We start from the raw sequence: 230,686 nt of genomic DNA, 5'->3' as shown, positions 1-230,686 counted from the left end.
CTTTATCCGGAACTGATGAATTAAGAAAACAAATCATTGCCGGTAAATCAATACAAGAAATAAAGGCTTCGTGGAAGTCAGATTTAGAAAAATTTGAGAAAATCAGATCTAAATACGTGGTGTACGAAAACTAATCGAAATCTTGTGGTGGATTTTTGTCATTTTTACCTTTATTAAGGATAAAAAGCCCCACTGTTAATCCTATCACTCCTGCTGAAGCTGTCATTATTGCCCTTTGTAATTTGTCTGGGGCATCATTTCCAATGTAATTCATTAAAAAAAGGATAACAAAGGTGATAACCAATATAATAATGTGATTTTTTCCAAATAGTTTCATCGTGTTATTTTATTTTGTAAGAAATCATTATGCCGCCTCTATATGGTAATATTTCACCACTTTTATTAAATCCGGTAGCTACATCATAGCGTTTTCCTGTGGTGCGGTCATAGCCCTTATAAAAATCCTGAGAGGTTCCAACAGTTGCATAAACATCCAGATTCCAGTTTTCTGAAAGCTGAAACTGGTAACCCGCAGTAACTCCAATGATCAGTGAAACTCCTTTTTGATACAGATTGGACTTTTTGTATTTTTCGCCTCTGTCATTGGTGTATGTGCCAGAACCCCAGTAATTCCATTTTTGCAATACAAAAGAAGATGCTGCAAGGTTGGCACCCACATACCAGTGTTTGAAAGCTTCATCAAAATAATATCTACCCTCTAAGGAAACAGAATAATACTGAAATTCATGTCCGGCGAAAGATTTCCATGGAGAAACAAATACATCACCCTGTAAAGTATACTTTTTACTAAGCTGATATTCTAATCCTCCGTTTAGAACTCCTATTGGAAGAAAAAGGGCATTGCCTTTTACGTATAAACTTTTCCCCTTTTCTGTAGCCTGTTCCTGGGCATTCAAATTTCCTAGTGAAAACAGACTCATAAAACTTACAAACAATTTATATTTCATTCTGAAGTTTATTTGATTTGTTTAAGCAATCCTTCGGCCAAAGTTGCGTCTTTATTGGATTGAACAGCCATATTTTTCGACATTTCAGCATACGTTTTTGCCATATCTTTATTTCCTGTTAAGAAATAGAGCTTTGCCAGAATAAAGGTGTTTTCAGAAGTCTCTCCTCTCATAACAGATTTCTCTGCCCATTCAACCGCTTTCTTTAATGAGGATGTTGTTTTTACATGCTCGGAGAATATCCACGCGGCTTTAAGTAATTGATTAGGCTCAAAGGAATCAGAATTTTTGTAATATGCTAAAGCTGCTTTTTCATATTCAGGAAAATTATTATTTTGTTCATAATAACTAAGTTTAGTCTGATTCAGCTTAATTTCAGCCTCATATTTCCCAACCAAGGGTTCTGCTGTTTTCAGAAAATAGTCATCATTTACCCTCTTATTTTTGTCGTCAATCGATTCGGCTACTACCTTGGATAAAATAAGCTGATGATCAAATTCTTTATAGGTTTCCTCAGGAAGATATTTGATAATTTCTGATTTTCTGGAAGCGAAAATTTTATAATTAGGATCCTCAACGGATTTTAAAAAGAATAAAAGAAATCCAATGTCATCTTTAGACAGTTCTTCAGTTTTCTTTTTATTTTCAAAGTATCTTTCAGAGGCTTTTTTTGCAAAATCAAAATCTGAAGTAGAATTTAATTTCATTACGTTGATCAAAAATTCAGGGTCTTTTTCACCCGATGCAAAACGATCTTTTAATGACCCTTTTTTGTTATTGGGTGAATTGATGTCCTGTGCCATCGTTAGGAAAACACTTTCTTCCATATAACCGAGATTTTGAGAGATGAGCTCCCCATCACCGTTCAGAAACAAGTAAGTCGGATAGGAACGAACTCCGTATTTGGCGGCAATTTCTCTGCCTTCTCCTTTCTCCATATCAAATCTTGCATTTACAAAATTGGCGTTATAGTAATCTCCCACCGATTTCTTTGTAAATACATTTTTCTCCATCAGTTTACAAGGGCCACACCATGAAGCGTAAGCATCAATGAAAACTATTTTGTTTTCTTTCTTAGCTTTGGCAATTAGGTCTTTAAAAGGGATATCCTGAAACTGGATGGATTCCTGGGCAAAAAGAATTACAGTGAAAAAAACAAATAATCCGGAGATAATCTTCTTCATTTGATTAAAATTTGTAGGCGAAGATAGTTAATTTTCAAGAGATAGATTGAAAATGAGAAGGCCAGATAGAGGACATTAACTAATTTTAAGAACTTAATTAATCGATTGTAAAACTTGTTTTCTATATCCTGTCTTATTTAATATCATTCAATAGAAGTTATTCTTTATTTTTGTGAATTAGATGATTATAATTTATTGCACCATTAACTAAAAAACTGAAGCTTTTTATGCTTTATCTTTCCGGGGTTTTTATTGCTTTCTTTTTGACATTTCTTTTGCTTACAAAACGGAATAAAAGCTCTGCTGATTTTATTTTATGTGGATGGTTATTTACAATTGGTGTCAATTTATTAACACATTATCTCTTTCTTACTTATCAGTATAAAGAATATCCTTCTTTAATACTTTTAGGTTTTACACTACCGTTACTTTATGGACCGTTTTTATACCTCTATGTAAGAAAACAAACTTCTCCTAAACCTTTTTCAGCAGTACAGCTGTTACATTTTTTACCTTTTGTGATATGTAATTTATCTTTTCTTTCATTTTATATGGCACCCTTTGATGAAAGGGTTAGTATTTTTAAACATGAGGGAAGGGAATTCGAGATTGAATTGCTTTTCAGGCTATATGGTATATACATTTCAGGAATCATTTATGTGATCATTTCTTTATTTATTTTATATAGATTCCGCAAAAATATGGTCCAGCAGTTTTCAAATACAGAAAAAATAAACTTTAAGTGGTTGTTGTATCTTATTATCTGGATTGGGCTGATCTGGGGATTGGTTCTTTGGAATGACAATGCAAATATTATTTATGGTGCAGTTGCTGTTTTTATCATGTGGTTGGGATATTTCGGGATCAAGCAGGTACAGGTTTTCAATTATTCTAATTCATTTTTTACTGCTGAAGAAAGCCTGACAGAAGTAGTTACATCTCCAATAATAGTAGGCGGTGAAGATAAAAAGTATCAAAAATCAGGATTAACACAGGAAAATATTGATGATATCCATTACAGATTACTTGAGGTTTTAAACGAAGAAAAACCGTTCCTAAATCCCAATCTCACCTTAAATGAATTGTCTCAGTTGCTTAAAGTCCATCCGAACTATCTTTCCCAGGTAATTAATTCTAAGGAAAATAAAAACTTCTACGAATTAATTAATGAAAAGAGGATAGAAGAGTTTTTGCACAAAATTTCGGAACCGGAAAGCAGGCATTATACTTTTCTGGCTATTGCCTTTGAATGTGGTTTTAATTCCAAAACATCCTTCAACCGGAATTTTAAAAAATATATGGGTATTACCCCCACTGAATACCAAAAAAAGCTGTAATTCTTATCTTTTATAGTTTCATCTTCCAGGGAATAGTTTCATGTTTCATATAATATTGGTAATCAGATTTTTATATTGGTTGTTTTTCTTGGGTCAGCTTTCCTGTTGGGGCGTATAGCTTTTGGGTTTGATGAATCTTTGCATCAATATTTTAAACCCAAACTATGACAACATTGAGAAAAAAAAGAGGGTTACTGACCTCTTTTACAATTTTTGCATTACTGTTCTCCTGTACTGATGGAAGAACAATTGATGAACCCGGAAACTTAGTTCCTAAGACAGTTGATCAGGATTCTTCACTACCATCAATACGCGTAAATGGCTCTCTGCTCCATTCAGAAGCATTCGGCCCTGAAAATGGGACCCTAATTATTGCTATCCATGGAGGACCCGGAGGTGATTACAGATATTTATTAAATTGTAAAGATCTCGCTAATAAAGGATACAGAGTCGTTTTCTATGATCAGAGAGGTTCTGGTCTTTCCCAGCGTTTTCCTAAGAATTCATATAAATCATTAGGAGCAGGAGCTATTGATCTTATGTATGACGAATTATCCTCAGTAATAGCTTATTACCGTAAAAGCTCTAATCAAAAAGTAATCTTATTAGGGCATTCCTGGGGAGCCATACTGGCTTCAGGATATGTGGGAAAGTATCCAAACGCTGTTCAGGGGATTGTTTTATGTGAACCGGGCGGATTGAAATGGGATGATATTACTGACTATGTAAAAGAGTCCAGATCATTTAAACTCTGGAGTGAGATCTTGAATGATGCAACCTATATTGATCAGTTTATATCCGGGAAGGAGGATCAGCACGAAATACTGGATTATAAAATGTCTATGCTGACATCGAAAAACGATATTACTGGTGAAGGAGACTTTGATCCCGGCATGAGCTGGAGAAGTGGGGCTGTAATTATGGATGCATTATTTGATGTAGGAGAGGAATACAATTCCGATTTTTCTAAGGGGTTGCAGAATTACAATGCTCCTGTGTTATTCTTTTACAGTGAAAGAAATAAAGCTTATCCTGATTCCTGGGCACAGAAAATAACTTCAGATTATAATCATGTGGAAAAGGTTAAGGTTTCCGGTGTTGGACATGATGGTATTATTACCAATCAGAATGCGTGGAATTCCCAGACCAAGCCTAAAATTATCAATTTTATCAACAATCTTTAACAAATGAAAAATAATAAACTATATATAAAAATAACTTTTTTTATACTGATCTGTAATGTTGTGAAATCACAAACGGTTAACTGGGCTGGGCTTGAAAATGGAGAAAGACATATTCTTAATGCAAACATTGGTGCCGAATATGGTGCTGTTTTGGGGCTAGGATACGGATATAAATTTCATGGTAAGTTATTTCCCACAATTGTAAATATTGAGGTCTCCACACCGGCTGGTGAAGATTTATTTGATGACTTTAAAACAAAAGCAGGAGCTCATGTGAGATGGATAAAAGTTGGGGATTTCCATTTTTCAACAAAAGTTCAGGGAGTTTTCCGGAAGTTTGAAAACGAGAATGTTCAGCTTCTGAATTTTGGGGTGGATATGTCCGGAACAATTGGGTATTACAGGCAGAGATGGTTTGGAGCGTTGGAAATTGGCTTTGATAAAGCCATTGTTACTCATTTCAAACATTCCGATCACTATAAAGAAATTTATCCGGCAGTAAAAGATGGCTGGTATGAACCGGCGACCGGAGGAAACTTTTATGCTGCCATACAAGGAGGATATACATTCAGCAACCAGGAAATATATCTGAAAATAGGAGGGATTGTTTCTCAGGATTTGAAAACGAAACCACAACTGCCATATCTTTTACAAGTTGGATATAATTATAAGTTGCCTTTTTAAGTGTTAATGCCGGATTAAAATCCGGCATTTTACTATTGTCTGTAGCTAATTATGCTCCCAGTTCAAGTTGGTTTTTAACCAGATTAAAATAATCAGATTTTTTTTCCACCAATGATTGGTGGTTGCCTTGTTCTACGATCTCTCCCTTTTTCAAAACAATGATCTGATCTGCATTTTTAACGGTTGAAAGCCTGTGTGCAATAATTAAAACAGTTTTGCCTTTAAAGAATTCCTGTAAATGATCATGGATTACCTTTTCGTTTTCCGCGTCCAGAGCTGAGGTGGCCTCATCAAAGAAGACAAAATAGGGTTGTTTATAAACTGCTCTTGCAATCAGTATCCTTTGTTTTTGCCCACCGGAAATTCCATTTCCTGAAGCTCCGATCTTTGTGTTTAGTCCTAAAGGAAGTTCATCTACAAATGATTTAATATTCGCAGTTTTAAGGGCGAAATTGAGTACATCGTCATCTGGAATTTCTTCTCCTGTTGCAATGTTTCTTTCAATAGTATCAGAAAAAATATATCCATCCTGCATAACCACTCCGCAGTTTTTTCTTAAATTTTTTGGAGATATTTCTTTTAAATTAGAGTGATTAAAATAAATATCACCAGAGGTCGGTTCATAGAACTTCAATAATAATTTCATTAATGTTGTTTTGCCACTACCACTTGCTCCGACAATAGCGGTAACTTTTCCTTGGGGAATAAAAAGATCAATATCCTTGAGAACAAACGGTGATTGAGGTCCCTCATATTGAAAAGAAACATTCTTAAAATAAATTCCTTTTTCAATTCCGTTTTGGGTGGTATATTTTTCATTCATTAACGGAAGCAAGTCTTCCTGTTCTTCTTCCGGGTGATTTTGAACTTCATTTAAACGCGATAAACTTAGTTTAGCGTCCTGTAAAGATTTAAAAAAACTAATCAATTGGCTAACCGGAGAATTCATTTGTCCAATAATGTATGATACACTCAGTAAAGCCCCTAGTGTCATATGTCCCTTCACCACAAAAGAGGCAGCGAGGAAAGTAACAATAATGTTTTTTAGCTGATTGATGAATTCGAATCCGGAAAGCTGGATTTGATCAAGTTTTAGAATTCTGATATTTACTTTAAATAATTTTTGTTGGATTTCTTCCCATTCTTTACGTTTGTGCTCTTCGAACTGATTAAGTTTCATCTCAGAAATGCCATTAATGATTTCGTAAATGGATTCCTGATTTTCACTTTTTTCACGAAATCTGAAATAATCTAACGATTTTATTTTTTTTAACCAATATAAGGACCATATAACTGATATTATGGTTAATACAAAATAGGTAGCAAGAATTCTGAAATCATACGTCCAAAGAACCACAAAAAATACCGAAAAGGTAATCATTGAGAATAATGTTGATAAACTTTGAGAAGTAAGAAAAAGTTCTATCCGCTCGTGATCCTGTATTCTTTGATTGAAATCACCCATGAATTTGGTATCAAAAAATTTGATGGGAAGGCTCATCAGTTTTTTAAGAAATTCGGAAATGATTTTAATATTTAATTTACTTCCAACGCTTAGCATAATCCAGTTGCGGAAAACTCCTAATATGATATTCCCAAGAAAAAATGCCAGTTGAGCGAGAAGAATGTAGGTAATGATGTTAAGGTTTTTCTTGTTGACACCGTCATCAATTAGCTTCTGAGTTAATATGGGAAAAGCCAGAGTAGCTAGTGTTCCAAGAAGAAGGATAAAAGAAAGCCAGATAAATTGTTTTTTATGTGGGCTTAGGTATTGATAAATATATTGTAATGATACTTTTTTATCTTTAATATTGTTATTCTGGAAAAAAGTTTCTGTAGGCTCCAATAGCAAAACGATGCCTTTATCAGAGTTTTTCAGCCAGGCCTTTTTAAATTCGGTTTCAGGTAATTTAATGATCCCATGGGCGGGATCGGCAATTGTGTAAATTTTCTCTTTATTGTAAAAATATTTCGAAATTTTGGTGAGAACGACAAAGTGATTTTGGTTCCAATGTATAACACATGGTAAGAATTCATTTTTTAAATCCCCAATTGAAAGTTGTGTTACTAAAGTTTTAAACCCAAGTTTAGATGCTGCATTGTTCATGCTTAAAATAGAAACACCTTCCTTTGAAATAAAGCAATGGTCACGTAAGTACTGTAGTCCATATGCTTTGCCATAATAAGCCGTTATCATAGCTAAACATGATGGACCACAGTCCATTTTATCATGTTGAGGAATAAATTTCATTACTTTTCTTCTAATAATATATCCTCTGTTTGTTTCACTGTTCTCTTTTCGCCTACAATTTCAATTCCTCTTTTGTTATAGATCATGGAAAGGAAATAGAGTCCGGCTTCAATAGGCCAATCTGTTTCCAGATCTTTTAACAATTCGGAAACCCTCCAGTTTTTATGCGTATTTAGATTATCTATTATATTTTTTAATTCAGGATGATATCTCATTTCTATTTTAGAACCTCTTACAAAAAGATAGAATGTGTCTTTATTTTCATCCACATTATAAATCATTTTAAATGGTTCACAAGCATGAATTTCTTTTTCAAGTAAAAATTCGTAGTTATCTATATCATATTTATCTTCTAATTCTCTTGTTTGTGGAGGAGCCTGCCATCCTGCATTGCTTAGTAAACTGTGTTTGTATTCATCATACAGATATTTAAAAAACGATTCAGTAGATCCTTTTAACAAGTCTTCGTCTAGTTTTAAAAGGGAAAGAAACTCTTCAAATGTCTGATGATTTTCTAAATAATTATGTTGAGGTTCAATAACGTCTTTATTAATATCCAGATAGTTGGTATAAAAAGTATTGAGTACTCTGTCAAAAAATTTAACTTTCGACGGGTTATTAAACCAAAATGTTACACCAACGGAAAGATCATCACTTTTGCCGATATGAAATTTATTCCATGGCATAAAGAACAGGTCTCCTGCTCCAAAATCATATCTTTCGGCATGTTCAAGCAGGGGATCTATATCAAAATTATTGTGTTTTGTACCGGTAAGGTCTTTGTATTTTTCCTGATCCCATATGTACATTGTTTTTTCACCGGGACCTAAGTGGAAGTGTAGTACATTTTCACCTTTATGATCCTGATGTATTCCTAAGGGAGTCCATCCGTAGTTTCCTATAAATACCGTCACATCTACTCCTGTCGCCGGAATACCAATAATTTCCAGTAAAGGTTGAGTAATGAGTCTAAGTTCCTTTGATATGTAATCTGAGTGTTTTTCAAGAAAATTGACGATTAGTCCGAACTTCTCTTTGAAAACCCGGTTACAATATTCTATAATTTCTTCATTTTCAAAAGGAGGATTTTTATATAATTCATCAACAAAATCATTGTTCTCCTTTCCTTTTCCTTGTGAAGGGAAGTAAAGTCTGAAACCATCGTGATCTTTAGTTTTAAATCTGTTGATCAGTCCATCGACAACTGCTTCCTTCAGTTTTTTGATTAAATCTTCTGAGATTACATCTTTAACCACACATGTCTGTGTGAAATTTTTATTGATATTGATGAAATTCTCCCAAAATTCTTTGTTGAAATTTGTTTCCATAGTATTATAAGTTTTTGAAATAAAAAAGCAACAGAGAATGGATATCCTCTGTTGCCTGGTAATATTTAAGAAACTACCTGTACCACTTGTACTACTTGACGTACTTGACGTACAACTACGTTGTCAGCTTCTTGTGCTCCGAATCCACCTCTTACTTTGTTTTGTTCTAGTGGAGAAAGGTCTCTTACTTTCAAAAACTCTTTTGCGTTAAAATTTGCTTTTTTCATGATAATAAATTTTTAAAATGATTTTATGTGGCTCAAAGTTTATAGACATTAGTTCCTTCGTTGGTCTCTTCTTGCAAGAAAGTATTGTTCACATCCCTCTTTTAAAATTTAAAGAAAGACTGTTTTGCTTTTAATGATTATTTCTCTCTATAATTAAAAATATTCTGAAGTTATTTAATTCCTTTTTTATTGAGATAATTTCACATAATAACCTCCTGTTTAACAGGTAATTATTTTTACATAGATGTCTTTGTCGTGGGAATTATTTTTCATAAATTTATACGGATTGATTTAATTAAATACTACACTTTAGTGTAAAAATGATATTTAAATTAATCGTATATATGAAAAACAATAACCAAATTTAAATTTATGAGTGAAAATGTTAATAGCTTCTTTTTTGCTGAACCTGCAATGAAAGAGGCTTCAAATGAAGAGTCTTTACCAGTGAATAATTATCTTGAGGTAACAGATGCATTATCAAGGGCAATTTATATGAGCGTGTTCATTATTGATTATCAAAAAAGAAATTTTGAATACGTTTCTGAGAATCCATTATTCCTTTGTGGTAATACCCCCGAAGAGGTTAAAAAAATGGGGTATGACTTTTATTTTAAATATGTTCAGAAAAGTGATGCTGATTTATTATCGAAGATCAATAGGCTCGGTTCTGAATTTTATGAGAGAATTCCTGCAGAAGAAAGAAAATACTACACGCTTTCATATGATATTCATCTGTTGAATAATAATAAGGCCATCCTGGTTAATCAAAAACTGACTCCTCTCTTTTTAACCGATGAAGGAAAAATATGGAAAGCTATGGGAGTGGTTTCTTTGTCCACAAATACGGATTCCGGAAATATAACTATTTTAAGGCAGGGGACAAATGATTATTGGTGGTATGATACTCAAAGAGAAATGTGGAGAAATGAGGAAAAGATTAAGTTAACAGAAAGGGAAATGGATGTTTTGCGATATTATGCACAGGGTTATACAATCAATAAGATTGCAGAGAAAATTTTTGTATCACCGGATACCATTAAGTTTTATCGAAGAAAGTTGTTTGAAAAAATGCAGGTAAGTAATATCTCAGAAGCTTTAGCTTTCGTAACGAATAATAAATTGTTGTAAAAGAATATCGAATTGAAATTTTATTATATCACACTTATCTTATTAATAAAAAAGATATTTTTAATAGTTGATTCTGCAGATATTAATTTAGTCTTTTAAAGTTAACCACAGCAAGGCTATTATTGAAAATGAAATTTTTTATTTGAAAGAGATTTATCTTGACAAAAAATATCAATGCTGTATTGCGGCTAATGAAGATATGAGGGAAAAGACGATCTTTGTCAAACGATTAAATGTAAACTTTTTATAGTAAAAATCATCCGGGGAAAGTTAAGAGTTGTTTTCCTATATGAAAGATTAAAGAAAAGGAAAGTGCCTTTTGTTGTTTTAGGTTTTGAAATCCTAAATGATAATGGTATTATTTCAGAGTAATCTTGAAATACAAAGCAAAAAAAACCACCTTTTTTAAGGTGGTTTTGTGGTTTCTCCAGGAATCGAACCAGGGACACATGGATTTTCAATCCATTGCTCTACCAACTGAGCTAAGAAACCAATATGATAGTTTTGTGTTACTTCGTTGTTTAAAGTGGGTGCAAAAATAGTAATTTTTAGCTTACCATGCAATAAAAACTGAAAATAAATAAAATAAAAAAGCCAGTTTTCGTTTTGTTTAAAACTAACTGGCTGATTATTTTTATGTTGTAATTTTAAGGAAGTGTCGAAAAATTGATATTCGGAGCCTGGGTAGGCGCAGTAACAGAAAATTGAGAGCCAGGCGCAACAACAGTATTAAAGAATCCTCCATTTTGTAAAAAGAAAGCATTGCCACTCGTTCCTCCCATTGCATCTATTCTTTGTTGTGCATTGTAGGTATTGTCTACACTGAATTTTGCTCCTGAAATAGCGATCCAGTTGCCATCCGAAGTTCTTGCCCATTGATTTTTGAATTCTGCTTTTCGTCCCTGATATCCATTCTCCGGATTAAAATTTTCAACAAAACTGTAGAAGCTCTTAAGATAAGTGCTGGTTTGAGGTCTCTTCCAGCTGGCAATAAGTTTCCATGTTGTGGTATCAGGCGATAAGAACCAGGCTGTAAAATCAGTTTTTCCACTACCATCCGGCTCTCCTTTTAACAGGAATTTATAGGTTTGTCCTGCTGTCCAGTTGTATTTATAATAGCTTTGGCCTCCCGAACCTTCATTGCCGAATTCTCCAACTGTTACTCCGGTTCCGGCTCTGTTTAAAATGATTTTATGATCAGGAGGAACATTATTCGGATCATCTGTGTCAAACGGACTCCATACGGAGAAAAGGATTCTTCTTTCTGTAGCAGAGTTTACCTGCATTCCAAAATAGCCGGCACTAAACCCGTTTGCCATAAAATAAGAGCCTATCTTGTCTTCTCCGGCCGGAACAGTTACTTCATTGTAGTAATAGCTCACATTACTGGTTGTTGGAATTGTATAGTTCAGATGGCATGACGGCCCTCTGCGTGCCCAATAATAGTAGGAAGGATCATTACTGTAAATATTGGTTCCGGTAGAAGCTGCTCCACTAAAAGTAATATCCGTAACATCTGCAAAGTATCCGCCTGTTTTGGTGACGCCCTGAAGATCAACTTTTACATAACCCGGAGAGGAAATAGTAAAATCTCCAACAGAATAATCCGTATAAGCTGATCCAGTTAAAGTAACATTTTTGGATGTGTTACCGATTGTTACTTTTACTGTGCTGGTACCGGAAGGGACAGAAGCTTTTAGTCCGATATGTAAGGCTCCGGTATTGCCCACCTTGAAATAAGTACTGATCACAGTGTTGGAATTAGTCCAGTTACCCAATTTTGTAGAAGTAATAACTTCGGATGCACCCGAAGGCTTTACTGTTATAAAAGAATTTCCTGCGACCGGAACATTGAAGGAAGACGTGGTTTTTAAAGCTGAAGCGCTTTTTTGTGTAGTAACAGTGTCCTCCGCTACTACAGTGGTTTCTGCACACGACTGAAAAATAAGTAGGGCAACACCTAAAAAGGTATTTGTTAATTTTTTTGTCCTCATAATATGTTTGTAATTTGGTTTACGTCTACTAATTTAATTTTTTTATGGATATAATAAAAGTTTATTTCACATATTGTAGATTAAATAAAAATCTAAATTTATAATATTAAAAAGTTGTTAGTGCAGTTGTATAATTTTAAAGATTTTATACTTTGTCTTTTCAGGAATCAGACATGTATTAAAGAAGTTTAGAGGAGACATTAAGACTCATTAGATATCCCCATAAACCACCGATTTTGTAAATTTTTCTTTAAATAGAGGCTTATCATAGGTTGTTTTCCAGAAGAAATAATTACAGTAGTAATTTATGTATTTTTAACCATGGTTAAATCCCTTTGTTTTGTACAAAACAAAGGGATTTACAACATAATCAGATATTTATTTCAACCATTTTAATGTGTTAATTTATCCAGTTTAATTACTGATGGCTATCATTTTGATTAAATTAATACAAAATGCTATAAGTTTATTTACACCAATTTTGTAATACTAACTATAAACTGATATTAAATAAAAATTGGTATTTACTTATTTGCTGACAATAATATGGTCGGCAGTATAAAAAATAACTTTTTACTAATCAACAATCTTCGGAAATCGTTTCAAGCATTCATTTATTTTTAAATATTATAAACTGTAACAATTTGCTGAATTGTAAAGCTTATAAAGAATATTATTCTTTAATAATCTTAGATTGATAGGTATTGGTTCCATCATTTATTGAAACAACATAAATTCCAGTTTTCAAATCTTGAATTTTATCGTTAATTTCCTTATTTATCTCTCTTAAAGAGCCTTTTGCTAAAATAAGTGGCTTCCCAGTCACATCATACAATCCTGCTTTCAGATTTTCTTTTGAATTTTTAAAATCAATAACTAATTTTTGGCCATTTTTTAAAGGATTCGGATAAACAGTAAATTCATTATTATTTCTCTTAATATCATCAACAACTAATGTAATTGCCGGATAAACCAGTATTTTTTGTCCATTGTATCCCACGGCATACACCTTCATTGCGTTCGAAGGATAATCTACATAAGTATTTGTCAATGTAGTATCTCCTGTTCCTACAATAGAAACACTGATTAGCTGGCTACTTGAATTATAGGTTTCAAAGGCAACAGCATTATTCCATTTAGAATTATCTACCAATAAGAACTGTCCTTGTGTATTGGTTGTGATCTGTGCACCAACACCCGTAATCCCTGAAACAGGCTGCATATTCTTGAATGCATTTACACTATTAGCTGAAAGATAATTGATGACCGGAGATACAGGTTTGGCATATCCCTTTGCCAGGACATAGCTTTTCACATCATCAATCATGCTTTGGGTAATTGTCATTTGAGCATTGGTGTAATCTGATATGATACCGTTTATTGGCTTTAAAAAACCGGTGCTAGTGAAGAAATCCGTAAGGTCCTCTTGTACGGCGTCACAGGCATTTTTTACAAAATTCATCACCAATTGCCCTTGGGTAAACTGGCTTTCGTTTGTATTTCTTACTTTCTCAGCTACTGTAGCAAACCAATGTGCATAATCTACTCCCGGACCTGTAGGGGTAACTGTAGGGGTATCTTCATCAGACATATCTGAATCAAATGCAAGGGTTGCAGCACCTTTTGAAGCGCCTGCCAATTGATAATACAATTCTAATTGCCAAAATGGAATAAGGCTTCTGAAATTCGCATCAGCGGGATTCACATAATCTGTTCTGAATTGATCCATAATACTCTTCCCGTTAATTTGTGTCTGAATAATAATTTCTCCAAATCTGTTTCCAGCTACTTTAGGAAAGGCTGTTTTATCGGCAATTTCACCTTCCAGCCTTGTAAATCTGTTACTCCCTGTAGGTAAGTACATATTATAATAGGCCCACAATGAGTATAAATTGTTAGTGATTTCTGTTGTACCAACCCATTTTAGTCCTGGCCTTACCTGGTTGATATGACCTAATTCATGTCCCACACCCCAAATATCAAGTCCTGATGCTGAAGTTGAATTGGATAATCCCCAAGTAAGATCTAAATGAACTCCTAAACCTCCTGCAAACCATCCTCCTGTAGATTCCATATAAACAAGCTGCCTGTTTTTAAAGTTTTTATTGAATTTATAGAAGCCCATCATTTCTCTTTCAGACTTGGCAATTGCATCATACTTATCTATCAAAGGCTGGGCGGTTGTGAAATGGAAATTGCTTACCGCAGACTTATTGGTAACCAGTTTTGTATAATAACCTTCTATATCAATTTTTGGATAGACATCATTAGTCAGCATTTCTGCCCATTCTGTAGGGGTTGTACCTTTTTTATAAATACCATTTACAATACCTGCTGTGATATTTACAGTTACCGGGGCGGCATTTACATTATCAGTGTAATATGAAATATATCCCAAACCTGTATTAGCAATAGCGAGGATATTTATTCCATTTTTTAGTTCGTATGTTTTTTCAGGAGACGCCCCTTCAGTAGCAAAATCTCTTATTTTTAAGTAAACTTTGTTTTCAGAGGTAATATCTTTCGCAAAAACAATAGCAGTGGTATTAGGCTGAAATGCTATCCCTGTAGGGTTTTCATATCCGTTATAATTTCCAATTTTATATTGGGTATTTATTGATTCAATTGTCTTGTATGCCGTAAAAGTCTGTACCCTATATTTTTTATTGTAGGTATTATTAAATAAACACTGAGCTAATCCTTTTATGAAAGGTGAGGAAATGGCATCAATATCCTGCTGGGTTACAGTTGTTTTTAAAGCACTGAAAATAGAATCATTAAAAATATTTGAATAAGCTGAAGGATTAAAACTATTAGAACTCGTCTGAAAAAATTCCATTTCGGCACAGCTTGCAAAGTTATTTTTGCCATCAAGAACTTCAATTTTTATAGTTAAAGGAGTAATGGCGGAAGGAAAATTTACCGTTTTTATTGCAGATGTCTGCCCAAAATTTTGAGTAGAAATAGTAATGTATGCTGGATTAGAAATTGTATTATAACTTATTTTTACATTTCCAAAAAGTCCGTTTGGTCCGCCATCCTGTCTGGGTGTGTACCTTAAATAATTTATAGCTGTTTGTCCATTAAACTTGTAAATTAGAGAAATAGGAAAAGTAGCTGCTGTTGCATTCCAACTACAATGATAAAGTGTACTTACATCACCATCAAAGGATTTCTCTATATTTTCTCCCGATTGGAAACTTGAGGCCGAAGATCCTGCCACCTGAGGCAATACTGGGATATCTGCATAAGCTGAAAACTCATTAGTTGCCAGTGTACATTCTGTTTGTACAGGATCCATCTGTTCTGTAGAATAAAATTCCATCTCAGCACAACTTGAAAAATTATTTTGGGCACTGAGGACATCAATCCTAATAACAGCAGGATGAACTATTGCTGTCGGCAAATCTATAGTTTTTGCCGTATTATCAGCTGCCCAGGAAATAACCCCGGTTGCTGTTATAAAAACTGTAGGATCGGATTGGGTAGAATAAGAAACTTTCACACTTGTCCAGATTCCGTTTGGGCCCGTTGTTCTAGGTTTGTAGACTAACCTTTTTATACTTTTTACCCGGTTGGAAAATTTGAAATTTAACTGGTCCGGAAGTGCTGTGCTCAAATTATATTGAGAATGATAAAGAGTATTCACATTATTATCAATACTCTGTCCAGCCTCCTGTCCTGATTGTGCGGGCTGTAACGAATTTACATATGCTACAGGCATCTTATACTGCTGTGCGAAAGCTGTCTGTAAAACGAGTAGAAATGAGAGAATAAAATAATTGTTTTTCATTTGGTGTAGATTTTTGATTAAAAAAATAACAAAGCAATAATCTATAGCTGTTAGACAAATCCAGCTTTGATTTGTTTTTGAATAGTAATTGTATTAAGCAATCTTCCCAGATATTAATTATCCACTATTTGTGAGTTGATAGCTCAAAACTTTATCCTAAAAAGACTTTTTACAGATAAATACTTCTATTACACTCCTGTTAAGTTTGCGATATATCTGAACTAAAAACCTCCTTTCCAAAATTAACAATTAAAGTAATTGCACAAACTAGTACCTACCTGTTTTTGAATGTTCACTACCAGTTGACTTATTTAAGACGCTTTGAAAATTAATTCTAAACATGCTTATAAAGATTTTTAACCTTTAAAAAATTCGTTTTAATATTTGATAGTGATCCATGAATGACAAATTGAAAACACTTTTGTAATGGAAAAAATCAATATGTAAATGGGTTTTTTCTCTTGAAAAATAGAGAAGCAATAGGCATGGCTGCCAATTTATAACCAATTTCTAAGAGCTTCTTAATAAGGCTGTATTCAAATGATTTTCAAACTGGTGGTAAAGGGATAAAAACTGGTGGCTACCAGTATGGAGGAATGGTGTAAAACTATACATTTGGGTTACACAGGGTTAATATTAAAGTAATAGTTAGTTCACATTCAGAAAAGGAAATAAGAAGAGGGTATATAGTGTATTTGGATATAATGGGGAGGTTTCACTTTACATATTTTCCATTTGTGCCGGATACTGTAAAATATGGAAGATCACCATTTTTTTGTTTTTGCCTGGAAAAAATGGTAAATGATACGGTTTTAGAATTCAACATCATCTGGATAATATTGTTATAAAAGTCAATAAAATATGAAGAAAACTACAATTTGTATTTTGAGTGCAATTTTAATGTCATCTATCACATTAGTGGATGCACAAAAAACTAAAAACAAACCTTCGGACTCTACCTCTAAAAAAGTAAAAGATCTGGAAGAAATTGTTTTAGTAGGATTCGGAAAACAGAAAAAAGGAACTGTTTCCGGATCTATAGCTTCTGTTGATAAAAAGATACTACAGGATCGCCCAACAACAAGCTTAACAGCAAGTCTGCAAGGTGCTTTACCAGGAGTTACAATTAAGTCTTCTTTGGGAGATGTAGGTTCTGTTCCTACCTTGAATGTAAGGGGAAGGAGTGTTGCTGGTAATTCTCCACTCTATATTATAGATGGTATTCCCTCTAGTGCTGCAGATTTTTCCAGATTAAGCCCAGCTGATATTGAAAATATAAGCATTTTAAAAGATGCTTCAGCATCTATCTATGGTGCAAGAGCTGGCTATGGGGTTGTTCTTGTTGAGACTAAAAAAGGCGGTGGAGGTAAGATGAGTATAGGTTATAATATGTATAATGGTTATCAGACGCCCACCTATTTGCCTAAGTATGTAGATGCTGTTGAATATATGAAACTGAAAAATGAAGCATATTATAACGCTAATAATAATGTTGGTCATTTTTCTCAATATACGCAAGATCAAATAAATCTTACAGCTGCCGGTACAGACACCGACAGATACCCAAACACAGACTGGTATAAAGCAACTTATCGAAGAATGGCAAATGTGCTTAATAATGAGATAAATATATCAGGTGGAGATAAAACTCGTTACTTTGCAAGTTTAGGGTATTTGAAACAGGAGTCTCTATCACCTACAAAGGGTATGGATAGATATTCTTTTAGGACAAATACATCCTCTAAATTGAGTGATAAACTTACAGTAAATTCTAATATATCATTTATCAAACAAATGATCAATGATCAGGGCGGTGTTATTAATACTGGAGAATTAGCAAGAATAACTCCTACTATGGTATTAAGACAATCCAATGGATGGTGGGGATCTGTTAATGCGGGTAAAGTAGATAATACATTTGCAAATACCAATCCTGTAAGAAACAATGTAGAGGGAGGAGATTCTAAGTCAAATGATCAAAAATTTATGGGGGCATTATCTGCCAATTACACTCCTGTAAAAGGATTAAATGTAAATGCTCAAATTAACTATTCAAATTGGAACTATCGTTTAGGGACTTTTGTAAATACACTAAACCCCGTATACAATTTTTTAACTAATGTTCCTATTAGTTCAACTGCGAGAGCAATTAATAACTATTCTGAGTCCTGGAATTCTGATGAATTACTTAATACTCAGGTCCTGATAAGTTATGAAAAAAACATATCATCACATTATTTTAAATTGTTGGGAGGTACTTCGTATGAAGATTATACAACCAGATCCATATCTGGTAAAAAATCCAATATACCAAAAGATGGATTACATTCTTTAAGTGCTCTTAGTACCCTTGACGGAACCTTAGATGAATTAAATTCTAATACTCAGCAATATGCTTTCCAGTCTGTTTTCGCTCGTATCAATTATAATTATCAGGAAAAATATTTTTTAGAAGGTATTATAAGGGCAGATGCATCTTCACGTTTTGCTAAAGAAAATAGATGGGGATATTTTCCTGCAGTTATGGCTTCCTGGAGATTAGATAAGGAGAATTTCATAAAAAATCTGAGTTTTATCAATACACTAAAATTAAGAGGTTCTTATGGCAGCACCGGATCTATCAATACCATTGGTTATTATGACAATCAGACCTATATGGATAATACTTCTACAGTTCTGGGGAATACTATAGTAGGGGGAGTGGTACCGGGTAAGCTTGGATTTTTGGGCATAGGCTGGGAAACAATTGTTACCAAAAATATAGGTCTGGACGGATCTTTATTCAATAACGCTTTCACTTTCTCGGTAGATTTATATAACCGTCTTACAAAAGGAGCATTAATGAGCAACCAATTAGAATATGAAACTGGTGTAGCAGAAAACCAAGCACCGCCCATTAATGCGGGTAATGTGGAAAATAAAGGGATAGAAATTACTTTGGGATATAATAAAAATTTTGAAAATGGGGACTTTTACATCAATGCAAATTTTGCTAAAAACCGAAATAATATTCTTTCACTCATCAATAGTAAGACCTTATATAATGATTATTGGATAACACAAGTAGGAGGCTCAATTGGTGATTTCTACGGATATAAGACTGCAGGTCTCCTAACCCAAGAAGATATCAACAATAATTATCCTAAATTATATAGTAACTCTCAAGTTGGTGATATAAAATATGTAGATATTAATGGAGATGGAGTTGTTGATGAAAAAGATAGAACAGTAATAGGAAATGATGTTCCAAGTCTTACCTATGGTCTAAGTATAGGGGGTAGATACAAAAATTTTGATCTTAGCGTAGTGGGTCAGGGGGTGGCTAATGTTAAGGTATATCTGGATAAAGAATCTTCTCAGGCATTTTTTAATGGTGCCGGTGCAAAACAATATGTTTCAGATAACAGATGGACTCCGGAAAACCCGAATCCTAATGCCCTGTATCCTAGAATACTGCCATCAGGAGGAGGAACTCAAAATATAGGTGTTATTTCAGATTATTGGCTTTTTGATGCAAGTTACTTTAGAATTAAGTCTATTACTTTGGGATATTCTATTCCTAAGGAAACAATTAGCCGCATAGGACTGACAAAATTCAGAATATATGCCAACTTAGAGAATTACTTTACATTGAGGGGAGATAAACGAATGAAAGATTTTGATCCTGAAATGCCCAGTAGCCGTTCAACATATCCATATTTAAAAACCATATCGTTTGGTATCAATGCAACTTTTTAATTTAAAATTAAACATCTGAAAATGAAAAAGATAAAAATTATATTACTATCAGCTTCCCTGGCTATAGTGACTAGTTCTTGTAATTTAGATAGGTTTCCGGAAGATAAAGTATCGGAAGAAACATTTTGGAAGACGGAAAAAGACGCAACCATGGCATTAAATGGTATTTACAAATATTTTTCTGATGCCGCTTACAGCAATTTATATAACGATAGTTTTACCGATAATTCATTTGCTCAATATCCCTGGGAAACAACTGCAGTAGATGCTTCTGCGGGAAACATACTTCCTTCTATAGATTTCGGATATGATTTTACTACAATTAGAAGAGTAAATACTTTTTTGGAAAAAATTGATGAGATCCCAATGGACAAAAATTTAGCTGGTAGATATAAAGCAGAAGCCAGATTTATAAGAGCTTTTAATTATTTTGATTTATCACAACGTTTTGGAGCCCTTCCACTCGTACAAAAATCAGGTGAATTGGATGGATCCACTCTAACTCCTATTTCTGAAACTCAAATTGATAATTTTGTAATCAGTGAATTAAATGCTATAGAAAATGATTTACCAACTGCCTACCCTTCCGGCCAAGATAAAGGCAGAATAACAAAAGGAGCAGTATTAGCATTTAAGGCAAGGATATATTTATACACAGGAAAATATAAAGAAGCTTATGAAGCTGCTCAATCAGTAATTAATTCCGGTACTTATAATCTTTTCACTACAACTTTAGTAGACACAAGTACAAATTATGATAGCTTTGTTACCTTTACCTCTGCAACAGATAAAGATAATTTTTATAGAGGATTGAGCAATTATCAAGCATTGTTCTGGGCTAAAAATAATGGCAACAAAGAATCAATTTTAGAAGCTCAATTTGTACCCGACTCTAAAGGAGTATTTAGTAATAGCATGGCCCTTTTCTTATTGCCAAATGAAGAGAGTGGATGGAGTTCTGTAACACCAACAATTGATTTAGTAAATGCCTATTGGAACAAAGATGGAACGGCATTTACACCTCCTTCTAATGCTACAAGAGCTTCAAATTATAATCATGGTAACCCAAATAATGCCTATCTGGATGAATTTAAAAACAGAGATACCCGTTTATATGCAAGTATAATGCATCCAAACGGACCCTGGTCTTACTTAAAAGGTTTTGGGACAAGTACACTGTTCAAATGGAATGAAGGTGCAAACAATACGTCCAAGATAGGCTATAATTATAAAAAAATGGCGGATTATGGATCATTGGACGAGAATTTAAATATGAGCAACAATTTTATGCTTATCCGTTATGCAGAAGTATTACTTATATATGCCGAAGCAAGAAATGAATTTTTTGGTCCAGATCCTTCTATCTATGATGCATTAAATCAGATTAGAGGCAGAGCAGGTATGGTAGGGGTTAGCAACACACAGACAAAAGAAACCTTAAGAGAAATTATCAGAAATGAAAGAAGGATAGAACTGGCAAACGAAGGAAACAGATTCTATGATATCAGAAGATGGAAGATTGCCCCAAATGTAATGAAAACCGTTTACGATATAACCAATACGCAGGTTGCAGCAAGAGTTTGGGATAATAGATTTTACAGATTCCCTTATCCTCAAAAAGCTGTGGATTTAAATCCGAAACTAAAAGAAGCTCAAGCAGCAAAAGGATATTAATTTTATATAAATGACTATAGTTATTACTTGATAAAAAACTATTTTTGAAATTCTTAATATCACAGAAAGCTACAGTTAATTTTATCTTCAATATCGATCTTATTCTTAGAGTAGTGTAAAATGTAATTAATAAATAAATCAAGGTAAATGGATGCCGTTTTAAATTCAAAAATTCAAAAGATTTTACTACTGAGCTCTTTTCTTTTTTTCTTCATTGGAAAAATTCAGGCTCAAAAAATTGAAAATGTTTCTAAGAAAGGAGAAACTTCAGTAGAAGTTTTGCTCTCTGATAACAAAAAAATGACAATAGATTTTTATGGAGAAAATATTTTTCGATTATTTTTCGATCCCAAAGGAGGAGAAGTAAGAAATCCTGAAGCGATACCTCCTGCTCAGATTTTGGTAGATCAGCCCAGAAGAAAAGTAAAAGAAATTGCTGTCAACAATTTACCACACACTGTTTCTATTTCCACCAGTAAAATTAAAATAGAAATTGAAAAAACAACTTCTTTATTTAAAGTATTCAACTTGAGCCTTAATAAAGAGATATTTTCTTTTGTTGCTCCCATTGAATTTAATTCTAAAGAAGCAGTGCTTACTTTATCTCAAGGAAAGGATGAATATTTCTATGGAGGCGGAGTACAAAACGGTCGATTTTCTCATAAAGGAAATACCATCTTTATTGTGAATCAAAATAACTGGACTGATGGTGGTGTTGCATCTCCAAATCCTTATTATTGGTCTACAAATGGGTATGGTTTTATGTGGCATACTTTCAAAAAAGGATATTATGATTTCGGTAAACAAAATAAAAATGAAGTGAAACTGGCTCATGAGATTAATTACCTGGATGTTTTCTTTATGGTAAATGATCAACCTAAATCTTTGTTGAATGATTTTTACCAGCTCACAGGAAACCCTGTACTTTTACCCAAATTTGGTTTTTATGAAGGACATCTTAATGCCTACAATAGAGATTATTGGAAAGAAGATGATAAAGGAATCCTATTTGAAGACGGAAAAAGATATAAAGAGAGCCAAAAAGACAATGGAGGGGTTAAAGAATCTTTAAATGGAGAAAAAAATAACTATCAGTTTTCTGCCAGAGCAGTGATAGACCGTTATAAAAATACAGATATGCCTTTGGGGTGGATATTGCCAAATGATGGTTACAGTGCTGGATACGGGCAGACAGAAACCTTGGATGGCAATATAGCTAACTTAAAATCTCTCGGAAATTATGCCAGAAAAAACGGCGTAGAAATAGGGTTGTGGACCCAATCAGATTTGCACCCTAAAGATGGTATAAATGCTCTTTTACAGAGAGATATTATAAAGGAAGTAGGTGAGGCAGGTGTAAGAGTACTAAAAACGGATGTTGCCTGGGTAGGTCCTGGCTATTCATTCGGACTGAATGGTATTTCAGATGTAGCCCAAATAATACCTCGCTATGGAAACGGAAGTCGTCCTTTCATCATTTCGTTAGACGGCTGGGCTGGTTCACAACGATATGCAGGTATTTGGACAGGAGACCAAACCGGAGGGGAGTGGGAATACATCAGATTCCACATTCCTACCTATATAGGTTCTGGTTTGTCTGGTCAACCTAACATTACTTCGGATATGGATGGTATTTTTGGAGGGAAAAACCCAATCGTTAATACAAGGGATTTCCAATGGAAGACCTTTACTCCTATGCAGTTAAACATGGACGGCTGGGGAACAAACGAAAAGTATCCCCATGCTTTGGGTGAGTCTGCTGCTTCTATTAACAGGAACTATTTAAAATTGAAATCCAGTCTGCTTCCTTATAGTTATAGTATAGCGAAGGAAGCCGTAGAAGGATTGCCAATGATCAGAGCAATGTTTTTAGATGAAGCTAATGAATATACCCTAGGAAAATCTACTCAATACCAGTATCAGTATGGACCTTATTTCTTAATAGCTCCAGTATATCAGGCTACAAAAACGGATAAAGAAGGAAATGATATTAGAAATAATATTTACCTTCCTAAAGGAAATTGGATTGATTACTTTACAGGGCAAACTTATGAAGGAGGGATTGTTTTAAATCATTTCGATGCCCCAATTTGGAAACTCCCTCTATTTGTGAAACCAGGTGCTATTATTCCGATGGTAAATGCCAATAACAACATTCATCAAATCAATAAAAAATTAAGAATTTATGAGGTATATCCTTCAGGCAAATCCAGTTTTATAGAATATGATGACGATGGCGTAACCGAAAATTACATGAAAAAAGAATCTGTAAGCACCCTTATAGAAAGTAATGTTGTAAAAAATACTGCAATAATAAGTATCTCTTCTACTCAAGGTAACTTTAATGGCTTTGAAAAAGAAAAAATGACAGAATTTAGAATCAATGTTACTAAGAAACCATCCGGTGTAAAGCTTTCTATTGGAGGTAAAAATATAAAACTGAATATAGTAAATACTTTAGATGAATTCAATAATGCTACAAACGTATATTTTTACAATAGTAAACCTGAATTCAATAATTTTTCTACAAAAGATTCTGAATTTTCAAAGGTTTCGATTTCTCGAAATCCACAATTGTGGGTAAAATCAGGAATCACAGATGTTAGCAAAAACAAAGTAGAGCTTGTCATTAAAGACTACCAATTTATTAATTCTAATCAACTAAAAAAGAATTCCGGAGCATTTGCAGAAGCTTTGAAACCAATCACTTCAGAAAATACAAACACCGCATATTCTATATTACCATCGTGGAATACAATTCCTAATGCTGATTATTACGAAATACTATATAATAATATGGTATACAGTAATATAAAAGATACCTCTTTCTTATTTGAAGGATTAGATCCTGAAACGAAATATGATTTCAAATTAAGAGCCGTAAATAAAACAAATACTTCTGATTGGGTTCCTTTTTCATCCCAGACCAATAAAAACCCTTATGAATTTGTAATTAAAGGCATAAAAGCCACCGCCACAATTCCAAGTCAGGAAGGAGAAGGAGTAGAGAATCTTTTTGATCAGGATATGAGCACAGGCTGGCACTCGGATTATGAAAAAAGCAAAGTCCCTTTTGAGATAATTTTAGATTTAGGTTCTATTAATACCATAAGCAAATTAGAATATATTCCTAGAAACAGTGGTTACAACGGAATATGGATGAATGGTAAAATTTCGTATAGTGATAATAAAAAAGATTGGATAGAGCTTGGCTCTTTTACATGGGATAGAAATAACAAAAGTAAATCTTTAGATTTCGCCACACATCCAACTACACGATTTATGAAGATTGTAGTAAGCAATGCTTTCAAAAACTTTGGAAGTGGAAACGAATTATATGTATTCAAAGTTCCAGGGTCTTCAAGCTTGCTTCCCGGCGATATCAACAATGATCAGAAAATTGATATGAATGATTTTACTTCATATATTAATTATACAGGTTTGAGAAAAGGAGATTCTGATTTTGAAGGATATATTAGCAACGGAGATATAAATAAAAACGGTTTCATTGATGCATTTGATATTTCTAACGTCGCTACGAAAATAGATGGAGGAGTAAATGATGAAGAATTGAAACCACTGCAAGGTAGCATTACAGCCTCTGCCTCAAAACAACAATATGCTAAGAATGATATCATTGAAGTAGTAGTAAAAGGTAGTAATCTGCAATCTGTAAATGCATTGAGTTTCGCTATTCCATATAAACAGGAAGAATTGGAATATATAGGAATTACCCCATTAAATATCGGACAAATGGAAAACCTGACTTATGACAGACTGCATACCAACAAAGAAAAGATATTATATCCTACGCTGGTCAATGTAGGACAAAAACTTCCTTTAGAAGGTACAACGGATTTATTTATTATTAAATTTAAAGCAAAACGAAACGGATCATTTAATATAAAAGCGAGTAAAGGATTACTTGTTGATAAAACACTGAACTCTATTAACTTTTAATTACGAAATTATTTAAAAGCAAAAGAAAGAATTTACATTTTTTGACACCATCTCACGATATGAGTAAGTTAAAAAGTCAAGGCTTGGATTTTAGAATCCGAGCCTTTTTTCAAAAACAAGCATAAATTCGTTCAGAATGATGCCCTATTTAGCTTTTGTTTGTATTTTTTTTAAATAATTTCAGGTAAAAAATATTAATTCAAATCATTTATAAGGAATTCCTGATAATTAGATCAGACGCATTTTCGATCCTTTCTTGTTTGGAATTAAGAATCATTTCTGCTAAGATCTTTCCCATTTGCCAAAAATCCGTGGAAATTGTAGTAATACCACTTTCTACAATACCTTTAAGAGGCGTTTCGTTGTAGGAGATAATTCCGAAATCCTTTTTAATCTTTAGCTTCTGCTTTTTAGATTGTTTAATAACATTTACCAAGTGTTTATCATCAGGAATTATGAATACATCTCCATCCAGTATTTCCTCGTCGGTAAAATTATTGATAATGATATGTTTCTTTTTATGCTGCTCACAAAAACTGGTAAATCCTTCTACCATACCTATAGGTTCTTTTTCTCCTGGAAAAATAAGAATCAGTCTTTGGTGTGCTTTAAGCAAAGCTTTCGCTTTTGATAGACCATTATACATGTCTTTTGCGAAATTCTGATAGACTGATGAATATTCTCTTAAATGTAAATTGGTTTGATCTAATATATAAACATCCTTCTTTGGAAGCATCTTAATAATGGGCGCCGTATTATTCATATTGCCCGGCATAATTATGTACTTTGTGTAGTTTCCATTATTTTCTTCGATTAATTTCTTGAAGACATCTATATTGAAGTAGTGGAAAAAAACATGGATATTAGATCTTTGTTGTAACTCTTCCAAAAATGAATTATATAGTGTTTCCTTGAAAGCATTAAGCTCATCAAATAATAGAAAAATTCGCTCTTCAAAATTCCAATCAGTACTTTTTATGTAGTACCCTTTACCTAAAATGGCATTTACTATTCCTCTCTTTTTCAATGTTTCGTAGGCATATAGGACAGTGTCTCTAGAAATGCCAAATTCCATGCATACTTTATTTATGGAAGGTAGCTTGTCATTTTTTTTTAGCAGTTGTTGAGCAAGAGCCTGTTCAATGGAATTTATAATCTGTTGGTATTTAGGGATAACAGAATCGGGAGTTATTTTAATAAGTTTCATGATATTCCAATTTTTTAAAACTAGTGGTGAATATACAAAAACTGGTAGGAACAAGTATGGATGCGTTTTCCAAATTTATATATTTGGTAAGATAATGTTTTCTTTTGTGTGATTTTGCTGCAAAAGATTCAATTTTATTTTAAATGATCTATTAGGGACGGTAAATTATTAAATACTTTAGAGTATATAAAAGTGCTAAAAAGTGTACAAATCTATGATAAACTTACTATAAAAATTTTTAAGCGTGGGAAAACTTTCGACTCTTGATTTTGTTATATTTCTAATGTATTTTTCGGTTGTAACAGCATATGGCTTATGGATATACAAGCGAAAGAAATCAAAAACGACAGGAAGTAAAGATTATTTCCTTGCAGAAGGCTCACTTACGTGGTGGGCAATTGGAGCGAGCCTGATTGCATCTAATATTTCGGCAGAACAATTTATTGGGATGAGTGGAGAAGGCTTCTTCATAGGAGTAGCTGTTGCCGTCTACGAATGGCTGGCTGCAATTGCCCTAATCATTATTGCAGTATGGTTTATTCCGATTTATCTCAAAAATAAGATTTATACGATGCCCCAGTTTTTGGAAACACGATATAATAAGTCTGTTTCCCTTATTATGGCTGTTTTTTGGCTATTTTTGTATGTAATTGTTAATCTTACTTCTATTCTTTATTTAGGAGCTGTAGCTATTGATTCATTGCTTGGTGGAGGCCACCTGCATATCATCATGATTGCACTTTTACTAATGGCTTTGTTTATTGGATTGGGGGGAATGAAAGTCATTGGCTATACGGATGTTATTCAAGTAACAGTTCTTGTTATTGGTGGTTTTGCTACAGTTTACATGGCATTACAGGTCGTGGATCAAAGAATTAACGGTGCTGCTATTGGAAATGCCTTAACGGGTTTAGATACCCTTTTGAAAGAAGCTCCGGGACATTTCAAACTCATTCTAAATAAACCACAAATAACAACAACTTCTTTATCAATGCCGGAAAATTTAGCGGTACAGAAATATGTGGTTTTGCCTGGCTTAGCGATGTATTTTGCTGGACAATGGATTGTACAACTTAATTATTGGGGATGTAACCAATACATTACCCAAAGAGCATTAGGAGCAGATTTGAAAACAGCAAGAACAGGAATTTTATTTGCAGGATTTTTAAAGCTTTTTATGCCTGTAATTGTTGTACTTCCTGGGATTGCAGCTTATGTACTCTATACAAAAGGTCATTTGTCAATTTTTAATGGGGTAAAAGATAGTGCTTATTCTGCAATATTGGGGTTGCTTCCATCTGGGCTTAAAGGTCTTGCGGTTGCTGCTTTAACAGCTGCAATAGTCGCATCACTTGCTGGAAAAGTAAATAGTATATCTACAATTTTCACTTTAGACATTTATAAAAAATATTTAAACACCAACACCTCTGAAATGCAAATGGTAAGAACAGGACGTTGGGCAATTATAGTGGCTATGCTTATTGCTTTGGTATTTACATGGACAGATATTTTGGGAATCGGTGGAGAAGGCGGTTTCACATTTATACAAAAATATACTGGCTTTATTAGTCCGGGTGTATTTGCTATGTTTATTTTAGGAATGTTTTGGAAAAGAACTACCGGAACCGCTGCTATAGTTGGAGTTATTCTTGGTTTTTTATTATCTATTTTCTTTAACAGCTTTGCAGTTGGCCTGTTTGGAAAAGAAACATGGATTTATACAGCATTCACTTATGAAAAATTGGAAAACGGTGTGGTGAAAACCATTACAGAGATTCCTTTCCTTATCAATATGGGCTGGTCATTTTTCATTACTGCAGTTGTAATGATTCTCTTAAGTTTTTTTGAACCAAAAGTAAATCCAAAGGCTTTTGTCACAAACAAAAATATGTTCAGTGTGGACAATAGAACATTATTCCTGATTGTCATTATTTTATTACTTCTAACTGCTATATATGTTCGTTTTTGGTAATAGAAATTTTGAGTTTTGTATTTGAGGAAAATGAGAAATGTTGATTTTTTGCTATAATTTATTACATAGACACTTTTATAGAAAGTAGTTTTTCATCCTTTAGCCTTGCTCAATGGAATTTATAATCTGTTGGTATTTGGGTAGAACCGAATAGCGAATTATTTTAATAAACCTCGATATATTTCCAAATTTTAAACTGGTAGTAAAGCTATAAAAACCGGTAGGAACTAGTATGGTAGTGTCTGGTAAATTTATAAATTTATTTTATTAACTAAACTAGATTTATAATACATTACGATGAAGCTTATTAAAAATATAATTTTAGCCTTGTGCTTAGTAGGGGCAAGTTCGATAAATGCACAACAGAAACCTATTAAATATGAATCTTTCAAAATCGAGAATGGAGAATTTAAATTTAACGGACAGGCAGTTAAATTGCATTCAGGTGAGATTCATTACGCTAGAATTCCTCATGATTATTGGAGACATCGCTTAAAAATGGTTAAGGCGATGGGACTAAATACAATAGCTACATATGTATTTTGGAATTATCATGAAATAGCTCCTGGAAAATGGGATTTTCAAACCGGGAACCGAAACTTACCTGAATTCTTAAAAATAGCAAAAGAAGAAGGCTTAATGGTAATTCTTCGCCCGGGACCTTATGTGTGTGCAGAATGGGAATTCGGAGGTTATCCTTGGTTTTTGCAAAATGACAAGGATATGAAAATCAGAGAATACAATACTTCTTTTTTACATTCAACAAAAGCATATTTCACAGAACTTTATAAGGTGGTAAAACCTTATCTGATTGTTAATGGTGGTCCTATTATAATGGTGCAGGGAGAAAATGAATTTGGATCTTTCGTTAGTCAACGGGAAGATATTAAAATGGAGGATCATAAAAAATATAGTTCATCTGTATTTGATCAATTAAAAGAAGTTGGTTTCAAAGGGATGGAGTTTTTTACTTCAGATGGAGACTGGTTATTTGAAGGAGGTGCTTTGTCCGGCGCTTTGCCGACTGCAAATGGAGATGAAGATCCAGAAAATATTAAGAAAGAGGTAAAGAAATTTCATAATGGAGAAGGTCCTTTTATGGTAGCGGAATACTATCCCGGGTGGTTAGATCATTGGGCAGAACCTTTCCCTCGTAAAGCCGCGGAAAGAGTAAAAAGCCATATTGAAAAATTCATGAATAATGATATTTCTTTTAATATTTACATGGTGCATGGAGGAACTAACTTTGGGTTTACCTCTGGAGCTAATTACGATAAAGATCATGACATACAACCGAGTATGACCAGTTATGATTATGATGCTCCCATTACTGAGGCAGGTTGGGAGACTGAAAAGTATTTGAAATTAAGAGAATTATTAAAAAATTCTTCTACGCCTCCTATTCCTGCAAAAATTCCAGTCATTCAGATTCAGGGTATTAAATTGTCTCAGGCAATAGATTTAGAAAATTTAAAAAATAATGTAAAGCCAGTAATTAATGATGATCCTTTGACTTTTGAGCAATTAAATCAGGGGTATGGCTATGTCTGGTACAGCAAAAACTTTAATCAGCCAATTAAAGGAACTTTAAAACTTGATGGATTAAGAGATTATGCGATTGTTTATGTGAATGGAGAAAAAGTTGGAGAGCTTAATCGTTATTATAAAAAATATGAATGTGAAGTTAATATACCCTTCAATGGAAAATTAGATATTTTGGTAGAAAACATGGGAAGAATTAATTATGGAGCTGCTATTAATAAGAATACAAAAGGAATTATTTCTCCTGTATTTATTAATGATCGAAAAATCACCGGAGATTGGGAGATGTATGGGCTTCCTTTTGAAAAGGCTCCGGTAATTGATGCAAAACAAAAATCAGATCTAAAAGAGAATAGACCAGCTATCTACAAAGGAAATTTTAATGTATCAAAAGTGGGAGATACTTTCTTGGATATGCGGCCTTTTGGAAAAGGAATTGTATTTGTTAATGGTATTAATTTAGGAAGGTATTGGTCAGTAGGGCCACAACAGACATTATATTTACCCGGGTGTTATTTAAAAAAGGGTAATAATGAGATTGTTATTTTTGAACAGAAAAATAATAAAATTAATACAGAATTAAATACATTAACCGAACCTATTTTGGACAAGTTAAACCCTGAAAAAGGGCTAAACTGATATAAAGAAACTCAATATGAGTAGTTCATTTAACAGCAAAGATCATCCACATAGAAGATATAATCCTTTATTGGATGAATGGGTTTTAGTATCACCACAAAGAGCAAAGCGGCCATGGCAAGGACAACAGGAAGAACCATTGCCAAACGTTCAAAATCAATATGACCCCGAATGTTATTTATGCCCGGGAAATTCAAGAGTTAACGGAGTCAAAAACCCCCAGTATGAGGGTGTGTATGTATTCGATAATGATTTTGGAGCTTTATTGAGCGAAGGAGTAACCTTTGATAAAACCGAGGATGAATTATTTAAAACTGAACCTGAAAGAGGAATTAATCGTGTAATTTGCTTTTCACATGACCATTCATTGACTCTTCCTGAAATGTCTGTAGAAGCAATTACAAACGTTGTGTCTGTCTGGAAAGAAGAATATCAGAATCTGGGAAGGCTAGATTACATTAATCATGTTCAGATTTTTGAAAATAAAGGGGCAATTATGGGCTGTAGTAATCCTCATCCTCATGGGCAGATTTGGGCACAGTTATCTATTCCTTCCCAGGTAGCTAAAACACAACAAAATTTGAAGAACTATTATGATAAACATGGAACAACCCTTCTGTCTGATTATCTTCAAAGGGAAATAGAAATTAATGAGCGAATTATATTAGAAAATGAAGCTTTTGTGGCCTTGGTCCCATTTTGGGCAACGTGGCCATTTGAAACAATGATTATTAGTAAAATGCCCTTAAATAGCCTACTTGCTTTTTCACATGAAGATCAAGTTTTATTTGCTCAAATATTGAAAGATTTAACTGTGAAATACGATAATATTTTCTCTATTTCCTTCCCTTATTCTGCCGGAATACATCAGGCACCTACAGATCTGGAATCACATGAGGAATGGCATTTTCATATGCATTTTTATCCCCCTTTACTTCGCTCAGCTAGTGTGAAGAAATTTATGGTAGGATATGAAATGTTGGCAGAAGCACAAAGAGATATTACTCCGGAACAAAGCGCAGACATTCTTAAAAAAAGTTCAACAATTCATTATAAAAGTAAATAAAATAGCTCTTAATAAAAAAATAGACTGTTTTATAAATTGGATACAAATAAAATGTCAAATATTAAATATATTTATTCTATAATTAAAGAGGGTAATATCCCCTTTTTTAGAGAATTATATGGGCGGAATTCAGAATTATTACATCAGCAAGCAGTCCGATATACCAAAACATTGTCCCGTTTCAAAGAAGTTTTTGGGGATAAAGAGATTTCTGTTTTCAGCGCACCGGGAAGAACCGAAATTGGAGGTAATCATACAGACCATAATCATGGTCGCGTATTAGCGGGTGCGGTAAACTTAGATAATATTGCCATTGCAGCTAAAAATAATTCAAATATAATCCGGATTGAATCTTCAGGCTATCAATCATTTGAAGTAGATTTAAATCATCTTGCTCCCAACGAAAATGAATTTTTAACTCCAGATGCTCTTGTTCGTGGAATTAATGCTCGATTAAAGGAATTGGGATATGGAATAGGAGGATTCGATGCCGTAATTGACGGATGTGTTCCTAAAGGCTCAGGATTAAGTTCGTCTGCATCATTTGAAGTATTAATCGGGGTAATTGTTAGTCATTTATTTAACGAAGGTAAATTAGATCCCATCTTAAATGCTCGTGTAGGACAATATGCAGAAAATGTTTTCTTTGGAAAACCTTGTGGATTAATGGATCAGGTAGCTTGTTCGGTAGGAGGATTGGTATCCATTGATTTTGCTGATATAGCAAATCCTATTGTTAAAAAAGTAGATTTTGATTTTGAATCTACCGGCTTTTCTTTAGTAATTACAGATTCCCGAGGGGATCATACAAATTTGAATAATGAATATGCTGTTTTACCTAAAGAGATGAAAGACGTTGCAACCCATTTAGGATGCGGTGTGCTGAGAGAAACTACTTTGGAAAAAGTAATGGATATTGCACCTTCGATCCGTCAGAAAGTGGGAGATCGGGCTATTTTAAGAGCAATTCATTTTGAATGCGAAAATGACCGGGTAGTAGACGAAGTAATGGCATTAGAGAACAATGATTTTAAAAAATTTTTACAATTGGTAATAGATTCTGGGCATAGTTCATATATGTACAATCAAAATGTTTATGTATCAAGTAACATAAAAGAACAAGCAGTTTCATTGGGATTGGCATATAGCGAAGTAGTATTAAAAGGTAGTGGAGCCTGGCGTGTGCATGGAGGAGGATTCGCAGGAACCATACAAGCTTTTGTTCCTGAAGATCTGCTTGAAAGATACATTACAACTTTAAATCATTTATTTGGTGCTGGTTCTTGTCATCCTTTATTTATCAGGCAAAAAGGAGCCGTCAAATTAGATTTTTGAAATAATGGGTATTATCAGTGAAGTGGCTTTTAATACAGTTCACAATAATCAGAAAGTACAATTATTCACTTTGAAAAATAAGAATGGGATGATTGTACAGATAACTAATTATGGTGCAATCATAGTTAGTATTAATGTTAAAGATAAAGAGGGGAAATTGACAGATGTGGTACAAGGATATAATACGGCACAAGAATATATTGATAATAATAAACTTTATCAAGGAGCTATTTGTGGTCGATATGCTAATCGTATCAAAAAAGGAAAATTTACATTAAACAGAAAAAAATACTCATTAACAGTTAACGATGGGAGTAATCATTTGCACGGTGGTTTGATTGGTTTTGATAAGAAAATATGGGATGTTAAAGAGACTTCCGCCTCAAAAGTGACCTTTCAATATACTTCTCCTGACGGGGATGAGGGTTATCCGGGTACAGTAACTGTAACAGTAACCTATTCTATTAATGAAAATAATGAATTAAGATTAGATTATTCAGGAACAACAGATCAGGAAACTATACTCAGCCTTGTGAATCACTCTTATTTTAATTTGGCAGGAGAAGGTAGTGGAACAATAAATAACCACCACTTGCAGATCGAGGCTGATTTTTACACTCCTCTTACAAAAAATCATGAACCAACGGGTGAGATCTTAACTGTAAAAAATACCCCGTTTGATTTTACCTCCCTGACATGTATTGGAGACAGAATTAATAGTGATCACGATCAACTTGCTATTGCTAATGGATATGATCATAATTTTGTTTTAAAACACGGTATATATAGTTTAGATTTAGTAGCTACCGCTATAGAGCCAGGGTCGGGTAGAAAAATGGAAGTATTTACCACTATGCCGGGCTTACAATTATATACTGCCAATTGGATAAAAAACGAAAAAGGAAAAGAGGATCACATATACCAGGAAAGAGAGTCGTTTTGTTTGGAAACGCAAAACTTTCCCGACGCAATTAATCAATCTCATTTTCCATCACCAGTACTAACTCCTAGAAGTGTATATAAACATTCAACTATTTACAAATTCTCAATTATTGACACCAAATAATTAGATTTATATTCAAAATGGGTTGATGGATTTTTTGGGAAGCTTACTGGTTTCAAGAACAACACTTCAAACCTTCTGTTCAAACTTTACAAGCTCAATCTTAATGCCATATTTTGATCAAGATATGAAATCAGTAAAATTTCCCCTTTATTTCTGGAAGGAATCATTATAGGGGGAAACGATATACTTCAGAATACTAAAAACTGAGCATTAGATAAAAACAAAAACCACCTTATAAAAGGTGGTTTGTGGTTTCTCCAGGAATCGAACCAGGGACACATGGATTTTCAATCCATTGCTCTACCAACTGAGCTAAGAAACCATTATATTTTTGTTTGTCTTACTTCGTTGTTTTAAAGTGATGCAAAAGTAGTAAGTTTTAGTATATGACGCAAGTATTAAGGCATTTTTTTTCTGTGAATAACAAAAACCTACTGATTCTCAGCCGGATTATTTTCCTGCTCTTTCCTGATTTGTTCACTCATTTCTTCCAATACCGGCTTAATCGTGCTTTCCGGAAGATCACTGATTCGAATATACATTAGTCCATCAATGGCATCATTGAAGTTTGGATCCACATTGAATGCGATTACTTTTGCGTTTTGCTTTATGTATTTTTTGATCAGAACAGGTAATCTTAATTCCGGTTCAAGATCATCAATGATTTTGTCAAGCTTATTAAGATCGGATTCCATCTCTTCGAAAAAGATATTTTTGTCGCGGTCCCTAAGCTTTACCTTGTATTCGTTTCTTGGAGTGATGTATTGGGCAACGGCTCCGTCATAATAATTTGAGCGCATGAACTCAATCATTAAAGACTTTGAAAATTCGGAGAATTTATTGGAAATACTCACGCCACCCATCAGGAACTTATGATCAGAATTTCTCAGGCACACATGAACAATTCCCCGCCACAATAAAAAAAGTGGAAGAGGTTTCTGTTGATATTCCTGGCAGATATAGGCTCTCCCCATTTCAATAACCTTTTTGAAGAACGGATGGATATCCTGTTCAAATTCAAAAAGTGAACTGGTATAGAATCCTTTGATACCATATTTCTTCATGACATCTTTACCTAAAGCCATCCTGTAAGCTCCGACAAGTGTCTCTGCCGTATTGTCCCAAAGAAAAAGATGGTGATAATGTTTATCATATTCATCAAGATCAAAAGGGAGATTGCTGCCTTCTCCTACAGCACGGAATGTAAGTTCCCTTTGTCTGCCTATTTCCCTCATTACGGAAGGAATTTCTTCGTAGGTTGTAAAATAGATTTCGTAATTGCCATTACTGAAAAGCATTTTATCCGTACCTCTCAGCTTATTGATGTCAGAAAGAATATTTTCTTTGGGAGTTTCATCAATAATATTCTGTACAATATTTTCTTCTTTAAGTAAAGGGAATTTTAACGATAGGTTTTGCAGGTTGATAACCTGCGCTAATGATTTTCGCTTTTCGTAGTAAGATTTCATCATATAAACCTTACGCTTTAAAAACTCACCCAGTTCTTCGATGGTCTCCATTTCATCCATCGCCTTTACCGCAATCGGTTTACCGATTCTGATACGGATAGGTTTTTCCCTGTCATTCATCATTTCTGATGGTAACATCAGGGTTTGTAAATTAGCATGGATCTTAGCGACCTGATAAAATAAAGTACTGTTTTTTGCATGAAAATACATGGGCACAACCGGTACTTTTGCCATTTTGATCAGTTTTAGAGCGGGCTTTTCCCACTCCTTATCCAAAATCTCACTATAAGGATTGTTTTTATTGGAAACCTCACCAGCTGGAAAAATACCTACACATCCTCCGTTTTCAAGATGTTTTAAAGTTTCACGCATTCCGGAAGAGCTGCTGTAAGCACCTTTTCTGTTTTCAAATGGATTTACAGAAATTACATACGGTTCCATTGGTTTTATTTTCTCCAGTAGAAAATTACCCATTACTTTGAAATCCGGACGCACTTCTGTTAATATTTTACACATCAATATCCCATCAATTGCTCCAAGAGGATGATTGGATACCAAAATAAATGGACCTGTTTTGGGAATTTTAGCCAAATCTTCTTCAAAAGCAATATAGCTTAAGTTTCTTTCCCTCACAAATGAATCGAAAAAGTCTTTACCTTCCTTGTCTTTTAGTTTATCATATAGTTTATTGACTTCATTTATTTTAGCAACGCTCATGATAGCAGATGCCACAGGATTCTTTAGGAACCCTATTTTACTTAAGCCGGAAGCCTGGATTAAATCGTTTTTCGAAATTAAGCTCATATGTGTTTAGTCGCAATTATATTTATTGTGTTACCATCTGAAGCGTATTCTTTGAAATCTGTTCCAATAATACACTTTTTTCCTGGTAAAATTTGTCAATGTTATCCATCTTCGCATTTCTTACAGTGAATAAGGATACATTTTTAACTACATCAGTTCTGAAATCTTTCTGTAGTTCTTCATTCAGCTCATCAATTGCATTGAATTTATCTTCCAAACATAAAGCTAGTGAAATTGCAGAATTCTGCATCAAGGAAACTTTAATTTTATGTCTTGACAAAAGACTGAAGATTTGACTCATGTGATCTTCTGCAATAAATGAAAAATCCCTTGTAGATATTTTTAAAAGATTCTGATTTTCTTTTAAAATATATGTTTCTTCGTGCTGGTTTTTTTCTGAAGCTCCTACTTTTGTTCCTTCTTTTGTAGGATCTACAAAAGATTTTACGTAGAAAGGAATACTTTTTTGCTGTAGTGGTTGAAGAGTTTTCGGGTGAATTACACTCGCTCCGTAATAAGCCATTTCGATTGCTTCTTCATATGAAATATTGGAAAGAAGGGTAACATCCTTAAATTTTCTCGGGTCCCCTGTCATTACGCCCGGTACATCTTTCCATATGGTCATTGCCTCTGCATTCATACAATAAGCAAAAATAGCAGCAGAATAATCTGAACCCTCTCTTCCTAATGTTACCGTGAAGTTATTTTCATCGGATCCAATAAATCCTTGCGTTACATAACAAATTTCAGAATTCAGGGTAGAAATAAATTCCTCTGTTTTTTTCCAGTCTACATTACCATCCCTGTAAGAATTATCTGTTTTAATATAATCTCTGGCATCCAGCCATTGATTGATAAACTGTATTTCATTCAGATATTCACTTACTATTTTTGTAGAAATCATTTCTCCACAGCTTACCACCTGATCGTAAACGAAATTGTAATTAGGCGATTTATTTCTTCTTAAAAAAGAGTCAAGGTCGTCAAAAAATAAATTGATTTCTGCAAATACAGGATGATTTTCCTGAAAAAGCCCTTCAGCAATTTCAATATGTTTCTGTTTAATAATCTTAATTTCAGTTTGATAGTTTTCCTTCTTGAAATAAAGCTCCACAACCTTTTCCAATTCATTCGTCGTTTTGCCCATTGCTGAAATTACCAGCAAACATTTGGCAAATCCCTGGCTTTTTAAAACCATTGACACATTCTTTACGCTTTCAGCATCTTTTACAGATGCTCCACCAAACTTGAAAATTTTCATTAAAATATTAAAAATAAAATTGTTAGATAAAAAATAGTTGAGTTTTTTACGGAGGTCAAAATTATAAATTTACAATGAGATATGAAATACCCGAAGGGTAGGATGAGATAAAGATTTTTATGATAAATGATAAGATGAATGGATTTTATGCAATATTATTCCAGATTTATTAATATTATCTCGACGTAATGATGCTATATTGTTAATAATAGTGTGAATTGATGAAATTTAGCTGGGAGCGAAAACGGGAATCAATTATATAAAGGTTAAAGACAATATGTTATGTTTGTTATGTTGTATGTATTTGATATACAGATTGTAATGGCTTTTGAAAGAATTTTTTTTAGATTGTAATAAATTTTACGAAATTTGGGCAAATCGTAAAAAGTAAAATATGTCAGATCAATCGTTGCAGACTTTAGGAGAATTTATTATAGATAAACAAGAAGATTTTCAGTATTCTACAGGGGAACTTTCCCGACTTCTAAGTGCTATAAGATTGGCTTCAAAAGTTGTAAACAGAGAAGTAAATAAAGCAGGAATTGCAGATATCATTGGAAAAGCAGGTAATGAGAATGTTCAGGGGGAAGAGCAGCAGAAGCTGGATGTCCTTGCTAATGAGATATTCATCACGGCATTATCGCAAAGAGAGGTAGTTTGTGGAATTGCTTCCGAAGAAAATGATGATTTTATTGATATTAAATGTGTAGGAAATGGGCATCTTAGCAAGTATGTAGTTTTGATTGACCCTCTTGATGGTTCTTCAAATATTGATGTGAATGTTTCTGTAGGAACTATTTTTTCTATTTACAGAAGGGTTTCTGAGCCGGGCACACCTGTTCAGTTAGAAGATTTCCTTCAGAAAGGAGTGAACCAGATTGCAGCAGGTTATGTAATTTACGGATCTTCTACAATGATTGTATATACCACCGGAAACGGAGTGAACGGATTTACTTTGGATCCTTCACTGGGTACTTATTATCTTTCTCATCCTAATATGAAATTTCCGGCAACGGGGAAAATTTATTCTATCAACGAAGGAAACTATATCAAATTCCCTCAGGGAGTTAAAAACTATCTGAAATATTGTCAGATGGAAGAAGGTGACCGCCCTTACACATCAAGATATATTGGTTCTCTTGTTGCTGATTTCCATAGAAATATGCTGAAAGGAGGGATTTATATTTATCCTTCTTATTCACAAGCTCCTAATGGTAAACTAAGGCTGCTTTATGAATGTAATCCTATGGCATTCCTTGCTGAGCAGGCTGGGGGAAAAGCAACGGATGGATTCAGAAGAATTCTGGAAGTTGAGCCTACAGAGCTTCATCAGAGAATTCCATTTTTCTGTGGAAGTGTTGCTATGGTAGAAAAAGCAGAGGAATTTATGCGAATAGATAATGTGAAATAAATGATCGCAAAATACTTCAGATATTTATTAAAATTCAAACGCCCGAGTGGAACATCTCGTGGCGTTTTGCATGAAAAAGAAACTTTTATTCTTGAAATTTCCGAAAATGATAGAAAGGGAGTGGGAGAGTGTGCCGTTTTCAGAGGGCTAAGCTTTGATGACAGACCAGATTATGAAGAAAAACTCAAATGGCTTTGTGAGAATATCAGGCAGACTCCTGAATTCTTAAGAGAAGAGTTAATAGAATTTCCATCCATCTGGATTGGATACGAGCAGGCTATCCTTAATTTAAAGAATGGGGGACATCTTTATTTTCCCAGTCAATTTACACAGGGGCAGGTTCCCATTACCATCAATGGGCTGATCTGGATGGGAGATGTCGGGTTTATGGAAGAACAGATCCGGGAAAAACTTGAAAAAGGTTTCCATTGCATTAAATTGAAAATAGGGGTTGATTGGGAATCCGAACATGAAGTGCTGAAAAAATTGAGAAAGAAATTTCCGGAAAGCAGTTTGGAATTGCGGGTTGATGCGAATGGAGGATTCAATACACAAGAAGCAAAGACTGTTTTAAAACAGCTATCGGATTTGCATATTCATTCTATAGAACAACCTATTAAGGCTGGAAATTGGAATGATATGGCCATATTGTGCAGCGATACACCAACACCAATTGCCCTGGACGAGGAATTGATCGGAATTGTTGATACCGGCGAAAAGAATAAACTACTGGAAGCAATTAAACCGCAATATATTATTCTTAAACCGTCTTTGATTGGAGGTTTTTCGGGATCTGACGAATGGATTTCTCTTGCAGAACAAAATAATATAGGATGGTGGATAACTTCGGCGCTGGAAAGTAATATAGGATTAAATGCAATAGCCCAGTATACCTATACTAAAAATAGTAAAATGCCTCAAGGTTTAGGAACCGGAGGCTTATTTACTAATAATTTTGACAATCATTTGGAACTAATTGGGGAACGCTTGCTTTTTAAAGCATGATTTCAACATGAAATTGTGTTATTTTTCTGTTGGTGTACATTGATTAAACTTCATCATTTATGAAAATCGTTTTTTTGATGTTTTCTATTAAAATAGAAACCTTTTCTTTAAACTTTTTCATGACCGGAAATTTTAATTAATTCTCTATCTTTAGATATAAGCAATCTTCGTGCCAAATTGAATTTTTCGCAATTATTGTTCTGTTATTTTATTGTTAATTTTGTATAAGTCACTATTTTGATACAATTGTGAAAATATTTTCATAATTGCTTATTCTATTGGTAATGAGGTTTCTATCAACTCCGTTCAGGGTCTGGAAAATGTCATTTTGTACCTGTGAACTAGAGAGATATCCCCAGTGGTTTCCAAGCTCAAATTTTAAACCATCTTTGAGGTCGTTCTCAATAAAGGTACAGTCTACAATAGACACAATATCTTTAAATTTTTCAATATCACTGGGGCCGTTTTTTCCCAATCTCGGAGTGAGAATATTTTTGGTAAACTGGGAAATTCCTAGAACGGCATCTTTTCGGTTTAAATAAATTGAAACACGATTGGCAAGCAAAGGAAGTTTGTTAAAGGAGTCTTCAGAGTCTTCAAATACTTTATAGGTTACATCAGCATTCAATAAAAGAACCTGATCAATTACTCTTAGAATATTTTCGCTTTTAAGACTGTACAGCATACTTTGAAGCACCCTGTTTCCCAAGGAATGAGCCATCAGATGAATTCTCTGGTTACATGGAGCTAAATCCCGGTTGGAAAAAATATCCTTTAGGAACTGAGTGTAAAAATAGAACAGCCTCATTAATGAGGTTCCGGAATTAATGCTGGATGCTTTATCGTCAAAGTAGGTAAGCGGAACAATACTGCTTGAAGCCGGCCAGCTCACAAACAGGATATGCTCAACTGGAGATTCCGGACTATCGATAAACAGTTTTTTCAGATCAATAATAGCTTCCAGTTCATCGTCGAAATCGTAGGCATAACCATGGATAAATATTAAAACGTCACTTCTGGATTTGGTAGAAGACATGTTTTTATACAATTCATAAAACATCCTTTGGGTTCCCCCCAGGTTATCGGCTGTAATTTTTGATTTTTTGATATTTTTTTCTCTTAATAAAACATCAAGAACTTCCTGGTATCCTTGTTTTTCAGGTTCTGAAAAAAGCTGATAATTTAATATATTCCTGTTGGTGTAATTTTTTTTTCTCTTTTCCTGAGCAGTTGGTTCCTTATAATTGGTAAAATCACATTTTGCGATTCTGAAATTAGGAATGGAATATTCATCATTGGAAAATGAATCAACGGTTTCGTTTTTATGACGGACGATCTTCCTGTTACTTAAGATATAAACAGCCATAATGATTTTGTGATAGGTTTTAGTGGTATAAATTTCGGAAAAAATATTGGATTTTTAGTCAATATGCTTTTAAATCAGCCCTTTCATAAACCCTAAATTTTCGCTAAATTTGCGAATGGGTTATATTTAAAATATAACTTTTAACTTTTAATTAAATAATGGAAGAAGAAAAAAAATCGCTCAATTTTATTGAACAAATTATAGAAGATGATTTGGCAAATGGTTTGAACAGAGATCAAATCCGTTTCCGTTTTCCCCCAGAACCAAATGGTTATTTACATGTAGGGCACACCAAAGCCATCTGCATCAACTTTGGACTGGGAGAAAAATACAACGCTCCTGTAAACCTTCGTTTCGACGATACAAATCCTGAAAAAGAAGAACAGGAATTTGTAGATTCTATTAAAAAAGATGTAGAATGGCTAGGTTTCAAATGGGATAAAGAATTGTACGCATCTGACTACTTCCAGCAGCTCTATGACTGGGCCGTAAGATTAATCAAAGAAGGAAAAGCATATGTGGACGAGCAACCGTCTGAAGTGATTACAGAACAAAGAAAAAATCCAACTGAACCCGGAGTGGAAAGCCCTTTCAGAAACCGTCCTGTTGAAGAATCTCTGGATTTATTCGAGAGAATGAAAAACGGAGAGTTTGAAGAAGGTACGATGTCTCTTCGTGCAAAAATTGATATGGTTTCTCCTAATATGAATATGCGTGATCCTGTAATGTACAGAATTCTGAAAAGACCTCACCACAGAACAGGAACAGACTGGAAAATCTATCCGATGTATGACTGGGCTCATGGAGAGTCAGATTATTTAGAACAAGTATCACATTCTTTATGTTCTTTGGAGTTTGAAAATCACAGACCATTATATAACTGGTATCTGGATCAGGTATATGAAAAGCCTAAAGTAGCTCCGAAGCAGAGAGAATTTGCAAGGATGAATGTATCCTATATGATTACATCCAAAAGAAAGCTACAGAGATTAGTTGCTGAAAAAGTAGTAACAGGATGGGATGATCCAAGAATGCCTACAATTTCAGGAATGCGAAGAAAAGGATTTACCCCTACATCCATTAGGAATTTTATTGAAAAAGTAGGAGTAGCCAAAAGAGAAAATCTTATTGAGATTCAGCTATTGGATTTCTGCGTTCGTGAGGACCTGAATAAAGTAGCTAAACGTGTTATGGCCGTAGTTGATCCTGTAAAATTAGTGATTGAAAACTATCCGGAAGGTAAAGAAGAGTGGTTGGAGACTGAAAACAATCCGGAGCAGGAAAATGCCGGAACGAGAGAAATTCCTTTCTCACGAGAACTATATATTGAACGTGAAGACTTTAAAGAAGAAGCAAATAATAAATTCTTCAGGTTAAAATTAGGAGGTGAAGTTCGTTTGAAATCTGCATATATCATCAAAGCTGAAAGAGTAGAGAAAGATGAAAACGGAGAGATTACGACCATCTATGCAACGTATGATGAAAAGAGCAAGTCAGGAAGCGGAACAGAAGAAAGCTTGAGAAAAGTAAAAGGAACCTTACATTGGGTATCAGCAAACCATGCAATTCCGGTGGAGGTAAGAATTTATGATCAGCTATTTACCGTTGAGCAACCTGATGCAGAAAAAGATGTGGACTTCCTTGACTTTGTGAACCCTGAATCTGTTTCTGTTATTCAAGGTTTTGCGGAGCCGGGCCTTAAAGATGTTGCAGTAGGAGAGCCGCTTCAATTCCAGAGAATCGGATATTTTACGAAAGATCAGGATTCGACTGAAGGGAACCTGGTATTTAACCGTACCGTGACACTGAAAGATTCTTATAAACCAGAATAAGTTTCTTATCATATAAAAAAACAGGATCTACAAAATAGATCCTGTTTTTTATTATTGTTTTATCCGGATAAGAACGAGAGAAACTACTTCAGGAAATTTTTTTTCCCGTACGCCGGATTGGGATAGTTGTAAAAGCCTTTACCGCTTACGACACCTAATTTTCCTTTATCAATATATTCCTTTTTTAATTTTTTTGATATTTTAAGCATTACAGGTGACCTTGAAGAATCTGCTGCAATTTTATTAATATTATAAACGGTAGTAATGCCTACAACATCCAGTATCCCAAAAGGACCCATTGGTGCTCCGGTGGCCACCATCCATGTTTTATCAATAGTTTTGATATCTGATACTTTATTTACCCATAATTCCAATGCGGAACTTAGTAACGGCATCAACAATGAGTTGACAATATAGCCGGGTTGTTCTTTATAAATAGGTAATGCGACCATTCCAATGGCTTTTGCAAATTCCATGATATCATCAAACACTTTAGAAGAGGTCCCCGGATGTCCCATAACTTCTGCTGTGTTATGTTTCCAGATTTCATTGGCAAAATGTAGTGCAATAAACTTTTCCGGTCTTCCTGTTTTTTTAGCAAACTGACTGGGTAGTAATGATGACGAATTCGTTGCAAAGACGGTTTTTTCAGGAGCTAATTTTGCTACACTCCTGTAAAACGCGATTTTAATTTTCGGGTTTTCGGGTACGGCTTCTATCAAAAGGTCTGCATTTTGTACAGATGCTGCCAGGTCAGATGTGTAAGTAAGATTTTTGAATGCTGTGTCCAGCTGGTTTTTTGTTGCTTTTAAGTCTTTTGTAAAAGCTTCATTGAGTATATTGAATTTTTCCTTTGCCTTTTCTAAAATTTCGTCACTGATATCATAAACGGTTACATTAAAACCATGGAAAGCTGCCTGGAAAGCGATTTGGTATCCCAATACACCACTGCCCGCAACAGTTACATTTTTAAAATTCATACAATTTTGTTTTGGTGGTCATTAATAATGGAATTAATTTGGATAGTGAAAAATTGTTGATTTACATTCGTATTTGTTCAACAAGGTTTATCTGCAATTTACAAAATTTGTAAAGGAACCCGTGGGATTATCAATTGAATTATTTTTATATTGAATGGTTCCTGCAATCGGGGATTCAATTATTTTTCAGAGAAAATAAATTTAAGGACCATGCTCTGACTTAATTTGCCTAATTTTGTGTCTTCGAAAACCGTTCCCAAGAATTTATTCCCGTGAAATTAATTAAGATCTATACTAGTTCTTTTAAAGGACTGTCTCAAGAAAGCTGGATGCTGGCGTTGGTAATGCTCATCAATCGTGCCGGATCAATGGTACTCCCATTTTTAGGAGTGTATATGACTGCGCATTTACATTTCAGCATAGAGAACTCAGGTGTTGTTTTGAGTTTTTTTGGAATTGGGTCGGTATTGGGTTCATGGCTGGGAGGAATGATCACGGATAAGATCGGAGAGTATAGAGTTCAAAGTCTAAGTTTGCTCCTGAGCGTACCTTTGTTTTGTATGATTCCTCTTTTTACGACCGAGGTGGGATTAGCGGGGATTATCCTTGCACAAAGTATCGTAAGTGAAACGTTTCGTCCTGCCAATTCGGTAGCAATCACCAAATATGCAAGACCTGAAAATATTACCCGGGCATTTTCCTTAAACAGAATGGCCGTGAATCTGGGGTTTTCTATAGGACCGGCTTTAGGAGGTATTTTATCGGCCATTTCTTATGAATTTCTTTTTTACAGTAATGCCTTGGCTGCATTAATAGCTGGTATCACCTATATTGTGTTCTTTAAAAAGAGAAATACATTAGCCCTGAGGAAAGCCCAAAACATGAAAAAAAGCACCGTTCATGTTAAAGAAGGATCTCCTTACCGGGACGGAAAGTTTCTGCTGTATTGTTTCTTCTGTATGTTGTTTGCGATATGTTTTTTCCAGCTTTTCAGCACACTTACGATATTTTATAAGGATACAGCTCACCTTAGCCAGGAACATATAGGATATCTTTTAGGATATAGCGGTTTCTTGATTGTATTGCTTGAAATGGCTTTTGTTCAGATTGCTGAGAAATATTTTACCTTGGGAATCACGATGCTGGTAGGAACTTTGCTCTGTGGATTTTCATACGCGATGCTTGCTTTTGATTACACAATGCTAACGTTGCTTATTTCCATGACAATGCTATGCGTCGGTGAAATTTGGACTTTACCTTTTATGTCTACGATTACAGCTTTAAGGTCAGGTTCTAATAATAAAGGTGCTTATATGGGATTGAACGGGATATCATTTTCTATAGCTTTTATTGTTACTCCCTATGTAGGAACTTTGATTGCAGAGAAACTGGGATTTAAGGTTTTATGGTTAGGAACAGGAACCCTTGCTGCTCTTATTGCAGTTGCTTTTTATTTTATTGTTCCATGGATGTTATCTGAAAAAAAGTCGAAAGAAGAGGCTGATTAAGAAATCATTTATTAGATTTGTAGAATGGTGAGGATCAGTTTTTTATTCTTTATCATTTGCAGTTCATTTTTCTCTTCCCAAATAAGAGATTCTGCTGAATTGATTTCGGAAGTCAAAATTGATGCCTATAAAAAACCATCTTCATACTTACGTTCGACAAAATCTGTTGCTGTCATTACTCAAGATCTTTTGAGCCAGAATACACCCGAACGGCTTCTGGAATCGGTCAATCAAATTGCCGGAGCAAGAATGGAAGAGCGTTCCCCGGGAAGTTACAGGATTTCTGTTCGTGGCAGTACGCTGAGGTCTCCATTTGGGGTACGTAATATTAAAGTATATCTTGATGATTTTATCCTTTCTGACGCATCGGGAAATACCTATTTTAACATTATTTCTCCTGAACTTATTAACAGGATGGAGATCTACAAAGGACCGGAGGGTGGAGATTATGGTGCAGCTACAGGAGGAACCCTTCTTCTTAAAACGAGGTCTTCGGAAAATACATCAGCAAATATTTCAATAGGCAGTTACGGAACATTGAATCAAAGCTTTGATTTTTCAAAACAGCTTGGAAAACATTTTCTCGAAGTTTTTCAAAATTATTATCGGAGTGATTCTTACCGTGAGCAATCAGCCATCGAAAGAAAACAATTTTTTTTAAAAGACCGATTTCAATATAGTGAGAAAGCGACAATGAATGCGATGGTTCTGTTTTCAGATCTGGACTACCAAACTCCCGGAGGACTTACTTTAGAGCAGATGCAAAGAGATAGGAAACAGGCAAGGCCGGCAACATCCACACTTCCTGGTGCTGTGGAACAAGACGCAGGCATACGGAATAAAATGTTACTGGCAGGTGTTTCAAATCAATTCAGCTTGAGTCCTAAATTTTCCCATTTTATAATGTTGCAGGGCTCTTATGTAGATTTTTCAAATCCTTTTATTACCAATTATGAAAGGAGGTTTGAAAAAAACTTTGCCATAAGGACACACCTCAATTATGAAGAACACTGGAACAAGATTACAGCAGAATGGCGCTTAGGATTTGAAGGAGGTAGTAATTCGATAATGGTCAGAAACTATGACAATATTAAGGGAATAAAAAAAGACTTTCAAAATTTTGATAACATTAAGAATACTTCCGGATTTTATTTTCTGTCCCAGAAACTAAATTTTAATGAGAGATTATATACGGATATATCTGTTAGCATGAACGCCAATTCTTATGAATGGGAAAGGCTTTATCCAGGAACAGGCAGTGGAAAAGTACATTTCAGAAAACAATGGCTTCCCAATATCGGGCTTACTTATGTTTTGGAAAAAGGACTTTCAGTAAGAGCTAAGATCGGGAAAGGAAATTCAGCACCTACTAATGAAGAAATCCGTTCTTCTAATCAGGAATTTAATCTGGACCTTGTTCCTGAATATGGATGGAATAAGGAAATTGGGATCCGTCAGCAGTTCGGTAATTTTTTATTTCTGGAAGGAAACTATTTCGATTTTCGGATGATGGATGCTATTGTAAGGAGACAGAATGAGAAAGGCGAAGAGTTTTTTATTAATCAGGGAAATATCAAGCAAAGAGGGATAGAAGTCTTGATAGAATCAAAAGGCTTTAATGTAAATAATACTATTTTTAACAGGTTTAAGTTCAGATTTTCAGGTAGTTTTTACCGGTTCAGGTTTGAAAATTATGCGCAGGGAAATCAAAATTTTTCCGGAAATGATGTAACGGGTGTTCCGTCAACTACGATAAGCAGTTTATTTAATTTTATTGTGTTAAGGAAAGTTTCTGTAGATTATTCTCATTTCTATACTTCGAAGATTCCTTTAAATGACGCCAATTCTGTCTGGTCTGAATCTAGTATCGTTGGAAATATACAATTGGGAATTCCCGTCTATTTTGAAAAGACTAAGCTGAACGTATACCTTCAGATTCAAAATCTTTACAATACAGATTATGTTTTGGGATTTGATACCAATGCTTTTGGAAATCGTTTTTATAATCCTGCTGCCCGACGGAATTTTATTTTGGGTGTAAAGGCTGACTTTTGAAATATTGCCGAAAATTTAAGCTATTAATTTTCCCTTGTTTTTAGGATATTCTTTATAATCATATCAGCGTGGATCCTTGAGTTTTCAATAAACCATAAATGAGTGTCTTTTCCACCACAAACCACGCCTGCAAGATAGAGGTTTTGAATATTTGTTTCCATGGTTTCAGGGTCGTATACAGGATTGAGACATTCTCCCTGTAGCTCAATTCCTGCAATGATCAGGAAACCAAAGTCCGGCAGATATCCGGTCATAGCGAGAACAAAGTCATTTTGAATTTCATTGATCTCTCCGTTTTTATCTTTAAATACAACACTATGTTCTTTGATTTCTACCAATTCAGAATTAAAATGAGCGGTAATACTTCCTTCTGCAATCCTGTTTTCAATATCGGGTTTTACCCAATATTTTACACTTTTCGATATTTCGGATTGGCGTATGATCATGGTAACCTCCGCGCCCTTGCGGTATGTTTCCAGCGCGGCATCTACAGCTGAATTGCTTGAACCTACAACAACAATCTTTTGCTTGGCATACGGATAAGGTTCGGAATAGTAATGTCTGACTTTCTGTAAGTCTTCTCCGGGAATATTCATCAGGTTAGGGATGTCGTAAAATCCGGTTGAAATGATCACATTCTTTGCATAGTATATGGATTTGGAAGATTCAATCTCAAAAATCTCATTTTTTTTAGAAACTCTGATTACTTTTTCATAAAGACGAATGTTGAGGTTCTTCTGTCTCGTGATTCCCTGGTAATATTCCAGAGCTTCCTGCCTGCCTGGTTTAGGGGCCGCTGATATAAACGGAATTTCGGCAATTTCCAGTTTTTCAGCTGTAGAAAAAAAACGCATATACAAAGGATAATTGTACAGGGAGTTGACAATTGTTCCTTTTTCGATAATGATGTAAGAGAGATTGTTTTTTTGCGCCTCTAAGGCACAATTCAATCCGATAGGTCCTCCTCCGATAATGAGGATATCTAAAACTTCCATATAACAAATTTACTTATTTTTCTGGCATTAGTTTTGGTGATTTTCTGTAATTAACATTAAAAAAGATGAAGAAGTTATTCATTCCACTATTATTGATCATAAGCCTTGTAGCTTGTAAAAAGAATACAGCAAATCCTACCATAAATACAACAGACTCTGCTGGCCACGTGAAAACTGACACTGTTGCTGTTCCGAAAATGAGTGAGGCAGAAAAGAAAGATATCATAAAGACAACAAATGATGAAATTCTGCAAGCCTTAAAAAACAAGGATTATCAGAAATTTTCAGAGTTCATCCATCCCCAGAAAGGGATTCGTTTTTCTATGTATGCTTTTGTAGATATTAAAGATGATAAACATTTTTCCAAAGCCGACTTTGAAAAGTATGTTCAAACGAAAACGCAGTTTACATGGGGATCTCATGATGGATCAGGAGAACTGTATAAAGAGACTATAAAGGATTATCTTGAAAAATGGGTTTTCTCAAAAGATTTTACACATTCCACTTATTCTTTTAATGAATTTCAGGGAGGAGGAAATTCTCTTAATAATTTAAAAGAAATTTACCCCGGTCATGATTTCACAGAGAATTATATTAAAGGAACAGAAAAATACGGGGAAATGGACTGGAAGACTCTTCGTTTTGTATATGAAGAATTTGAAGGAAAATATTATATAATAGCTGTAATTAATGATCAGTGGACTGTCTGATCCAATATTTCAGATAAATTTTTTGCAAGATTTCTTCTTGAGAACTGTTCAATATTTTGAGTGTTTTCGAGAAGATTTCCTTTTTTCCACAACTTGTATTTTTCAAGTATAAAGTCTTTTATGTTGTCCAAATCCTGATAACTGAAGTGCTTTCCTGCATTTGTATCATCCAATATTTTTGATACATCAGCATCGGCAGGACCAAACGAAATGATCTGTTTGCCGGTAGCCAGGTATTCAAATATTTTTCCGGGAATAATTCCTTTAGAAGATTCGTTAGGAAAATTCGTGATTAAAAGCATGTCTGAAGATTTCATTTCTTCAATGGCTTTTTCATGAGAAAGGTATCCCAAATCATGAATGTGTTTTTTTAAACTGGAATTGTTTAAGGTTTCAAGAATCCTGTCATCGATTCTTCCTGCGAATTTTAATATAAAATGTTGGGCAAATGATGAATCTGTTTCTATAAGATGATCCAGGACCGTCCATAAATTTTCAGGGTTACGAAGCTGTTCCAGAACACCAATGTAGCTCAAGGTGAAATGTGTTTGATTATCCTCGGTCTTAGTATTCTGTGATTGTGGAATTTCGAGATTTTGTTCAACAGATACAGCATCACTTTCATCGAATCCATTTGTAATGCAAACTGCATTAGCACCCTTTTTTCGGAAATTTTCAGCATCTGTATAACTGGTTGCAAGAGTAATGTCTGCATTTCTGAAAACTTCACTTTCCAGTTTTCTGTGTTTCTGATCAGATCTTTTGGTAAGTTTTAGATGCTTATAATAGGAGATTTCTGTCCATGGATCCCTGAAATCTGCAATCCATTTTAGTGTGGAAAACTTCTTTTTAAGTTGTAAGCCTATAAGATGTAAAGAATGGGGAGGACCTGAAGTTACAATGAAATCAATTTTGTTTTCTTTTATATAATGTTCCAGGAATTTAACCGATGGTTTTACCCAAAAAACTCTTGCATCAGGAATGAAAAAGTTTCCCCTTACCCAAATGGAAAGCTTAGATTTCCAGCTTTGGTTCTTGCCTACATCAAATTGGCCGGCCTTAAACTTCTTATTACTTTTATTTAGTTTTTCAGCAAGCTGGTAAGGTTCCCAGATTGTTGTTTTTACAATTTTCAGGTCTCTTGGAACTTCTTTCAGCAAGCTTTCATCCAATAAAGGGTAACTCGGATTTTCCGGAGTGTAAATAATAGGTTTCCACCCAAAATCAGGTAAATATTTTGCGAACTTCAACCACCTCTGAACACCAGGACCTCCTGCGGGAGGCCAGTAATAAGTAATAATAAGGATTTTCTTCTCTTCCATGGATGGAAATATTGCAGAGATCAATGCCGGTCATCTTAATATGTTTTTTAACCAGCAATTAAGATGACCGGGTATAAAAATAATTTAAACTTTTTCCTCGGTTAAGGCTTCCTTCTTCTTTTTATTCATCCAGAAAATCCCAAAGGCACTTAATGCGATAAATAATCCGAAGCAAAATAAAGAAATCCATTTTCCTTTTTCGATCACTTCAGGTTCAAAGACCATTCTGATATGATGTTCCCCTGCAGGAACCTGAACCGCACGAAGAAGATAATCTGCCTTGATATAAGGGACTTCTTTTTCGTCGATAAACATTTTCCATCCGTGAGGATAGTAAATTTCTGAGAATACCGCCAATTGTGGTGTTTTAGATTTAGATTTAAACTCTAATTCGTTAGGCTGATATTTGGTTAGATTAATAAATGCTGTAGAATCGGGTAGGATAAATTTATCTCTTTCTAAAAAAGGTTTACCATCTTCTTTTCCTACAATTGCAATTTTTTTGGTGTCAACCTCTCCGATCAGCTTTAGTTCTTCGTTCGGGGTATTGGCCACTTTAACTTCTGATACGAACCATGCATTTCCATTAGCTTTTGTATTAGGAATGACCTGAGGTTTTTCCGGTCCCCCTACAACCCAGTATTTTGCATTTAAAAGGTTGAGCATATTAGGAACTTTTACAGAATCCATAATCTGGAAATATTCATTGATCACATCATCATATCTTCTTAGTTTTACCGCATGATAACCACCAATTGAAGATTTGAAATAAGAAGTATTCGTTTCACTGAAAGTTCCAAGAATGTTATTGAAAATCCTGTAGTGTGTTTTGTCTTTTTCAGCAATGGTTTCCAATGTTTTGTTGACATTCACATTGGCCAGAATAGAACCAAGATTTGGATTTGCCTGTACTTTTTCAGCAAGAAGATCCGAGCTTTCCGTCTGAAAAGGATTTTCTGCAAATACTTTATCTACATAATTGTCGTCATTCAGATAGCGTTTGTTTACAGTCCATAGGTCAAATAAGCTTACAACACCTATAATGACCAATGCGATATTCTGATTTAGCTTTTTCTTCATCGTGAGGAATAAAGCCACAGCAGCTATTGCTACATAGATAAATGCTTTTAAAGCATCAACTTTAAATAATTTGAATCTTTCATCTACCAGATAGTCTAATAGAAAAGGAGGGAAATACAATTTTTCATTGTCCGTAGCAAAGCCAAGAATGCTCTTTCCAAAAATTAAAAGAATTAATAGCAAACCTAATGTCCCGCCACTCACATAAAAAAGAATTTTCTTTTTATATTCTTCTGTCAATTTTTCGTCTGTAAAGAATTTATACAAACCAATAATTGCAATTAACGGGAATAAGAGCTCAACAATAACAAGAATGGAAGATGGTGCTCTGAATTTATTGTAAAACGGAACGTAGTCTATAAAGAAGTCCGACAATGGCATAAAGTTGCTTCCCCATGCCAGCAGAATAGTCAGTATAGAAGCCCCTAAAATCCAGTAGCGGTATTTTTTTCCGGCAAAAAAGAATCCTAAAATAGCTAAAAAACAAACAATAGCTCCCTGATAGGCAGGTCCCGAAGTTCCGGGTTGGTCACCCCAGTACGTAACACTTGCAAATCCTTTGGAAATTCTGTCCATTTCTGCCTGAGAGGAAACATTTTCCTGAATCATCTCCTGAATGTGGTTCATTATCTCTTTAGCTTCAGGTTCCTGGCTTCCACCACCCATTAATCTTGGAATAAAAAGGTTCAGTGTTTCCAGTCTTCCGTAGCTCCACATTAGCATACTCTCTTTATCCATTCCGGATTTTCCGGCAGTATGATTTTCTGTATTTAAGATTTGTTTACCGCGTACAGTTTCTTTAATATACTCGGAATTGGCCATGATCCTTTGCGAATTCATTCCCACACCGATGATACATGATACTGCTATAATAGCCGAAGAAACAATAAAGTGCTTCATCGGGGTTTTCTTTTTGATAACCCGTACCAATTCAGATATAAAGAGGAATCCTAATGCAAGGAACAGATAGTAGGTCATCTGTGGATGGTTGGCAGCAATCTGAAGTCCCATAAACAGGGTGGTTACGATAAATCCGGTAATATACTTTTTTCTGATGTACACCAGTAATATACCTGCTAAAAGAGGCGCAAAATACTCAATCGTATTTACTTTACCATTATGTCCTGCTGCAATGATAATATAAAAATAAGTTGAGAGACCAAAAAAAGTAGCCCCCAGCAGAGCGTACTTCCAGTTTCTCACCACCACCATTCCCAAAAGGAAAAATCCTGCAAAAAGTAAAAAAAGATAGTTAACAGGTCTTGGCAGAAAATTCAGATTACTGTCTATTTTTTTTATGATATCCCCCTTAAACTGGCTACCCATCTGGTAGGTAGGCATTCCCCCAAACATGGAATCACTCCAGTAAGTTTCTTTATCATTATTAGCTCTGTAATCAAGAAGTTCTTTTGCTCCTCCCCGGTACTGAACAATGTCATGCTGGAAAAGTTGCTTTCCCGTAAAAACAGGAGTGGAATATAAAAATGCTAAAACTATAAATACAACTAATGAAATTGCAATATAAATTAAGTTTTTATTTTTCGCCATGCTGGTTATTATCTTTTATTTTCTTGGAATTTTTACCTTTTATCCTTCGTTTCTTTTACTTCCTCGTAGTCCACAGTTTCTGCGTCCCAATTGATCTTTGCATTCTTTTTTGAGTTTTGTATATCCTGCTGCTGTTTATTATTGTTATTGTTGAAACGGTAACTGTAAAAAGTCTTAAAAAAAAGCCTTCTAAGGATATTCCAGACAAAGAAAAGAATAATAGCTGTAAGTACTAGCTCAAGAATCCACTTCATATTTTTTTATTTTATAAGCCTCAATTATTTAGCAGATGGATTTACCATTACAGAAGAATTGGAAACGCTTTTCATGGATTGAGATTGTTTTCCATCCGAAATGGTTTCTATCTGCGTTGTTTTTACTGTAATATTCTGGTTGTTGATCCATCCTGTATTTTCATCAAACTTTATAGTACCGTTCTGTACCAGCTCACTGCTGATGCTGTGAGTCATTGCTCCCTGGGCCTGTTTATCGGTCTTTTTAGGAATTCCACCTGTTACGCCAATCTCAGCAACCCCATTTCCAACACTTTTTAATACATAATTTGAAGTCACTTTAATCTTACCGTTAGGATCAGCATTTTCAGTATTGGTCCATTTTTCACCTATTTTAACACCCTTTTTAGGTATAATTGTAAGGTTTTTGCTGAACTGGTCTTTCAATACTTTTTCGTTAAAACTTTCCTTCAGACTTGCTACAACACTAGCTTTCTGATTGGCATCCTTTACGATAGTACCTACTGCATTGGAAACTTTTGTATAAACTGGTTCAAAACCGGTAATCGAAATTACATTTCCTTTTGTATCCATTTTCATGTTCAGTTTATTGCTTGTCAATGCCCTGTTGATGTTCCAGATCATTTTAAGGTCATCTTCTTTAGGAATAGGCTGTTTAGTATCTACTACAATAGTTTTTCCTTCTGCAGTCTGAGAATTTCTTTTGGAAATAAGATTAAGTGTAATGTCGTAAATATTGTTTTTAACGTCATTTACAGTAAAACTCATCTCATCTGTGGATTCACTTGTTCCGTTCAATGTTTTCCCCTGAGGATCTGTCATTGTTTTTACATCCCTCTGATATGTTGTTAAAGGATAGGTTTTTCCTTTTTCAAGTTTAAAAGTCTGGGTATAAATTCCTGCAGAATCTTTAATTGCAGCATTTTCTGCAACTTTTGCAAGTGAATCAGCCGGAACTTCCACTGTAACGGTCTTTCCTGTTTTGGGATCTACTTTTGTAATTTTTGTTGTTTCCTTTTTACACGAAACCAATGCTATGGATATTAGCGCTATTGCTGCTATGTTTTTCATTTAATTTATTTTAATTTTTTACTACTGTTTTTATTTATTTTGTCTGCAATATCCTTACAGTTACTCATGGTATAGATATTATCATCCATTTTTCGTTATAGCCGGTTAATAAGTCAGCAGAGTTCGTGCCAACTATCATTTGCTTTATATTTAACGGACCGGTAATATATTCTGAAAAAAGATTTTCATAGTTTTTACGGTAAATCTTTTCAGGAATATTGCCGACAAATTGTTTCCCTCGCATTAGAGTATCTGTACGCTGTTTCCGGAATTGTTTTCATGGATTAAAGATTTGGAGAGACAGCCATTTTCTGTCTTACCGCTTCATATAAAATCGCACCACAGGCAACAGAAACATTTAAAGATTGGGTTTTTCCTTCGATAGGTAATTTTATTTTTTCATCGGAATGGTGTAAAACTTCCTTGGAAATTCCAGTTTCCTCGTTACCCATTACAATAGCACAAGGCTCTGTAAAGCTTACATCATAGATAAGCTTTTGTGCCTTTTCTGTTGCTGAATATACAGCAATTCCGCTTTGCTGAAGAAAGTCTACAGTATGAGCAAGATTGGCCTCTTTACAAATCTTCACATTATAAATAGCACCTGCTGAAGTTTTAATGGCATCAGAATTAATAGGGGATGCACCTTTTTCCGGAATGATCACAGCGTCAATTCCTACGCATTCTGCTGTTCTGCATATAGCACCAAAATTTCTTACATCAGTTAATCGATCCAGGATTAATAGAAAAGGAGTTTTTCCCTCTTCAAATAATTGGGGTACTATGTCTTCTACTTTATGGAACGGAACATCTGAAATAAAAGCGACAACACCCTGGTGGTTTTTTCTTGTAAAGCGGTTAAGCTTTTCAATCGGAACGTAATTGGGACGTATTTTATTTTGAGCTAAAATTGTTTTCAGTTCAGCATAAATAGGACCTTGCAATGCATTCTGCAAAAAGATTTTGTCAATAGTTTTTCCCGCTTCAATAGCTTCAATTACCGGACGCAGTCCGAAAATAAAATCGTCTTTCTTATCTGTCATTTTAATATTTTTCTCCTAAAATTGCTCTTTTTTGTGCCAAAAGGTAACCATAATGCAGGCTTTCATGCATATTATTAAAAATAATTGCATCCTGAATGCTCTTCAGATCCATTCCAAAACTTGTGGTATAAGGTGTATAATCTGAAAAGAAATCACTGTCATAATCCTTCATTAAAATCTTTGAAGTTTCAGTTAATAGAAACTCTAAATCTTCAACTTCCGACTTTTGAACGTTCAGGTTGGGCAGCGTTCCTTTTTTATATGTTTCAATCCAGTATTTATCAATCCTGAAAGGGTTGCCACTCAGATAATAATGCAAAAGCTGCTGGGTAGCAACGGTATGTGCAATATTCCAATACATATTATTGTTGAAACCGTCCGGAATCAGCAAAAGATCTTCATGAGAGGTGTTTTGCAGTATATCCAAAAGGTTTCTCCTTACCTGTCTGTGAGCCTGAAAATGATAATTCATTTTACAAAAATTTTAATCTCCAAAAATAGTTTAATAAACTGGAAATGACAATTTTTTGGTCGGAGGATTAAGATAAAAGTTGTTAAATTCAGACAAGCAACCTTTTTATTAATATGATCATTAATACATTGTCATAAATTTTTTCCAATCTATAATTTTATCTGGATTTGTAATAAAGATAATATATTCTGATGCTTTGGAGCGGTAGGTTTGTATTTATATGAATGTGACAATAGGAGTAAATTTGGTTTTGTTAATTGATTTAAAAATTAACCCGAAGATAGATTTTCTAGATATTTCATTAAATCCCGAAAATATTTAACAAACTTTAACTCAAAAATGGCATTCATTATGTTGATTAATGCAAGTATTTATTAGAAATTTACCAACTATTTTAAATTAAGCTATGTCAGATACATACCAGGCAGAAGATATTCGCCAGCTCACGGAGAAAGTAAAGGAAAAGAATTATTTGTTTACGCTTCTGAGACAGGAAATCAATAAAGTTATTATTGGACAGGGATATATGATAGACCGGCTTTTAGTGGGTCTTTTAGGGAATGGGCATGTCTTGTTGGAAGGTGTTCCTGGATTGGCTAAAACTTTAGCGATAAAAACTTTGGCTGATGCCGTTCATGGTGATTTTTCAAGGATTCAGTTTACTCCGGATCTGCTTCCGGCGGATGTGGTAGGAACCATGATTTTTAATATCAAAGACAATGACTTTTCTATAAAAAAAGGACCGGTATTCGCCAACTTTGTGCTTGCGGATGAGATCAACCGAGCTCCGGCCAAGGTGCAGTCTGCTCTTTTGGAGGTAATGCAGGAGAAACAGGTGACGATAGGAGATGAAACGATGAAGCTTCCGAAGCCGTTTTTGGTATTGGCTACCCAGAATCCTATTGACCAGGAGGGAACTTATTTATTACCTGAAGCGCAGAGCGACCGTTTTATGCTGAAATGTAAAATTGATTATCCTGAATTTGAAGATGAAAGAAAAGTGATGAGAATGGTTTCCACCTCTCACCAACCATCTGTTCAGCCTGTCATTTCACTGCAGGATATCGTAGATGCTAAAGAACTGATCAACCAGATTTATCTGGATGAAAAAATCGAAAAATATATTCTTGATATGGTTTTTGCCACCCGTTATCCTGAAAATTACGGTCTTGCGGATCTTAAAAACTATATTAGCTTCGGAGCCTCTCCAAGGGCTTCCATTAACTTAGCAATTGCTTCCAGAGCATATGCTTTTCTGAAAGGAAGGGCTTTTGTGATTCCTGAAGATGTAAAAGAATTGGCCAAAGATGTTTTAAGACATAGAATTGGTTTAACATTCGAAGCAGAAGCAGAAGAGATATCATCGGAAGAAATTGTTAACAGGATTTTAGCAAAAATCCAGGCACCTTAATATTTATGAATGATGTTGTGATCAGAAAAGCTGTCCTTGAAGATTGTGTTCCTATGTTGGAGCTGATCAGGGAACTTGCCGAATATGAAAAGGCTTTGCATGAAGTTACGGTAACTCTGGAAGAATTTATTGATGCCGGATTTGGAGATGCACCTGTTTGGGGAGCTTTTGTAGCAGAGGTAAATGCTGAAATTGTCGGAATATCCTTATACTATAACAGATATTCAACATGGAAGGGAAGAAGGTTGTATCTGGAAGATCTTGTGGTTACAGAAAGGATGAGAGGTAAACAGATCGGTAAAAAATTATTTGATGCAACCGTGGAATTTGGAAAATCCAATAATTACAGTGGAATGATGTTTCAGGTATTGTATTGGAATGAGCCTGCCATTAATTTCTATAAAAAATACCATCCTAAATTTGATAATGAGTGGCTGAATGTCTCAATTGATTTCAAAGACGGAAGCTGGAATAAGCAACAGGAAGTTGAAAATTAAATGCTGAAAATTTTATATTTTCTTCCAGGCCTTGAACGTTAAATTTTCTAGTATTGTATGCAGATAAAAGATATTGTAAAAAAAGTAAAACAAATAGAGATCCGTACCCGAAAGAAGACGGAGGCTACTTTGATGGGACAATATCACAGTGCTTTTAAAGGGCAGGGGATGACCTTTTCGGAAGTCCGGCCTTATCAGTTTGGAGATGAGATCAGAAGAATTGACTGGAATAAAACAGCCCGTTTCCGTGAGCCTTTTGTAAAAGTGATGGAAGAGGAGCGTGAACTTACTATGATGATTTTGGTCGATATTTCAGCTTCCATGGATTATGGGACAAAAACCCAGTTAAAGAGAGAATATGTGGCGGAAATCGCTGCCAGTCTGGGTTTCTCAGCGGCTGGAAATAATGATAAAGTAGGCCTGATCCTGTTTGCTGATAAAGTATATAAAGTCATTCCGCCGCAAAAAGGAAGAAAGCATATCCTTTCTATTATCAGTAATATTTTAACCGCAGATTATGTTCCTGCAGTTTCGAAAATAGATAAAGCTCTGGAATATATGATGGGCATTTTCAAGAGGAAATCGTTAGTGTTTCTTTTTTCTGATTTTGAAGATGCTTATGATTCTAAAATGCTTAGGGTGACCTCTAAAAAACACCAGTTGTTAGGAATGAGGATTTATGATGAAAAAGATAACGAGATTCCGGATGTAGGCTATGCATTATTTTATGATTCTGAAACAGGGAAGCAGGTTTGGGCCAATACTTCAAATGCAAGATGGAGATATACTTTTGCTGAAGCCCAGAAACAGAAAGTAAGGGCCATAGAAGAGGATTTTGCCAATAGTTCTGCCAGTTTTATGAATGTAGCTGCAGGGGAGGATTATTCAAAACTATTGTATAATTATTTTCAGAAGAAATAATTGAATTAAAGGGGCTTACAGCCAAAATTGAATTGAAATTGAAAAAAATACTTTTTATATTATGTTCTCTCATCTGTGTTAATGCTTTTTCACAGATACTTTCTTCGCACCTTGAAAAACAGACACTGGCTTTGGGAGAGGTTAATCACTTTGTAATCAAAATTGATAATCTCAATAATCAGCCGGTAGGTGCAGCTCCTAAAAATGAGCTCCTGCCATTTCATTTTGAAGAGGTGAAGGACAGCATCGGAACGAATGCAAATACTTATGAAAGAAAGATAGAATTTGCGGTTTTTGAAGAGGGAAAATTTACTATTCCGGTATTGGAATTTAAAGTGGGAGATAAAATCCTAAAGACGATTCCCTATGAAATAGATGTTATTAATACGGCTCAAAAAGGAGATCAGATTAATGATATCATGAAGAATAAGGAAGTAAAACTGGAAACCAGGGATTACTGGGAGCTCTATAAATGGTATATACTGGCTGCTTTGGCATTAATTGCATTGATTATTGCGATTATTATGTACCTTAAATGGGGCAGGAAGTCAAAAAGTGAGCCGGTTGTAGCAACAAACCAAACGTTGAAAGAGCTGGATTCACTTAAAAAGAAAAAATATATCGAAGAAGGCAATTACCGTTCTTTTTATGTAGAACTTATTGATATTTCCAGGAAGTTTATTACCAAACAATATCATTTACCAGCTGATGTATTACTTACGGATGATCTGGTGAATCTTATGAAACAGAATAATACCATATCTCTGGAAAATGAAAAGATAGTGGAAGAGGTATTTTTCAGAGGAGATCTGGTGAAATTTGCTAAAACATTCCCCGATCAGAAGACCATGGAAAGGGATCTTGCAGATATCAGAGAATTTGTAAAAAGATCTTCCAAAGATCTTGAATTTGAAAACTTAAGAAAGGATGTTTAATTTCGAGTTTTATAGTCCGTGGTTTTTGCTGCTTTTTCTGTTGTTTATTCCCCTTTTATTCAGGGATGTGAGCAAACAGAAGAAAAAAGGTATAAAAGTACCTACTGTAAAAAATATGGATAACAGCGGTGGTATTCTTGCTGTGCTTTTTTTACTTAAGATTTCAAAATATATCATACTTTCGGCACTTATTATTGCGATGGCAAGGCCAAGGACCTTTACGATTTCACAGGATAGAGATGATACAAAGGGAATTGATATTATGATGTCCGTAGATGTGTCTTTAAGTATGCTTGCTAAAGATTTGACTCCCGATCGTCTAACGGCACTGAAAGATATTGCTGTAAAATTTGTTGAAAAAAGACCTAATGACAGATTAGGGCTGGTTACCTATTCGGGAGAGGCATTTACTAAAGTTCCTGTAACTTCTGATCATCAGGTGGTCATTGATGAATTGAAAAATCTCAATCCATTGGAGCTTCAACCCGGAACTGCTATCGGTGAAGGGCTTTCCGTAGCGGTGAATCACTTAAAAAACAGTAAGGCAAAGAGTAAGATTATTATTCTTATGACAGATGGTGTGAATACGATCGAAAATGCTATGCCTACACAAGTTGGTGCCGAACTGGCTAAGAATAATAACATTAAGGTCTATTGTATAGGAATTGGAACGAATGGATATGCACTGATGCCTACTCAAACCGATATTTTCGGAGATCTTGTATTTACCGAAACTGAGGTGAAGATAGATGAACCTGTTTTAAGGGAAATTGCTCAGACTACGGGAGGAAAATATTTCAGGGCTACATCAAACAGCAGTCTTGAAGAAGTATATGATGAAATCAACCAATTGGAAAAATCTGATGTAAAGGTTTCCAAACTGTATAATTACCAGGAGTATTTTAAAATATTTCTTTGGATCGCTTTGGGAATGCTTGTTATGGATGCATTGTTAAGATGGGTGTTTTATAAATTTTTGAGCTGATGGATTGGTATTTAGGAAATTATTGGTTTTTGTTGTTGCTGTTGCTTTTGCCGCTGCTCGGATTTTTATTGGTTCGCTATCTTAAATGGAAGAATAAAAGGAAAATCATCTTTGCAGACAATAAGTTTCATGAGGAGCTTTTCGAAAAAAAATCAGGCTTTACAAAGATTTTCCCGACGCTGTACCTATTAGGAACATTATTTTTAATCTTTGCGATCATCGATTTATTAAATGGTTCTGAGGAAATCAAGACCAATCAGAAATTGAATAATGTCATTTTTGTTTTGGATGTTTCCAATTCGATGAATGCGGAAGACATTAATCCTAACCGCTTGACTGAAGCAAAAAACCTCATGATCAATACCATGCAAAAAATGAGAAGCGATAAAGTGGGGATTGTAATTTTTGCAGGCGAAGCTACTTCCATTATGCCTCTGACCACAGATTATACTTCTGCTGAAACCTATATTAACGCTATTGAAACGAGTTCTATGCAAATCCAGGGAACGGATTTCCTGAAAGCCATGCAGGCAGCCGTGAATAAGTTTAAAAATGTAAGTAAGGGAGCCCGTAAGATTGTTTTACTAAGTGACGGGGAAGACAACGAAGGAAATGATAACGCTGCGATAAAGCTTGCCAATAAGGAAGGGATTATGGTAACATCCGTGGGGATCGGATCCGACGAAGGAGCTCCTGTTCCGGAATATGTTTTCGGACAATTGATGGGATATAAATCCGACAGGACCGGAGAAACTGTTATTTCAAAAAGACAGACCGGCGCTTTGAAAAAAATGGCTGAATCTACCGGTGGATCATATATTGACGGAAATAACGTTAATGAAGCTCCGGACAGGATTATTGATGCGCTGAATAAAAAAATGTCATCATCAGAAACCCTTGTGAAATCGCAAAACGCCAATCACTACTATCAGTACTTTTTAGGGATATCTATATTGTTTTTTTTCTTAATTTACATTTTTAATCCAAAGAGAGATTTTAATGTTTAATTTTCTCCATTTTTTCCAGTATTTTTAAAAGATACTTTAACCGAATTTTAACAAATAAAAGCCTGTTTATTAACATATAAAGGAATAATTTTGCATATGATGAATACTAAAATCATTTTTTTATCGTTTATAATTGCTTTTCTCACATCAAATTCCCTGTTTGCTCAGGAAAATTACAGAACATTGGTGTATGAGGGCAATCAGAAATTCAACGGTAAAAATTATGATGGAGCATCTTCTAAATACATGGAGGCTATAAAATCCAATGATAAAGATTTTACGGCCCATTATAATTTAGGCAATGCGTTGTATAAAAGTAAAAAATATGAAGAGGCAAGGGTTGAATTTGAAAAAGCACAAAAGCTCTCTCAAACCTTGCCGGATAAAGCAGCGGCTCTTTATAATTTAGGGAACACTTATATGCAGACAAACCAGCCGGATAAGGCAGCAGAATTGTATAAGCAATCCTTAAAACAGGACCCCTATAACGAAGCTACTCGAAAAAATTATGAAATTGCGAAGTTGAAGGAAAAAGAAAGCCAGGAAAAGAAGAATCAACAGAATAAATCTGGAAAAGGCGGTGGCGGCAAAGACCAACAACAAAATGATGATCAGAAAGGTAATCCAAAAGATCAAAAGCAAGACCAAGGTAAAGGCCAGCAAAATCAGGGAGAAAGCCAACAGGGAAATAACCCTGACCAGAAGAAGAATAATGAAGGCAAAATGCCCAAAAATCTTGAAAACGCAATATTAAATAAAGTAAGCGAAAAAGAAAAAGAAACCGCCAGAAGAATTTTAAATAAAGATTCTTATTCGATGCCCGAAAGCAACGAGAAAGATTGGTGATGCAACATAAACTGATTTACATAATACTTCTATTGACTTCCGTAATTTCTTACGGACAGGTTAATATTTCCGTAACTCCTGATAAAACGGATTATAGCAGCAAGGATATTGTAAATCTCACCATCGTTCTTGAACTGAACGGGAGTGAATATAACCAGCAGACTCCACTGCGTTTACCCGACTTATCCAAATTCAATATGGTTGGGAGCGGATCTGTTAGCAGTGGCTATATGGATCCCGAAACCAATACGGTTATTACACAATACGTGACCCGGGTAGCTTTGGAGCCTAAACAAAAAGGGAAAGTAAAAATCGGTTCCGTACTGGTTACCATCAACAATAAAATCTATAAAACCGAACCGTTCGATATTTTTGTAAGGGATGTTGAGAAAAAGTCCGTAGCCAGCGCTTCAAATGACGTATATCTTAATATGGAAATTGAAGACAGGGAAGTATATCAGGATCAGCCTACCATTGCTGTATTAAAGGTTTATTCCAGAAATATTGATAATTTCAGAAGGGTAAAAAATATTCGTCTTCCCAACCAGGGAAACATCAATGTTCACGCAATTAATTTCAACAGATCTGAAATTGATCCTTCTGACTATGGAAATATGGCTTCACAGGTTTTAGCCATGTTTATGATATTCCCTAATGAAGCAGGATATGTGGAAGTTCCTTCTGTTTCAGCCTCATTAAGCAGCTATGCCAGTAAAAATAAAATACTTTCCAATAAAGTAAAACTTAATGTAAAAAGATTACCTGAAGGCTCACCGGAATGCTTTAAAAATGCAGTAGGAAACTTTAACGTGAGTGTTTTTAATGCAACTAAAGAAAAAGTTGAAGTTAAAAAACCGTTGAATGTGATCATAAAGGTTTCAGGAGAAGGGAATTTAACGGATATGAGTTTACCTACGATTGCAGAATCTCCGGACTATGAAGTTTTTAAGCCTAAGATTACAACTAAGGTAGTTCCCGGATTAGCAGGGATTAAAGGTGAAATTCTGGCAAATTATGTTGTTATTCCTAAGAAAGCAGGACCCATTTCAATTAAAACGGAACAGTTTGCATTCTTTAATCCGACAAGTAAAGAATATGTAGACCTGGGACAGGAAACATTATCGGTAAACGCTTTCTCCCATGACCAGATCATGGAAGCCCGATCTACGGTTGAAAGAGTAAATGAGTACACAAACAGTCTTTTAGAAACGGTAAATACACCAGTTCTTAAGACGACAACGTTTAAAGTTAAAGAAAAGAATAAGTTTCACTGGAACATTCTTTTAACTAACATTGCTATTCTTCTTACTTTGTTTGTTCTATATCTGTTATTCAAGACTTGGCAAAAAAAGCGTAAATTGATTAAAGAAACTGTAGCTGTAAAACCTCTGGGATCTGTAGCGGAAACAGAAAAGGAGATACGACAAAGGCTTAAAACTGATGTTAATGATTATTTCAGTTATCTGGAAAATCTTAAAGACAGTGAAGACTACCAGAAATTCTTTCAGACGGTTGATGAACTGGATGCAGAAGTAAGGAAAGAGTATTTCCAGGGCTCTTCAAAAGATTTTGTGAGTTTCCTTGAAAGCTATAAAGGGGTGGCTGTTGCTGAAGAATACAGAACTTTATCACAAAAGATCCAGATAGAAAAGTTCTCTCCTGTGAAATCATCAGAAGGAATGGATGAGCTGTTGATCGCTATTGTTAATTTGTATTCAAAGATTAGCAAATAGTTATTTATTTTTCATATTTTTGCGAAATTATTAAATACGAAAGATGGAAATTTTTGATCAGTTTTCTTTGAAAGAAGTTCTAACCTGTTTTATGGTTCTTTTTGCTGTTATTGATATTATCGGGTCGGTTCCTATTGTTGTAAGTCTTCAACAGAAATTCGGACAGATTGAAGCGGGAAGGGCATCAATTACAGCAGGGATTATCATGATGGTTTTTTTATTTGTAGGAAATAAAATCCTCAAATTCATTGGAGTGGATGTTAACTCCTTTGCCATTGCCGGGGCATTTGTCATTTTCATTATTGCTATAGAAATGATTCTGGGAATTGAAATCAATAAAACAACGGAGGCCAAGTCAGCATCTATTGTTCCTATCGCTTTTCCTCTTGTTGCAGGAGCAGGAACATTAACGACGACTTTATCCTTGAGAGCTGAATTTCATGATATTAATATTATCTGTGGAATAATTCTCAATACAATTTTCGTATATTTGGTGCTGAAATCAGCTAAGTGGCTGGAGAAGAAAATGGGAGAAGCTACATTAGCTGTTCTACAGAAAGTTTTCGGTATTATCCTTTTAGCTATTTCAATTAAATTATTTACCGCTAACTTTGCCCAATTGGTGCAAAACTATTTTAATTTTTAAGAATTATGCAGAAGTTTTATAAAGTATTTTTAATACTATTTATCGTTTTCATCGCAATTAATCTTTACGCGTTGGACTGGCAGTCAGAAGTTTTATCTGAAGATAACCTGAAGTTTGTTTTTTCAATTGCTTCCGCGGTGATCGGACTCATTTTACTTTTCGTATTGAATACCTGGAGTAAGATAGGAGTAAAGAAATAATCTTTTTTAAATAATATAAAAACCACTTTCAATAAAATTCGAAAGTGGTTTTTTATTTCCTATATTTTATCGATTCTGCTGAAGCCTATTTTTCCTGATTTACTAAAGTAAATATGGGCTTTAAAATTAAAGGTGAATACTGTATTGCATAACCAGCTAATAATACGATCATTAGAAATACAATAGCTTTTGTAATTTTATTACTTCTTTTTAACATCATTTTGTTTTTTTGTTTTATTAGTCACATCAGATCTCAGGATAATAGCAAAGCCTTATCTTAAGTACATATGTTAGTTCAATCAGTTATGGATATAGTTTGTGAACTACATTTTTTGAATTTTAGTAAAATTTGCGAAAGTGAGGAAGGATATTAATGAAATAAGAGCATCAGGGATCTTCCTCCTATGATAATAGATAGACTTTTTCATTCATTTGTTTTGTGCAAAATTACAAAAAAATAAATGAATCGTATTTTATTTATTGATTATCAACTGTTTATATTGTTGTTTATAGATGTTTTATTAGGAAAATTTTCAATAAATCATATAATTGAATATTAGTTTTTAATTTAACCTAGCAATTACATAATAATTTATTTAATTTTCAAAAACTTTTGATCTCTTAGTAAGCGATTACTTAATGTATTCGTTTTTAACCCTTGATCAACAGAGGATTTATGGGGAAGTCCTAAAGAAAAGTATCTGGTTGTAGCCTTCAGGATAGGGTGGCTTTCGTCTTGGTTTTATACGAACTGTTATTCCTGTTATAAGCAACAACAAAGAGCGCCATATTCTTATTTGTGTGAAGGTTCGGATTTAAGAAATCATCAGATTTTTTAAAACAGCTTCAGATTTTAGTTCTGTTTCCTGCCATTCTTTTTCAGGATTGCTTTGTGCCGTAATTCCACCCCCTACAAATAAATGCACTGAGTTACTATAAAGTTTTGCACATCTTAAATTCACAAAATACTGTATGGTTTCTTCAGTCTCGATTTTGATATACCCGGCATAAAATTCACGGGGGAATTTTTCATATTCTTCGATCTTATCCCTGCAGAAGTCTTTAGGGATTCCACAAACGGCAGGAGTAGGATGTAGCTCTTTAATGATATGGTCTACATCTTCAGGTTTGATCTTTGCTTTAAAATCCGTTCTGAGATGTTTAATATTTCCTGAAATATGATCATATGTTGCAGATCTTTCTATATGACCCAATATGGCATACTTCTCAAAAATATCCTGAATATAGTTTGAAACCGGTTTTTGTTCCTCAATTTCTTTTTCGGACCAGGTTTCAGATACGGGTAGTGTGCCTGCCAGGCTCATGGTTTCAAAAGTATGGGTAACTTTATCAAACTTTCCTAATACCTCTGAAAAAGCTCCCATCCAGGAATTCTCTCCATTCACAAAAACATATCTGAAAGCATTGGGATAAGCATTGCATAGATTTTTAAAACTTTCCTTTACATTGATTTCAGAAAAGTTTTTAATAATTTTTCTTCTCGAAAGAACAAGTTTTGGCAGATTGTTTTCTCTGATTACTTTAATGACTTTGCCCAGCTTATCCAGATACTCATCTTTAGTTTCGCCGGTATAACCATCGGGATCGCTGGGTAAAGAAAATTCTGTGATTGTACGATTATGAAAATCTTCTGCTTTGACTTCGATGATATCACCTTTGAAACGGAGATGGCCTGAGTTATGAAATGGATAAACGGTTACTGAATTCTTTAAAGATTCTTTATTGGTGGTATATAGCTTTTCGTTAAAAGGAAATTTGAAGTAAATCATGATTCTGCTGCTTTTAGAAAAATGCCTAGAAAAAATAAAAATGCTAAGCTGCTTTTCCGTTATGCAAAGGTATTGTTAGTCTTAGAAACGTCAAAATCAATTGGATTGTTTTTTGAAATTCTTGCACTATATCATAAAAAAGACTCAAATATACTTGAGCCTTTGTATTTTTATTAGTAATGAAATTACCGGTTGATGATGTTATTGGTCATTGTGGTGTGGTTGATCAGTTGTCCTTTTTCGTCACGGATCTCAATTTCAGAAACATGCATTGTTTTTCCTTTTCTTATGAAACGTGCCGTACCGGTAATAATTCCATCTTTTTTGCTTCTTAAGTGGTTGGAGTTGATGTTGGTACCGACACCATAGTATTTCTCACCGTCGATAAAAATATTGGACAGGCTTGAACCCAACGTTTCCGCTAATACACAACTTGCTCCTCCGTGGAGAATTCCAAATGGCTGATGTACTCTGGGTAAAACCGGCATTGTTGCCGTAAGGACTTCGTTTTCCTGATCAATATCGATAAATTTTATTTCAAGTGCTTTTGCTAAGGTTTCTTCACCCCAGTTGTTAAGAAAGTTCAATAACTCCTCTTTGGTCATATCTTTCATATAGCGGTAATTATTTTATGATTGTGCTCCATTTTCTGTTCCCATGATATTGGGATTCCAGTTGGCAGGAACTTTCGGGACAATATCATTTTTTATATAATAATTCTGGATCTCATCCATAATTTCTGAAAAAGGAGCCGAAGCAATTCTTTCATAAGGGATCGTATATCCGAGATAAATAATCTTCCTTTTAAAATCCCCGGCAGCCAGAACAATAGGAACTTTTGCAGCTAAAGCCATATGGTAAAAACCTTTTCTCCATTTCGGAACCCAACTTCTGGTTCCCTCGGGAGTAATAACCAAACTGAAATCTTCCTTTGCAAATTGCTTGGCAACAAAATTAACAAGATCATTTTTCTGACTTCTGTCGATACCAATTCCTCCCAGACCTTTCACGATTCCGCCATACCATCCTTTGGTATGAGCATCTTTAATGATTATCTTCAATGGCTTTTCCAAAGACCAATAAGCAAAATTCCCTAAAATGTATTCCATGTTATGGGTATGAGGTGCTACTACAAGAATACACCTGTTAAGGCTGTCAACGTCGCCCTGAAGCACGACTTTCCAACCCATCAGTTTCAACATTATTTTGCCGATTAGTTTTTTCATAGATTTCGTATTAAAACAGAAAAAGTATAACCAAAAGGTTATACTTTACAAATATATTGAAATATTATCGCTCTTAAAATAAACCGCTGATTAAATCTACGATTTTCATTATAATTTCTAATGCTACTTGTACCATGGTTGAGGTTTTTTTAATTGATTTGGTTATGAATTAAATAACTATACGAAGGTATGACAATTTTTTAACATAAAGAACTAATAAATAATATTTTTTGTCACTTTTGAGAGAAGAAGAGTGTGAATTTCAAACTGTTGTCTTCCATTCACACCTTCTGCCACTCTCTGCAGTTTATTATTTGGTTTTTATGGAAATTTCGTCTTTTCCATCCTTGATCTGGATGTCTACTTTACCTTTTTTCTTGATGTCAGACTTTACGGAATCCATTATCTTTTCTGCTTTAGAGTTTGGAACTTTTTTTCCGTTGATAATGATGCTATCCTTATCATTGGAGTTGTACTCTATAGTAGAACCATTAACGGAGATCTTATTTTTCTCGATTCTGATATTTGCCTGATCATCATCAGAATTTTCATCATCGTCATCTATTCCGTCACCGTTCAGGTCCCCGTCGAAATTAATTCCGTCTTTTTTGATTGGAAGTACCACTACATTCTGTGGAACTACAAGCTCATATTCTATACTGTAATCTCTGAAACGATGTTCATATGGATATTTGATATAATTAGGGAGTATCACCTTGTTGTTTACAACTTCTACAGGAACACTTACGTTTAACGGGATATTATATCCTCTTGCTTCTTTTTTAATGATTAAGTAAGGGGTTTTTATATCGGCTTTTCTTGTTACGTCAACATGGATCCAGTTCTTTTTGAAAACGTTTACTTTATCTGAGTAAAGGTCATCGTCATATCCAAGGAAGTTTTGTGGAATAACAATTTGCTTAAGATCTACATAAACACTGTCTGATGTCGTATTGATAGATACCTCTTCTGTGTCTTCTTTGTGGCCTTTTAGAAACATGTCTTTTCTTGCCATGCTCACTCCGAAATAAGTAGATAATGCGATCAATCCAAGGAATAATGCTCCCAAAACCCAACCCGTATTTCTTAATTTTGTTTTAGGCGAAATTAATTTGATACTTAATAAGGCAAATAACAGGGCAGGAATTAAACTTCCTAAAATGATCATGGCCATAATGGTATACTTCATTCCGTCATTGTCGAAATAGAAATTCATTTCGTTAATAGGAGGGAAATCATTAGTTCCCATAAATCCGAAGACTACAAATACTCCGATCAGACAAGAAAAAGAGATCAGTGCGAAGATTCCTCCGAGAACATATCTCACTACGTTCCATATCCCGCTTCCTGCATTATTAATGTAAGGTTTGTTTTCGATGTATATTTCTCCGACTCTCTGAGTAGATTCGTTGGCAAATTGTACCAGCTTATTCGATTCATTTTTAAGATTGTCGAAGTTCATAGGCTTTCCCTTCATTTTCAAAAAATCTGCAGCAGTTTCTGCTTTGGGAAGTACGATCCACAGAATAATATAAAGTAATGCAATAAGTGAAGAGGATATAGCAGCTGTAAATATTCCCAGGATAAATACTCCAAGCCAGATTGCTCTCATGGCAGTAATATCCATTCCTACATAATGGGCCAGACCTGCACACACACCGGCGATCTTTTGTCTTTCAGGATCACGGAATAATTGTCTTTTGTCTGAATATTCAGCGCCTGAGTGGCTTGTTCTTTTAGAGTTTTTCTCTGAATAATATGCTTCTTCCTGTTCTTCGATTTTTTCCGGTGTTCCGATTTGTGCAATTACTCCTTCTACATCAGTATCGTTGATAACTTCTCTTTTTCCTAATGAATCTCTGAAGATTTCAACCATTCTTATTTCTATGTCATGCATTACCTCATCTGCTTCTGAAGCATCCAGAGAGCTTCTTAGGGCATTAAGGTAATCGCTTAGCTTTATGTATGCGTGTTCCTCTATTGTAAAAGAAAAACCTGCGAGTCCTATTGAGAGTGTCTTGTTCATAGCTTTGTTTTTTAATTTTTTTGAGTGATTTGGTTTACTGAATCTGTTAATTCGTTCCAGGTATTGAGAAGTTCACCTAAAAACAACTTTCCTTTTTCTGTAATCTGGTAGTATTTTCTCGGTGGACCTCCTGTTGATTCTTCCCATCTGTAAGAGAGAAACTCACCATTTTTTAATCTTGTTAAAAGAGGGTAGAGTGTGCCTTCTACTACATCCAGTTTTCCTTTTTTTAGTTCATCTATAAGGTCGGAAACATACATTTCACGATGATTGATAAGACTTAAAATACAGAATTCCAGAATCCCTTTTCGCATTTGCGCTTTGGTATTTTCAGTATTCATCTTAATAAGGTTTTAATTAGTTATATTTAGAATCCGGTTCCTAGCTAGTTGAACCTATTCTTATTTTACATTACAAAGATATGTAATTAAAATGGTATTATGCAATACAAAGTAGTGAAATTTTTATTTATTTTTATTTAATTAGCTGATTTTCAATTAAATAAATTTTATCTATTTTTTTAAGAAAATCAAAATCAATTAAAATAGAAGATAAATGATGGTCATTCTTAACGCTATTCTTATTTTTGTTATGGAAATTTTCAGTCATCTGTATACTGAGCAAAAAAGTTAATTTTGAATAGTTCTGTAATCTTGATCATCTTTATTGTTTTAGGATCTTTTTGCTCCGGTCAGCAGCATTTTGAAATTAAAGATGGATCCTTATTGTATAATGCGGAGATCACTGTTCAGGATTGTGATGCTGATAAATGTAGTGGAAATGGTACAATTATACTGAAAGATAAAAGGACCTCGCGGACTTTACAGGAGTTCACTTCTGATGATCTTTATTTTTACCTTGGTAAGGATCAACAACCTAGTGTTAATGTTATTCAGCTTTATGATGAACAGAGCCCGCTGATATTTAAAGATTTTAACTTTGACGGTTTTGAAGATATTGCTATCCGAAATGGTAATGAAAGCAGCTATGGTGGTCCTTCCTATGATGTATATGTCTATAATACGACAAGAAAGCAATTCGTGATCAGTGAGGAATTAACTGATCTTGCCCGCGAAAATCTGGGAATGTTTCAGACAGATCCAAAAAGGAAAAGACTCATAACTTTTTCTAAATCCGGTTGTTGCTGGCATTTAACCACAGAATACAGGGTGCTGCCCGGAAAAGGGCTTGATAAGATCTTTGAACTGGAGGAAGATGCCATGAATGGTGAATCTGTAAAAGTAACCCGACGCGAAAAGATTAAAAATAAATGGATCATAAAAACAAAGAGATATCCAATCAAAGAATATTATAAAGAATAGGAAACATGAAAATACAAAAGGAAATTGATTTTATCCTTGCTGTAGATGCATTAAAAAATGTACAGAGAAGGAATTATAATGCGGATGATTCAAGAAGAGAAAATACTGCTGAACACTCATGGCAGATCATTATTTTAGCACAGGTACTTTTCCCCTATGCTAAAAACAGGGCTGATATCGATCTGTTAAGGGTGATACGGATGCTTTCTATCCACGATCTGGTAGAAATTGAAGCTGGAGATACATTTTTATTTGACGAAAAAGCCATGGTGGGCAAATTTGAAAGAGAAAAATTGTCTGCCCAGAAAATTTTCGGGATTCTGGATGAACCATTGCGTTCGGAATTCTTTAATTTGTGGTTGGAATTTGAAGAAGAGCAAACCCCTGATGCTATTTTTGCCTGTGCAATAGACAGGATCATGCCGTTTATTCTGAATTCGCATACTTCAGGAAAAAGCTGGACAGAAGCTAAGGTAACAGAAAGCCAGATCAGGAATATGCTGGAAAATGCCATCAGCCGGGCTTCTGATGAAATGGGAGAAGCATTCCAGTTTTTACTTAGTAAAAGTTTAGAAACAGAAAAAGTTTTAAGATAAATAAAAACGCAAGCCGAAGGCTTGCGTTTTTTTCTGATTATAGTATCTGTACAGGCTTTTTAAATTCGTCTATAGCTACGAAAGTGAAATCTCCTACAATAGCTCTTTCTCTTTCATACGAATACATCTGTTCTGTATAAATTTCTACGTTTACCTTCATACTGGTAGTCCCGACATGGGAAACTGTTCCTATCAATTCTACAATAGTTCCTGCAGGAATAGGCTTTTTAAAATCAATTTTGTCGCTGCTTACAGTTACCACTCGTTTTCTTGCAAAGCGGGTAGCGGTAATAAATGCCACTTCATCCATCAATTGCATCGCTGTACCACCAAAAAGGGTATCGTAATGATTGGTTGTGTTGGGGAAAACCGCTTTAAAGATTCTGGTTTCAGATGCTTGAATTCTTTCTTCTGTAGTCATATTTCATTATTAAATTAAAGCGGGATGAAATTATTGAAATAAACAGAATAATCAAGGAATTAGTATATTCCTGAAAACATCCATCAGATCAATAAACTTCAGGCCGCGAAAGTTTCTTGTTCAAAGAAAAGGCAGGTCTCCTGACTTGTAACATCTTTAATCCCTTCCCATGCATGGCACGGTGGATCCTACATAAAGACTTTTGTTACTTACAGTTGCGCGACAGCTCGTGATTTTCACACGATTCCCTTTTAATCTGCGTTAGGCAGAACCCATTCCTGTGATGAATAAGTGGTAAGACTTTTTCAGGTGCAAAAATAAGGATAATACAGAGAAGTAAGGTGAATTATTCCGGATTTTTAAAAATAATCTGATGAGCCACCCGGCCCTGTCTGATTGTCCAGAGTGTGGTATACCTGTTTTCACCCGATCCGTTCACCATATAAAGGAAAATATTATCATTATCAATAGCAGCTACACTGATGTTATTGAAATCCATAGTAGGCTGGAACATATTTTTGATGGCTTCTCTCACAAAGACAGAGCCACGCCCCACCTGCTGTACCCGGATCGATTTGATTTCGGTCATCCCTTCCGGAAGTTCTTTGCTTATTCCCCAGGGTTTAACTTTATCAATGGTTAATATCGTTCCATCCGTATCTTTTTCCTGTTTACGGTAGCTGGCATTAGAAGGATAAATATCGATGATTACTTTACTCCTTTGAGCGGTAGGTATTTTGGGGTTATTATTATCTGTGAAAATGAGTGATCTTCCGTTTTTGGATTTGGAAGGTGTATATTGAGGCAACTGATCAATAAAGGCTACACGGTCTTTATTCACCATACCTTCCTTATCAAGATTTTCATATCTCACAAAAGGCTTTTCAGTATCCTGCTTATCGGGATATTTGATCCATAGCCATTCTGTTTCTCCGGGAGCCGGTTTTACATAAAGAAAAACATCCCCTTTACGCATTCTGATTTTGTCTACAATTTTTCTGTAATTATCCTTTGCCACCCGTACATTGGCATAGCCTTCTTCTGCTTTTACAACTCCAAAAGGAATTTTTTGCTGCCCTTTTAGGAAGGCTAATGAAAATAAACTGAAGGCAGATAAATAGAATGCTTTGTTTACGGAAATCATCATGAAAAATTTTTGATACTTCAAATATATAAATTAAAAGCATTTCGGAACATAATTATAGCTTCCTAAATCTTCTTTATTTGCTAAAGGAAGTTTTTACAAAAGAAATTTATTCTGTTAGGTTAGAGGGGGATAGAAATTTGGTAAGGCGAAATTTTTTGGGAAGAAGGAAGAGTAAAGAATAAAGAGTAAAGAATAAGAGAGTGCTAAAAGCACTCTCCTTTATTATTAAATTAATTTTTAAATTCTTTCAAGCTCATCAGCATCAATGGTCGTTTTAAAGGTTCCATAATTGACAATCACTTTATTTCTTGAAATTTTTTCAATCGTGCCGACACTGGTACTTCCTGTAATACGCACCCGTTGTCCCACTTTCATCCAGATCTCACGATCGGTTTTGCGTTTTTCTTCTATTTTTTCGTTGGTTTCTGCGATTTTTTCAATAACCTCTTCTTTTTTCAGCTGCTGGGTGATCTTTCTTTTTACAATCTGAAGACGTTTGGTTTCATCTTTATCAGCACCTATTTTTCTGAATTTTTCCTGTTCTAAAATCTTCACGAAATCTTTTACCACATCCTTCCTGGATTTTCCCTTAACGTAGCTTTCGATAAAAGATTCGATTTTGTTCCCGAACTGAAGCTTCCGATGTTCTTCTTCATACAGCTTTTGAAAATTGAATAATTTTTGCTGAAGTTGTTCATTCAGCTTTTGAAGGTTATCCCGTTTATCTTCTACCGATTCCTTTCTTTCAGCCAGATCTGTTTTAAGCTTTTCAACTTCAAATTTTTCCTGCTGTAGCTTAACAATGGTTTTATCAAGGTTTACAATATCGTGTTCTACCTTTTTCTTTGCAGAATGGATAATGAATCTCGGAATTTTATTCTTTTCGGCAACTTCAAAAGTAAAGGAACTTCCTGCCTGGCCTACTTCCAGCTTGTACATCGGTTCCAGAGTTTCTTCATTGAATAACATCGCCGCATTTTCAGCATTAGGAAGTTGTTCTATCACCAGTTTGATATTGGTATAGTGTGTGGTGATAATCGCGAAACTTTTCTTGTCGTAGAAAAATTCAAGGAAACTTTCTGCCAGGGCACCTCCCAGTTCCGGATCGGAACCTGTTCCAAACTCATCAATTAACAGGAGCGTATTGGCGTCTGATTCCCTGATGATTCCGGACATTTTCTTTAATCTCGAAGAATATGTCGAAAGATGGTTTTCTATAGACTGATTGTCTCCAATATCCGTCATGATTTTGTCAAAGAAAAACATTTCGGATTTCGGGTGAGTGGGAACAAGGATTCCACTTTGGATCATCAGCTGTAGTAATCCTACCGTTTTTAAGGTTATTGATTTTCCCCCTGCATTGGGACCGGAGATACAGATGATCCTGTTATGTTCCGTCAGACTCAATGTTTGTGGGTGGATCGTTTTGTTCTCTGCTTTATTCCTTAGCCATAACAATGGATGAAAAGCTTCTCTTAATCTCAGGGTTTTATGGCGGTTGATTTTAGGCAGTACTCCATGGATTAATTCTGCAAATTTGGCTTTTGCCCTCGTTAAATCAAGATCAAAAATGTATTTTTGATACCTCCAGAGCTGAGGTTGAAATTCGGCTAATTCAGCTGTAAGTTTCCTCAGGATCTTATCAATTTCTTTCTTTTCCTCCTCTTCAGCTTCCTTCAATTTAAAATAGTGGCTGACTACGCTGTCCGGCTGTATATAGGTAATGGATCCTGTTTTTGAAAGTCCCAAGACTCTTCCGGAAACCCTTTTTTTATACGCAGATTTTACTGCTAAAACTCTTTGGTCCTCTATAATACTCTCACGGATGTCATCCAGAAAATCACTTTGCCCATAATTGAACAAGGCACGGTTGAAATTTTCCTGAATTGCTTTTTTGGCATGCTGAATCTCTGTCCGTAATATTTTTAGAACGGGTGAAGCTTCGCTTTTTACCTCTCCAAAACGGTTGAAGACTTTATCAACCTTATCAATGATCTCTTTTTTAAATTCAAGAACTGAAACATTTTCCAGAAGATTGGGAAAAGTATCCGGCATGGTGGGAAAGAACTTTTGTAGCTTTCCGATTTGTTCCGTGAGTGTTTTTATCTTGATGAATGCGCTGTTTTCCAGTCGATAGTTCTCAATCAGCATTAATTTCAGTTCCGCTTCAATATCTTCATATTCATCGAATGGGATAGCATTTGAACTTTCAAAACTTGAAAGATATTCCGAAGTTTTTTTCAAAGAAAGCTCTGCTTCGTCGATTTCCATAGGACGAAGTTGAAGAATTTTTTCTCTCGTTTTCGGAGAATACGCAAAAGGAGAAATTTCCGCGAGCAATTGCGGAAATTCTAATTCGTCTAAATCTTCTTTATTTATATACACAATGCAAATTTAGTGAGAAATTGTGAATTTGATGAAGATGATAATTTGAAAATGAGATATTTTGAAAATTTTATGGTCATGATCTTTTTTAAATGAATGTTTTAGTACATTTGAAATATGAGAATAGAAACCAATCGTTTGATTTTAAGAAATATTGAAGAAACCGATGTTGAAGACATTCTTAGGATCCGTAGCAATGAAGAAATCAACAGATACATCTTGCGTAATTCACCAAAAACGAATTATGATGCACTGGATTTTATTTTAACGATAAAAAGAAATACCCAAAATAACGAAACTGTATATCTGGGTATTTCATATAAAGATCAACCCAACCTTATCGGAACGATATGTTTGTGGAATTTTTCTGAAGACAGAAAGATAGCAGAAGTAGGCTATGAGCTCTTGCCGGACTACCACAGACAGGGAATTATGTCTGAAGCATTGGATGCTGTTTTACATTTTGGTTTTAATGAATTAAATTTGCAGGAGATTATAGCTACTACCCATCAAGATAATAATAGTTCAAAAACCTTGCTTTTAAAATATAATTTTGTTTTAGAACAGGATAAAAAAGATGAAGACTTTCCTGAGGGAATTATTTTTAGCTTAAAGAAATAATTGACCTGTAGCGGAGTAATTAGCCAATAGGCATCTAATCAATAAATTAACCCATTTTCAAATTATTGAATTGAAACAATGACCTGGACAGAAGTTTTAGCACCTATAAAAAGTACCGAATATTTTAAAAACCTTTGGGAGAAGGTAAAACAAGAATACGCAACCACCAAAGTATTTCCCCCGAAAAATCAAATTTTCAGGGCACTGGAAATTACACCTTTTGATGATATTGAAGTAGTGATTATTGGCCAGGACCCTTATCATAATGATTACCAGGCTAACGGATTGTGCTTTTCTGTTTCAGAGCAGGTGGCGGCTCCACCTTCTCTAAAGAACATTTTTATTGAATTGAAAGATGACCTTGGAGTAGTAAGGACTTCTAAAGAGCTTGATGATTGGGGAAAACAGGGAGTACTGTTGCTAAATGCAACATTAACAGTACGTGCTCATTCTCCCAATTCCCATAAAGATTTGGGATGGGAAAAATTTACAGACTTTATCATTAAGGAGATTTCAGATAAAAAAGAAAATGTAGTCTTTGTGCTTTGGGGAGCTTTTGCACAAAAAAAAGCCGAACTTATTGATCCGGCCAAGCACTTTATTTTGAAATCGGCACATCCTTCACCTTTTTCCGTATACAGGGGGTTTTTTGGAAGCAAGCCTTTCTCAAAAATTAATGAATATCTTATCTCAAAAGGGAAGAAACCTATTTCGTGGTAGTTTTTTCGCCTGTTTTTTTGATGGTAATTCCAATTTTGTATTTTCCCGGAAGTCCTTTTGTTCCTTCTTGTGCAGTCGGATAGGGGGTAACATCTTTTAATGAGATGGTATATCCATTAAATTCTGCAGATTGTACATAGTTTCTTCCCGGATTATCCATTGTGGCTAATGTTAACGTTACAGGTCTCGTTGTAGTCCCCATAACCAGTACATTGGCCACCGCGACACCTGCCCAAATGCAATTAACGCCTTCCGGACAACGGCTGTCTTCGGAAATATTGGTAAAAGTAACATTCATCTGGTATTCTTTGAGGAATCTGTTTTCTCCCTCATTGAAGTAAATAATGTCTCCTTCCTTATTCATCGTTTTTTCTTTTGTGTTGGTTGCTGCGGATGGCTTAGACCCCTTTTGTGCATTACAATTGGTAAGCACAAGCATTCCTAAACTGAGTACAATGGTTTTGTATATCATGGTATTTCTTTTTTAAATATAATCAAGCATATTCAATATTACTACCAAAAACATTGCCACACCTACCACAAAACTGAATCCCGTACCGTATATGAATCCGATAAAGGCTCCTTTTGTGGATTTCAGGGCCTTATCCATGTCCTTACTGTCGTGAAGAAGTTCTCCAATAAATACTCCTGCAAACATACCGATCAGAAATCCTAAAGGGATGGGAATAAACATACCTGCAATAGTTCCGACTACTGAACCGATGCTTCCCCATTTTGTGCCGCCATATTTTTTGTTGGTTCTGGCCGGGATCACATAATTTAGAACAGCAGAAGCTGCGGTAAGAATCCCGAAAACCCAGATATACAACATCGGGAGATCCGCATCTGTACCGAATTTGTAAATCAACAATCCGCAAAGGCTGAGTAACAGTCCAGGCAGCACCGGGAGAAAGGTGCCCAGTATGCCCAGGACAAGTAAAATAAGACAAAGAATATTAATTAATGTAGTATCCATTCTTTAAAAATATAATGCAATATAAAAAAAGTGGCCTTAAAAAAGCCACCTTTTCATATAAGTTGAGAATTTTCTATAAGTTTAAGATTACATATTGCAGAATCACACCTGCGTTGCCGATGTTTCCTGAAGCATGATTATGGAAAGTGGTATAATAAATATACCCGCTGGTTGAAGATCCCGAGCAAGGCCCCACTGTGGCCCCTAACGCTACCAAATAAGGAACCAGTACCTGAGGAACTGAAATACTGATCTGAATGTTGCCTGGTAAAGTAATACAAACCGTTACAAATGTTGAATTGGGAGCGTTTCCTATTGGAGTGGTAGGAATACCTGTTGCGGAGAAATGATTGGTTCTGATCATCAGGGCATCATTTGATGAGGTTTCTTTAACCAACACTTCCCAATAAGCCGGGTCGTAATTAATTATTTTTTGCCATGCCCCTAAATCATAGTTGATGTTAAGTGTATTAAATCCTAAAGCCGTTGTAAGTCCGGCATTGTTTACCGTAGCATCCAGGGTACCTGTGCTTCCGATGTTTTTAGAACATAACTTGGTATCAGGAACAAACCCTCCGGTCATTGAACAGTTACTCGTATTGCTTGTTCCGCCTACCAGATAGGAAACATCCCAATCCGAAGCATAGATACTCCCGCCATTAGCAACAAAAATGGCTAGATTAGCATCAATTACAGTATAGAGTCCAGGATTTGAAGAGTAATTATTTCTTGAACCACAGTTGAGAAATATAATGTCATATTGTGCAATAGCAGTTAAGTTGGCAAGATCGGCATTAGTAATTTCGGTGGCATTATAGCCTAAAGTCTGAATGATATCCTCAATTTTATCATACGCTCCCTTTACATAAGCTATTTTTGCAACCTGATTGAGCTTGGTTTGGCTGACATCGAGATTTAAGGTTTCATGATCTTTTACAGTTGCGGAAATTTCCGTACGGAAATTACTACCATTACCCGTCTGAATATGGATAGTCCGATTTCCAGCCGGAGCATCCAATGTAAAGTTACCGTTGGCATCTGAAGTGGTATAATAAATTTTATACTGATCGTCAAATGTAAAAACTGAAGCACCTCCAATAGGCTTAGTGCCATTTTGTGACATCACTTTACCGATAAGTTTTCCTGTCTTTATAGCAGGTGGTCCAACGTTTTCGGAAGGTGTTGCAGAATCATCTCCTCCGGAGCAGTTGATAAACAGTGTGAATACACACAATAAAATAAATAAGTAGTTTTTTCTCATATCTGATTGATTTTTATGGGGTTAGTTTGAACCAAATTTAATAAATAATTAAATATAAAATAATATAATATGATAAATTTTGAGTATTGTTTATTTTAAATAATGTTTTTTAATTAATTTTTTACCTATTTGTTGATGTTTTAAGTAAATTAATAATTTTTTAAAATAATGATTTTAAAATTTTATTAAAAATGAAAATAAAATCCATTTTGGGATAAAAATTGATGGATAGGTTTTAATTAAAATGATCCTTAAATTTCATAAATTTGCGATAATGAAAGACGAGTTACAAGACACCAAAGACTTTTTACAGGATATAAGTGATCAGATCCATTATTTTGTAAGCGCTAATGTGCCCAATGACTTGGTACTTACCTGTCAGATTATCCTTAAATTTTTATTTTTGGCAGGATTTGTCTATGTAATAGATTTTATTTTTAAAATTCTTGTCAATACGATATTCAAATTCTTTTTTGATAAAGAAAAATATCCTGTTCTAAAATCAATCTATCAGTCAAGAATTACAAACTCAATAGTTCATCTAGGTGCATTGAATTTTGCTGAATATGCTCTTAAATCAGTCTTTTGGAGACATCCGAAAAGTTTTGAATTATTGGGGTTAATTGTTAGTGTAGCGATCATTTTTGTTATTGCCGGGATGTTATTCAGGGCATTAACAGCATTGAGGAATTATTTTGTTATCAAACAGGATTTTTATAAGATAATGGCTTTAAATGCTATTTCAGAATCGGTCAAGATATTTGGAATTTTTATTCTTACTGTAGTTGGTATTTGTGTGATTTTCGGAATCAAAGGAGGAACAATTCTGGGAAGTTTGGGGGCTATCACTGCTGTACTTGTACTTGTTTTCAGAGATACTATTTTAGGATTTGTAACAGGGCTTCATGTTGCCACTTCTAAAAACATGAAAGTTGGAGACTGGATTGGTATTCCCAAATACAATATCGAAGGTAATATAGCAGATATCAGTCTTCTAACGACCAAAATCACCAATTTTGATAAAACGGTTTCTACGATTCCTACTTACGATCTGCTGACTACCGAGATCAAAAATCTTCAGATCATGTCCGAATCGAATACCCGAAGGATAAAAAAATCAATTTATTTTAATATCAATTCTTTTAAGTTTTTAAATGATGAAGAAATCAATCGTCTAAAGGATATCAATCTCATCTCAGAATACCTGGAAGGAAAAAGTATAGAAATCAGAAAGGAAAAAGAATCATTGGCTCATAATGATAAAATTGTGAACGGACGACAATTGACCAATATCGGAGTCTTCAGGTATTACGCCCAAAAATATATAGAAAATGACCCGGATATTGATCAAAAAGGAGTGGTGATGGTTCGTCAGCTGGATATTACTCCGCATGGGCTGCCTTTGGAAATATACTGCTTTGCCAACGACTCCAAATGGGAGCGTTTTGAGCAAATCCAGGCAGATATTTTTGACCATCTGTTGGTTGCTTCAAAAGAATTTGACCTGCAGGTAATGCAGGTTGCAGTGAAAGTTTAATAAATAAGAGATTAGACCTTACATGTTGGATATTCAATGGATTTTATCTGATATATAGGATCTAAGCTCTAATATCTACTTATAAAAATGACAAAACTAAGTGTAAACATTAATAAAATTGCAACTTTAAGAAATGCAAGAGGAGGCGAATTGCCAAGTGTAACAGAAGCTGCAATTAAAATTCAGGAATTCGGAGGACAGGGAATTACCATCCATCCTCGACCTGATGAAAGACACATTACCAGAAAAGATGTTTATGATCTGAAACCTTTGGTAACTACGGAGTTCAATATTGAAGGGAATCCACACCGTGCTTTCATCGATATGGTCCTTGAAGTGAAACCCGAGCAGGTAACATTGGTTCCTGACGCAGATGATGCCATTACTTCTAATGCCGGCTGGGATACAAAAAAACACTTAGATTTTCTTACTGATGTTATTGCCGAATTTAAAAATGCAGGAATCCGTACTTCAATCTTTCTTGATCCTAATCCTGGATTAGTAGAATACGCTGCAAAAACCGGAACTGACAGGATAGAATTGTATACAGAAGCTTATGCAAAGGATTATGTTGCGAATAAAGAACAGGCAATAAAGCCATATCTTGAAACGGCTTTAGCTGCCGGCGAATTCGGCCTGGGAGTTAACGCGGGGCATGATCTTAGTCTTGATAATTTAAAATACTTTGCGGATACGATACCAAATTTGCTGGAAGTTTCCATAGGACATGCATTAGTTTCGGAAGCTTTGTATATGGGTATGGAAAATACGATTCAGGCTTATTTGAAGAGATTGGCTAAGTGGTAAGATTTCCTGTGTTTTGGGAATTAATAGAATATTCATCATTTCACATTGCAATTACCACCTAATATCTAATATAAAAATTATGGAAATTTTACATTCAAAAATATTTGGCGAGGATAAATCGTCTACTCCTTTATTGGTCTTTCACGGATTGTTCGGAATGCTTGACAACTGGGGAAGCTTTGGAAAAGATTTAGGGGAGTATCTTCCTGTTTATTTACTGGACCTCAGAAATCATGGAAGAAGTTTTCATTCGGAGAGTATGTCACATGATGATCTGGCTGATGATATTGCGCATTATATGGATCATTACGGAATAGAGAAAGCTCATGTTCTGGGACATTCTTTAGGTGGAAAAGCAGTAATGCAATTTGCGATAAGGTATCCGGAAAAGGTAGAAAAACTTATTGTGGTTGACATTTCTCCAAAAGCATATCCTCCACACCATCAGGGAATTATTAAAGCATTGGAAACGGTGGATTTCAATAATGTAGGTTCAAGAAATGAGGTGGAAGCAGTTCTTAGTCAGTATATTCCTGAGAAATCTACCATTCAGTTTTTAACAAAGAACTTATATTGGGATGATAACAAAAAACTAAATTGGAGGTTTAACCTTAAGACCTTATCCGAAAAGTATAATGAGTTTGTATCCAATGCAATAAAATTTGGAGTGTTTGAGGGTGAAACTTTATTTATTTCCGGGGAAAAATCCAATTATATTCTCCCACAGGATGAATTTGCCATTAAACAACAGTTTCCTAAGGCTAAAATTGTCGTTGTTAAAAATGCAGCTCATTGGGTACAGGCTGACAACCCTACAGAGTTTAGTCATGTAGTAAAGAATTTTTTGGGTTTGGATTGATTTGATTCTCTGTTTGTTGTATTGTTAAAATTTTCTTAAAAGAGTGATATATTTTTTTGCATAAGGGAAATTTTGTACTTTAGATTTATCAAAAAAGTTAAAAATATTTACTTATGAAACCAAAAAAACTAAAAAAACCATTCTTTGCTTCTTTTTTGGAGAAGCAAATTCAAGAGCCTGAGAAAGTAACCGGAGGTGGGGAAATTATTACTTCACCTAATTCAGACAATATTACGATTCCTTCCAAGGATAATATCACTTCCGTTTTGGTTGACAATGTTACTACGGTAAGAAATGATAATGTAACCTTGAAATATCCTTCTGATAGTGATGAAGGTGGACCTTTAGATCATATAGAATTATAGATCAGATCCATTTGTATCAATCGATCATTTTTAATAATTTCAACAAAATACTAAGTTAAACCAAATTAAAACATTATGAAAAACAAGAGTTCAAAGAAAAAACCATTTTTCGCAGCATTCCTTGAAAAACAACTGAAAGATCCTCAATCTGTAACAGGAGGTGGACCAGATATCACAATTCCTGAAAGAGATGTTGTTACTAAGCCAACTTTGGATATGGCTCATACATTGAAATATCCATCAGATGGAGATGATGATTCACCAACAGTGCCATTATAGTGAATTGTTTTAAAGAAAAATAAAACATACTAAAATCATAAGAAAGGAAACTTACACTCTAAGTTTCCTTTTTTAATAAAAAGCAAAAAATGATTCTTTGTATCACGCACTCCAATGACTTTTATACTATAGATATTTTCTTTGAATATCTTACTTCTAAAAATATTCCCTACTTCAGGTTAAATTCAGACCACCTGAATTACCTTCAGAAAATTAGTATTACTGACCATTCGTTTGAATTGACTGACGAGTTTGGAAATACGTTCCGTTCCAGCGATATCAAGGCAGTGTGGCATAGAAAAGGATGGCGTATCAGTATTCCTGAAGAGCTTGATGATGACTATGTGAAAATTTTCATCAATGAATATGGAAATCTTCGTTATAATCTCTACACGGCTCTTGAAGATGTTCCCTGGATCAATCCTTTTGAAGCTGAAAAGAAAGCGGATGGAAACAAATTATATCAACTGAAAATTGCTAAAAAAAATAAATTAACGATACCGAAAACACTTTTCTCAAACGATGAAGAAGAGATTACAGCCTTCTTTCATACATATTGTAATGGAAAAGCTGTGGCAAAGCTGCATGGAGTTATTGCCAAATCTATGGGAGGTGAAAATATGCTCTCCACAACGATTATAAGAGAAGATAATTTAGAATCACTGGCAGATATTGCGTATTGTCCTATGATTTTTCAGCCGTATATAGAAAAAGAATATGAACTAAGGATCATGTACGTTGATGGTGAGTTTTTTACGGGTAAAATTAATAATAGTGAACATGCCGATTGGCGTGTTAATCAGGGAAATTATACATGGTCAGCTTACGAATTGCCGGAAGACATTAAGTCTTCTCTTACCTTAATGATGAAAGAAATGGGGCTCTACATGGGAGCGATCGATATGATCAAAGGAAGAGATGAAAATTACTATTTTCTTGAAGTTAATCCACAAGGAGAGTGGGGAATGTTACAAAAAGAACTTAACTTTCCCATTGCGGAAAGAATTGCCGATAACCTTATCAAAAGAATGAAAACCAATGAATAACAAAATTTTAATCATCACCCATACCGGGGACAATTTTTCAATACAAAAAGTAACGGAGTATATTATTAAAAATAACTTTGAGGTCATCCGCTTTGATGTCGATTTATATCCTTTACAAAATAAACTGTCGACTACTTTCCAAGATGGAAAATGGATCAGTATTCTCGAAACTCCGGATGCTAAACATCGTTTAGATGATATTGCTGCGGTGTGGTACAGAAGAGCTTACAATATGGGAGATGGGCTAAAGGAAGAGTTAGATGCCAAATTCTATGGTGCTGCGATGGGTGAAATAAGAACAACTCTTTTTGGATTTTTAGAATCCATAGATGTATATGCTCTGGGTAAGCCAAGTGTTTACAGAAGATTAGACAGTAAAGAGGAGCAGTTAAAAATTGCGGATAAGATAGGATTTAAAATTCCGGAAACCTGTATTACCAATAATCCTGAAGAAGCCAGAAATTTTATCCTGAAACATCAGAATGTTATCGGAAAGATGCAATCGGGTTTTGCTATTTATGAAGATGGGGTGGAAAGTGTTGTATTTACCAACGTGATTAAAGAGGACAAGCTGGATGATCTGGATTCGCTGTTGTATTGCCCTATGCAATTCCAAAAGAAAATTGAAAAGAAAAGAGAGCTAAGAGTAACCGCAGTAGGGCAGGATGTATATGCGTTCGAAATTGATTCACAACAGTTTGAAGATGCAAAAGTAGACTGGAGAAAGGATGGGGTAAACCTAATCGATAAATGGGTAAGAACAGATCTTCCCAAAGATATTGAAGCTAAAGTTTTAGAGCTTCTGGATGTATATAATGTTGATTATGGAGCAATGGATATCATTGTTTCTCCTGAAGATGAATATTATTTTATTGAAATTAATGGTGCCGGAGAATTTTTCTGGCTGGATAATCTTACGGAAGAAAATCTTATTTCGAAGAGCATTGCTGATCTTTTATGTGATAAAGCACCACGAAGAAATAATATGGTCTTAGCTTAGAATATGTGATTACTAATGTAATCACTATTTATCAATTTGTCATCACATGTTAATTCAATATATAAAAACGGGCTTTAGCCCGTTTTTATCATTTTAATCAAACAATTGGCTTAAGCCAAAACCTGAAAAAGAGTATTTTTCAATAACCTTATAATGTTTGAGTGTAATTAAATAACAAACTAAAGTAAAATTGTCCTTTAAAAATCGCAAATTTGCATTATAGGATTTTACATGATTTTTCAATACATTGAAGAATTGCTGAATCAAAAATATTATTATAATTTAGTCAACAACCAAGTAGGAATATAATTGATGGTTTTTGTAACGGGAGCAACCGGAATTTTGGGTCGTGTAATTATTTTGGAACTTTTAAAAAAAGGAAAAAAAGTACGCGCTGCCAAAAGGAGAACAAGTAATTTAAACGAAGTAAAGCATTCATATCAGTTTTATACAGAAAACTCTGATGATTTTTTTAATAAAATTGAATGGGTAGATGTAGATTTTGATGACATGAACTCTTTAGAAGATGCCCTGAAAGGCGTAGAAGAAGTGTATCATTGTGCTGCAAAAGTAAGCTTTCATCCACAAGATGAGAAAGAAATGTACCATACGAATATCAAGGGTACAGAAAATCTTTTATTTGCTTGTGAAGGTTCGTCTGTTACTAAATTTCTTCATGTGAGTTCTGTGGCTGTTTTGGACGGTTATAATGAAAAAGGGGAACTTGACGAAGAATCTGATTTTAATCCAAAGGTTGACCATCCTGCCTATGCCGTTTCAAAACATTTATCTGAAATGGAAGTATGGAGAGCTTCAGCCGAGGGCCTGAAAACCATCATCATCAATCCAGCAATTATCATAGGAAGTGGAAACTGGAACCAAAGCAGTGGTGAACTTTTTTCGACATTTGAAAAAAATAATTTTACCTTTTCCGGGGGATCATCTTATGTGGATGTCCGGGATGTTGCACGGATTTCTGTAGAGCTGATGGAAAATAATATTTTTGGAGAACGCTTTATTTTGGTCTCGGAGAATAAACGATATGCCGAAACAGGGAATTATATTCGTAAAAAACTGGGATTGAAAAATGCCAGAATATTGTCTAAAGCAGAACTTAATGCCGGAAGAATAGCCAATATCCTTTTGGGGTGGCTGATTCCACAATTAAAGCTGGTTACAAAATCTAATATTGAATCCATCACATCCTTTAATACCATTTCCAACGAAAAAATTAAGCAAAAGCTGAATTATCAGTTCATTCCTATCGAGGAAAGTATTGATTTTCATCTCAATAATTATATTAACGACAAAAAGGGGAATAAATAAATGAATCTTGCAGAGGCTATTATCAGTAAAAATATAGAAAAACACCCGTTAAAGTCAGCGATTGGTTTTAAAACGAAAGAGGTTTGGAAAGAGTTGAGCTGGAAGAAATTCAGTGAGATGATCTTTAAAACAGCAAATGCACTCAAAGAGGTGGGAATTCAGGAGGGTGACAGGGTCGCTATTTATTCCGATAATTCTGCAGAATGGATGGTCTTTGATCTTGCCTCCCTGTCGATCGGAGCTGTTACAGTTCCTATTTATTCTACCAATAATGCTGAGCAGGCAGAATACATCATCAATGATTCTCAGTCTAAAATTGTTTTAGTAGGGAATCAGGCTCAATATGATGCATGTCTTGAACTTCTAAACAAAGAGGGCAGTAGCCTTCAGGGTATTGTGGTTTCTAAAAAGTCAGTGTGGATTAAAAAAGAAGATGCCTCTTATCTGGAAGATTTTATTGCGAAAGCTGCTGCAAAGCTGGAGTTCTGTAAAAAAGAATATGAAGATGTTGCCACACTGATCTACACTTCGGGAACAACGGGAACGCCCAAAGGAGTTATGCTTACCCACGGGAATTTTATAAAAGCTTTTGATGCCCATTTTGAGTTTTTCAGGTTTAAAAACTTTGAAGAGGAATTGTCATTAGCCTTTTTGCCGTTGAGTCATGTTTTTGAAAGAAGCTGGAGCTTACTCTCATTATATGGTGGCGCCAGAGTATATTTTCTGGAGGATCCGAAAAATATAGCAAAAGCCTTGATTGAAGTAAAGCCGACTATGATGTGTGCGGTCCCAAGGTTTTTTCAGAAGATCTATGCGGGAGTGAATGATATGGTGACAGAAAGCTCTTCACTAAAGAAAAAGATCTTTAACTGGGCTTTGGAAACCGGTAAGCAGACTGCCGAATTAAGGAGAAATGATCAGCCTGCACCATTAGGACTTAAAATAAAAGAATCTATTGCCAATATGCTTGTTTTTAGTAAAATCAAAGAGAAGATGGGTGGAAGATTATGGTTTTTACCTTGTGGAGGAGCCTCGCTTTCTCCGGAAGTAACACGCTTTTTTGAGTCTGTAGGAATTCATGTAACGGTTGGTTACGGGCTTACTGAAACGACTGCTACTCTGACGCTGTTTCCTTTAACGCATTTTGAGCACGCAACAAGCGGAAGACCTTTACCAGGTGTTCAGATCCGTATTGGGGAAAATGATGAGATCCAGGCAACAGGAAACGGAATTATGAAAGGGTATTACAATAAACCGGATGAAACCAGAGCTGTATTTACATCAGATGGATGGTTCAAAACAGGAGATGCCGGAAAGATTGACGATAAAGGAAATCTGATCATTACCGACAGAATCAAGGATCTGATGAAAACCTCAAACGGAAAATATATTGCCCCGCAGCAAATTGAAAATCTTCTGACCAATAACAATTATATCCAGCAGATTATATTAATTGCTGAGGGAAGACAGTTTGTCTCCGCTTTGATTGTTCCAAACTTCGAATTTTTGGAAGATTATATCAAGAAAAACAATATTCCTTTTACCAGTTGGGAGGACATTGTAAAAAGAGAAGAAATTATCAGTCTCTATAAAGATAAAATTAAAGAATTACAGGAGCCGCTTGCGGACTTTGAGAAAGTGAAAAAGTTTACTTTAATGCCGTCTGAATTCGATATCAATACCGGTGAAATTACTCCGACATTGAAAATTAAAAGGAATGTGGTTTTAAAGAAATACGAAGATATTATTGAAAAAATGTACTAGATGAAATTTGATCCTATGAAGTTTTAATACTCAAATTGATCTTAGAACTTTTTCGTAGGGAATAAATTAGGCTTCATCATTTTGAATTAAATTATGACAACACAGGAATTTCTAGGAAAAGAAAATTATACAGTTACTTCACAAACGGTTTCGGAAAGCTGTCCGTCAAATATTGCTTTGATTAAATATTGGGGGAAATATGCAGATCAGATTCCAGCCAACCCAAGTATCAGCTATACCCTTAACCATTGTAAAACAAATACAATATTAGAGTTCTTAGCGGATCAGCCCTTTTCAGTTCAAACTTTTCTGTCAGGAAATGAAGAGGTAAAATTCGGAGAAAAAATAGAAAAGTATTTTAAAAATATAGAACAGTACTTACCTTGGATTTTAAGAGGAAAGTATATTATTAAAACAGAAAATACTTTTCCGCACAGTTCAGGGATTGCAAGCTCGGCTTCGGGTTTTGGAGCCATTGCAAAATGTCTTATGGCGCTCGATGAACTTTTTTCAGGGAAAGGACCGGAAGAAGAATCTTTAAGGAAAGCGTCATTTCTGGCCAGACTGGGAAGTGGAAGTGCATGCAGAAGTCTGTATAACGGATTGGTCGTATGGGGAAGTTCTGATGTGGTTGAGGGAAGTTCCGATTTGTTTGCAGTCCGATACCCGGATGAAGATATTCATGCTATTTTCAAAGATTTTAATGACTGGGTCCTGCTGATCCATGAAGGACAGAAAAGTGTTTCTTCTACAGTAGGTCATGGTTTGATGAATACAAATCCTTATGCAGAAAGAAGATTTCAGGAAGCAAGAGAAAACTTTATTCCAATGAAAGAGATTCTTAAAAACGGGGATATGGAAAGGTTTATTACATTGGTTGAACATGAGGCCCTTACACTTCATGCAATGATGATGATGAGCGATCCTGCATTTATCTTGATGAAAACAGGAACTCTGGAAGTCATCAATAAAATATGGGATTTCAGAAAGGAGACGGGGTTATCTTTATTTTTTACTTTGGACGCGGGAGCAAATGTTCATCTGTTATTTCCGAATAATGGTTCTGAAGAAAAGATCAAGACCTTTATTGAATCTGAATTATTGCCACATACCCAAAAGAACGGAGTGGTAAAAGATGTGATGAAGTTTTAAAATATATCATATAAAAAATGCCCGGAAGTAAAACTTTCGGGCATTTTTATGTATTAATGATTACTCATTTTTTTATCCTAAATATGGATATTTGTAATCCTTAGGAGAAACAAAAGTTTCTTTGATACTTCTCACGGAAGTCCATCTCAGAAGATTCATTTTAGAACCTGCTTTATCATTGGTTCCTGAAGCTCTACCTCCTCCGAAAGGCTGTTGTCCTACTACAGCTCCTGTTGGTTTATCATTGATGTAGAAGTTACCTGAAGCATTTTCTAAAGCTTTGAAAGCTTCATTTACCGCATAACGGTCTTGAGCAAAAACAGAACCTGTTAATGAATATGGAGATGAAGAATCCACCAGCTGTAAAGTTTCTTTCCAGTCTTTATCTTCGTAAACATAGATACTTAAGATAGGGCCAAAGATTTCTTCAACCATACTTTCGTATTGAGGATTTGTAGTTTCAATAACGGTTGGATTTACAAACCATCCTTTTGAATCATCACATTTTCCTCCGATCACTACATTGGCTTCATTAGAGTTTTGAGCTCTCTCGATGTATCCTTTACATTTTTCGAAAGAATTTTTATCGATAACAGCATTGATAAAGTTTGAAGGATCTTCCGGAGAACCGATCTTAATTGTGCTCATCTGAGCTTCCATTACTTTTTTTACATCTGCCCAAAGAGATTTTGGAATATATGCTCTTGAAGCCGCAGAACATTTCTGTCCCTGGTATTCGAAAGCTCCTCTTACTAAAGCTGTAGCTACTGCTTCAACGTTTGCAGATGGGTGAGCGATAACAAAGTCTTTACCACCAGTTTCTCCAACGATTCTTGGATAGGTTCTGTAGTTATGGATATTATCTCCGATCATTTTCCACATTCCCTGGAAAACTTTTGTAGAACCTGTGAAATGAAGTCCTGCAAAATCACGGTGTGCCAATACTTTCTCAGCAGTTTCTTTACCGTCTGTAAAGATCATGTTGATTACCCCTGCAGGAAGACCTGCCTCCGTTAATACATCCATGATTACTTTTGCAGAATACACCTGCTTATCTGAAGGTTTCCAAACCACTACGTTTCCAAGCATAGCCATACAAGTAGGAAGGTTTCCTGAGATCGCAGTAAAGTTGAACGGAGTTACTGCAAAGCAGAATCCTTCTAATGGTCTGTACTCTACACGGTTCCAGATCCCACTGTCAGAGATAGGCTGCTCAGAATACATTTCGGTCATAAATTCAACATTGAATCTTAAGAAATCTATGAATTCACAAGCTGAGTCAATTTCAGCCTGGTGTACATTTTTAGATTGTCCGATCATGGTTGCTGCATTGATCACGTCTCTGTATGGTCCTGCCAACAGATCAGCAGCCTTTAAGAAGATTGCAGCACGCTGCTCCCATCCAAGCTCGTTCCATTCTTTTTTTGCAGCTAATGCAGCATTGATCGCATCATCCACATGTTGCATTGTTCCTTTGTAGTAAAATCCAAAATCGTGAGCATGATCCTGTGGAGACTGAAGCTGAACCTTCTCGTCAGTTTTTACTTCCTTTCCATTGATGACCATTGGGATTTCTATCTTTTCAGCCCACATTTTTTTGTATGTGGCAATAAGGCTTTTTACTTCAGCTGAACCTGGTACATAAGAGTTTACAGGCTCATTTACTGCAAGTGGAACTTGCGAAATTGCTTTTGACATATATTTTAATTGTTTTAATTAAGTCTGTACTACAAATTTACGATAATTCAGACAAAGAAAAAATAAACCATAGTTTTTATAAATTATCCTTTACATTCATATACTCTATAATAAATGCGGTATTTTACCAGCGAAAATAAATCGTTTTGTGGTGTTTTTGTTTCGATTTTATAATGAGTGAAGGATCTGTATCTCATTTGAATATTAATTAATATTGCCCGGACATAGCTTATACCAGTTTGAAATAATGCAGAATCCTATGATCGAATTCAGTTTTTACAAAAAGATAAACCTGTATACTAGAAAGAATAAGTATATTTAATGTGTTTTAAAACAGTAACTTATGAAAATAATATTCTTTATCGTTTTATGCTTTTCCCAGGTCGTTTTTGCTCAGCATACCAAGAAAAATGTAAAACAGTCTGGCACTTCACCTTCAACAGACGAACTTCTGAATAATGTTCTTAAAAAGTCAAAATGGAATTTTGATTTAAAGGATCTTGATAATTCTCACATCCTATTGGATAAAGATAAGATGAAGCCTGATGTTTTATACTTTGTTGATGCTAAGAATTTCCAAATGAATATCAATCAGAAAGACTGTAAAAGTATCGTAAAAGGGACTTATCAGATTCTCAGGAAAACTGAAGAGATTGCAGTCACCTTTGGTCATCGCCCGTTTGTAGTAAATTCCCAAACAAATCAGAAATGCATGGAAAGCCTGATCACCTTCTTAGAAAGTAATCTGGATGTTCTATATGATGAAAAAGAGTCCGTTATTGAAATTAAAGAGTATGATTACCCGCCAAGTACTTCTCTTTCTCAATAGCGGATTACATTTTTTCGTTCTCAAGAATTTTCAGCACTAATTTTTCTTCTTGTGTTAAATCCGCCTTGCCATCATTTACTTCAATGTCTTCCAGCTCGTCAAGGTATTTTTTAATCGTATTATTTTCGTAAAGGTTGATCACCAGTGGATGAACATAGTATTTTCTGCACACCGTGCTGGTGTTGCCCAGGTGTGAAGCTACAATATCCAATGCCTCCTTTACTTTTCTTTTGTATTCCGTATTGCTTTCCGCATAGCCGATTTCTTTGAATGCGATTAAAGCACTGACGGTCCCCGACCAGGTTCTGAAGTCTTTAGCCGTAAAATCTTCGCCGCTGATCTCCTTAATATAATCATTCACCATTCCGGAATCAATGGAATGTCTGTTGCCCTCATCATCATAATACTGGAAAAGCTCTTTCCCCGGAATATCTTTACATTTCTGAACAAGTCTTGCCAGCCTTTTACTTTTCAGATCGACATTGTGCATCACCCCTTTTTTTCCTTTGAAAGAAAAGGTCATTTTCTGCCCGTTGATCTTTACGTGTTTATCTTTTAAGGTGGTTAAGCCGAATGAGCCATATAGTTTCTCATACGCGTTATTACCAATCCTGATATTTGTACGTTGCATAAGGCTTACGATCAGAGCCAGGATTTTTCTTTTTTCAAAATTTCTCAGTGCCAGATCTTTTTCCACATGCAGGCGGATTTCAGGTAAGGCATATCCAAACTGAAGCATCCTGTAAAATTTGGTATGGTTCCTTAAGGCACTCCATAAAGAATGGTATTTATACTGTTTTCGTTTCTTAATATCAAATCCTGTAGCCTGCAGATGTCCATTGTCCAGGGCACAGATCCAAACATTTTCCCATGCAGGAGGAATTACAAGTTTATTGATCCTGGTGATCTCATCTTTGTCTTTAATGCGTTCACCGTCTTTAAAGTACGAATACTTTTTTCCCCTTCTTTTACGAATAATTCCGGCGGTTTCTGTATCGGAGGTGTAAATAAGATTTACTGCCTTTGCAGAAGCCACCGGATCTTTCATGATCTTAACAATCTTAGAAGGTTTAAGGTGGGAGATCAATTCAAAGTCGTCATTATCCATAATAAAGCATGGTTAAGAGTTTTTACCCTTCGAAAAAATTAATAATAGAATAACGACAACCGCTACAACGAGCAAAATTCCCCACCACATTCCAGCCTTAAAGATAGTCTCGACGGCTTCACAACTTGTTAGTAACAATAAACTGAATATTGCAATACTGTATAAGGGTAATTTTTTCATATTGATTTTTTTAGTGTTTGATTTAAATTCTATGGTGATCAGGTCTCCAGTTTTTGATAGACTTCTTGATCTGATCTCCGGAAATATTTTCATTCAGAGCCTTATACAAAAGCTCTTTAAATTCATCGTCATCAGCGAACCTCAAAGCGGCGATCTGGTCGAAACTTAATTTTTCATAAGCCTCATCGGATCTTTTATTAAAAATTTCAAAGTACCGTTGTCTGAATTCAAGTCTTACAATACGGTTTTGATTGCCGAGTGCATAGTGCTGCCGCAGCATAACGGCTAAATAGAGAATCAGAAAAATGACTATAGAAAATAGGATCCAGGTAAGTTTGTTCTCACCATCATTCCAGATATTATAAATTCCTACGCATTCCAATATAAACAGCAGAGGAAGATAAATGAAGTGATGTGGAGGATAAAATTTTCTGTGGTTTTTATAATTCTGCTTTCCCATAGGATATGATGTAGCAAGAATCTTTCCAAAATAGAATATTTTTAATAATAATTGTTGTTTTCATGCTTTAAAGTATTTGTTTTTGGCTTAAATGATTTATTTTTTATGTATTCATTAAATTCTTTTTTTTCTTACATAAATTTTTTTAGCAGTGAATCATTCAGATGTAGACGGGACATTGAAATTTTTATGTCTAGCGAATGAGAATCTCTCAGTTTTATGATCAGTGAAAAAATAAAAAATAACCTTTAATTCGGGAAAAAACGGTTAATAATTTGAATCCGGAAGCTCAAATTTTTTGTAACTTTCGGTTTTAAAAAATTAAAAAATGACTTCAAGGGAAAAAGTAGCTGCGCTTCGTGAAGAAATGCAGAAAAATAATGTTGATGCATTTATAGTATATTCTGCAGATCCGCATATGAGTGAATATTTACCGGAAGAATGGCAGGAGAGAGCATGGCTCTCAGGATTTCTCGGGTCAGCAGGTTTTGTGGTGGTTACCCAAAACAAAGCCGGACTTTGGACGGATGGACGGTATTTTACCCAAGCTGCAATAGAACTTCAGGACTCGGGGATTGATCTTTTTAAAGATGGAATTGAAGGGACGCCTAACTATATCGACTGGATTATTTCCGAAATTCCTGCTGGTGGGAAAGTAGCTGTTAATGCAGTAGCCACATCCAACGCCAATTGGGAACTCCTTTCTCAAAAATTAAAAAATAAAAATATCGTTCTTGCAGACGCTCCTTTACTGAAGGAAGTATGGAAGGACAGGGGAACACCTTCAAAAAATCCGATTTATACTCAACCGGTAGAAAGATCGGGAAAATCCGTGACTGATAAGCTTTCCGCCATCCGTCAGAAAATGGAAGAACAGGAAGTTACCTATCATATTATTTCCAGCCTTGATGACGTAGCATGGACGCTTAATCTGAGAGGAAGCGATGTACAAAGCAATCCGGTATTTTTAGGCTATATCATCATTACAAAAAATGATGCGATCCTGTTTACCGATCTTGAAAAATTGGAGGTAGAAGCGAGAAAACAACTGGACGATTCTTTCGTAAAAATGATGCCTTATGAAGAGTTTTATAACTACCTTACAACAGTTAAGAACGAAAAAATCCTGGTATCTCCAAACAGCAACCAGTCTATTTTTGAAACACTAAAAGCAGATAATCAGTTTGTAAAAGCTCCTGTTCCTGGTAATTTAATGAAGGCTCAGAAAAATGAAACCGAACTGGAAGGTTTCAGAAAGGTGATGGTAAGAGATGGAGTCGCAATGGTGAAATTCCTTTACTGGCTTACTCATAATGCAGGAAAAGAAGCGATGACAGAATATTCTATCGGTGAAAAACTCCTAGGGTTCCGTGCAGAAGGAGAAAATTTTGTCGGAGAAAGTTTCGGAAGCATTGTCGGGTACAAAAATAATGGAGCGATCATGCACTATTCTGCAAAAAGTGAAGGAAGTAAGGAAGTAACGAATGATGCCAGTATCCTGGTTGATTCCGGAGGTCAGTACCTTGAAGGAACAACTGATATTACAAGAACTTTTGCCTTAGGAAATGTTTCTGAGGAATTTAAGAGAAATTCAACTTTAGTACTACAGGGAATGATCCGTTTATCCATGGTAAAGTTTCCAAAGGGAACTAAAGGCGTACAGCTGGATGCCATTGCAAGACTTCCGCTATGGATGGAGGGAAAAGATTTTAATCATGGAACCGGACATGGGGTTGGAAGTTTTATGAATGTACACGAAGGACCGCAAAATATCAGAAAGGACCTTAATCCGCAGGAACTTCTTCCGGGGATGGTTTGCTCTAATGAACCGGGATATTATCTGGAAGGAGAGTACGGAATCCGTCATGAAAACCTTATTGCAGTAAAAGAAGCTGAAAAGACGGGATCAGGAACTTTCTATGATTTTGAAACCCTTACATTCTGTCCTTTCTTCAAAGATACGATCGTAAAAGAAATTCTTTCTGAAAAAGAGATTGAATGGCTTAATCAATATCACAGCACATGTGAACAGAAATTGTCTCCTTATTTAGAAGGTGACGTTAAAGAGTGGTTTTTACAATTGGTAAGCCCGCTTTAAAAATTGTTAGATCAACTGAAAAGCCCTGTGAATATTATTTACGGGGCTTTTTTATAATTATTTATCCCGGTCTTACTACCTCCCGTTGTAAATCCTGTCAGTAATCTCAAAAAGCTTCTCCGTATTTTTACGGATGTATTTCTAGGGATTACCCTGAAAATTAGAAATGCCATCCCGTCTATTTTTGTATCAATTAAAACAGACACCACTTCATTTTATATATTTTCAGAACACAAACAGTTGAATCATCTCGTTCCTGAGATGATTTTTTTATGACCAGTGAGATTTAAAAACCCTTCCGCCAACAGCAATCGTAGCCAAATAACCCTTCAATGGCCGGATATTTCCCATGTATCAATTTTGCTTTTCAAGGGTTTTCCGGAAATATAAAATAATATCTGAATTACACCACCGTATTTTTACGGATATATTTCTAGGGATTCCCCTGATGATTTTCGAAATGATGGAAACTATCTTTGAAATAACAAAAAGAGACACCATTTTCATATCTTCATATATACATTTAATAAATTTAAACGGTAAATCATCTCAGTCATGAGATGATTTTTTTTGTTGAGTATAGGAATAATCAGGTTTTCATTACCTTTGAGCTGTAATTGTAATGACCAGATAATCAAAAATGATACAGGAATATTTTCGAAGCTTTAATTTATTTACCGAGCTTGAAATTGAAGGCATTTTGCAGCTTTTTGAAGTGAGAAGGCTCAATAAAAATGATTATTTTGTTCATGAGGGAGATCAATGCAAGGAAATAGCTTTTATAGAATCCGGTATTTTCAGGTCTTATTATACTTCAAGTGAGGGAAAAGACAATACATACTGCTTCAGGTTTCCTAATGTGTGGATTGCTTCTTATTCTTCATTTATTTCGGGAAATCCGGGTGTTGAAAGTATGCAGGCTATTTCAGAGGCTCATCTTTTAGTTTTGAAAAAAGAGAAGATAGAAAAATTAGTTAATGGGAATCCGAAATGGGTCTTATTCCTAAAAATGATTGCTGAACAGGAGTACCTGGAGCTGGAAAAACGTTTTTTCGAACTGCAAAGGGATAATGCTAAACAAAGGTATCTTTCTCTGCTGAAGAACCATCCTAATTATATCCAGGATATTCCTCTTCAATATTTATCTTCTTATCTTGGAATTACACAAAGGCATTTAAGCCGTATCCGAAAAGAAATTTCTTTTTAGACATTTGTCCTGTTAAATGATCCTCCAGCTCTCTAGTTTTGTCAAAAAAATCAGAGATGCAGTCAAATATTTTAATTATCGGCGGGAATGGAACAGTAGGGAAAACCATTGCCCGTATTTTCAGATCGAGAAATCCTCACCATCAAGTTTTTATAGGAGGCCGAAGAACAGGAAAATCCGCAAATGATTTATTGGTGGATGTTACCAAACCCGATACTTTTCAAACGATTCTGGATCATCAGATCCATTTGATCATTCTTTCCGTGAATGACAAGGAGGATTATATTCTCCGGTTTGCCATAGAAAATAAAATTGATTACCTGGATATTACCAAACCTACACCGGACCTTATGAATGCCTATGAACTGGCGAAAAAACAAAAGATCAACAGCAGGATTGTTTTTAGTTCAGGCTGGATGGGAGGTATAGTCAGTGGATTAACCAATACATTGCCGGGCCAGATAAACAAGGTGCAGCTTTTCGTTTATTACTCTATAAAAGATCTTGCCGGAGAGAGTTCAGCCCATTTTATGGCTGAAAATGTGGCTAAACCTTTCTTTATGTATAAAAATAATCAACCTTTTTCTGTCAAACATTTCTTAAACTCCGAATTGTTTGAGTATTCCTTTGGAATAGGGAAAAGAACTGCCTACAATTTTGACGTGCCGGATTTATATATTTTAAATAAAATTGAGAAAATACCGGATGTAACGGTTAAAATGACCTATAACTCAAAATTTGTTACCTGGCTGCTGGGCGCTTTTCAATCTATGAGGATCTTCAGTATTTTATCGTTGAAAGAACGCAGGATGATCTTTGGATCAAGCGGAAAGGGAGATCAATCTGTTTTCGATATCGTAATCTCAGGTCATACGGGTAATAAAACAATCAGCCTGAAAAGTACAAACGGCCAGGCAGAATTAACGGCATTATCTGCTGTTCTCCATGCTGAAAAATTGCTTGGAAGTGAAAAACATGATAACAGGATTTACTTTAGTCACCAGCTGCATGAACCCCATGATTTAATGAACTCATTAAATGCTTACGAAAGTATCCATATACAAACAATCGGATGAAAAAAATAGTAATTATCAACGGGCATCCTCACAAGAGTTCATTTTGTTTTGCACTTTCAAGTGCCTATAAAAAAGGAGCTGTTAATTCAGGAGCCGCAATTAAAGAAATTGTTATTTCAGATCTGGAGTTTAATCCTAATCTTACATTCGGTTATCAGAAAAGAATGGAACTGGAACCGGATCTGCTGAAAGCATGGGAGGCGATACAATGGGCGGATCATCTGGTTTGGATTCATCCCGTCTGGTGGGGAGGTCTGCCAGCTATTACAAAAGGGTTCATTGATCGGCTTTTTCTTCCGGGTATGGCTTTTAAATACAGAGAAAATTCGCTGTGGTGGGATCAACTTTTGAAAGGAAAGACGGCACACATTATTACCACTTTAGATCAACCGGGCTGGTATTACCGGTTGATGTATGGTCGTCCCAGTGTGAATCAGCTCAGAAAATCAACATTGAAGTTTTGTGGAATAAAACCGGTTAGAGTGAGCTATGTCGGAATCATCAAGACCTCTGATGAAAAGCAGCGTGCCCAATGGCTGAAAAAAATACAAAAGGCAGGACAAAGGCAAAAGTAGGATGTATATTAAATATTCATAATAAAGCTTAAATGATTCTGATAGGTTAAAAACTGAAAATTATACTTAAATTGCCTTCCATTAAAGAAAAATGATAGCAAAAACAGTAGAATATAATGGAATCATTTAATGTATGCGTCTTAAGAAGTTTTTAACCGGATTAACAGCTATTTTTTCCGTTTCATATATCCATGCCCAGGAGATCGATTCATCGTACATCAAGTCCTATCCACAGAAATACAGGATATCCGGATATCTTTCTACCAGTTCTTTAGAAGTAGACGATACGGATAGGCATTATACTCCCAATTACCCTTTGAATACAGGTGTTGGATTCGCGATTAAAAATACGATCGTGGGAATTCAGCTGGGATATGGTTTTATTCCTTTAACGGATAAAAAGAAATACGGAAAAACGAAAACGCGTGATTTTCAGATACACCACTACGGCAGGAAGATGATATTCGATATATTCTTCCAGGACTACAGGGGATTTTATGTGGAGAAAGACAAAGACGAGAATCCCGATATCTATCAGCAAATGTCCGTAAAGCAGATCGGTATGGAGGCAACCTACCTTTTTAATGGGAAACGCTTCTCATCCAAGGCTGCTTTTGATCTGGACGAAATACAGCGGCATTCTGCCGGAAGCTGGCTGGTAGGGGGCGGTGGTTATTATTATCAGTTGAAGGGAATGGAAAGAAGCGGCTCTGAAGGAACGTACGGATTAGAAAATTTTCAATTGGGAATTAATGGAGGATATGCTTATTCCTGGGTCATGAGTGAGCATTGGATGATGACAGGAACTATTCAGGCAGGGGCTAATTTTGGGAATGCTCTGAAATCATTGAAAAAAGGCAGGGTTGAAGTATATCCTACTGCATTTGCCCGGATTGCCGGAAATTATCATAAAAATAACTGGGGTATTTCTTTTGCAATCCTCATTAACAATAAAACCGTCTATCCCGTAAAAAAAGAAGAGCTAAGCCTTACTGCCATTACCATGCAGCTTTCCTATGTTAAACATCTGGATCATATTTTTAAATCCAAAAACAAATAAAATCTTTGCTGTTTATGGCCGTGGTTTCAAATCGTTATTATAGACATTCCGTATAAGCATTTAGCATTAAGATTTCCATTAAAAAACGTAAATTTGCAGCATGAATAACGATACCATTTGTGCGTTGGCTACGGCCAATGGAGTAGGAGCTTTAGGCATTATCAGAGTTTCGGGTAACGATGCTTTATCTGTGGTACAGAAGTCTTTTCCCGGGAAAAATCTTGGGAAGCAAAAATCGCATACCATTCATTACGGGTATTTTATGGATGGGGAAGAGGCTATTGATGAGGTGATGTTATCTATTTTCCTGGCACCCAAAAGTTTTACAACTGAAAACTCTGTGGAAATAGCATTTCACGGATCTCCGCATATTGGAAAACGTATTCTTGAAACCCTTACCAAAAATGGAGCAAGAATGGCAAAGGCGGGAGAATTTACACTTCGTGCTTTTATCAACGGAAGAATTGATCTTTCCCAGGCAGAAGCTATTGCAGATGTCATCGCTTCTGAGAATGAAGCATCCCGGAAAGTGGCCATCAATCAGCTGAAGGGAGGAATTACCAACGAAATATCAATTCTTAGAACTGATTTGCTGAATTTTGTTTCATTGATCGAGCTGGAATTGGATTTCGCAGAAGAAGATGTGGAATTTGCAGACCGGTCAGCCCTCAATCAGCTCTTAAGCAAAATTGAATTAAAATTAAATTCACTTATTGAAAGCTTTCAATACGGTAATGCAATTAAAAACGGAACTGCTGTTGCCATCATTGGTAAGCCGAATGCAGGTAAATCCACATTATTGAATGCCCTCCTGAAAGAAGAAAGAGCGATCGTCAGCAGTATTGCAGGGACCACCAGAGATACAATCGAGGAGGTTTTACATATTAAAGGACATGCATTCCGTCTGATCGATACCGCAGGATTGCGTGAAACAGCGGACGAAATTGAAGCGATAGGGGTTAAAAAAGCCAAAGAGAAAGTTGAAAATGCCAATATTCTCGTTTATCTGGCAGATGCCGCTACGGAAGATTTCACGGAAGATATTGAAATGATCCGGTCTTTGATAAGAGAAGATCTAAAGCTGATTATTTGTGCCACTAAAATTGATGAGGTTATTCCGACAAAATATGAGAATGTGGAAAATGTTTTCAGAAAGGAAATCAATCATGAATTTGATTTTATCAAAATCTCAGCAGTAGAGAATCAGAATATCCAGGACCTGAAAAATGAATTGTCATCCTATGTTGAACAATTGAAATCCCTCGAAAATAATGTGGTGATCACCAACCAGCGTCACTTCGAATCGTTACACAAATCTTTAAGTGCAGTACACAAAGTAAATGAAGCAATCACTTTCCGGATTTCCACAGAGTTATTGGCGTATGAACTTCGTAATGCATTGGAACATTTAGGAGAGATCTCCGGGGAGGTGACGAATGATGAAGTGCTGGGGAATATTTTTTCTAAGTTTTGTATCGGGAAATAAAAGTTTGCAGAGCACTTGATTACTCTGATAAAGGATTCAAGAATAGGATTATAGTTTGTTTGATTAATATTTTTTAATCATACACAGATATATATTGGCCACAATCTCAAACTACTATAAAATATCTTCCTCTATTTCATATCATGACTATATTTTTTCGGTTTTTTACCCATAAGCTTTTCAAATACCCTTGAAAAGTGACTTAGGTTTTCAAACCCCATTTGATAGCCTGTTTCTGATACCGACAGTTTTTCATCCCGCAAAAGCCGTGCAGCTTCTTTCATACGTAGGTGCTGATAGTAATCGTAAATTCCCATACCAAAGACCTGCTTGAATATCCGGCGGAGCTTAAGTTCGTTCATTGCAGCTATTTGTGTCAGTTCTGCAATGCTGGTTGGCTGGCTTAATGAGGAAACAATTTTGTCGCGTACGTGATAAATAGATTGTATTTCCTTCCGACTTAGTTTTTGATGGGTAGAATTTTCCCGCTTTCGTAAACTCTCAAATAAATAAAAAAGCAACTCCATAGCCTTGATTTTATAGTAATAGCTTCTCATTGTGGCCGGAGTTTCTTTTTTTACAATATCATTTACGGTGCGCAAAATGTCATCGGTCATCAATTCTTCAATCAGAAAGCTGTTGGTATTATTGAAAAGAAAATGAAAATATTCGGATTCTTCTTTTAAAAAACTCTTCAAATACACGGCACTGATGCTAATTGAAACATAGGTAGCCTGTGTATTTTCTGTGAAATGAATTTTTTGTGGTATCGTAAATGGAAATATACGTACAAATGTGGCATCTGAAGGCGGTTTGATTATACCGGAAGTCTTTTGATTATGATCTTCAAAGATGTTGTAAAATAAAAAACCGATACTGTCCTTAATAACGGATGTTGCAGTTTGTCGTGTAAAATTCCTTTTAGCGATTAGTGAACCAAAGTGCATCGCCATATCGGGTAAAAAAATAAAAGCTTTAAAAAGTTTGACCTCGAAATGCTGTAGCTCATCTTTTGTCGTCAGTCCTACCTTGCTTGCATACTCAAGAATTCTGCTGTCTATATCTTTATGATCTGCATCTTTCATATTTTTACGACTATTTTTAGTAGTTATGGAGGTATTTTAATCGTAAAGTTACTAGTAAATTTGATATAACAAATGTTATAGAACAATTAAATTCTCAAGTTATGAAAAAACAAGTTTTGATATCAGGTGCAAGTTTCGCCGGATTAACTTTGGCTTATTGGTTAAATAAATATGGTTATGAGGTAACTGTCGTAGAAATAGGTAAAGGTCTTCGGAAAGGAGGTTCACCCATCGATGTCCGGGGTAAAGCACTAGATGTGGTACAAGAAATGGGAATATTACAAAAAATTAAGGACCGTGAGTTTATCCATACCGATGAAATCGTGGATGCTAAAGGTGACACATTGAGTCGTTTTTCAATAAATGCAATGGAAGAATATCTTGGTGATATTGAAATCCACCGCAGTGACCTGGTAGAACTTATTTTTGATATTATCCCTAAGAATGAGGTAGAATTTATTTTCGGAAACAGCATAAAGACATTAGTCCAACATGAAGATCGTGTTGAGGTATCCTTTGAAAAAGGGGATAACAGAAGTTTTGATTTTGTATTTGGGGCAGATGGCACCCACTCAATAGTAAGAAAACTGGTATTTGGTGCTGAAGAAAATTTCAAAAAGTTTTTCGGTGTTTACTTTGCTTTTACCAAAGCAGATCATATACAAACAGGCAGGTCAGGAAATACGGGAATCGTATATCGGGAGCTGGGCAAGCAGGCAGTAATATACCATTTCAAAGATGGAGCTAATGCAATACTGATGTTCAGAGCTCCGGAACTGGATTGGAATTACAGAAATACAGAACAACAAAAACAAATTCTGAAAGAATATTTTGGGAACAATACGAATTGGAAAATTCCTGAAATTTTAGATTCCATGCTTCATTCCGACGATTTATATTTTGATGAGGCGAACCAGATCCATATGCCGACCTGGATTAAAGGACGTGTAGCCCTGGTTGGTGATGCTGCGCACGCGCCAAGTTTTTTTACGGGAATGGGTACAAGTCTCGCATTGCAAGGCGCAACTTTGTTAGCAAAGGAGCTTGCTGCAAATGATGATTATAAAACTGCTTTTAAAAAATACAATGAAACCTTCAAACCTTTTGCGGAAAGCATTCAGTCTCGCATTAAATGGGGGTTAAAAGTTCAGTTACCTGAAACAGAAGAAGAATTACAGGCATCTTTCCTGGCGTTTAGTAATGATAATAAAAAATAACCCCTTATGAATTGATTCCAACACATATTGGGGTTAAGAATTTTGGGTATTTACAAGGATTTGGAATAAGTAGGCCTTGCGTGTACGTTTAATTTTTAAGTAATCTAAAAGTATCTGTTATACCTTCAATAAAGGCCTCTGGATTTTCCCATGGACCAAAGTGTCCACCCTTTTTAAATGCTTTAGCATAGATTGTGTTAAATTGTGATGCCATAGGACCGTTTTCGAAAATACCAACACGGTTTTCCTCAGTACCCAGAGGCGGGTAAGCGTCTCCTGTAAGGAAAGTAAATCCCGCTGGAGCTTCTACTATTGGAGTTCTATTATGTGATGGCTTCCAGGGATATCTGTTAGCATTCGAATAAACACGTATAGAAGAACCAATAGCCTGATTTACCCAGTAGATCATGGCAAATGTAATGATATCATCTTTCGAAAAAACATCTTCAAAATTTCCATGGATGTCGCTCCATTTTTTCCAACGTTGTAGAATCCATGCCAACATTCCAACAGGAGAGTCATTTAATCCATGTGTGATGGTCTGAGCATCAAGCATATGGACTGCAACATGGGAAGCATAGGTACGCTGGAACTTGATGATGCCTTCACGTAGCTCGGGAGAGGCTTCCTTAGGTATCATCTGTCCTTCTGTTAAGTCCCATGGTCTTTCGCTTTGGAAAATTGTTAATGGCATTTCCTGTCCCAAATGGATACCGATAAGCTCTTCTGCATATTTATGTCCCAATTGAGCGGTTACCAGCATTCCATAATCACTTCCTGAAGCAGCATATTTTTTATAACCCAAAGTTTCTGTCATCAGTTTATGCCAAAGTTCTGCCATCTTCGAAAAATTCATTTCTCCATCTTTTACAGGCGTAGAAAAACCAAACCCAGGAAGCGATGGGACAATCACATCAAATGACTGTTCAGGATCTCTACCGTAGGAAGCCGGATCGGTAAGCTGGCGAATGACTTTACTCCAATGCCAATAAGTCCAAGGCCAGCCATGAGATAGGATAATCGGTGTAGGATTTGGTCCTTTACCTTTTTCGTAAATAAAATGGATAGCCTGGCCATCAATTTCTATTTTATGCTGGTTAAAAGAATTTAGTTCCTTTTGTGCTGCTTCCCAGTCATAACTATTAATCCAATGATGAACAATATCTTTGAGGTATGCCGTACTGATGCCATAATAAGAATCTTCATTATTTAAATCCTCTGACCAACGTGTTGTTTTTAATCTGGTTTCCAGGTCGTTAAGGATTTCCCCGGATACATTAATTTCGAAAGGTTTTAAGTCTGTATTCATTTTTCTTTTTTTAATATGTGAAATCTAATTTTAATCTGGTTTGTATGAGTTTTTTTATAAACCATGTGTCTTTGATTTTAACAAAATCACCATGATAATGTCCAAAACCATGTAATGTTCTAAATACTGGTACATTGCTGTCTTTCAATAATATATTTTCTTCATTTTCCGGTCTTATGAGATGATCTTCCATAGAAAATACTGCATGGACCATTTCTTTAGATTCGATGTCTATTTCAAAAGAAAATAAATGATGAATTGCTGTCGCATTTCCCACACTTTCCGAAATCTTATTTTCTATTTCTCTTCTCCCTGCCATTTGGACGAGTGTTTCACCGTTAACATCTAATGGAGTAAATATTCCATTCTCCGTAAATAAATTTGCAAGTTCAGTGAAGTTTTTGCTGTCGGCATGACGGACATATTTTGCCATGACTGTTCTTATATCGTCTGTGATTGTTAATTTTTCTAAATGTGTTATATTCATTGTTTATATTTTATAATTCTCAGACAAATTTATAGTAAAAATGATATACTTTTGTTACCAGTATAATAAAGTATACCAGTTACATTGATTATATCACTGAACCTTTTGTTTAGAGAAAGAGATAAAAACAATTGATAATAGTATTATAAATCTCCAATTTTGTGTCAGAAGTAATTTCTTTTACCAATTTCATCTGTAATGTAAGTAAGTAATTCTACGAAATAGAATAAGGTATTGATAGCATAATGACAGGCATATACCAAAAATATAGGAAATAAATTGGTGAACAAAACCGTTTGTACTGTATTAGTTGTGCTGGTGTAATATGATCCCAAATCATGGTAGATCATTTGGAAAATAATTCGAGAAAATGATTATGCAAAAGGAAATAGATGGTATTTTAAATATAGCCAAGGGAATACTGAGTCCGATATTATAAAAATATTGGCAAGTTTTTCTGCTTTCTGGAGTTTGTATTTGTAAAGAAGAAAAGAGTATAGTTCCTATTACTGATCATAGGAGGAATTTCCGGCTTTAGCACATTGATCTAGGGATTGTTAGTCGTAATAACAAACATGATCAAAGGTTCATCGCCTGTGTTTTCGATGGAATGATAACCTATTGAACTGATGGCTGTAATATCACCTTTCTGAAGTGTTTTTTTACGCTCGGGTCCGTGAGTTCCTGTTCTTTCCCGGTATTCTCCAGTTCCATGAACAACGACATAAAGTTCTTCTTCATTTCTTGCATGGTGGCTATGATATCCGGATTCGTCTCCTTTGTTCAGCAAGACCATATAAGCAGCCAGGCGATTATTGGCTAGCTCTTTATCGCCGAACATTTGTAACATATAAACGGTTCCTTTTCCGCCATACATACCTTCACGTTTATCAACGCGGGTAATGGTTCTTTCATCTTTTTGGAATGCCATTACATACAGGTGGATATACTTTGAAACTTCTTGTATAACGTGGTCAAATTCTGCTCCTTCAGATAGTATTACGATATCGGCCATTGTGAGGTCATGATTAATGGATAAAATAGGATTTCAAGGTACCAAAAATTAAGCAGCATTGCAAGCAATTCAGTATGTATCATTATATGTTCCGGATCACAAAAAGAGATTCGTCAATATCAATAACGTTCTCAGCAAATAAGAAGTAAGCGGTATTCGCCATCATTTTCAATGGGAGCCCTGTGAACACAAGGAAGAACTTTTTGTTCCGGATGATCTACTGCCAGTCGCCAAAGATGCCCTGATCCAAGACTTACGGGTTCAGCATTAAGCTTTGGCTGATAGTGCAGGTCGAAGAAGTATTCTTTCAGGAAATCTTCAAATTCTGCTTCCGGACCGTTATGTAATTTTCTAAGCTTTTCCCTGATCTCGGGGATCAGAATCTTTTGCTCCACCTGGTCATTGGGTATGATTTCACTGGGAGCACCGTGATAAGTACACAAAAAAGTATCGGTACCAATAGGGGAACGGTCTACGTGATATGAATACACATCGGTTGAGATAAAATCCAGCTCCTCGTCCCGGTCATAATTTTTAAGCAGGTTGAGGGAAGGCAATGCCCCGAAGTCTTCCAATAAACGTAAATCATTGAGAATCGTTTCCCTCGCAGTAATTCCTTTTTCTGAAAGTGGTAATGCCAAAAGATCGTCAGTGGAAACTTCCGTAATATGATCTTTTAAATGAAGCTTAGAGACAATTTCTTTAAAGTCTCCGGTTAAATTCCTGTGCCAGCAGATTGCATTCATAGTTCCGTAAAAATCGGTATCGATGAGTTCTGAAAAGGAAGATACCACTTCAATTTGTTTGCTGCTGGAAAATATAGGATTCATATGATGGAATAAACTGTTAAGCCGTTTAATACTTTACAAAAGTAAGGAATTAGAGATAACTCTAAATTGATTTGTCTTCAACAGGGCTGGATATGAAAATTGAAAAGCAGGTTTTTATACCTGCTTTTTATAATGTGATGGAAAAGACACTAGTCTTCCAAAACAGGTGCCTCTTCAATAAGTGCTTTTAAAGATTCAGGAAGAAAAGGCCTGCCACCGGTTGCAGGCACGCAAGTTCCGGTAAAAGTTGCTTTTGTTGTTATCTTACCATTCAGGATAATGGATTGCTTAAAATGAATCTTAGGAGCATCACCTTTATCCCTGAACAGTTCACAGGTTACCGTAAAGGTATCTCCTTTTTTCAGAGACCTGAGAAAACTGATCGTGTATCCTGATAAAACCATATTAACCCCATTTTTTGCTTCATTTTCAAGGTTAAATCCCAAAACCTCATCAATATACTGGTGTCTGCAATATTCCATATAAAACGGATAATATAAACCGTCCATAATTCCCTGTACATCAATGTGCTCTTCTTTAGTCACATATTCTTTTGAATATTTCATAATGATAATTCTATATTTAATATATAAAGCTAATTATAATTGGCGCCAAATCAAAATTGAACGAAGAGATCTTAACCTACACAAAGAAAATTTAATAATATTTTAATGTATTATATTTCTCTATGTATTGATATATTGTGATTTATTTATACTTTTGTTTCCATTATTTCATCCCGATTGTACCCACTTATTTCTAAAATAGATGACAGATCGTTGAAGATTCCTTTACCATTGGAATTCCGGTCACGTCATGATGGTAGCCAATAAACAGATCATTTTAATAATAAAATAAAACATGAAAAAAGCAATTTTTATCCTGCTGGCATTAAGTACACTGGCTTGTGCTCCTGAAAATTCTGATGATGCACTGGTAAAATCGGGTAATGTTTTCCAAAGTTCCGACTTGTCCGTCACATCCAAAACCTCAAGGCCCCAGAACTGGGCACAAAAAGTTTCAGGTTCTCCTTTTGATAATCTGTATAAAGTAAATAATGATGTATATAGAAGTGAGCAGCCTGACAATGCGGGCTTTAATTTTCTTGAGCAAAAACATATTGCTTCGATCCTTAATCTGAGGGAAGGTCATACAGATCATGTGGGAGGAACTAATTACACAGGTAACCTGTATAATGTTCCCATGAATGCTTCATCCGTGTCAGATGTTGAGATCATTAAAGCTTTGCGGATAATAAGAACCGCCCCGAAACCTATTGATGTGCATTGTGCTCATGGTAGTGACAGAACCGGTGTTACGATGGCGATGTACCGTATTATTTTCCAGAACTGGAGTAAAGAGGATGCCACTGAAGAAATGACAGAAGGAGGCTATCATTTCCATTCCCAATACACCAATCTTATCGATTATATCAGGGATGTGGATGTTGATTACATCAAAGGACAGGTATTTAACTGATTCGTTTCTGATTTAAAACATAAAAAGTCAGTATTTCATTATACTGTAATCCTAACCTATAAATTAATCCAGGGAATCACTTCCCTGGATTTTTTATTTGTAAGTTACATTTTTACAATTTTAAGAAGTATTTTATAAATACATTCGTTGAAAGAGTTATTAAAACCCTACCAAAGGGCTAAATAAGAAGGATGATATTTAAAAAATATAGATATAATCACTGATTGCAAAAGCCGTTCTTGCATGATTGAATGGCATAACACTAAATCTTTAAATATGAAAAATGCAAAATTACTTAGTAGAACTAAATTGAAAAATGTAACAGGCGCAAAAAAAGCCGTTGGTGGTGGGATTTGTGATGACTGGTCCAATGATAGTTATGATGTTTGTTTTAATTGCTGTGTAGCTTGGGCCTCAAATCAACCCAGCTCACCATCTGATCCGGGAGGACTTGAAGAGTGCTCTACTTTATGTGCCCGAAATGGTGCCCCGTGGTAATTAAACAGAATCTAGATCAGCTTGATTAAAATTAGTATTTATCGGATGTTACACCGGAAAGGTGAAGTATAAAAGAGGATATCTCCAGAGATATCCTCTTTTATTATTTTTTACAAAACTGTTATATTATAGGCAAATCTTTTAAATTTGATAATCCTGCTCTCTCATAAACAGGACATAGCCTACGTAGTCATTACACCGGCGTAATTTTAATATAAAAACGATCCATGGAAAGAAGAGAATTTTTGAAACAGTGTTCAGTTGCTGCATCCGGCTTGGTTCTTGCGAATATACTACCATCCTACGCCAGTGCCATGTTGCGGGAAGAACATTTACGGTCAGGTAAATCACTGTTTGAAGTTTTCAGTAATCCGGAAAATCGGTACCGTCCATTTGTACGTTGGTGGTGGAATGGCAATAAAATTGAAAGATCAGAACTTGCCAGGGAGCTCAGGATTTTAAAGGATGCGGGAATAGGAGGGGTTGAGATCAATCCGATATCATTTCCTTCGCGTACGGATGACATGGGGAAGCAAAGTATTGATTGGCTAAGTGACGAATGGATAGACTTATTGAAATTTACGCTGGAAGAAGCTAAATCTCTGGAGATGACCTGTGATATATTGGTGGGTACGGGTTTTCCCATGGGTGGCGATTTTTTAGAAAAAGAAGAATGCTCACAAATAGTGGTTATCGCCGTAAAAAAATTAAAGGGTCCTCTTACCACGGAATTTTCTCTTTTTGATCTTTATAAAGAAGCCGATCCGGCGATTACCAGCCCATACAGCGGAAGGACGATGGAAATGCTGGACGTAAAACTTGTGCCGGATCCGCTCAATAGGATAGACGAAGTGATGGATCTTTCGGATCAGATTAAAAGCGGAATGATAAAAGTTTCTATACCCAAAGGTAATTATGCGGTTTATGGATTGGTGAAAATAGAACGCTTTATGCGGGTGATCCAGGGGGCGCCGGGTGGGATGGGACCCGTTCTGAATCATTATAATTCTGCTGCCGTGAAAAAATACCTCAACAGGATGAGTGATAGCATTCAGCGAAAAACAGGACCTCTTGCAGGCTATGTCCGCTCTTTCTTTGTGGATAGTCTGGAAATAGAGGGGGCCAACTGGAGTGAGGATATGATCACAGAGTTTAAAAGAAGGAGAGGATATGATATTTATCCTTATTTGCCCTTTGTATTATTTAAAATTGGAGCAATGGGAAATACCACGGGGCAGAATATCCAATATCCCGTAAAGACGGGCGAAGTGTTCAAAAAAATGACAGACCGTATGCGGTATGATTTTGAGCTTACCAAAGCAGAGCTTTTTGAAGAAAGGTTTGTTACTCCCTATGTAGACTGGTGCAAAGAGAATAAAATACAATCGAGAGCGCAGGCCTATGGAAGAGGCTATTTTCCATTGGAAGGAAGTTTTGAAATTGATATTCCAGAATGTGAAAACTGGCTGAAATACGGTATCGGAGAAGATATCAGTGAAGAGAAATTCACACAATATCCCTGGCATCTTGGCAGGGGAAACACGATGATCAATAAGTTGGTTTCTTCTGCAGCCCATCTGAAGAATAAAAAACTGATCAGTTCCGAAGAGCTTACCAATACTGACATGGTGTTCAATGAGTCTCTGGAAATTTTCAAAATAGCAGGGGATCAAAGTACGATATCGGGAGTTACACATCCCGTTTTTCATGGATTTAATTATTCTCCGCCGGAAGCAGCTTTTCCGGGTTGGATTACCTATGGTGGATATTTTAATGAAAAGAATACGATGTGGCCTTATTTTAAACATTACACAGATTATCGTGCTAGGTTATCGGCGGTATTGCAGCAGGCTAGCATGTTTGCCGACATTGGGCTGTTAGCTCCCTTTGCTGATCAGTGGTCGGAATACGGTGCTCAGATGGAACCTTTTCCGGTTATCGTATCGCCGGCATATCAGTCTTTGATCTGGGAATCCATTCATCAGAATGGTAACGCTTGTGATTATGTTTCCGAACGTGTGATCCAAGACTCGGAAGTAAAAAAAGGATTCCTTACGTATGGAAGCAGAAAATACCATACTCTTTTTTTAATTGAAGTGCGTAGTGTGGATACAGCCACAGCAAGCAAACTGTATGATTTTATAAGGGAGGGTGGAAGAGTCTTTTGCATTGAAACGGTTCCCGAAAGATCAACGGGTTGGAATAATTATGAAAAAAGAGATCAGGAAGTGAAGGAATGGGTGAGAAAGATGGAGGCTTATCCTGACCGTTTCATTGTATTGCATAAACCTACGGCTGACTTTTCAGGGTGGTATAAAACCGTACAGGAGAAATACAGCCTAAAGCCCTATATGAAAATCCGGAAACCTGAGTCCTTTATAACTCAAGTGCGTTATCAGGCAACAGATGCAGAGCTATTCTTACTGACCAATTCGAGCAGCAGGCATAGTGCTTCACTGGATATTCAATTTGATCAGGAGATCATTAAGCGTAAACAGGCGTGGTTGTGGGATGCGACAACAGGCAGGAGAAATAAGCTGGCAGTAGAAGAGGGGCTTTTTCATATAAATTTAGGTCCTGCAGACTCAAAACTGATTGTTTTTGATCATCATAGAAAAGGAACCATGTGGAAAGCTCATCCGTTAACAGGAACTCAAGTAAAAGAACTGAGCACTGGATGGGATGTGGAGTTCAGGCATTATGACGGGACCGTCAACAAAGAAAAGCTGGATCGTCTTACTGATCTTAAGGAGCTGTCTTCTTACAGTCATTTTGCCGGAACTGTAGTTTACCGTACTACATTTCAACTTGGAGATCATGATACCAAGGATTTCCTGAATCTTGGAAGTGTATATGGAATCTGTGAAGTAAAGGTGAATGGAACAGAAGCCGGAACACAATGGTTTGGCCGAAGGGTGTATGCTCTCGATGGCTTGCTCCATATCGGTGAAAATGAAATCGAAATTAAGGTCATTACCGTTATGGTAAACTATATGAAAACGCTTAAAGATAATGAAGTGGCTCAGTACTGGACCAACCAGAAAAAGAAAGACCAGCCCCTGCAATCTTTGGGGCTGGCAGGACCTGTAACGATTTACTGAGACCTACGGGAGCATAAGTCTGTTCCTTACATTATTGTTAGTATCTTACATTTAGCCTTTCTTATTCATGATCCCGAATCTCTGTTTTACCTTTGTCTGTGATGAGTTCAGGAATATCCTGATCTAAAGCAATATAGGCATGAAAATAGTATTTATAACATTATTGATGATGGGATCAACTGATTTTTTATCTGCTGTCCGGTCACCTTATTATTTATCAGAGCATCGTTTTAAAAGTAATTTGAATATGGACAATAAAACAGTACTTGAAAAAGCAAATCTAGCTATCGCTAAAGGAGATTATGAAGGTTTTCTTTCCTACTGTACCGATGATACACAGTGGACATTTGTAGGTGAACAGGTTTTGAAAGGAAAGGAAGAAGTGCGAAAATATATGGCAGTTGCTTATACAGAACCACCTGAATTTAAAGTAGAAAAATTAGTAGCCGAAAATGATTATGTGGTGGCTATAGGAACAATAAGCATGAAAAATAAAGAAGGGAGAGCTGTTGATTATTCTTATTGTGATGTTTGGCGATTCCGTGATGGAAAGATGGCAGAATTGAAAGCATTTGTCATCGAAAAGAACTGATCATAAAAAAATCCTCCGTTTCGGAGGATTTATTATTGATACGCTTATCTTAAGATGAATAAGCGAAAGCTTTAGTTACGGAAAAAAGGGCTTACCCCTGAAGAATCAAAAGTAAAGGCAGTCTGATTTTCAGATTTGTCCAGTTTTTTGTTAATGGTAAGCGCCCATAAAACAAGCTCCTTACAGAAGTTCTGATCTTCTTCACTTAATTCGGAGGCGTTTTCCTCAACCACCTGCACCAGAGGAGTAATACTGTTAAGCTTGGAATAGAACTCTTCATCCGTATCCGTGTAGTTCAGTTCCAGCTGATTTTTGTTGAACCATTTGATCAGGTCCGTATAAGGAGTTTTGATGCCCTCTTTCTCCAGCTTGGAAATGCGTGGGAAAATCGTTTCAAACTGTACCATCACGGCTCTGTCGATTAATATTTTCGCTACATAATCTGCTCCTTCCTGCTCCCCTTCATACACAAGTTCGATTTTCCCTGTGATCGATGGAATGATGGACATAAAATCAAGCAGGCGAACCGTTGTTTTTTCTGCATCGGTTTCTATTAAGCGCAGTTTTGCGGCAGCCACAAGGTTTTCCATTGCACTGATGGTCAATCGGGCACTTACCCCGCTTTTTTCATCCACATATTCACTGTCACGTGCTGCAAAGGCAACACCTTCCAACAGATCTTTTGCAAGACCCGGAACCTGTATCCTTGATTTGTCTTCAGGTGATATAAGAGCTTCCTGCTCCGTAATTTGACGGGCAAGATCAATGGTTCGGGGATAATGGGTGAAGATCTGGGAACCGATCCTGTCTTTAAGAGGAGTTACAATGCTTCCCCTGTTAGTATAGTCTTCAGGGTTTGCAGTAAATACAAACTGAATATCAAGAGGCATTCTCAACTGAAAACCTCTGATCTGAATATCTCCTTCCTGTAAGATATTAAATAACGAAACCTGGATGCGGGCCTGTAAATCAGGAAGTTCATTGAGAACAAATATCGAACGGTTGGCACGCGGAATCATTCCGTAATGCAGCACGCGTTCGTCAGAATATGGAAGCTTCAGAGTGGCAGCTTTAATCGGATCGATGTCTCCGATTAAGTCGGCAACATTTACATCCGGTGTGGCCAGTTTTTCAAAAAAACGGTCTGATCGGTGTACCCATGAAATAGGGGTGTTGTCTCCCAATTCATCAATAAGGTCTCTGGCAAATTTCGAGATCGGATGAAATGGACTGTCATTAATTTCAGATCCTTTTACAACAGGCATGTATTCATCCAGAAGGTCTACCATGCTTCTCGCAATTCTTGTTTTTGCCTGTCCGCGTAAGCCCAGTAAGTTAATATGGTGTCCTGCTAGAATGGCTTTCTTCAATTGAGGGATTACGGTGTCTTCGTAACCCAGTAACCCTTTAAATACGGGTTCTTTAGCTTTAATCCTGGCAATAAGGTTCGCCTGAATCTCTTGACTAATCGTTTTATGGGTATATCCGGAATCTTTTAACTCTTTGAATGTAATATCGTTTTTCATTGTTTCTTTTAAATAAATAATCTATATACTGTAATAAAAGGATGAGAATCTATATATCTAACCTCTAAATTCTAAGATCTAAAATCTAAAATCTAAAATCTAGCATCAAACTATATTCTCCTTATCCTGTTTTTTTCATAATCTTCAAAAATCATCTGCCCCAAACCAGACAAGCCTGTAAGAAACGCCTTCCCTTTATTCTGTGCTGTAAATACTTCCACAAATTTACGGAGATAGGGATCCTGGGCAATCATAAAGGTTGTAATGGGAATTTTCAGCTTTCGGGCCTGGGCCGCTTTATGCAGGCATTGTGTAACTATTTTTTCGTCAAGACCAACACTATTCATATAGAACTCACCGCTAGGAAGCTGAATGCAGCTCGGTTTTCCGTCGGTGATCATAAAAATCTGTTTATTGGTATTTCTTTTTCTGCGGAGAATATCCATCGCAAGCTCCAGACCTGCCACCGTATTGGTATGATACGGTCCCACTTTTAAATAAGGAAGATCTTTGATCTTAATGGGCCAGGCTTCATTGCCAAACACGATAATGTCAATGGAATCCTTAGGGTATTTTCTATTGATCAGCTCAACTAATGCCATGGCTACTTTTTTGGCAGGAGTGATACGGTCTTCACCGTATAAAACCATGGAATGGCTGATGTCAATCATCAATACGGTGCTCATTTGAGCTTTATGTTTTGTTTCCTCTACGATGAGGTCATCTTCCGTCATGCGTAAATCAGAAATGCCATTATTGATCTGTGCATTTTTTAAGCTCTCCGTCATATTAACCAAAGATAGTTCGTCTCCATATTGGTAAGATCGGTTCTCACCATCTTTTTCATCACCGATTCCCGTTTTTGAAGTGCGGTGATTTCCGATTCCCGTTTTCTTCAGTTTACCGAAAATCTGGTCCAGTGCATATTCTCTTAATGCAGACTCTAATTTGGCGGTTAATATATTTTTCCCTTTACCGGATCCTGTATTGCCGTCTTTCGGATCATCTTCCTCTTTGATGTACCCGCGCTTTTTCAGATCTTCCTCAAAGTCCTGAAGCGTATATTCATCATTGAAAATATCATACTCCTTATCGAGAAGATCAAGCCAGTGAAAGGCTTCCTCGATATCTCCGGAAGTGTGGGTGAGCAGATCCTTAAAAACATCAAAGACCCGGTCAAAATCTGATGTTTCTTCCGGAATATGTTTACTGAAAGTAAAACCTTTTTGAAAATTTAAATATTTGTTTGTCATAAGACATTGCGGTTTTTCGGTTAACTGCTTTTTTTTGTTTAGTAAAATTGTAATGTAATAAATGAACCAAGTAATTGTTTCAGTCGTGAATCAAAGCGAAATGTATTTGCAATATTCCTTAATTTTTTATTGAATTTAAAAAACTACAAGTTATGAAAATATCATTTCAACATACCTGTTGGAAAATAGAAAATACTAATGGCTTTGATAAGCAATGAAAATATAATCGGTACAGATATTTTCGTGCTTCCCTTTTGATTTGCAGAAAGTTTTTAATGGATATTGTAATGATATACTAAATTATAATAAATTATTTTTAATAATTTTTCCTTTTATAAAGCCATTTTGGCAAAATTTTTATATCTATATATTCGTTTTATTTAAAAGGAATTTTTCGTTTACAGAATTGGGAGGAATATGTATATAATAACGGATCAGTTAAAAGATAATGGGTTTAGTATCAACCGGTTGGATTATATCATAAAAAGAAATAACAACAAAAGGGAGATGAACACGCTGGAATACTTTTGTATTTATATTGTTTTAGAAGATATTACATTAACGGTGGAAGATGTTGCGTACGGCATTAAAGCCGGTAATATTGCATTTGTAGGTCCCCAGAAGAAAATCGTTTTTGGCAAGACAAAAAGATCCGATGTCTTCGCGATCGTATTTTCTTCAACCTTTTATGAAAGGTCAACAAAAGACAGCCTGTTTATCAACTCCCAGCTTTTCTTTAACTATAATTCAGATGTTTTTGTTGCTCCTTTTATCAATATAGAACAGATGCGTGTGGTATTTATGGAAAGAATGGAAAGCTTTCAGCGTAAAGATAAAAGCTTATATATTTCCGCCGCCCATAATGCCATTGAAAGGCTTATACTGGATGCCTTCTTACATATTCCTACCGAGGAAATAAAAAATGATTTCAAATTCGATTATATGTATTATGTCAATCGGTTTAAAGTGATTTTGCAAAGGGATTATAAAACGGCAAAAAAGGTTTCTTACTATGCCAATGAACTCAGTATATCTTCAAGGAGATTGACGGAGATGACTGAATACATGCTGGGAAAAACTGCAAAACAGGTGATCATTGAAAAACTGGTGAACGAATGTATAAAAGCCCTGAAGTTTTCCAATTGTACGATTTCCGAAGTTTCTTATGAGCTGGGTTTCAGCGATGAAGGGAATTTCAGCAACTTTATCAAAAAACATACCGGTAAAAATCCCTCCGAAATGAAATAATTATCGAATTTATTGTAGGTGGGTATAGAATTTATTGTATATTTACCTATGTAACCGATTGGTGAAAAATCCAGGCAATATGCTTTTTAAATGGTTTTTATTAATTGTTTTATTTTTTGCTTGTGCAAAATCTTTTGCTCAGAACTCTGATGCTTTGAGATTAAATGTACGGTTGTACCCGGCACAGATATTTTCTATCAATAATGATGAAGAAGATTCCGGAGCAACAACGTCTCGATTACCGGAATTTAAATCCGTGACCGTATCGAGTCCCTCAGGTTTTGAAGTAAAAGTACATCATGAGACCTTTAATGAGGATAGTGCAAATCTTAAAAACAATGATAACTGTTACAAAGAACATAATCTGATTGATCGTCAAAAGGGAGTAATTCAGAAAGTTTATAAAATACATGAAAAATTAGAAGCTGTACTAAAAAAATCAGGTTGTGACTCGGGTTTTAAAGCTGATCACGTCGTGCTTACGCTAATTTCTCAGTAAAATTTTAATAAGACTTGTGAAAATTACTACACAATACGTGGTATTTTTTTAAAATACCTTTTTTACCGATATATACGTAAAAGTGAATTATTTGAGATTAAAATAATAGCGCTTTTACGGAATAACGGTTCTATCGTTTTATGATTCGACGCTTTTTATGATTTTTTCATAAAAGGCTATTTCTTTTTGTGAATAATTCACTACATAAAATTACAAGTTATAAGTGTTTTTTCACAAGAATGCAGGCTTTCTTTCTCTATACATTTGCAGCGAATTTTAAAAATTAATACAAACATCATTTTAAACTATGAAGAAATGTGTCTTAGCTTGTTTTGCTTTAGTAGGATTTGCAACATTGAAAGCTCAACAGAATGTAACCCTAAACGTAAGACTGAAGCCTATTCAGACCCTTGTTGTGAATAATGCACAGAAGGTTGTTAACCTAGACTATGTAACCAAAGACGATTACGTAAACGGAGTTTCTTCTGTGAATGCAGATCACTTGAGCATCTACAGCACCGGTGGATTTCAGGTAAAAGTAAAAAGTGCCAATGCTGCTTTACAGAATGCGGGTAAAAATATCCAGGCCAATACCATTCAGATCAAAGCAAGTGCCGGTTCTGAGGCAGTAAACGGAGCTCAATATGCACAAAACGTGCAGCTATCAGCGAATGAAACAACATTGGTAACATCTTCTAACGGAGGAGTAGATAAGAAAATCAATATTGAATACAAAGGTGCCGGAGCTAACGCATATCTTGATAATTATATCGCGGGTCAGGATCCTACAGTATACACTACAGAGCTAACGTATACTATTATTTCCCAATAAGATAATGTAAATACGATTACAGGATAAAGTGTTGCAGGTCTATTGCTGCACTTTATTCTTAATATGAAGTATCTGTAATGAAAAAATTTTCTTTCTTCTTTTGCTCCTTGTTCTGTGGCTTGTTTTCTACAATTTTTGCACAAACAGGAGTTTCTGTATCTCCACCACGGCTGTATTTCGAATCTGACCCGGGACATAGCAATACTCAAAAAGTAACTGTAACGAATGTAAGCGCAAAAAACTCTCTGGATCTGGCAATAAGCCTCGGTGATTGGGAGTATGATGAAAAAGGGGAAAATATGACCTATGGAGCCAATACAAGACCTGCATCCTGTGCAAGCTGGGTGTCTGTGAAAAAAGAAGAAAATTATTTTACGCTCGCTCCCGGCGAAAAAAAAGACATTGATGTTACCATTACTGCTCCCACCACCTTATCGGATAATTTAAAAGCTCATACTGCAGTGTTGTATGTCAGTCAAATGAATCCTGTGGATGATGTAGATAGTAAGGGGGCTCATATAAAGGTCAGCATACGATCCGGAATCAAGCTTTTTCATAAGCTGCCATTACCGGGGACTAAAAAAATTGAAATTCAGAATCTTGTCTACGGGAAATTGAGCAACAAGCTGGATCTGTTTTTTGAAAACCAGGGAGATGTGTGGATTGACGGAAAAGTATATACTGACCTTGTGAATATGGAAAACGGTAAGAAAACGGCACTTGATCCTGTTATCTTTTATACAATGCCGGGAAATAAGAGGGAAATGAATATTTCTTTGCCTTCCACCCTCGAAAAAGGAAAATACACCGCTTCTGTAATGATCGATTATGGGGACAGTAACAATCTTGAACTGGGAGAGCTAAGCTTCACTTATGAAAAGTAAAAAGCTCGTCCTCTTCTTTGTGCTGATTTCTGTGGGTTGTTTTTCGCAAGTAACATATACTTCATGGATAAACAGCTATTTACAGATCAATTCTTATGGTGGTAATACCAATCCGGATGCCTATACTTTTACTTTGGCAGGGAATGGTAAATTCAATATTCCTCATTGGAGGGTATCCATGAGACTAAAGCAACCCATTACTTCCAATGACGGAAAATATGTAATGCCTGCCAATAAAATTTCTTTTCAGCCGGTATCTTCCTCAGGTCAGGCCTATCCCGGACCTGTTCCCACGATTCCCCAGATCGGAATGCCTTTACATGTTTTTCTTCAGGAAGGACAGGAGGTTTTTTTAATCCCCCAGTCCAATGCACCATTGAATAATCAGCCTGTACAGCCTAACGGATATTATAATCTTCAGGTGAAATACAGCCTGAATGTAGCGGGAGGATCTTACCTTGGAAATTACCCTTCATGGATCACTTTTACGGCACCTGTACAGTTCACGGCCTATGATCAATACAATAATATCATAGGAAAAACGGATCATAATTTCCAGTTTCAGATCGGTGTTCTTTCAGGAACCCCAACGGAAGTTCCGGAGCTTTCACTAAAATTTTCTGCGAATGCAACCAATGGATCGCTGGAGTTTAAAAGTATGGAAGATTACATAAAGGGCGTGAGTGTATTGTATACCAATGCTTTGATTGTAAGCAGTAATACGAATTATCAGATCAGGATGAAGTCTCTTCAGGGTCAGTTTAATTCTCCAACGGGGAATACGATTCCTCTGGCGACCGTTAAAATGGATCTTACGCCTGTTGCAGATAATAAAGGAAATGTATATCCGGTTACTTTAAGTGCTACACCTCAACTGATCGCAACGGGAGGTTCTACAAAAGGCTCTAATGTTTATTATGATATCAGATATTCCACGAATGCTAATGATGAACGGTTGATTAATGCCAGATCGGAAGAATATACCACCACAATTCAATACGAGATAATTCCTCAATAACCATGCTATATAATCTTTTCAAAAGGACATTTTCTGTTTTTTTGATACTTATTGCTGTTTTGATTCCCGCACAGAATAATGCAGGGGTTATTTTGGAGATCCGTAATGAATCAAGGGCGGATAAAGGGAATATAATAGATCTTATCGTAGTGGTAAAAAATACCGGAAACGATCCATTCAGCGGGAAGGTTGAAATCACCACGCCTTCAGGGTTCAGGAACATCTCACCTGGCAAAACGGAAGTACATATGAAGCCGGGTGAAAATTTATATCTGCCGGTAAAGATACTGGTAAATAACAATGTTGTTGCCGGAAAATCTCATATTGTATGTAAACTTACGGATGGACAAAATTTTGTGATCGCAAAGCAGGAGATACCCTACGTGGTGTCCGAAAATAATATGATGCGGATCACTCCTGAAACCCCGGTCGTTTATATGAATAATGTAAATGATTCTGTAGAAGTGAAAGCAAGGGTTTCTAATCTTGGTAATAAAAGGCAAAACGTCACGCTGGTATTTAAAATTCCGGAAGTTTCCCAGGGAAGTATTTTTATCGAAAAAAGCGGTACCATTGAAGTACAGAAAGATTCAGTATTTGTGTTTCGTTTTTTCCCTTCTAAAGTGTTGATGCGGAGCCCACAATTTACAGTCCAGATTGCAGGCTTCAGAGAGCCGGATAAGGAAATATTTGGAAATACTTCTGTTTCGGTTCAGAATATATCTTCCACCCAACGTTATGAGGATAGGGAAACCGATATTTTCTCAAATTTCAGTAAGAACAGTATTACAGCCAGTTACAGGCGTGTGGGTGAAAACCTGGATATGTACCAGATGATCGGGTCGGGAGGCTTTAATCTTCCGTCGGGATATCTCTATATAAGAGGGAATATCTATGCAATGAACAATCATAGTGATCCCGTTGTGAATAATACTTATATATCGTACCACCGGGAAAATAATGAATTTACCCTGGGTAACATGAGCAAATTACTTGAACTCTCCCTCTTTGGAAGAGGAGCAGAGTATGCATTTACATCTTCTGATAAAGATAAGAAAATAGAGGTAGGTTTTGTAGATCAAAGCTTTAGTCTGATTGAAAGGAATTCATTTTTAAAAAACGGCTATGGTTTTTATACCAGAGGAACCCTGGGAGCACAAAATGCATCTCGAAGCATATCGGGAACTTATATTTTCAGAAACGATCCTTATGACAAAGCAAGGCATCATCTTGCAGGTACAGATGTACAATATGCTTTCAATCAGGACTGGAAAATGAATGCTAAAATGTACAGTGGACTTAGCTTTTATGAAGATATCAATACTATTAAGCCTTCTTTAGCACTGGAATCTCAGTATTCAGGAAGGATAAAGAAGGTGAACCTGAACGGAAATTATTTTTACAGTACCGATTATTATCCTGGAAACAGGAGGGGAATGCTACAGATTCAGCAGAATTTTTCCACCCATATTTTTACCGATCATTATGTGTATGCTAATGTAACGGTGTCTGATTTTTCTCCTAAATTTTATTTTTATAATACAGCCATGCAGTCTGATAATATAAGAGTGGATACCGGAATCAATTTTCCTAAGAAAGGTAATTTTGGGTTAGGGGTAGGATATCAGTATCAGGAAGAAAGGTCCAATTCGTATAATAACTTTTTTAATGTTCCGGGTAACCAGGAGTCAAAACAGCTGAAAGCACAGAGGCTTACTGAATATATAACGTGGTTAAGTCCGGATAAAAAGCATTCTTCCATTATTGGGATTGAGACCGGACTTGTTAATTACCCTAATACAGATCATCCGGATTATCAGATGAAAATTAATGGGAACTACAATTATAAGTGGCTCAATGTAAATTGTACATACCAATATGGAAGCTATTTTCTTTCAGAGTATGCTTTTTCAAAAATGATGAATGTAAATACTCCCTATGAAAAGCTTTCTCTTTCTGCTTTTGTCAATAAAAATCTTTTCCGGGAAAAAGTAAATATAAGTTCAGGAGTATCTTATACCCATGATGTTTTATATGGAAGGTCGCCATCCGGTTTTGTCAACCTGAAATATTCTAAGGAACGCTACGGGCTTTATCTCAACTCTTCATGGTTTAACTATTCTTCTAACCATTTTACCAATAACCTTTTAACGATCGAAGCAGGTGTTACCATAAATTTTCAGACCAGTACACTAAATCCCGGAAAAAAAGGAGAAATAAAAGCATTTGTCTATTATGACCGTAATAATAACAATGTATATGATGGGGAAGATCAGGAGGCAAAGGATTATTTAATTATGCTGAATAATATTTCATTCAAAACAGATCAAGAAGGGAATATCAGGTATCAATCAATTCCTTTTGGAAAGTATGCTTTAAAACAGATTATCCAGCAAGGCTGGTACTATGATGAGGCATCATTTGAGGTGGATAAACACCATTATTCCCTGGAAATTCCTCTTCATCAGAATGGGACTTCGAAAGGAAAAGTTATCTATCAGTTTGATGCAAAAACAGCTTTAGAATTCAGTCCTAAAATCGGAGGGATTATTCTTAATATATTTCGTAATGATCAGTTCCTGCAAAGGGTAATGACTGATGATAACGGAGAATTTATTTCTTTTCTTGAATCAGGAAGTTACAGGATCGAACTTAATGGGAATTCATTGCCCGCCAATACTTATTGTGAACGCATGACCGCTAATTTTACAGTGGAAGCAGGAAAGATCGTTAGTCTGGAACCGTTCATTATTAAGGTGAAAGAAAAAAACATCAGGGTTAAAAAGTTTGGGAATTAAATATTTGTGATCAACTAACCACTGTAGGGTTTTCTTCTTTAATTTTAAGCTTACAAATAATGTCTGAGAAAGACAATACGAGACAATACGATAATTGATTTAAGTAAGTGTAAAGGGAATTTTTAAAAGATGTTAATAGTTCCGGAGAAGAATAGAAAATCATTAAATTTGATAGAACAACAATCCTGATAGTTTTTCCCGGAGGTCTTTTTTCTAAAAATACTATCTTTGTGAACAATAAAAATAGCATGATGAAAAAAGTAATATTTCTGGCTTCAGCGGTTCTTGTACTCAATTCTTGTGTCGTTTCTACTGCGGCAAAAGTGGTGAAGGGAGCTGTAAATGTAAGCTACAAAGCGGTCAAAGGAACAGTAAACGGAATCAGCTGGGCAGTGAGCAAAGCAAAAGGAAAGATTGATGAAGACCGTTTGGATGGTACCTGGAAAGTAGTAGGGGTTTACAAAGGTTCTTTTGAAGACTTTTCAAAAGATCAGAATCCTGAAAGCTCATTTACATCAGAATGTACAGATGGTTTTGATCAGATCATTTTCAAAGCTAAAAAATCTAAATTTCAGCCGGTACACTGCAGCTCAGAGAAGGAAGACTGGGTGAAATATTCAATGGAATTCGGGAAAAATCCTGTAACCAAAGAAAAAGAAAATTATATAGAATATAATTCCAATAATTATATCTCAGTTATTGATGTGAATAATAAAACAATGGTTCTGGAAGGAAACCTGATGCCTAAACTGGCATTTACCGGAGCTAAGTTATATCTTTTGGAAAAAGTAAAATAAGGTTTTTCAGGATATGAAAATAAATAGTTCTTTAATTCCCGGAAAGGGAATTTTTCTTGCCCTTTTCTTTTCTTTACACATCGGTGCAAATGCCCAGAAAACAGAAGATATTTCCACCATTTCAGAAAAAGATCTCACCCATATTTTAGAAAAGAACAGATCGTTTTATACACAGGGAAAAGTAGCAAACTACATTCCCGAATTGGGAAAAATGGATGCGCAGTCTATTGCTTTATCCATTGTCGGAAAAAACGGAAAAGTATTGAATGTAGGAGATGTAGGCAAGAAATTTACCATGCAGAGTATCTCTAAAATCATAGCATTAATGATTGCAGTTAGTGAAAAGGGAGAAGCTCATGTTTTTGATAAGATGGGATATTTCGGGACAAGTCAGCCCTTTAATTCTTTTTCCAATCTGGAAACATCCGGAAAACCTCTTAATCCTATGATGAATGCAGGAGCCATTCTTACGACTTCTTTAATTTCCGGGGATGGAGAGAAACCTTTTCTTAAGATTTTAGACATGGTTCGGTACATTACCAGAAATCAGACGCTGGACTATAATAAATCCGTGTATGAATCGGAAAGATCTACAGGTCACCGTAACCGTGGAATGTTTTATCTGATGAAAAATAACGGGTTGATTTCAGGAAATAAAGATCAGCTTGATAATTACTTCAAACAATGCTCCATCGAACTCACAGCAGAAGATCTTGCCAAAATAGGATATTTCTTTGCGAACGGATGTGTTCGTTTTGATGGTGATTCTCAATATAAAAATGCAGAGATAGCCCAGTTGATAGAATCCCAAATGCTTATTGCAGGGATGTATGAATTCAGTGGGGAATATGCAAGAACCGTAGGTTTGCCAAGTAAATCAGGAGTTGGGGGAGGTATCGCGATAAGCGTTCCCGGAAAAATGGGTATCGGGGTTTTCAGTCCTGCCTTGGATCAGCATGGTAACTCATTGGCGGGTTATCATATGATTTTGGATCTGGTGAAGCAATATCATCTCAGTATATTTTAAAAAATATTTTATTATGTATTGGATGGCCTATCATCAATACATTGATTTGTATCCAACTCTGATTGTATTTATATCAAAAAATATTCATTGGAATATAGAAAATAGGTGTAATTTTATCTAAGTGATTCATCATGAGTATGGTCTATGGTGTGGGAGTCATTTTTTAACCTATTCCCAATTTGTTTATGAAAAATACTTTCAACACCACGTCCTCCATCAGGAAAAACATCCTTACTTATCTTGGATTTACCCTTCTATTCTGTTTGCCGGTTTATTATATGTGCATCCGTACAGGTAAATTAGGCGGAGGAATCATATCTTATGCTACCATTGTTATGTGGTGTCCGGCTATCGCTGCCTTACTTACATGTCGTTTACGTGGTATTCCCATTTCATCACTGGGCTGGAAATGGGGGCTTACAAAATACCAGTTGCTGGCGTACGGAGTTCCGTTTTTATATTCGTTTGTGCCCTACGTGATCATCTGGATCAGCGGGGCAGGAGGTTTTTATAATCACCAGTTTATAGAGGAAACAGGAAAAGGGATGGGCTGGGACCTGCCCGATGGAGCGGTTCTCGTCTTGTATATCCTGTTGATGAGCAGTTTTGGGATGGTGCGATCTGTCGGTTCTGCTTTAGGTGAAGAGATCGGATGGCGGGGATTTCTCACTCCTCAGCTGGCAAAAATCAATTCCTATACCGCTACTTCACTCTGGATGGGACTGATCTGGTCATTCTATCATTATCCATTGTTGCTCTTTTCAAACTACAATACAGGAGGGCCTAAATGGTTGGCACTTGTCTGTTTTACCGTTATGATATTTGCAAGCTGCTTTATTTTTACATGGATCCGTTTGAAGTCGGGAAGCCTTTGGACGGCAGCCATTATGCATGCCAGCCATAATCTTTTTATACAATCGATTTTCACACCTCTTACAGTGGATAACGGGAACACCAATTACTATATCGATGAATTTGGTATTGCGGTACCGCTTGCGACAGTGGTGGTGGCTTATTTCTTCTGGAGGAAGCGGAAAGAGCTGCCAAATCAGGGAAAGGAGGAAATCATTTCATCTGAGATTTCCTGATCATTCCGGGTGAAATTATCAATAGAATAAACAATGCCCTGAAAATAATCAGGGCAAAGTTATTTTTTAATTTAATTAGTTTTGTTAAAAGCTTAAGTCCTGCCATTTACTTAGAATAGCATCTGCAGCAGATGCATAAGTTGGGCTGCCGCTGAGAGTTGCTCCTCCCAGTATGCCAACCAATTGAGGATTATCTCCTGTAGTAAAAATAGCAGATCCTGAATCTCCCGGTCTTGAAAAGAGTCCTGAATTTCCCTGAATCATCACCAGGTTATTGGCAATCACCTGATCTCCGTTAAAGTCTGTTAGTCTAAGGGAGGTTGTAATACTCGTGACGTTTCCGGTGGTGATATCACTGGTGATCCCACTTTTACGAACTTCCGCTCCTATAAGAAATGCGTCAATCTGTGCAAATCCACTAATGATTTCCTCTGCTCCAAATACTTTTCCTATCGTGGCATTTCTGTCTTTTCCTTTTCTGGCAATGGCACCGTCTAACCAAACATTGATCGTTTTGAAGTCTCCGCGTGGTACCAGAACATTTTCATAATAATAATCCTTCAGGGTTGCACAGTTGTGGCAGTAATTTAAAGCGGTTCTCCATTTAGACTGTTGGCAAACATCAGAATCCAATTCGGTACCGACACCCGCAAGAACATGGGCGCATGTCAGCATATAAGGATGTTCGTCGGGTCCCTTTTTTACCATTACCCCTAAAGTACCACTGCCTGCCATTTTTTTACCATTTTGTCTGAGTGTCCCATTGGCTGAGATACTGATTCCACCGATCAGGGGATCGGTTTTTTCATTTCGGGTGGTTACTTCGGTTACTTCATAAGATAAAGGTTCCGGATCTACTTCCAGTTCAATAACATCTGTAGGGCACCCAAAGATGGTCAGGGGAATAGCCTGTGAAACCTCAGACAAAGGGAGTTTATTTTTCACTCCAAAGGTATAGCTCAGTGTTTTGGTAAGGCTGTCGTTAACGGTTTTCAGAGAAACCCCAACCGAGGTTATTTCAGGTCTCTGGAAATATTCTTCAATAAGTTCGGGTAATTTTTCGGCCATTTTATCGTGTAAGGCCACTTCTTCGTTGCTTAATTTCATGATATAGTTATTTAGGTTGTTGTATAAATGCTGAAGAAAGGTCACCAGTAGGTATACGCATGTGTAATTAATAAATTTACAATCTGGCTTATCTCATTTTCTAGAGTCTTGCGTAGCCATGGCTGCTTGATTTTTGAAGATAATCCTTCAGGTCTTCATAGGAAAATGGCTGACTGTATATTCCGGGTGCGTAATCTTCTGCAGGATCCATGACTTCATGATAGGTATGAATCGGGGTAAGACTTTTAGGATAACCGCCATATTCGTTTGGTGCGTTCCAATAAGCGAATATTCCATAGGCTATTGCCTGTATTCTCCTTTTGAAAAGTTTATGTTCTTCTATTGAAGCGTTTGACCCGGGTTTTAAAAGAGAAACCATTTCAAAGAGTCTTGCAGCCGTATGGGAACGGCCTGTTTCAATAGGCATTCTTGCTCTTCTTGCCATTATGGTGTCCGGTGAAGCTTCGTTCCTTGTTCCTGCTCCTAATCTTCCCTGATCCCATTTGATTTCTCCTTTGTGTTTTTTAGGGTCTTTTGAAAAAGGAGTAAGATTCTTTTGGAGTACTGCTACGCGTTCGTAATCAAAATTCTCATTTAATTCCCATCTCATGGGTCTGGGCGGGCTGTTTTTACCCTGGTAAGGATGTGGGATTAAGACAGGATGTGCCGTAGGTAGCGCTCTGCTGTTTCCCCGGGGGCTAAACAGTTCTTTAATATCATGAAGGATAGCAATATTTTCACTCACGGTAAAATCCTTTTCTGAAAAAGCCAGACTGATCCTGTCTGTTTTTATGAACATCATTTCTAATAGTGGTTGTATGCTTCCAATATCATCTATGGTAGGCTCGGTCCGTAATCTTGGATAGGAATTGGCAAGGTTGTAGCTGCCTCCCATATTCGGGAGCAGGTTGGCAATAGGGTTTGTGGTCAGGTAATAACTTAGCTTTCCACTAATACTTTCTTTTTTCCATAATTCAGCTGCTATGGCCCTTCGTAATTCATTGAGAACGGCAGCAACTTTCTCATTACTTAAAATTTTTATGGCGAGCTCAGTTTCCTTTTGCTTATTTTTCCGCAAAGAAGGATGTGAATCGTAAATGAGCTGCCTGTAAAAAGATGGCTTGTCCGGAAATGATTTCCAGTAAGCTTTAGGCTGGTCGTCGTCTAATCCGATCGAGGGTTTTACGGAGCCCAGCATGATTCCTGAGGGCAGTTGCCATGGCTCAGACCGTATCCATTCATTAAACGTTTCCTGAAGATAGGTTATATTTAAATCTCTGGGCAGAAGATGCATTACTTTTATCCCATACTCATAAGCCTTTAAAGGTAATATCTCTTTTTTCTCGCCCGGTTCTAATAGTTTCTGGTAATTTAGCATTTTGTATAATTTGGTGATGATCAATGATCTTATTTACATCACAAAGTTCGAAGGAATAGTGAGCCTGTAAAAGAGAGTAAATACCCATTTTTAGAAATTGGGGGTATACCCTGATTGATTATATGGATGCATATAATAATGTGTTTAAAACAAAAAAGATGAGCTGTGAAGCTCACCTTACGGGTATAAATGATATGATTGAAAAGGGTATTAATGGAAGAGCATACGCGCATGAAAGGAGCATGTATGGATTCTTAGCATTTTTGTCTTATTCCGGATGAACAGATCAAAGTAACAAACAAAAAGAGAAGAATTGTAGAGTAGAAATAACCAAATATAACTTTCCGTACAAATACTTACCCCATACTTTGCATGCGATTTACAGAATAGGTAATCTTACTCAATCTACTTGTTATAATAACACATAAAAAAAGCAGGCTTTTTAAAACCTGCTTTTATGTTTGTTAGCTTATTAATGGGATGTTATACTAAGTATATAATTGCTTGAAATATTTCACGTGTAAATAAAACGGAATCAGTGATTTGATGGACGCTACATGAATGTTTTTTTCTTTCAAACGTGCAATATCAACGACAGGTCTGTAAATGATGACATAAACGAAGAGGTAAATCACAAAATAGACAGAATTTAAGCTGCTGATAAAAAGAAGTCCTAACAGAGGCATCAATATAACAATATAATAAACTAATGCATTTTTCATAGTGAACAATTTTTGATGGCGCAAGCCGCCGTAACTGCAATAGAAGTCTGCGGAATAAAGGCTGTTTCAACCCACAGTGTTACACTCATCCAGCCGTGGTTCACATAAGTCCCCGCAATGCAATTAGCTACTGCCTGCCCACATCCTCTGCTTGTTGTGCCGGATGTGCTCAGATCCTGAATATTTCTGAAGTAGATGCGTCCTTCCTGTTTATTTAAAACATAATCTACAGAATTGATTAATTCCTCACCATCATAATACTTAACAGTAAAGTTTTCATCATCTACCTTACTCATTCCTGTTTCTAAAATTCCTCCGAAATTTCCCTGATCATCAGGAACTGCAAATATGGCCATTTGCTCTTCTTTGGAATCAAAATTGAAATCCCTCTGCAGAAAATAATAAGCATCTACTTCCTTGTTATAATACACATTATCCGTATCATAAATAGTAGAGTCTATAACTCTAGATGTTTTTTTATCTCCTATTTTAGATTGAATGTAAGCCTTAAATTTGGCACTAAGATCATTCTTTACGACCTTGTTTTCTTTTTGTTGTACATTTTCTTCATCCTGTCCACATGATGTTAACCCCAGAGTTGCCAGCGCAAATACAAATAGAAATGCTTTTCTCATAATTTTGAATTTAATAGTTTTAATTTTTTTGACACCGCAAATCTAATTGTTCAGCACAAAATGAATAGAATGAAAAAATTAAAAAAAAATTAAAATTTATATTTGTTTAACTGTTGTCTATTTATTAATGAATATTTACATGCATTGTTTAGTTTTTATTGAGGATTAAGATGGTGTATTGTAATATTAATGATTTTTCTGAATTACAGTAAGGGAATTAAAAGTGTAGTTTTATGCCATATATTGTAGGGTTAAATGCGTTAAAAGATGTATTTGCTACGTTTTTCACATCTCTATTTGTGCAAATTGATAGTCGTTTGGGATATTTATGCAAATGATTTGATCATACGGTGATAATCCTTGTCGCTGATATTGGATGCCTTCACTTTAATGCGAACCGGAGATTCTTTCTGCTGGCTGTTGACTTCGATTACAATCTTTTTTGCCATTAAGGATTCTTCAATTTTAAATGCACGAAGACGGTTGACCGGATAATCAACACTAGGGAATATGACTCCTTTTTTCAGCGGATGATAGTATTTAATTGAGAAGACAGCTCCGGTGTTTTCAAAATGAAAAACTCTTAACCTGATGATACTGGTTAAAGTCAGCACGAATACAACAAGAGAAGCAGACAGTATTGTCCATAAAATACTTTCTTCCATAAATGATTTTAGGATGTAGCCGGCAATGGCTAAGAATACATCAATTATCAATAAAGCCATCAGAATTCTCATCTTGAAAATGACTTTTTTTCGATTAGTTACGACCATGTTTGTTTTTATTAATTAATCTTAAAAATTTGTTTATTTTGTAAAAATAATAAGATTATTTTATTTACAATATGTTAAATTGTAAAACTTTAATGGAAAATATTTTTTATATGGCGGGCGGTTCGTAACTCTATGTTTTTCAGGTTAAAATAGGCATTATTTTATTTTTAATTCTCTACTTTGTGATATTTTAAAATGAGGATTTTTCCAGTGGAAAAATGGTATTCATCCAAAGCATAAAAGTACCGACAAAACTGAATGGCTAGAGATATAAATGATGATTGCCCTGATAGAAGGCATTTCGGGAGATTTGAGAAGAAGAAAAGAATATTTCTTAAGAATTTCTGAACTCGGAAGCATTTTTTCCCGAGTACATTTTAAAAAACCGGCTGAAATGAGCTGAACTTTCAAATCCGAGTTCGTAAGCTATTTCTTTTACGGATTTATCTGAATAATGAAGATAACGTTTAGCTTCCAGGATAATTCTGCTCTGTATAATCTTTGATGGTGCGGGTTGTTTCAGGATAGCAAAGATGTTGCTTAGTGTTTTGGGAGATTTGTGAAGGGCTGCTGCATAAAAATTGACACCGTGTTCCTGTTTGAAGTGCGCTTCAAGAACCAGCATGAATTTCCTTACCAAATCCATTTTTTCATCGGGAAACAACTGATAACTTTCAGATTGCTGTTTTGCAATCCGGGTTGTTTTAATAATTAGCTGTTTGAGGAGTGTTCGCAACATTTCCCCCTGGAAGTTATCTGTAGATTCCCATTCTTCCTGAAATAGTTTTTCGAGCTGAAGCATCGCTCTTTTTTCGGAAGGATTCAGCCGGATGAACATCGGATGTTGTATTCCATAAAAAAGAAATCCTACGCAGCCCACCTCAGCATCGTGATCTACAATGCAGTAAAATTCACGGTTGAACTGCCACGCAACGAGCTGATCCGGACGTTCGAAAACAAAATGTAAACTGGCAACCAATGGTAAAATACAACCTTCCGGCAGCGTATATTCTATTTCATCTATGGTCACAGTTTGTGCCTCGCCTTTGTTGTAAACAAATGTGTTGATAGGAACTGGTGAGCCATTTCGCAATCCGATCCCTTTTAATTCCTCGTTATTGATATGCATAATAAAACGGGCGAGGGTAGATTTGTCTTCGTATTTCCGGATCATTTTATCTTTACATTATGATGTCAGTACTCTGTTTATATAGGTAATCCTGGTTACTAAAATTAATTATTTTTTTTCTAATGCTTCCTTTCCTAATTCTATAAGGCCTTTACCATCTACATATCCTATTTGCCTCAGCACAAGCTTGCCATTAGGATCAAAAAACAGTAATGAAGGATAAGAGTTTACTTTCCAGTCCTTTGCCAGTTCAATACCTTCTCCTTTTTCCATATCAATTGTATAATTGATGAAATTTCTGTTAAAATAGCCGGCTGCCATCTTATCTTTGAAAGTCTTTGATTTTAATAGCTTACAGGGACCACACCAGCTTGTGTAAGCATCTACAAAAATGGTTTTACCACTTTTCTTTGCTTCGGCACTGACTTCTTTCCAGCTGATGTTTCTGAAATTGATTTCTTCCGGAGAAATGTTGGCTTTGGCTGTTTTTTGTTGAGCCGTACAAAAGTTTACCGTGAATAAGAAGGCCAGAAGGCTGTAGAGTAATTGATATTTTTTATGGGTAATCATGTCTATAAATCGTTTATAAGGTGATGGGCTGCTGATCTTAATAGTTCGGGATTAAGCCGCTGTTTAAAGTCGGGATTTATATATTCAAAATGAATAGTTCCTTTTCTGTCTAAAATAAACACGGATGGCACGGGAAGTAGCAGTTCGGTATTCTTTCCACCTGTCGTTTTCGGAAGCATTTCCCAATATCCTTTTGGTGCCTTAAAAGCAATCCCGAACTGTTTGGAAAGCTTCAGGTCTGCATCTGATAATAGGGTATAGCTTAATTTTTCCTTAGTGGCAGACTGCATAAGTCCTTCAGGCTGATCCGTACTGATCGCGATGATCTGGTATCCGGTTTTTTCAAGATCGGGTGCAATTTCCTGTAATCCTGAAAGCTGCTTGGAGCAATAAGGGCACCAGCCTCCTCTGTAAAATATCAGCACTGTCGGTTTTTGGGATACTGCAGCATTGAGATCGAAACGCTTTCCGTTTGCGTCCAGTAAAGTGGCCACAGGAATTTTTTCTCCATTAAGTAGGGGACTGATATCTTCAGGTTTGTGAGGAATGGTGTAAGCGGGTGATTGCATTTCACTTTCCGTCATTTCCATGTGATTCTGTTGTTTCTGTGCATGGAATGATGAAGGGATAAGAAAGAACAATGAGCCTAATGTTCCTGATATGATCGTGCGCTGTATTAAATTTTTCACGTTGGATTATTTTTTTAATTGGGAAAATTGGACACCTGTAAGTGTCCAATTTTTATTGATTTTTATTTCTTAGAAGAGCTCAATCTATTGCAGGGTTACCTTAATGATATTGGAAATCGATGGTAACGTTGTAAATGCATTCGGATTAGGTACTTCCTGTATTGGTTTACTTTCCGTAAGCGGAGTACCTGCCAGGTTGAATTGCGTTATACCTGCACCCGGAAACTGGTTGAGGGCTGTTCCATTATCATACAGAGCTATTGAAGATGAAATATCACCTTTTTGTGTAGCATCCACACCACTTCCTTTGGTCGCAAAGAACCAGTCATTAGAGAAGCCGTACATGGTAGCGACTGCAATTTTATCGCCTGGTGATACATTCAGCTGCTGGGAAACTTTCCCGCCTGCTTGTCCACCTACTTTAGGCAATAATACGGTTGAACCGGCTGCTGCCAAAACATAGACTTGTTTAACGCCGGGCACATTTTTCAGATATCCTGCCAAAATACTTGCATCTCCTTTTTGTGCCAGTTCTTTTAATCCCTGTCCTCTGTCATTCTCTCCGTTTTTGTAGATCGGATTGTCTATACCATTGTAAACGACTACAAGAATAGGGGAAAGAGGAGTGAAAATTCCGGTTTGTCCCTTAATGTAATTTCCGAGATCAGTAGGATCACCGGCTTCTGCGATTTTGGTTAGTCCGTTAACGGATGGCATTCCCTTTTTATAAAGGGGCTCCGGATTCAGAAGATTCCCTCCTGCAATGTAAGAGATGGCCCAAACGCCGGGACTGAATGGAGTAGGATTGGTGGTACTTCCGGATGTATTGGCAATTGTTACCGTGAACGTTGAGTTTCCATCGTAATGTAAGGATACTTTCATTAAAGAAGAAGCCGGTGCATAGGTGTGTCCCTGGGCATCTGTTCCTGCTACTTCCGTGATATTTTTGGCGGTCGTCTCTGCGGTTCCCGGATGCATTAGGGTTGCTCCCGGTGTCTGGTTGATTCTTGTTCCGTTATCCCATAATTTGATCTGGGCCGAAACATCCCCTTCTACAGGAGTGCCGTTATCCTGATATAATTTGATTCCTGGATTTTCCGGTGCGAAAAAAAGGTCGTTGGACCAGCCGTACATCGTAGCAAAGCTTAAAGCTTGTCCTTTAGCAGCAGAAAACTGGAAAGAGATAGATTCTCCGGGCATAATAACCGGTGAGGCTCCATTGTTTTTAAACGTTCCGGATTCCACCAAGGGTCTTGAGTCCAGAACATTTTCAACTGTGATCGTTGATGGCGTTCCATTTTCCATAGGGCTGTCATCATTGTCATTGCACGAAAGCAAGACCAAAGGTATTGCAGCTAATGTCAGCCAACTGGATTTTAATTTATTCATTTTCATTTGCTTAAGTATTTTGAATTACAAAGCAAAGATATTGGGACATCCGTTCAGAAGTGGTACCTGCATTTCCCGCGGTGTTGACGATATTTCCCGAAGTGTATCTGGTGTCGGTTATTATACATGGAGAACAGGAGGTAAAAATACAGATGCGTAATTAAGAATCTTCATCCTGAATACCGGTTAATAAATCCTGAAGAAAGAAATTAAATGGATTTTACTATTAAAATTGAAATTTTTTTAATGTTTTCAAAGAACTTTATAATCCTAAAACAGTATCAAAAGGCTTATAGGAAGGGCTTTTTATGCAATGTATTCTGCTTTTAATTTCACCTTTAGGAGAATACCCTCATTTTTAAAAATCAGTTTTTTCCCTGAACGATGACTTCTTTTAGTTTATGAAATTTGTATCAGACAAAAGAGAGAAAGTAACGAAGTACTTACCATTTCAATCGCAATATAAAACAAAAGACTGAATGGAGATGAGAGAAATCTTATAGAATGTCAAAAAAAACTAAAACTAAAATAACCATTTAAACGAAAAATATGGCAGATACAGTAAACAACCAGACTACAGATGCAGTTACGCAGACGAATGTTACCGTGCTTGGTGAGTCTCCGGCACAGGCCATGAGTATGCTTTATCAGATGGCCACACACGCCAGCGGGATTTCTATCCAGAACTCGGTATCCAATCAGCAGAACCTGAATCAATTAAACCCTGCGATTGTTGCGGATGCCATAAAGATTTTAAAAGGATAACCTAAAACCTTACAACCATGGCTGAGAATGATAAAGATGCAACAAAAAAAGCTGCAAAAGCTGATCCTACCACTCCGGAGGAGAAAGCAGTAGTGTTTGTGAACACAGAAGTTTTATCGCCACCACCTACCGACCCGATGTTAGGCGCTGCGAAAATAATGATTGATCAGTCGACCGGGATGATGGTGCAGGATTTACAGTCATTTTTAAAAGGATTTGAACAGGTGGGTCTGGTAGCTTTGAGTAAACTGGCTTTCAATTATTTAACATATGGAAATTACTATCCCGGCGGGAAAAAAAAGAGTCCAAAGGAAGATGATGAAGATATGGAAGTACCGGAATATGATCCGGCAGGAGGAAACGGAAATGCAATGATGAAGGACCTTTTCAAAATAGTAAGTGATTATGCAGAAGCCAAGACAAAGCTCTCCGGGACCATTTACAACAGCAACATTACTCCTTTTTCAAACGGAAACACAGACCTTCCCCCTGTGGCAGATGTAACCGTGGAAAGTGAGGATCCCGAAAAAAAAAACGAGTAACGCTGCCGGCAGCGGAAGAATCCCCGATACCGGAAGATCCTATGAAAAAGAACTTTACCGTGGCTGACGAGCAGGGAGGGGGAGTTGTGCTGAAATCTATAAAATTAACGGAGCCATTAGTAAAACCGGAAATCAAAGAAGCGGTAGTTCCTGTTGAACAACACATCAGTGAACACACCAAAAAAACTATACTAACAAAACTAATCGAAAAACTTAAAAAAATAAGAGATGAATTATTCAATTGAACCAAAACCAGCGAAGGTTTTAAACCTGCGTACCCTCAGGGAGCTGAATGAAAGCCTTTATCTTACCAGAACGGATGACAATGCCTATTTCAGCGTAAAGAAGCCGGAAAATAACAGCGATCGTGATATATTCGGTCTGCAAACCTCCAATGTCACCATTCAGCCTACGGTAAGGCCGGTCATTAGTATGAAAGGCAAAAGAACCAACAACTATCAGTCGTTTGTTATCGAACCTAAAGACAAAGCGACCGGAATTGTAGTGGTAATGATCAAACTGGAAGAAAATCAGACTTTTTTCTGTAATATAAGGATCCTTCCTCTGAGCACCCTGGCAGATATTACCGAACCGGAAGTAGATTCCAGGCTTCTTACCATTAATCTTGAAAAATCGAAATGTGTTCTCAAGACCGATATTACGATCACCGCATCCAATACAGGTGAAGCCCTTTATTCAGTGCATGATGTAGATGTGAATGCAATTGCTAACCTGGTGACTCCGGAGGAAATTATAGAATTAAAAAGGGAGCTGGAATTCCAGGGATCAAAACTAATGGCTCATTATTTCCAGGAAATCCTTGATATTATCCTTAATGAAGCTGTTCCCGTGCATGGCAAACCGCCGGTAATTCCGGACGACTATATCCTGAGCCTTCCCAACGACCAGATCAAAGAAATGATGACAGCGTGTGCGATCACGGGATGTATTGCCCTGGAAATTATCGGAGCCAATGTGATTCTGGACCTTAACAGGGACTGGACGACTGCAGGCGCTTTTCTCGGCTATTTGCTGTAGGAGATCATTCCTGCGCGGCTGTCTCTTTTCATTCACCATCAAAAAATAATACCTATGCGAAGAAGAATCAATCACAGGTCTTCCAAACCTGCGCGTACCCCTGATCCTGCCACGGTTCCGATAGAAACTGAACCTGTAGAAATCATCGAATCTATACAGACCATTGAGCCGGAAATTGAGGAAGAAGACTTAATGCCTTTCGTGATCACGAACGAAGATGAGATCATTAATTACATCAAGGAGAAAGCAACCAAGGAAACGTTGAAATCTTTAGCTCCTTTGCTGGAAAAGCTTGAGGAAGCGGTTAAACAGCAGCAGGCTTATCAGGCTGCAGCGCCGGCCACAGGAAATCCGGTTGCGATGACCTATGAAGAACAGCTGAAAAAACTTCAGGAGGCTTCCACAGGAAAATTAAAAGAGAAAGAACTGAAGATCGCCGAAAGGATGACCAAGCTGCAGGCAAGATTTGCCAATATCCGTAAATAATCAAATAACCAAAAATTAATAGTTATGATACACAATCAAAATGAAATCAATTTGGAAGTTGTAGGAATGGCTCCCACAGTACCTACGGCGATATCTATGCAGGTGAATGCGCACTCTACAGGATTGATGTACGAGCAATCTGTATCGCACCAACAAAGGGATGCCCTGATCGGTTTAAGCAATTCAGTTATGGGAATTAAAAAAATCGGCTCCCGGAAATTAAAAAAAGAGCTGCTGAATTTCAGAAAAGGACGTTTTAATTTCTGATCAGTCTGAATACTCAGATTACGGATGCGGTTTTCTTCCCTGCAGAAATAAAAGCTGGTGACCTCAACATATATATTAGTCAAAATTTTTCATCCTCCCACCCGCTTTTAGAATGTTGCCGATGCCCCCAAAGAGCAAATATCATGTGGAAATGCAATCTCTCGCTCAAAATGTAAACACTGTACAACAGCCTGCAGGAGAAGAATGGTTTTTTTCATATAGAGGTAAGAACCAAAGAAGGGACCGCATCCTTTTTTTTAAATAACAATGTATATATACTATCTGCCCCGTCCGCAAGATCCGCGGAAAAAAATAAAAGTAATATAAAAAACACATCAGGTCGTGATAGTTAGTACCCACGTGTTTATCAAACCAACACAGAATTTTAATTTCTGCCGGTTTCGCGGATAATGCAGATAAGATTCATCAAAAATGGTGATTGTAAAGTTCTTGTTGATTCAGCAGGTATAGCAGATAATCAAAAGATCTGTTCCATCTGTCTGATCGGTGAGATATGAAAAAAGATCGCAAAGATCAAAAGAAACAGAAAACTAGTTTAACAATCAAATAATTATTAACCGGGATTTAAATCTCAAAAAAAACAAATTACAATTATGGCAACAACAGTTAATTCACAAATCACAGATGCGGTTACTCAATCGAATGTAAAAGTAGTAGGAGAAGCTCCTGCAATGGCTTTGGGTAATGTTTATCAGACTGCGGCTCACTCTACGGGAATCATGTTTGAAAATGCGGTGAACACGCAAAACCAACAGAATATTTTAGGACAGGCAGCAACTACTCAGGGAGTAATGCAGATCTATAGCCTGGATACCGTAGCAGATGCGATCTCTATTGCAAGAATGTTGAATCCTAATTCTTAAGAACCTGTTTCTGCTTTAGTAGAAAAACGATAACCATAACCGGAATATCAGGTTAAAGAAAACTCTAATCAACAACAATCATTATGGCAACAGTAGTTAATGAACAAATTACGGATGCCGTTACCCAGGCGAATGTGAAAGTAGTAGCGGAATCTCCGGCTATGGCTTTGGGTAATGTGTATCAGACTGCCGCTCACTCAACGGGAATTATGTTTGAAAATGCGGTGAATACGCAAAATCAGCAAAATATTTTAGGACAGGCGGCTAATACGCAGGGCGTAATGAGGATCTATAGTATAGATACCATTGCAGATGCTCTTTCTATTGCAAAGATGCTGAATCCGGCATAAAAGCTCCCACGCGTAAAAGCAAAATATAACCTTGTAACAACCGGATCATCCGGTTGTTATTCAAAATCAAATTAAAAATTAATAATATGGCAACAGTAGTTAACGAACAAATCACGGACGCGGTAACGCAAACGAACGTAAAAGTAGTGGCAGAAGCTCCGGCAATCGCTTTAGGGAATGTATACCAGACAGCGGCGCATTCAACAGGAATCATGTTTGAGAATGCAGTAAATAATCAAAATCAGCAAAATATTTTAGGACAGGCGGCCACTACACAAGGTGTAATGCAGATCTATAGCCTGGATACCGTAGCGGACGCAATCTCTATTGCAAGAATGCTTAACCCGAACTCTTAAAAATCAATAACCATGATCGGATCGACTGATCATTTTTAAAACTCTAATCAACATCAATCATTATGGCAACAGTAGTTAATGAACAAATTACAGACGCAGTAACCCAATCCAACGTAAAGGTAGTAGCAGAAGCTCCTGCAATCGCTTTAGGAAATGTATACCAAACGGCGGCGCATTCAACCGGGATCATGTTCGAAAATGCGGTAAATAACCAAAACCAGCAAAATATTTTAGGACAGGCTGCAACAACACAAGGGGTGATGCAGATCTACAGCATGGATACCGTAGCAGATGCGATTTCTATTGCTCAAATGCTTAACGCAGGATCTTAATACCTCATTTCTGCAATAGCGGGAAACACAATACAACCACAGCCGGAGAGTCCGGCCGTATAAAATCTAATAACAATTATCATTATGGCAACAGTAGTTAATGAACAAATCACAGATGCTGTAACGCAGTCCAACGTAAAAGTAGTGGCAGAAGCTCCGGCTATCGCTTTAGGGAATGTGTATCAGACAGCAGCGCACTCTACCGGGATCATGTTTGAAAATGCGGTAAATACGCAAAATCAACAGAACATTCTAGGTCAGGCAGCGACTACACAAGGCGTGATGCAGATCTATAGCGTGGATACCGTAGCGGATGCTATTTCTATCGCTAAGATGCTGAATCCATCTTAATCAGAGCGTGTTTTTAGAATTATATTGTTCAGGGAGAATGCTTTATTGATTCTCCCTGATTTTTTTAATAGGATAAAACCTTAATAACCTAAAATAAAATTAATATGGGATTTTTAAAAGATGGAGTGGTGCTGGTAACAAGAGCTATGCGCGTCCGTTGGGATAATGCAACACCGGTTTACAGACACATCTTGCGTTTGCCGCAATTTGCCCCTCAACTTCGTTTTGTTGATCAGATCGTATCACCCGCAGGAAGAATAGGATCACCGTTCATGGAACCTTTCCGTATTCTGGGGAGAGCCCTGAGCTGGAAGATCTGTTACGACGAACATAAATTTAAATTTAAAATACTGGCAGGACCTACGGATTACGATTTGAATGCGCGCTTGCTTTTTGAACATTCAAAGAATTTTGTAGGGCAAACAGTACCAGGTGCGATGAGAGGGGAAGGAGGGGTCTTCATGGGAAGAAGAGGTCAGAACGTAGTCACAACGGCTATGTTCGGCGGACAGGTGAGAATGACTCATGATGATGAAAACATGACGATGAGAAATTATGCTGAGCCGGGACACGTTTTCAGTGAAGGGTATTTGGATCTGGCATTTGTAGATGAGAATGACGGGAATACATATGTTATCCTTGAAGGAGGTGGATACAATAATTTTTCTACCATAAATCAAGGTTTTGGAAGCTGGGTATTTCCGAATATGGGAAGAGCGAATATAGAAGCATACAGAGAATACCGTAACCTTCCCCGTATAAAGCATACGGTTGAAGAAATCAATAATTAGTGCTCCTGCAATATAATTTCAGGGCAAATTTCAAAAATGATCTTTCAAAACAGATAATACTGAAAAAGAATACAAATTATATAACCGGTAAAAATAACCCTCACAAATTTGTATTCTCTTCAGTATCAATCATCACTCATCAACTCTCAACTCTCAACCACCGTTTTCCAGCTATTTATCCAGCAGTACGATCTCGTGAGCATTCACAAAATTATTCTGTACCGCATAGATCACCAGCCCGGCCATATTTTTCACACTGGTTTTGATCATCAGGTTGGTTTTGTGGGTCTCCACTGTTTTGGGAGAGATGAATAAATGATCTGCAATTTCTTTGGTGCTGAGCTGCTGGCAAACCAATCGCAACACATCAATTTCCCTTTCCGTAAGATCGTCTTTAGAGTAGGCATGAAACTCCGGAAGTTTATTGGACAGCTGTCCGCGCATCACATCCACCTGTTCATCGGAAAAATAATGGCCATGATGATGCACTGCATCGATCACCTTTAAAAGCTCATCAAGCTCAATTTCCTTGGATAAAAAAGCATGGGCTCCCATTTTCAGCATTTGTCCCATAAATGACCGGCGGTAAAAGCTGGAGAGGACAATGATTTTTACCTCCGCTTCCTTTTGTGGCAGGGCGGACATAACTTCAATACCGTCCCCGTTAGCCATTCTGAGGTCCAGCAAAAGGACGTCCGGCAGATCAATGTTCGTTTCATTCAGAAAATGATGACCACTTGTTGAGGTCATTACCACTTCGTAACGATCATCCTGATCGATGTAGTTTTTTAAAAGTTGTACAAACAACAGGTCATCATCTACGATACCAATTTTAATTTTTAAGTTTTTCATTTTTTAATTTTTATTTAGGCAAATGGGCAAATAGGCGGATTTCTTTTTTCCTCTTTCAGTCATTTCGCCCCTTTGCTTTTCAGCCATTTTACTATTTTACGATTTCACGTTTCCGCAGTTTAGTCTTTCAACCCCTCAGCAATTCTGCCTTTTCACAATTTCCCACTTTCAATTTTCCACTTTTCCTCACTCTCTCACCCGCCATCTCCAAAACCCTCAAACCCCCAAACTCTCAAACCCTCAAAACTCACACCCTCAACTCCCCATCACTCTATTACCACACACGCTATAAACTTTGTCCCTTTCTCCGGTTTCGACTTCAGCTTATACGCTGCGCTGATTTTTTGTGCCCTGGACTGAATATTTCTGAGGCCGATCCCGTTGTAATTGTTTTCCTGGCGGAATCCGTTTCCGTTATCTTCAATGGTCAGCATCAGGTATTCCAGTGATATCCTTAATGATACATCAATCCTGGTGGCATTGGCATGTTTTAAAGTATTGGTGACCAGCTCCTGGACGATCCTGAACATATTTAATTTTACCGGACTGCTGATCGATGCATCGGTAACCCTGTGACGGTAATCGATCTCTATGGTTTTACTGATCTGGTCCAGGTAATCAGCGATCAGATCCGTTAACGTAATCTCCCCCAGATCCGGAGGCGTCAGGTTGTGGGATAATTCCCGGATCAGCTGCATCGATTGTTTCAGATCCAGGTTCAGTTCGTCCCTGTTTTTATGATTGATGTTCAGGCGGATCAGGTTCAGGTTGGAGATTATGTTATCATGAAGTTCTTCCGCAAGCCGTTCCCGGTCCTTTTCCTGGATGTGTAGGGTATTTTCCCAGCATTCCGTCTGGGTGTTTCGGACGAGCTGCATTACTTTCTGCCTGCTTTTCTTGATGCTTTTCAGGTAGTTCACCACCAATACGGTGATCAGTATTGTTGTTAAAAGGAATAAACCAATGCCAATCCATATCCATTCAACTACCAGGCCCGGATTTTCCCACTGCAACATCCCAGATTAATAAGAGCAAGATAAAAACACCATAACAGGATCCCTCTGAAAAGCCAGATCGGAGCCACCCATTCCAGGTGATTGCTGATCAGGAAATCAAAAGTAGTGGAGATCAGGCATTCAACAGAAAAAAAAAGAAAAACAGAGATGTTGAAGATCAACACGCTTTTTTCTACGCTTCCTCTTTTCAATACCTTCACAAAATAAGCTGCCGCAAAACTACAGATGATAATACTGCTGATGATGTTGGAATAAAAGGTAGCTGGTGTATGATCCCGGACATTCACGATATTGATGACCAGGAATACCGCAGCATAGAGGTAGATCATCCACCTGAGCGTTTGGGTAAGCTTAATACAGTATTTGCTGTAGATCTCGGTGAGCATTATAAGGCCAAAAGACTGGCTCAATGCATAGTTGTAGGTGTTCAGTGTGTTTAATTTCAGCAGGCGGTCCACGAGGTCCGTCAGTTCCAGGGCCAGTTCACCCAGCAGGAATAGCAGGATCGCTTCCTTGGAGGTTATCCCCCTTCTTACCAATAGGATCAGCCCGGTGAATAGGGTGAGGTTGATCAGTACCTGTAAACAGAGGGATAGGTCATTATAAGAAAGCACCGCTTTTTTTCAAAAGTTGGTAATTGTCAACAGGATCAGCAGCAGTAAACGGAGGTCGCGGAGTGGAGTAGTTCTCTGCGGTTTTACTCATTTCGCTGATCGTAAGGTCTTTTACGGTAATGATCTCCACATGATAAGCGAAGACAGAGGCATTCTCAGGATCATCCGTAAGTCCGAAGAAACAGGTGCCGGATTGATCACCATCCAGTCCCAGGCGGTCAAAATCTGCAAACGGAATTGCTACTATCTGGACGAAGTCCTGAACTTTCTGGGCCTTCAGCCAGGTCGTACAATACATATTCCATCTGAAATTACGGTTGATCGCTGATTCCGAAGTGATCGGCGGATCAATTTCCAGGTTGGTGGTGTTTTGTACGGTGACATTAGGGGAATCGCGGGTGAATTCCCTGATGACAATATCATTGAAATCTGCGGTCTTATCGCTTTCGGAATCGATCAGGAAGAACTTAAGCCGGTCCTCATCAATACCCAGGTACGCATGGATCTTTGGGTCTTCTGAATTCCCAAGATTAATTTTCCATTGGTCGATCTCCTTTCCGGAAACAGAAAAGTGCGTGCCTTGATTGAGATAGCCCAGGATTTCCGCCTCGCTTCCGTCAATTCCGCTCTTGTAAGCGTCAATTAAAGTTTTCCATTTTTTAATGGATTGGTAAATACTTTCAGTTGTCATGGTATTAGTTATTTGTAAATAATAATAAATTATTTTTGAAATTTACAAAAAAAATGGTTTTTAAATCACGTGGGTAAGAAATAGGAGGAATTGTATTGCCGGATCGTGAATTACCGGTCGAATGTGGTAGCTTTGAGAGGAGTCTTGTATTGGTTAATATATTGATATATAATTGTTTATAAATATTGAGAATTCCAGCTCTAATGTGAATTATTTTTGCTTTTTTTATCGTTTTTCGGCTAAAGAGGTTGTTTTCTTTCTGAAAAAATCAGTTTTTCTACGGATTGCTGTTCCTGTTTTGTTGAGTACATTTGTTGGGAATACCCTGGAGTGAACGGATGGGGAGTGAAACATTGTTGATAAATGAAATGAATTTTCTTGAAAATAGCTTACGATGGGGAGGACGGTTGATAATGGGAGGATTTTGGGGATGAGGTGAGAATTTATAATGAACTTTTAGAAAAAGTTCCTGAAAAACTCATATTTTTAAGATATTTATTTCCTAGATTTATTATTTTTAAATTTAATTTGAATTGTTACTTTATTAAACTTTTTTTATGATAGACAAAAGCACTGTAGAACAGCTTTTAAAATTTCGTGATGAACGAGATTGGCAACAGTTCCATAATTCAAAGGATTTGGCATTAGCACTATCCATTGAAGCGTCTGAGCTTTTAGAAGTTTTTTTATGGAAACAAAATGAAGATTTTAATAGAGACAAGTTAGAAGAGGAGCTTGCTGATGTATTTATGTATGGGATTCTTCTTGCAGATAAGAATAAAATAGATATCAACAATATCATTTTAAAAAAACTACATAAAAACGGTGAGAAATATCCTGTGGACAAAGCAAAAGGGAAGTCGGATAAATATGATGAATTGTAGATTTTGATAAATGAAAAATTTTACAATTACTGAAGAATACGGCTTCGATTATCTCGCTGAAACTTATATTAATTTTAATCATAAAGATTATACATCCTGGCCAATAGTGTACCTGCTTAAAAATAGTCAGGATAAGTCTGCATATGTCGGAGAAACTACTGATATAATAACCCGACTAAACACGCATCTTAAATCGGAAGAAAAGAAAAAGCTATCATCTGTAAATCTTATTTTAAGTGAACTTTTTCATAAGTCAGCTACATTAGACCTTGAAGCTAACTTGATTAAATATATCTCAGCGGATGGACAATATACATTGCAAAATGGTAATCTGGGAATTTCGAATCATCAATATCATGAAAAGAAAGTATATTGGGAGCTATTTAAAGATATTTGGGATGAACTTAGACAATTAGGTATTGCTCGACATTCATTAGACCATATTAATAATTCTGACCTTTTCAAATACTCACCTTATAAATCGCTTTCTAAAGAACAAGTTAAAAGTTTGAAAACAATCTTTAGCTGTCTGTTGGATGAAAGGGCTAAAGTAAGTCTCATTCATGGAGGAGCAGGGACTGGTAAATCTATTTTAGCTATTTTTTTATTCAAACTTCTTAAAACTAATTTAGAAGACTTTAATTACGCAGATTTTGATGAAGAAGATGAGGAGCTTTTTTCTTTATTACAAAAAGTTAAAGAGAAGTTTTCTGATTTGAATATGGCATTGGTAATCCCAATGGCTTCTTTTAGAAAAACCATTTCTAACGTATTTAAAAATATTAATGGTTTATCCAGTAAGATGGTTATTGGACCGTCAGAACTATCAAAAAATAAATATGACCTCATCATTGTTGATGAAGGACATCGTTTGAGAAGAAGGGTGAATCTGGGTTCCTATTTTGGAACATTTGATACTAATAGTGAGAAGTTAGGATTAGATAAATATACTTCTTCAGAATTAGATTGGGTTATTAAGCAGAGTGAAAAATCAATCATTTTCTATGACCAATATCAATCTATAAAACCTTCAGATACTCTTAAAGAGAGTTTTCAAAAACTTGAATTAGAACCTTATACTCGGGTCGAAAAACTAAAAACTCAATTTCGTGTTCGTGGTGGAAATAATTATATAACTCTGATTCATAAACTTTTTGATGAGCCTTCAATTCTTCCAAAAGAAAAATATAGAACTGATGATTATGAATTTTACTTATTTGATGATCTCGGAGAGATGGTGGATCGAATAAAAAAGAAAAATGAAATTCATAGTTTGTCAAGAATGGTTGCAGGATATGCCTGGGAATGGGTTTCAAATAAAAATCCAGAAGCGTACGATATCATTATTGGTGAGAACAGGTTAAAGTGGAACAGTACTTCTATAGATTGGGTTAACTCTGTAAATTCTATCAACGAAGTAGGGTGTATTCATACAACGCAAGGTTATGATCTGAACTATACCGGAGTTATTATCGGTCCAGAATTGGATTATAATTTTGAACTTGGAAAGCTAACTGTAGACAAGCAAAAATACAAGGATAAGAATGGAAAAAATTCCATTAAGAATGAAGATGAGTTATTAGATTTTATCATCAATATTTATAAAACAATATTGTTACGGGGAATCGAGGGGACTTATATTTATGTTTGCAATGATAATTTAAGACGTTTCTTTAGTCAGTTCATCCAATCTTTTAATTCCATTTCAAAAGAAGAGAATCCAATACAATTTCTAGATCATCCAACTGAAACTTCAATGCCCTTTTATGATCTCAATATTGCAGCAGGATCTTTTTCTGAACTGCAAGAACTAGAAAGTATAAAGTTCGTTGAAGTAGATGGAATAAGTGGTAATGATGATTATTTCGCTTGTAAAGTATTAGGTGAATCGATGAATGAAATTATACCTAACAACAGTATTTGTTTATTTAAAAAGTATACAGGAGGTTCACGTAATGGGCTTATTACTTTAGTTGAAGGCAGAAATATTTCTGATTTAGAATTTGGCAGCAATTATACCGTTAAAGAATATTCAAGTAAAAAATCGATCGATGAAGAAGGTTGGCATCATGATGAAATAGTTTTATTACCAAAATCGAATGATCCGAATTTTAAACCTATTGTTCTTAGAGATGAGGAGACGGTTGATTTTAATGTGGTGGGAATATTTGTTAGGGTGCTGGAAATATAAAATGCTATTCATCAGCATTCAAAAATAATTAATTTTAAAAGATTTATATACTATCCCAAAATGAAATTATTGATATGTATTTCTGGCAAATATGATATGGTAAAGGAATCATATGAAAGTGCTATATTATTCTAACCGGACTTTTAAATTATGGGCTTATACAGTAAGTCATAGTTTTTTACTTTTACGGAGTGAAATGAAATATCCAGATTTAGATGGTTATTCAAAAGATACCGCTTATAATATCGACTTAGAATTTTGGGCAGTAAGTTATATTAATATTCCAATGAAGCTTGATCAAGTACATATTAAGGAAATCACTGAACAAGAGTTACCAGCACGTATTGATCGGAATTTATTAAAATATGATATGAAGATCTTTCAATTGCAATCAAAGGAGCAAGCTTATCATATCATTGCTGGTGGGCTTTTGATTGGTGAAAATAGATGGGAAAATGAAGACAGGATTTTTAATTATCATTCTAACTTGGAGCATGATAAAATAGTTTTCTGTACAAATAAGAAATAAAGAAACCACATGAATCTACAAGAATTAATCAACTACTTCCGCAAGGGAGGATCCTATAAAGACTTTTGTCAGGAACAATCATTGGATCAGACTTCCGAAGCGATCGAAGCCTATATGGAGCAGCCTTTAGAGCTGAACAATAACCTGGCATTTTTCGAAATTGAGACGACAGAAGGAAGTCTGGAGTTTGTGAAAGATGGGATAAGGTATTACAGCTTATTTGGGTTTCCTTATTTTTTTAATTTTCTTAAGGAAATCAGGGATCATCAGGAGCTGAGTGATAAAGAGGTTGCCGAGCTTTTGTTTGATCATGTGATCAGCAAAGAATGATCTGTTGTATTTTCCGGTCATAAAAAACCAGACCTATACGAATAATTACTATCTTTAGTTTCACAACTCGATCCCTTGGAAAAGTACTCCAACATATCGCTTCATCACCGCCAACTGCAGGATTTTGGAATAAAGCTGATGCCTTTATCGGTTTTATCTGAAAAGGAAACCGGAATTCACCGGGACGATCATTATATGTTTATCCTTCAGCAAAAAGGGGATTTTACCCTTGAAGTAGATTTCAACACCGTAGGATTGAAGGGGGCTTTCCTGTGTTTTGTAGCTCCGGGACAGATTCACCGGTATGTGCATCAGCAGGATGCGGAAGGTTGGTTTTTGTTTGTAGATACGGGAGCCATTCCTCAACATTACCGGGAAGTTCTGGAAACCTACCAATGGATCCGACAATCGGTGGAGGTTAATGAAAGGGATGTCGTCTTTGATATTCCGGGAATACTTGAAAAGATTGATGAAACAGATAGCCTGCATACGGTTTCCGTGAAACAGTCTTTGGTAGAATCGGTTATTGGAATGATGGTTTCCCAGATCATGAAATTTCAGGTTTCGGAGCAGACCAGTACCGGACAGAAGTATACCATTACCCGGCAGTTCAAAAAACTGGTGAAAGAAAATTTTAAAAAGATCAAGCAGGTACAGCAATATGCGCAATCCCTTGTCATTACGCCCCTTTATCTGAACGAAGCGATCAAAGAAGTAACCGGCTATCCTGCCAGCTACTGGATCCAGCAGGAGGTGTTGCTGGAAGCCCGCCGGCTTTTGTTTTATACGAAAATGAGCGTTAAGCAGATCGCGGTTGAATTAGGCTATGATGATCCTGTTTATTTTTCGAGATTTTTCAAAAAAGGAACAGGGATGACCGCCCTTCAGTTCAGGTCCCATCACAAAGATTTGTCTCATAAAGACCATTAATCTGCTATAGGAATCCCCTGTATTACCCGATAATTTTGTATCCGTCAATCATCAAAAAACGAGAACGATGAATCATGGATATACAATGAATGAAATACCGGTACAGAAGCAAATACGAATTGCTATTGCAGGTGCAGGATTAGGAGGTTTATGCCTAGCCCAGGGACTGAAAAAGAAAGGAATCCAATGTGTCCTTTTTGAAAAGGACGAAGCGATGAACACACGAACCCAGGGATACCGGATCAGGATCAATGAGCAGGGCAGGCAGGCACTGGAAGATTGTCTTCCGGAACCGCTGTATCAGCTTTTTATGGAAACTTGTGCTGCCCGTACCAAAGGCCTGAAAGTTTTTACTCCCCATCTTGAAAAAACAGGAAAAGAGCTGGTCGATTCCTGGAGTGACGGCATCCGGGAAGTTCCCGACCTGAAACCCAACCGGCTGACTTTACGGGAAATATTGGTACAAGGTCTGGAAGAGAAGATCCATTTTGGAAAAGCGGTAACAGATTATCGCAGGCTGGAAAACGGGGAAGTATTGCTTTCTTTTGCTGACGGAAGCACGTATACTGCTGATCTCGTTATTGCGGCAGATGGCGTAAATTCCCGGATCGGCACTGAATGTTGCGGAGACCAAAAAGTAAATACCGGAAATATAACCATCTACGGAAGGACGTTCCTAACGGATGAAAACCGCGAAGCAATTGCTGCCGAATTGCGGACCGGAACTTCTGTGATTCTTGGAGATCAGTTTTCATTAATTGCCGATGCGATGCAGTTTGATTTTTTGAAATACAATAGCTCATGGGATGCATTAAGTCCGTTGCAGGATTATTTCTATTGGGCTTTTATCGGAAAGCCGGCTGCTTTTGGATGGCCTTTGCAGGATTTTTATACGCTTTCTTCACAGGAGATTTTTAATCATATTCGAAGGGTTACCGATCATTGGCACCCCCAATTAAAAGCCCTCCTGGACTTCGGGGATCAGCAGTCTTTAGTCATGGGTCCGATCAGATCTTCATTGCCTAAAGAAAAATGGGTGTCCGGGAATGTTACGGCTTTAGGGGATGCCGTGCATGCGATGAGCCCCGCCGGCGGATTAGGAGCCAATACAGCATTCAGGGATGCAGCATTATTGGCAGCGAATATCAGTGAAGCCGTTTTCGGCAATACAGAGCTTGCCTTCGCGATTGAAAACTATGAAGATACAATGAGAATATACAGCAACGAAGCCATTATCATGTCTCTTGAGGGTGGAGAAGTATTGTATGGAAACCCGGTGAGTGGAAAATAATCCCGAAAAGGATAATAATAAACCCAGTGTAAAGCCTGCAGCTGCAGGCTTTTAAATTTTTATATATTTTTTTACCTGGTATTCATTTTATTTATATATTTGATATATCAATTATATTTATATCAATTAAATGATTAATGATGGCTCAACCGGAACATACTATTTTTTACAGCATAGAGGAATCGATCAAATCTTATCGTCAGTTTGCCCAGAAGCAGATCAATGACAGGGGATTTGACATTACGATCGATCAGGGACTGGTCCTGAGTATAATTAATGAAAATCCGGGAATTGCCCAGAAAGATATTGCGAGGCGGGCTTTTAAGGATCATGCTTCGGTAACCCGCATTATCGAGCTATTAGTGAAAAGGAACTTTTTGAAAAGAGATTCTTTTGAAGAAGACAGACGACGGTTTAACCTCATCCTTACCGGGGAGGGAAAAGATATTTTAAACGATATTCAGCCCATCGTGAATGCAAACAGGAAAAAAGCAGTTGAAGGCATTTCTCCGGAGGAGATTGAACTGCTGAGAAAGCTTGTTAATAAGATTGCAGCTAACTGCAGAAGCTAAAACAATACAGATGAGTTGTAAGGTTCCACATAAAAATCCATTCCATGAAAATTTCGTGTAAACATGCTATCCTGAAGGTGGGTCTTATGATCGTTTTTCTGGTTTCCTTTGCTCATGCACAGGTGAGTGATACCATAACGAGCAAGGGCCGTTACCGGAATTATCTGAAGTTCCATTCCCTGATCCGGGATACCTACATTATTCCGCATTGGTACAAGGATGGAAGCCGCTTCTGGTTTGCGGTGGGAACTCCTGAAAATACGATGGTGTATGAAGTGGATCCGGAACACAATACAAAGCGTCCTTTTTTTGATCAGGACCGTTTAAGGAAATCACTCACTCCATGGTTAGATAAGGAACCGGAAAATAAGGGGTTACCGTTCAGTGATTTTGTTTTTGTAGAGGATGATAATGCTGCGGAATTTTTTGTTGAACATAAAAAGTTTAGGCTGTACCTGAACGATTACAAGATCTTAAAAATTGACGGAAAGGAAGAAGTAAGACAGCCATTGGCAGGCATTATGTCGCCTGATGGGCAACAATCTGTTATTATGAAAGATCACAATATATGGCTGATTAGCCATTCCGGCCCAAAAGAGCAACAGCTTACTACCGGCGGAACGGATGATTATCCCTGGACCGTCGAGAATGGGTGCTGGTCAAAAGACGGTAAAAGGCTGCTGTTGAAGAGGTCTGATGGAAGGAAGGTTCATCACTTGCCTGTCATAGATTATTCGGAACCTGAGGAATCTGTGACATACACTGTCTATGCAAAGACAGGCGGGGCTATTGAAATTCCAGAACTGTATGTACTGAACATTGATTCCGGAAACAGCATTACCATAAAAGAAGGTTCCGGCACTCCCCAATATGTATTTCCGGTAGGATGGACACAGGAGGGTTCAGAAATTCTTTTTATGCGCCTGGACCGTCTTGGGAAAAAACTGGAGTTTCTGGCCACGAATCCTGACACCGGAGCAGGCAGGACAATTCTGAGCGAAGAGGCTAAAACCTTTGTAGCCGGATTGGATTTCCTGACCGGCAACTGGAAACGTCAGGTCACCCTTTTGAAGGAGCGCCCTTCTTTTATATGGATGTCAGAACGTGACGGATGGAGACATCTTTACCTGTATAGTATGGATGGGAAACTGGTCCGCCAGCTGACATCAGGAAATTTTCCGGTCACCGGTGTGATTAAAACGAATGAAAAGTCAGGACTGATTTACTTCACGGCGAATGCCGAAAAAGAAGTGTATTCTACCAATGTATATAGCGTCGGTCTTAACGGAAAAAATGGTAAAAGATTAACGCCCGCTCCCGGAATTCATACCTATTCCCAGTTTTCACCTTCCGGGAAATATTTTCTGGATACCCATTCCTCTCCGGATACAGCTCCTGCCGTTGAACTCAGGACAACGGATGGAAAGTGGTTGCAACAGGTTCATCAGTCTGATATCACCAAGCTGCAGAAAATAGGATTCAGGGCTCCTGAAATTTTTAAAGCTAAGGCAGCTGACGGAATTACGGATCTTTATGGAATCATGTACAAACCTTATGATTTCGATCCATCTAAAAAATATCCTGTCGTAGAAATGGTGTATGCCGGCCCTTTTATCAATATTGTACCTCACCGGTTCGGGCCTACAACATCACTTTCGGTTCAGGCACAGGCATTAGCTCAGCTGGGATATATCACAGTAATGATGGACACAAGAGGAACGGTTGAAAGAAGCAAAGCTTTCCAGGATGCTGTTTACAGGAATATCGGAAGATATGAAATTGCAGATCGTGTGGCTGTTTTCAGGCAGCTTGGGGAAAAATATTCCTATATGGACATGAAGCGTGTTGGTATTTGCGGCCATTCATGGGGTGGCTATTTTGCCATCCGGGCTATGCTGATGGCGCCTGACCTATACAAGGTCGGCATTGCTTCGGCACCGGGTGAACTGACAGAAGGCGCAGAAATTAATGAACCTTATATGGGACTGCCGGAAGATAATAAAGAAGGATACGAATGGGGAACGAATACCCATCATGCCGCAAACCTTAAAGGTAAATTGCTTCTTATACATGGAACAAGCGATATAAATGCCCCGCTTTCAACAACCATCCGGATGATTGATGCGCTAACGAAAGCCGGAAAAAGGTATGACCTCATCCTGGTTCCCGGAAAAGGACATGATATAGAAAGTGAAGACTACGTAAATGATGCAATCCGACGGTATTTCGAAGAAAATCTGAAAAATACAGAGAAATAAAAAAACGGTCGTTGAAGGTATAACCTCAGCGACCGCTTTTTTGAAAAAAATATATCAAGAATTTAATCCTGTATGATAAGCTTTTTGGCATCAGTTACTTTGCCGTCTGCTGTCATTTTATACACATAAGTGCCGGACTGAAGTTCTGACCCGGAAAGTCGTATCGTTCCGTTTCCTTTCTCACGAAGAGGAACAGATTTAATAAGCTGTCCGGAAATATTGTAGATGTCCAGTGAAGCGGTTTTTATATGGTGAGGTAAAAAATACCGGATACTTGTTTCATTCTTTGCCGGGTTAGGGACATTTTGCCCCAGGAAAGGGTTATCCGAAAGGGAAATATCAGTGATGGTATTTTTGCTTACAAGAAGTTGCTTGAGTTCTTCAACAGTATTTTCAAGGGTTTTGATACGGTCTTCAAGCTTTTGAACAGTTTCATCAGAAGGGGCCGTTCTGGAGAGAATTGAGTTGGATACCATGACGTTGCCGTTAGAATCCACAACCAATGCGCGTCCGCTTCCTACGGGCAGATCCTGAAGCCTTACGGTTCCTACGGTATGGAAATTAGCTGTAGGGGCGTTGGTCCGTATTCCTACACTCTGGTCTTTGATAAGCATTGTTGAATTGCCGGACATTCCCAACATAATAGAATAGGGGATGGTATTGGTAAGCTTGGCTCCGCCGGTTCCTGCTCCGATAACGAACGAACGGTTACCTGCGGCTGCAAGGTCGATTCCAAATCCTCCGGAATACTCTTCGGTAAGATCGATTCCCACTCCTAGTGCAAATTCATTATGGTTCCTGATGATGTTCTTCCAACCCAGTGCAACCGATTTGCTGGCATTGTTCAAAACAGCATTATCCTGTCCGCCTACGATATTAGCTCCTCCCGCATTACTGAGGTTATTGGTCCATCCACCTACAATGCTGCTGCCGGCCTGGCCTCCCAAAGTATTGGATATTCCTGCAATAATGCTTCCTTTGGCTTTTGACGCATTGGTGTTATTCGTTGTTTCTACGATAAACGAACCGAATTCATTCAGAAGTGCCTGATTGGGATTTGAAGTGGCGCCGTTTGTTCTCAGATACAGAATCCTGCTGTCTACAGTACCTACGTAATTGTTGGGTACAATTCCGCTGTTTCCATTGACCAGCCATTGTTGGGCGCCAGCCATACCCGTTAGAAATACCATAGCCGCTGCTATGCTATTTTTCACGCATAATAGTGATGTTCTCATAAATTTGAGTTTTGATGGTTATTAGTTGTCACTAATTTAGGAAATATTATGGTGTAAATAATATTTTAGTCACTTTTGTGGGATGTATTTTAGAGCTGTAAGTGTTTGGAATATAGTACTGAAAGGGTTGTTTTGGATTATGGTTAATATCTATTCTATTTATTTATGTCATCTAATTATCTGTATATTTACGATGCAGAGCTTATTGGCCTGGATCTGATCATCAAAAAATATCCTTCAAATTTTTTTTGAAGGATATCATGATAGAGAATTATTAAAAAAATGGTTGCTTTATTGTTTAAGCTGTTCAGCCTTGATATATACTTTGCCCTGATCATCTTTCCAGGAAGGGCCTTTTACATAGATCGAATCACCTACTTCATAACGTTTGTAGGTACTGCCGCTTTTCTGAAGGTTCACAATACTGATCGTTGCCACATATTCTTTCCCGTCAGCATCCTGAATGGTGGCCATATAGCCATCTTTTCCATTTTCAATTTTCGTGATCTTTCCTTTTGCTTCGATCGTCATATCTTTTTCCTGATCTCCTGACTGTGCGGATGGCTTTGCCGTACAACTGGTCATGTTGAATATTCCTAATGTTAAAATCGCTAATGCTAGTATTTTTTTCATTGTATGATAGCTTTTTGTTGTTATTTTAAGTTTTTTACCTTGTTTTATTATATTGTTTTCTTGTTCAAAGCCCATACCAAAGCAGGTTCCGAAGTAACATTAGTTGGTTTATATCTTAAATCCGGTAATCCGAAAATCTTGCATCTGTTTTAAAATATTTTTGTCTTTTGATTTAATTTATTTTTTAATACAGTGTTCCATAGGCATATACGATAATTATAAAGTTTCGGATTTATTTTAAATTTTCATTTTAAAGCCTTCATGGGAAGCGGTGAACCCAAGCTTTTTATAAAACCTGAGTGCCTCAGTTCTTGTTTTATCCGACATCAGCTGTACGACATCAGCTCCGTTTTCTTTAGCCCGTTGAATCACCAGGTGAAACATTTTTTCACCCAAACCCTTCCCTCGCATCGACGAATGGATACGGACAGATTCGATTAATGCACGTTTACTTCCTTTGTGGTTGAGGTATTGAAGGTACGTGACCTGTAGGGTTCCCAGGATCTCATCATCCCGATTGACCAGAACCAGTAAATCCTGATTAGGGTTTTGTTCGATGCTTCTGAAGGCTGAGATATATTGCTCGTTCAAGGGATCCGAAACTTCCTCTCTGTTTTTTCCCAGTACATCATCCGCCAGCATTTCTATAACAGTCTTTAAATCGCCGAATGTTACTTTGCGTAAATTGAGCTCGTTATTTTTTTCTTCCATAGAGTAAGATTCTTTTAAATGCATAAATGGCAGGAAGCTTGGGGAAACTTGTAGCAATGCGGGCTTTAAACTCGTGGGTAAATTCTTTTTGTTGTTCTTCATCCAGCCTTTCCAGATAGGGGATTAAAGCGGAACCGGAAATAAAATTGAACAAAGTATCATGATCTTCCGCAATGATAGGATACACTTTTTGAAAAAGATTTAATTCTTCAATTCCGTTCTCGAATAAGATCTGAGCATATTCATCTATCGTGAGCACTGCAGAAGGCCGGTTCCATCCCTGTAAATAGCTTTTAAAAGGTTCTTCTCCGGCAAGAGCAGTTAAGATCTTATTCAGGGTGTTTCCCGGTTGGTAAGGCATCTGGATGGCGAGCTGTCCGTTTGTTTTAAGTTTTGAGATCAGCTTGGGGAATAACTGAGGGTGATCATCAGACCATTGAAGGGCTGCATTGCTGAAAATAAGGTCCCAGGTTTCATTACCCGTGAGCATCTCTTCCGTGGTGGACATTCTGAAATGAAGCCGGTCATTTTCCAGGGTTTTGGATTTTTCAAGCATTTCCGGAGAGGAGTCGATTCCGATAAACTCGGCTTGGGGAAATTTTTCTGTGAGAATAGCCGTTTGTTCTCCCGTCCCACAGCCTAAATCTATGGCCTTCATCGGCGTTTCCCCGGTAATGAGTTCCGCAAGGTCGAAAAAAGGTTTGAAACGGATATTTTTAAATTGATTGTAAACGTCAGGATTCCAAGGCATAACAAATATTTTTAATTGATCACCTGAATTTAGCTATTCCTGATTAAATGGGAGGATAAATTTGATTAAAACTTTCTTAAATTAAAATGGAAAGCGTTGATTATAATATTTTTTAAAATAGAATTTTTATGTGTAGGTTTTAAAGGTGGTGAAAGATGGCTTAATTAGGATCCGCATTTTATACAAAAATGTGTTTTTCTTTACATGTACCGGTGATTGGAATCTTGTAATTTAAAACCTGACCTTCAAAAAAGAATGTCTTTGGGCTTACAAAACTTTAAATGATCTGAGTGCTTTCTTTAATACTGTTCATCACAAAAATACTTTTTGTCTGCCCGATCCCTTCAATCTCCGAAAGTTTATTCACAAAAAACTCATGAAACTCATCCATATTGGGAGCCAGGATCTTCAGCATAAAATCAAAATCACCACTGATGTTATAAAACTCAACAACTTCTTTTAATTTGCAGACCTCTTCGATGAATTTTGTAGCCATCTTTTTATTATGGGCGTTCAAAGCGATCATACATATGACCATCATCCCTTTATTGACTTTTTTCCGGTCTAAAACAGTAGTGTATTCCTTAATAATTCCTGATTTTTCCATGCGCTTAATCCGTTCATGGGTGGGTGTCGGACTAAGATTGATGCGTGTGGAAATATCCCTTACACTTAGTTTGGCATCTTTTTGCAGTAAACGCAGGATAGAGAGGTCTTTTTCGTCGAGGGTATATTTTTCGGGTTGCATTTGTTCTGTTTTTTTATGGTAATATTATCTTAAAAGAACATTTGTTCTTTTATTTGTCTTGTATAAATATTTTGTTCCAAATTTAAAACTAAATTTTTACATACGTTCTAATAATTTTAATTTTGCAGGAAATTTGAATAGTATGGGAACAAGAAGAAATTTAATATTAATACTCGCATCGATCGGAACGTTCGTGGAGGCTTTGGATATTGCTATCATTAATCTTACCATTCCTGCTATTCAGAAACAGTTCAATATCGGGGCAGAAACTGTTCAGTGGCTTCAGACCTTGTATGTTTTATTTTTCGGAGGCTTTCTGATTATCGGAGGGAAATTATCTGACCAGATCGGACGTAAAAAAATGTTCCTACTGGGGGCGTTAATTTTTATGCTGACATCATTGGGAGCAGGGCTTTCCACTCATTTCGAAATGCTGGCTATATTCAGGGCTTTACAGGGACTCGGAGCGGCATTTATCATGCCGTCAGCATTATCTATCGTTACTCATACTTTTACGGAAAATCAGGAAAGGAATAAAGCATTGGGTGTTTTCAGCTCTTTTGCTGCGATCGGATCTGGAAGCGGCTTGTCAATAGGAGGGATCATCAGTACTTACCTAAGCTGGCATTGGGTATTCCTGATCAATGTACCTATCCTTTTGCTGACGCTTATTTTTGCTTACCAATATCTTCCGGCAGATGAAAAATCGGAAGGTACGCAGAAAACAGATGCCGTTTCAGGAATATTGCTGGTTTTAGGCCTTTTAAGCCTTACCTATGGAACACACGAGCTTATTCTGATTATGGAACAGCCTTTTTTAGTCATCGGATCAATTGTGGTTGCGGTTATACTTTTAGGTTCTGTAATCTACCGTCTCAGAACCATCAAACAGCCGTTGATTGATCTCAAATTATTCCAACACAGATCACTCATGGCTTCCAATATTGCCTTTTTTACACTGGGTGCATTTTTCATTGGATTTTTATTCCTGATCTCTTTGATGCTTCAGAAAGATATGGAATACAGTGCCGCCTCCGCAGGATTGATGTTGGTTCCTTTCAGCGTTATGTCTGCGTTAGTGGCTAAATTTGTATTACCTGCGATTTCCAAAAAGCTGAATCCTGCACAAATGGGAATTTTCGGATGGTCTTTTATGCTGGCAGGAGCTTTATCTCTGTTGGGAGCTATTTATTGGGGACATCCATTAACGATTGTATTATTGGGTGCCGCATGCATATCCGGAATAGGAATGACCTTTTGCTTTACAAGTTTATCCATTCTGGGAATCCGGGATGTGGATGCATCGCATTATGGGATTGCTTCAAGCTTAACGAGCACCAACTATTTTCTGGGAGCAGGAATCGGTCTGTCATTTATGACTTTAATGGGGCAGTTGTTCCCGTCAGATCTGGCAGTTGGCAGTTTAAGTATCATTATTTTATCAGCTTATGCAGTATGTGCACTTGGAATTCTGGTATATTTGATCATCAGGGAACATAAAGTGAAAAGAGAGCAGGTTGCCGTTTTATAAGAAGTGTTTGTACAGATAGTAATTATTAAAAAGAGAAATTATGATAAAGAGACTAACCGTATTTTGTGGATCAAGTTTTGGAAACGAATCGGTTTATGAAGAACAAGCTTATGCGCTTGGAAAGAAGCTTGCGGAAGAGCAGATAGGTTTGGTATATGGCGGTGCGATCAGCGGATTGATGGGAACAGTAGCTAACGGGGTTATGGAAAACAAAGGGGAAGCAATAGGGATACTTCCTCATTTTCTGCAGGGGAAAGAAATTGCCCACCTGGGATTAAGTGAACTCATTCTGGTAGAAACGATGCACGAACGTAAAACGAAAATGAACGAATTATCCGATGGGGTTATTGCTCTGCCGGGCGGTTATGGAACACTGGAAGAACTTTTTGAAATGATGACCTGGGCACAGCTTGGGTTGCATCAAAAGCCAATTGCTGTTCTTAATGTCAATGGGTTCTATAATGACCTGTTACAGATGTCTCAGAACATGGTTGATAAAGGTTTTTTAAAAGAAACCAATCAAAAGATGCTGATCGTAGATGACAATATTGATACCCTTTTAATGAAAATGAAGAATTACGAGGCTCCAAATGTTGAAAAATGGATCTCTAAGGATGAGGTGTGATCATAAGTTTTTGATAAAATCACTAGGCCTGTATTGCATGACCGACTGAAAACTGTTGGTGTAGGCTTGCAGGCTTTTATATCCGACCTGAAAAGCGATTTCAGAAATGGTCCATTCATTGGCACTTAGTAATTCCATGCTTTTAATGATGCGAAGTATCTGCTGATACTTGATCAGCGTAAGTCCTGTTTCTTTTTTAAAAATTCTTTCCAGGGACCTGAGTGACAATGAAGCAATATCGCTCAGATCTTCCATTTTAAGATCTTCGGTATAATGGGTATTCAGGTAATTGATCGCCTGCGTTAATCTTTTATCCTGAGGAAGGCTGATGTGAAGCTGAATAGAATCGGCCACAAAGTTACGAAGCTCGTTATACAATGCTTTTAGGAAAATATTTTCATCGTTGTTTTCGGTAGTATTCATCGACCATTTTTCAGCGTACCTGATCATTTCTCTCAACACTGCTGGTACTGAAAATACATGAACCTGATGGTAAAAAGGATCTTCTGTATCAACATCAAAAAACATAATCATCAGCCGGATACTTTCAGAATGAGAATTGGTTTTATGCAAAGTCTTCGGTGGAATCCAGGCCGCATGGTTTTGGGGTAAAAGATACATTTTCCCTTCTACTGTAAGATATTGAAACCCGCTTTCCACATACACAAGCTGTCCTTTTTTCTCATGAATATGAAGAACATCATCATGCTGCCAGTTATCTTCAAACCAAACAAAATACGGGTTGCTGACATCATCGACATTCAAGAGAGGTTTGGAAGACATCATGTCGTTTTAGATTAATATTATGGCAAATGTATGCAAAATAACATGATTAATTTTGCTGTAACAATTTTGATCCTCATTATGAAAAACGAAACAAGAAAAGAAGCATCATATATCCTATTACTGATCAATGTTTTGGTGGTTATTCTGGTATCCAGTAACCTGCGTTCACCCATTACTTCAGTAGGACCGGTACTGAACCAGATCAGCCGGTCTTTACACCTGGATAATTTTCAAAGCAGCCTGCTTACTTCCATACCTTTGCTGATGTTTGCAAGTTGTTCTGTACTAGTAAGCCGGTTTTCTCACCGGTTCAGTATCAACAGGTTTTTATTGTACGCATTGGTTATTCTGAGTTTTGGATTATTCTTAAGGGTCTTCGGGTCGGTTTGGACCCTATTTACAGGATCCGTATTTATCGGTTTAGGAATCTGTGTAGGGAATGTAATTACACCCGGTTATATCAAAAATAATTTTCCAAAACAGATCGGGTTAATGACCGGTATTTTCGCAGTGGCAATGAATCTTACTGCTGCTTTGGCTTCGGGATACAGCGTGAGCCTTGGAGAATGGACAGGGTATGGATGGCGTGGCTCCCTTGGAATATGGCTGGTGATCGCCCTTTTGGCTTTATTGGTCGTTATTTTGGAATTATTGTTAAATAAAAACAGCGTACGACAGGCTAACAGCTCAATGGCAAAGTCTGATTTTAATATGTTCAAATCGGCTCAGGCCTGGAATATCAGTATTTTTATGGGATTACAGTCTTTGGTATACTATTCTTTAATTTCCTGGTTGCCTGCTGTTCTTAATGACTATGGAATGAATGGAAATGCTCCGGGTTGGATATTGTTCGTCATTCAGATTTCCATGATTCCCATTACTTTTGTGGGACCGATCATTGCCAATAAGATGAAAGATCAGCGAATAATGATCATTTTCCTTTGTGTCCTAATGTTTGCAAGTATTGTCATGTTTGCCTTGCTGAAGTCACAATGGATCTATGCGACCGCAATTTTATTGGGTCTATCGAATGGGTTATCATTTAGCTTATCGATCTTATTTTTCTCATTACGGACAAAATCAAGTGCCAATGCCATTAAAATTTCAGGAATGGCCCAGTCTGTAGGCTATCTGATTGCTGCATTCGGGCCTGCTGTTTTTGGAAAGCTGCACGATTGGGATCCGTCTTGGAAATACTCATTTGCTTTTCTTGGAATTTCAGTCATTCTGATGTTTTTCTTCGGAATAAGGGCGGCACAGCGGAAATTTGTTGAAGGTTGAGAATTGTGAGTTGATGGTTTTGTTGTTACTGGACATGCTGCAATCTTGTTATCCGGCAACCCGGATCAAAAATTCTTATAAATCCATTCTTTGGTAGGGTTAAGCCAAATATCTAAAGCTTTAAACAAAAAGCCATGCTTCATTCCAGTGTTAAGCTCTATTTCTTTAAATGCCGCTAATTTTGAGTTTTGATATCTTTTCTCGGAAGATAAAGGGACGTGGCCCTCATCAGATTTTTCCGTGATGGAAAGTATTTTACCGTACAGTTTGAAACCGGCAATTTTATTTAACGAATCATCCTTGAAGCTCGAGCCGATAATTACAAATTTCAGATCCGGATTTTTAGCGTAATAAGAAACATATTGTGCAATATAACCGCCTTGCGATGTTCCGACTATGCTGATATTATCGGAAGAAACTCCTTTTCTCTGCAGGCTGTCAATCTGAGCAATGACCTTTCGGGCATAGACTTCCGGATCGGTCTGATCAGCTCTTTTTTCTGAGATCACTACAGTGTTTTTGCTTTTCAGCTTATTCAGGATCGGTGTATATTCAGCAATACCGTATTGCGGATGTTTTTCGGTCAATGAATGCCCCTCAAGAAACTTGTTATGGAGAAAGAAAATATATTGTTTTTGTTGAGCTTTTAAAAAATTTGATGTGAGAAGAAAAGCAAAAAGAATGGCTATGACTGTTTTCATGGGGTACCCTGCATTAAAGGGATAAAGATAAATATAGTTTTTGATATTGTAGTATTTTTGTTGCTTGCAAACTATGTTATCCTCAATTGAAAAATATGAAAATACAAATCATCAGCGATCTGCACCAGGAATTTGGCTCCACTGAATTATGTTTTGACAGAGCAGATATTGTTGTATTGGCTGGTGATATTAATTTAGGGACTAAAGGTATTGAATGGATTAAGGGTAAGATTCCTGATAAACCTGTTATTTATGTACTTGGTAACCATGAATATTATAAAGGTTCTTATCCAAAAACATTGAATAAGATAAAACAGGCAGCAGAGGATTCTACAGTTTTTGTGCTTGAAGATTCTTTTGTAGACTTTGAAGGAGTCAGGTTTCATGGATGCACATTGTGGACAGATTTTTCCATCTTTGGAAATCCGGTAAAGTATGGAATGCTTTGTCAGCCAAGAATGAATGATTACCTTAAAATCCGCAGGGATCCTTCTTATTCAAAGTTGAGAACAATTGATACTTTTAAAATTCATCAACTCTCGAAAATAACATTAAAAGAGAATCTGGAAAATTCAAAGGGATTAAAAAATATTATAGTTACTCATCACGCCCCAAGTATTCAATCAGTTCCTGAAGAATATAAGAATGATCCTTTAACCTCAGCGTATGCTTCCGATCTGGAAGATATGATTAAACAATATGAGCCACTTTATTGGATTCATGGCCATATCCATACTCCTTGCAGATATGTGTTTGAAAAAACTGAAATTATTTGTAATCCGCATGGATATATTGACGAGAAATACAACGGGTATGAGAAAGAGCTGATTATTGAGGTGTAATATTGTAAATGTTGATGTAATACTTAAATAATTTGATAATTTATTTGTAGGTGATTTCACATGAGTAGATAAATTTCAGGTGGAATTGAACCTTGCTTTCTGGTTGTTGCCATTGCCTTACCCCGATCATTATATGGCGGGTGAATAAAGTAAAATGAAACTTGTTACGTCTTTAGATACAACAGGTTTTTAAACTCAACATCATGGATGCAAATATACAAGAGGGTATTATACTGATTCCGGATTTCAATGGATTTACCGAATTTGTATTGAATACAAAATTATACACGGGAGAGTATATTGTAAGACAATTATTATCTATTCTGATCGATGTTAATAACAGGTATTTTGAAATTTCTGAAATTGAAGGGGATGCCATTTTATTTTTCAGATATGATAAAAACCCATCTTTTAAAAAAATCTCCAATATGCTTCGGAATATGCAGAATGCATTTAGCAGAAAAGTAGCTGAGCTCAATGAAGCATTAAGCATTTCCATCGATCTATCGTTAAAATTTATTGTTCATTACGGAAAGTTTTCCCAATATAAAATCGGAAATTTCAGAAAGTTGTATGGAGCACCTGTGGTGGAAGCTCATAAGCTGTTGAAAAACGATTTTGCAAAGCAACCTTCTTATGCCTTATTCAGCAATTCTTTCCTTAAAAGTACAGAGAGCAGCAGTAATTTTTATACTGACGAGGAACAAAACCTGCCTGATGTTGGAGTGATCCATTATTTTGAAGGAATAAAACAGCATATTTAATTTTTTCCTTATAAATGCTATAGGTGTGCCCGGACTAGTCTGGGCATTTTATTTTAATATTGATTGTAATAAGTTGATGGTTTTGGAGGGTTTTATTATACAAAATCTTTGATTTTATATAAAAAGAAAACCTCCCTTTCGGGAGGTCAAAAAACACAAATGATGAAAAAAAAATTATCTACTTTAGAGTGAATTTCACTTTAGTTTTAATGGCATCTGAAGAATTTCCAATCAAGGCTTCAAAATCTCCCGGTTCAGCTACCCAGTCATGTTTATCGGCATCGAAATAGCTTAATGCTGTTTTGTCAATGCTAATGCTTACTTCTTTCTGCTCTCCGGGATTTAAAAATACTTTTTCAAAACCTTTGAGCTCTTTTGCCGGACGGGGAACAGAGGATTTAAGGTCACTGATATACAATTGAACGACTTCAGCACCTGCTTTCTTTCCTGTATTTTTTACCGGTACGGTAAATGTAATTTTATCATCCTGGGATATCGTTGTTTTATCCGCTTTAGCTTTTCCAAACTCGAAAGTCGTGTAGCTTAGTCCGTGTCCGAAACTGAATAAAGGTTTGATGTTTTTTGTATCATGCCAACGGTATCCTACGAAAATTCCTTCATTATAAGTAATGTTGATCGGATTCTTTTGATCTTTTCCTTTTCCTGCTGCCAGTTGATCTTTTTGGCCCGGATATTCCCCTAATTGGTGCGCAGAATTGTCTTCCAGCTTAACCGGAAAAGTAAATGGCAATTTTCCTGAAGGGTTTGCGTCGCCTGCTAAGATAGAAGCAATCGAATTTCCTGCTTCAGAACCCAGATACCAGGATTGAACAATGGTAGGTACTTCTTTAATCCAAGGCATCGCTACTGCATTTCCGGAAACTAAAACAACCGCAAGATTTTTATTAGCTTTTGCCAATGCAGAAATCACATGATCCTGGTTGTAGGGAAGTCCATAGCTTTTACGGTCATTTCCTTCGCTGTCCTGGAAATCACTTTTATTTAATCCTCCAATGAAGATAACAACATCAGATTTTTTAGCCAGCTCTACAGCTTCATTGATTAATTCGGTTTCAGAGCGTGTATCTTTCAGGTCCTGTCCGGATTTTACCCCGTTGTACTCTCCGCCGATATCTCCAACATATCCTCTTGCATACTGCACATCAACCTGCTTTCCGAATCTTTTTTTGATTCCGTCTAAGGGTAATGTTTCATATTTTACTTTTAATGATGAAGAACCACCACCAACAGTCATGATCTTAATCGCATTTTCACCGATCACTGCTATTTTTTTAGTTTTGGTGAGATCGATTGGTAATACGTTCCCCTGGTTTTTTAATAAAACAATTCCTTCTTCACCGATTTCCTTGGCTACAGCCTGATGTTCAGCGGAAGCAATATTTCCGAAAGGTTTGTTTCGGTTCATTGTTGTTTTATAAGCCAGGTTTAAAAGTCTGCTCACTTTGTCATCCAGTTCTTTAGTTCCCACTTTTCCGGATTTAATAAGGTCCAGATAAGGTTTAGCTAAATAATAGTTATCGTATGCATTTTTTGTTCCTGCCGATAAACCGTTGGTCCAGCTTCCGAATTCAAGATCCAGTCCGTTATGAATAGCCTGTTCGGTATTGTTTACCGCACCCCAGTCTGAAACGACCACTCCTTTATACTTCCATTCTCCTTTCAGGATATCATTTAAAAGGTATTGGTTCTGGCTGGCATACTGGTTTTTATACATATCATAAGCGCCCATGATCGTCCATGAATCCCCTTCGGTTACTGCTGCTTTAAAAGCCGGTAAATAAATTTCATACAGGGCTCTGTCGTCCACGGTAACATTGCTGGTATGGCGGAACATTTCCTGGTTATTTAAGGCAAAATGTTTTACACTCGTTGCTACTCCGTTCGATTGCACTCCCTGGATATAAGGAACCACCATCTTGGAAGTCAGGTAAGGGTCTTCCCCCATATATTCAAAGTTTCTTCCGTTGAGTGGAGTTCTGTAAATATTAACTCCAGGTCCGAGAAGGATATCTTTTTTTCTGTATCGCGCTTCTTCTCCTAATGCTTTACCGTAGTTCCATGACATTTTTTTATTCCATGTAGCGGATAAAGCAGTTAATGCCGGATAAGCAATAATTGAATCATTGGTCCAGCCTGCCTGATTCCATTCATCCCACATAACTTCCGGACGTACCCCATGAGGTCCGTCTGTTGTCCAGAATTCAGGAATTCCCAATCTTGGAACACCTGGTGAACTGAACTTTGATTGTGCGTGAAGCATGGCTACTTTTTCCTCCAGTGTCATTCTGGAAAGAGCATCCTTAACACGTTGTTCAACCGGTTTCGATTCATCTAAATAGATCGGGAGGGTAGTATTCTGAGCCATTGAAGAAATTGAAATAAGAGTGAATAAACTTACTATGGCAGTTTTCTTAAACATAAAACCTTTTTTTGATTCGTAACAAAAATAGGAAATTTATTTATTATCTCAAATTGAGATAATGAAAATTTTTAAGAAATAATCAATTATATCAGGTTCTTATCCAAACGAACAAATCACAAAGCTCCCTGTTGTAAGGGTTTTTGCTACTGAAAAAAGATACATGATTTTTTTTCACCCGGAAAGGATAAAAGCTAAAAATTGTAATGCCATAGTAGCAATTGAAAAATTAGGATGTTATATCATCGCTGTATTGTTCAATTGCTATACTATTAAATCAAAATTACCATCCTTTCACAGCACCCCCTTTAAAGATCTCTGCTGCTTTTTTCACCACTTCATCAGACTGGTAAGCTTTTAAAAAGTTTTTTACCTTTTCCTCATCTTTATTGTCATGTCTTGCAACCACTACATTTACATAAGGTGAATCTTTATCTTCTTTAAAAATCCCGGATTTTGTTTCGTCCAATCCTGCCTGTGCCGCAAAATTATTGTTGATGATTGCGATCACCACTTCTTTATCATCCAGCACTCTTGGTAATTGTGGTGCTTCAATTTCCAGGATTTTCAGCTGCTTTGGATTTTCTGTAATATCAGTGACTTTAGGAAGAAGTCCCACCCCTTCTTTTAGTTTTAATAAACCATTTTTCTGTAGTAACAGCAATGAACGCCCTCCGTTCGTCGGGTCATTGGGAATTACAACAGTACTTCCATTCTGTAGCTGACTGATATTTCTAATCTTTTTTGAATAGGCAACTATAGGATAGACAAATGTATTTCCTACAACGGCCAGTTTATACCCTCTTTGTTTGGACTGTTCATTCAGGTATGGAACATGCTGAAAGGCATTGGCATCAATATCACCATTGTTTAATGCTTCATTTGGGACTACATAGTCATTAAAAGCAACCAGTTCAACTTCAAGGTTGTATTTTTCTTTAGCTACTTTTTTCGCTGTTTCAGCGATCAGTTGTTCTGGTCCTGAGGTAATTCCTACTTTGATGTAATTAGGATCATCTTTTTTAGCTGAATTACATGCATTAAATACCAGCAAACCTGCTGTAAGAAGTCCTAAGATTTTTAATTTCTTCATTATATACTATTTTTATTTAAAGGCAGAATCGCGAATTGCGGAACTGCAAAATTGTTTAATTGTGGGAGTGGAGTTGTTGGTCGCATTGAATTCCAACACATATTCTCTCCAACTCTTTAGTAAATTTTTAAAGCAAAACTGTTTAATTGTGTGCGTGGAGTTACTGTTGGTCCCATTGAACCCATATACGCTCCAACACAAACACGCTCCAACTCTTTACCGGTGATCAAATCTCTTTGCCAGCTTATCTCCAGAAAACTGAATGATAAAAACCAAAGTGACCAAAAGCCCCAAAACAAGGTTCATGATTACAGCATCATAGCCGATGTATCCATACTGATAACCAATTTGTCCCAATCCACCGGCACCAACAGCTCCTCCCATAGCAGAATAGCCTACCAAAGTAATCAGCGTGATGGTTGCATTGTTGATCAGTGAAGGAAGCGCTTCCGGCAGCAGTACTTTTTTGATGATCTGAAGTGGAGTAGCTCCTAAAGCTCTTGCGGTTTCAATAAGTCCGTAAGGGATTTCGAGAAGACTGTTTTCAACCAATCTGGCAATAAACGGTGCCGCTCCTATGCTCAACGGAACCAATGCAGCATTAACTCCAATAGAGGTTCCCACCAAAGCTCTTGTGAAAGGAATCATCCATACGATCAAAATTATGAATGGAATGGATCTGAAAATATTGACCAAGATGGATAAAATTCTATTATAGATCTTATTTTCAAGGAGCTGTCCTTTCCTCGTAAGAAACAAAAGAATCCCTACCGGAAGACCTAAAACAAAACCAAAAAAACCGGAAACAAATGTCATATATACTGTTTCCCAAATGCCCTTTGATAAAAGGGAAATTACCGAATCACTAAGCATAGCCCTTTACTGTATTTTGAATTTTATTTTGATTAAAATAATAGATCGCCTTTTGATTTTCTTCGGATTCTCCCTGAAGCTGCAGAAGAAGCTTCCCAAAATTGGAATCTCCCAAATATTCTACATCAGCCTTTAGCAGCTTATAAGGAATTTTATATTCGTCATAGATCTTTGAAAGTAGTTTTTCTACTGTAATATGTTCATTAAGCTCTATTTCCACAAGCGGAAACAGACCGTCTTTTGGCTCTTTTTGCAGCTTTTTGTTAAGCTCCTGAGGTATAGTCATGATGCCTGGGTTTATAAATTGTTTAATAACCGGATGTTCTTTATCCGAAATAATTTCCTGCAGGGTTCCTTTGGTAAGGAGTTTTCCTTTATCAATAACAGCGACGTGGTTACAAATCGACTTGATTACATCCATTTCGTGAGTGATCAATAAAATAGTAATTCCTAATCGTTGATTGATATCGCGTAATAATTGTAAGATCGACTGGGTTGTAGCGGGATCTAATGCACTTGTTGCCTCATCACAAAGCAGAAGGTACGGATCATTAGCTAATGCCCTCGCAATGGCTACTCTTTGTTTTTGTCCTCCGGAAAGACTTTTAGGATACTCACTGGCTTTTTCTTCAAGCCCTACAATTTTCAAAAGTTCGTTGACCTTACTTTGAATTTCTGACCGGTTCACATTATCCAGTTCCAGTGGCAATGCTACATTTTCAAAAACAGTCCTTGAAGAAAGCAGATTGAAATGCTGAAATATCATTCCTATTTTCTTCCGCTCTTTAGCCAGTTCTTTAGATTTTAGCTGAACGAAATCTTTTCCATTGATAATAATCTGTCCCTGGTCGGGCCTTTCCAACAGATTAACAGTTCGTATTAATGTACTTTTTCCGGCTCCTGAAAATCCGATGATTCCGACAATGTCTCCCTGCTCAATACTGAGACTGACATCATCGAGTGCCTTAAAGGCCTGTTTCTTCTTGTGAAATGTTTTTGAAATGTTCTTGATCTCTATCATTATAGTTTAATTACGTTGAAATTTTATATGGGCTGATACGGCCTGTTGTTCCTTTTTGTAAACCGTAACACCCTTCTGATCTTTACTTTTGATCGTTTTGAAAGCTTGAAATACTTGGTGATATTGGTAAGCAGGACGCCGGCTAATATAATGGTCAGTCCAAACAGCTGGTTTCCATTGATGGTCTGATTAGCGATAATCCATCCGGCCAATACCGTTACAATTGGGTTAATATAAGTATGCGTACTTACCAGAGCCGCAGGTTTTACGGATAATAACCAGATATACGAAAGATAAGCGATGATTGATCCGAAGAAAATCAGAAATAAAACTCCCAACCAAGCTGATAACGGAATTGTTGTTAAGGAAAAATTATTCCATTCATTTCTGAAAAATGCAATAACAAAAGAAGCCACTCCTGCAATAATAAGCTGCTGGGCAATATTCATAAAAGTAGACTGACTGGCAGGATTCTTTTTTGAATATAACGATCCTAGAACCCATGCAACCGAACTTAATGCAAGTACAACAAATGCCGTAACCCGAACAGAATCACTGACGGCAGCATGATGAACATTAGCGCTAACGCTTCCTTTTAAAAATAAAATCAATCCTATGAAGCCTATAATAAGTCCAATAGGTATAAACTTATCTGAGAAATAATATTTCCAGTTCTTTTTATCAATAGCAATAAACCAAAACGGTCCCGTTGCTATCGTGATGGCTGCTTCAGAAGCTGTTACATATTGTTCGCCCCAGGCCACAAGACCTGTTCCACCGGTAAGGATGAGAATCCCGGTAATGCCGTTTTTTTTCCAGTTACCCAAAGAATTGGCTTTTTCTCCTTTGGCCGACAAATAGCCCAGCATAAGTATTCCGGCAACCAAAAATCTGAAACCTGATAGGATAAAGGGAGGAAACCCCTGTAATCCGAAAGAAATAGCCAAAAATGTAATCCCCCAGATTACATAAATATTGGTAAATGCTATTGGGATCAACCAATTATTTTTATTGTGAGTAGTACTCATTGTATATATTTTTAATGTTGTTCATGTAAATAAAAAAAGGCTCTACAACGTGGTAGAACCTTTAGAATATAATATATCTATAAAAGTAAGGTCAACCACAGCAATGTCGGAACATACGCATACAGTAATGCATCATCATTTTGTTGATCATCTGTTTATTCATTAAGGCTGTATGTTTAAATTCCGGTTTCATTTTTTTTATTTCCTGAATACGGTTGCAAATATAAAACATATATTTTTAAAAGTCTACTTTTTTAGTGGACTTTTTATGTTATTAATTTTCAAAGAGATTAAAATATTGATTATTAATTGATTATATTAATGCTTTTTTAAGTCTTAAAGAATTGTTTTTACTACAATTCGTATATTGTATATAATAAAATTTGTAAAAACTTATTGGTGTATATTCAAGACTTCAGATTTTCTAATTTATTTATATTAACATTATAAATAATAACATATATTTATATAAAATTGCAATATGTTATGTTGGTATAATTAATAAATAATATGAAATATATAATTATCAATTCCTTTCTGTTATTCACGGTTCTTAGCTGTAGCAGTTTATCAAATACAACTGGAGATAATATGAAAAAAATAGATATTGCAAAACTGGAAGATTTATCTAAAAAGTATAAAGATAAACAAGAAGGAAAGCAAAAAATTGTTTTTGAGGCTTCTGGGCAGGGAAGTTTTTATATATATGAAAAAACAAAAGATGCAGAAATTACTACCTCTGTTTCGAAAAAAGACTTTAAAGTAGTTGCTGTTACTAAAAGTATTAAAAAGCTAAAAGAAAATATAACTGAGTTCTATACGTATTCATCAGAAGGATTCTTACAGCGATATATAGAATCTCAGAATACTACTAAAATTCAAGATCCTGAAATTGGAGAAATAGTAGTTGAGCGTTATGTACTAGAAATTGAAAAATTTGATGAAAATGGCCTTATAAAAGTGCATAAAAATTATAATACATTCTTCAAGACCAATTTACAGGATATTATAGCTATTGCAAAAAAAAATAATAATACACATATATCTGTGTACAAACTTTATCTGGATGATGATCTCTCGGCAGTTCCAATTCTTGGATTGACAAAAGATGATTTTGCTCGAGAAAAACCTTTTTGGATCATTCAGTATAAAGAATCAATTGATAACGATGCTTTTGTTTTTCGTATTTACGATGGTGTTTCAGGAGCTTTTATCATTGAAAAGAATTCAAGAATCAAAAACTAAATTCTAGATATATTATTTAATCATACTATCCATGCTTATTTAAGAGAGATATGATTCAGACACTCATTTCACTTATAAGCATAAGTTGTACTGAAATGATGTAGTACGAAATTATAAGTACAATATAATAATATTAAATAATCCCTACTTTTTAAGACGCTATGATAAATATTGGGGCAGTGCTAGTATTCGGCTTACCTTCAAAAAAAAAAACATTCTAAAAAAATAACACGTCGAGTTTTGTCGTTGTGCATCAATAGTTTTGTTCTCAGAATAAGGGAGCAAAGAGAAAAAGTAGTAGCGCTACTATATTTTTATTACTTTATAGAATAGCTGAAATTTTGTCATTTTCAAAATATAACGCGTCGAGTTTTGTCGTTGCACTAGAATAGATTTGTTCCAGATCTAGGGTTCAGTAATTAAAATAGAGGCTAGGTTATAAAATTTTAACTGAGAATAGCCAGAATACCATTCAGATCTTGATTAACTCTTTATTTCTATTTTTTGATAAAGCAAATTGATATGTAAAATACCTAAACACCAATCACTATTATGAAGAAGCAAATTGACAAGTACTCAATTTTTATAAAACGATCATTAACTTCTTTTATTGTCAATCAAGGAAAGCAATTAATTAAGATGATACTATCTGAGCCTTCACTAAAATGAACGTAAGTCTTTCTCCTTATACTATTTACTCACTCTTAAATGAAATAAATATTATTAACTTCAAATATGTGATGTTATAATAAAGTCATGGAACTAATTGAGTGACTCTTCAAGAGACTATATCTAATGCTGATTTTTCTTAATAAACTAATCTTTCATTTAATAATTAAAATTTTTTATAATGTCTATAAATAAATTTTCCCCCAATTCACATTTTTTTGTGGATCATACTAATCTTTCTGGACCAGTCGCTGCTAATTTAGCAACAGATGCTTTTGGCCCTGTTCAGGGAGAAGAAACGAATAAGTACAGAACTACATCTTTCGTTAGGACAACTACAACTTCCAAAATTTTTGCAATATGTGATGGCCATATATTGATACAACCTAATAAAGATGATTCTACTAAGATCAATATCATTTTAAAACCCACTGTTTCATATGCCCCTTTTAAAATTAAATATTTTGTTTATAGAGGGGTTAATAAAGCAGATATCGTAAATGGTACCAAACTAGCTCATTCAACCAGTAATTCGCCAGATTTTCTTAAAAGAATATGGAACATAAATAGCGCTCTTGCAACAGCTCTGAATCACCCTGTGGCTAGTGATATCGAAGCAAAATTAATAGGGTATGATCCAAGCTTGTCAGATAGCACACTATTAGATAGTATTTTCTTCAAGTCTGAATCTGAGACCAATTTACCTAAATGTAATAAAGGAGAGTTGCTGGGCAATTTTACTGATAAAATAGGTTTAGATATTGTGCTGGATAAAGGTGATTACCGCTTAGATTATGAACAAGAGCTATTTAAATTTGATTTAGGTTTTGCAAGAACCTTTAATTATGTGTTGGATGCTTCATCTATACCAGTTTCTGTAAAGAAAAAATATAGAGAAAACATTCATCAGTTTGTTGATGCTGCAGCATTTTGGGGGGCTCATATTACCAATGGAAATTTGTATTTCCATTCTATTACTGCGCCTCAAAATTCGGAAAATAATATTTACAACTATGCTGTTAAAAATTATCAAACCAAGCACAAACTTTATTTTCATTTAATAGGAGAAAGAGGAAGATCATATAGATTTTATGGTGCATCTTATTACCCTTCGGGAAAAGTCTCTTTGAATTTGGATGGTCAAGCACAAAATCTGATTGATTATGAAAATAACGGATGGCCTATATTAATCAAAGAATTTCAGCAGCCTGGAACAGGATCCCCCATTAATAAATTCCAATTGAGTTTTGAGTATAATTTTGATAATAGAATATATCAAAGGGATATTAACTTCTTCGCGTACATTAACTTTCCATATCTCGACACAGAAAGTTTTATAGATGGAGCTAAGATATACAATAGCACTTTTGTGGGACAATCTAAACCTATTAAAAATCTGTTTAGTAATATAGGAGAACCGGTAGGAAGTCCCTCAGCAAATTATTCTATTGCTTCCTTTTTCGTCTGTAATATAAAAGGATATCAGCCATTTCCATTAGAAAATTATACTGATGATCTATGGACATTTAATACGAAAGATATTTTTGAAGGTACAAGTGGTACCAATAAGATTCATTTTTTGAATCGTTATAATTTAGTGAATTTGTGGAGTTTATTAAAATTCAATAATGCAGTAACTCAACAAAAAGTTTATAGTGATTATGGAAAGAATGCGGCAGGCGCCTCCAAAAAACGAAAACTCTATATTACTAGTATTACAGATACACACGGAGGTGAGAAAAAAAGTTACTTAAACACTAGTGCATTTAATGTTTCAAAAGTAAGTGAAGCAATTACAAATACTGAAGAATTGGCATCTTTTTTATTTAACGACAAAGGATATGCGGTATATAAAGGTAAAATTAATGATAATGGAAATACTATTTCCACATTGTCCTTAGTTCATAAAGTAAATAATAGCTTAAAAGAAAAATTTTTCTTATTTGGAATTACTGAAGAAGAATACAATAAATTATTGTATAACAATCCTTCACCTCCTGCGACTACTCCTTCAACACCACATCTGCCCCAGGATGCTAGTAATATTTCAATTCAATTAAATGAGGTTGCTTCAACAAATACCGAAAGCTATAAAAAGTATAATGTAGGATTGAAATTTGAAAATACTGCTGGGGGTCTGGAAGTAAGGTATCCAACTGGTACAAACCTGGTAGAAGTTTATAGTATAGATGGATTATTCTTTTTTTCAAAAGAATATTCTGATTATCAGGAGTTTTCTTTAGTTGTGTCGGAGAATGAGGTGCACTTTAGACCCAAAAATTCATGGGGTGGAGAATATGGTTTTGATTGGGTAAGGATTCAAGATTCTGGTCTTCCAGGTGATTTAGGTAACCGAAAGTATTTAGAAACTTTAGGGCATTATTATCTGGATGGAACATTCACTCAGAAAGATGATAATGATGTCTTTTTTAAAGCAGAAAAAACAGAGTTTCATTCATTTTCACAAAATTTTTTCTCGTATCCTAGACAAAAAGGACTTGAATCTATGTATTTTTCACCTTGGTTGTCGATATATCCATCAAAGGATGCAACAGGTGTATCAACTGTTTTTCCTAAAACAAATGAGGAAGGAAATTTAAAGTGTTTAACAACTGTAAGATTAAACTTAATTTTTAATCTAACTTCTCCTGGTTCTGTTTCTCTTTTAAAATTAAAATTTGAAAAAAAGCATTTTGATATCAGATCAATCAACGCATCTTCTACAACCATTTTACCAGATACAACGGACGAACTCGGAAATGTTTTTACTAATTTAAAAATAAATAATAGTTCCTCAGGTGTCTTTCCAGGATCTTTAGAAATTGAAATTTTAGCTAAAAATGAATTTTCAAGTGTAAAAACTATTCAATGCTTGTCCACCGAAGGTGGAGTAGAGAAATTTGCGGGAGAGCTGAAAGTAGTCCCAAACGCTAAAAATTATAGATTTGAAACGAATATTTTATTGGTAAACTGTAGTACTAATTTAGATACTAGTAATACAGTAACAGGTTTTGAAACAACAAGTCCTTTTCCTATTAGAAACAAAATATTAAGTGAAATCAATAGGACCTTGAACCAATCTTTAATTGATGTGAAGGCATTTAGGACAATTACTTTAGATTTAACAAGAGCGACAATTCCTAATTTTTACACCACTTATGCCACAATGGGAACAACATATTTGAATCCTCATGTGTCTCATTCTTATGTTCGAAACCGGATACCTATAGCTGATCGGACTACGCGTGAAATGAGAATATTCTGTATCAATGAGTTTTGTGCTGATCCATTAACCGGGGGTAACTTAAATATCACTAATGGGGAAGTAGAAGATATTAATACTCCGGAAGTTATCTTGTATCGTTCGGGATTATATCAAGCAAGTCCTTCCAGTATAAATGATGTTAATACTTCAGGACACGAATCCATGCACGGGCTTGGGTTGCACCATAGTTTTGTGAACCTAAATTTATATGTTATGAAAGAATATATAACAGACAATGTTATGGATTATCATAAAAATGGGACATCTCTCACTACCGGTTATAGAACGACAACCAGTAAGTATCAGTGGAACATTATGAAAAAGAATTCGATTGTAACCAGAGAAATATAATACATGGTAAATCGTAATTATTCAATAGGTGCATCATTACAACATTTACCAAATAATACCAAATAATATGAAAAAGATTGATATAACAAAGTTAGAAAACTTATCTAAACAGTATAAGTCTACATCAAAAGAAGATCAACATGTAACTTTTGAAGCTTCGAGGCAAGGAGGCTTTTATGTATATGAAAAAACAGAAAATGCTGATATTACAACCTCTGTTTCAAAAAAAGATTCTGAAATAATAGAAATAACCAAAACTATTAAAAACTCAAAAGACAACACTACTGAACTTTATACCTATTTACCGGATGGAACACTGCAAATGTATTTGAAATCTCAAAATTCAACTACAATTCAGAACAATAAAATTGGAGAAGTATTTGTTGACCGCTATGTGGAGGTAATAGAAAAATTTGATACAAATAATTTGGCAGAAGTAAGGACAAATTATAATGCATTTTTTGAAATAAGCTTACAGGAGATCATAACCACAGCTGAAAAAAATAGCTATAGAGATATTTCGGTTTACAGGCTTTATCTGGATGATGACCTCTTAACAATTCCTGTCCTTGGACTGACCTTAGAAAACTTTCTTAGGGAAAAGCCATATTGGATTATTGGTTTTAGAGAGTCAACTACTACCAATACATTTATTCTTCGGATTTATGATGGTATTTCGGGAGATTTTATTGCAGAACAAACTCCAACGATTTTCAGTAAACTTTAAATAAAAAAAACAAAAATATGTCTCAACCAATATATTACCCAGCTATATCTGAGATTGCTACCATCAATGACATTCCTGAAATACTATCTTTTGTACGTGATGGAATTGTATTTCTTTTTGATAAAACATACTATAAAAATTTACAATTTTCAAAAAGCATAAAAGGGGATGCTGCATTTTACAGCTTAGATATTGTTAGTTTACAAAAACTAGAGATTGAAATTCCAGGAACAAACATTTTTTTTGTTCTGAATCCTGATTTTCAAAATAATGATATTTCATCTTTTCCATTTACAGTAGCATGGGAATGGAAAGCATTAACATATAGAAATTCATTCAATCTAAATAGTATTTCCTTTTCTATAAAGGACTATTTCAATTTATTACTTGAAATTTTTGATATTACAGAAGAGGAAATTTTAAGTTTAATTTTAAAAAACCTTTTAGATTCTAATTCATCTTTATTAAGGATTAACCAATTGGTTTCTGATATAAATACACATTATGGTACATCAATTGTAGTCCCGCCTAATGGCGAAAATGATCTTGGAACTATTGTTCAGGAGATTAATACCCAGGCAAATATATCAGTGTACGAAGTTGTATTAGACTTATACTTAACTAATGGTTCGTTTGATGACTTAAATAATAAGTTAAAAACTATTTTTTCTGAAATTGCTCCAACTGATATTGCAGGATTTATCAAAGATATTATATTGCCTAAAGCTCGTGCAACATTAGCACTTTCAGCTGGAATTGAATTTCCAAGGAATATGTTAACTCCTGTTTATCCTGAAGGAACAATAATAAATAATACGGATGTTTCTTACGAGGTTATTCCTGCAAATAACTCTAATGTTCCTATAAAAGAACAAAAACCTAAAGCAATCTTTACTTTCGCGGAAGCCGTGTTTTCTGCAGATACTACACAAGGTTTAGGCTATAATATGGATTTAGTAATAAATACAGTAACACCCGTACAAATAGGAAATACTGGCCTTATTGTTAATATTCACAATTTAAAAATAGATTTAAGTACTAAAACGAATTTTCCTGAGGCAGATGAGGATGGTCGTCCACCAGAGTTTATGGGGGTTTATACAGAACAAACAGATATTATACTCCCAAAGAAATGGTTTTCTAAAGATGCAACAGTAAGTCAAACACTCAAAATATCAGGAAAACATCTTCTGATTGGAACAGGAGGAGTTTCAGGAACAATCGCCCTCGAAGCTATTGATACCGGAAATGCTCCAGGACAGGCAGATTTCTTATGGGTGAAATTAGATAAAAATAGTGCGCAGTCTTGGAAAATAGGTTTTAATTCTTTTGATATTGCTTTCAAACAAAATGATATCGTTTCATCTAACATTAAAGCAAGGATGGTAATTCCAAAATTTAAAAGCTCAAATGGGGCAGAGGCTACCATAGATGTTACGGGACATTTGGAGGCTGATGGAGACTTCCGTTTAACAGGAGCTGCTGTACCACCATTCGATCCTACTATTACATTACCGGAAGTTTTCAAACTTCACTTGAAATCAGTAGAACTTGGAAAAGAGGATGGTAAGTTTTTTATTGGTGCTTCGGCTGATGTCGAATTCTTAGGCTATTTAGGAACAATACTTAAAGGTCAGACATTAAGTATTTCTACCCTAAGAATTTACAGTGATGGTAGCATCGATTTTAGAGTGAATGGAGGTAATCTTGTTCTTCCAAAGCCAATTAAAATTCCTATTGGGCCTGTAGATGTTTCAGTAACAGCCATTCACTTTGGTTCTCATGAAAGACAATTCGGAGATCATATTCGTAAATACAATTACTTCGGTTTTGATGGTGGAGTAAGTATTGGAGTTGCAGGGATCGACGCCCGTGGAGATGGAATTAAGTACTATTATACAATTGATGATGGTCCGGGAAAAGATCATGATTCATATCTTCATATTCAGACTATTCACGTAGATATGGTTATTCCAGCTAATTCAAGTGATCCTACAGTTTCGATCAAAGGTTGGCTATCTATTCCTGAGCCTGGAGAATTCCAGGAATATCAGGGTGGGGTAAGCCTTAAAGTGAAAAATCCAAGAATTACAGGTGGGGTAGATATGCGTTTAGCACCAAAATATCCTGCATTCCTTATTGATGCGAATATTGAACTTCCCAACCCGATTGCTTTAGGACCAGTATCCATCTATGGATTCCGTGGGTTGCTTGGTTATCGTTATGTAGCAGAGAAAAAAGCGATAGGAATGACATCCCAGAATACCTGGTATGAGTACTATACAGCTCCAGAAAGGGGAGTCGGAGTGAAAAAGTTCAGTCGTCCGGATCAGACGGAAGAATATAGCTTCCCATTCTCTTTAGGTGTAGGCGCACTACTGGGAGATACGATGGCTAATGGAAATATTATTTCAGCCAATGCGATGTTACTATTATCACTTCCATCCATGGTTATGGTGGATGCGAGAATGAAACTCCTTTCGAGTAGGGTAACTTATCAGGATGATCCACCATTCTTTGCTTTCTTTATTTTCGGTGACAATTCATTGGAATTCGGATTCGGAGCAGATTATAAATTCCCTGAAAGTTCAGGAGATATTATTAAGTTGTACGCAGAAATCCAGGCCGGTTTCTTCTTTAATAATCCATCAGCATGGTATATTAATTTCGGGACAAAACAAAATCCAATTCAGGCCAAATTACTGAAAGATTTATTTACTCTGAAAGCCTTCTTAATGATTTCCGGAAAAGGGATCGAGGCTGGTGCAAGAGGAGAATTCAGGTTTGACAGAAAATTCGGACCGGTTAAGATCTTTGTGCTTGCATACCTGGAACTCGGAGGTAAGATAAGCTTCCAAAAGCCTCAGATGGGTGCTTATTTTGAAGCGGGGCTGGCCATTGATATCGATGTGAAGATCATCCGTATTTATGCTTCTGTAACTATCCTTCTTGCAGTAGAATCTCCAAAGCCATTCCTGATTTATGGAGCATTTAGTGTCGCATTTAAATTAAAGATTTTATTCTTTAAGATTAGCTTTAGTGTAAAGGTTGAGCTTAAATGGGAATTCAATAAGACCGTAGAGAGAGATCCGGTAAATCCATTTACTGAGATTCCGGCACAAACAGAGAGTCTTGTAAAAGGAATCAGTATGTTGACGAATGAAACATTTGATCTGGCGAAAGTAAGTCCTAATAGTTTACCTGTTTTTGATTCTATTAAAAACGTAGTTCCTTTGGACACTTATATTGATATCAAAACGACTAAAGGCTTACTTCCTAGTACAGCAACGAGTAATATTATCGGCGGATTTACTAACCCTGCAGGCAATTCTGTAGATCTTATACCACCAGATAAAGTGATGAAAGGCCTTGAATTAAGACAGGTGAAACATCAATATTCATTGGAGAAAATTGAAATTTTAGCTAATGACGGAACATCGGGGTGGGTTGCTTATGATCCTTTTAAAGCGATGGAGCCAGGAAATACACAGTTGAATAATCTTAAAGCCGGACAATGGCAGAAAAAAGATAATCAGTACAACGCGATCAGATTATTGGGAATGACACCATTCTCGTATACCGAACAAGGAAATCCAGGATGGTTTATTCCTGAACAATATGGAATTATGGCTTCTACATTATTCTGTGAAGGACAGCATATTGAGAATTCTGTTTCTGATTTCTTAGAGAAACCATTGAATACACTTTATTACGCCTCAGCCTCTAATTTCTTCCAGAGTGAAGGAGCATCATATCAGATTTCAGGAGACGTACAATATACCGTTGACGCGAATGGAAATCCTGTAATGCAAGGGGATCATGCCAAAGTTTCTGATGAAATAAATATTCATGGTTTTACGCAATCACTGCTCTTTAAAAACCATTCTTCGCTTACGGTCATGCTTCCCAATCCATCGAAAGAAATTAAATTAAAACTAAGTACATATAGTACTGGAGTAACGGTGGCATATTACAGTCCACTGATTGATCTTACAAATACACAATCATTTGTACAATATGATGTAAGGTATGAATATTATTCAAAAGATGAGCTTCAGAATCCGGTTTCTCCTCAGGAAATTCCAAATAGTGGAATTACGAAAATTGTGATTACTCCTGATGTGACGGATCAGGCTCAGATTGATATTATCCTTCAGCAGATGGCAGATTTAATGGATCAGGGATATCAGATTGCCCTTGAACAGGGAGGAGTAATCAATCAGGTATTGCCAAGTGATCCTGCTTTATATGCTGAGCTAGAATATAAATTATCCGAATTGCAGTCTAGGGGATGTGAAGGTCTAAGAAAAGAGAAATATGAAATTGTTTGTAAAATATTCCCTGAACTTGTAAGATATTATAATAATAGATTTTTCCTTCCTTTCAATACCAAGGGAATGTCACCGGGAGTTGAGCAATATAACTACGTTCAGCTGATCAGAGAAAATATACAATCTGGTATTTTTGAAGAAGTTCTGCACATTTTGGAATCAGCAGGTATTCCATCTGCTATTTTGGAAATTAACGTGAAAAGATATTACGAATATTTGCAAGACTTAAGTGGATATCTGAATATGAATCCAGACAATTTCCCGGAAATTGTGGATCGTTTTTATAAATTGAGAACCAAGTTGAAGCAGATTAACAGCTTGCTTCAGAGAATGAATTTATGTGAAGATCAGACTTTATGCAGTTTCAGTAATTTTCTTTCCTACCAGGAATTTGCAGATCTTGACGTTCAACCGGGAACTGTTTCTTCTCCATTTCTGGATGCTTATTATCAATTTATTAAAGAACATTCCGGGTATGAATATCTCCATGAAATTTTGCAAAGGCAGATTACTACGATCGAGATTATTATTAAGGAAGGTCCGAATGCATACCATTTCTACAAAAATAAATTTGAGAATGCATGTAAAGAAATTATCTCTATTCTGAAAGAATTAGGTAATTGTGACAGCCAGAAAAAGTGCTTTACCCTTTTCCATGAAATCCAATGGTTATCAGTAGATGATTATTCTTATAATGTAAATATCCCTTCCCAAGCTGCTATTACAGAGGATACTCAAGCTGCAGTAGCTGCATTGACGAGATCTATTCAGCCGATTTGGAGACCCGATACTTCTTATTATGTAAGATTTAAACTGAAAGATAATGTAGATAACGGCATAGCCCAGGGAACTTATGATTATGCTTATGCCTTCCGTACTGCTGGTCCTTTAGGATTCTTCCACCTGGATAAAGATGCAACATATGGTGAGATTCCTATCAAGGATTCTTTAAATGTTATTGAAGATACGATTGGTAAGATCCGGGAACCTAACGGCAATCTTATTGATGGAGATAATCTTACTCCACATCCGGATTTATATCCTCATACCTCATTAAGGGCTTATATTGACTATGAGCGTTCTTATCCAAATGCGGATGGAAATATTGTAAGTGCAAAACCATTATTCTATGGTGATAAAACAACAAAAATATCGATGTACTTTACTTCAAGTTATGTATCTAAACTCTTAAGCGGATGGGATGATTATGCAGGAATGAAAAAGCTTGGTGGTACCATGAAGATCATTATTAAAGATCCTGTGGAAGGAATTTCGATTATTAATCCTCCTATGCTGGACGGTCCTGAAGAAGTTATTGAAACTTCACCGGTAGATATTCCACAGACTTTTGAAGAATGGGCAGAAGACCTAAATCCTGCTATTCCACCTGTAATGGATCAGTATTTTAATTTACTGAACAGTGGGGATAATTGTACAGGAATTATAACAATGGTTAAGCCTAAATCTATTTACAGATCAATAAAACCTAAGAAATTGAAACCACAAAAGCTTTATACGGCGCAGGTTCTTAATTTCTACTGGGGAAAAAATACTGTTGATGTTTCTCAAATAACCGAAGATATTAAAATAAACTATGCCAAAGAGGTTCACAAATTTGTATTTCAGACTTCCAGATATCAGGATTTTAAAGATCAGGTAAACAGCTTTAATATAAAATTTAAGGATGAAAACGGAGTTGAAAAAGAAAAGCAGGCCGTTTATACTATTGAAAAATATTTAACGGCGGATAAGTTAAATGCAGCATGGGATATTATTAAAACAGATCCAAAAGCTGTATGTAACAATGCTTTAAGCCAGGCTATTGCTATGCAATACCAACACCCATTCGATAGAATTGTACAAGGACTGTTTGGTATTCCACCACAGGAAGATGCTCCTACTACTGAATTTAATAGAATTATTAATTCACAAACCGGAAAAACGGTGGCCATCCTTGTAAGAAATCCGGAACCATTTAATCATCCTAAAATTCCGATTGAAAGGATCAATAGAGTAAAAGGAATCGGGGTTGACCTTAGTAATCCTGATAATCATGGAATGGTTGAAGTTATGAAACTGAATAGTTCAGGAAAACCGGTTGTTGATACCAATTATGAAGCGATTTATTCAAAAGATTATGCTCAAGTTCTTATCATGAATTCAGAAAAATCTATTAATGAAGAAGAAATGAACTTCCAGTTCATTTATAAAACGTGGACAGGAAATGAATATGAAATTTCCACAAAAATTGTTGCTGAAAATATTAAAATAAACTAATAAAATGTCATCTAATATAAATAATAATACAACTATGGCTTCAGGATCACTTCCTATGGATAATGTCCTTTTACAGTCGAATTGCCTATATATGCAAGCTGCCGGATCCAAAGGAGATGACAGTACTCCGGGAATTCATTTAAGATGGACCCTGAAAGGTCCTGTTGAACAACATTTACCTAAAGGGGATAATTATTCTGGTCCACCAAAAGGTTTAAATAAGGAAGACGATTTCGTAAGAGTATTCAGAACACCGTACTTTCCTCAGGCAAGAAGTCTTTATCTAACGGATTCTCCAAGAACCGTTATTGATTCTGAAGGTTTATGGCTTTATGGAAACCGTGAAGTAAGTATGTTTTATGTGTATTTCAGAAATCTTAATAAATACAATGAAGTAAGAGGTCATGTAGATCCGTTTTCAAATCCAGAGGAATTTTTAGAACAATACGGGAAAAATGTTATTGAAGTTGAATGTAGAGAAAAATTATTTTTCTCTACGCAACTTACCCCAAAATCACCGGGTACTTCAAAAACGGAAGTTTTGTCAGTAGAAACAGATCTTTTGGGGCTGCCTAAAAATGTGACTTTCAGGAAAAATATTGTAGACTTTTCAGAAAAAATATTTGCTGAAAATGGCAGAAGCATTCGATTTTTACCTTCGGGAACCATTATTACAAAAATTGATTTTGAATTTTATGAAGATTTTGCCTATAAAAGTCAGTGGGAGGAGATCGGAATATTTGGACTTTCTCTTGATGACAGTGAAGTGCTGCATCGAAGACTTGATCCTGATCCAGGCAATCGTCCCGTACATGCTTCCTGGGCAAGGTACAATGATGGAGAGTTTGTAAATATCAAAAATTATCAGAGAAGATGGAATGGCTTAGATGATCCTCAGAGTACTATTATGGATTCGGTCAAGAGATACTTAGAATTGAGTAACGATGCAGCAAATCCTTTAGCTATTGATCATTATTATCTTAATGATGATGAGAGTGATCCTAATCCGCTTGAATTTTCTCATTTCAACAATTTGCAAATGGCAGCACTTGACTACCATGTTTCCAGAATGTTAGGATTGGGACACTTGGATATCCATGATGAAGTTTACAACGGAGAGAAGTATATGTATGCGGCTTACTATGTTACAATGGCGGATTTAGGCAACGGGCAAGGTCAGAACGAGCGTAATCATATTTACATTACTTTACCTACTGCACTTGATGATCAGAGGTTATGTCTACCAATCAATTTAAAAGAACCGGTTCCGGGAATGGTATCTGCGGATCCTACAGCAGGAACTACGATGAGTGGGCTTACTGATGCAGAGGGATATACCCACGATGGTACGGGAAGGTATTTAAGTTTGATGATTGAAGAGCTTATGCCCGATGAGCCAGCTGATAGTACATTCTATTATACCAATCATGAATTTGATATGTCTAAGTTTACTTATCCTGTTCATGTGGGTATTGAATACAGATCAAGTGATGAACTAGAATGGAGACTTCCTGAACTACCCAATGACCCTAACTTCCAGAATGTATTTTCAAATGGCGCAGAAGCCCATAACGAGACAGTCGCTATTGCACTTCCAGACTTTGGAAATCCTGCCTATGTACACAAAGAGACAAAATCAGGAAAACATGTATATGGTTCTTATGGTGTCAACTGGTTTTCGAGAGCACAGTCCTCTGAGACGACCTGGGAGGTAGAATCAAAAATAAGACCTGCAAACACTTTGTTACCACCATCCAGTGTGAGTGCATTTTTAGTTCAGCAAGAACAACCATTGTTGCTTACTTCACAGAATGAGCAGGATATGTATGCTCTAAATCCGGCCAATGATAAGACCTTGATAAGATTAACCATGGAATATGATGCTTCGCAAGATATGATTTCCTATCACAAAGCTATTAATGGAACAGATTTAAATGATTTTAATCCCCTTCCGGATAATGAAGAATTGTTTGCTGATAAAATAGAGGTGTTTTTCCGTCCTGAAATTCCAAATCAGGTATTCGGAATGATTGATACAATATCAGATCTATCTGGAAATCCTTTAGTGTCTGTGGTTACTACCAAAGCTTTACAACTAAGTAGCGCTGGAGCCAATCAGGCTATGACGCCCTCAATTCCTGCGGCTTCTTTTCAGAACTACATAGGAGGTATTTTTAAAGTAGGAGCGGATGATTATATTATTGATAATATTGTATCCGGTGCAGACCCGAATTTTCCAATCTTCTATATTTACAAAAAGCAAGTCGGGAATGCTTTTGGTCAGAATGTACCTGTTGTTTTTGATCCTGCCAATTTTGTAGTACCAAATGCAGATGAATCATTTATGGTGATCGAAAATATGCAGAATACATCAACCTGGGGAACGGCAAATCCACATCCGCTTAAAATTCAGATCGGGGATAACTGGCCTGTCTATACTGAAGAAATTACGGTAGAGTCCGGAGCAGCTCCTGATGTAACTTATAATACGTACTTCAGAAAATTCAGAGGAATTAAAAAACTAGCCAATATTAAAAGGGCCGATACTCAGGGTGCTCCGTTTGCTGGGTTGTATGAGCTTAATTTTCAGTCGTTTGTATTGAATAATCATCCTCAATATTCTACTGTCGCAGGAGCTGACAGTGTACAATGGTATAAAGGAAGTGTTAGGGTTTCCATAGACGGTCAACAAGGCAAAGAAAAACGGACTCTTAAAGTAATCCGTATAGACAATATCGGAACTGGCAACCTAAGGCTTTTTGCTCTGGATGAGCTATTTGCAACCGATCCTTTACAGCCGGACACCCCACCAAGAGTAGAAGAAGTTAACTTCTATCCGGGATATAGAGTGTACCTTCATTATAATGCTCCATGTCGCCTGACGAAAGATTATGTTATTCCTCAGGATCCTGATATCCTTGAAAAATACAGTATTTTCGGAACCAGAACCATCGATCTTACTTATTCTGATTACAAATCCAGAATTTCCATTCCTACAATGATGTTTGGAAGAAGAATCGAAGCTCCTGAAACTCCAGATAAGCCATTAGGAGCCAAATATGCTACAAGACCAGACTATTTTGGACGTTCATCATATGCTTTTACTACAAATTTTGCACATAGGCCATTTAGTGTAATGTATCTTCGTAGTAATGATGATATTCTTCTGAGCTCTTTATATGAATATACAGAAGGGTATAATGCGACCCCTGCAGTTAATTCAGTTGAAGATATCCGTCTTAAGAATAATGATGAATACTTTAATGCAAGATTATTGGAATTAGCGAATGCGACTATTGATACTAATACGAAAAAGTTTAGGGAATATAATGGTTATGCCCTGCCAATGCCAAATAATAAAGCATTTCTCAAGAGTATTAATGAATTTATTTTAGAACATAATAAATACTACGATGATATAGCACCTGTAACATATGATCAAATTACAGATATGCTTTATGAAATCATTCCTGCTGATCCAAACGGGCAATTTGGAAGACTGACATTTTATGATTTCGTAAAACAAACAATTCAGAATTCATTTGTTCCATTAACGGAGATTCCGATTCTTTATCAGCATATAAAAGGAGGAGATTATCAACCCATTCCAAAAGCTCAGGTAATCAGGGGCGAAAATGGAGCTTATTTGAACCCTGCCGACCCTAAATTTGATATGGCTCCTATGATGAAAACGGTGGGAAACAATAAAACATTATTTGTTGATTTTACATTAGATGGAGCTTCAACAAGTGTGTATTTCTATTCAGTAAAAGAAGTGAATGCTCAGTTAGTTCAAGGGGAATTAAGCCCTGCAGTAGGTCCTGTGAAAATGATCAACTCGTTCCCATTAAGGACGCCTGAAATTAAAAGTGTTATTCCTGTCTTAGAAAACACAGAAGAGAATATTGTACCTAAAATGCAGGTAACCATCAATTCATACAATAAAATCTACAATATTAAGAAAGCAAAATTATACCGCTCTCTTAATATAGAAGATGCTGTTTCAGTAAGAACAATGAAGTTGGTGAAAGATCTTAATCTTGAAGCTACAGGGCTGTTAGATAATGAAGTCTGGACTTTAGAAGATAACTTTGCCGATTTATCTGAAGTTCCGTTCGGAGATCCTTTATATTATCGCGTAACGGTAGAGGCTGAAGTAGAATATACAGAAGCAAATTATAGTGGAAACAATCAATCTGATGTAGTTGTAACAGAATACGCACCTTCTGAAGCTTCAAAATTGATGATTACAACCATTACAGAAAACGCCTTACCGGAATCACCGGAACTGAAATTTGAATCCAATCCGATTATAGGAAATGTTGTGACTTCAGGTCTGCTGAGCTGGAAAGAACAATGCTATAAAGGTAAATATCATTTATATCAGATGACTAATCAAGGAAACTGGAAAGAAGTAGCAAGAATGAATATCCTTTCAAATAATACTTCAAAGGTACAGTTGTTTCTTTTTGAAAATGATCCTCAGACTAACACTGAGGCATGGATTCCTAAAGAAATCTTTGACATTAGTGATAAAACAATTTTCCTGCGATTAGAAAAATTAGGGTTAGACCCTCTTACAGTAAAGGATGTAGATGGAAATCCTATTTATTATCATTTTAAGGTTACCACAGAAAACACATCAGGGATGTTTAGTAAAGATGAAAGGATTATTACTCTGTATAGCCCGGACTCTTCGACGACAATCGGTGGAATTTCTTCAGATGGGACCGATGGAATGATTATCGAGCAAACATTTATCGTTAGCCCTAACTAACCCTTAATTATAATTAATGAAAAATGAATCAGTTCCTCCCAACTTTATGGGAGGAGGAACTCTGATCATGAAAAAACAAAAATTATGGCAAAAAAAACAATAGCAGCTTTAAAAGAATATTTTAAAGCAGGAAAGCGGCCGACAGAAAGCCAGTTCGGGGATTTGTTGGATAGCTATTCCAACTTAGACGATAAAACTATTTTCCCTGATAATTATAAATATAAAGATTTATACTTTGAATTTCCTCATCAGCAAGGTGATATGGCTGTAGATGTCCTTTTAGGAAATAATTATCTGAATGGAAGTATTGAAGTTGAAGTTACAGGTACATTTTCGCATCAGACAAGTGTTGGTATTATAAAAAAACAATTTGAAGTAGGGCTTAATCCTGATGGAAATGTTTGGTATCCTACTACGGCCAGAGTTGTAGAAGCAGCAGGAACCATTTTGGAAAGTATTTACATTGGAGATATTGTATGGGACTCCGCAAGAAATGAATATAAATTCACTATTTATCATACAAGCCCCAATCAAAACCCATATGCTGTAAGAATCAAACAGTTTTCTTATGATAAGGCATTTGTAGATCAGGCAAGGCTTTCTGATATATATGTTAAACCATTAGTTGAGCAAAAAAAGCATTCAGTATATTATAATGGAAACATTGGAATAGGAACTGATAACCCAAAATCTAAACTGGATGTATGGGGTAATGTTCAGGCTGGTAGAAGTGATGCTACAGAAGGAATCAATGCATTTTCCATCCGTTATGAAAATGGATCTGTAAACAATTGGGGATCATTAAGAAGTGGCGCAGAAACTTACATGGGTTATGGCGTTAAAGCTGATAATCAGACGGCTTATGGCTGGCTATCAGGTAATGGATCTTACGCTGGTTATAAGACAGCGGTAACGGTTGGTGGTGAAGGAATTAAATTTTTATCTTCTAACTACGTGCAAGCTGCCCAGGATTCTCCCGTTACGATGTCAGAGCTTATGAGGATAATCCCGAATGGAAATGTTGGAATTGGCACAGATAACCCACAACAAAAATTGGATGTACGCGGAATTATGGTATCACAAGTTAGTAGTAATGAAGGAGGTGCTCTTCTCTTACAAAATCCAGCCAAAACAGCATCTGGTACCGCCCACCAATGGGCAATCTACAATATGACAGGAGGCTATGGTAATGGATTACAATTCTGGAGCTATTCTACAGATGGAACCTATGGACCAAGGTTGTTCTTATCAGATGCGGGTAATATGGCCTTATATGGTAAAATTGAAGCAAAGGATGTGGTAATTACTGCGACACCCACTGCGGACCATGTCTTTGCGTCGGATTACCATTTAAGAGATATCGGTGATCTTGAAAAATTCATCTCCGAAAAAAGCCATCTTCCGGAAATCCCTTCCGCAAAAGAAATGATGGATAATGGACTTTCAGTTGGGGACTTCCAAATCAAATTACTTCAGAAAATAGAAGAATTAACATTATACATGATCTCAATGAAAAAAGAGATCGATGTTTTAAAAACAAATTAATCATGGCGAAAAGAGATATACAAGAGTTAAAGGAGTATTTTAAAGCAGGCAAGAGGCCAACTGAAAGCCAATTTAGTGATTTCATTGATAGCTATTTACATTTGGATGACCCAAGATTATCTTCTGAAAGCTACAAATACAAAGATTTCTTCATTTTTTTTCCTCATCAGCAAAATGACCTTGCCGTTGATGTTTTACTGGGAAATGGTTATGTCAATGGTGAATTTGAAGTTCAGATTGTAGGCTCGTACAGTAATGAAAATACGATTGGAATAATTCGAAAACAGATTATTTTTGGGGGAAATCCTGATAACAATATTTGGTATCCATCTGCTTCCAGGGTTATGGAAGCTTCAGGACCCATAGTTGACAATATTTACGTGGGAGATATTATCTGGGATGATACCTTAAATCAGTACAAATTAAGTATCTATCACACCCGATCCACAGGGAACCCTTATAGTATGCGGATCGTACAGCAGTCCCAAGGAACAGCAGTTGTAGATAACGCAAAAGTTTCAGGAATATATGCCAGTCCCGTTATAGGTCAGAACAAACACTATACTTATTATAGCAATAATTTTGGAGTAGGAACATCGAATCCTCAATCCAAATTACAGATTATCGGTTCATTTAGCGAACCGCAAGATCCAGGTGCAGTTATCATCGGAGATACCACATTGCCTAATTTAAGAATGGGGTATAATACACAGAACACATGGATTCAGAGTCATGCCGGATCTCCACTACATATTAATCCATTAGGAAATACCTTAGTGTTAAACAGAGATGCAGGTAATGTGGGAATTGGAACCCAAAATCCGGATCAAAAGCTAACTGTAAAAGGAAAAATACATGCAGAAGATGTAATTGTAGATGCCAATGTTCCTGCCGACTATGTATTTCAAAAGTATTTTGATAATACTTCTTCCATCAGACCGGATTATCAAATGCCTACGTTAAATGAGCTGAAATCATTCATAAAAAAAAATAAACACCTTCCGGAAATTCCATCTGGAGATAATATTATAGAAGGTGGAATTAAAGTCGGAGATTTCCAGATGAAATTACTTCAGAAAATTGAAGAACTGACTCTTTATATGATTTCTCAAAATGAAGAAATTGAGAGATTAAAAAATTTAATAAATTAAATAAATCATGGCAAAGAAATCCATCACAGAATTAAAAAATTATTTTAAGTCAGGAAAAAGACCAACTGAAAGTCAGTTTGGAGACCTTATAGATAGCTATGTGCACCTAGATTCAAATGATGCACCTTATTTGCCTCTTTCAGGAGGAACAATGACGGGCGGCATAAATCTTGGGCAAACAAATACAAACGGAATATCCAGAGATATGTCCGGTGTAACAACTAGCTCTAATTTTTCAAGATATTTTACAAAGCTAATAGGTTCTAACGGAGATATAGATACATTTGGATACTACGGAACCGTTACAAGTAGCGGAGCTGTAAATTTGAGTTGGGGATATATTGGAGGATCAGCCTATAACAGTAAAAATGCAATCAGATGGACCTCTGACCAGCGTGTCGTTGTCGGAGCCAGTTCTTCTGTTGTTCCAACTACGGGATATGCCCTAGACACTGTAGGAAATCAATATACGAGAGGAAATGTTGATTTAAGTGGAAACATAAACAGCACCACCGGAGAATTAATTCTTCAAAGGCAAGGTACAAATAAAGTGAGAACCAATACATATAGTTTGATTCTTTCTGGAGAGACAGCCGCAGGAAACATATATTTAAGACCACAGGGCGATAGTACCAGTGCAGGTCAGGTTATTCTTAGTTCAGCTGGCACACAATATGTTGATGCTTACAATCTAAACTTTGGTACCCAGACGACTACTGGATCTGCATTGTTTCATACTAATGTAGCAAGTGCAACACCAGGATATGGTTTATGGATGGGACATAATTTGCAGTTCAATGGAACAAACTTTATTCAGCCCAGAGGAAGTTTAGCATCATGGGGATTTACAGTAAACAATCATAAGAATTTTTCATTTAATTATGCAACAAACTCTGGAACCAACGGGAGTTCGGTGTCTTTAACAGAAGTTGTTAAGATTAATAATACAGGTACTATTACTACCTTAAATCACGGAGATTCCTCTCAATGGAACAATGCTTTCACACAGGGGTTGATATACAGAGGATTAGTTGGTAATGTTGACCTTAATACTATTACGACAACTGGATTTCGGATACAAGGAGGTACTGCTAATGCTACTCCTGAAAATAATCACCCCGTATTGCTCGCTGGACTTTTAAAAGTATTTGCAACAAGCACTCATATCGTTCAGGAGTATATCACGTATTCAATATACAATGATTCCTACAGAAGGTATTATTATAATGGAACATGGTCACCATGGACAAAAGACTGGGATTCAAATGATTTTTCACAGCAAAATATTAACAACTGGAATGTTGCATTCGCCAGAAAAAATGAATCTGGGCAGATAAAAGTAAGTTATGCAGGATTGTCTGTTTCTAATTTTACAGCCAATACATATAAGCAACTTAATATTAATATTGCTACTCCAACAATTGTATCTTCACCCGTCACAAAATATCCCAATAGTACACCAAATAATTATAAAGGAATCTTTGATTCGGGAAGAAATGGAGGATCAACAACTTATTCCGGTAGATTAATAGAAAATCCAATTCCCGGACAGAATCATAGATGGAGAATTATGGGTAGTTTTTCTGATAGAACAAATGCTTTATCAGATACATTAACCCTTGGAATCAGACTGAAAAATCCTGTGAGTGGATTTTCTCTAATGGGAGTAATTACGGTTGCTCCACAACAAAGTTCAGGCGAGTTTTCTTTATATTATGATACTATTGCTGATGCAGCCTCAATCTCTTCAGCGAATGGATATATACTAGAAGTAGTTGCAAGTAGTACAGACGCTAACTTATCTGTTAACATTAATTCTATTACAAGATTTTCAGAGGCTATAGAAGCTTAGTTTCGAAACTTATAAACTGTTATCTATGTCTTGATACAAGTACCGCGATTACTGCGGGGCAATATGTAGGAGCGGATTCCCATATTTATCTTTGGTTTAAGTTACCGAACGTGTATTACTCCAGTTTTAAAGTGGATTCAATGCGTGTAGGAAACGGAACTCTTATTAAGGAAGGAGATCTGGAACTGATTGTAACAAATACTCCACAACTATAACCTTAATTCTAAATTCTATTAGAAGATAAACCCAATCCCTTTTAAACTTCGGTTTAAAAGGGATTTTTGATTTTGTAAACCCATTTGGAATACAATAAATATAAAATACAGAGAAGTTATCATAGGATATGACGTAGTACAAACAATCATTCTATCTTTACTTTATTAAATAGTAAAACAGATAAAAAATATAGAAATGGAAAGAACAGAAGTAATTATTAATACACACAACAGGGGAGAAGTTCAGTTATTTTCTGATGATCAGAAGATAGGAAAAATGGATATCTCAGTTATAGGACAAAAATTAACCGTTTATCATACAGAGGTAGATCCTGAACATGAAGGAAAAGGTTTTGCTAAAATACTATTGGAGAAACTTGTTTCTTATGCCAGGGAAAATAATTTGAAAATAGTTCCTCTATGTCCTTATGTTTTTGCGCAGTTCAAAAGACATCCGGAAGAATATAATGATGTCTGGTTGAAAGAATAAATATAATAATTGATTAAGCTTCCTGTGGGAGCTTTTTTTGTACTTTATAATGATCAGTTACCAATGTTTAATCTTTTCCCGGTATTGATTAGCTATAAGTTTTTTAAAGTCAAAAAAAATCCCGATTTTTGCAACCCTTTCAATAATCCCGAACATTCATGAAACTTTGTATTGCCGAGAAACCCAGTGTTGCCAGAGATATCGCCAAAGTTTTAGGTGCTACTACACCTAAACAGGGCTATATGGAAGGAAACGGCTATTGTGTAACCTGGACATTCGGACATTTATGTACGCTGAAAGAACCGCATGATTATGGTCCGCAGTACAAATCCTGGAATCTGTTTTTATTACCGATCATTCCCAATAACTTTGGAATAAAACTGATTCCGAATAAAGGAGTTGAAAATCAGTTTAAAGTAATTGAAAAACTGGTGGAAGAATGTGATGAGGTCATTAACTGCGGGGATGCCGGACAGGAAGGAGAATTGATCCAGCGTTGGGTATTGCAGAAGGCAAAGTGCAATAAGCCGATTCAACGATTATGGATTTCGTCCCTAACCGAAGATGCGATTAAAGAAGGATTTGCTAACCTGAAACCTGCGGAAGATTACAAAAATCTGTACCTGGCTGGAAATGCCAGAGCTATCGGAGACTGGTTGCTTGGTATTAATGCAACACGCTTATTTACGAAAAAATTCGGAGGGAATAAAGCCGTTCTTTCTATCGGCCGGGTACAAACTCCAACCCTTGCAATGTTGGTTCAGCGTCAGAAAGAAATTGACGCTTTTACCACAGAAGAGTATTGGGAACTTAAAACGAAATACCGCGATGTTATTTTCAATGCTGCGATTGATCGTTTAAAGACACTGGACCGAGCTGAAAAAGGATTGGAATATCTTAAAGTAAATCCCTTTGAAATCGTTTCATTTGAGATCAAAGAAGGAAAAGAAAAGAACCTGAGGCTTTTTGACCTTACGGGACTTCAGGTGGAAGCGAATAAAAAATACGGATATTCAGCCGAAAATACGCTTAATTATATTCAAAGCCTTTATGAAAAAAAACACGTGACTTATCCGCGTGTGGATACGACGTATCTATCTGAAAATTTATATCCTAAAATAGAAGGAATCCTTCGGAAAATGTACTTTTATCAGGATTTAATTGCTCCACTATTGGAAGCTCCTATACCGAAATCCAAAGCTGTTTTTGATGATTCGAAGGTAACGGATCACCATGCAATTATTCCCACCGAAGTTCCACCATCCCAGAACCTGAGCAGGGAGGAAAAGCTTATTTATGATCTGATCGCCAAGCGTTTCATTTCTGTTTTTTATCCCGAATGTAAAATTTCCAATACATTGGTAGAAGGAAAAGTGGGAACTATTCCTTTTAAAACAAGCGGAAGACAGGTTTTAGAGCCGGGATGGAGAGCTGTATATGCCAAAGAACCGAAAGAAGAGTCTTCAGATAAGGATAAAGAAAAAGAAGAAGAGCAAACCATTCCTGAATTTACAGTAGGAGAAACGGGGCCGCATGATCCAATAATCCATCAGGGAAAGACATCCCCTCCAAAACCATATACCGAAGCAACGTTGTTAAGGGCAATGGAAACTGCCGGAAAGCAGGTTGATGATGAAGAGCTGCGTGAAATGCTGAAAAACAACGGGATCGGAAGACCTTCTACCCGGGCCAATATCATAGAAACTCTTTTCAAACGAAAATATATTGAGAAGAAAAGAAAAAATCTTATTGCGACGCACACCGGAATTCAACTGATCGATACTATTGAAGATGAATTGCTGAAAAGCCCTGAACTTACGGGAGAGTGGGAGTTAAAGCTTAGGAAAATAGAAAGTGGTGAATATGAAGCCAATCAGTTTAAAGAAGAACTGATCCAGATGGTCTCTGAACTTACAAGAAAAGTAGTGGACGGAAAAGGAAAAGTGATCACTTTACAGGAAGAAGAGAAAGTGGTTGAAAAGAAAAAACGCGAACCTGCTCCTAAAAAGGAACTTCAGTCTTTTGAGGAAACAAAATGTCCGAAATGCAAAGAACACAATCTGATTAAGGGGAAAACCGCAGTTGGATGTTCAGATTTTAAAAATTGTGGTTTTAAAATACCGTTTGAGCTCTTTGGAAAAAAGTTATCAGAAAAACAACTTCTGGATCTTATTCTTAAAGCAAAAACATCTAAATTAAAAGGTTTCAGTACGCATCCGGATGCCCTTACGGAAGGTGTCCTGTCATTATCTGATGATTTTACGGTGCAACTAGGTTAACTCACATTATCATTGTGAACTGAAGTTTTTTTGATTAATCACAAGAGGACAAGATCTTTCTGATCTTTGATTTTTGTGATTTGATATTTTATATGCGTTTACCTTAAAAAGTGCTGCTGGGATTTTCAATCCTTTTATTACATTTGTAAGAATCATATTTCAATCCATGACACCTGAGAAAAAACAACTGATCATAGACAGTTTCAACCGCTCCGAAACCTTAAAATTCTACAAAGCAGAGCTTCTTGAAGTAGAAACCGATTTCATATCCATTAAAATCCCAAAGATGGAAATGATGACCCGTAAGGCAGGAATGTTTAACGGGGCAATGATCGCTTCTTTGGTTGATGTTTCTTCGGGATATGCTGCGGTCAGCAATTATAAAGATGATTGTTACGTAGTAACCATAGAACTTAAGGTTAATTATTTAAGGCCTGCAATGGGAGATGCTTTGATTTCAAAATCATACGTAGTAAAAGGAGGTGGGAAGATCAGCGTGATCAGAACTGAAATTTATACAGTGGACGAAAACGGATCATCCGAAACCCATGTTGCTACATCACTGGTGACGATGATGAGACTTAAATAAGATTTAAAAAGAATAAGCCTGAACAGAAAACTGCAGGTAAGCATTATTTCCTACAGGGTTAAACATTCCCCAGATTCCAACCGGAAGCTGATAACCCGCAATGGAAAATGTTTTGGTAATGATCAGACTTATCTCATTAAAACCTGCTTCTTTAGCAAAAAAGTTTCCTTTTTCACCTGTGGGATTATGTAAGGCAAATGCATATCCGATCCTCCCTCGTACCGAGAGGTTTTCTTTTGTATAGAAAGGATATTCTGTTGAAACAAAAGAAGAATATTTATTGTGTGTATTGTCCCTATCCCGGTCCCGGCCAAAGACTACAGTATTCCAGCTTAAGACTAAGGGAAGTTTCTCACTTATTGTATAATATGACCTGAAATCCCAGAAGCGCCCTGTTTCACTTGCATTGTAATTAAAAAATTCTTTGTTGTTATAAGTGGCACCAGGTGAAAAATTATAAATATCCCAGAGTTCCACCATAAGGTGCTTATTTTTGTATCCAATATAATTGTCAAACTCTTTATAGGACCCATCTGCATTTCCTCCGGCCCAGAATCCTCCGTAAAAATTCTTACCATCTAAATGAACATCACCGGTATAGATGAAACCTGAGGAAACTTCCTGACCTCGCCACAAATGACTGTTTCTGAGCTGCAATGCAGAATGCAGTTTCTGGCCATAAACCCATGAATTTCCAATGATGATGGAAGTAATCATCAACTTTTTAATTTTAATCATAATGCTGAGTGTCTTTTTGATTACAACATTCCTGTCCGGTAAATGAATACCGGAAAAAAGGAATGTATAAAAGAAATGAATGGTTAGTTAATAATATCTTTCTCCCGGATCTTAGATCCGAAGAGTGCATAAGAAAGCATAAGCAATTCACAGATGACCGTTAATATCCAGGTCCATCTCCATGAGCCGAAAAGATCAGCCAGTCCTCCTTGAAGTAAAGTAAATACCGCACCGCCAAATACAGCAGAAATGAATACACCGGATGCTTTTGAGGTATATTTATTCAGACCCTTTATAGAAAGTGTATAAATACAGCTCCACATAGAAGAATGTAAAAGCCCGATGGCAACAAGGAACCAAAGGTTCTGGGTGATCATTGAAGTAATCGCCAGGATGGTAGCAAGAACTGTTGTCGTTGCAAGCTGTGTTCTCGCTGAGATCTTACTGAAAAAACTGGAAATAGATCTTCCAACAAGGAAGCCTCCCCAATATAAAGTAGATAATAAGGCATGAATTCCAAGGTCCATTCCGCCGATAATAATATCCGTTTTTCCGAAGAAAGTAATCGGCTTTCCCAATTCCATAAGCTCAAAAGCATTCAGGTTGATATTGGCTCCGATGGCAACTTCGGTTCCTACATAAAAAAAAATGGCAACCACACCCAAAGCAAAATGGCGGAATGACCAGATGCTTCTTTCCAGTTTTTCTCCTGCAACGGCTCTCGTATTTTCAATATCAGGAAGATGCAGTCTCTTGGTGATAGCCATCACCGTAATAATACAGATGATCAGTACAGAAAGAGGTAGTAGCAGCTGTTTTATTTCAATATTTTCAATGGAGATACCACTGAACATCACGATGGTCACAAAGAAAGGTGCTGAGGTTGTACCAATGGAATTGATGGCTGTTAAAATATTCAGTCGTTGTACGGGCTGTGTCCCCTTTAAAGGATAAGAGGCAGCATAAGGATTTACCACCACCTGAATAATTGCTGCAGAAGTTCCCATTAAATAAGATCCGGCTACAAAAATGATAAACCCAAAGGGAATAACGGCATCACCGATGCTGAAATCCACCGAAGGAAACTGATAACCCACCCACGAAGAACATAAATACATCATCAATCCGGAGATCATAAAAAACAAACCTCTTAGGATCGTATTTTTATATCCAAAAGCATTGACCCATTTGCTTCCTAAAGTGCCGTTTAACAAATATCCTAAAAAGAAAAAGAAAGAGATGAGCGTGGTGAAGGTGTTTTTCAGACCTCCCGCATGAGCCAGAAAAGTAAATTTTAAAGGAGCCTGCAACTGTTCATTAACAGTTGTCAGAAAACCAACAATAAAATAAATGAAAGTAATAATAGCAAATGGAAGGATACTGCTGTCAGACTTTATTTTCAAAGCTTTTATTTCGGAATTTGTTTGCATAATACTTTATTTTATAATAGTTTCTAAAACAGGTGCGATCCCCTGATTTTTAATATCATCAACAAACTGTAAGTACAGACCGGTAAATGCATTTACCTCTCTCAAATCGATGCTTTTAAAGGCAGAAAGATTTAAAAAATCAATGGGGTTATCACTTTGGATTAAAATTTCATCTTCCGAAGTCAGCCATGGCTCGCCAATTTCATATGTAAAACCTTTATTGTCTGTTTTGTATTTCAAATAATGCCTGTAAGAAGCTATAAGAAATGCCGGACGCATAAGATCTTTTCCATCACTGATTATTTTTGCGAGATTGGGCATAATATATACCGGAAATTTAGAAACACCGTCAAAGCATAATCTGCTCACCTGGTCACTTACGCTATGATTGGAAAACCTTTCTATCAGTGTACGTTTGTAAAGATCTAAATCAGTATCGGCAGGTGCCGGAACATATGGTGTAATATCTATATTCATAAAATCCCTGATTAGCTTTACAATACTTTGATCCTGCATGGCCTCATCTACCTTGCGGTAGCCTTTTAAGAAAGAAGGGTAGGATAATAGGGTGTGCGAAGCATTCAGGAGACTGAGTTTCATGTTTTCAAAAGCAGTGACGTCATTCGTGAATTCTACGCCGGCTTTTTCCCATTCGGGTCTTCCTGCTATAAATTGATCTTCTATCACCCATTGGATGAAATCTTCACAATAAACGGGGGCTTTATCATTCCAGCCGCTTTTTTCATTAAGCCTTTCAATATCTTTGGCTGTGGTAGCAGGTGTAATTCTGTCCACCATACTGTTCGGAAATGTAACGTGGGATTTGATCCAGTTTCCAAGATCTTTATCCTGAGCTTCTATAAAACTGGTGAATGCCCTTTTTGCGGTATTGCCATTATGCTGAAGATTATCACAAGAAAGGATTGTGATACTTCCGGCTCCATTTTTTTTACGCAATCGCAGACCTTCTGCTATAAATCCAAAAACCGTTTCAGGAGTACCCGGATTCAGTAAATCGTTTTGTATATGGCTGTCATTCAGATTAAACTCATTCGTTTCTTTATTGAGATTATATCCTCCTTCCGTAATGGTAAGACTGATGATCTTTATCGCCGGATCAGCGATTTTAGCAATTACTGCCTGGGGATCTTCTACTCCCCATATCAACTCTGTGAGTGAACCTATGGTGTAGATTTCATCTTTTCCATCCCTTCCACAAACCGTAAGGGTATAGTCCAGATTTTGGGATCTTAAATCACGTACTATTTTTTCATCAGAAGGAAGTAAGGCAATTCCGCAGATTCCCCATTGCTGTTGATTTTTGTCTCCCAGCAGAAGGTGGGTGTAATACTGCTGATGAGCCCTGTGGAAATTTCCAACACCAATATGTACAATGCCGGTTTTAATATTTTCACGGTGATAGGGATAAGAATTGGGAGTCATATATTATAGTTTTTAATTGAATGTTAATCGTTTGCTAAACTTATATTAATAAATCTATTGCCCGGTATTTTTTGTTATGAAATTGATAATGGGAACGTTCCCAGAATTTGGGAACGTTCCCATTTGCTTATTTTTTTGTTATTTTTGATAAAAAAGAGTCCCTGATGAAGCGTGTAACCATTAAAGATTTGTCGAAATTTTTGTCATTGTCTACCTCTACCATCTCAAGAGCACTGCTTAATGATAAAAATATCAATCCGGAAACTCAGAAGAGGGTATTGGAAGCAGCAACGAAATTGGGCTATAAACCCAATGCAACAGCTTTGAATTTAAAGTATGGAAAATCCAAAAATATTGGATTGGTGGTACCGGAAATGATCACACCGTTTTCTTCAAAAGTTCTGAAGGGGATTCAGAATATTTTGGATCCGTTAGGGTATCGTGTTATCATAACACAATCGGATGAAAATCCATTGATAGAAAGAGAGAATCTTAAGCTTTTAGAAGAATTCAATGTGGACGGGATCATTATTAATCTTTGTCATGAAAGTCTTAATGAAGAAGTTTACAAAAAGCTGATCAATAATGATATTCCTATGGTATTTTTTGACAGGATACCCGGGAAATCAATACAGGCTTCGCGGGTGATCGTAGATGATCAGATCAAAGCATCATTAGTAGTGGAGCATCTGATTAATACGGGACGAAAAAGGATCGCACACATTATGGGGCCTTTAACGATAAGGAACGTAACTGAAAGAGTGAACGGATACAAACGTATTATGGAGAAATATAGTCTTACTGATCCTGATCTGATTGTTTCTACAGAGGGAATGACTTTTGAAGACGGCAGAAAGGCAGTACAGGAACTATTAAACAGAAACATCAATTTCGACAGTATTTTTGCCTTTTCCGATACATTAGCTATTGGAGCAATGAATTATCTTCATGAGCAGAATATAAAAATTCCTGAAGAAATAGCGATTGCAAGTTTTTCAGGAACAGAACTCGCAACTATTGTGCATCCGCAGCTGACAACTGTACAGCAGCCATTAGAAAAAATGGGAGAAACCGCTGCCCGTCTCGTGCTGGAAAAAATACAAAATGCCTCATCACCTGATCAGACGGTTATTATGGAAACCGAATTGATTTACAGGGCATCCACCGTTATTTAAATCTACTCGCTTTGGTCAAGCACAAGAATAAGAGATAAAATAAAAACCACGGAAAGAGCACTAATGACCAACAGATTAACCTGCACTATCATTGATATGATTAATAGTAGGATAGAAGCAAGCATAATATATCTGAAATAATGGGTGTATTCTTTTTTCATATAAAATTATTAGCTGTTATAAAATTAAAAAAAAGACACGTAACTTTTACTTCAGCCGTCTTACTTGCCAAAAAAACAAATGCCTAAGGATACCTTAGGCAATTTGTCCATTTAAAAAAATTGATTAATCATAATTCTCTTCAATCCATCTAAGGCATTCCTGGTAATAGCGGTTTTGCTCATCAGATTGTAGATAAGGTGCATTAATAAATGCGTTGTCTGCAATTTTTTGCATAATTTTTTCAAGGCTCCGTCCATTAAAGTCCACTCTTGTTTTTTGAATATTGGAATACTTCAGGTGATCCTTGTGAATGTGCCAGGATGAATCTTTTCCTGCATCAACTCTGGTGAGATTGGTTGTGTGTGTTGCGTCCATGATCATAATTTTTAAGGGGTTTGCAGACTTAAAATTCAGGAATAAAAAGATCATAACGCAAAGGGAAAATACCCATTTTTGAAAAATCAGTGTTTTCCCTTATTGTATTGAAAATATAAACTTTAGCAATTCATGATGGATAAAGACTTTTATTAATCATTCAAACCGAGATCCGATGGAATGAGTTTTGATACTTGTATACAAACTATTAAAAATATTAACATATGAACTTAATTATCCGTTTACTGATTACTGCGCTTGTTGCGTTTCTTTTAACGAAAATTTTACCGGGAGTACATTTTGAAGGCTTTTCATCTGCGATTATTTTCGCGATTGTTTTGGGACTTTTAAATTTAATTGTAAAACCTGTTTTAAGTCTTTTGGGACTTCCTTTAACGATCATCACCCTAGGATTATTTGCCTTAGTCATTAATGCATTGATCATCCTTTTGGCAGATTATTTCATAGACAGTATGGTTGTAGATGGATTCTGGTGGGCATTCATTTTCAGTATCGCCTTATCATTAATCACTTCATTGGTCAACTCTATGTTCTCAGATGGGGACTAAGCTCACAGAAGTATAGCATAACAATATAAATCCGTCAGTTGAGCTGGCGGATTTTTTATTGGGTCCATCAAAAAGGATATAAATAACATAAATAGCAACTGTACAAGCGTCTTATCATCAAATGTATCACAGGTAAATCAATTCATCACTTTAACAAAAAACAAGATAATTGTTAATTCCTTCGCATATTTTTATTTTAAATACTAAATTTGGCAATCTTTGAATTAAAAAGCAATTTATGAAACTTAAGTACAGCCTGCTGGCTTTAGCAGCCCCACTTTTAATGAATGCACAACAGTTAATGACGCCTGAAATTCTTTGGACTTTGAAAAAAGTGGGAGTACAGGCAGTTTCACCTGATCAGTCTTCACTTATTTATAAAGTAGGACAAGTAGATCTGAAAACAGAGAAAACGAAAAACGAAAACTATTTCCTTAATGTTATCAATAATCAGTCTTCAAAATTAGACTTGGGTAAAAAAGCTCTTATTCAGTGGGATAAGAATGGAATTTACGCACAGGAAGGAGATAAGATATTCCTTTCTAAAGATAACGGGAAAACCTGGACCGAGTTTTATACCATCGGTGAGGTTGATAATATTGTAATTTCCCCTGATGGAAAGAAAATCGCTTTCAGCAAGCAGGTTTTAGTGGAGAAGGTAATGGGGAAAGATAAATACAGCGATACTCCTAAAACAACAGCACAGGTGTATACTGACTTGAACCACAGACACTGGGATTATTTCAATGAAGGAAAATACAATCATGTTTTTGTAGTAAATACTTCAGATAAAGTGGAATCATCAAAAGACTTACTGGAAGGAAAGACATGGGATTCTCCGCAGAGGCCGTTCGGTGGAGCTGAGGATTTCATCTGGAGTCCTGATTCTTCTCAGCTTTTGTATGTTACCAAGCCTAAAAGCGGGAAAGAGTATGCTACAAGTACAAATACTGATATTTTCGCTTATGATCTGGCTTCCGGGGCTACAAAAAACCTTACAGAATCAAATAAAGGCTACGATGTCAATCCAAAATTCAGTCCGGATGGAAAATCACTGGTATGGCAGAGCATGGAAAGAGATGGCTATGAAGCGGATAAAAATGATGTGAAAATCATGGACTGGAAGTCCGGAAAAACAGAGAACCTAACAAAAGGCTGGGACGAAAGTGTTTCCGGTGACGTTTTCTGGAGTGGTGATTCCAAAACCATCTATTTTACGGCAGCATTCAGGGGAACAAAACAATTGTTTTCCTTAGATCCTAAAAATGCAAAGGTTCAACAGATCACAAAAGGAGATTTTGATGTTAATGAAATCTTTGCTGATAATAAAAACACCTTATTGGTAGGCAGAACCGATGTCAACCATGCTACAGATTTATTTTCTGTAAACATTAAAAACGGTGAAATGAAACAGGTTACGGAAGCCAATAAAGATACTTATTCCAAACTGGCTCAAGGGAAATCTGAACTAAAAATGGTGAAAACATCGGATGGAAAAGAAATGGGAGTATGGTTCCATTATCCGCCGAATTTTGATCCGAATAAAAAATATCCTACTTTGGTATATTGCCAGGGTGGACCTCAATCTGCATTGACTCAGTTTTTCAGTGTACGATGGAATTTTGCTCTTATGACGGCTAACGGATACATTGTAGTTGCGCCGAACCGTAGAGGAATGCCGGGCTGGGGAACAAAGTGGAATGAAGAAATCTCTAAAGACTGGGGTGGACAACCTATGAGGGATTATCTTGCCGCTACAGATTATGCTAAGACATTACCTTATGTGGACGGACAAAGAGTAGCTGCAGTAGGAGCAAGTTATGGAGGATACAGTGTATTTATGCTTGCGGGGATTCACGATAACAGATTCAAGACCTTTATTGCTCACGACGGGCTATTTGATATGAAATCATGGTATCTGACCACTGAAGAGCTTTGGTTTGCCAACTGGGACTTAGGGTCTCCATGGGAGAAGCCGCTTCCTAAAGCTTATACAGAATTTAATCCTAGCAATTTTGTTGAAAAATGGAATAAGCCGATCATGATTTTCCAGGGAGGAATAGATTACCGTGTGCCTTATGAGCAGGGACAGGAAGCTTTCCAGGCAGCAAAATTAAGAGGCCTTAAAACAAAATTAGTGTATTTCCCGAACGAAAACCACTGGGTGCTTCACCCGCAAAATGGTTTGGTATGGCAAAGAGAATTCTTTGACTGGTTAAAAGAAACTTTATAACAAACAATAGAAACGAAAACGGGCTTTTGGCCCGTTTTTTTTATATTTGAATTATGCAAAACCGTATTTCTTCATTTCCTCCTATTATTGATGTCCATTCCAGAATTTTAATTTTAGGTTCCATTCCCGGGGTCAAATCATTGGAAAAACAACAATATTATGCACATCCGCAAAATAAATTCTGGAAGATTATTTTTGAACTGCTTCATGAAAAATTTACGGAAGATTATGCAGTAAGGATTGAAACATTGAAGAAACATCACATCGCACTTTGGGATGTGATTGATTCCTGTGAGCGAAAAGGAAGTCTTGATTCGGAGATCAGAAATGAAGAAGCCAATCAGATTGAAGAGCTTTTAGAACAATATCCGAATATCACTGCCATATTTTGTAATGGAGGAAAATCTTATAAAAATCTACAGAAAGTTTTAGGAAAAAATTATCGGCTTCCTGTGATTCTGCTGCCTTCGACAAGCCCGCTGCATACCATTTCGTTGGAAAAGAAATTAGAAGGATGGTCAAAGATCATGGGATTTCTAAAATAACCTCCTTCCTTATTTCCTTTATGCTCCAGCAACATCATCATAAGATGTGCACTTTAATCTACTTTTAAATAACTGCGTAAACCCCTGAGAAGCTCCAGCTGGTTCTTCGTACGGTCGAGATTATGCTCCGGATAGGTTGTAGAATAATAAGTGCTTCCATTCAAATAATCTGTAAGAAAACGAAGCCCCTGAATGTAGATAGCCACCTGTGCGGAATAATCAAGATTTTCAAACTCGTCAGGAGTCAATAGATCCTTAAGATGAAATAGAAAGCCCTCTTTTACCGATTCGAAAATTTCTGAATTGAAATTATTTTGAGCTGTTCCATCATCTTCATTAGTGGTATTGGTGTATGATTGGATCATGGTTCCAAAATCATAGAGAATAGTGGAAGTCATGATTGTGTCCAGGTCAATTATAGCCATCGGGTCATGGTTCTGATCAAAAAGAATATTACTGATTTTCGCATCTGCATGAACAATTCTTTTGGGGAGTTGGCCATTATTTTGCATTTTGATCCATTGATCAGGTAACCACAACAATTGGTTCATCATTTCTATTTCAGCTTTTGCATTTTCTTTTAAAGAAGATGATCCGCTTTCTAATGAAATTTTATAGTCGGTAAGTCTCTTTTCAAAATTGAGAAAATCGGGTAATGGATCTTCAATGATGGGAAGACTTTGCGTATTAATGATGCTAAGAAAATAACCCACAGCTCTTGCTGCCTTGGAAGCTGTTTCTGCTGAAGGAACAGTAAGAAAGGTAATGCTGTTATCAATGAAGCTGGTCATTCGCCATGAATCTCCATTTCCATCCCTGATTAAAAACTCCTCTGAAGACGAAGCAATCGGTTGTGTCATTTTGAAATGATATTGACCCTCTTTAAGAATCTTATTTATTTTCAAATGATTGTTGATAACCTGCTCCGGCCTTTTAAAGACTTGTGTATTAATCTTCTGTAAAATATACTTTTCCCGGTTTTGATTATTTTCTACACAATAGGTAGTATTGATCAAACCGTTATTGATCTGAGTAACTGTACAGTTGTCAGTGCCTATAAATTTTGAGATAATATTCTTCAGCTCCATAGATCTTCAGGGTATCGCTGGTTTTGGATTTCTTTTTCAAGGTAACTTTTTAGAATAATTTTATCATCGGGATAGGTCATTCCCAACCAATGAGATGGCGAGGTTCTGACTGCAATTTTGATTGTATTCTCCTCGTTCATTTTCTGCAGAGCAGTAGGAATATAAAATTCTTCTTTGGGTTGTGGATTGGATGTAATAAAATCCTTAAAATAGATTTCTAATGAATCGAATATAATGGGATGGAAAATAAAATAATTCATAGAAACCAAAGTATCTGGTGCTACTTCTATGTCTTTCCCGTTTTCATCGGTATAGACAATAGTATTATTTTCTTTTCGAATGGAAGTCTGCTCTTCTACTTTTAGCAAAAAATGATCATCATCCACCGTGCAAATACCTCTGGCTACCGTACCATTGTTACTTAACGTGGTAGAAAGCGGATAGGCAATGAGTTCAAATTGGGAATCTGAAACATTTTGATTGTCGATTTCACTCGATGCTAACTGATAAACTTCTTTACCGTAAAAATCGTCTGCGTTGATCATTACAAAAGGTTCACTAATATATTCTTTTGCACAAAGTACGGCATGGCCTGTTCCCCAAGGTTTTTCCCGGGACGAATAATCATACCCTGAAGGAATGTATTTATCCATATCCTGATAGACCCATTGCAACTCAAAGTTGTTGGTTTTGGAAATGTTTTCCAGTCTTTCTATATAGCTTTCAGGGATGAAACGATTAATAATAATCACAATTTTATTGAAGCCGACCATTAGAGCATCATAAATAGAATATTCCAGAATAGGAGAGCCATTGCCCAATATTCCATCTACTTGTTTAAGGCCTTTATAGCGGGTGCCTAAGCCTCCGGCTACTATGAGAAGTGTTTTTTTAGAATTCATCTGTCATTCCGAATATAGGTTTACGATTTTTCCATTGTCCTTTTGTGAAATCAGGGATCTCAACAACCTGTCCTCCTTTAGCAATTGATTTTTCGCTGAGCGGTGTGATTGCATACCAGGTGGCAAGATCATATACATCCATAGGGAATTCTATATTACGTTTTATACATTCAATAAAGGTGTTCATAACGAAAAAGTCCATTCCACCATGTCCTGCGCCTGTTGCTTTGCTTTCAAATTTCTTCCACATCGGATGATCGTAATCTTTGATCCATTTCTCGGTATTATCCCATTTATGGGTGTGATTCATTATCTTTTCAAAATAAATATGTCCCTGATCTGCGCCTCCTGATCCGAAGTCCTGCCAGATTCCGTCAGTTCCCTGCACTCTGAATCCAAGATCATAAGGTCTCTGTAAGCTGGTATCGTGTGTCAGAAGAATAGTTTCTCCGTTAGCACAAGCTATTTGTGTCGTAACGATGTCACCCTGGTTAAACTTCACTTTGGCATTAGGATGGTTGGGACCTCCTTTCGGATGTTCCGCTATATACTGATGCAAGCCGAGGGATTTTGAAGAAAATGAAGATAAGCGTGTTAATCGGTTTCCACGATTAATATCCATCATAACGGAAACCGGACCAAGGCCGTGCGTAGGATAAAGTTCTCCATTTCTTTTTACATAATGTTCCGTTCTCCATTTTGCTTCGCTAAAACCCTTTTCCCCGAATTCGGCTCCGGAATTGTAAGGCGTAACACCGTCATTAAATAAAACCCCGCGAAGATCATGCTGATAACCTCCTCTTCCGTGGACCAATTCTCCAAACATTCCTTTACGGACCATATTCAGGATAGCCATGATATCTCTACGGTAACATACGTTCTCCATCATAAAAATGGGAACTTTTGTCTCCTCATAAGTTTTTACGAATTCCCAGCAGTCATCCAGTTTAATGGCACCGGATACTTCCATTCCAACAATTTTCTTAGCCTTCATCGCTTCAACTCCCTGTGTAAGGTGCCATTCCCACGGAGTGGCGATAACAACCGCATCGATGTTGCCAAGTTTCAGGAGATTTCTGTAATCATATTCTCCATTTGAAAATTCACGGGCTTCCGGTTTACCATTGCTTTTTAAGATTTTCTGGCTGGCAGATAACATAATTGGACTAGGGTCTGCAAAAGCAACGATCTCAACATCGTCCCTTTTAGCCAATAGCTTTACATGTTCCTGTCCCCGTAATCCGACTCCTATAAAACCAACCCTTACTTTTTTATCAGATACAAAACCTTTTGAATAGGCAAATAAAGAATGAGGTAAAACAAGTGCTCCGAATGAAGCTAATGCAGTTGTTTTGATGAAGTCTCTACGTGAATTATCCATAAATGATATTTTTGATTAAATATGTTATTTAAATTTAAAGATATTAAAATATCAATAACCAGTGAATCATTTTACTCTTAAAATTGATTTTATTTTTATTTATTGTCCGTAATATGCACTTATTAGCCTCTCTCTCATTTTGTTGAGGTAGTTGATGTTTTTGGTATTGGACAGAATAATTACCGTCAGGTTTTTTTCAGGTAAATGTACCCAGTTCGCACTATGTCCGTAACCTTCACCCTGACGTTCTACAAATAGGGTAGTCATATTTCCGAATTTTTTAGGATAAACCCAAAAGCTAAAAGCAGTATCCCCAAGCTCCTTATAAGGAGTAAGCATGGTGTCTACAGTTGATTTTTTTAATAAAACATGATTGAAAACGGCCTGGTCAAAGGTTAAAAGATCTTTGGGAGTGGAGTACATGCCCCCGGCCGTATAAAAATTGTCGATATAGGTGTTGGTTGGGGTATGAAGAGCAAACGGGTTCGAATCTGTTTCCGAATATCCGTCATCTATATTCTGGATAATATCATTGTGGTGCAAAAGACCTGTATTATTCATTTTAAGAGGAACCAGGATCTGCTCTTTCAGAACTTCTTCAAAAGATTTACCATATATATTTTCAATAATTTTTCCAAGCAGGATATAATCACCATTGTTATAGCTGAATTTTGTTCCGGGTTTATCGATCAGTTTTTCAGAGAGAAAGGTTTTGATAAAATCATCCAGGTTCCAAATTGTATTGTCATATGCCTCGTGAATGAGTTCCGGGGAACTGATGTCCTTATTAAATCTACCACTGCTATAAGTTAGAAGGTTTCTTACGCTTGCTTTTTTTGCGGCTTCCCCTTTGTAATCCGGAAGATAAGTTGCAATGGGAGCGTCCAGGTTGATTTTACCTCTTTCATATAGCTGCATGATCAGGACGGCAGTAAATGACTTGGTGAGAGAAAATATATGAAATCTGGTTTCGTCCGAAAAGCTGATGTTATAATGTCTGTTGGATAATCCTTTATACGAAAGTAATTCGGTCCTGCCATTTTGGGCAATCAGAACTGCTCCGTTGAAATTATCATTCTTCACACTGGAATCAATTACTTTTTCCACATTTGAAATTTGAGAATAGGCCACATTTATTGCTAATAAAAGAAATGTGGTAAAGGTTTTTTTCATAGTAAACAGTTTTAATAAAGAACAATTTTTGAAACTCAATATTTTTAATCCATGAGGAAAAGTATTTTCGGTGAGTTTACCTATATACAGTTTATTGGCCGATCCAGGCTTTTCTCAATGCGATTTGCTTCGGATCAGGATGAGCTAAGGCGGTAACCTTTCCCGTAGTGTCATCATAGGCAAAACCGGCTTTGGCAAGGTATTCTTTTAAGGGAAGTGGTTTTGTTCCTTCTACACAATCCCTGAAAAAATCCCGGATTTCCGGAAAAGTCATTTTTGTAATTTCATCAAATAAATCATTGTCATTGAAATAGCGATCCTCTCCATATTTTTGCATAAGGCGTTGCATCAAATCCTGGGTTCCCGTTTTTCCGCCCGAAAGCTCACGCAATTTGATGTCCAGGCATAACCCGATTAATGGGCCTTTCTGATAAACGTTCATGTACTGGTCCTGTTTTTCCATAGCGTTTTTACTCAGATCGGTGAAGGATAAATGAGGATCAAACTCCTTCATACCGGCTATCTTTTCTTCCAGCTTTTTTTCGAATTCAGGAATACCGATCATCTTTTGCTTTATGGGCATGTGTATCGTTGCGTATTCCGTCATACCTTCATACAGCCAGAGATGTTTCGACATCGAAGGATTTAAGAAATCATAATGCTGGATTTCCCCTGAATGAATATGAAGCGGAGTGATAATGTGGAAAAACTCATGGGAGGCAACCCTGTCCAATGCGTCCGGCAGATAGCCTATATTCCCGGAAAGATAAAGACATACGGTCGACCTGGAGTGTTCGAGGCCATCTCCCATAAACCCTTTTTTATCTGAAGATTCGTAATAAATCAGAAAAGCATACTTTTCGACAGGCAATTTTCCACCCAGGTAGGCCTGTTGATTTTCTAAAATCGTCTTTATATGATCTGCTATTTTTTTGGAATAATGCCGTTCCTTTTTATTGTAAAATGATACAAGCACCTCAGTGGTACCTATTTTTAACCAGGTCGTATCAGGAACGCAATATAGTACAGGAGAATCTACCAGGTTTCTGTAATCTTTTGCCCGGACGATGTCCGTACTGTCATTTTTTCTTTTGTAATCCAATGCAGAAGAAGCATAAAAATCTTTATTTTTCTTAATGCTGATTTCATATGGTTTATCCTTTATTTCCTCAAAGTAACCTACCAATGAATTATAATTGATCACAAAAACACTGTCTTTTTTAAAAGTACTTCCTGCTGACTTTGCTCCTTCTGTATGCTCCTTTAGGGAATCCCAGCCATCAGCAACACGATAGGATATCTTTTTTACATGCCTGAGATCGTGGATTAACCAGCTGTTGGTATCTAAGCGTTCCGTAACCACTTTTTTCCCTTTTTTATCGATTGCTGTAACATCGGAAACATATTGCCCGAAATTCAGGGGCTGATAAAATCCGGGAACGAGTTTGGGTATAATAAACTTACCTTTTTCCAGCTTATTTTTAGGTGGAGTAAAAGAAACCGTCACCTGGTCATTATCCGTATGAATAAGATCGATATTGTATTGATAGTTTTTCTTTGACGATTGGGCAGTTGCCAAATTGGGAAGAAGAATCAGTGCAAAAAATATTTTTAAAAGATTTTTCATTTTACTTCGGCGTTAAAGCTTAATAAAAATATGAAGTTAATTTTGTTTATAGCCGATTGTGGACATTATTATTTTTCGATCGCATATACTTCTTCATAGGGCTGGATAAGAACCCATCCGTTTCCTGAAAACTTCATCTGAAATTCTTCACCACTTCCTCTACCCATCAGGCTTTTAAAAGAAACATTCGTTTTAAGTTCAGGAGTTAAATTCCCGGACCATGCAACTGTGGCATTAGGATCTGTGAAAACAGGGTTTTCAGGAGTTACCATAAGCGTTAAAGGTTCTCCGTGGGTTGTAATAGCCACATGTCCCGTTCCGGAAAGTTTTACCTGAAATAATCCACCCGACAGCATTCCTGCAATACTTTTAAGCATGGTAATATCACTTTTTATACTTTGTTCATGGGCCAGGACATCGTTGCCATTCACACACAATGCTTCATTATTCAGGTAAAGGATACGTACTTTTTTTCCTGAATCAGCTACATACAGTTTTCCTGTGCCTTCTGCCTTCATTAATCTCGTACCTTCACCACTGATTGCTTTTTTCAGAAGATTTCCGATACCTCCTGCAAGCATACCTTGCCTTTCAAAATTTATATTTCCGATGTAGCCCACCATACTTCCCCTTTTAGTCCAAACCGATTGATTGGTAAGGTTTATCTCTAAAAGCTGAGGTTTTTCAAGTTCAAAATAGTCCCGCTCTTCAGGATTTTCTTTGGTTTCTTTAATGAATGATTCTAACGAATATTTGCTCATAATTAATCAATTTTGTGCGACCAAATTACATCTTTTTCAGACCAAAATACATAGTAATTATTAACCATTTGACAGCTTTATCAAATAAAGCTTGACAAAGGGGTGTTCAATGTCGTATATTTGCACACCGAAAATTACACCAGTAATTTCAATAATTTTTAAACCGTAATTTAAAAAAATGAAAACATCCGATTTTAATTTTGACCTTCCTGATGAACTATTGGCAGAACACCCGTCCGAGCATAGAGATGATGCCAGACTTATGGTTCTTAACAGAAAAACCGAAACTATAGAACACAAGTTGTTTAAAGATGTAGTGGATTATTTCGATGAGAAGGACTTGTTTATTTTCAATAATACTAAAGTTTTCCCTGCGCGTCTTTATGGAAATAAAGAAAAGACAGGTGCTAAGATTGAGGTATTCCTTTTAAGAGAGCTTGATAAAGAAACACGTGTTTGGGACGTATTGGTAGATCCTGCAAGAAAAATCAGAATTGGAAACAAATTGTTCTTTACAGAAGATGAATCTTTGGTAGCTGAGGTTATCGATAATACCACTTCAAGAGGAAGAACTTTAAGATTCTTATTCGATGGTTCTTATGAAGAGTTCAGAACAAAATTAAAAGAATTAGGAGAAACTCCGCTGCCAAAATATATCAAAAGAGCTGTAGAGCCCGAAGATGCTGAAAGATACCAGACGATCTATGCAAAAGTAGAAGGAGCAGTAGCAGCACCGACTGCAGGATTACACTTCTCCAAACATCTGATGAAGAGATTGGAGATCAAAGGAATCGATTTTGCAGAAGTAACTCTTCACGTAGGTCTGGGAACATTTAACCCGATCGAGGTTGAAGATCTTTCCAAGCACAAAATGGAATCTGAAGAAATCATCATTGATGAGAAAAATGCTGCAATCATCAACAGGGCAGTAGAAGGACACAGAAGAGTATGTGCTGTAGGAACTACAACAATGAGAGCATTGGAAACTTCTGTTTCTTCCAACAAAAAAATCTCTGCGTTCAACGGGTGGACAAATAAATTCATCTATCCGCCTCATGAATTCGGAGTAGCCAACTCAATGATTACAAACTTCCACACTCCAAAATCTACATTAATTATGATGATTGCGGCATTTGCTGGAAGAGATTTTGTAATGCATGCATATGAAGAAGCCGTAAAAGAAAAGTATAAGTTCTATTCTTACGGGGACGCAATGCTTATTTTATAATAATTTTAAATGATAGATTATAAATTTTAGATTAAGCCCTAACTTCGTTTGGGGATTTTAATCTAAAATTTATAATTTAAATCTATACTCAACTCTATTTTGAAAGATATTCGAACTTTATCACTGGACCAGCTTAAAGACTACTTTTTGACTTTAGGAGAAAAACCATTTCGCGCGAAACAGGTTTATGACTGGTTGTGGAGTAAAAACCTCCATTCTATTGATGAGATGACCAATCTTTCAAAACAGCTTCGTGACAGAATTTCAGCAGAATATACCATCAATCCGGTATCTGTGGACCTGCTTCAGAAAAGTAAGGATGGAACCATTAAAAATGGGGTGAAACTTCACGATGGTCTTATGGTAGAATCTGTTCTGATTCCTACTGAAACAAGAACTACCGCTTGTGTTTCCTCACAGGTAGGATGTTCGTTAAACTGTGAATTCTGTGCTACTGCAAGACTAAAAAGAATGCGAAATCTTGAAGTCGCCGAGATCGTGGATCAGGTTGCACTTATTGACAGTCAAAGCAAAATGTATTTCGACCGCCCTCTTACCAATATCGTTTTTATGGGAATGGGAGAGCCAATGATGAATTACAAAAATGTGGTAGAAGCGATCCGGAAAATTACCCAGCCTGAAGGTCTGGGGATGTCTCCAAGGAGAATTACGGTTTCTACTTCCGGGATTCCAAAGATGATCAAGATGCTTGCCGATGATGACCTTAGGGTAAAACTGGCATTATCGCTTCACTCTGCAATAGAATCCAAGAGAAACGAAATCATGCCTTTTTCAGATAAGTTTCCTTTAACTGATATTATGGAGGCTCTTCAATACTGGTACAAAAAGACCGGCAACGTGATCACTTTTGAATATTGTGTGTGGAAAGGCATTAATGATGGTGATGAAGATATCAAAGCGCTGATCAAATATTGCAAGCAGGTTCCTTCCAAAGTTAATCTTATCCAGTACAATCCGATCGGTGATGGTAAATATGACCAGTGCAATAAACAGGCAGAAGAAAATTATGTTCGTCAGCTTGAAAATGCAGGTATCACAGTAATGATCAGAAAAAGCAGAGGTGGAGATATTGATGCCGCATGCGGACAATTGGCCAATAAGACGACCGATTAAAATTTCCTTAAAAAATTATCCAAAATGGGACTCTGATTTTCAGAATGTCCTACCTTTGTACAAAAATTAGTAACGATGAATTACTTTTTGGGCGAAGATGGACTAGAAAATGTCTATGCCTGGGCAATTCCCTTTCATGCCACCGTAATTTTAGCTGAAATGATTTATAGCCACGTTTCCGAGGCTAAACTATATAATAAAAAAGATGTAGCAACAAGCGTTTTTTTAGCTCTTCTGAATTTTGGTTTGGATCTGGTAATGAAGGTTTTTGCAATGGGAGTGATGTTTTTCTTTTACAATCACCGTCTTTTCTCTTGGGATTTCACCATCTGGTACTGGCTGATCTGCTTTGTTATCACGGATTTTGCATATTATGTGCTTCATTATGTAGACCATCATTCCAGGGCTTTCTGGGCAGTTCATATTACCCACCACAATTCCGAATACTTTAACCTGACAACGGGATTCAGGAGTCCTGTTTTACAACCGTTGTACCGGTACCTCTATTTTTCTCCGCTTGCCTTTTTAGGATTCAATCCATGGCATATTATGGTAGTGTACGCTATCGGACAGGTATATGGAACATGGGTTCATACGCAAACGGTAAAAAAGATGGGTTTCCTGGAACATATTCTGGTGACTCCATCCCATCACCGTGTACATCATGCATGCAACATCAAATATCTCGATAGAAATATGGGAATGTGCCTGATCATCTGGGATAAAATGTTCGGGACTTTTGAAAAAGAGGATCCTAATATTCCTGTGAAATACGGGATATACCCTAAAATGCCCGATGACAGACCTGATACGGTACTGTTCTATGAATGGCGAAAAATATGGAAAGATATCAAACAACCGGGATTGAAATTCTCAGACCGGATCAATTATATTTTCAATTCTCCCGGCTGGAGACATGACGGTACAGGAAAGACGGTAAGGCAATATCAGAAAGATTACTTTGCAAGGAAAATCCGCAAACAACATAAAAAGTCAGCATAAATTTTTTCAAACAACTTTTTTAATCAGTAAAACGGGCCCAAAAGCCCGTTTTATTTTAGCAATATGATAAGTGCATTGTTTACAGCATCAATTTTGCTGTGCTAAACCGGTAAATTAGTATTTTTATTCAATGAAAAAGGTTATCCTCATCTTTGTATTTCTGTTTTTTCAGACTTCGTTTTCCCAACAGACAGATTTTCTTAAAATAAAAAGGTACAGAAAAGCCTTTTTAGAAGATGAGGTTAAAGAAACATCCGGATTGGATTTCTTTAATGGTAAACTTTATACTTTTAATGATAGTGGTAATAGCCCGGAGCTTTTTGAAATAGACAAGGGCTCAGGAAAGGTGTTGAATATCCTGAAAATTAAAGCTAAAAATAAAGATTGGGAAGCGCTTACTCATGATGACTCTCATTTCTATATCGGAGATTTTGGAAATAATACAGGAACTAGAAAAGACCTTGAAATTTATAAAGTTCCTTTTTCTAATGGCAGAATGGAAAACGACTATATTAGAACCCTTTCTTTTTATTATCCTGAACAAAAAGAATTTGTCCCCAAAAACACCAATAATGATTTCGATGCGGAAGCTATGATTTATTTGAATGGTAAACTGCATATTTTTACCAAAGAATGGTCCGCAAAAGCTACCTCACATTATACCATCGATCCAGAGGCGGATGAATTGCAGAAAGCTGAAAAAATAGAAACTTATAAAACAGATTTTGTAGTAAGCGATGCTGCTTATTTTGATCATAAACTCTATTTGGTTGGATACACCAAAAAAACAGAAGTTTTCCTTGATATTTTTAATGAAACTGAACCGGGAATCTTTTTTAAAGAGAGATTAAAGCACTATTATCTGGGAAGTGCCACCTCAATCGGGCAGATCGAAGGAATTGCCGTAGATGAAAAAGGCGTCTATATTTCCGGGGAGAAATTCCGTTATCCACTCGGAACTGTAAAGCAGAGTCTGTATTTTATTCCAAAAGAAGAATTCAAAGATTGAATTTTCTACTAAAATTGCCTGAAAAAAATTATCTTTGTGAATATTAATTATTATTTACCCATCACTCACAGATTGTGGCAAACATCGTAGAAGAAATCAAGCAACCGATCAATGAAGAAATGAAACTTTTTGAACAAAAGTTTTATGAATCTATGCAAAGTAAAGTTCCTTTACTGGATAAAGTGACACGTTTCATTGTTACGACCAAGGGGAAGCAGATGCGTCCTATGTTTGTATTTCTTTGCGCAAAGTTGGTAGGTGAAGTTACAGAAAAGACCTATCGCGGAGCCTCGATGATAGAGTTGATCCATACCGCAACGTTGGTCCATGATGATGTAGTGGATGAAAGTTTTAAAAGAAGGAATTTTTTCTCTATTAATGCTTTATGGAAGAATAAAATTGCAGTATTGGTTGGGGATTATCTCTTATCGAAATCAGTTCTGTTGTCTACCGACCATAAAGATTATGATTTACTTTCTGTTATTTCAAGGACCATAAGGGAAATGTCTGAAGGAGAGCTTCTTCAATTGGAAAAAGCCAGAAAGCTTGATATTACTGAAGATGTTTATTATGAAATTATCCGTCAGAAAACAGCAACCCTGATTGCCGCCTGTTGCGAAATAGGTGTTTTGTCAAATAACGCTGATGAAAAGCTCGCAAAAAGAATGCAGGACTTTGGAACTTATACCGGAATGGCTTTTCAGATTAAAGATGACCTGTTCGATTATCTAAGTTCAAATGTTATCGGGAAACCGGTGGGGATTGATATTAAGGAACAGAAAATGACACTTCCTTTGATCCATACCCTTACAATAGCAAGTGAAAAAGACAGAAAATACTATCTCAATACGATCAAACGCTATAATAATGATCAGAAGCGTGTAAAAGAGCTTATCGCTTTTGTTAAAAGCTCGGGTGGTCTGGATTATGCTATCAGTGTAATGAAAGATTTCCAGCAAAAAGCAAAAGACCTGCTTAATGAATTCCCCGATTCAGATGCTAAAAGATCACTCCACAGCATGCTGGATTATGTGATCGAAAGAAAATTCTAAAAGGGTCGGTACTTTTTTATCTCCCGTAAATAATTAATCCTTAAAGCGGTTTTTTCCTGTTATTGTTCTCTGTAATTGCCATCCGTTGGGAAATTCTATAAATGCTTTTATAATCAGATTATCTTAAAATAAAGTGAATTTGATTATATGGCCTAAATATTCATTTATATTCAACTCTACTTAATGTTTATCTTTCAATTCGGGATAAATGATTACATTATTCTTATGGTTACGATAATAACTGCCAGGACTATGCAGAATAAAGCAATTAAAAATAAATAATCCGCAATGTTCTCAAACTTGGTTTCTCTTTTTTCATTCTTCGTTCTGATGGCCAGAAATGAAAAAAAACAACTGCAGGCAAAAAGTATACAAGCAACCCCTGCAAATTCGTCCAGATACGTACTACCACTGATTTTAGTGATTTTCAATGAAGTGATTATAATCAGAGAAAATCCTAAAAGATTGCTGGATGCATTTAATATATGAGGTGATTTTTTTTCCATTTATACAAATTTATTTAAAATAAAACACAATTTGCCTTATTATCAAATTTTTAAAAAAGATTATTAAAAATTAAAATTAATTTAAAAAGTGTATATTAGCAAAATACTTCTAGAACTAAAAATTTTTATATTTGGCTATGCAAACAACCTATATTGAAACACAGAAGATTTCCTTTCAAGATTTTAAAAATCAAATACTTGAAGACTATAAATTAGGGAGAATCTCTCGTGAAATGTCTTACCTGGGGAGAAGAGAAGTTCTTACAGGAAAAGCTAAATTCGGGATCTTCGGTGACGGTAAAGAATTACCACAGCTGGCAATGGCGAAAGTTTTCAGAAATGGCGACTTCCGTTCAGGATATTACAGGGATCAGACCTTTGCTTTGTCCGTCAATGCGTTAACGGTTGAAAGCTTTTTTGCACAGCTATATGCAGATACCAGCGTAGAAAGAGAGCCGGCATCAGCAGGAAGACAGATGAACGGGCATTTCGCAACGAGAAGCTTACATGAGGACGGGAGCTGGAAAAACCTTATGGCTCAAAAGAATATTTCTTCTGATATTTCTCCTACAGCAGGACAAATGCCTAGATTATTAGGGTTAGCTCAGGCTTCTAAAATATATAAATCAGTACAATTTGAAGGTTCTGAAAAGTTTTCAAACAATGGAAATGAAATAGCTTTCGGAACAATTGGCGATGCTTCCACAGCAGAAGGCCATTTTTGGGAAACTCTGAATGCGGCTTGTGCGCTTCAGGTACCGATGATCGTTTCGATCTGGGATGATGGGTACGGGATTTCTGTTCCTACTAAAAACCAGAGAGCAAAGGCGGATATCTCTGAAATGCTAAGTGGTTTCCAAAGAAAAGAAGGAGAAAATCAGGGATGCGAGATCATTCAGGTAAAAGCGTGGGATTATCCTGCATTATTGGATGCCTACGCAAGAGCTGAACATTTTGCAAGAACTGAAAGTGTTCCTGTAGTTGTTCACGTCATTGAAGTTACGCAACCACAAGGGCACTCTACTTCAGGATCTCACGAAAGATATAAGAATGAAGAACGTCTTTCATGGGAAGCAGATTTTGACGGGTTGGTCAAGTTCAGAGAGTGGATTCTCAACTATTCCATTGAAATTGAAGGTAAAGAAGAGGTGATTGCAACAGCAGAAGAGCTGGATGCCATCGATGACGAAGCTAAAAAGACAGTAAAAGCCGGACAGAAACTGGCTTGGGAAAACTATCAGAAAACCATTTCAGACCTGTCAAAAGCAGTTTTACCTTTGGTGGAAAACCTTAAAGGTCAAAATGCAGAAATAGAAAATTACATTACTCATTTTAATAAATTAGTCTCAAAAGCTAAAAAAGATATCTTCCACTTGGTAAGAATGTCTTTACTGGCAATAAGAGGAACCAATACTCCTGAAAGAAACCAGTTAATACAGAAGTACAATGAGATCCTGGAAGTAGAAAAAGACAACTATTCTTCTCATCTGTATTCTCAGTCTCAGTGGAAGGCCGAAAACGTTAAAGAGATCAAGCCTGTATATTCAGACAGCTCAGAAGATGTGGATGGAAGAGTAGTGGTAAGAAACAACTTTGATAAAATTTTTGAAAAATATCCTGAAACCCTTGTATTTGGAGAAGATGCCGGAAACATCGGTGATGTAAACCAGGGACTTGAAGGAATGCAGGAGAAATATGGTGAAGTTCGTGTTGCAGATACGGGAATCCGTGAAGCGACTATTTTAGGCCAGGGAATCGGTATGGCAATGAGAGGTCTGAGACCGATTGCCGAGATCCAGTATTTAGACTATATCCTATACTGCCTGCAGGGAATGAGTGATGATCTGGCAACAGTTCAGTACAGAACAAAAGGAGGGCAGAAAGCACCCGTAATTATCAGAACAAGAGGGCACAGATTAGAAGGGGTATGGCATTCAGGTTCTCCGATGGCAGGAATTCTTAATCTTTCAAAAGGGATTCTGGTACTAGTACCAAGAAACCTTACAAAAGCTGCAGGATTCTATAATACAATGCTTCAGAGTGATGATCCGGCAGTAATTGTTGAGTGTCTGAATGGCTACCGTTTAAAAGAGAAGCAGCCTGATAACCTGGGAGAGTTTACTGTTCCTGTCGGGAAGATTGAAGTAACGAAAGAAGGAAAGGATGTAACGTTAGTAACCTATGGGTCTACATGGAGAATTGTAATGGAGGCAGCAGAAGAGCTGGAGAAATTAGGAATTTCTTCAGAGGTTATTGATGTTCAGTCTTTAATTCCTTTTGATTTAACAAACGAAATTGCTGAGAGTGTGAAGAAAACCAACAGATTGGTGGTGATCGATGAAGATGTGGAAGGAGGAACTTCAGCATTTATTCTACAGCAGATTTTGGAGAAGCAAAAAGCTTTCAGATATCTTGATTCTGATCCTTTAACAATTGCCGCAAATGACCACCGTCCTGCTTATGCAAGTGATGGAGATTATTTTAGCAAACCTTCTGCAGATGATATGGTAGAAAAGATCTATGCGATGTTTAATGAAACCAATCCTCAAAAATATCCGGCGATATTCTAAGGACAAAAAAAATATACAAAAAAGCTTCCGGGTTACCCGGAAGCTTTTTTTTGCATTATTGATTTCATTTAATTTTAATTCAGAAATTTATTATACAAAAAATCCCCGGAAAATTTGGGGATTTTAGCTGTAGAATCAATTAATCTTCGGGACAACTGCTTGATCCTGCATTACATGTCCAGTAACCCGGAAATCCGTTTTTGGGACGATGATAACAAGCTATTCCTTCTGTGCAGTCCGGTGGATTTCCACCACTAATTCTTTTTAATTCAGATTTGGATAATTTTTTTGAATTTTTCATATTGCTTTAATTTGTTGATTAGATTACAAATATAACAGTTTTGGTTTCACTCTTATTGGATTTATGACTAATCAAATAGTTCTTATACATATTATAAAACAGCTTCTGGTTTACAGAAGCTGTTTTTTAACCGATTAAATATTTAAAATTGTCATCAAATGACAAAGTGATTTTGTTAATTATAAACCGATATTTTTGGTAGGTTTTAATTGTCTTAAAATATTTTTTGGAATGGCATTCTTATGTACAAGAATAGCAGTCGACTTATATTCAACGTATGGTCTTGTTACATAGATATATCCTTCAAAATCATTGGTAACACCCCATGAGTTCTTTACCATATAATATTCTTTTCCGCTTTGATCTTTTGCTAAACCTACGATATGCATACCATGGTCATCCGTGGTTGAAAGGTTGTTAAGAGCTTTCTGACGCATATCTTCTGTGATCGCTTTGTCTTTTTTAGGCTCTGTAAACAATTCTTTTTTTACTTCAGGAGTGATCTGGTCAAGATCTACATCCGGAACATAAGCCACTCCGTTTTTATATGAAAAATAAGGCTCAGATACATCTGTTGCCCAACCTACAGAATATCCTTTTGAAATTGCATTGTCAACAATTGCAGTCATATCTGTCATCGGAATATTCCAGTCAGAATCATGGCTCCAGTTATCAGGAATCGGGTTTACAAATTTCTGGAAATAAGGATAATCTTTGTAAGAAGATAATTCTACATAATCTTCAGGATTGATTCCTACGACCTCCTTAGCAAATGTTTTCGGAGTGTAGGATTTCCCCTCATATGTAAAGTTAGTCGGAACTTTTCCAAGGTACTCATCCAGAATAACATCAACAGAAGACATCCAGTTGTCGGAAAGTTTTCCTTTAGATGAAGCCTGAACCAAACTATCTAATACAGTCTTTAATTTACCCTGCATTTCCTTGAAGTTGTTGGTGGTTTGTCCGGCTTTCAATCCTGTATACACTTCCTGAGGAACTGCACCGTACTTTTTGTACATATTGATTACATCGTGCAATTCACCTCCGTCTCCCCAACTGATAGCTCCGTTATTTAAAACATATAATTTTGCTTTGTCATGGTAAGAGTTTCTTGCGGTAAAGATTTCTGCCAGGTCTACAGGTTTTTTACCCATACGCTGCATTTCAGACTCAAGAAAAGAGTTCCCCGAGTAGCTCCAGCACGTTCCTGAAGATCCCTGGTTTTTTACTGAAGTAGCACCAACATCTTTAAGAGTCGTAAATTTAAAGTTAGCATTTTGGGATTGATTGTTTTTCAACTTGTTGATCAAGTCATCCTGTGCGAACATCATACTTCCTGCAGACAAAACAAAAAGTAATGAGGCAATTTTGTTATATTTCATTACTAAAAAGATTATTATTGAATAGTCGTTGTAATACAAGATTTGTTACAAAGGAAAAGGTTAAATTTTAAATTGGAGTTATTTGGGTGAAAAAGCAGGAATTCTATGTTACCATAATCAAGATAAAAACTTTAAATTTAATTTTCAAAAATTATTGAAAGTTCGAAAATTATTATTACATTTGTAATAGAAATTCAAAAAGAGATCAATATGCAACTTTCAGAGGCGAAGGAAAAATATATTCAGACATGGGGAACATTTGCTACCAATTGGGGGATTAACCGTACAATGGCGCAGGTTCATGCATTGCTTTTGGCAAGTGGAAAGCCATTATCAACAGATGAGGTAATGGAGCAGCTTGAAATTTCAAGAGGAAATGCCAATATGAATTTACGGGCTCTCATGGACTGGGGAATTGTAAAAAAGGAATTTGTAAAAGGAGACCGGAAAGAGTATTTCATTGCTGAAAAAGATGTGTGGTTTCTGTTTAAGCAAATCACAAAAGAAAGAAGAAAAAGGGAAATCGAACCGGTAATTTCTTTTTTAGAAGAATTAAAGAATATTGAAGACCGTGATTCTGATGAAGCCAAAGAGTTTATTAAGTTGATGGAAGATTTTAGTTCGGTTACGGGAAAGATTAATAATATCATGGATCTCGCGATCAAAAGTGATGATCATTGGTTGGTAGGAAAGATCACGAATCTATTAAAATAAGGCTAAAAAGGACAGTGTTCCTTTTTTATTTCAAATAAACTTTCAAAAATTATTGAAAATATAATAATTATGAAAAATTTAATCATTCATTTGTTTTTGATTTTGTACTTCTCGAAAAGAAAATCATTTTAAAATTAAGGATATGAAAACTCTAAAGAACCAGACCCTCATCTACGACAATGAATGTCCTATGTGTAATATTTACTCTAAAGGTTTTATACAATGTGGAATGCTTGATGAAAATGGGAGAGAGGCTTTTAGTGAATTGAGTGTTAAGAGCAGATCGGTTATTGATTATAAGCGGGCAAAAAATGAAATTGCGTTGATTGATCATAGCACAAATGAAGTGATATACGGTCTGGACAGCCTGCTTGCTATTATTGGAAACTCATTTCCGGTATTGGAGAAGATAGCGAGAATACAACCTTTTTACTGGTTTTTCAGAAAGTTATATTCTTTTGTGTCATATAACAGAAAGCAGATTATTCCATCATCTAAACCTTATACAGAAGAGTCATGTGTTCCCGATTTTAACATGAAGTACAGGATCGGATACATCCTGTTTGTGGTGATTTTTTCCTCCTGTATTTTAAGTGTATTTGTTACAAAAACGGGATTTGGTTTTAGCCGGAATTTTTTAAGGGAATTGGCCATTTGTTTAGGGCAGATCGCTTGGCAAACTGTTTTTTTAAAGGCCTACCTGAAAGATAAAATATGGGATTATATCGGAAATATGATGGCTGTTTTCCTGATCGGGACCCTGCTTTTATTGCCTGTTCTCTTTACAGAATTCAATTCTCTATTTTATATTTTTTACTTTGGAATTGTGGTTTTCATGATGCTTCTAGAGCACATAAGACGTTGCAAAATATTGGAATTGAATTTTATTCCGTCCATAAGTTGGATTATTTACAGAACTATTGTCTTGATCACTTTATTGTATTACTATGTCTAGAATTTATTTAAAAACAATCATTAAGGCAGACATCTGTAAAGTTTTTGATCTATCAAGGGATATTGATCTGCATCAGCAATCAACATCCGGTACAGACGAGAAAGCTATTGCCGGACGTATGCACGGACTTATTGAACTGAATGAAACGGTAACATGGCGTGCAAAGCATCTGGGAATATATCACACGCACACTTCAAAAATAATCAGTATGGAAAAGCCTCTGGAGTTTACTGATGTTATGCTGAAAGGAACTTTTAAATCATTAAAGCATCAACACCTTTTCAAACAGGAAGGAAATTACACGATCATGACCGATATTTTCGAATTTGAATCTCCTTTGGGAATGATCGGTATGCTGTTCAATTATTTTTTTCTTAAAGATTACCTCAAAGATTTTTTAGTAAAAAGAAATGAAATCATCAAAAAAAATGCAGAATTATGAACTTTTTAAAAGCTGAATGGCGCAAACTGGCGATCATCAATTATGAAATAGATCCTGAAATACTGATAAAATACCTTCCTGAAGGTACGGAACTTGATTTCTATAAAGGGAAATGCTATATAAGTCTTGTCGGATTTATGTTTTTAAATACCAGATTACTCGGTTTACGCATCCCTTTTCACCGCAACTTTGAGGAAGTTAACCTTAGGTTTTATGTGAAAAAAAGAGAAAATAATGCATGGAAAAGAGGAGTGGTCTTTATTAAAGAGATTGTTCCGAAACCGGCCTTAAGCTTTATTGCAAATGCTATCTATAATGAAAATTATAAAACGCTGCCGATGAAAAACGCAATAGCAAAAAAGGAACACGAAATGTTGGTTACATATTCATGGAAAGATAAAACATGGCATTCTATGGAAATTACTGCAGATCTTCAGGCACTTCCTATGGAATCTGATTCTGAATTTGAGTTCATTACCGAACACTATTACGGATTTACAAAAAATGATAACAAGACTTCCGAGTATGAAGTTTGCCACCCTCAATGGAAATATTATCTGGTAAAAGATCATCAGTTGAAGATAGATTTTGAAAGAATCTACGGAAAAGATTTTAAATTTTTGAACATTCAGGATCCTCTGTCTGTAATGCTTGCAGAAGGTTCCGAGATTAAAGTAAAAATAAAAAAATATATTATCTGAAACGGAGTTCAGAATAATTAACCCTCTAAACCCTAAATTTATGAAAATCATTATTGCAGGCGGTACAGGATTTCTTGGTGAAAACCTGAAAGAGTATTTCCGTGCTAATGGAAATCAGGTCTATATTTTAACCAGAAACCCTAAACATGAACACGAAATGTATTGGGATGCAACCCATATCGGTGAGTGGTCACATAAGCTTGAGAGCTGTGATGTCCTGATCAATCTTACGGGGAAATCTGTTGACTGCAGGTATAATGATAAAAACAAAAAAGAAATTTATTCCTCAAGAATTGAAAGTACAAGAGTTCTTCAAAAAGCGGTAGACCAATGCACTGACAAACCGAAAATATGGTTGAATGCAAGTTCGGCAACCATTTATGTGCACTCTGAAAAGAATCTGAATACAGAAGAAAACGGAGTTATAGGAGATGATTTTTCGATGAATATCTGTAAAAGCTGGGAAAAGGAATTCTTTGCCGTGCATCATGATGAGATAAGGAAAGTGGCGTTACGTACTTCTATAGTAATGGGGAAAAACGGAGGAGCTTTCCCAAAACTTTGTCAGGTTACAAAACTAGGGTTAGGAGGAAGACAGGGAAGAGGGAATCAGCATATTAGCTGGATTCATATTGATGATTTTTGTCGTGCCATTGAATGGATCATACATCATGAATACATTTCAGGTTGTGTTAATGTGACCGCTCCTCAGCCTTTAACTAATGAAGAATTAATGAAAAAACTACGGAAACGTTTACGAATTCCGTTTGGAATTAATTCCCCTGTGTGGCAACTGGAACTGGCGTCTGTATTTCTCAATACAGAAACAGAATTATTACTTAAAAGCAGAAATGTATATCCAGAAATACTTATGAAAAATGGCTTTCAATTCCTCTATCCTGATATTGATTCTGCCTTACAGAAACTTATCTAGGTTAGAAAATCCATAAAGGATTAGTTTTAATAAGCTAAAAACAGAAATTTCATCCGTGGGGAGAAAATATTTTTAAAAACCCTGAATGTTTAAAAGCTCTGAAGTTACTCATCAGGACTCATACAGGGAAGTAATTTTTGCGAGTTTACAGCAGGATGATTACATTAGCAAAAAGTATTTTTTATGCTGATTCCACAAAAAACTAAAACCTTTTTTCTTTCATCACTTTTCATATCGGCAACCTTTCTTTCACAGGCCCATAATGTTTCAAAAGGCTATGAGAAGCCAACGGACCCTTTGGTTGTGAAAAACCTGGAAGAATGGCAGGATCTTAAATTCGGACTGTTTATGCATTGGGGAACCTACAGCCAATGGGGAATTGTAGAAAGCTGGAGTCTATGCCCGGAAGACGAATCGTGGACCCAGCGTAAGCCTGAACACGGAGAAACATATAATGAATATGTGAAGAATTATGAAAATCTTCAGACAACATTCAATCCAACTCAGTTTAATCCCCGGAAGTGGGCTGATGCAGCTAAAAAAGCGGGAATGAAATATGTAGTTTTTACAACGAAGCACCATGATGGATTTTCCATGTTTGATACGAAAGAATCTGATTACAAAATAACGTCTGCTAAAACTCCTTTTTCTAAAAATCCCAAAGCAGATGTTGTACAAGAAATTTTTACCACATTCCGTAAAGAAGGATTTAAGATCGGAGCTTATTTTTCTAAACCCGACTGGCATTCCGATGATTATTGGTGGCCTTACTTTCCTCCAAAAGACCGGAATGTAAATTATGATCCTAAAAAATATCCGGAAAGATGGGAACGCTTTAAGAAGTTTACCTGGAATCAGCTCAATGAGATTACTTCAAATTATGGTAAAATAGATATACTGTGGCTGGATGGTGGATGGGTGCGTCCCTTTAAAACAATTGATCCTGCTATAGAATGGCAAAGAACCATTAAGGTGGAACAGGATATCGATATGGATAAGATTGGTAATATGGCCCGGAAAAACCAACCGGGAATCATTATCGTAGACCGTACAGTTCCCGGAAAATGGGAAAATTATGTAACTCCGGAACAGGCAGTGCCCGATCAGCCTCTTTCAATTCCCTGGGAAAGCTGTATTACCATGGGAGATTCTTTTTCTTACGTACCTAATGATCATTATAAGTCCTCCCAAAAGATCATTGAAACCCTCATTAAAATCATTTCAAGAGGAGGAAACTATCTGATGAATATTGCTCCCGGTCCTAATGGGGATTATGATGCTGTGGTATATGAAAGGCTGAAAGAAATATCCGGATGGATGGATAAGAATGGGGCAGCTGTTTTTGCAACAAGAACCTTGGCTCCTTTTCATGAAGGGGACTTTTATTACACCACGAGCAAAGATGGAAAAACGGTGAATGTATTCCATACCGATGAAAAAACAAGTTATGCAGCTCCTTCTGACCTGAGTTTTTCAGTCCCTGAAAACTTTACCCCTAAATCCCTGAAAATTCTGGGTATTGATTCGAAGATACAGTGGAAGCAGAAAGGAAACAGGATTGAGGTACACCTGCCTTCAGAACACAAACAGCTTATGTATTCAACTGTAATTCAACTACAGAAATAATGAAGTTCCGTTTTCGATTTCCAGGAATCGCTTTGCTATTAAGTCTAAGCTTTGTTTCCGCTCAAAAACCACTGTATAAAGATTCAAAACAACCTGTTGAGCTAAGGGTTCAGGATCTGCTCAAAAGAATGACGCCTGAAGAAAAGTTCTGGCAGTGTTTTATGATTCCCGGAGACCTGGATCATGTTTCCAAAGATCAGTACCGGCATGGGATTTTTGGATTACAGGTGAGTGCCACCAATCAAGGAGATGGTGCAGCAGGACAAATGCTAAAATATAATGCAGATGAGGATGCAGAGAGACTGGCGAGAAAAATCAATAGTATTCAGAAATATTTTATTGAAGAATCAAGATTGGGAATTCCGATTATTCCATTTGATGAAGCTTTACACGGTTTAATGAGAGAAGGCGCTACGGCCTTTCCTCAAGCCATTGCTTTATCTTCTTCTTTTAATCCAGGGCTGATGAAGGAAGTCTCCATGGCGATTGCAAAAGAATCGAAACTGAGGGGAATCCGTCAGATCTTAACTCCTGTAGTTAATTTGGCTAGTGATGTGAGATGGGGCAGAACAGAGGAAACATATGGAGAGGACCCGTTTTTGACCTCCGTGATGGGAACCGGTTTTGTGAGCTCATTTGAAAATACAGGAATCATTACGACGCCGAAACATTTTCTTGCGAACGTGGGGGAGGGAGGAAGAGATTCTTATCCTATCCACTGGAGCAAAAGATATCTGGAAGAAACCCACCTTATTCCGTTTTTTAAAGCATTTACAGAGGGAAAAAGCAGATCTGTAATGACTTCTTATAATTTGCTGGATGGAAGACCTGCCACAGCAAACCACTGGTTGTTATCAGAAAAATTGAAAAAAGAATGGAATTTTAAAGGATTTGTAATCAGTGATGCAAGTGCAGTTGGTGGTGCTAATGTATTGCATTTTACGGCAAAAGATTATGAGGATGCCTCAGCTCAGGCAATTAATGCAGGTCTGGACGTAATTTTTCAGACTGATTACAAGCATTACCGATTATTTATTCCACCATTCCTGGACGGAAGAATATCTCAGGAGAGAATAGATGATGCTGTTTCGCGGGTACTGAGGGCTAAATTCGAACTCGGGTTATTTGACGATCCATACATATCCGATAAAGATATTGAGGGCTTAAAAAAGCTTAATTATGCAAGTCTTGCAGAAAAAGCTGCAATAGAGTCTTTTGTTTTGCTTCAGAACAAAAACAACACACTCCCTGTTTCCGGAAATGCAAAAAGAATCCTTTTAGTAGGGGCTGATGCGACGGAAGCTAGATTAGGCGGGTATTCAGGACCGGGAAATCATAAGGTGAGTATATTGGAAGGCATTAAGAACTTTTGCTCAAAGAAAGGGATTGAGGTAGTATATGCTAAAGGACTTGAGCGCAATGTGAAAGATGTACTGACTGTTTCCGCTGAATTTTTATCTTTTGGAAACCGAAAGGGCTTGAAAGGATTTTATTTTTCAAATAGTGAATTCAAAGGAAATCCTGCATTTGAAAGACAAGATGAACAGATTAATTTTAAATGGACTTTGTATTCTCCTGATGTGGAAAAGCTTCAGCCGGATAATTACAGTGTGCGTTGGACCGGGCAATTAAAAGCTCCGGATTCAGGCAAATATCGGTTGGGGCTTCGTGGAAATGATGGTTTCAGGTTATATCTGGACGGTAAACTGGTTGTAGATCAGTGGGAAAAGCTAAGCTATTCCACTCAAACCACAGAAATAGATTTTGTTAAAAATAAAAGTTATGATCTTCAGATCGAATTTAAAGAAAACAGGGGCGAAGCTCATATAGAACTGATATGGAATTATGGTGTAGAAGATCAGAAAAAGAATTTTAATGAAGCCTTAGAACTGGCAAAAACGGCAGATCATATTATTGTCGCCGCAGGAATTCATGAAGGTGAGTTTCAGGATCGCTCATCTTTAGCCCTTCCCGGAAATCAGGAAGACTTTATTCATCAGGTGTCGAAGTTAAGTAAACCGACTACCGTGGTCTTAGTCGGAGGTTCAGCAATAAAAACAACAAAGTGGAAAGATGAGGTCGGAGCTATTTTAGATGTATGGTATGCTGGAGAGCAAGGGGGAAATGCAATCGCAAAAGTTCTTTTTGGGGACGAAAACCCATCCGGAAAACTGCCGGTTACGTTTCCACAGGAAGAAGGGCAGCTTCCGTTAACGTATAACCATCATCCTACCGGCAGGGGAAATGATTATTATGACCTGAGTGGCGAGCCATTGTATCCCTTTGGATATGGATTGAGCTATACGACTTTTGAGATTTCGGATTTACAATTGAACAAGACCCAATATCACACAAACGATACCATTATTGCAAAGGTTACTATTAAAAATACCGGAAAGGTGAGTGGAAGCGAAGTTGTCCAACTCTATGTAAGAGATAAATTGGCTTCAGTTTCCAGACCTGTTCTTGAATTAAAAGGATTTCAGAAAGTATATCTGAAACCGGGAGAATTAAAGAAGGTATATATAGAAGTTCCAGTAAAAGATCTGAAGTTTTTGGATGAGAAAATGAACTGGACCGTAGAAAAGGGGACTTACCGTATTATGATTGGGAACTCTTCCAAAAATCTGACTTTAAAGCAGGATGTTGAAGTTCAGTAATTTAAGATTGTGGTATGATATATGTAATATTTACTCCGAACCTGAATGAATTTAATTGAATCATATTTTTTTATTAAAATCATTCACAAAAGTAAAGGTCATGAACAAGTTTTTTATAACAACAGTAGTATTAATAGGTTTATCGATGAATGTCCAGGCTCAGAGGCGCCCGGCACCTCCGCCACATCCTTCGAGAACCGAATTGATAGAAAAGAAATCGCAAGAGCTGGAAAGAAAATACAATCGGGAAAGGAAACTTATTTTGAACCATCCGCTGGCTACCAAAAAGATGAAAAGAGACCAGTTAAAGGCTTTGGATGAAAAATACAGGATTGAAAAAAAATTACTGAAAAAACTATAGTACTCCGGAATTTATATACGACTCAAAAGAGCAGGAAATACCTGCTCTTTTTTATTATGTTATTTTAAAACTCAGTATATCGGATCGTTATTAATTAAACCAATCGGCACGGAACTTCCAAATCTTCCGTAAGATAGTAACTGCAGCAAAGGCGGTGATAACCATCTGCGATGATCAGTTCATTTTGGCCTCTGACAAGTAAAATTGGCGAGAGTTTCTTATTCTTTTGCACTTTTTTCAGATTCTCTTTGACATGGATGTTGCTTTCAGGAAGAAGAGGAAGTTTACTTGCTCTTAGAATATCTTTGGATTTTTTAGTGATGGTAGGTACTTTTT

General features: G+C 36.3%; 201 protein-coding genes, 2 tRNA genes and 1 riboswitch (2 of these 204 running past the window's edge). Of the genes, 120 read left to right on the top strand and 83 right to left on the bottom strand.

The features are described 5' to 3' along the window. Window positions 1–134, top strand: partial view of a DUF1343 domain-containing protein gene (locus PFY10_07800; protein WBV58348.1) — the final stretch only. The gene continues 1,063 nt to the left of window position 1, outside the view; the window shows 134 of its 1,197 coding nt (coding positions 1,064–1,197); the start codon falls outside the window, past its left edge; it ends in the stop codon at window positions 132–134. Here the strand turns inward: PFY10_07800 and PFY10_07795 are convergent. The 3 genes from PFY10_07795 to PFY10_07785 are packed head-to-tail and all read right to left on the bottom strand — an operon-like array spanning window position 131 to window position 2,152. Beyond that, window positions 131–337 (bottom strand): hypothetical protein, encoded by a 207-nt coding sequence (locus tag PFY10_07795; GenBank protein WBV58347.1) that lies wholly within the window; start codon window positions 335–337, stop codon window positions 131–133. The two genes, PFY10_07800 and PFY10_07795, sit on opposite strands and share 4 nt — an antisense overlap. A 4-nt stretch (window positions 338–341) precedes the next feature. Beyond that, the gene (locus PFY10_07790) at window positions 342–968 is read right to left on the bottom strand and encodes a DUF3575 domain-containing protein (protein WBV58346.1); all 627 of its coding nucleotides are present in this window, start codon (window positions 966–968) and stop codon (window positions 342–344) included. Between the two features lie 8 nt (window positions 969–976). Continuing rightward, window positions 977–2,152 carry a thioredoxin family protein gene (locus tag PFY10_07785; GenBank protein ID WBV58345.1) on the bottom strand — a complete coding sequence of 392 codons (1,176 nt, stop codon included), beginning with the start codon at window positions 2,150–2,152 and terminating at the stop codon, window positions 977–979. 227 nt (window positions 2,153–2,379) lie between these two features. Between PFY10_07785 and PFY10_07780 the strand changes: the two genes are divergently transcribed. From PFY10_07780 to PFY10_07770, 3 genes are all read left to right on the top strand, one after another. Continuing rightward, a complete protein-coding gene (locus PFY10_07780) occupies window positions 2,380–3,489 on the top strand; it encodes a helix-turn-helix domain-containing protein (GenBank protein WBV58344.1) in 1,110 nt (369 codons plus the stop codon). Between the two features lie 164 nt (window positions 3,490–3,653). Then, window positions 3,654–4,673 (top strand): alpha/beta hydrolase, encoded by a 1,020-nt coding sequence (locus PFY10_07775; GenBank protein ID WBV58343.1) that lies wholly within the window; start codon window positions 3,654–3,656, stop codon window positions 4,671–4,673. 3 nt (window positions 4,674–4,676) lie between these two features. Further along, entirely contained in the window at window positions 4,677–5,357 is a 681-nt protein-coding gene (locus PFY10_07770) for a hypothetical protein (protein WBV58342.1), read from the top strand. A 49-nt stretch (window positions 5,358–5,406) separates the two neighbouring features. Here PFY10_07770 and PFY10_07765 read toward each other — a convergent pair whose 3' ends face one another. The 3 genes from PFY10_07765 to PFY10_07755 all read right to left on the bottom strand — a co-directional run bounded on the left by PFY10_07765 (window position 5,407) and on the right by PFY10_07755 (window position 9,163). Then, on the bottom strand, window positions 5,407–7,608 hold the full coding sequence (locus tag PFY10_07765; GenBank protein WBV58341.1) for a peptidase domain-containing ABC transporter: 2,202 nt from the start codon (window positions 7,606–7,608) through the stop codon (window positions 5,407–5,409). After that, the gene (locus PFY10_07760) at window positions 7,608–8,936 is read right to left on the bottom strand and encodes a hypothetical protein (GenBank protein ID WBV58340.1); all 1,329 of its coding nucleotides are present in this window, start codon (window positions 8,934–8,936) and stop codon (window positions 7,608–7,610) included. The genes PFY10_07765 and PFY10_07760 overlap by 1 nt, the downstream gene beginning before the upstream one ends. Window positions 8,937–9,001: 65 nt before the next feature. After that, complete coding sequence (locus PFY10_07755) at window positions 9,002–9,163, bottom strand: hypothetical protein (protein WBV58339.1); 162 nt, start codon at window positions 9,161–9,163, stop codon at window positions 9,002–9,004. A 372-nt stretch (window positions 9,164–9,535) separates the two neighbouring features. Here PFY10_07755 and PFY10_07750 point away from each other — a divergent pair, with 372 nt between their 5' ends. Beyond that, window positions 9,536–10,294: a LuxR C-terminal-related transcriptional regulator gene (locus tag PFY10_07750; GenBank protein ID WBV58338.1), complete on the top strand. Its 759-nt coding sequence runs from the start codon at window positions 9,536–9,538 to the stop codon at window positions 10,292–10,294. Window positions 10,295–10,713: 419 nt separating this feature from the next. Here PFY10_07750 and PFY10_07745 read toward each other — a convergent pair. The 3 genes from PFY10_07745 to PFY10_07735 form a co-directional block, all read right to left on the bottom strand. Further along, window positions 10,714–10,786: transfer RNA gene (locus tag PFY10_07745), tRNA-Phe, on the bottom strand. Between the two features lie 155 nt (window positions 10,787–10,941). After that, window positions 10,942–12,288 carry a DUF3472 domain-containing protein gene (locus PFY10_07740; protein ID WBV58337.1) on the bottom strand — a complete coding sequence of 449 codons (1,347 nt, stop codon included), beginning with the start codon at window positions 12,286–12,288 and terminating at the stop codon, window positions 10,942–10,944. A 673-nt stretch (window positions 12,289–12,961) separates the two neighbouring features. Then, window positions 12,962–16,081 (bottom strand): M60 family metallopeptidase, encoded by a 3,120-nt coding sequence (locus PFY10_07735; GenBank protein ID WBV58336.1) that lies wholly within the window; start codon window positions 16,079–16,081, stop codon window positions 12,962–12,964. Between the two features lie 861 nt (window positions 16,082–16,942). Between PFY10_07735 and PFY10_07730 the strand changes: the two genes are divergently transcribed. From PFY10_07730 to PFY10_07720, 3 genes are all read left to right on the top strand, one after another. Further along, window positions 16,943–19,819 carry a TonB-dependent receptor gene (locus PFY10_07730; GenBank protein ID WBV58335.1) on the top strand — a complete coding sequence of 959 codons (2,877 nt, stop codon included), beginning with the start codon at window positions 16,943–16,945 and terminating at the stop codon, window positions 19,817–19,819. Between the two features lie 21 nt (window positions 19,820–19,840). Further along, window positions 19,841–21,493 carry a RagB/SusD family nutrient uptake outer membrane protein gene (locus PFY10_07725; protein WBV58334.1) on the top strand — a complete coding sequence of 551 codons (1,653 nt, stop codon included), beginning with the start codon at window positions 19,841–19,843 and terminating at the stop codon, window positions 21,491–21,493. 147 nt (window positions 21,494–21,640) lie between these two features. Continuing rightward, a complete protein-coding gene (locus PFY10_07720; GenBank protein WBV58333.1) occupies window positions 21,641–25,453 on the top strand; it encodes a DUF5110 domain-containing protein in 3,813 nt (1,270 codons plus the stop codon). A 208-nt stretch (window positions 25,454–25,661) separates the two neighbouring features. Here the strand turns inward: PFY10_07720 and PFY10_07715 are convergent, their stop codons facing one another. After that, complete coding sequence (locus tag PFY10_07715) at window positions 25,662–26,660, bottom strand: GntR family transcriptional regulator (GenBank protein ID WBV58332.1); 999 nt, start codon at window positions 26,658–26,660, stop codon at window positions 25,662–25,664. Between the two features lie 244 nt (window positions 26,661–26,904). Here PFY10_07715 and PFY10_07710 point away from each other — a divergent pair, with 244 nt between their 5' ends. From PFY10_07710 to PFY10_07690, 5 genes are all read left to right on the top strand, one after another. Next, complete coding sequence (locus PFY10_07710) at window positions 26,905–28,632, top strand: sodium/solute symporter (GenBank protein ID WBV58331.1); 1,728 nt, start codon at window positions 26,905–26,907, stop codon at window positions 28,630–28,632. Window positions 28,633–28,929: 297 nt separating this feature from the next. After that, complete coding sequence (locus tag PFY10_07705) at window positions 28,930–30,813, top strand: beta-galactosidase (GenBank protein ID WBV58330.1); 1,884 nt, start codon at window positions 28,930–28,932, stop codon at window positions 30,811–30,813. Window positions 30,814–30,829: 16 nt separating this feature from the next. Continuing rightward, window positions 30,830–31,879, top strand: a complete 1,050-nt coding sequence (locus tag PFY10_07700; GenBank protein ID WBV58329.1) for a UDP-glucose--hexose-1-phosphate uridylyltransferase — start codon at window positions 30,830–30,832, stop codon at window positions 31,877–31,879. 51 nt (window positions 31,880–31,930) lie between these two features. Then, entirely contained in the window at window positions 31,931–33,214 is a 1,284-nt protein-coding gene (locus tag PFY10_07695) for a hypothetical protein (GenBank protein WBV58328.1), read from the top strand. Window positions 33,215–33,218: 4 nt separating this feature from the next. Further along, window positions 33,219–34,280 (top strand): galactose mutarotase, encoded by a 1,062-nt coding sequence (locus PFY10_07690; protein WBV58327.1) that lies wholly within the window; start codon window positions 33,219–33,221, stop codon window positions 34,278–34,280. A gap of 249 nt (window positions 34,281–34,529) precedes the next feature. Here PFY10_07690 and PFY10_07685 read toward each other — a convergent pair. The 3 genes from PFY10_07685 to PFY10_07675 all read right to left on the bottom strand — a co-directional run bounded on the left by PFY10_07685 (window position 34,530) and on the right by PFY10_07675 (window position 37,814). After that, window positions 34,530–34,602: transfer RNA gene (locus PFY10_07685), tRNA-Phe, on the bottom strand. A 109-nt stretch (window positions 34,603–34,711) separates the two neighbouring features. Continuing rightward, window positions 34,712–36,553, bottom strand: a complete 1,842-nt coding sequence (locus tag PFY10_07680; GenBank protein ID WBV58326.1) for a lysophospholipid acyltransferase family protein — start codon at window positions 36,551–36,553, stop codon at window positions 34,712–34,714. A gap of 22 nt (window positions 36,554–36,575) precedes the next feature. Next, window positions 36,576–37,814, bottom strand: a complete 1,239-nt coding sequence (locus tag PFY10_07675) for an aspartate kinase (GenBank protein WBV58325.1) — start codon at window positions 37,812–37,814, stop codon at window positions 36,576–36,578. Window positions 37,815–38,208: 394 nt separating this feature from the next. Here PFY10_07675 and fbp point away from each other — a divergent pair, with 394 nt between their 5' ends. Then, window positions 38,209–39,225, top strand: coding sequence for a class 1 fructose-bisphosphatase (gene fbp / locus PFY10_07670; protein WBV58324.1), 1,017 nt, complete (start codon window positions 38,209–38,211; stop codon window positions 39,223–39,225). After that, window positions 39,226–40,230 (top strand): o-succinylbenzoate synthase, encoded by a 1,005-nt coding sequence (locus tag PFY10_07665; protein ID WBV58323.1) that lies wholly within the window; start codon window positions 39,226–39,228, stop codon window positions 40,228–40,230. 232 nt (window positions 40,231–40,462) lie between these two features. Here PFY10_07665 and PFY10_07660 read toward each other — a convergent pair whose 3' ends face one another. Then, window positions 40,463–41,596 carry an alpha/beta hydrolase gene (locus PFY10_07660; protein ID WBV58322.1) on the bottom strand — a complete coding sequence of 378 codons (1,134 nt, stop codon included), beginning with the start codon at window positions 41,594–41,596 and terminating at the stop codon, window positions 40,463–40,465. 158 nt (window positions 41,597–41,754) lie between these two features. Between PFY10_07660 and PFY10_07655 the strand changes: the two genes are divergently transcribed. Beyond that, window positions 41,755–43,428 carry a glutamine--tRNA ligase/YqeY domain fusion protein gene (locus PFY10_07655; protein WBV58321.1) on the top strand — a complete coding sequence of 558 codons (1,674 nt, stop codon included), beginning with the start codon at window positions 41,755–41,757 and terminating at the stop codon, window positions 43,426–43,428. 83 nt (window positions 43,429–43,511) lie between these two features. Here the strand turns inward: PFY10_07655 and PFY10_07650 are convergent, their stop codons facing one another. Continuing rightward, window positions 43,512–44,408: a 3-hydroxyacyl-CoA dehydrogenase gene (locus tag PFY10_07650; protein WBV58320.1), complete on the bottom strand. Its 897-nt coding sequence runs from the start codon at window positions 44,406–44,408 to the stop codon at window positions 43,512–43,514. 272 nt (window positions 44,409–44,680) lie between these two features. Between PFY10_07650 and PFY10_07645 the strand changes: the two genes are divergently transcribed. Together PFY10_07645 and PFY10_07640 are read left to right on the top strand one after the other, a co-directional pair. After that, a complete protein-coding gene (locus PFY10_07645) occupies window positions 44,681–45,916 on the top strand; it encodes an MFS transporter (GenBank protein WBV58319.1) in 1,236 nt (411 codons plus the stop codon). A 24-nt stretch (window positions 45,917–45,940) separates the two neighbouring features. Further along, on the top strand, window positions 45,941–47,971 hold the full coding sequence (locus PFY10_07640; GenBank protein ID WBV58318.1) for a TonB-dependent receptor: 2,031 nt from the start codon (window positions 45,941–45,943) through the stop codon (window positions 47,969–47,971). Window positions 47,972–47,994: 23 nt separating this feature from the next. Here PFY10_07640 and PFY10_07635 read toward each other — a convergent pair whose 3' ends face one another. Then, window positions 47,995–48,966: a YpdA family putative bacillithiol disulfide reductase gene (locus PFY10_07635; protein ID WBV58317.1), complete on the bottom strand. Its 972-nt coding sequence runs from the start codon at window positions 48,964–48,966 to the stop codon at window positions 47,995–47,997. 65 nt (window positions 48,967–49,031) lie between these two features. On the opposite strand from PFY10_07635, the gene PFY10_07630 reads away from it, so the two are divergent. After that, window positions 49,032–49,676 carry a hypothetical protein gene (locus PFY10_07630; protein ID WBV58316.1) on the top strand — a complete coding sequence of 215 codons (645 nt, stop codon included), beginning with the start codon at window positions 49,032–49,034 and terminating at the stop codon, window positions 49,674–49,676. Here PFY10_07630 and PFY10_07625 read toward each other — a convergent pair. The 6 genes from PFY10_07625 to PFY10_07600 form a co-directional block, all read right to left on the bottom strand. Then, window positions 49,661–50,998, bottom strand: coding sequence for a glycosyl transferase family 1 (locus tag PFY10_07625; protein WBV58315.1), 1,338 nt, complete (start codon window positions 50,996–50,998; stop codon window positions 49,661–49,663). The two genes, PFY10_07630 and PFY10_07625, sit on opposite strands and share 16 nt — an antisense overlap. A gap of 84 nt (window positions 50,999–51,082) precedes the next feature. Next, on the bottom strand, window positions 51,083–53,626 hold the full coding sequence (locus PFY10_07620) for a hypothetical protein (GenBank protein ID WBV58314.1): 2,544 nt from the start codon (window positions 53,624–53,626) through the stop codon (window positions 51,083–51,085). Window positions 53,627–53,658: 32 nt separating this feature from the next. Next, window positions 53,659–53,880 (bottom strand): hypothetical protein, encoded by a 222-nt coding sequence (locus PFY10_07615; protein ID WBV58313.1) that lies wholly within the window; start codon window positions 53,878–53,880, stop codon window positions 53,659–53,661. 24 nt (window positions 53,881–53,904) lie between these two features. After that, a complete protein-coding gene (locus tag PFY10_07610; GenBank protein WBV58312.1) occupies window positions 53,905–54,951 on the bottom strand; it encodes a DUF6263 family protein in 1,047 nt (348 codons plus the stop codon). Window positions 54,952–55,235: 284 nt separating this feature from the next. Further along, on the bottom strand, window positions 55,236–55,994 hold the full coding sequence (gene rlmB / locus PFY10_07605; protein WBV58311.1) for a 23S rRNA (guanosine(2251)-2'-O)-methyltransferase RlmB: 759 nt from the start codon (window positions 55,992–55,994) through the stop codon (window positions 55,236–55,238). Window position 55,995: 1 nt separating this feature from the next. Further along, on the bottom strand, window positions 55,996–56,466 hold the full coding sequence (locus tag PFY10_07600; protein ID WBV58310.1) for a DinB family protein: 471 nt from the start codon (window positions 56,464–56,466) through the stop codon (window positions 55,996–55,998). Between the two features lie 406 nt (window positions 56,467–56,872). Between PFY10_07600 and PFY10_07595 the strand changes: the two genes are divergently transcribed. From PFY10_07595 to PFY10_07550, 10 genes are all read left to right on the top strand, one after another. Next, the gene (locus PFY10_07595; protein WBV58309.1) at window positions 56,873–57,877 is read left to right on the top strand and encodes a MoxR family ATPase; all 1,005 of its coding nucleotides are present in this window, start codon (window positions 56,873–56,875) and stop codon (window positions 57,875–57,877) included. A 5-nt stretch (window positions 57,878–57,882) separates the two neighbouring features. After that, window positions 57,883–58,374 (top strand): GNAT family N-acetyltransferase, encoded by a 492-nt coding sequence (locus PFY10_07590; GenBank protein ID WBV58308.1) that lies wholly within the window; start codon window positions 57,883–57,885, stop codon window positions 58,372–58,374. A gap of 57 nt (window positions 58,375–58,431) precedes the next feature. Beyond that, window positions 58,432–59,295, top strand: coding sequence for a DUF58 domain-containing protein (locus PFY10_07585; GenBank protein ID WBV58307.1), 864 nt, complete (start codon window positions 58,432–58,434; stop codon window positions 59,293–59,295). Window positions 59,296–59,327: 32 nt separating this feature from the next. Continuing rightward, the gene (locus tag PFY10_07580) at window positions 59,328–60,230 is read left to right on the top strand and encodes a hypothetical protein (protein ID WBV58306.1); all 903 of its coding nucleotides are present in this window, start codon (window positions 59,328–59,330) and stop codon (window positions 60,228–60,230) included. Next, window positions 60,223–61,215, top strand: a complete 993-nt coding sequence (locus tag PFY10_07575; protein ID WBV58305.1) for a VWA domain-containing protein — start codon at window positions 60,223–60,225, stop codon at window positions 61,213–61,215. The genes PFY10_07580 and PFY10_07575 overlap by 8 nt, the downstream gene beginning before the upstream one ends. Next, window positions 61,215–62,222: a VWA domain-containing protein gene (locus tag PFY10_07570; GenBank protein ID WBV58304.1), complete on the top strand. Its 1,008-nt coding sequence runs from the start codon at window positions 61,215–61,217 to the stop codon at window positions 62,220–62,222. Before PFY10_07575 ends, PFY10_07570 begins: the two co-directional genes overlap by 1 nt. Window positions 62,223–62,318: 96 nt before the next feature. Next, complete coding sequence (locus PFY10_07565; protein ID WBV58303.1) at window positions 62,319–63,068, top strand: tetratricopeptide repeat protein; 750 nt, start codon at window positions 62,319–62,321, stop codon at window positions 63,066–63,068. Window positions 63,069–63,100: 32 nt separating this feature from the next. Continuing rightward, a complete protein-coding gene (locus PFY10_07560) occupies window positions 63,101–64,801 on the top strand; it encodes a BatD family protein (GenBank protein ID WBV58302.1) in 1,701 nt (566 codons plus the stop codon). A gap of 43 nt (window positions 64,802–64,844) precedes the next feature. Next, window positions 64,845–65,447: a MarC family protein gene (locus PFY10_07555; protein ID WBV58301.1), complete on the top strand. Its 603-nt coding sequence runs from the start codon at window positions 64,845–64,847 to the stop codon at window positions 65,445–65,447. A 5-nt stretch (window positions 65,448–65,452) separates the two neighbouring features. Then, on the top strand, window positions 65,453–65,647 hold the full coding sequence (locus tag PFY10_07550; protein ID WBV58300.1) for a hypothetical protein: 195 nt from the start codon (window positions 65,453–65,455) through the stop codon (window positions 65,645–65,647). Between the two features lie 815 nt (window positions 65,648–66,462). On the opposite strand, the gene PFY10_07545 is transcribed toward PFY10_07550, so the two are convergent. From PFY10_07545 to PFY10_07525, 5 genes are all read right to left on the bottom strand, one after another. Further along, on the bottom strand, window positions 66,463–67,437 hold the full coding sequence (locus PFY10_07545; protein WBV58299.1) for a chorismate-binding protein: 975 nt from the start codon (window positions 67,435–67,437) through the stop codon (window positions 66,463–66,465). A gap of 185 nt (window positions 67,438–67,622) precedes the next feature. Beyond that, complete coding sequence (locus PFY10_07540; GenBank protein WBV58298.1) at window positions 67,623–68,051, bottom strand: hotdog fold thioesterase; 429 nt, start codon at window positions 68,049–68,051, stop codon at window positions 67,623–67,625. A gap of 15 nt (window positions 68,052–68,066) precedes the next feature. Continuing rightward, entirely contained in the window at window positions 68,067–68,663 is a 597-nt protein-coding gene (locus PFY10_07535) for a 1-acyl-sn-glycerol-3-phosphate acyltransferase (GenBank protein ID WBV58297.1), read from the bottom strand. 310 nt (window positions 68,664–68,973) lie between these two features. After that, on the bottom strand, window positions 68,974–70,689 hold the full coding sequence (locus PFY10_07530) for a PspC domain-containing protein (protein ID WBV58296.1): 1,716 nt from the start codon (window positions 70,687–70,689) through the stop codon (window positions 68,974–68,976). A gap of 11 nt (window positions 70,690–70,700) precedes the next feature. Beyond that, window positions 70,701–71,030 carry a PadR family transcriptional regulator gene (locus PFY10_07525; protein WBV58295.1) on the bottom strand — a complete coding sequence of 110 codons (330 nt, stop codon included), beginning with the start codon at window positions 71,028–71,030 and terminating at the stop codon, window positions 70,701–70,703. 294 nt (window positions 71,031–71,324) lie between these two features. Between PFY10_07525 and PFY10_07520 the strand changes: the two genes are divergently transcribed. Both PFY10_07520 and PFY10_07515 read left to right on the top strand, forming a co-directional pair. After that, window positions 71,325–72,011 (top strand): FG-GAP repeat protein, encoded by a 687-nt coding sequence (locus PFY10_07520; protein WBV58294.1) that lies wholly within the window; start codon window positions 71,325–71,327, stop codon window positions 72,009–72,011. 5 nt (window positions 72,012–72,016) lie between these two features. Beyond that, window positions 72,017–72,607, top strand: coding sequence for an HD domain-containing protein (locus tag PFY10_07515; protein ID WBV58293.1), 591 nt, complete (start codon window positions 72,017–72,019; stop codon window positions 72,605–72,607). 37 nt (window positions 72,608–72,644) lie between these two features. On the opposite strand, the gene PFY10_07510 is transcribed toward PFY10_07515, so the two are convergent. The 3 genes from PFY10_07510 to PFY10_07500 form a co-directional block, all read right to left on the bottom strand. Beyond that, the gene (locus PFY10_07510) at window positions 72,645–73,028 is read right to left on the bottom strand and encodes an acyl-CoA thioesterase (GenBank protein ID WBV58292.1); all 384 of its coding nucleotides are present in this window, start codon (window positions 73,026–73,028) and stop codon (window positions 72,645–72,647) included. Window positions 73,029–73,140: 112 nt separating this feature from the next. Further along, window positions 73,141–73,319, bottom strand: a riboswitch (cobalamin riboswitch). Window positions 73,320–73,374: 55 nt separating this feature from the next. Then, on the bottom strand, window positions 73,375–74,175 hold the full coding sequence (locus PFY10_07505; protein ID WBV58291.1) for a hypothetical protein: 801 nt from the start codon (window positions 74,173–74,175) through the stop codon (window positions 73,375–73,377). Window positions 74,176–74,412: 237 nt separating this feature from the next. Next, the gene (locus PFY10_07500; GenBank protein ID WBV58290.1) at window positions 74,413–76,560 is read right to left on the bottom strand and encodes a DNA mismatch repair protein MutS; all 2,148 of its coding nucleotides are present in this window, start codon (window positions 76,558–76,560) and stop codon (window positions 74,413–74,415) included. Between the two features lie 117 nt (window positions 76,561–76,677). Here PFY10_07500 and PFY10_07495 point away from each other — a divergent pair, with 117 nt between their 5' ends. Together PFY10_07495 and PFY10_07490 are read left to right on the top strand one after the other, a co-directional pair. Further along, window positions 76,678–77,181 carry a GNAT family N-acetyltransferase gene (locus PFY10_07495; protein WBV58289.1) on the top strand — a complete coding sequence of 168 codons (504 nt, stop codon included), beginning with the start codon at window positions 76,678–76,680 and terminating at the stop codon, window positions 77,179–77,181. A 78-nt stretch (window positions 77,182–77,259) separates the two neighbouring features. Beyond that, window positions 77,260–77,901 (top strand): uracil-DNA glycosylase, encoded by a 642-nt coding sequence (locus tag PFY10_07490; GenBank protein ID WBV58288.1) that lies wholly within the window; start codon window positions 77,260–77,262, stop codon window positions 77,899–77,901. Here PFY10_07490 and PFY10_07485 read toward each other — a convergent pair. The 3 genes from PFY10_07485 to PFY10_07475 all read right to left on the bottom strand — a co-directional run bounded on the left by PFY10_07485 (window position 77,888) and on the right by PFY10_07475 (window position 80,138). Further along, window positions 77,888–78,373 carry a hypothetical protein gene (locus tag PFY10_07485; GenBank protein WBV58287.1) on the bottom strand — a complete coding sequence of 162 codons (486 nt, stop codon included), beginning with the start codon at window positions 78,371–78,373 and terminating at the stop codon, window positions 77,888–77,890. The two genes, PFY10_07490 and PFY10_07485, sit on opposite strands and share 14 nt — an antisense overlap. Before the next feature lie 12 nt (window positions 78,374–78,385). Continuing rightward, window positions 78,386–78,877 (bottom strand): DUF456 domain-containing protein, encoded by a 492-nt coding sequence (locus tag PFY10_07480; protein WBV58286.1) that lies wholly within the window; start codon window positions 78,875–78,877, stop codon window positions 78,386–78,388. A 73-nt stretch (window positions 78,878–78,950) separates the two neighbouring features. Next, the gene (locus PFY10_07475; protein ID WBV58285.1) at window positions 78,951–80,138 is read right to left on the bottom strand and encodes a carboxypeptidase-like regulatory domain-containing protein; all 1,188 of its coding nucleotides are present in this window, start codon (window positions 80,136–80,138) and stop codon (window positions 78,951–78,953) included. Window positions 80,139–80,412: 274 nt separating this feature from the next. On the opposite strand from PFY10_07475, the gene PFY10_07470 reads away from it, so the two are divergent. The 10 genes from PFY10_07470 to PFY10_07425 all read left to right on the top strand — a co-directional run bounded on the left by PFY10_07470 (window position 80,413) and on the right by PFY10_07425 (window position 90,273). Continuing rightward, window positions 80,413–81,675: a mechanosensitive ion channel gene (locus PFY10_07470; GenBank protein ID WBV58284.1), complete on the top strand. Its 1,263-nt coding sequence runs from the start codon at window positions 80,413–80,415 to the stop codon at window positions 81,673–81,675. Between the two features lie 87 nt (window positions 81,676–81,762). After that, window positions 81,763–82,482 carry a pyridoxine 5'-phosphate synthase gene (locus tag PFY10_07465; GenBank protein WBV58283.1) on the top strand — a complete coding sequence of 240 codons (720 nt, stop codon included), beginning with the start codon at window positions 81,763–81,765 and terminating at the stop codon, window positions 82,480–82,482. 79 nt (window positions 82,483–82,561) lie between these two features. Continuing rightward, on the top strand, window positions 82,562–83,341 hold the full coding sequence (locus PFY10_07460; GenBank protein WBV58282.1) for an alpha/beta fold hydrolase: 780 nt from the start codon (window positions 82,562–82,564) through the stop codon (window positions 83,339–83,341). Window positions 83,342–83,454: 113 nt separating this feature from the next. Continuing rightward, window positions 83,455–83,706, top strand: coding sequence for a microviridin/marinostatin family tricyclic proteinase inhibitor (locus PFY10_07455; GenBank protein WBV58281.1), 252 nt, complete (start codon window positions 83,455–83,457; stop codon window positions 83,704–83,706). Between the two features lie 75 nt (window positions 83,707–83,781). Continuing rightward, on the top strand, window positions 83,782–83,985 hold the full coding sequence (locus PFY10_07450; GenBank protein WBV58280.1) for a microviridin/marinostatin family tricyclic proteinase inhibitor: 204 nt from the start codon (window positions 83,782–83,784) through the stop codon (window positions 83,983–83,985). A gap of 89 nt (window positions 83,986–84,074) precedes the next feature. Further along, window positions 84,075–85,031 (top strand): ATP-grasp ribosomal peptide maturase, encoded by a 957-nt coding sequence (locus PFY10_07445; GenBank protein WBV58279.1) that lies wholly within the window; start codon window positions 84,075–84,077, stop codon window positions 85,029–85,031. Further along, the gene (locus tag PFY10_07440) at window positions 85,024–86,031 is read left to right on the top strand and encodes an MvdD family ATP-grasp ribosomal peptide maturase (protein WBV58278.1); all 1,008 of its coding nucleotides are present in this window, start codon (window positions 85,024–85,026) and stop codon (window positions 86,029–86,031) included. Before PFY10_07445 ends, PFY10_07440 begins: the two co-directional genes overlap by 8 nt. Window positions 86,032–86,343: 312 nt before the next feature. Beyond that, window positions 86,344–87,357, top strand: coding sequence for an NAD-dependent epimerase/dehydratase family protein (locus PFY10_07435; protein ID WBV58277.1), 1,014 nt, complete (start codon window positions 86,344–86,346; stop codon window positions 87,355–87,357). Continuing rightward, window positions 87,358–89,121, top strand: a complete 1,764-nt coding sequence (locus PFY10_07430; GenBank protein WBV58276.1) for a long-chain fatty acid--CoA ligase — start codon at window positions 87,358–87,360, stop codon at window positions 89,119–89,121. It abuts the gene before it with no gap. Window positions 89,122–89,214: 93 nt separating this feature from the next. After that, entirely contained in the window at window positions 89,215–90,273 is a 1,059-nt protein-coding gene (locus PFY10_07425) for a diphosphomevalonate decarboxylase (protein WBV58275.1), read from the top strand. A gap of 72 nt (window positions 90,274–90,345) precedes the next feature. Here the strand turns inward: PFY10_07425 and pruA are convergent, their stop codons facing one another. Next, window positions 90,346–91,971, bottom strand: a complete 1,626-nt coding sequence (pruA, locus tag PFY10_07420; protein WBV58274.1) for an L-glutamate gamma-semialdehyde dehydrogenase — start codon at window positions 91,969–91,971, stop codon at window positions 90,346–90,348. Window positions 91,972–92,314: 343 nt separating this feature from the next. Here pruA and PFY10_07415 point away from each other — a divergent pair, with 343 nt between their 5' ends. After that, a complete protein-coding gene (locus tag PFY10_07415; protein ID WBV58273.1) occupies window positions 92,315–92,800 on the top strand; it encodes a hypothetical protein in 486 nt (161 codons plus the stop codon). A 4-nt stretch (window positions 92,801–92,804) separates the two neighbouring features. Here the strand turns inward: PFY10_07415 and PFY10_07410 are convergent, their stop codons facing one another. Both PFY10_07410 and PFY10_07405 read right to left on the bottom strand, forming a co-directional pair. Beyond that, the gene (locus PFY10_07410) at window positions 92,805–93,908 is read right to left on the bottom strand and encodes a DNA topoisomerase IB (GenBank protein WBV58272.1); all 1,104 of its coding nucleotides are present in this window, start codon (window positions 93,906–93,908) and stop codon (window positions 92,805–92,807) included. A 202-nt stretch (window positions 93,909–94,110) separates the two neighbouring features. Continuing rightward, window positions 94,111–94,548: a DUF6526 family protein gene (locus PFY10_07405; GenBank protein WBV58271.1), complete on the bottom strand. Its 438-nt coding sequence runs from the start codon at window positions 94,546–94,548 to the stop codon at window positions 94,111–94,113. 328 nt (window positions 94,549–94,876) lie between these two features. On the opposite strand from PFY10_07405, the gene PFY10_07400 reads away from it, so the two are divergent. The 6 genes from PFY10_07400 (at window position 94,877) to mnmE (ending at window position 102,050) form a co-directional block, all read left to right on the top strand. Next, entirely contained in the window at window positions 94,877–96,646 is a 1,770-nt protein-coding gene (locus PFY10_07400) for an aminopeptidase P family protein (protein WBV58270.1), read from the top strand. Window positions 96,647–97,286: 640 nt separating this feature from the next. Continuing rightward, complete coding sequence (locus PFY10_07395) at window positions 97,287–97,853, top strand: Crp/Fnr family transcriptional regulator (GenBank protein ID WBV58269.1); 567 nt, start codon at window positions 97,287–97,289, stop codon at window positions 97,851–97,853. A 56-nt stretch (window positions 97,854–97,909) separates the two neighbouring features. After that, the gene (locus PFY10_07390; GenBank protein WBV58268.1) at window positions 97,910–98,929 is read left to right on the top strand and encodes a saccharopine dehydrogenase; all 1,020 of its coding nucleotides are present in this window, start codon (window positions 97,910–97,912) and stop codon (window positions 98,927–98,929) included. Further along, on the top strand, window positions 98,926–99,504 hold the full coding sequence (locus tag PFY10_07385) for an NAD(P)H-dependent oxidoreductase (protein ID WBV58267.1): 579 nt from the start codon (window positions 98,926–98,928) through the stop codon (window positions 99,502–99,504). The genes PFY10_07390 and PFY10_07385 overlap by 4 nt, the downstream gene beginning before the upstream one ends. Before the next feature lie 133 nt (window positions 99,505–99,637). Beyond that, window positions 99,638–100,564, top strand: a complete 927-nt coding sequence (locus tag PFY10_07380; GenBank protein ID WBV58266.1) for a DUF4421 family protein — start codon at window positions 99,638–99,640, stop codon at window positions 100,562–100,564. Window positions 100,565–100,664: 100 nt separating this feature from the next. Then, window positions 100,665–102,050, top strand: a complete 1,386-nt coding sequence (gene mnmE / locus PFY10_07375) for a tRNA uridine-5-carboxymethylaminomethyl(34) synthesis GTPase MnmE (GenBank protein ID WBV58265.1) — start codon at window positions 100,665–100,667, stop codon at window positions 102,048–102,050. 131 nt (window positions 102,051–102,181) lie between these two features. On the opposite strand, the gene PFY10_07370 is transcribed toward mnmE, so the two are convergent. Further along, window positions 102,182–103,135, bottom strand: coding sequence for a helix-turn-helix domain-containing protein (locus tag PFY10_07370; GenBank protein WBV58264.1), 954 nt, complete (start codon window positions 103,133–103,135; stop codon window positions 102,182–102,184). Window positions 103,136–103,236: 101 nt separating this feature from the next. On the opposite strand from PFY10_07370, the gene PFY10_07365 reads away from it, so the two are divergent. Beyond that, entirely contained in the window at window positions 103,237–104,352 is a 1,116-nt protein-coding gene (locus PFY10_07365; GenBank protein WBV58263.1) for an FAD-dependent monooxygenase, read from the top strand. 88 nt (window positions 104,353–104,440) lie between these two features. Here the strand turns inward: PFY10_07365 and PFY10_07360 are convergent, their stop codons facing one another. The 5 genes from PFY10_07360 to PFY10_07340 form a co-directional block, all read right to left on the bottom strand. Then, on the bottom strand, window positions 104,441–105,661 hold the full coding sequence (locus PFY10_07360) for an epoxide hydrolase (protein ID WBV58262.1): 1,221 nt from the start codon (window positions 105,659–105,661) through the stop codon (window positions 104,441–104,443). 10 nt (window positions 105,662–105,671) lie between these two features. Continuing rightward, window positions 105,672–106,148, bottom strand: a complete 477-nt coding sequence (locus PFY10_07355; protein ID WBV58261.1) for a nuclear transport factor 2 family protein — start codon at window positions 106,146–106,148, stop codon at window positions 105,672–105,674. Between the two features lie 547 nt (window positions 106,149–106,695). Beyond that, entirely contained in the window at window positions 106,696–107,163 is a 468-nt protein-coding gene (locus PFY10_07350) for a cupin domain-containing protein (protein WBV58260.1), read from the bottom strand. Window positions 107,164–107,294: 131 nt separating this feature from the next. Continuing rightward, on the bottom strand, window positions 107,295–107,993 hold the full coding sequence (locus PFY10_07345) for a DUF1826 domain-containing protein (protein WBV58259.1): 699 nt from the start codon (window positions 107,991–107,993) through the stop codon (window positions 107,295–107,297). A gap of 149 nt (window positions 107,994–108,142) precedes the next feature. Next, on the bottom strand, window positions 108,143–108,559 hold the full coding sequence (locus PFY10_07340; GenBank protein ID WBV58258.1) for a thioesterase family protein: 417 nt from the start codon (window positions 108,557–108,559) through the stop codon (window positions 108,143–108,145). A 295-nt stretch (window positions 108,560–108,854) separates the two neighbouring features. Here PFY10_07340 and PFY10_07335 point away from each other — a divergent pair, with 295 nt between their 5' ends. From PFY10_07335 to PFY10_07320, 4 genes are all read left to right on the top strand, one after another. Continuing rightward, window positions 108,855–109,472: a tyrosine-protein phosphatase gene (locus PFY10_07335; protein WBV58257.1), complete on the top strand. Its 618-nt coding sequence runs from the start codon at window positions 108,855–108,857 to the stop codon at window positions 109,470–109,472. A 309-nt stretch (window positions 109,473–109,781) separates the two neighbouring features. Continuing rightward, window positions 109,782–109,970, top strand: a complete 189-nt coding sequence (locus PFY10_07330) for a hypothetical protein (protein WBV58256.1) — start codon at window positions 109,782–109,784, stop codon at window positions 109,968–109,970. A gap of 227 nt (window positions 109,971–110,197) precedes the next feature. Further along, the gene (locus PFY10_07325) at window positions 110,198–113,071 is read left to right on the top strand and encodes a glycosyl hydrolase (GenBank protein WBV58255.1); all 2,874 of its coding nucleotides are present in this window, start codon (window positions 110,198–110,200) and stop codon (window positions 113,069–113,071) included. A gap of 139 nt (window positions 113,072–113,210) precedes the next feature. Beyond that, a complete protein-coding gene (locus PFY10_07320; protein ID WBV58254.1) occupies window positions 113,211–113,663 on the top strand; it encodes a nuclear transport factor 2 family protein in 453 nt (150 codons plus the stop codon). Window positions 113,664–113,734: 71 nt separating this feature from the next. Here the strand turns inward: PFY10_07320 and PFY10_07315 are convergent, their stop codons facing one another. Together PFY10_07315 and PFY10_07310 are read right to left on the bottom strand one after the other, a co-directional pair. Further along, a complete protein-coding gene (locus PFY10_07315; protein ID WBV58253.1) occupies window positions 113,735–115,189 on the bottom strand; it encodes a sigma 54-interacting transcriptional regulator in 1,455 nt (484 codons plus the stop codon). A gap of 110 nt (window positions 115,190–115,299) precedes the next feature. Then, window positions 115,300–116,442, bottom strand: a complete 1,143-nt coding sequence (locus PFY10_07310) for a VWA domain-containing protein (GenBank protein ID WBV58252.1) — start codon at window positions 116,440–116,442, stop codon at window positions 115,300–115,302. Between the two features lie 417 nt (window positions 116,443–116,859). Here PFY10_07310 and PFY10_07305 point away from each other — a divergent pair, with 417 nt between their 5' ends. The 9 genes from PFY10_07305 (at window position 116,860) to PFY10_07265 (ending at window position 126,633) form a co-directional block, all read left to right on the top strand. Next, window positions 116,860–117,690, top strand: coding sequence for an AraC family transcriptional regulator (locus PFY10_07305; GenBank protein WBV58251.1), 831 nt, complete (start codon window positions 116,860–116,862; stop codon window positions 117,688–117,690). A gap of 79 nt (window positions 117,691–117,769) precedes the next feature. Continuing rightward, on the top strand, window positions 117,770–118,189 hold the full coding sequence (locus tag PFY10_07300) for a hypothetical protein (GenBank protein WBV58250.1): 420 nt from the start codon (window positions 117,770–117,772) through the stop codon (window positions 118,187–118,189). A 307-nt stretch (window positions 118,190–118,496) separates the two neighbouring features. Further along, a complete protein-coding gene (locus PFY10_07295) occupies window positions 118,497–119,021 on the top strand; it encodes a hypothetical protein (GenBank protein WBV58249.1) in 525 nt (174 codons plus the stop codon). A gap of 77 nt (window positions 119,022–119,098) precedes the next feature. Next, window positions 119,099–119,905, top strand: a complete 807-nt coding sequence (locus tag PFY10_07290; GenBank protein ID WBV58248.1) for a molecular chaperone — start codon at window positions 119,099–119,101, stop codon at window positions 119,903–119,905. After that, entirely contained in the window at window positions 119,895–120,923 is a 1,029-nt protein-coding gene (locus tag PFY10_07285; protein WBV58247.1) for a hypothetical protein, read from the top strand. The genes PFY10_07290 and PFY10_07285 overlap by 11 nt, the downstream gene beginning before the upstream one ends. Window positions 120,924–120,925: 2 nt before the next feature. Then, window positions 120,926–123,721 carry a hypothetical protein gene (locus PFY10_07280; protein WBV58246.1) on the top strand — a complete coding sequence of 932 codons (2,796 nt, stop codon included), beginning with the start codon at window positions 120,926–120,928 and terminating at the stop codon, window positions 123,719–123,721. Between the two features lie 251 nt (window positions 123,722–123,972). Continuing rightward, complete coding sequence (locus PFY10_07275) at window positions 123,973–124,518, top strand: hypothetical protein (protein WBV58245.1); 546 nt, start codon at window positions 123,973–123,975, stop codon at window positions 124,516–124,518. Window positions 124,519–124,531: 13 nt separating this feature from the next. Beyond that, window positions 124,532–125,545 carry a glutaminase A gene (gene glsA, locus PFY10_07270; protein ID WBV58244.1) on the top strand — a complete coding sequence of 338 codons (1,014 nt, stop codon included), beginning with the start codon at window positions 124,532–124,534 and terminating at the stop codon, window positions 125,543–125,545. Between the two features lie 185 nt (window positions 125,546–125,730). Beyond that, entirely contained in the window at window positions 125,731–126,633 is a 903-nt protein-coding gene (locus PFY10_07265; protein ID WBV58243.1) for a type II CAAX endopeptidase family protein, read from the top strand. An 84-nt stretch (window positions 126,634–126,717) separates the two neighbouring features. On the opposite strand, the gene PFY10_07260 is transcribed toward PFY10_07265, so the two are convergent. Further along, window positions 126,718–127,740 carry a hypothetical protein gene (locus PFY10_07260; protein WBV58242.1) on the bottom strand — a complete coding sequence of 341 codons (1,023 nt, stop codon included), beginning with the start codon at window positions 127,738–127,740 and terminating at the stop codon, window positions 126,718–126,720. A gap of 100 nt (window positions 127,741–127,840) precedes the next feature. Then, window positions 127,841–129,118: a hypothetical protein gene (locus PFY10_07255; GenBank protein ID WBV58241.1), complete on the bottom strand. Its 1,278-nt coding sequence runs from the start codon at window positions 129,116–129,118 to the stop codon at window positions 127,841–127,843. A gap of 158 nt (window positions 129,119–129,276) precedes the next feature. Between PFY10_07255 and PFY10_07250 the strand changes: the two genes are divergently transcribed. After that, window positions 129,277–129,399 (top strand): hypothetical protein, encoded by a 123-nt coding sequence (locus PFY10_07250; protein ID WBV58240.1) that lies wholly within the window; start codon window positions 129,277–129,279, stop codon window positions 129,397–129,399. 207 nt (window positions 129,400–129,606) lie between these two features. Here the strand turns inward: PFY10_07250 and PFY10_07245 are convergent, their stop codons facing one another. From PFY10_07245 to PFY10_07215, 7 genes are all read right to left on the bottom strand, one after another. After that, window positions 129,607–129,840 carry a hypothetical protein gene (locus PFY10_07245; protein ID WBV58239.1) on the bottom strand — a complete coding sequence of 78 codons (234 nt, stop codon included), beginning with the start codon at window positions 129,838–129,840 and terminating at the stop codon, window positions 129,607–129,609. After that, the gene (locus PFY10_07240) at window positions 129,837–130,475 is read right to left on the bottom strand and encodes a hypothetical protein (protein ID WBV58238.1); all 639 of its coding nucleotides are present in this window, start codon (window positions 130,473–130,475) and stop codon (window positions 129,837–129,839) included. The genes PFY10_07245 and PFY10_07240 overlap by 4 nt, the downstream gene beginning before the upstream one ends. Window positions 130,476–130,801: 326 nt before the next feature. After that, window positions 130,802–131,200 (bottom strand): hypothetical protein, encoded by a 399-nt coding sequence (locus PFY10_07235; GenBank protein ID WBV58237.1) that lies wholly within the window; start codon window positions 131,198–131,200, stop codon window positions 130,802–130,804. A gap of 382 nt (window positions 131,201–131,582) precedes the next feature. Beyond that, window positions 131,583–132,422, bottom strand: a complete 840-nt coding sequence (locus PFY10_07230) for a helix-turn-helix domain-containing protein (protein ID WBV58236.1) — start codon at window positions 132,420–132,422, stop codon at window positions 131,583–131,585. A gap of 63 nt (window positions 132,423–132,485) precedes the next feature. After that, window positions 132,486–132,947, bottom strand: a complete 462-nt coding sequence (locus PFY10_07225) for a thioredoxin family protein (GenBank protein ID WBV58235.1) — start codon at window positions 132,945–132,947, stop codon at window positions 132,486–132,488. Window positions 132,948–132,949: 2 nt separating this feature from the next. After that, window positions 132,950–133,636 (bottom strand): peroxiredoxin-like family protein, encoded by a 687-nt coding sequence (locus tag PFY10_07220; GenBank protein WBV58234.1) that lies wholly within the window; start codon window positions 133,634–133,636, stop codon window positions 132,950–132,952. An 84-nt stretch (window positions 133,637–133,720) separates the two neighbouring features. After that, window positions 133,721–135,025 (bottom strand): spondin domain-containing protein, encoded by a 1,305-nt coding sequence (locus tag PFY10_07215; protein WBV58233.1) that lies wholly within the window; start codon window positions 135,023–135,025, stop codon window positions 133,721–133,723. Between the two features lie 19 nt (window positions 135,026–135,044). Between PFY10_07215 and PFY10_07210 the strand changes: the two genes are divergently transcribed. From PFY10_07210 to PFY10_07150, 13 genes are all read left to right on the top strand, one after another. Then, window positions 135,045–135,185 (top strand): hypothetical protein, encoded by a 141-nt coding sequence (locus PFY10_07210; GenBank protein ID WBV58232.1) that lies wholly within the window; start codon window positions 135,045–135,047, stop codon window positions 135,183–135,185. A 389-nt stretch (window positions 135,186–135,574) separates the two neighbouring features. Continuing rightward, on the top strand, window positions 135,575–135,790 hold the full coding sequence (locus PFY10_07205) for a RebB family R body protein (protein ID WBV58231.1): 216 nt from the start codon (window positions 135,575–135,577) through the stop codon (window positions 135,788–135,790). Between the two features lie 17 nt (window positions 135,791–135,807). Continuing rightward, complete coding sequence (locus tag PFY10_07200; GenBank protein WBV58230.1) at window positions 135,808–136,332, top strand: hypothetical protein; 525 nt, start codon at window positions 135,808–135,810, stop codon at window positions 136,330–136,332. Window positions 136,333–136,373: 41 nt separating this feature from the next. After that, on the top strand, window positions 136,374–136,577 hold the full coding sequence (locus tag PFY10_07195) for a hypothetical protein (GenBank protein WBV58229.1): 204 nt from the start codon (window positions 136,374–136,376) through the stop codon (window positions 136,575–136,577). Further along, window positions 136,561–137,370 carry a hypothetical protein gene (locus tag PFY10_07190; GenBank protein WBV58228.1) on the top strand — a complete coding sequence of 270 codons (810 nt, stop codon included), beginning with the start codon at window positions 136,561–136,563 and terminating at the stop codon, window positions 137,368–137,370. The genes PFY10_07195 and PFY10_07190 overlap by 17 nt, the downstream gene beginning before the upstream one ends. 54 nt (window positions 137,371–137,424) lie before the next feature. Next, the gene (locus PFY10_07185) at window positions 137,425–137,856 is read left to right on the top strand and encodes a hypothetical protein (GenBank protein ID WBV58227.1); all 432 of its coding nucleotides are present in this window, start codon (window positions 137,425–137,427) and stop codon (window positions 137,854–137,856) included. A 24-nt stretch (window positions 137,857–137,880) separates the two neighbouring features. Beyond that, entirely contained in the window at window positions 137,881–138,123 is a 243-nt protein-coding gene (locus PFY10_07180; GenBank protein WBV58226.1) for a RebB family R body protein, read from the top strand. A gap of 614 nt (window positions 138,124–138,737) precedes the next feature. Next, the gene (locus PFY10_07175) at window positions 138,738–139,007 is read left to right on the top strand and encodes a RebB family R body protein (protein WBV58225.1); all 270 of its coding nucleotides are present in this window, start codon (window positions 138,738–138,740) and stop codon (window positions 139,005–139,007) included. 83 nt (window positions 139,008–139,090) lie between these two features. After that, window positions 139,091–139,357, top strand: a complete 267-nt coding sequence (locus PFY10_07170; GenBank protein WBV58224.1) for a RebB family R body protein — start codon at window positions 139,091–139,093, stop codon at window positions 139,355–139,357. Between the two features lie 86 nt (window positions 139,358–139,443). After that, window positions 139,444–139,713: a RebB family R body protein gene (locus PFY10_07165; GenBank protein ID WBV58223.1), complete on the top strand. Its 270-nt coding sequence runs from the start codon at window positions 139,444–139,446 to the stop codon at window positions 139,711–139,713. A 62-nt stretch (window positions 139,714–139,775) separates the two neighbouring features. Next, entirely contained in the window at window positions 139,776–140,045 is a 270-nt protein-coding gene (locus PFY10_07160) for a RebB family R body protein (GenBank protein WBV58222.1), read from the top strand. An 84-nt stretch (window positions 140,046–140,129) separates the two neighbouring features. Further along, window positions 140,130–140,396, top strand: a complete 267-nt coding sequence (locus PFY10_07155) for a RebB family R body protein (GenBank protein ID WBV58221.1) — start codon at window positions 140,130–140,132, stop codon at window positions 140,394–140,396. A 104-nt stretch (window positions 140,397–140,500) separates the two neighbouring features. Further along, the gene (locus PFY10_07150) at window positions 140,501–141,187 is read left to right on the top strand and encodes a hypothetical protein (protein ID WBV58220.1); all 687 of its coding nucleotides are present in this window, start codon (window positions 140,501–140,503) and stop codon (window positions 141,185–141,187) included. A gap of 171 nt (window positions 141,188–141,358) precedes the next feature. Here the strand turns inward: PFY10_07150 and PFY10_07145 are convergent, their stop codons facing one another. From PFY10_07145 to PFY10_07130, 4 genes are all read right to left on the bottom strand, one after another. Next, window positions 141,359–142,039: a response regulator transcription factor gene (locus PFY10_07145; protein WBV58219.1), complete on the bottom strand. Its 681-nt coding sequence runs from the start codon at window positions 142,037–142,039 to the stop codon at window positions 141,359–141,361. A gap of 266 nt (window positions 142,040–142,305) precedes the next feature. Continuing rightward, complete coding sequence (locus PFY10_07140; GenBank protein ID WBV58218.1) at window positions 142,306–143,055, bottom strand: ATP-binding protein; 750 nt, start codon at window positions 143,053–143,055, stop codon at window positions 142,306–142,308. Beyond that, complete coding sequence (locus PFY10_07135; GenBank protein WBV58217.1) at window positions 143,025–143,669, bottom strand: hypothetical protein; 645 nt, start codon at window positions 143,667–143,669, stop codon at window positions 143,025–143,027. The genes PFY10_07140 and PFY10_07135 overlap by 31 nt, the downstream gene beginning before the upstream one ends. Then, window positions 143,656–144,360 (bottom strand): hypothetical protein, encoded by a 705-nt coding sequence (locus PFY10_07130; GenBank protein WBV58216.1) that lies wholly within the window; start codon window positions 144,358–144,360, stop codon window positions 143,656–143,658. Before PFY10_07130 ends, PFY10_07135 begins: the two co-directional genes overlap by 14 nt. Window positions 144,361–144,917: 557 nt before the next feature. On the opposite strand from PFY10_07130, the gene PFY10_07125 reads away from it, so the two are divergent. The 8 genes from PFY10_07125 to PFY10_07090 all read left to right on the top strand — a co-directional run bounded on the left by PFY10_07125 (window position 144,918) and on the right by PFY10_07090 (window position 153,345). After that, window positions 144,918–145,244: a nucleotide pyrophosphohydrolase gene (locus PFY10_07125; GenBank protein WBV58215.1), complete on the top strand. Its 327-nt coding sequence runs from the start codon at window positions 144,918–144,920 to the stop codon at window positions 145,242–145,244. Between the two features lie 10 nt (window positions 145,245–145,254). Next, the gene (locus PFY10_07120) at window positions 145,255–147,435 is read left to right on the top strand and encodes a DUF2075 domain-containing protein (protein ID WBV58214.1); all 2,181 of its coding nucleotides are present in this window, start codon (window positions 145,255–145,257) and stop codon (window positions 147,433–147,435) included. A 196-nt stretch (window positions 147,436–147,631) separates the two neighbouring features. After that, entirely contained in the window at window positions 147,632–147,964 is a 333-nt protein-coding gene (locus PFY10_07115; GenBank protein WBV58213.1) for a hypothetical protein, read from the top strand. 9 nt (window positions 147,965–147,973) lie between these two features. Further along, a complete protein-coding gene (locus PFY10_07110) occupies window positions 147,974–148,294 on the top strand; it encodes a hypothetical protein (GenBank protein WBV58212.1) in 321 nt (106 codons plus the stop codon). 75 nt (window positions 148,295–148,369) lie between these two features. After that, window positions 148,370–149,224 (top strand): helix-turn-helix domain-containing protein, encoded by an 855-nt coding sequence (locus PFY10_07105; GenBank protein WBV58211.1) that lies wholly within the window; start codon window positions 148,370–148,372, stop codon window positions 149,222–149,224. A gap of 67 nt (window positions 149,225–149,291) precedes the next feature. After that, a complete protein-coding gene (locus PFY10_07100; protein WBV58210.1) occupies window positions 149,292–150,515 on the top strand; it encodes an NAD(P)/FAD-dependent oxidoreductase in 1,224 nt (407 codons plus the stop codon). 140 nt (window positions 150,516–150,655) lie between these two features. Beyond that, on the top strand, window positions 150,656–151,087 hold the full coding sequence (locus tag PFY10_07095; GenBank protein ID WBV58209.1) for a MarR family transcriptional regulator: 432 nt from the start codon (window positions 150,656–150,658) through the stop codon (window positions 151,085–151,087). A 44-nt stretch (window positions 151,088–151,131) separates the two neighbouring features. Beyond that, a complete protein-coding gene (locus tag PFY10_07090; protein ID WBV58208.1) occupies window positions 151,132–153,345 on the top strand; it encodes a DPP IV N-terminal domain-containing protein in 2,214 nt (737 codons plus the stop codon). Window positions 153,346–153,407: 62 nt separating this feature from the next. Here PFY10_07090 and PFY10_07085 read toward each other — a convergent pair whose 3' ends face one another. From PFY10_07085 to PFY10_07065, 5 genes are all read right to left on the bottom strand, one after another. After that, window positions 153,408–154,580: a T9SS type A sorting domain-containing protein gene (locus tag PFY10_07085; protein WBV58207.1), complete on the bottom strand. Its 1,173-nt coding sequence runs from the start codon at window positions 154,578–154,580 to the stop codon at window positions 153,408–153,410. A 291-nt stretch (window positions 154,581–154,871) separates the two neighbouring features. Then, a complete protein-coding gene (locus PFY10_07080) occupies window positions 154,872–155,213 on the bottom strand; it encodes a hypothetical protein (protein WBV58206.1) in 342 nt (113 codons plus the stop codon). 237 nt (window positions 155,214–155,450) lie between these two features. Next, window positions 155,451–155,924, bottom strand: a complete 474-nt coding sequence (locus PFY10_07075) for a GNAT family N-acetyltransferase (protein WBV58205.1) — start codon at window positions 155,922–155,924, stop codon at window positions 155,451–155,453. Next, complete coding sequence (locus PFY10_07070; protein ID WBV58204.1) at window positions 155,908–156,675, bottom strand: methyltransferase domain-containing protein; 768 nt, start codon at window positions 156,673–156,675, stop codon at window positions 155,908–155,910. Before PFY10_07070 ends, PFY10_07075 begins: the two co-directional genes overlap by 17 nt. Before the next feature lie 277 nt (window positions 156,676–156,952). Further along, complete coding sequence (locus tag PFY10_07065; protein WBV58203.1) at window positions 156,953–157,423, bottom strand: Lrp/AsnC family transcriptional regulator; 471 nt, start codon at window positions 157,421–157,423, stop codon at window positions 156,953–156,955. Between the two features lie 142 nt (window positions 157,424–157,565). On the opposite strand from PFY10_07065, the gene PFY10_07060 reads away from it, so the two are divergent. Together PFY10_07060 and PFY10_07055 are read left to right on the top strand one after the other, a co-directional pair. Further along, entirely contained in the window at window positions 157,566–158,954 is a 1,389-nt protein-coding gene (locus tag PFY10_07060; GenBank protein ID WBV58202.1) for an MFS transporter, read from the top strand. Between the two features lie 40 nt (window positions 158,955–158,994). Continuing rightward, window positions 158,995–159,579, top strand: a complete 585-nt coding sequence (locus PFY10_07055; GenBank protein WBV58201.1) for a TIGR00730 family Rossman fold protein — start codon at window positions 158,995–158,997, stop codon at window positions 159,577–159,579. Here the strand turns inward: PFY10_07055 and PFY10_07050 are convergent, their stop codons facing one another. Next, a complete protein-coding gene (locus PFY10_07050; protein ID WBV58200.1) occupies window positions 159,580–160,362 on the bottom strand; it encodes an AraC family transcriptional regulator in 783 nt (260 codons plus the stop codon). Window positions 160,363–160,443: 81 nt separating this feature from the next. Between PFY10_07050 and PFY10_07045 the strand changes: the two genes are divergently transcribed. After that, window positions 160,444–161,646: an MFS transporter gene (locus PFY10_07045; protein ID WBV58199.1), complete on the top strand. Its 1,203-nt coding sequence runs from the start codon at window positions 160,444–160,446 to the stop codon at window positions 161,644–161,646. A 65-nt stretch (window positions 161,647–161,711) separates the two neighbouring features. On the opposite strand, the gene PFY10_07040 is transcribed toward PFY10_07045, so the two are convergent. Then, window positions 161,712–162,347, bottom strand: a complete 636-nt coding sequence (locus tag PFY10_07040) for an alpha/beta hydrolase (GenBank protein ID WBV58198.1) — start codon at window positions 162,345–162,347, stop codon at window positions 161,712–161,714. Window positions 162,348–162,442: 95 nt separating this feature from the next. On the opposite strand from PFY10_07040, the gene PFY10_07035 reads away from it, so the two are divergent. Together PFY10_07035 and PFY10_07030 are read left to right on the top strand one after the other, a co-directional pair. Further along, entirely contained in the window at window positions 162,443–163,189 is a 747-nt protein-coding gene (locus PFY10_07035) for a metallophosphoesterase (GenBank protein ID WBV58197.1), read from the top strand. Window positions 163,190–163,392: 203 nt separating this feature from the next. Further along, complete coding sequence (locus tag PFY10_07030) at window positions 163,393–163,953, top strand: DUF2652 domain-containing protein (protein ID WBV58196.1); 561 nt, start codon at window positions 163,393–163,395, stop codon at window positions 163,951–163,953. 178 nt (window positions 163,954–164,131) lie between these two features. On the opposite strand, the gene PFY10_07025 is transcribed toward PFY10_07030, so the two are convergent. The 5 genes from PFY10_07025 to PFY10_07005 form a co-directional block, all read right to left on the bottom strand. Beyond that, window positions 164,132–166,393, bottom strand: a complete 2,262-nt coding sequence (locus PFY10_07025; protein WBV58195.1) for a glycoside hydrolase family 3 C-terminal domain-containing protein — start codon at window positions 166,391–166,393, stop codon at window positions 164,132–164,134. Window positions 166,394–166,676: 283 nt separating this feature from the next. Next, window positions 166,677–167,486 (bottom strand): methionine ABC transporter substrate-binding lipoprotein MetQ, encoded by an 810-nt coding sequence (gene metQ, locus PFY10_07020; GenBank protein ID WBV58194.1) that lies wholly within the window; start codon window positions 167,484–167,486, stop codon window positions 166,677–166,679. A gap of 216 nt (window positions 167,487–167,702) precedes the next feature. Further along, complete coding sequence (metI, locus tag PFY10_07015; protein ID WBV58193.1) at window positions 167,703–168,359, bottom strand: methionine ABC transporter permease MetI; 657 nt, start codon at window positions 168,357–168,359, stop codon at window positions 167,703–167,705. Next, window positions 168,352–169,380, bottom strand: coding sequence for an ATP-binding cassette domain-containing protein (locus tag PFY10_07010; GenBank protein ID WBV58192.1), 1,029 nt, complete (start codon window positions 169,378–169,380; stop codon window positions 168,352–168,354). The genes metI and PFY10_07010 overlap by 8 nt, the downstream gene beginning before the upstream one ends. Before the next feature lie 23 nt (window positions 169,381–169,403). After that, window positions 169,404–170,408 carry an EamA family transporter gene (locus PFY10_07005; protein ID WBV58191.1) on the bottom strand — a complete coding sequence of 335 codons (1,005 nt, stop codon included), beginning with the start codon at window positions 170,406–170,408 and terminating at the stop codon, window positions 169,404–169,406. Window positions 170,409–170,999: 591 nt separating this feature from the next. Here PFY10_07005 and PFY10_07000 point away from each other — a divergent pair. The 11 genes from PFY10_07000 to PFY10_06950 all read left to right on the top strand — a co-directional run bounded on the left by PFY10_07000 (window position 171,000) and on the right by PFY10_06950 (window position 196,171). Beyond that, window positions 171,000–171,653, top strand: a complete 654-nt coding sequence (locus PFY10_07000) for a hypothetical protein (GenBank protein ID WBV58190.1) — start codon at window positions 171,000–171,002, stop codon at window positions 171,651–171,653. Between the two features lie 850 nt (window positions 171,654–172,503). Then, a complete protein-coding gene (locus PFY10_06995) occupies window positions 172,504–175,938 on the top strand; it encodes a hypothetical protein (protein WBV58189.1) in 3,435 nt (1,144 codons plus the stop codon). Between the two features lie 67 nt (window positions 175,939–176,005). Then, on the top strand, window positions 176,006–176,665 hold the full coding sequence (locus PFY10_06990; GenBank protein WBV58188.1) for a hypothetical protein: 660 nt from the start codon (window positions 176,006–176,008) through the stop codon (window positions 176,663–176,665). Window positions 176,666–176,682: 17 nt separating this feature from the next. Beyond that, window positions 176,683–183,273, top strand: coding sequence for a hypothetical protein (locus PFY10_06985; protein ID WBV58187.1), 6,591 nt, complete (start codon window positions 176,683–176,685; stop codon window positions 183,271–183,273). 4 nt (window positions 183,274–183,277) lie between these two features. Beyond that, complete coding sequence (locus tag PFY10_06980) at window positions 183,278–188,050, top strand: hypothetical protein (GenBank protein WBV58186.1); 4,773 nt, start codon at window positions 183,278–183,280, stop codon at window positions 188,048–188,050. 84 nt (window positions 188,051–188,134) lie between these two features. Continuing rightward, window positions 188,135–189,595 (top strand): hypothetical protein, encoded by a 1,461-nt coding sequence (locus PFY10_06975; protein WBV58185.1) that lies wholly within the window; start codon window positions 188,135–188,137, stop codon window positions 189,593–189,595. Window positions 189,596–189,597: 2 nt separating this feature from the next. Continuing rightward, the gene (locus PFY10_06970) at window positions 189,598–190,746 is read left to right on the top strand and encodes a hypothetical protein (protein ID WBV58184.1); all 1,149 of its coding nucleotides are present in this window, start codon (window positions 189,598–189,600) and stop codon (window positions 190,744–190,746) included. Window positions 190,747–190,753: 7 nt separating this feature from the next. Further along, a complete protein-coding gene (locus tag PFY10_06965; GenBank protein WBV58183.1) occupies window positions 190,754–192,598 on the top strand; it encodes a pyocin knob domain-containing protein in 1,845 nt (614 codons plus the stop codon). A 411-nt stretch (window positions 192,599–193,009) separates the two neighbouring features. Next, window positions 193,010–193,303, top strand: coding sequence for a GNAT family N-acetyltransferase (locus PFY10_06960; GenBank protein WBV58182.1), 294 nt, complete (start codon window positions 193,010–193,012; stop codon window positions 193,301–193,303). 158 nt (window positions 193,304–193,461) lie between these two features. Next, on the top strand, window positions 193,462–195,582 hold the full coding sequence (locus PFY10_06955) for a DNA topoisomerase 3 (GenBank protein ID WBV58181.1): 2,121 nt from the start codon (window positions 193,462–193,464) through the stop codon (window positions 195,580–195,582). Window positions 195,583–195,748: 166 nt separating this feature from the next. Further along, a complete protein-coding gene (locus PFY10_06950; protein ID WBV58180.1) occupies window positions 195,749–196,171 on the top strand; it encodes a PaaI family thioesterase in 423 nt (140 codons plus the stop codon). A 3-nt stretch (window positions 196,172–196,174) separates the two neighbouring features. Here PFY10_06950 and PFY10_06945 read toward each other — a convergent pair whose 3' ends face one another. The 3 genes from PFY10_06945 to PFY10_06935 all read right to left on the bottom strand — a co-directional run bounded on the left by PFY10_06945 (window position 196,175) and on the right by PFY10_06935 (window position 199,782). Then, window positions 196,175–196,909, bottom strand: a complete 735-nt coding sequence (locus PFY10_06945; GenBank protein ID WBV58179.1) for a hypothetical protein — start codon at window positions 196,907–196,909, stop codon at window positions 196,175–196,177. Window positions 196,910–196,992: 83 nt separating this feature from the next. Next, window positions 196,993–198,339 carry an MFS transporter gene (locus PFY10_06940; protein WBV58178.1) on the bottom strand — a complete coding sequence of 449 codons (1,347 nt, stop codon included), beginning with the start codon at window positions 198,337–198,339 and terminating at the stop codon, window positions 196,993–196,995. 6 nt (window positions 198,340–198,345) lie between these two features. Beyond that, complete coding sequence (locus PFY10_06935; protein ID WBV58177.1) at window positions 198,346–199,782, bottom strand: mannitol dehydrogenase family protein; 1,437 nt, start codon at window positions 199,780–199,782, stop codon at window positions 198,346–198,348. A 164-nt stretch (window positions 199,783–199,946) separates the two neighbouring features. Between PFY10_06935 and PFY10_06930 the strand changes: the two genes are divergently transcribed. Continuing rightward, a complete protein-coding gene (locus PFY10_06930) occupies window positions 199,947–200,957 on the top strand; it encodes a LacI family DNA-binding transcriptional regulator (protein ID WBV58176.1) in 1,011 nt (336 codons plus the stop codon). Window positions 200,958–201,242: 285 nt separating this feature from the next. Here PFY10_06930 and PFY10_06925 read toward each other — a convergent pair whose 3' ends face one another. Then, on the bottom strand, window positions 201,243–201,494 hold the full coding sequence (locus tag PFY10_06925; protein WBV58175.1) for a hypothetical protein: 252 nt from the start codon (window positions 201,492–201,494) through the stop codon (window positions 201,243–201,245). Window positions 201,495–201,718: 224 nt separating this feature from the next. On the opposite strand from PFY10_06925, the gene PFY10_06920 reads away from it, so the two are divergent. The 3 genes from PFY10_06920 to PFY10_06910 all read left to right on the top strand — a co-directional run bounded on the left by PFY10_06920 (window position 201,719) and on the right by PFY10_06910 (window position 204,841). After that, entirely contained in the window at window positions 201,719–202,063 is a 345-nt protein-coding gene (locus tag PFY10_06920; protein WBV58174.1) for a phage holin family protein, read from the top strand. 238 nt (window positions 202,064–202,301) lie between these two features. Continuing rightward, a complete protein-coding gene (locus PFY10_06915) occupies window positions 202,302–204,296 on the top strand; it encodes a S9 family peptidase (GenBank protein WBV58173.1) in 1,995 nt (664 codons plus the stop codon). Window positions 204,297–204,349: 53 nt separating this feature from the next. After that, window positions 204,350–204,841: a DNA-deoxyinosine glycosylase gene (locus tag PFY10_06910; protein ID WBV58172.1), complete on the top strand. Its 492-nt coding sequence runs from the start codon at window positions 204,350–204,352 to the stop codon at window positions 204,839–204,841. Window positions 204,842–204,894: 53 nt separating this feature from the next. Here the strand turns inward: PFY10_06910 and PFY10_06905 are convergent, their stop codons facing one another. The 6 genes from PFY10_06905 to PFY10_06880 form a co-directional block, all read right to left on the bottom strand. Further along, window positions 204,895–205,929: an aminoglycoside phosphotransferase family protein gene (locus PFY10_06905; GenBank protein WBV58171.1), complete on the bottom strand. Its 1,035-nt coding sequence runs from the start codon at window positions 205,927–205,929 to the stop codon at window positions 204,895–204,897. Next, entirely contained in the window at window positions 205,920–206,831 is a 912-nt protein-coding gene (locus PFY10_06900; protein ID WBV58170.1) for a sugar phosphate nucleotidyltransferase, read from the bottom strand. The genes PFY10_06905 and PFY10_06900 overlap by 10 nt, the downstream gene beginning before the upstream one ends. Continuing rightward, complete coding sequence (locus tag PFY10_06895; protein ID WBV58169.1) at window positions 206,821–208,212, bottom strand: Gfo/Idh/MocA family oxidoreductase; 1,392 nt, start codon at window positions 208,210–208,212, stop codon at window positions 206,821–206,823. Before PFY10_06895 ends, PFY10_06900 begins: the two co-directional genes overlap by 11 nt. A gap of 99 nt (window positions 208,213–208,311) precedes the next feature. Further along, window positions 208,312–209,385, bottom strand: coding sequence for a serine hydrolase (locus PFY10_06890; GenBank protein WBV58168.1), 1,074 nt, complete (start codon window positions 209,383–209,385; stop codon window positions 208,312–208,314). A 91-nt stretch (window positions 209,386–209,476) separates the two neighbouring features. Then, window positions 209,477–211,012 carry a hypothetical protein gene (locus tag PFY10_06885; protein WBV58167.1) on the bottom strand — a complete coding sequence of 512 codons (1,536 nt, stop codon included), beginning with the start codon at window positions 211,010–211,012 and terminating at the stop codon, window positions 209,477–209,479. A 68-nt stretch (window positions 211,013–211,080) separates the two neighbouring features. Then, window positions 211,081–211,773: an AIM24 family protein gene (locus PFY10_06880; protein ID WBV58166.1), complete on the bottom strand. Its 693-nt coding sequence runs from the start codon at window positions 211,771–211,773 to the stop codon at window positions 211,081–211,083. Between the two features lie 178 nt (window positions 211,774–211,951). Between PFY10_06880 and queA the strand changes: the two genes are divergently transcribed. The 5 genes from queA (at window position 211,952) to PFY10_06855 (ending at window position 217,198) form a co-directional block, all read left to right on the top strand. After that, window positions 211,952–213,001 carry a tRNA preQ1(34) S-adenosylmethionine ribosyltransferase-isomerase QueA gene (gene queA / locus PFY10_06875; GenBank protein WBV58165.1) on the top strand — a complete coding sequence of 350 codons (1,050 nt, stop codon included), beginning with the start codon at window positions 211,952–211,954 and terminating at the stop codon, window positions 212,999–213,001. Window positions 213,002–213,100: 99 nt separating this feature from the next. Continuing rightward, window positions 213,101–214,135: a 23S rRNA (adenine(2503)-C(2))-methyltransferase RlmN gene (gene rlmN, locus PFY10_06870; GenBank protein WBV58164.1), complete on the top strand. Its 1,035-nt coding sequence runs from the start codon at window positions 213,101–213,103 to the stop codon at window positions 214,133–214,135. A gap of 75 nt (window positions 214,136–214,210) precedes the next feature. Next, window positions 214,211–215,137, top strand: coding sequence for a sterol desaturase family protein (locus PFY10_06865; protein ID WBV58163.1), 927 nt, complete (start codon window positions 214,211–214,213; stop codon window positions 215,135–215,137). A 130-nt stretch (window positions 215,138–215,267) separates the two neighbouring features. Next, on the top strand, window positions 215,268–216,146 hold the full coding sequence (locus PFY10_06860) for a hypothetical protein (GenBank protein WBV58162.1): 879 nt from the start codon (window positions 215,268–215,270) through the stop codon (window positions 216,144–216,146). Between the two features lie 74 nt (window positions 216,147–216,220). Then, a complete protein-coding gene (locus PFY10_06855; GenBank protein WBV58161.1) occupies window positions 216,221–217,198 on the top strand; it encodes a polyprenyl synthetase family protein in 978 nt (325 codons plus the stop codon). Between the two features lie 212 nt (window positions 217,199–217,410). Here PFY10_06855 and PFY10_06850 read toward each other — a convergent pair whose 3' ends face one another. Further along, complete coding sequence (locus tag PFY10_06850) at window positions 217,411–217,704, bottom strand: hypothetical protein (GenBank protein ID WBV58160.1); 294 nt, start codon at window positions 217,702–217,704, stop codon at window positions 217,411–217,413. A 137-nt stretch (window positions 217,705–217,841) separates the two neighbouring features. On the opposite strand from PFY10_06850, the gene PFY10_06845 reads away from it, so the two are divergent. After that, window positions 217,842–220,274: a thiamine pyrophosphate-dependent enzyme gene (locus PFY10_06845; protein WBV58159.1), complete on the top strand. Its 2,433-nt coding sequence runs from the start codon at window positions 217,842–217,844 to the stop codon at window positions 220,272–220,274. Window positions 220,275–220,413: 139 nt separating this feature from the next. Here the strand turns inward: PFY10_06845 and PFY10_06840 are convergent, their stop codons facing one another. After that, window positions 220,414–220,575, bottom strand: coding sequence for a hypothetical protein (locus tag PFY10_06840; GenBank protein WBV58158.1), 162 nt, complete (start codon window positions 220,573–220,575; stop codon window positions 220,414–220,416). A gap of 179 nt (window positions 220,576–220,754) precedes the next feature. After that, on the bottom strand, window positions 220,755–221,957 hold the full coding sequence (locus tag PFY10_06835) for an aminopeptidase (GenBank protein ID WBV58157.1): 1,203 nt from the start codon (window positions 221,955–221,957) through the stop codon (window positions 220,755–220,757). A gap of 210 nt (window positions 221,958–222,167) precedes the next feature. Here PFY10_06835 and PFY10_06830 point away from each other — a divergent pair, with 210 nt between their 5' ends. From PFY10_06830 to PFY10_06795, 8 genes are all read left to right on the top strand, one after another. Further along, window positions 222,168–222,671, top strand: a complete 504-nt coding sequence (locus PFY10_06830; GenBank protein WBV58156.1) for a transcriptional regulator — start codon at window positions 222,168–222,170, stop codon at window positions 222,669–222,671. Between the two features lie 142 nt (window positions 222,672–222,813). Then, entirely contained in the window at window positions 222,814–223,626 is an 813-nt protein-coding gene (locus tag PFY10_06825) for a hypothetical protein (GenBank protein ID WBV58155.1), read from the top strand. Further along, window positions 223,619–224,068, top strand: coding sequence for an SRPBCC family protein (locus tag PFY10_06820; GenBank protein ID WBV58154.1), 450 nt, complete (start codon window positions 223,619–223,621; stop codon window positions 224,066–224,068). The genes PFY10_06825 and PFY10_06820 overlap by 8 nt, the downstream gene beginning before the upstream one ends. Next, a complete protein-coding gene (locus tag PFY10_06815) occupies window positions 224,065–224,769 on the top strand; it encodes a DUF2071 domain-containing protein (protein WBV58153.1) in 705 nt (234 codons plus the stop codon). The genes PFY10_06820 and PFY10_06815 overlap by 4 nt, the downstream gene beginning before the upstream one ends. A gap of 40 nt (window positions 224,770–224,809) precedes the next feature. Then, complete coding sequence (locus PFY10_06810) at window positions 224,810–225,703, top strand: TIGR01777 family oxidoreductase (protein ID WBV58152.1); 894 nt, start codon at window positions 224,810–224,812, stop codon at window positions 225,701–225,703. A gap of 183 nt (window positions 225,704–225,886) precedes the next feature. After that, window positions 225,887–227,329 carry an alpha-L-fucosidase gene (locus tag PFY10_06805; protein ID WBV58151.1) on the top strand — a complete coding sequence of 481 codons (1,443 nt, stop codon included), beginning with the start codon at window positions 225,887–225,889 and terminating at the stop codon, window positions 227,327–227,329. Beyond that, entirely contained in the window at window positions 227,329–229,989 is a 2,661-nt protein-coding gene (locus PFY10_06800) for a glycoside hydrolase family 3 C-terminal domain-containing protein (protein WBV58150.1), read from the top strand. Before PFY10_06805 ends, PFY10_06800 begins: the two co-directional genes overlap by 1 nt. Before the next feature lie 100 nt (window positions 229,990–230,089). After that, a complete protein-coding gene (locus tag PFY10_06795) occupies window positions 230,090–230,350 on the top strand; it encodes a hypothetical protein (GenBank protein ID WBV58149.1) in 261 nt (86 codons plus the stop codon). Between the two features lie 94 nt (window positions 230,351–230,444). Here the strand turns inward: PFY10_06795 and PFY10_06790 are convergent, their stop codons facing one another. Further along, window positions 230,445–230,686, bottom strand: the 3' portion of a protein-coding gene (locus PFY10_06790) for a hypothetical protein (protein ID WBV58148.1). 130 nt of this gene lie beyond the right edge of the window; 242 of the gene's 372 nt are visible here — the last part of the coding sequence; its start codon lies off the right edge, out of view; the stop codon is at window positions 230,445–230,447.

Origin of the sequence: Chryseobacterium daecheongense, from assembly GCA_027920525.1 — a bacterium.
Lineage (GTDB): Bacteria > Bacteroidota > Bacteroidia > Flavobacteriales > Weeksellaceae > Chryseobacterium > Chryseobacterium proteolyticum.
The sequence above is the reverse complement of the archived record's forward strand: the minus strand, read 5'-3'. Positions and strand labels throughout refer to the sequence as shown.

Bases quoted from the DNA above. Each gene is read 5' to 3' on its own strand.
- PFY10_07290 (WBV58248.1), top strand. From the start codon at position 119,099: ATGAAAAAATTTTCTTTCTTCTTTTGCTCCTTGTTCTGTGGCTTGTTT.
- PFY10_07305 (WBV58251.1), top strand. From the start codon at position 116,860: ATGTATATAATAACGGATCAGTTAAAAGATAATGGGTTTAGTATCAAC.
- PFY10_06990 (WBV58188.1), top strand. From the start codon at position 176,006: ATGAAAAAGATTGATATAACAAAGTTAGAAAACTTATCTAAACAGTAT.
- PFY10_07080 (WBV58206.1), bottom strand. From the start codon at position 155,213: ATGAAAAAAATACTAGCATTAGCGATTTTAACATTAGGAATATTCAAC.
- PFY10_07725 (WBV58334.1), top strand. From the start codon at position 19,841: ATGAAAAAGATAAAAATTATATTACTATCAGCTTCCCTGGCTATAGTG.
- PFY10_07780 (WBV58344.1), top strand. From the start codon at position 2,380: ATGCTTTATCTTTCCGGGGTTTTTATTGCTTTCTTTTTGACATTTCTT.
- PFY10_06940 (WBV58178.1), bottom strand. From the start codon at position 198,339: ATGCAAACAAATTCCGAAATAAAAGCTTTGAAAATAAAGTCTGACAGC.
- PFY10_07060 (WBV58202.1), top strand. From the start codon at position 157,566: ATGGGAACAAGAAGAAATTTAATATTAATACTCGCATCGATCGGAACG.
- PFY10_07195 (WBV58229.1), top strand. From the start codon at position 136,374: ATGAAAAAGAACTTTACCGTGGCTGACGAGCAGGGAGGGGGAGTTGTG.
- PFY10_07280 (WBV58246.1), top strand. From the start codon at position 120,926: ATGCTATATAATCTTTTCAAAAGGACATTTTCTGTTTTTTTGATACTT.
- PFY10_06820 (WBV58154.1), top strand. From the start codon at position 223,619: ATGTCTAGAATTTATTTAAAAACAATCATTAAGGCAGACATCTGTAAA.
- PFY10_07430 (WBV58276.1), top strand. From the start codon at position 87,358: ATGAATCTTGCAGAGGCTATTATCAGTAAAAATATAGAAAAACACCCG.
- PFY10_07110 (WBV58212.1), top strand. From the start codon at position 147,974: ATGAATCTACAAGAATTAATCAACTACTTCCGCAAGGGAGGATCCTAT.
- PFY10_07675 (WBV58325.1), bottom strand. From the start codon at position 37,814: ATGAAAATTTTCAAGTTTGGTGGAGCATCTGTAAAAGATGCTGAAAGC.
- PFY10_06955 (WBV58181.1), top strand. From the start codon at position 193,462: ATGAAACTTTGTATTGCCGAGAAACCCAGTGTTGCCAGAGATATCGCC.
- PFY10_07185 (WBV58227.1), top strand. From the start codon at position 137,425: ATGCGAAGAAGAATCAATCACAGGTCTTCCAAACCTGCGCGTACCCCT.
- PFY10_07505 (WBV58291.1), bottom strand. From the start codon at position 74,175: ATGATGATTTCCGTAAACAAAGCATTCTATTTATCTGCCTTCAGTTTA.
- PFY10_07525 (WBV58295.1), bottom strand. From the start codon at position 71,030: ATGAATACTGAAAATACCAAAGCGCAAATGCGAAAAGGGATTCTGGAA.
- PFY10_07705 (WBV58330.1), top strand. From the start codon at position 28,930: ATGAAGCTTATTAAAAATATAATTTTAGCCTTGTGCTTAGTAGGGGCA.
- PFY10_06930 (WBV58176.1), top strand. From the start codon at position 199,947: ATGAAGCGTGTAACCATTAAAGATTTGTCGAAATTTTTGTCATTGTCT.
- PFY10_06905 (WBV58171.1), bottom strand. From the start codon at position 205,929: ATGGAGCTGAAGAATATTATCTCAAAATTTATAGGCACTGACAACTGT.
- PFY10_07615 (WBV58313.1), bottom strand. From the start codon at position 53,880: ATGAAGTGGATTCTTGAGCTAGTACTTACAGCTATTATTCTTTTCTTT.
- PFY10_07345 (WBV58259.1), bottom strand. From the start codon at position 107,993: ATGAATCCTATATTTTCCAGCAGCAAACAAATTGAAGTGGTATCTTCC.
- PFY10_07440 (WBV58278.1), top strand. From the start codon at position 85,024: ATGAATAACAAAATTTTAATCATCACCCATACCGGGGACAATTTTTCA.
- PFY10_06845 (WBV58159.1), top strand. From the start codon at position 217,842: ATGCAAACAACCTATATTGAAACACAGAAGATTTCCTTTCAAGATTTT.
- PFY10_06795 (WBV58149.1), top strand. From the start codon at position 230,090: ATGAACAAGTTTTTTATAACAACAGTAGTATTAATAGGTTTATCGATG.
- PFY10_07030 (WBV58196.1), top strand. From the start codon at position 163,393: ATGGATGCAAATATACAAGAGGGTATTATACTGATTCCGGATTTCAAT.
- PFY10_07740 (WBV58337.1), bottom strand. From the start codon at position 12,288: ATGAGGACAAAAAAATTAACAAATACCTTTTTAGGTGTTGCCCTACTT.
- PFY10_06935 (WBV58177.1), bottom strand. From the start codon at position 199,782: ATGACTCCCAATTCTTATCCCTATCACCGTGAAAATATTAAAACCGGC.
- PFY10_06850 (WBV58160.1), bottom strand. From the start codon at position 217,704: ATGGAAAAAAAATCACCTCATATATTAAATGCATCCAGCAATCTTTTA.
- PFY10_07235 (WBV58237.1), bottom strand. From the start codon at position 131,200: ATGGCTTTATTGATAATTGATGTATTCTTAGCCATTGCCGGCTACATC.
- PFY10_07495 (WBV58289.1), top strand. From the start codon at position 76,678: ATGAGAATAGAAACCAATCGTTTGATTTTAAGAAATATTGAAGAAACC.
- PFY10_06860 (WBV58162.1), top strand. From the start codon at position 215,268: ATGAAAAAGGTTATCCTCATCTTTGTATTTCTGTTTTTTCAGACTTCG.
- PFY10_07155 (WBV58221.1), top strand. From the start codon at position 140,130: ATGGCAACAGTAGTTAATGAACAAATCACAGATGCTGTAACGCAGTCC.
- PFY10_07395 (WBV58269.1), top strand. From the start codon at position 97,287: ATGATACAGGAATATTTTCGAAGCTTTAATTTATTTACCGAGCTTGAA.
- PFY10_07630 (WBV58316.1), top strand. From the start codon at position 49,032: ATGAAGAAGTTATTCATTCCACTATTATTGATCATAAGCCTTGTAGCT.
- PFY10_06890 (WBV58168.1), bottom strand. From the start codon at position 209,385: ATGAAAAAAACCTTTACCACATTTCTTTTATTAGCAATAAATGTGGCC.
- PFY10_07785 (WBV58345.1), bottom strand. From the start codon at position 2,152: ATGAAGAAGATTATCTCCGGATTATTTGTTTTTTTCACTGTAATTCTT.
- PFY10_07350 (WBV58260.1), bottom strand. From the start codon at position 107,163: ATGGCCGATATCGTAATACTATCTGAAGGAGCAGAATTTGACCACGTT.
- PFY10_07665 (WBV58323.1), top strand. From the start codon at position 39,226: ATGATCGCAAAATACTTCAGATATTTATTAAAATTCAAACGCCCGAGT.
- PFY10_06840 (WBV58158.1), bottom strand. From the start codon at position 220,575: ATGAAAAATTCAAAAAAATTATCCAAATCTGAATTAAAAAGAATTAGT.
- PFY10_07130 (WBV58216.1), bottom strand. From the start codon at position 144,360: ATGACAACTGAAAGTATTTACCAATCCATTAAAAAATGGAAAACTTTA.
- PFY10_07550 (WBV58300.1), top strand. From the start codon at position 65,453: ATGCAGAAGTTTTATAAAGTATTTTTAATACTATTTATCGTTTTCATC.
- PFY10_07085 (WBV58207.1), bottom strand. From the start codon at position 154,580: ATGAGAACATCACTATTATGCGTGAAAAATAGCATAGCAGCGGCTATG.
- PFY10_07620 (WBV58314.1), bottom strand. From the start codon at position 53,626: ATGGCGAAAAATAAAAACTTAATTTATATTGCAATTTCATTAGTTGTA.
- PFY10_07410 (WBV58272.1), bottom strand. From the start codon at position 93,908: ATGGATAATGACGACTTTGAATTGATCTCCCACCTTAAACCTTCTAAG.
- rlmB (WBV58311.1), bottom strand. From the start codon at position 55,994: ATGACAGATAAGAAAGACGATTTTATTTTCGGACTGCGTCCGGTAATT.
- PFY10_07315 (WBV58253.1), bottom strand. From the start codon at position 115,189: ATGAAAAACGATATTACATTCAAAGAGTTAAAAGATTCCGGATATACC.
- PFY10_07730 (WBV58335.1), top strand. From the start codon at position 16,943: ATGAAGAAAACTACAATTTGTATTTTGAGTGCAATTTTAATGTCATCT.
- PFY10_07455 (WBV58281.1), top strand. From the start codon at position 83,455: ATGAAACCAAAAAAACTAAAAAAACCATTCTTTGCTTCTTTTTTGGAG.
- queA (WBV58165.1), top strand. From the start codon at position 211,952: ATGAAAACATCCGATTTTAATTTTGACCTTCCTGATGAACTATTGGCA.
- PFY10_07390 (WBV58268.1), top strand. From the start codon at position 97,910: ATGCAGTCAAATATTTTAATTATCGGCGGGAATGGAACAGTAGGGAAA.
- PFY10_07700 (WBV58329.1), top strand. From the start codon at position 30,830: ATGAGTAGTTCATTTAACAGCAAAGATCATCCACATAGAAGATATAAT.
- PFY10_06900 (WBV58170.1), bottom strand. From the start codon at position 206,831: ATGAATTCTAAAAAAACACTTCTCATAGTAGCCGGAGGCTTAGGCACC.
- PFY10_06995 (WBV58189.1), top strand. From the start codon at position 172,504: ATGTCTATAAATAAATTTTCCCCCAATTCACATTTTTTTGTGGATCAT.
- PFY10_07790 (WBV58346.1), bottom strand. From the start codon at position 968: ATGAAATATAAATTGTTTGTAAGTTTTATGAGTCTGTTTTCACTAGGA.
- PFY10_06975 (WBV58185.1), top strand. From the start codon at position 188,135: ATGGCAAAAAAAACAATAGCAGCTTTAAAAGAATATTTTAAAGCAGGA.
- PFY10_07635 (WBV58317.1), bottom strand. From the start codon at position 48,966: ATGGAAGTTTTAGATATCCTCATTATCGGAGGAGGACCTATCGGATTG.
- PFY10_07240 (WBV58238.1), bottom strand. From the start codon at position 130,475: ATGAGAAAAGCATTTCTATTTGTATTTGCGCTGGCAACTCTGGGGTTA.
- PFY10_07040 (WBV58198.1), bottom strand. From the start codon at position 162,347: ATGAAAACAGTCATAGCCATTCTTTTTGCTTTTCTTCTCACATCAAAT.
- PFY10_07715 (WBV58332.1), bottom strand. From the start codon at position 26,660: ATGAAACTTATTAAAATAACTCCCGATTCTGTTATCCCTAAATACCAA.
- PFY10_06985 (WBV58187.1), top strand. From the start codon at position 176,683: ATGTCTCAACCAATATATTACCCAGCTATATCTGAGATTGCTACCATC.
- PFY10_07565 (WBV58303.1), top strand. From the start codon at position 62,319: ATGATGAATACTAAAATCATTTTTTTATCGTTTATAATTGCTTTTCTC.
- pruA (WBV58274.1), bottom strand. From the start codon at position 91,971: ATGTCAAAAGCAATTTCGCAAGTTCCACTTGCAGTAAATGAGCCTGTA.
- PFY10_06920 (WBV58174.1), top strand. From the start codon at position 201,719: ATGAACTTAATTATCCGTTTACTGATTACTGCGCTTGTTGCGTTTCTT.
- PFY10_07090 (WBV58208.1), top strand. From the start codon at position 151,132: ATGAAAATTTCGTGTAAACATGCTATCCTGAAGGTGGGTCTTATGATC.
- PFY10_06885 (WBV58167.1), bottom strand. From the start codon at position 211,012: ATGAAAAATCTTTTAAAAATATTTTTTGCACTGATTCTTCTTCCCAAT.
- PFY10_07595 (WBV58309.1), top strand. From the start codon at position 56,873: ATGTCAGATACATACCAGGCAGAAGATATTCGCCAGCTCACGGAGAAA.
- PFY10_07260 (WBV58242.1), bottom strand. From the start codon at position 127,740: ATGAAATTAAGCAACGAAGAAGTGGCCTTACACGATAAAATGGCCGAA.
- PFY10_07255 (WBV58241.1), bottom strand. From the start codon at position 129,118: ATGCTAAATTACCAGAAACTATTAGAACCGGGCGAGAAAAAAGAGATA.
- PFY10_06835 (WBV58157.1), bottom strand. From the start codon at position 221,957: ATGAAATATAACAAAATTGCCTCATTACTTTTTGTTTTGTCTGCAGGA.
- PFY10_07360 (WBV58262.1), bottom strand. From the start codon at position 105,661: ATGAATACAGACTTAAAACCTTTCGAAATTAATGTATCCGGGGAAATC.
- PFY10_07355 (WBV58261.1), bottom strand. From the start codon at position 106,148: ATGAATATAACACATTTAGAAAAATTAACAATCACAGACGATATAAGA.
- mnmE (WBV58265.1), top strand. From the start codon at position 100,665: ATGAATAACGATACCATTTGTGCGTTGGCTACGGCCAATGGAGTAGGA.
- PFY10_07590 (WBV58308.1), top strand. From the start codon at position 57,883: ATGAATGATGTTGTGATCAGAAAAGCTGTCCTTGAAGATTGTGTTCCT.
- PFY10_07755 (WBV58339.1), bottom strand. From the start codon at position 9,163: ATGAAAAAAGCAAATTTTAACGCAAAAGAGTTTTTGAAAGTAAGAGAC.
- PFY10_07250 (WBV58240.1), top strand. From the start codon at position 129,277: ATGAGCTGTGAAGCTCACCTTACGGGTATAAATGATATGATTGAAAAG.
- PFY10_06830 (WBV58156.1), top strand. From the start codon at position 222,168: ATGCAACTTTCAGAGGCGAAGGAAAAATATATTCAGACATGGGGAACA.
- PFY10_07340 (WBV58258.1), bottom strand. From the start codon at position 108,559: ATGAAATATTCAAAAGAATATGTGACTAAAGAAGAGCACATTGATGTA.
- PFY10_07055 (WBV58201.1), top strand. From the start codon at position 158,995: ATGATAAAGAGACTAACCGTATTTTGTGGATCAAGTTTTGGAAACGAA.
- PFY10_07450 (WBV58280.1), top strand. From the start codon at position 83,782: ATGAAAAACAAGAGTTCAAAGAAAAAACCATTTTTCGCAGCATTCCTT.
- PFY10_06965 (WBV58183.1), top strand. From the start codon at position 190,754: ATGGCAAAGAAATCCATCACAGAATTAAAAAATTATTTTAAGTCAGGA.
- PFY10_07320 (WBV58254.1), top strand. From the start codon at position 113,211: ATGAAAATAGTATTTATAACATTATTGATGATGGGATCAACTGATTTT.
- PFY10_07655 (WBV58321.1), top strand. From the start codon at position 41,755: ATGGAAGAAGAAAAAAAATCGCTCAATTTTATTGAACAAATTATAGAA.
- PFY10_07510 (WBV58292.1), bottom strand. From the start codon at position 73,028: ATGACTACAGAAGAAAGAATTCAAGCATCTGAAACCAGAATCTTTAAA.
- PFY10_07765 (WBV58341.1), bottom strand. From the start codon at position 7,608: ATGAAATTTATTCCTCAACATGATAAAATGGACTGTGGTCCATCATGT.
- PFY10_07770 (WBV58342.1), top strand. From the start codon at position 4,677: ATGAAAAATAATAAACTATATATAAAAATAACTTTTTTTATACTGATC.
- PFY10_07140 (WBV58218.1), bottom strand. From the start codon at position 143,055: ATGTTGCAGTGGGAAAATCCGGGCCTGGTAGTTGAATGGATATGGATT.
- PFY10_07245 (WBV58239.1), bottom strand. From the start codon at position 129,840: ATGAAAAATGCATTAGTTTATTATATTGTTATATTGATGCCTCTGTTA.
- PFY10_07100 (WBV58210.1), top strand. From the start codon at position 149,292: ATGAATCATGGATATACAATGAATGAAATACCGGTACAGAAGCAAATA.
- metQ (WBV58194.1), bottom strand. From the start codon at position 167,486: ATGAAGAAATTAAAAATCTTAGGACTTCTTACAGCAGGTTTGCTGGTA.
- PFY10_07490 (WBV58288.1), top strand. From the start codon at position 77,260: ATGACCTGGACAGAAGTTTTAGCACCTATAAAAAGTACCGAATATTTT.
- PFY10_07145 (WBV58219.1), bottom strand. From the start codon at position 142,039: ATGAAAAACTTAAAAATTAAAATTGGTATCGTAGATGATGACCTGTTG.
- PFY10_07610 (WBV58312.1), bottom strand. From the start codon at position 54,951: ATGAAAAACATAGCAGCAATAGCGCTAATATCCATAGCATTGGTTTCG.
- PFY10_07150 (WBV58220.1), top strand. From the start codon at position 140,501: ATGGGATTTTTAAAAGATGGAGTGGTGCTGGTAACAAGAGCTATGCGC.
- PFY10_06970 (WBV58184.1), top strand. From the start codon at position 189,598: ATGGCGAAAAGAGATATACAAGAGTTAAAGGAGTATTTTAAAGCAGGC.
- PFY10_06880 (WBV58166.1), bottom strand. From the start codon at position 211,773: ATGAGCAAATATTCGTTAGAATCATTCATTAAAGAAACCAAAGAAAAT.
- PFY10_07045 (WBV58199.1), top strand. From the start codon at position 160,444: ATGAAAAACGAAACAAGAAAAGAAGCATCATATATCCTATTACTGATC.
- PFY10_06805 (WBV58151.1), top strand. From the start codon at position 225,887: ATGCTGATTCCACAAAAAACTAAAACCTTTTTTCTTTCATCACTTTTC.
- PFY10_07535 (WBV58297.1), bottom strand. From the start codon at position 68,663: ATGAAAAAACTAATCGGCAAAATAATGTTGAAACTGATGGGTTGGAAA.
- PFY10_07095 (WBV58209.1), top strand. From the start codon at position 150,656: ATGGCTCAACCGGAACATACTATTTTTTACAGCATAGAGGAATCGATC.
- PFY10_07380 (WBV58266.1), top strand. From the start codon at position 99,638: ATGCGTCTTAAGAAGTTTTTAACCGGATTAACAGCTATTTTTTCCGTT.
- PFY10_07480 (WBV58286.1), bottom strand. From the start codon at position 78,877: ATGGATACTACATTAATTAATATTCTTTGTCTTATTTTACTTGTCCTG.
- PFY10_06945 (WBV58179.1), bottom strand. From the start codon at position 196,909: ATGATTAAAATTAAAAAGTTGATGATTACTTCCATCATCATTGGAAAT.
- PFY10_07170 (WBV58224.1), top strand. From the start codon at position 139,091: ATGGCAACAGTAGTTAATGAACAAATTACGGATGCCGTTACCCAGGCG.
- PFY10_07540 (WBV58298.1), bottom strand. From the start codon at position 68,051: ATGAAAGATATGACCAAAGAGGAGTTATTGAACTTTCTTAACAACTGG.
- PFY10_06910 (WBV58172.1), top strand. From the start codon at position 204,350: ATGCAAAACCGTATTTCTTCATTTCCTCCTATTATTGATGTCCATTCC.
- PFY10_07120 (WBV58214.1), top strand. From the start codon at position 145,255: ATGAAAAATTTTACAATTACTGAAGAATACGGCTTCGATTATCTCGCT.
- PFY10_07180 (WBV58226.1), top strand. From the start codon at position 137,881: ATGATACACAATCAAAATGAAATCAATTTGGAAGTTGTAGGAATGGCT.
- PFY10_07405 (WBV58271.1), bottom strand. From the start codon at position 94,548: ATGGGAAAGCAGAATTATAAAAACCACAGAAAATTTTATCCTCCACAT.
- PFY10_07555 (WBV58301.1), top strand. From the start codon at position 64,845: ATGGAAATTTTTGATCAGTTTTCTTTGAAAGAAGTTCTAACCTGTTTT.
- PFY10_07010 (WBV58192.1), bottom strand. From the start codon at position 169,380: ATGATAGAGATCAAGAACATTTCAAAAACATTTCACAAGAAGAAACAG.
- PFY10_07370 (WBV58264.1), bottom strand. From the start codon at position 103,135: ATGAAAGATGCAGATCATAAAGATATAGACAGCAGAATTCTTGAGTAT.
- PFY10_07385 (WBV58267.1), top strand. From the start codon at position 98,926: ATGAAAAAAATAGTAATTATCAACGGGCATCCTCACAAGAGTTCATTT.
- PFY10_07175 (WBV58225.1), top strand. From the start codon at position 138,738: ATGGCAACAACAGTTAATTCACAAATCACAGATGCGGTTACTCAATCG.
- PFY10_07530 (WBV58296.1), bottom strand. From the start codon at position 70,689: ATGAACAAGACACTCTCAATAGGACTCGCAGGTTTTTCTTTTACAATA.
- PFY10_07160 (WBV58222.1), top strand. From the start codon at position 139,776: ATGGCAACAGTAGTTAATGAACAAATTACAGACGCAGTAACCCAATCC.
- PFY10_06980 (WBV58186.1), top strand. From the start codon at position 183,278: ATGTCATCTAATATAAATAATAATACAACTATGGCTTCAGGATCACTT.
- PFY10_07460 (WBV58282.1), top strand. From the start codon at position 82,562: ATGGAAATTTTACATTCAAAAATATTTGGCGAGGATAAATCGTCTACT.
- PFY10_07570 (WBV58304.1), top strand. From the start codon at position 61,215: ATGGATTGGTATTTAGGAAATTATTGGTTTTTGTTGTTGCTGTTGCTT.
- PFY10_07465 (WBV58283.1), top strand. From the start codon at position 81,763: ATGACAAAACTAAGTGTAAACATTAATAAAATTGCAACTTTAAGAAAT.
- PFY10_07690 (WBV58327.1), top strand. From the start codon at position 33,219: ATGGGTATTATCAGTGAAGTGGCTTTTAATACAGTTCACAATAATCAG.
- PFY10_06865 (WBV58163.1), top strand. From the start codon at position 214,211: ATGAATTACTTTTTGGGCGAAGATGGACTAGAAAATGTCTATGCCTGG.
- PFY10_07065 (WBV58203.1), bottom strand. From the start codon at position 157,423: ATGCAACCCGAAAAATATACCCTCGACGAAAAAGACCTCTCTATCCTG.
- PFY10_07275 (WBV58245.1), top strand. From the start codon at position 123,973: ATGAAAAAAGTAATATTTCTGGCTTCAGCGGTTCTTGTACTCAATTCT.
- PFY10_07475 (WBV58285.1), bottom strand. From the start codon at position 80,138: ATGAGAAAAAACTACTTATTTATTTTATTGTGTGTATTCACACTGTTT.
- PFY10_07415 (WBV58273.1), top strand. From the start codon at position 92,315: ATGAAAATAATATTCTTTATCGTTTTATGCTTTTCCCAGGTCGTTTTT.
- PFY10_07575 (WBV58305.1), top strand. From the start codon at position 60,223: ATGTTTAATTTCGAGTTTTATAGTCCGTGGTTTTTGCTGCTTTTTCTG.
- PFY10_07400 (WBV58270.1), top strand. From the start codon at position 94,877: ATGACTTCAAGGGAAAAAGTAGCTGCGCTTCGTGAAGAAATGCAGAAA.
- PFY10_07205 (WBV58231.1), top strand. From the start codon at position 135,575: ATGGCAGATACAGTAAACAACCAGACTACAGATGCAGTTACGCAGACG.
- PFY10_07335 (WBV58257.1), top strand. From the start codon at position 108,855: ATGAAAAAAGCAATTTTTATCCTGCTGGCATTAAGTACACTGGCTTGT.
- PFY10_07470 (WBV58284.1), top strand. From the start codon at position 80,413: ATGAAAGACGAGTTACAAGACACCAAAGACTTTTTACAGGATATAAGT.
- PFY10_07190 (WBV58228.1), top strand. From the start codon at position 136,561: ATGAATTATTCAATTGAACCAAAACCAGCGAAGGTTTTAAACCTGCGT.
- PFY10_07310 (WBV58252.1), bottom strand. From the start codon at position 116,442: ATGACAAACAAATATTTAAATTTTCAAAAAGGTTTTACTTTCAGTAAA.
- PFY10_06915 (WBV58173.1), top strand. From the start codon at position 202,302: ATGAAACTTAAGTACAGCCTGCTGGCTTTAGCAGCCCCACTTTTAATG.
- PFY10_06960 (WBV58182.1), top strand. From the start codon at position 193,010: ATGGAAAGAACAGAAGTAATTATTAATACACACAACAGGGGAGAAGTT.
- PFY10_07035 (WBV58197.1), top strand. From the start codon at position 162,443: ATGAAAATACAAATCATCAGCGATCTGCACCAGGAATTTGGCTCCACT.
- PFY10_07585 (WBV58307.1), top strand. From the start codon at position 58,432: ATGCAGATAAAAGATATTGTAAAAAAAGTAAAACAAATAGAGATCCGT.
- PFY10_06810 (WBV58152.1), top strand. From the start codon at position 224,810: ATGAAAATCATTATTGCAGGCGGTACAGGATTTCTTGGTGAAAACCTG.
- PFY10_07005 (WBV58191.1), bottom strand. From the start codon at position 170,408: ATGAGTACTACTCACAATAAAAATAATTGGTTGATCCCAATAGCATTT.
- PFY10_07640 (WBV58318.1), top strand. From the start codon at position 45,941: ATGGTGAGGATCAGTTTTTTATTCTTTATCATTTGCAGTTCATTTTTC.
- PFY10_07515 (WBV58293.1), top strand. From the start codon at position 72,017: ATGAAAATACAAAAGGAAATTGATTTTATCCTTGCTGTAGATGCATTA.
- PFY10_07070 (WBV58204.1), bottom strand. From the start codon at position 156,675: ATGCCTTGGAATCCTGACGTTTACAATCAATTTAAAAATATCCGTTTC.
- PFY10_07435 (WBV58277.1), top strand. From the start codon at position 86,344: ATGGTTTTTGTAACGGGAGCAACCGGAATTTTGGGTCGTGTAATTATT.
- PFY10_07165 (WBV58223.1), top strand. From the start codon at position 139,444: ATGGCAACAGTAGTTAACGAACAAATCACGGACGCGGTAACGCAAACG.
- PFY10_07115 (WBV58213.1), top strand. From the start codon at position 147,632: ATGAAATATCCAGATTTAGATGGTTATTCAAAAGATACCGCTTATAAT.
- PFY10_07200 (WBV58230.1), top strand. From the start codon at position 135,808: ATGGCTGAGAATGATAAAGATGCAACAAAAAAAGCTGCAAAAGCTGAT.
- fbp (WBV58324.1), top strand. From the start codon at position 38,209: ATGTCAGATCAATCGTTGCAGACTTTAGGAGAATTTATTATAGATAAA.
- PFY10_06925 (WBV58175.1), bottom strand. From the start codon at position 201,494: ATGGACGCAACACACACAACCAATCTCACCAGAGTTGATGCAGGAAAA.
- PFY10_06895 (WBV58169.1), bottom strand. From the start codon at position 208,212: ATGGATAATTCACGTAGAGACTTCATCAAAACAACTGCATTAGCTTCA.
- glsA (WBV58244.1), top strand. From the start codon at position 124,532: ATGAAAATAAATAGTTCTTTAATTCCCGGAAAGGGAATTTTTCTTGCC.
- PFY10_07365 (WBV58263.1), top strand. From the start codon at position 103,237: ATGAAAAAACAAGTTTTGATATCAGGTGCAAGTTTCGCCGGATTAACT.
- PFY10_07000 (WBV58190.1), top strand. From the start codon at position 171,000: ATGAAAAAAATAGATATTGCAAAACTGGAAGATTTATCTAAAAAGTAT.
- PFY10_07325 (WBV58255.1), top strand. From the start codon at position 110,198: ATGGAAAGAAGAGAATTTTTGAAACAGTGTTCAGTTGCTGCATCCGGC.
- PFY10_07625 (WBV58315.1), bottom strand. From the start codon at position 50,998: ATGGAAGAGAAGAAAATCCTTATTATTACTTATTACTGGCCTCCCGCA.
- PFY10_07445 (WBV58279.1), top strand. From the start codon at position 84,075: ATGATTCTTTGTATCACGCACTCCAATGACTTTTATACTATAGATATT.
- PFY10_07650 (WBV58320.1), bottom strand. From the start codon at position 44,408: ATGAATTTTAAAAATGTAACTGTTGCGGGCAGTGGTGTATTGGGATAC.
- PFY10_07050 (WBV58200.1), bottom strand. From the start codon at position 160,362: ATGTCTTCCAAACCTCTCTTGAATGTCGATGATGTCAGCAACCCGTAT.
- PFY10_07680 (WBV58326.1), bottom strand. From the start codon at position 36,553: ATGAGCTTAATTTCGAAAAACGATTTAATCCAGGCTTCCGGCTTAAGT.
- PFY10_07230 (WBV58236.1), bottom strand. From the start codon at position 132,422: ATGATCCGGAAATACGAAGACAAATCTACCCTCGCCCGTTTTATTATG.
- PFY10_06815 (WBV58153.1), top strand. From the start codon at position 224,065: ATGAACTTTTTAAAAGCTGAATGGCGCAAACTGGCGATCATCAATTAT.
- PFY10_07265 (WBV58243.1), top strand. From the start codon at position 125,731: ATGAAAAATACTTTCAACACCACGTCCTCCATCAGGAAAAACATCCTT.
- PFY10_07720 (WBV58333.1), top strand. From the start codon at position 21,641: ATGGATGCCGTTTTAAATTCAAAAATTCAAAAGATTTTACTACTGAGC.
- PFY10_07125 (WBV58215.1), top strand. From the start codon at position 144,918: ATGATAGACAAAAGCACTGTAGAACAGCTTTTAAAATTTCGTGATGAA.
- PFY10_07225 (WBV58235.1), bottom strand. From the start codon at position 132,947: ATGATTACCCATAAAAAATATCAATTACTCTACAGCCTTCTGGCCTTC.
- PFY10_07295 (WBV58249.1), top strand. From the start codon at position 118,497: ATGAAGAAATGTGTCTTAGCTTGTTTTGCTTTAGTAGGATTTGCAACA.
- PFY10_07025 (WBV58195.1), bottom strand. From the start codon at position 166,393: ATGTTTAAGAAAACTGCCATAGTAAGTTTATTCACTCTTATTTCAATT.
- PFY10_07285 (WBV58247.1), top strand. From the start codon at position 119,895: ATGAAAAGTAAAAAGCTCGTCCTCTTCTTTGTGCTGATTTCTGTGGGT.
- PFY10_07760 (WBV58340.1), bottom strand. From the start codon at position 8,936: ATGGAAACAAATTTCAACAAAGAATTTTGGGAGAATTTCATCAATATC.
- PFY10_07075 (WBV58205.1), bottom strand. From the start codon at position 155,924: ATGGAAGAAAAAAATAACGAGCTCAATTTACGCAAAGTAACATTCGGC.
- PFY10_07660 (WBV58322.1), bottom strand. From the start codon at position 41,596: ATGGCTGTTTATATCTTAAGTAACAGGAAGATCGTCCGTCATAAAAAC.
- PFY10_07775 (WBV58343.1), top strand. From the start codon at position 3,654: ATGACAACATTGAGAAAAAAAAGAGGGTTACTGACCTCTTTTACAATT.
- PFY10_07545 (WBV58299.1), bottom strand. From the start codon at position 67,437: ATGATTTACTTCAAATTTCCTTTTAACGAAAAGCTATATACCACCAAT.
- PFY10_07600 (WBV58310.1), bottom strand. From the start codon at position 56,466: ATGAATTATCATTTTCAGGCTCACAGACAGGTAAGGAGAAACCTTTTG.
- PFY10_07300 (WBV58250.1), top strand. From the start codon at position 117,770: ATGCTTTTTAAATGGTTTTTATTAATTGTTTTATTTTTTGCTTGTGCA.
- PFY10_07735 (WBV58336.1), bottom strand. From the start codon at position 16,081: ATGAAAAACAATTATTTTATTCTCTCATTTCTACTCGTTTTACAGACA.
- PFY10_07750 (WBV58338.1), top strand. From the start codon at position 9,536: ATGAGTGAAAATGTTAATAGCTTCTTTTTTGCTGAACCTGCAATGAAA.
- PFY10_06800 (WBV58150.1), top strand. From the start codon at position 227,329: ATGAAGTTCCGTTTTCGATTTCCAGGAATCGCTTTGCTATTAAGTCTA.
- PFY10_07795 (WBV58347.1), bottom strand. From the start codon at position 337: ATGAAACTATTTGGAAAAAATCACATTATTATATTGGTTATCACCTTT.
- PFY10_06825 (WBV58155.1), top strand. From the start codon at position 222,814: ATGAAAACTCTAAAGAACCAGACCCTCATCTACGACAATGAATGTCCT.
- PFY10_06950 (WBV58180.1), top strand. From the start codon at position 195,749: ATGACACCTGAGAAAAAACAACTGATCATAGACAGTTTCAACCGCTCC.
- metI (WBV58193.1), bottom strand. From the start codon at position 168,359: ATGCTTAGTGATTCGGTAATTTCCCTTTTATCAAAGGGCATTTGGGAA.
- PFY10_07425 (WBV58275.1), top strand. From the start codon at position 89,215: ATGACAACACAGGAATTTCTAGGAAAAGAAAATTATACAGTTACTTCA.
- PFY10_07485 (WBV58287.1), bottom strand. From the start codon at position 78,373: ATGATATACAAAACCATTGTACTCAGTTTAGGAATGCTTGTGCTTACC.
- PFY10_07215 (WBV58233.1), bottom strand. From the start codon at position 135,025: ATGAATAAATTAAAATCCAGTTGGCTGACATTAGCTGCAATACCTTTG.
- PFY10_07695 (WBV58328.1), top strand. From the start codon at position 31,931: ATGTCAAATATTAAATATATTTATTCTATAATTAAAGAGGGTAATATC.